Source organism: Pseudomonas sp. D1HM (assembly GCF_019266105.1).
GTDB classification, from domain to species: Bacteria; Pseudomonadota; Gammaproteobacteria; order Pseudomonadales; family Pseudomonadaceae; genus Aquipseudomonas; species Aquipseudomonas taetrolens.
The window spans coordinates 287,478-518,163 of sequence record NZ_LRMN01000006.1 but is presented as its reverse complement, the minus strand read 5'-3'; the positions used below and the strand labels follow the sequence as shown (position 1 = coordinate 518,163).

Annotated in this window: 189 protein-coding genes, 2 pseudogenes and 3 riboswitches (2 of these 194 only partly in view); of the genes and pseudogenes, 87 read left to right on the top strand and 104 right to left on the bottom strand. The window is 59.4% G+C overall.

The genetic code is table 11. The annotated features are described in order from the left end of the window. The 9 genes from AWM69_RS09780 to AWM69_RS09740 form a co-directional block, all read left to right on the top strand. Positions 1-705 carry the 3' portion of a bifunctional MaoC family dehydratase N-terminal/OB-fold nucleic acid binding domain-containing protein gene (locus AWM69_RS09780; RefSeq protein WP_218726464.1) on the top strand. Its footprint begins 273 nt before the window's first position, so the window shows 705 of its 978 coding nt (coding positions 274-978); the start codon falls outside the window, past its left edge; it ends in the stop codon at positions 703-705. Between the two features lie 9 nt (positions 706-714). Further along, complete coding sequence (locus AWM69_RS09775; RefSeq protein WP_218726463.1) at positions 715-1,848, top strand: acyl-CoA dehydrogenase family protein; 1,134 nt, start codon at positions 715-717, stop codon at positions 1,846-1,848. Beyond that, positions 1,820-2,239 (top strand): MaoC family dehydratase, encoded by a 420-nt coding sequence (locus tag AWM69_RS09770; protein WP_048380243.1) that lies wholly within the window; start codon positions 1,820-1,822, stop codon positions 2,237-2,239. Before AWM69_RS09775 ends, AWM69_RS09770 begins: the two co-directional genes overlap by 29 nt. An 18-nt stretch (positions 2,240-2,257) precedes the next feature. Further along, positions 2,258-3,436 carry a lipid-transfer protein gene (locus AWM69_RS09765; RefSeq protein WP_048380241.1) on the top strand — a complete coding sequence of 393 codons (1,179 nt, stop codon included), beginning with the start codon at positions 2,258-2,260 and terminating at the stop codon, positions 3,434-3,436. A gap of 10 nt (positions 3,437-3,446) precedes the next feature. Continuing rightward, positions 3,447-4,616 carry an acyl-CoA dehydrogenase family protein gene (locus tag AWM69_RS09760; protein ID WP_218726461.1) on the top strand — a complete coding sequence of 390 codons (1,170 nt, stop codon included), beginning with the start codon at positions 3,447-3,449 and terminating at the stop codon, positions 4,614-4,616. Positions 4,617-4,755: 139 nt separating this feature from the next. Next, the gene (locus tag AWM69_RS09755) at positions 4,756-5,946 is read left to right on the top strand and encodes an acyl-CoA dehydrogenase family protein (RefSeq protein WP_218726459.1); all 1,191 of its coding nucleotides are present in this window, start codon (positions 4,756-4,758) and stop codon (positions 5,944-5,946) included. Between the two features lie 11 nt (positions 5,947-5,957). Then, positions 5,958-7,112 carry an acyl-CoA dehydrogenase family protein gene (locus AWM69_RS09750; protein ID WP_218726457.1) on the top strand — a complete coding sequence of 385 codons (1,155 nt, stop codon included), beginning with the start codon at positions 5,958-5,960 and terminating at the stop codon, positions 7,110-7,112. 37 nt (positions 7,113-7,149) lie between these two features. Then, positions 7,150-8,838 carry a class I adenylate-forming enzyme family protein gene (locus AWM69_RS09745; protein ID WP_218726455.1) on the top strand — a complete coding sequence of 563 codons (1,689 nt, stop codon included), beginning with the start codon at positions 7,150-7,152 and terminating at the stop codon, positions 8,836-8,838. Positions 8,839-8,925: 87 nt separating this feature from the next. Then, positions 8,926-10,308 carry a DUF1329 domain-containing protein gene (locus tag AWM69_RS09740; protein WP_373274302.1) on the top strand — a complete coding sequence of 461 codons (1,383 nt, stop codon included), beginning with the start codon at positions 8,926-8,928 and terminating at the stop codon, positions 10,306-10,308. A 416-nt stretch (positions 10,309-10,724) separates the two neighbouring features. Here AWM69_RS09740 and AWM69_RS09735 read toward each other — a convergent pair whose 3' ends face one another. The 4 genes from AWM69_RS09735 to AWM69_RS09720 all read right to left on the bottom strand — a co-directional run bounded on the left by AWM69_RS09735 (position 10,725) and on the right by AWM69_RS09720 (position 15,589). Next, positions 10,725-11,090, bottom strand: a complete 366-nt coding sequence (locus AWM69_RS09735; protein ID WP_131654013.1) for a VOC family protein — start codon at positions 11,088-11,090, stop codon at positions 10,725-10,727. A gap of 108 nt (positions 11,091-11,198) precedes the next feature. Continuing rightward, positions 11,199-13,328 carry an FAD-dependent oxidoreductase gene (locus AWM69_RS09730; protein ID WP_218726453.1) on the bottom strand — a complete coding sequence of 710 codons (2,130 nt, stop codon included), beginning with the start codon at positions 13,326-13,328 and terminating at the stop codon, positions 11,199-11,201. Positions 13,329-13,412: 84 nt separating this feature from the next. Continuing rightward, entirely contained in the window at positions 13,413-14,240 is an 828-nt protein-coding gene (locus AWM69_RS09725; RefSeq protein WP_218726451.1) for an alpha/beta fold hydrolase, read from the bottom strand. A gap of 17 nt (positions 14,241-14,257) precedes the next feature. Further along, complete coding sequence (locus AWM69_RS09720) at positions 14,258-15,589, bottom strand: MFS transporter (protein ID WP_218726449.1); 1,332 nt, start codon at positions 15,587-15,589, stop codon at positions 14,258-14,260. Positions 15,590-15,914: 325 nt separating this feature from the next. Between AWM69_RS09720 and AWM69_RS09715 the strand changes: the two genes are divergently transcribed. The 14 genes from AWM69_RS09715 to AWM69_RS09650 all read left to right on the top strand — a co-directional run bounded on the left by AWM69_RS09715 (position 15,915) and on the right by AWM69_RS09650 (position 31,123). Continuing rightward, the gene (locus tag AWM69_RS09715) at positions 15,915-16,649 is read left to right on the top strand and encodes an SDR family NAD(P)-dependent oxidoreductase (protein WP_048380221.1); all 735 of its coding nucleotides are present in this window, start codon (positions 15,915-15,917) and stop codon (positions 16,647-16,649) included. A 29-nt stretch (positions 16,650-16,678) separates the two neighbouring features. After that, positions 16,679-17,452 carry an SDR family NAD(P)-dependent oxidoreductase gene (locus AWM69_RS09710; RefSeq protein ID WP_218726447.1) on the top strand — a complete coding sequence of 258 codons (774 nt, stop codon included), beginning with the start codon at positions 16,679-16,681 and terminating at the stop codon, positions 17,450-17,452. 77 nt (positions 17,453-17,529) lie between these two features. Next, entirely contained in the window at positions 17,530-18,159 is a 630-nt protein-coding gene (locus tag AWM69_RS09705; protein WP_218726445.1) for a nuclear transport factor 2 family protein, read from the top strand. 9 nt (positions 18,160-18,168) lie between these two features. Further along, complete coding sequence (locus tag AWM69_RS09700; protein ID WP_218726443.1) at positions 18,169-19,242, top strand: alkene reductase; 1,074 nt, start codon at positions 18,169-18,171, stop codon at positions 19,240-19,242. Next, positions 19,239-21,101 carry a long-chain-acyl-CoA synthetase gene (locus AWM69_RS09695; protein ID WP_218726442.1) on the top strand — a complete coding sequence of 621 codons (1,863 nt, stop codon included), beginning with the start codon at positions 19,239-19,241 and terminating at the stop codon, positions 21,099-21,101. The genes AWM69_RS09700 and AWM69_RS09695 overlap by 4 nt, the downstream gene beginning before the upstream one ends. Beyond that, positions 21,094-22,179, top strand: a complete 1,086-nt coding sequence (locus AWM69_RS09690; protein ID WP_218726440.1) for an MBL fold metallo-hydrolase — start codon at positions 21,094-21,096, stop codon at positions 22,177-22,179. Before AWM69_RS09695 ends, AWM69_RS09690 begins: the two co-directional genes overlap by 8 nt. An 85-nt stretch (positions 22,180-22,264) precedes the next feature. Further along, positions 22,265-23,932 carry a DUF1302 family protein gene (locus AWM69_RS09685; protein WP_218726438.1) on the top strand — a complete coding sequence of 556 codons (1,668 nt, stop codon included), beginning with the start codon at positions 22,265-22,267 and terminating at the stop codon, positions 23,930-23,932. Between the two features lie 101 nt (positions 23,933-24,033). After that, positions 24,034-25,245, top strand: a complete 1,212-nt coding sequence (locus AWM69_RS09680; RefSeq protein ID WP_218726436.1) for a thiolase family protein — start codon at positions 24,034-24,036, stop codon at positions 25,243-25,245. A gap of 5 nt (positions 25,246-25,250) precedes the next feature. Beyond that, positions 25,251-26,195: an OB-fold domain-containing protein gene (locus tag AWM69_RS09675; protein ID WP_218726434.1), complete on the top strand. Its 945-nt coding sequence runs from the start codon at positions 25,251-25,253 to the stop codon at positions 26,193-26,195. Positions 26,196-26,520: 325 nt separating this feature from the next. Next, positions 26,521-27,411, top strand: a complete 891-nt coding sequence (locus tag AWM69_RS09670; protein WP_218726432.1) for a VOC family protein — start codon at positions 26,521-26,523, stop codon at positions 27,409-27,411. Between the two features lie 37 nt (positions 27,412-27,448). Then, on the top strand, positions 27,449-28,324 hold the full coding sequence (locus AWM69_RS09665; RefSeq protein WP_048380202.1) for a CoA transferase subunit A: 876 nt from the start codon (positions 27,449-27,451) through the stop codon (positions 28,322-28,324). Between the two features lie 11 nt (positions 28,325-28,335). After that, positions 28,336-29,133: a CoA-transferase subunit beta gene (locus AWM69_RS09660; protein ID WP_218726430.1), complete on the top strand. Its 798-nt coding sequence runs from the start codon at positions 28,336-28,338 to the stop codon at positions 29,131-29,133. A 14-nt stretch (positions 29,134-29,147) separates the two neighbouring features. Next, positions 29,148-30,053 carry an enoyl-CoA hydratase gene (locus AWM69_RS09655; RefSeq protein ID WP_131654000.1) on the top strand — a complete coding sequence of 302 codons (906 nt, stop codon included), beginning with the start codon at positions 29,148-29,150 and terminating at the stop codon, positions 30,051-30,053. After that, on the top strand, positions 30,050-31,123 hold the full coding sequence (locus AWM69_RS09650) for a nitronate monooxygenase family protein (RefSeq protein ID WP_218726429.1): 1,074 nt from the start codon (positions 30,050-30,052) through the stop codon (positions 31,121-31,123). The genes AWM69_RS09655 and AWM69_RS09650 overlap by 4 nt, the downstream gene beginning before the upstream one ends. 51 nt (positions 31,124-31,174) lie before the next feature. Here the strand turns inward: AWM69_RS09650 and AWM69_RS09645 are convergent, their stop codons facing one another. The 5 genes from AWM69_RS09645 to AWM69_RS09625 form a co-directional block, all read right to left on the bottom strand. Next, positions 31,175-32,281: a Gfo/Idh/MocA family protein gene (locus AWM69_RS09645; RefSeq protein ID WP_218726427.1), complete on the bottom strand. Its 1,107-nt coding sequence runs from the start codon at positions 32,279-32,281 to the stop codon at positions 31,175-31,177. A 119-nt stretch (positions 32,282-32,400) separates the two neighbouring features. Next, on the bottom strand, positions 32,401-33,168 hold the full coding sequence (locus tag AWM69_RS09640) for an SDR family oxidoreductase (RefSeq protein ID WP_218726425.1): 768 nt from the start codon (positions 33,166-33,168) through the stop codon (positions 32,401-32,403). 22 nt (positions 33,169-33,190) lie between these two features. After that, positions 33,191-34,249 (bottom strand): phosphotransferase family protein, encoded by a 1,059-nt coding sequence (locus AWM69_RS09635; protein WP_218726424.1) that lies wholly within the window; start codon positions 34,247-34,249, stop codon positions 33,191-33,193. Between the two features lie 197 nt (positions 34,250-34,446). Then, complete coding sequence (locus AWM69_RS09630) at positions 34,447-34,761, bottom strand: SCP2 sterol-binding domain-containing protein (protein WP_048380190.1); 315 nt, start codon at positions 34,759-34,761, stop codon at positions 34,447-34,449. Between the two features lie 56 nt (positions 34,762-34,817). Further along, the gene (locus tag AWM69_RS09625) at positions 34,818-35,528 is read right to left on the bottom strand and encodes a histidine phosphatase family protein (protein WP_218726422.1); all 711 of its coding nucleotides are present in this window, start codon (positions 35,526-35,528) and stop codon (positions 34,818-34,820) included. Between the two features lie 206 nt (positions 35,529-35,734). On the opposite strand from AWM69_RS09625, the gene sohB reads away from it, so the two are divergent. Both sohB and AWM69_RS09615 read left to right on the top strand, forming a co-directional pair. Further along, positions 35,735-36,757: a protease SohB gene (gene sohB / locus AWM69_RS09620; RefSeq protein ID WP_048380186.1), complete on the top strand. Its 1,023-nt coding sequence runs from the start codon at positions 35,735-35,737 to the stop codon at positions 36,755-36,757. Positions 36,758-37,003: 246 nt separating this feature from the next. Next, complete coding sequence (locus tag AWM69_RS09615; RefSeq protein ID WP_218726420.1) at positions 37,004-42,118, top strand: NEL-type E3 ubiquitin ligase domain-containing protein; 5,115 nt, start codon at positions 37,004-37,006, stop codon at positions 42,116-42,118. 67 nt (positions 42,119-42,185) lie between these two features. Here the strand turns inward: AWM69_RS09615 and AWM69_RS09610 are convergent, their stop codons facing one another. The 3 genes from AWM69_RS09610 to AWM69_RS09600 all read right to left on the bottom strand — a co-directional run bounded on the left by AWM69_RS09610 (position 42,186) and on the right by AWM69_RS09600 (position 44,993). Next, entirely contained in the window at positions 42,186-42,680 is a 495-nt protein-coding gene (locus AWM69_RS09610) for a DUF934 domain-containing protein (protein ID WP_218726419.1), read from the bottom strand. After that, complete coding sequence (locus AWM69_RS09605; RefSeq protein WP_218726417.1) at positions 42,664-44,322, bottom strand: nitrite/sulfite reductase; 1,659 nt, start codon at positions 44,320-44,322, stop codon at positions 42,664-42,666. The genes AWM69_RS09610 and AWM69_RS09605 overlap by 17 nt, the downstream gene beginning before the upstream one ends. A 455-nt stretch (positions 44,323-44,777) precedes the next feature. Continuing rightward, complete coding sequence (locus AWM69_RS09600; protein WP_131653994.1) at positions 44,778-44,993, bottom strand: DUF2970 domain-containing protein; 216 nt, start codon at positions 44,991-44,993, stop codon at positions 44,778-44,780. A 161-nt stretch (positions 44,994-45,154) separates the two neighbouring features. On the opposite strand from AWM69_RS09600, the gene AWM69_RS09595 reads away from it, so the two are divergent. Beyond that, entirely contained in the window at positions 45,155-52,111 is a 6,957-nt protein-coding gene (locus tag AWM69_RS09595; protein ID WP_218726415.1) for an NEL-type E3 ubiquitin ligase domain-containing protein, read from the top strand. Positions 52,112-52,168: 57 nt separating this feature from the next. On the opposite strand, the gene metH is transcribed toward AWM69_RS09595, so the two are convergent. After that, complete coding sequence (metH, locus tag AWM69_RS09590; protein ID WP_218726414.1) at positions 52,169-55,879, bottom strand: methionine synthase; 3,711 nt, start codon at positions 55,877-55,879, stop codon at positions 52,169-52,171. A 152-nt stretch (positions 55,880-56,031) separates the two neighbouring features. Between metH and AWM69_RS09585 the strand changes: the two genes are divergently transcribed. Both AWM69_RS09585 and nfuA read left to right on the top strand, forming a co-directional pair. Then, complete coding sequence (locus AWM69_RS09585) at positions 56,032-58,329, top strand: fatty acid cis/trans isomerase (protein WP_218726412.1); 2,298 nt, start codon at positions 56,032-56,034, stop codon at positions 58,327-58,329. A 111-nt stretch (positions 58,330-58,440) separates the two neighbouring features. Then, the gene (nfuA, locus tag AWM69_RS09580) at positions 58,441-59,025 is read left to right on the top strand and encodes a Fe-S biogenesis protein NfuA (protein ID WP_048380172.1); all 585 of its coding nucleotides are present in this window, start codon (positions 58,441-58,443) and stop codon (positions 59,023-59,025) included. Positions 59,026-59,132: 107 nt separating this feature from the next. On the opposite strand, the gene cobM is transcribed toward nfuA, so the two are convergent. The 5 genes from cobM to AWM69_RS09555 all read right to left on the bottom strand — a co-directional run bounded on the left by cobM (position 59,133) and on the right by AWM69_RS09555 (position 61,993). Beyond that, entirely contained in the window at positions 59,133-59,879 is a 747-nt protein-coding gene (gene cobM / locus AWM69_RS09575) for a precorrin-4 C(11)-methyltransferase (RefSeq protein WP_131653990.1), read from the bottom strand. Between the two features lie 76 nt (positions 59,880-59,955). Beyond that, the gene (locus AWM69_RS09570; protein WP_218726410.1) at positions 59,956-60,369 is read right to left on the bottom strand and encodes a cobalamin biosynthesis protein; all 414 of its coding nucleotides are present in this window, start codon (positions 60,367-60,369) and stop codon (positions 59,956-59,958) included. Continuing rightward, a complete protein-coding gene (locus AWM69_RS09565) occupies positions 60,366-61,067 on the bottom strand; it encodes a CbtA family protein (RefSeq protein ID WP_218726408.1) in 702 nt (233 codons plus the stop codon). Before AWM69_RS09565 ends, AWM69_RS09570 begins: the two co-directional genes overlap by 4 nt. Before the next feature lie 11 nt (positions 61,068-61,078). After that, on the bottom strand, positions 61,079-61,270 hold the full coding sequence (locus AWM69_RS09560) for a CbtB domain-containing protein (RefSeq protein WP_074702919.1): 192 nt from the start codon (positions 61,268-61,270) through the stop codon (positions 61,079-61,081). A gap of 93 nt (positions 61,271-61,363) precedes the next feature. After that, positions 61,364-61,578: riboswitch (cobalamin riboswitch) on the bottom strand. Positions 61,579-61,630: 52 nt separating this feature from the next. Continuing rightward, positions 61,631-61,993: a response regulator gene (locus tag AWM69_RS09555; RefSeq protein WP_131653986.1), complete on the bottom strand. Its 363-nt coding sequence runs from the start codon at positions 61,991-61,993 to the stop codon at positions 61,631-61,633. A gap of 259 nt (positions 61,994-62,252) precedes the next feature. Between AWM69_RS09555 and AWM69_RS09550 the strand changes: the two genes are divergently transcribed. From AWM69_RS09550 to AWM69_RS09530, 5 genes are read left to right on the top strand one after another with little or no spacing between them, the layout of a single operon-like run. After that, entirely contained in the window at positions 62,253-65,747 is a 3,495-nt protein-coding gene (locus tag AWM69_RS09550) for a response regulator (protein ID WP_218726407.1), read from the top strand. Further along, on the top strand, positions 65,748-66,563 hold the full coding sequence (locus AWM69_RS09545; protein WP_218726405.1) for a protein-glutamate O-methyltransferase CheR: 816 nt from the start codon (positions 65,748-65,750) through the stop codon (positions 66,561-66,563). Continuing rightward, on the top strand, positions 66,560-67,159 hold the full coding sequence (locus tag AWM69_RS09540; protein WP_131653983.1) for a chemotaxis protein CheB: 600 nt from the start codon (positions 66,560-66,562) through the stop codon (positions 67,157-67,159). The genes AWM69_RS09545 and AWM69_RS09540 overlap by 4 nt, the downstream gene beginning before the upstream one ends. Beyond that, complete coding sequence (locus AWM69_RS09535; RefSeq protein WP_218726404.1) at positions 67,150-68,394, top strand: hybrid sensor histidine kinase/response regulator; 1,245 nt, start codon at positions 67,150-67,152, stop codon at positions 68,392-68,394. The genes AWM69_RS09540 and AWM69_RS09535 overlap by 10 nt, the downstream gene beginning before the upstream one ends. 9 nt (positions 68,395-68,403) lie before the next feature. Beyond that, a complete protein-coding gene (locus AWM69_RS09530) occupies positions 68,404-68,781 on the top strand; it encodes a response regulator (protein ID WP_131653981.1) in 378 nt (125 codons plus the stop codon). 2 nt (positions 68,782-68,783) lie between these two features. Here the strand turns inward: AWM69_RS09530 and AWM69_RS09525 are convergent, their stop codons facing one another. From AWM69_RS09525 to AWM69_RS09495, 7 genes are all read right to left on the bottom strand, one after another. Further along, a complete protein-coding gene (locus AWM69_RS09525; protein ID WP_218726403.1) occupies positions 68,784-70,445 on the bottom strand; it encodes an ATP-binding protein in 1,662 nt (553 codons plus the stop codon). A gap of 161 nt (positions 70,446-70,606) precedes the next feature. Next, positions 70,607-71,662, bottom strand: coding sequence for a HEAT repeat domain-containing protein (locus AWM69_RS09520; RefSeq protein WP_131653979.1), 1,056 nt, complete (start codon positions 71,660-71,662; stop codon positions 70,607-70,609). A gap of 606 nt (positions 71,663-72,268) precedes the next feature. Continuing rightward, on the bottom strand, positions 72,269-72,523 hold the full coding sequence (locus tag AWM69_RS09515; RefSeq protein WP_218726402.1) for a DUF2790 domain-containing protein: 255 nt from the start codon (positions 72,521-72,523) through the stop codon (positions 72,269-72,271). 317 nt (positions 72,524-72,840) lie between these two features. Next, complete coding sequence (locus tag AWM69_RS09510) at positions 72,841-74,250, bottom strand: efflux transporter outer membrane subunit (protein ID WP_218726401.1); 1,410 nt, start codon at positions 74,248-74,250, stop codon at positions 72,841-72,843. After that, positions 74,247-77,426, bottom strand: coding sequence for an efflux RND transporter permease subunit (locus tag AWM69_RS09505; RefSeq protein ID WP_218726400.1), 3,180 nt, complete (start codon positions 77,424-77,426; stop codon positions 74,247-74,249). Before AWM69_RS09505 ends, AWM69_RS09510 begins: the two co-directional genes overlap by 4 nt. A 15-nt stretch (positions 77,427-77,441) precedes the next feature. Then, a complete protein-coding gene (gene mexE / locus AWM69_RS09500) occupies positions 77,442-78,686 on the bottom strand; it encodes a multidrug efflux RND transporter periplasmic adaptor subunit MexE (protein WP_218726399.1) in 1,245 nt (414 codons plus the stop codon). 219 nt (positions 78,687-78,905) lie between these two features. Next, a complete protein-coding gene (locus AWM69_RS09495; RefSeq protein ID WP_218726398.1) occupies positions 78,906-81,095 on the bottom strand; it encodes a TonB-dependent siderophore receptor in 2,190 nt (729 codons plus the stop codon). A 179-nt stretch (positions 81,096-81,274) separates the two neighbouring features. Here AWM69_RS09495 and AWM69_RS09490 point away from each other — a divergent pair, with 179 nt between their 5' ends. After that, positions 81,275-82,267: an alpha/beta fold hydrolase gene (locus AWM69_RS09490; RefSeq protein WP_218726593.1), complete on the top strand. Its 993-nt coding sequence runs from the start codon at positions 81,275-81,277 to the stop codon at positions 82,265-82,267. 601 nt (positions 82,268-82,868) lie between these two features. After that, positions 82,869-85,043 (top strand): bifunctional mannitol-1-phosphate dehydrogenase/phosphatase, encoded by a 2,175-nt coding sequence (gene mtlD, locus AWM69_RS09485; RefSeq protein ID WP_218726397.1) that lies wholly within the window; start codon positions 82,869-82,871, stop codon positions 85,041-85,043. Here mtlD and AWM69_RS09480 read toward each other — a convergent pair. The 17 genes and pseudogenes from AWM69_RS09480 to AWM69_RS09405 form a co-directional block, all read right to left on the bottom strand. Next, entirely contained in the window at positions 85,022-85,792 is a 771-nt protein-coding gene (locus AWM69_RS09480) for a S9 family peptidase (RefSeq protein WP_131653974.1), read from the bottom strand. The two genes, mtlD and AWM69_RS09480, sit on opposite strands and share 22 nt — an antisense overlap. Beyond that, positions 85,776-86,873 (bottom strand): DUF3182 family protein, encoded by a 1,098-nt coding sequence (locus AWM69_RS09475; RefSeq protein ID WP_218726396.1) that lies wholly within the window; start codon positions 86,871-86,873, stop codon positions 85,776-85,778. The genes AWM69_RS09480 and AWM69_RS09475 overlap by 17 nt, the downstream gene beginning before the upstream one ends. 55 nt (positions 86,874-86,928) lie before the next feature. Further along, the gene (locus AWM69_RS09470; protein WP_131653972.1) at positions 86,929-87,309 is read right to left on the bottom strand and encodes a termination factor Rho; all 381 of its coding nucleotides are present in this window, start codon (positions 87,307-87,309) and stop codon (positions 86,929-86,931) included. A gap of 110 nt (positions 87,310-87,419) precedes the next feature. Next, positions 87,420-88,361: a lysylphosphatidylglycerol synthase domain-containing protein gene (locus AWM69_RS09465; RefSeq protein ID WP_218726395.1), complete on the bottom strand. Its 942-nt coding sequence runs from the start codon at positions 88,359-88,361 to the stop codon at positions 87,420-87,422. Continuing rightward, a complete protein-coding gene (clsB, locus tag AWM69_RS09460) occupies positions 88,358-89,563 on the bottom strand; it encodes a cardiolipin synthase ClsB (protein WP_218726394.1) in 1,206 nt (401 codons plus the stop codon). The genes AWM69_RS09465 and clsB overlap by 4 nt, the downstream gene beginning before the upstream one ends. After that, a complete protein-coding gene (locus AWM69_RS09455) occupies positions 89,560-90,345 on the bottom strand; it encodes an endonuclease/exonuclease/phosphatase family protein (protein WP_218726393.1) in 786 nt (261 codons plus the stop codon). Before AWM69_RS09455 ends, clsB begins: the two co-directional genes overlap by 4 nt. A gap of 213 nt (positions 90,346-90,558) precedes the next feature. Further along, positions 90,559-91,113 carry an NTP transferase domain-containing protein gene (locus AWM69_RS09450; RefSeq protein ID WP_218726392.1) on the bottom strand — a complete coding sequence of 185 codons (555 nt, stop codon included), beginning with the start codon at positions 91,111-91,113 and terminating at the stop codon, positions 90,559-90,561. A gap of 103 nt (positions 91,114-91,216) precedes the next feature. Further along, on the bottom strand, positions 91,217-92,026 hold the full coding sequence (locus AWM69_RS09445; RefSeq protein ID WP_048380121.1) for a response regulator transcription factor: 810 nt from the start codon (positions 92,024-92,026) through the stop codon (positions 91,217-91,219). A gap of 102 nt (positions 92,027-92,128) precedes the next feature. Continuing rightward, positions 92,129-93,475, bottom strand: coding sequence for an MFS transporter (locus tag AWM69_RS09440; protein ID WP_218726391.1), 1,347 nt, complete (start codon positions 93,473-93,475; stop codon positions 92,129-92,131). A gap of 83 nt (positions 93,476-93,558) precedes the next feature. Next, positions 93,559-93,753 (bottom strand): DUF2783 domain-containing protein, encoded by a 195-nt coding sequence (locus AWM69_RS09435; RefSeq protein WP_256930254.1) that lies wholly within the window; start codon positions 93,751-93,753, stop codon positions 93,559-93,561. A 4-nt stretch (positions 93,754-93,757) separates the two neighbouring features. Then, positions 93,758-95,458: an FAD-dependent monooxygenase gene (locus AWM69_RS09430; RefSeq protein WP_218726390.1), complete on the bottom strand. Its 1,701-nt coding sequence runs from the start codon at positions 95,456-95,458 to the stop codon at positions 93,758-93,760. 240 nt (positions 95,459-95,698) lie between these two features. After that, positions 95,699-96,067 (bottom strand): ethanolamine utilization protein EutQ, encoded by a 369-nt coding sequence (locus AWM69_RS09425; protein ID WP_218726389.1) that lies wholly within the window; start codon positions 96,065-96,067, stop codon positions 95,699-95,701. Then, a complete protein-coding gene (locus AWM69_RS09420) occupies positions 96,064-97,395 on the bottom strand; it encodes an FAD-binding oxidoreductase (RefSeq protein WP_218726388.1) in 1,332 nt (443 codons plus the stop codon). The genes AWM69_RS09425 and AWM69_RS09420 overlap by 4 nt, the downstream gene beginning before the upstream one ends. A 10-nt stretch (positions 97,396-97,405) precedes the next feature. Then, positions 97,406-98,671 carry an FAD-dependent oxidoreductase gene (locus tag AWM69_RS09415; RefSeq protein WP_256930267.1) on the bottom strand — a complete coding sequence of 422 codons (1,266 nt, stop codon included), beginning with the start codon at positions 98,669-98,671 and terminating at the stop codon, positions 97,406-97,408. Next, positions 98,660-98,821: pseudogene (locus tag AWM69_RS22835) on the bottom strand (rubredoxin); the annotation flags it as partial. The gene AWM69_RS09415 and the pseudogene AWM69_RS22835, both read right to left, overlap by 12 nt. Before the next feature lie 10 nt (positions 98,822-98,831). Further along, positions 98,832-100,271: an aldehyde dehydrogenase family protein gene (locus AWM69_RS09410; protein WP_131653962.1), complete on the bottom strand. Its 1,440-nt coding sequence runs from the start codon at positions 100,269-100,271 to the stop codon at positions 98,832-98,834. After that, positions 100,268-101,467 (bottom strand): aromatic ring-hydroxylating dioxygenase subunit alpha, encoded by a 1,200-nt coding sequence (locus tag AWM69_RS09405; RefSeq protein ID WP_218726386.1) that lies wholly within the window; start codon positions 101,465-101,467, stop codon positions 100,268-100,270. The genes AWM69_RS09410 and AWM69_RS09405 overlap by 4 nt, the downstream gene beginning before the upstream one ends. Before the next feature lie 317 nt (positions 101,468-101,784). Between AWM69_RS09405 and AWM69_RS09400 the strand changes: the two genes are divergently transcribed. Beyond that, positions 101,785-103,461 carry a BCCT family transporter gene (locus AWM69_RS09400; protein WP_218726385.1) on the top strand — a complete coding sequence of 559 codons (1,677 nt, stop codon included), beginning with the start codon at positions 101,785-101,787 and terminating at the stop codon, positions 103,459-103,461. Positions 103,462-103,502: 41 nt separating this feature from the next. On the opposite strand, the gene AWM69_RS09395 is transcribed toward AWM69_RS09400, so the two are convergent. The 5 genes from AWM69_RS09395 to AWM69_RS09375 all read right to left on the bottom strand — a co-directional run bounded on the left by AWM69_RS09395 (position 103,503) and on the right by AWM69_RS09375 (position 106,458). Continuing rightward, positions 103,503-104,420: a LysR substrate-binding domain-containing protein gene (locus AWM69_RS09395; RefSeq protein WP_048380107.1), complete on the bottom strand. Its 918-nt coding sequence runs from the start codon at positions 104,418-104,420 to the stop codon at positions 103,503-103,505. 177 nt (positions 104,421-104,597) lie between these two features. Continuing rightward, positions 104,598-105,155 (bottom strand): ATP-dependent Clp protease proteolytic subunit, encoded by a 558-nt coding sequence (locus AWM69_RS09390; protein WP_048380105.1) that lies wholly within the window; start codon positions 105,153-105,155, stop codon positions 104,598-104,600. A 55-nt stretch (positions 105,156-105,210) separates the two neighbouring features. Continuing rightward, positions 105,211-105,378: a KGG domain-containing protein gene (locus tag AWM69_RS09385; protein ID WP_074702923.1), complete on the bottom strand. Its 168-nt coding sequence runs from the start codon at positions 105,376-105,378 to the stop codon at positions 105,211-105,213. Positions 105,379-105,638: 260 nt separating this feature from the next. After that, complete coding sequence (locus AWM69_RS09380; protein ID WP_306299226.1) at positions 105,639-106,022, bottom strand: hypothetical protein; 384 nt, start codon at positions 106,020-106,022, stop codon at positions 105,639-105,641. 16 nt (positions 106,023-106,038) lie between these two features. Beyond that, on the bottom strand, positions 106,039-106,458 hold the full coding sequence (locus AWM69_RS09375) for a hypothetical protein (RefSeq protein ID WP_256930253.1): 420 nt from the start codon (positions 106,456-106,458) through the stop codon (positions 106,039-106,041). A gap of 296 nt (positions 106,459-106,754) precedes the next feature. On the opposite strand from AWM69_RS09375, the gene AWM69_RS09370 reads away from it, so the two are divergent. Both AWM69_RS09370 and ligD read left to right on the top strand, forming a co-directional pair. Then, positions 106,755-107,588 (top strand): Ku protein, encoded by an 834-nt coding sequence (locus AWM69_RS09370; RefSeq protein WP_218726383.1) that lies wholly within the window; start codon positions 106,755-106,757, stop codon positions 107,586-107,588. A 12-nt stretch (positions 107,589-107,600) separates the two neighbouring features. Then, positions 107,601-110,078 carry a DNA ligase D gene (gene ligD, locus AWM69_RS09365; protein WP_218726382.1) on the top strand — a complete coding sequence of 826 codons (2,478 nt, stop codon included), beginning with the start codon at positions 107,601-107,603 and terminating at the stop codon, positions 110,076-110,078. 140 nt (positions 110,079-110,218) lie between these two features. Here ligD and AWM69_RS09360 read toward each other — a convergent pair whose 3' ends face one another. The 3 genes from AWM69_RS09360 to AWM69_RS09350 all read right to left on the bottom strand — a co-directional run bounded on the left by AWM69_RS09360 (position 110,219) and on the right by AWM69_RS09350 (position 111,609). Then, complete coding sequence (locus AWM69_RS09360; RefSeq protein ID WP_218726381.1) at positions 110,219-110,734, bottom strand: DUF4142 domain-containing protein; 516 nt, start codon at positions 110,732-110,734, stop codon at positions 110,219-110,221. 133 nt (positions 110,735-110,867) lie between these two features. Next, the gene (locus AWM69_RS09355; RefSeq protein WP_218726380.1) at positions 110,868-111,125 is read right to left on the bottom strand and encodes a hypothetical protein; all 258 of its coding nucleotides are present in this window, start codon (positions 111,123-111,125) and stop codon (positions 110,868-110,870) included. A gap of 259 nt (positions 111,126-111,384) precedes the next feature. Next, positions 111,385-111,609 carry a metallothionein gene (locus tag AWM69_RS09350; RefSeq protein WP_218726379.1) on the bottom strand — a complete coding sequence of 75 codons (225 nt, stop codon included), beginning with the start codon at positions 111,607-111,609 and terminating at the stop codon, positions 111,385-111,387. 81 nt (positions 111,610-111,690) lie between these two features. Between AWM69_RS09350 and AWM69_RS09345 the strand changes: the two genes are divergently transcribed. From AWM69_RS09345 to AWM69_RS09330, 4 genes are all read left to right on the top strand, one after another. Continuing rightward, positions 111,691-112,020 (top strand): hypothetical protein, encoded by a 330-nt coding sequence (locus AWM69_RS09345; protein ID WP_218726378.1) that lies wholly within the window; start codon positions 111,691-111,693, stop codon positions 112,018-112,020. A 13-nt stretch (positions 112,021-112,033) separates the two neighbouring features. Beyond that, on the top strand, positions 112,034-112,552 hold the full coding sequence (locus tag AWM69_RS09340) for a hypothetical protein (protein ID WP_218726377.1): 519 nt from the start codon (positions 112,034-112,036) through the stop codon (positions 112,550-112,552). A 7-nt stretch (positions 112,553-112,559) separates the two neighbouring features. Further along, entirely contained in the window at positions 112,560-113,000 is a 441-nt protein-coding gene (locus AWM69_RS09335) for a DUF421 domain-containing protein (protein ID WP_218726376.1), read from the top strand. A gap of 157 nt (positions 113,001-113,157) precedes the next feature. Continuing rightward, positions 113,158-114,372, top strand: a complete 1,215-nt coding sequence (locus tag AWM69_RS09330) for an aldose 1-epimerase family protein (protein WP_218726375.1) — start codon at positions 113,158-113,160, stop codon at positions 114,370-114,372. Between the two features lie 395 nt (positions 114,373-114,767). Here the strand turns inward: AWM69_RS09330 and AWM69_RS09325 are convergent, their stop codons facing one another. Continuing rightward, on the bottom strand, positions 114,768-115,769 hold the full coding sequence (locus AWM69_RS09325; protein WP_218726374.1) for an aldo/keto reductase: 1,002 nt from the start codon (positions 115,767-115,769) through the stop codon (positions 114,768-114,770). 94 nt (positions 115,770-115,863) lie between these two features. Continuing rightward, the gene (locus AWM69_RS09320; RefSeq protein WP_218726373.1) at positions 115,864-116,694 is read right to left on the bottom strand and encodes an oxidoreductase; all 831 of its coding nucleotides are present in this window, start codon (positions 116,692-116,694) and stop codon (positions 115,864-115,866) included. Positions 116,695-116,824: 130 nt separating this feature from the next. Between AWM69_RS09320 and AWM69_RS09315 the strand changes: the two genes are divergently transcribed. Both AWM69_RS09315 and AWM69_RS09310 read left to right on the top strand, forming a co-directional pair. Beyond that, a complete protein-coding gene (locus AWM69_RS09315; RefSeq protein ID WP_218726588.1) occupies positions 116,825-117,730 on the top strand; it encodes a LysR family transcriptional regulator in 906 nt (301 codons plus the stop codon). Positions 117,731-118,326: 596 nt separating this feature from the next. Further along, positions 118,327-119,127 carry an aminoglycoside phosphotransferase family protein gene (locus AWM69_RS09310; protein WP_218726372.1) on the top strand — a complete coding sequence of 267 codons (801 nt, stop codon included), beginning with the start codon at positions 118,327-118,329 and terminating at the stop codon, positions 119,125-119,127. Between the two features lie 58 nt (positions 119,128-119,185). On the opposite strand, the pseudogene AWM69_RS09305 reads toward AWM69_RS09310, so the two are convergent. The 6 genes and pseudogenes from AWM69_RS09305 to AWM69_RS09280 form a co-directional block, all read right to left on the bottom strand. Next, a pseudogene (locus AWM69_RS09305) lies at positions 119,186-120,201 on the bottom strand (IS66 family transposase); the annotation flags it as partial. 118 nt (positions 120,202-120,319) lie between these two features. After that, positions 120,320-120,487 (bottom strand): transposase, encoded by a 168-nt coding sequence (locus tag AWM69_RS09300; RefSeq protein WP_218726371.1) that lies wholly within the window; start codon positions 120,485-120,487, stop codon positions 120,320-120,322. 390 nt (positions 120,488-120,877) lie between these two features. Further along, complete coding sequence (locus AWM69_RS09295; RefSeq protein WP_218726370.1) at positions 120,878-122,023, bottom strand: MFS transporter; 1,146 nt, start codon at positions 122,021-122,023, stop codon at positions 120,878-120,880. A gap of 140 nt (positions 122,024-122,163) precedes the next feature. After that, a complete protein-coding gene (locus tag AWM69_RS09290; protein WP_218726369.1) occupies positions 122,164-123,399 on the bottom strand; it encodes an aromatic ring-hydroxylating dioxygenase subunit alpha in 1,236 nt (411 codons plus the stop codon). A 198-nt stretch (positions 123,400-123,597) separates the two neighbouring features. Further along, positions 123,598-124,953 carry an MmgE/PrpD family protein gene (locus AWM69_RS09285; protein WP_218726368.1) on the bottom strand — a complete coding sequence of 452 codons (1,356 nt, stop codon included), beginning with the start codon at positions 124,951-124,953 and terminating at the stop codon, positions 123,598-123,600. A 130-nt stretch (positions 124,954-125,083) separates the two neighbouring features. Beyond that, complete coding sequence (locus AWM69_RS09280) at positions 125,084-126,040, bottom strand: LysR substrate-binding domain-containing protein (RefSeq protein WP_218726367.1); 957 nt, start codon at positions 126,038-126,040, stop codon at positions 125,084-125,086. Between the two features lie 363 nt (positions 126,041-126,403). Here AWM69_RS09280 and AWM69_RS09275 point away from each other — a divergent pair, with 363 nt between their 5' ends. The 8 genes from AWM69_RS09275 (at position 126,404) to AWM69_RS09240 (ending at position 135,909) form a co-directional block, all read left to right on the top strand. After that, positions 126,404-127,438, top strand: a complete 1,035-nt coding sequence (locus tag AWM69_RS09275; RefSeq protein WP_218726366.1) for a glycine betaine/L-proline ABC transporter ATP-binding protein — start codon at positions 126,404-126,406, stop codon at positions 127,436-127,438. 46 nt (positions 127,439-127,484) lie between these two features. Next, positions 127,485-128,438, top strand: coding sequence for a glycine betaine/L-proline ABC transporter permease ProW (proW, locus tag AWM69_RS09270; RefSeq protein WP_218726365.1), 954 nt, complete (start codon positions 127,485-127,487; stop codon positions 128,436-128,438). 33 nt (positions 128,439-128,471) lie between these two features. Then, a complete protein-coding gene (gene proX / locus AWM69_RS09265; RefSeq protein WP_218726364.1) occupies positions 128,472-129,497 on the top strand; it encodes a glycine betaine/L-proline ABC transporter substrate-binding protein ProX in 1,026 nt (341 codons plus the stop codon). A gap of 96 nt (positions 129,498-129,593) precedes the next feature. Then, entirely contained in the window at positions 129,594-130,667 is a 1,074-nt protein-coding gene (locus tag AWM69_RS09260) for a GlxA family transcriptional regulator (RefSeq protein ID WP_256930252.1), read from the top strand. Positions 130,668-130,778: 111 nt separating this feature from the next. Further along, entirely contained in the window at positions 130,779-132,098 is a 1,320-nt protein-coding gene (locus AWM69_RS09255; protein WP_218726584.1) for an FAD-binding oxidoreductase, read from the top strand. Positions 132,099-132,144: 46 nt separating this feature from the next. Further along, positions 132,145-133,473 carry an MFS transporter gene (locus AWM69_RS09250; protein ID WP_218726363.1) on the top strand — a complete coding sequence of 443 codons (1,329 nt, stop codon included), beginning with the start codon at positions 132,145-132,147 and terminating at the stop codon, positions 133,471-133,473. A 41-nt stretch (positions 133,474-133,514) separates the two neighbouring features. Further along, the gene (locus tag AWM69_RS09245) at positions 133,515-134,417 is read left to right on the top strand and encodes a dihydrodipicolinate synthase family protein (protein WP_218726362.1); all 903 of its coding nucleotides are present in this window, start codon (positions 133,515-133,517) and stop codon (positions 134,415-134,417) included. Between the two features lies 1 nt (position 134,418). After that, on the top strand, positions 134,419-135,909 hold the full coding sequence (locus tag AWM69_RS09240) for an aldehyde dehydrogenase (protein WP_218726361.1): 1,491 nt from the start codon (positions 134,419-134,421) through the stop codon (positions 135,907-135,909). Between the two features lie 98 nt (positions 135,910-136,007). Here the strand turns inward: AWM69_RS09240 and AWM69_RS09235 are convergent, their stop codons facing one another. Beyond that, positions 136,008-136,922, bottom strand: a complete 915-nt coding sequence (locus tag AWM69_RS09235) for a LysR family transcriptional regulator (RefSeq protein ID WP_048380061.1) — start codon at positions 136,920-136,922, stop codon at positions 136,008-136,010. Positions 136,923-137,158: 236 nt separating this feature from the next. Between AWM69_RS09235 and AWM69_RS09230 the strand changes: the two genes are divergently transcribed. The 7 genes from AWM69_RS09230 to AWM69_RS09200 all read left to right on the top strand — a co-directional run bounded on the left by AWM69_RS09230 (position 137,159) and on the right by AWM69_RS09200 (position 146,012). After that, complete coding sequence (locus tag AWM69_RS09230; RefSeq protein WP_131653937.1) at positions 137,159-138,181, top strand: zinc-dependent alcohol dehydrogenase family protein; 1,023 nt, start codon at positions 137,159-137,161, stop codon at positions 138,179-138,181. Positions 138,182-138,506: 325 nt separating this feature from the next. After that, positions 138,507-139,976: a hypothetical protein gene (locus AWM69_RS09225; protein ID WP_218726360.1), complete on the top strand. Its 1,470-nt coding sequence runs from the start codon at positions 138,507-138,509 to the stop codon at positions 139,974-139,976. Positions 139,977-140,113: 137 nt separating this feature from the next. Beyond that, positions 140,114-141,763 carry a VRR-NUC domain-containing protein gene (locus AWM69_RS09220; RefSeq protein WP_218726359.1) on the top strand — a complete coding sequence of 550 codons (1,650 nt, stop codon included), beginning with the start codon at positions 140,114-140,116 and terminating at the stop codon, positions 141,761-141,763. Further along, the gene (locus AWM69_RS09215) at positions 141,760-144,012 is read left to right on the top strand and encodes an ATP-dependent DNA helicase (RefSeq protein ID WP_218726358.1); all 2,253 of its coding nucleotides are present in this window, start codon (positions 141,760-141,762) and stop codon (positions 144,010-144,012) included. The genes AWM69_RS09220 and AWM69_RS09215 overlap by 4 nt, the downstream gene beginning before the upstream one ends. Before the next feature lie 58 nt (positions 144,013-144,070). Further along, positions 144,071-144,460, top strand: coding sequence for a RidA family protein (locus tag AWM69_RS09210; protein ID WP_048380052.1), 390 nt, complete (start codon positions 144,071-144,073; stop codon positions 144,458-144,460). 45 nt (positions 144,461-144,505) lie between these two features. Further along, positions 144,506-145,717, top strand: a complete 1,212-nt coding sequence (locus AWM69_RS09205; protein WP_218726357.1) for an amino acid deaminase — start codon at positions 144,506-144,508, stop codon at positions 145,715-145,717. A gap of 55 nt (positions 145,718-145,772) precedes the next feature. Then, positions 145,773-146,012, top strand: a complete 240-nt coding sequence (locus tag AWM69_RS09200) for a hypothetical protein (protein WP_218726356.1) — start codon at positions 145,773-145,775, stop codon at positions 146,010-146,012. Positions 146,013-146,240: 228 nt separating this feature from the next. Here the strand turns inward: AWM69_RS09200 and AWM69_RS09195 are convergent, their stop codons facing one another. Beyond that, positions 146,241-146,516 carry a peptidylprolyl isomerase gene (locus AWM69_RS09195; RefSeq protein ID WP_003445327.1) on the bottom strand — a complete coding sequence of 92 codons (276 nt, stop codon included), beginning with the start codon at positions 146,514-146,516 and terminating at the stop codon, positions 146,241-146,243. A 45-nt stretch (positions 146,517-146,561) separates the two neighbouring features. After that, a complete protein-coding gene (locus tag AWM69_RS09190) occupies positions 146,562-148,730 on the bottom strand; it encodes an ATP-binding protein (RefSeq protein ID WP_218726355.1) in 2,169 nt (722 codons plus the stop codon). A gap of 240 nt (positions 148,731-148,970) precedes the next feature. On the opposite strand from AWM69_RS09190, the gene AWM69_RS09185 reads away from it, so the two are divergent. Next, positions 148,971-150,272 carry an OprD family porin gene (locus tag AWM69_RS09185; RefSeq protein ID WP_131653931.1) on the top strand — a complete coding sequence of 434 codons (1,302 nt, stop codon included), beginning with the start codon at positions 148,971-148,973 and terminating at the stop codon, positions 150,270-150,272. 111 nt (positions 150,273-150,383) lie between these two features. On the opposite strand, the gene AWM69_RS09180 is transcribed toward AWM69_RS09185, so the two are convergent. From AWM69_RS09180 to AWM69_RS09145, 8 genes are all read right to left on the bottom strand, one after another. Further along, a complete protein-coding gene (locus AWM69_RS09180; RefSeq protein WP_218726354.1) occupies positions 150,384-151,322 on the bottom strand; it encodes a carbohydrate kinase in 939 nt (312 codons plus the stop codon). 5 nt (positions 151,323-151,327) lie between these two features. After that, positions 151,328-152,809, bottom strand: coding sequence for a xylulokinase (xylB, locus tag AWM69_RS09175; RefSeq protein WP_218726353.1), 1,482 nt, complete (start codon positions 152,807-152,809; stop codon positions 151,328-151,330). A 96-nt stretch (positions 152,810-152,905) separates the two neighbouring features. Beyond that, positions 152,906-154,381: a mannitol dehydrogenase family protein gene (locus AWM69_RS09170; protein WP_218726352.1), complete on the bottom strand. Its 1,476-nt coding sequence runs from the start codon at positions 154,379-154,381 to the stop codon at positions 152,906-152,908. A 30-nt stretch (positions 154,382-154,411) separates the two neighbouring features. Continuing rightward, positions 154,412-155,515 (bottom strand): ABC transporter ATP-binding protein, encoded by a 1,104-nt coding sequence (locus AWM69_RS09165; protein ID WP_048380037.1) that lies wholly within the window; start codon positions 155,513-155,515, stop codon positions 154,412-154,414. A gap of 40 nt (positions 155,516-155,555) precedes the next feature. Beyond that, entirely contained in the window at positions 155,556-156,386 is an 831-nt protein-coding gene (locus AWM69_RS09160) for a carbohydrate ABC transporter permease (protein WP_048380035.1), read from the bottom strand. Positions 156,387-156,396: 10 nt separating this feature from the next. Then, on the bottom strand, positions 156,397-157,323 hold the full coding sequence (locus AWM69_RS09155; protein WP_218726351.1) for a carbohydrate ABC transporter permease: 927 nt from the start codon (positions 157,321-157,323) through the stop codon (positions 156,397-156,399). Between the two features lie 87 nt (positions 157,324-157,410). After that, entirely contained in the window at positions 157,411-158,721 is a 1,311-nt protein-coding gene (locus AWM69_RS09150) for a sugar ABC transporter substrate-binding protein (protein ID WP_218726350.1), read from the bottom strand. A gap of 140 nt (positions 158,722-158,861) precedes the next feature. Continuing rightward, positions 158,862-159,797, bottom strand: a complete 936-nt coding sequence (locus tag AWM69_RS09145; RefSeq protein WP_131653925.1) for an AraC family transcriptional regulator — start codon at positions 159,795-159,797, stop codon at positions 158,862-158,864. Positions 159,798-159,899: 102 nt separating this feature from the next. Between AWM69_RS09145 and cobF the strand changes: the two genes are divergently transcribed. Next, positions 159,900-160,655, top strand: a complete 756-nt coding sequence (cobF, locus tag AWM69_RS09140) for a precorrin-6A synthase (deacetylating) (protein WP_218726349.1) — start codon at positions 159,900-159,902, stop codon at positions 160,653-160,655. Positions 160,656-160,659: 4 nt separating this feature from the next. Here cobF and AWM69_RS09135 read toward each other — a convergent pair whose 3' ends face one another. Beyond that, positions 160,660-161,829 (bottom strand): glycoside hydrolase family 5 protein, encoded by a 1,170-nt coding sequence (locus AWM69_RS09135; RefSeq protein ID WP_131653951.1) that lies wholly within the window; start codon positions 161,827-161,829, stop codon positions 160,660-160,662. Positions 161,830-161,973: 144 nt separating this feature from the next. Then, positions 161,974-163,266 carry a glycosyltransferase gene (locus AWM69_RS09130; protein WP_218726348.1) on the bottom strand — a complete coding sequence of 431 codons (1,293 nt, stop codon included), beginning with the start codon at positions 163,264-163,266 and terminating at the stop codon, positions 161,974-161,976. A 241-nt stretch (positions 163,267-163,507) separates the two neighbouring features. After that, positions 163,508-163,706, top strand: a riboswitch (cobalamin riboswitch). A gap of 92 nt (positions 163,707-163,798) precedes the next feature. Here AWM69_RS09130 and cobW point away from each other — a divergent pair. Genes cobW through AWM69_RS09110 form a run of 4 tightly spaced genes read left to right on the top strand, consistent with a single transcriptional unit; the run spans position 163,799 to position 170,348 of the window. Continuing rightward, on the top strand, positions 163,799-164,869 hold the full coding sequence (cobW, locus tag AWM69_RS09125; protein ID WP_218726347.1) for a cobalamin biosynthesis protein CobW: 1,071 nt from the start codon (positions 163,799-163,801) through the stop codon (positions 164,867-164,869). Between the two features lie 3 nt (positions 164,870-164,872). Further along, complete coding sequence (gene cobN / locus AWM69_RS09120; protein ID WP_218726346.1) at positions 164,873-168,643, top strand: cobaltochelatase subunit CobN; 3,771 nt, start codon at positions 164,873-164,875, stop codon at positions 168,641-168,643. A gap of 47 nt (positions 168,644-168,690) precedes the next feature. After that, the gene (locus AWM69_RS09115; RefSeq protein ID WP_218726345.1) at positions 168,691-169,692 is read left to right on the top strand and encodes an ATP-binding protein; all 1,002 of its coding nucleotides are present in this window, start codon (positions 168,691-168,693) and stop codon (positions 169,690-169,692) included. Positions 169,693-169,718: 26 nt separating this feature from the next. Beyond that, the gene (locus AWM69_RS09110; protein WP_373274299.1) at positions 169,719-170,348 is read left to right on the top strand and encodes a VWA domain-containing protein; all 630 of its coding nucleotides are present in this window, start codon (positions 169,719-169,721) and stop codon (positions 170,346-170,348) included. 98 nt (positions 170,349-170,446) lie between these two features. Here the strand turns inward: AWM69_RS09110 and AWM69_RS09105 are convergent, their stop codons facing one another. The 12 genes from AWM69_RS09105 to AWM69_RS09050 form a co-directional block, all read right to left on the bottom strand. After that, entirely contained in the window at positions 170,447-170,713 is a 267-nt protein-coding gene (locus AWM69_RS09105) for a hypothetical protein (RefSeq protein ID WP_048380015.1), read from the bottom strand. A 171-nt stretch (positions 170,714-170,884) separates the two neighbouring features. Further along, positions 170,885-171,409 (bottom strand): AAA family ATPase, encoded by a 525-nt coding sequence (locus tag AWM69_RS09100; RefSeq protein ID WP_218726344.1) that lies wholly within the window; start codon positions 171,407-171,409, stop codon positions 170,885-170,887. After that, on the bottom strand, positions 171,406-171,969 hold the full coding sequence (gene pnuC / locus AWM69_RS09095) for a nicotinamide riboside transporter PnuC (protein WP_218726343.1): 564 nt from the start codon (positions 171,967-171,969) through the stop codon (positions 171,406-171,408). The genes AWM69_RS09100 and pnuC overlap by 4 nt, the downstream gene beginning before the upstream one ends. Before the next feature lie 125 nt (positions 171,970-172,094). Beyond that, entirely contained in the window at positions 172,095-172,862 is a 768-nt protein-coding gene (locus tag AWM69_RS09090; RefSeq protein WP_218726342.1) for a TSUP family transporter, read from the bottom strand. 108 nt (positions 172,863-172,970) lie between these two features. Beyond that, positions 172,971-174,332, bottom strand: a complete 1,362-nt coding sequence (locus AWM69_RS09085; protein WP_218726341.1) for a UDP-glucose/GDP-mannose dehydrogenase family protein — start codon at positions 174,330-174,332, stop codon at positions 172,971-172,973. Further along, a complete protein-coding gene (arnF, locus tag AWM69_RS09080) occupies positions 174,329-174,736 on the bottom strand; it encodes a 4-amino-4-deoxy-L-arabinose-phosphoundecaprenol flippase subunit ArnF (protein ID WP_218726340.1) in 408 nt (135 codons plus the stop codon). Before arnF ends, AWM69_RS09085 begins: the two co-directional genes overlap by 4 nt. Beyond that, a complete protein-coding gene (arnE, locus tag AWM69_RS09075; RefSeq protein ID WP_131653914.1) occupies positions 174,733-175,077 on the bottom strand; it encodes a 4-amino-4-deoxy-L-arabinose-phosphoundecaprenol flippase subunit ArnE in 345 nt (114 codons plus the stop codon). Before arnE ends, arnF begins: the two co-directional genes overlap by 4 nt. Then, positions 175,074-176,723 (bottom strand): lipid IV(A) 4-amino-4-deoxy-L-arabinosyltransferase, encoded by a 1,650-nt coding sequence (arnT, locus tag AWM69_RS09070; RefSeq protein ID WP_218726339.1) that lies wholly within the window; start codon positions 176,721-176,723, stop codon positions 175,074-175,076. Before arnT ends, arnE begins: the two co-directional genes overlap by 4 nt. Further along, positions 176,720-177,604, bottom strand: coding sequence for a 4-deoxy-4-formamido-L-arabinose-phosphoundecaprenol deformylase (gene arnD / locus AWM69_RS09065; protein ID WP_218726338.1), 885 nt, complete (start codon positions 177,602-177,604; stop codon positions 176,720-176,722). Before arnD ends, arnT begins: the two co-directional genes overlap by 4 nt. Further along, positions 177,604-179,595: a bifunctional UDP-4-amino-4-deoxy-L-arabinose formyltransferase/UDP-glucuronic acid oxidase ArnA gene (gene arnA, locus AWM69_RS09060; RefSeq protein ID WP_218726337.1), complete on the bottom strand. Its 1,992-nt coding sequence runs from the start codon at positions 179,593-179,595 to the stop codon at positions 177,604-177,606. The genes arnD and arnA overlap by 1 nt, the downstream gene beginning before the upstream one ends. Continuing rightward, complete coding sequence (arnC, locus tag AWM69_RS09055) at positions 179,592-180,596, bottom strand: undecaprenyl-phosphate 4-deoxy-4-formamido-L-arabinose transferase (RefSeq protein ID WP_131653910.1); 1,005 nt, start codon at positions 180,594-180,596, stop codon at positions 179,592-179,594. Before arnC ends, arnA begins: the two co-directional genes overlap by 4 nt. Before the next feature lie 442 nt (positions 180,597-181,038). Then, positions 181,039-182,040: a DNA-binding protein gene (locus tag AWM69_RS09050; RefSeq protein ID WP_218726336.1), complete on the bottom strand. Its 1,002-nt coding sequence runs from the start codon at positions 182,038-182,040 to the stop codon at positions 181,039-181,041. A 180-nt stretch (positions 182,041-182,220) separates the two neighbouring features. Between AWM69_RS09050 and AWM69_RS09045 the strand changes: the two genes are divergently transcribed. The 3 genes from AWM69_RS09045 to ahpF all read left to right on the top strand — a co-directional run bounded on the left by AWM69_RS09045 (position 182,221) and on the right by ahpF (position 185,585). Further along, on the top strand, positions 182,221-183,159 hold the full coding sequence (locus AWM69_RS09045; protein ID WP_218726335.1) for a site-specific integrase: 939 nt from the start codon (positions 182,221-182,223) through the stop codon (positions 183,157-183,159). A 172-nt stretch (positions 183,160-183,331) separates the two neighbouring features. Continuing rightward, complete coding sequence (ahpC, locus tag AWM69_RS09040) at positions 183,332-183,895, top strand: alkyl hydroperoxide reductase subunit C (protein ID WP_016780891.1); 564 nt, start codon at positions 183,332-183,334, stop codon at positions 183,893-183,895. Between the two features lie 127 nt (positions 183,896-184,022). Next, positions 184,023-185,585 (top strand): alkyl hydroperoxide reductase subunit F, encoded by a 1,563-nt coding sequence (ahpF, locus tag AWM69_RS09035; protein WP_131653907.1) that lies wholly within the window; start codon positions 184,023-184,025, stop codon positions 185,583-185,585. A gap of 56 nt (positions 185,586-185,641) precedes the next feature. Here the strand turns inward: ahpF and gloA are convergent, their stop codons facing one another. The 3 genes from gloA to AWM69_RS09020 all read right to left on the bottom strand — a co-directional run bounded on the left by gloA (position 185,642) and on the right by AWM69_RS09020 (position 188,836). Then, positions 185,642-186,163, bottom strand: a complete 522-nt coding sequence (gene gloA, locus AWM69_RS09030) for a lactoylglutathione lyase (protein ID WP_218726334.1) — start codon at positions 186,161-186,163, stop codon at positions 185,642-185,644. A gap of 511 nt (positions 186,164-186,674) precedes the next feature. Then, positions 186,675-187,034 (bottom strand): histone-like nucleoid-structuring protein, MvaT/MvaU family, encoded by a 360-nt coding sequence (locus AWM69_RS09025; protein ID WP_218726580.1) that lies wholly within the window; start codon positions 187,032-187,034, stop codon positions 186,675-186,677. A 245-nt stretch (positions 187,035-187,279) separates the two neighbouring features. Continuing rightward, on the bottom strand, positions 187,280-188,836 hold the full coding sequence (locus AWM69_RS09020) for an EAL domain-containing protein (RefSeq protein ID WP_218726333.1): 1,557 nt from the start codon (positions 188,834-188,836) through the stop codon (positions 187,280-187,282). Between the two features lie 326 nt (positions 188,837-189,162). Here AWM69_RS09020 and hppD point away from each other — a divergent pair, with 326 nt between their 5' ends. Next, the gene (gene hppD / locus AWM69_RS09015) at positions 189,163-190,239 is read left to right on the top strand and encodes a 4-hydroxyphenylpyruvate dioxygenase (protein WP_131653904.1); all 1,077 of its coding nucleotides are present in this window, start codon (positions 189,163-189,165) and stop codon (positions 190,237-190,239) included. A gap of 49 nt (positions 190,240-190,288) precedes the next feature. Here the strand turns inward: hppD and AWM69_RS09010 are convergent, their stop codons facing one another. The 3 genes from AWM69_RS09010 to AWM69_RS09000 are packed head-to-tail and all read right to left on the bottom strand — an operon-like array spanning position 190,289 to position 195,231. After that, positions 190,289-190,924, bottom strand: a complete 636-nt coding sequence (locus AWM69_RS09010; RefSeq protein WP_218726332.1) for a DUF1345 domain-containing protein — start codon at positions 190,922-190,924, stop codon at positions 190,289-190,291. Positions 190,925-190,975: 51 nt separating this feature from the next. Continuing rightward, a complete protein-coding gene (locus AWM69_RS09005) occupies positions 190,976-194,074 on the bottom strand; it encodes an efflux RND transporter permease subunit (RefSeq protein WP_218726331.1) in 3,099 nt (1,032 codons plus the stop codon). 2 nt (positions 194,075-194,076) lie between these two features. Then, positions 194,077-195,231, bottom strand: coding sequence for an efflux RND transporter periplasmic adaptor subunit (locus tag AWM69_RS09000; protein WP_131653901.1), 1,155 nt, complete (start codon positions 195,229-195,231; stop codon positions 194,077-194,079). A gap of 177 nt (positions 195,232-195,408) precedes the next feature. Here AWM69_RS09000 and AWM69_RS08995 point away from each other — a divergent pair, with 177 nt between their 5' ends. Continuing rightward, complete coding sequence (locus AWM69_RS08995; protein WP_131653900.1) at positions 195,409-196,110, top strand: response regulator transcription factor; 702 nt, start codon at positions 195,409-195,411, stop codon at positions 196,108-196,110. Between the two features lie 4 nt (positions 196,111-196,114). Beyond that, a complete protein-coding gene (locus AWM69_RS08990) occupies positions 196,115-197,410 on the top strand; it encodes an ATP-binding protein (RefSeq protein WP_218726330.1) in 1,296 nt (431 codons plus the stop codon). 1 nt (position 197,411) lies between these two features. Here AWM69_RS08990 and rarD (AWM69_RS08985) read toward each other — a convergent pair whose 3' ends face one another. From rarD (AWM69_RS08985) to AWM69_RS08975, 3 genes are all read right to left on the bottom strand, one after another. After that, positions 197,412-198,293, bottom strand: coding sequence for an EamA family transporter RarD (gene rarD, locus AWM69_RS08985; protein ID WP_218726329.1), 882 nt, complete (start codon positions 198,291-198,293; stop codon positions 197,412-197,414). 286 nt (positions 198,294-198,579) lie between these two features. Then, positions 198,580-199,464 carry an EamA family transporter RarD gene (gene rarD, locus AWM69_RS08980; RefSeq protein WP_218726328.1) on the bottom strand — a complete coding sequence of 295 codons (885 nt, stop codon included), beginning with the start codon at positions 199,462-199,464 and terminating at the stop codon, positions 198,580-198,582. 234 nt (positions 199,465-199,698) lie between these two features. Next, entirely contained in the window at positions 199,699-201,012 is a 1,314-nt protein-coding gene (locus tag AWM69_RS08975) for an MFS transporter (RefSeq protein ID WP_131653896.1), read from the bottom strand. Positions 201,013-201,170: 158 nt separating this feature from the next. On the opposite strand from AWM69_RS08975, the gene AWM69_RS08970 reads away from it, so the two are divergent. The 6 genes from AWM69_RS08970 (at position 201,171) to AWM69_RS08945 (ending at position 206,977) form a co-directional block, all read left to right on the top strand. Beyond that, complete coding sequence (locus tag AWM69_RS08970; protein ID WP_131653895.1) at positions 201,171-202,271, top strand: sugar diacid recognition domain-containing protein; 1,101 nt, start codon at positions 201,171-201,173, stop codon at positions 202,269-202,271. Between the two features lie 177 nt (positions 202,272-202,448). After that, a complete protein-coding gene (locus tag AWM69_RS08965) occupies positions 202,449-203,603 on the top strand; it encodes a glycerate kinase (RefSeq protein ID WP_218726327.1) in 1,155 nt (384 codons plus the stop codon). Between the two features lie 113 nt (positions 203,604-203,716). Next, positions 203,717-205,060 carry a CDP-diacylglycerol--serine O-phosphatidyltransferase gene (pssA, locus tag AWM69_RS08960; RefSeq protein WP_218726326.1) on the top strand — a complete coding sequence of 448 codons (1,344 nt, stop codon included), beginning with the start codon at positions 203,717-203,719 and terminating at the stop codon, positions 205,058-205,060. A gap of 296 nt (positions 205,061-205,356) precedes the next feature. Then, a complete protein-coding gene (locus tag AWM69_RS08955; RefSeq protein ID WP_131653893.1) occupies positions 205,357-205,962 on the top strand; it encodes an SCO family protein in 606 nt (201 codons plus the stop codon). 29 nt (positions 205,963-205,991) lie between these two features. Then, a complete protein-coding gene (locus tag AWM69_RS08950; RefSeq protein WP_131653892.1) occupies positions 205,992-206,459 on the top strand; it encodes a copper chaperone PCu(A)C in 468 nt (155 codons plus the stop codon). A 14-nt stretch (positions 206,460-206,473) separates the two neighbouring features. Further along, complete coding sequence (locus tag AWM69_RS08945; protein WP_218726325.1) at positions 206,474-206,977, top strand: GNAT family N-acetyltransferase; 504 nt, start codon at positions 206,474-206,476, stop codon at positions 206,975-206,977. Positions 206,978-206,981: 4 nt separating this feature from the next. Here the strand turns inward: AWM69_RS08945 and AWM69_RS08940 are convergent, their stop codons facing one another. From AWM69_RS08940 to AWM69_RS08915, 6 genes are all read right to left on the bottom strand, one after another. Then, positions 206,982-208,325, bottom strand: coding sequence for an OprD family porin (locus AWM69_RS08940; protein WP_218726324.1), 1,344 nt, complete (start codon positions 208,323-208,325; stop codon positions 206,982-206,984). Continuing rightward, positions 208,322-208,762, bottom strand: coding sequence for a pseudoazurin (locus AWM69_RS08935; protein WP_218726323.1), 441 nt, complete (start codon positions 208,760-208,762; stop codon positions 208,322-208,324). The genes AWM69_RS08940 and AWM69_RS08935 overlap by 4 nt, the downstream gene beginning before the upstream one ends. Before the next feature lie 22 nt (positions 208,763-208,784). After that, entirely contained in the window at positions 208,785-209,576 is a 792-nt protein-coding gene (locus tag AWM69_RS08930) for an ABC transporter ATP-binding protein (RefSeq protein ID WP_131653888.1), read from the bottom strand. After that, positions 209,573-210,577, bottom strand: a complete 1,005-nt coding sequence (locus AWM69_RS08925) for a FecCD family ABC transporter permease (RefSeq protein ID WP_373274309.1) — start codon at positions 210,575-210,577, stop codon at positions 209,573-209,575. Before AWM69_RS08925 ends, AWM69_RS08930 begins: the two co-directional genes overlap by 4 nt. Positions 210,578-210,585: 8 nt before the next feature. Then, entirely contained in the window at positions 210,586-211,599 is a 1,014-nt protein-coding gene (locus AWM69_RS08920) for an ABC transporter substrate-binding protein (protein WP_218726322.1), read from the bottom strand. A gap of 141 nt (positions 211,600-211,740) precedes the next feature. Beyond that, a riboswitch (cobalamin riboswitch) is annotated at positions 211,741-211,936 on the bottom strand. A gap of 23 nt (positions 211,937-211,959) precedes the next feature. Further along, the gene (locus AWM69_RS08915; RefSeq protein WP_218726321.1) at positions 211,960-213,132 is read right to left on the bottom strand and encodes a DUF1624 domain-containing protein; all 1,173 of its coding nucleotides are present in this window, start codon (positions 213,130-213,132) and stop codon (positions 211,960-211,962) included. Between the two features lie 247 nt (positions 213,133-213,379). Between AWM69_RS08915 and AWM69_RS08910 the strand changes: the two genes are divergently transcribed. From AWM69_RS08910 to AWM69_RS08880, 7 genes are all read left to right on the top strand, one after another. Next, complete coding sequence (locus tag AWM69_RS08910) at positions 213,380-214,744, top strand: OprD family porin (RefSeq protein ID WP_218726320.1); 1,365 nt, start codon at positions 213,380-213,382, stop codon at positions 214,742-214,744. A gap of 92 nt (positions 214,745-214,836) precedes the next feature. Beyond that, positions 214,837-216,177: an MFS transporter gene (locus tag AWM69_RS08905; protein ID WP_218726319.1), complete on the top strand. Its 1,341-nt coding sequence runs from the start codon at positions 214,837-214,839 to the stop codon at positions 216,175-216,177. 75 nt (positions 216,178-216,252) lie between these two features. Then, positions 216,253-217,449 carry a benzoate/H(+) symporter BenE family transporter gene (locus AWM69_RS08900; protein ID WP_218726318.1) on the top strand — a complete coding sequence of 399 codons (1,197 nt, stop codon included), beginning with the start codon at positions 216,253-216,255 and terminating at the stop codon, positions 217,447-217,449. Between the two features lie 189 nt (positions 217,450-217,638). Further along, positions 217,639-218,304 (top strand): c-type cytochrome, encoded by a 666-nt coding sequence (locus tag AWM69_RS08895; RefSeq protein ID WP_218726317.1) that lies wholly within the window; start codon positions 217,639-217,641, stop codon positions 218,302-218,304. Next, positions 218,301-219,266 carry a c-type cytochrome gene (locus AWM69_RS08890; protein WP_256930249.1) on the top strand — a complete coding sequence of 322 codons (966 nt, stop codon included), beginning with the start codon at positions 218,301-218,303 and terminating at the stop codon, positions 219,264-219,266. The genes AWM69_RS08895 and AWM69_RS08890 overlap by 4 nt, the downstream gene beginning before the upstream one ends. 192 nt (positions 219,267-219,458) lie before the next feature. Further along, the gene (locus AWM69_RS08885; protein ID WP_218726316.1) at positions 219,459-220,148 is read left to right on the top strand and encodes an HAD-IA family hydrolase; all 690 of its coding nucleotides are present in this window, start codon (positions 219,459-219,461) and stop codon (positions 220,146-220,148) included. Positions 220,149-220,199: 51 nt separating this feature from the next. After that, on the top strand, positions 220,200-220,577 hold the full coding sequence (locus AWM69_RS08880; protein WP_218726315.1) for a VOC family protein: 378 nt from the start codon (positions 220,200-220,202) through the stop codon (positions 220,575-220,577). Positions 220,578-220,613: 36 nt separating this feature from the next. Here the strand turns inward: AWM69_RS08880 and AWM69_RS08875 are convergent, their stop codons facing one another. Together AWM69_RS08875 and AWM69_RS08870 are read right to left on the bottom strand one after the other, a co-directional pair. Continuing rightward, positions 220,614-221,765 carry an HlyD family secretion protein gene (locus tag AWM69_RS08875; RefSeq protein WP_218726314.1) on the bottom strand — a complete coding sequence of 384 codons (1,152 nt, stop codon included), beginning with the start codon at positions 221,763-221,765 and terminating at the stop codon, positions 220,614-220,616. Further along, a complete protein-coding gene (locus AWM69_RS08870) occupies positions 221,762-223,426 on the bottom strand; it encodes an MFS transporter (protein WP_218726313.1) in 1,665 nt (554 codons plus the stop codon). The genes AWM69_RS08875 and AWM69_RS08870 overlap by 4 nt, the downstream gene beginning before the upstream one ends. Positions 223,427-223,517: 91 nt before the next feature. On the opposite strand from AWM69_RS08870, the gene AWM69_RS08865 reads away from it, so the two are divergent. Beyond that, complete coding sequence (locus AWM69_RS08865) at positions 223,518-224,597, top strand: DNA topoisomerase IB (protein WP_218726312.1); 1,080 nt, start codon at positions 223,518-223,520, stop codon at positions 224,595-224,597. A 26-nt stretch (positions 224,598-224,623) separates the two neighbouring features. On the opposite strand, the gene AWM69_RS08860 is transcribed toward AWM69_RS08865, so the two are convergent. The 4 genes from AWM69_RS08860 to AWM69_RS08845 form a co-directional block, all read right to left on the bottom strand. Further along, positions 224,624-225,955 (bottom strand): MFS transporter, encoded by a 1,332-nt coding sequence (locus AWM69_RS08860; RefSeq protein WP_131653874.1) that lies wholly within the window; start codon positions 225,953-225,955, stop codon positions 224,624-224,626. 54 nt (positions 225,956-226,009) lie between these two features. Next, positions 226,010-226,948, bottom strand: a complete 939-nt coding sequence (locus tag AWM69_RS08855; protein ID WP_218726311.1) for a LysR family transcriptional regulator — start codon at positions 226,946-226,948, stop codon at positions 226,010-226,012. 52 nt (positions 226,949-227,000) lie between these two features. Continuing rightward, positions 227,001-228,419 (bottom strand): FAD-binding oxidoreductase, encoded by a 1,419-nt coding sequence (locus AWM69_RS08850; RefSeq protein WP_218726310.1) that lies wholly within the window; start codon positions 228,417-228,419, stop codon positions 227,001-227,003. A gap of 191 nt (positions 228,420-228,610) precedes the next feature. Further along, a complete protein-coding gene (locus tag AWM69_RS08845; RefSeq protein WP_218726309.1) occupies positions 228,611-229,528 on the bottom strand; it encodes a LysR family transcriptional regulator in 918 nt (305 codons plus the stop codon). Between the two features lie 125 nt (positions 229,529-229,653). Here AWM69_RS08845 and AWM69_RS08840 point away from each other — a divergent pair, with 125 nt between their 5' ends. Together AWM69_RS08840 and AWM69_RS08835 are read left to right on the top strand one after the other, a co-directional pair. Continuing rightward, a complete protein-coding gene (locus AWM69_RS08840) occupies positions 229,654-230,412 on the top strand; it encodes a 5-oxoprolinase subunit PxpA (RefSeq protein ID WP_218726308.1) in 759 nt (252 codons plus the stop codon). A 91-nt stretch (positions 230,413-230,503) separates the two neighbouring features. Then, on the top strand, positions 230,504-230,686 hold the 5' portion of the coding sequence (locus AWM69_RS08835) for an acetyl-CoA carboxylase (protein ID WP_131653871.1). 63 nt of this gene lie beyond the right edge of the window; 183 of the gene's 246 nt are visible here — the first part of the coding sequence; the start codon lies at positions 230,504-230,506; its stop codon lies off the right edge, out of view.

Here is a 230,686-nt window from a genome sequence, read left to right as displayed (position 1 = left end):
GTGCTCAAGCTGATTGAGTCGTACGGCTATGCCTCAGTGGTCGCGGTCAACTCCGAGCTGACTTTCAACCGCAACCTGCGTCCCGGTGAAAAGCTCTACTACACCACGCGCCTGGACTCGGTGGGCGACGAGAAAACCACGGGGCTCGGCACCGGGTTCTTTGTCACGCTGGTGATGAGCTACTTCGTCGAGCACAAAAGTGGCGACGAAGCGGTCGGGGAGCTGTTGTTTCGCGTGTTCAAGTTCCGTCCGGCTACCCGGCACGGGGTGGAAGCGGCACCGGCCAAGGTCGAGGCAGCACCTGCCGTCAAGCGGCCCAAGCCGGGCATCAGCGATGACACCCGTTTCTTCTGGGATGGCTGCGATGCCGGCAAGTTGCTGATCCAGCGCTGCACGCAATGCCAGACCCTGCGCCATCCTCCGGCGCCGGTCTGCATCGACTGCCATTCCTTCGATTGGGACACGGTCGAAGCCAGCGGGCGTGCCAGTTTGTATTCGTTCGTGATCATGCATTACCCCGAAGTGGCCCCGTTCGATCACCCCAACCCGATCGGCCTGATCGAGCTGGAGGAGGGCGTACGACTGGTGGCCGGGCTGGTGGGGATCGAGCGCGAGGCGTTGAGCATCGGTCAGCCCCTGCAGCTTGAGTTCCAGACTTTCGACGGTGAGTTGACCTTGCCAATGTTCCGGCCTGCAGCCGAGTAAGGGGGCAGCATGGACTTTGAATTGACCGAGGATCAGAGCGCCATCGCGCAAATGGCCGGCAGCGTGTTTGCCGACTATTGCACGGATGATCGCCTGCGCCAGTTCGATACCAGCGAGGCGGCATTTATGCAGCCGCTGTGGCAACTGTGCGTGGAGACCGGCCTGCTAGCCCTGGCCATCCCGCAAGCGCAGGGCGGCAGCGGGCTGGGCATGACTGAGCTGCTGCAGGTGTTGCAGGCACAGGGCAGCGCGCTGGGTCAGGTGCCGCTGTGGCGGCATCAACTGGCAGCGGCCACGCTGGCACACGGTGCCGATCCGGCATTGCTGACGTGGGCGAGCGAGGCGGCGGCAGGGAATGCGCTGTTGACCCTGGACCTCAATGGTTTGAGCAGCGCCCGGGGTATCGAGCTGCACGCCACGGCCCATGAGGGCGGTTGGCAGCTGGAAGGGCGGGTGGCGGCATTGCCGCTGGCCGAGGAATCGCAAGCGGCTTTGCTGCTGGTCAGCGTTGACGGTCAGCCGCGTTTGGCGCTGGTCGAACTGGGGGCAAAAGCGATCACTTGCGTGCCAGGAAGGATGACTCACGGCGAAGCGATCGCTGATGTGCACATTGATGGCCTGCACATTCCCTCCAGCCATTTGCTGGCGCCAACGGCCCTGAGCTGGCTGGAACCGCGCAGCATCGCGGCCCTGGCCGCCCTGCAACTGGGCGTGAGCAGCGAGCAGATTCGCCGCACCGTGGAATACGTCACCGACCGCCGCCAGTTCGATCGCAGCATTGGCAGTTTCCAGGCGGTGCAGATGAGCATGGCCAACGCCCAGATCGCGCTCGAAGCCTTGCGCAGTTGCCTGTGGCAGTTGTGCTATCGCCTGGATGCCGGCTTGCCTGCGCCCTCCGAAGCATTGGCCACGGCGTGGCAGGCCTGTGAAGCGGGCCACTTGATCGGGCACAACGCCCAGCACGTACACGGCGGTATCGGCGTCGACCTGACGTACCCGATGCATCGCTATCTCTACTGGAGCCGCGCCCTGGGCAGTGCCTTGGGCGGTTCGGCAGCAAGCCTGGAACGCCTCGGCGATTGGCTGAGCCACAACGACAAGCTGGGATGGAAATATGACCTCGAAGAACACCAAGCGCTTTGATGACGTGCGCCCCGGCGAAACCCTGCCGGCGCTTGCGATCCCGATTACCGTGGGCCTGGTGACAGGCGGCGCGATTGCCACCCGCGATTATTTTCCGGGCCACCATGATCTGAACGCTGCCCAGGCCCTCGGCTCGCCGCACATCTTCATGAACATCCTCACCACCAACGGGCTGGTGCAACGGTATGTCGAAGCATGGGCCGGCCCTGAAGCGCGATTCGCTTCGCTGAAGATCAAGCTCGGCGCACCGAACTACCCGGGTGACTGCATGACGTTCAATGGCGCCGTCACCCATCAGGATCCTGCCACCCGCACGGTGGAAATAACCCTCAGCGGCAAAAATTCGATGGGCAACCACGTGACCGGTACGGTCGCGCTGGTTCTGCCCTGATAGCGGGAGACAGCACACATGACGCAATCGTCACTTTCCGGCAGTGCCGCCATTGTTGGCCTGGGCGCGACCGAATTCTCGAAAAACTCCGGACGCACCGAACTGCGCCTGGCGCTGGAAGCTACGCTGGCGGCCCTCAAGGATGCCGGCATCGATCCGTCCGAAGTCGAAGGCTTCAGCTCGTACTCCGTGGACAAAGTCCCGGAGTATGAGATCGCTCGCTTGCTGGGCTGCAAGGACGTCAAGTTCTTCTCCCAGGTGCCTCACGGCGGCGGTGCTGCCTGTGCTCCGATCATGCATGCGGCAATGGCCGTCGCCACGGGTGTGGCCAAAGTCGTGGTGGTGTACCGCGCCATGAACGAACGCTCGTGGTATCGCTTCGGCAGCGGCAGCTATGGCTTTGCCTCGACGCCGATTTTCGAGAACGTCAACTACGGCTGGTACATGCCGCACGGCCTGCATACCCCGGCATCCTGGGTCGGCATGTTCGCCCAGCGCTACATGCACACCTATGGCGCTACGTCCGAAGACTTCGGTCGTGTTGCCGTGGCCGTGCGGGACTTTGCCGCCACCAACCCGGCGGCGTTCTTCTACGGCAAGCCGATCACTCTGGAAGAACATCAGGCTTCGCGCTGGATCTGTGAGCCTTTGCACCTACTCGATTGCTGCCAGGAATCCGACGGCGCAGTGGCCATGGTGATTACCTCGGCCGAACGCGCCAAGGACCTGCGCCAAAAGCCGGTGACGATCAAGGCCGGTTCCCAGGGCATCACCTCGGGTCAGCAAATCATGACCTCGTTCTACCGCGACGATATCACCGGCTTGCCGGAGATGGGCGTGGTGGCCAAAGAACTGTATCGCCAGTCGGGCCTGGGCCCGCAAGCCCTGCAGACGGCGATCATCTATGACCACTTCACACCGTTTGTGCTGCCGCAACTGGAAGAGTTCGGCTTGTGCGAGCGCGGAGAAGCCAAGGAATTCATTCGCGCCGGGCATCACGCGCGGGGCGGCAAGTTCCCGATCAATACCCACGGCGGGCAATTGGGCGAGGCCTATATCCACGGCATGAACGGTGTGGCTGAAGCGGTGCGCCAGGTACGTGGCACGGCGGTCAACCAGGTGGACAACGTGGAAAACGTTCTGGTAACCGCCGGCACTGGTGTACCTACCAGCGGCCTGATTCTTGGCACAGCCTGAGGGGATTCCCATGTTCGTCGACCTCACACCCGAACAACATGCCCTGCGCCATAAGGTGCGGGACTATTTCCAAAACCTGATGACCCCGCAGCTGCGTGAACAATTGCGCGGTAAAGAGGGCGGCGAACTCTATCGCGACACCATTCGCCAGATGGGACGCGATGGCTGGCTGGCCGTGGGTTGGCCCAAGGAACACGGGGGGCAGGGTTACGGCCCGACCGAGCAGTTCATCTTCTTTGAAGAAGCCAATATTGCCGGTGCTCCGCTGCCGTTTGTGACGATCAGCACCGTGGGGCCGGCCCTGATGGCCTACGGCACCGAACTGCAAAAGGCCAAGTTCCTGCCGGGCATTGCTGCCGGTGAAATCATCTTCGCCATTGGCTATTCCGAGCCCGATGCCGGCAGCGACCTGGCGGTTCTGAAAACCACAGCCCGGCCCGAAGGCGATCACTTTGTGGTCAATGGCAACAAACTCTGGACCTCCGGCGCGGAGTCCGCCGACTACATCTGGCTGGCCGCGCGTACCGATCCGGAGCGACCTCGGCACAAGGGCGTGTCGATCCTGATTCTGGATACCCGGGCCGAAGGTTTCTCGACCACGGTCATCCCGACCACCAGCAACCCGACAGCGGCCACCTACTACGACAACGTGCGCGTACCTGCAGAGATGCTGGTGGGTGAGTTGAACGCGGGCTGGAAGCTGATCACCGCACAACTCAACCATGAGCGGCTGGGCCTGGGGGCCTGGTCGGACAAAGTAGTGGGGTTGTTCCGGCGGGTTTTGCTGTGGGCCCGTGAAGCGGATGAACACGGGGTTCGTGCCACTGACAAAGCCTGGGTGCGTGCTGGTCTGGCGCAGTGTTACGCCCGGCTCGAAGCCATGCGCCTGATCAACTTGCGCATCGCCGCCGACCTGGAGCGCGAGCGCATGGACGTGGCGCTGGCCTCGACCACCAAGGTGTACGGCTCTGAGTCGGCGATCGAGATCCTGCGGGTACTGAGTTCTATCGTCGGTGCCAACGGGCTGGTACGCGGCGGTTCGGCAGCGTCATTGCTGCAAGGGGATCTGGAGTACGAAGTGCGCGCTTCGGTGACATTGACCTTTGGCGGCGGGACCAACGAAATCCAGCGCGAGCTGATTGCCCAGTTCGGCCTGGGCATGCCCCGTACCCAACGCTGATAACGCTGAATACGGTAGCCGCTGCCGAGGTACGAGGCTGCGATAAGGGCCGCAGGCCCTTCAACCCCGGGGGCCGCTTCGCAGCCCATCGCAGCCTCGTGCCTCGGCAGCGGCTACACGAACCGACAGGTGAAAGAACATGAGCACGACTGATTCGTTCAGAGAGCAAACCCGCAGCTGGCTCGAGGCCAACTGCCCGCCGTCGCAGCGCAAGGCCATACCGGAAGGCGAGTTGGTCTGGGGAGCGAGCGCTGTTGAGTTCCCGAGTGCGGACGCCCGGCTGTGGTTCGAGCGTATGCGTGACAAGGGCTGGTTTTGCCCGGACTGGCCGCAAGCCTATGGCGGTGCAGGGTTGAGTCCGGAGCACAACGCGGTGCTGGAGAGCGAGCTGCGTCGCCTCAAATGCCGTCCGCCACAAATCAACCTGGGGATCTGGATGCTGGGCCCGGTGCTGCTGGAATTCGGCACCGAAGAGCAGAAACAAAACCTGCTGACCCCCATGACCCGTGGCGAAGTGCGCTGGTGCCAGGGGTTCTCCGAGCCCAATGCCGGTTCTGACCTGGCCAGCCTGAAAACGTCAGCCCGCGATGCCGGCGATCATTTTGTCGTGGACGGCAGCAAGATATGGACCTCCTACGGCGACAAGTCCGACTGGATGTACGCGCTGGTACGCACCGATCCCAAGGCCAGCAAACACGCAGGTATCAGCCTGATTGTGCTCGACATGAACAGCCCGGGCGTGAGCGTGGCACCGATTGATTTGATCAGCGGCAAATCGGCCTTTTGCCAGGTGTTTTTTGATGGCGTCAAAGTGCCGAAAAGCCAGTTGATCGGCCCGCTGCATGGCGGTTGGAACCTGGCCAAGCGCCTGTTGCAGCACGAACGCAAAGCCATGTCCAAGTTCGGTGAGTTCAGTTTGCCGACGCATTTCCATCTGTTGCCGCTGGTTCAAGAGTTCTTGCCTGAACCGGCCGGTGCGGGTGAATCGGCGCTGGTGGCGCGTGCCGTGGCCAGCGCAATGAATGAGCAGGCCTACAACCTGACCGTGCAGCGCATGGGCGAAGAAGCCCGTGCCGGGCAGGACGTCAGCGGGCTGATGTCGATCATGAAACTGGTGCACACCGAACAGGAACGCGACAAGTTCGAAGTGCTGCTGGACGTCATGGGTTACCACGCGCTGGGCTGGGGCAAGGAAGCTTTCAGCTCCCGGGAGCAAGCCATTACCCGTGGCTGGCTGAACAGTTTTGCCCTGACGATTTCCGGCGGCGCGTCGGAAATCCAGCTCAATGTCATCGCCAAGCGGGTCCTCGGCCTGCCTGAAGCGAAGTAAGGAACCTCACCATGAACCTGCTTTATAGCGAAGAACAACGGCTGTTGGCCGACAGCGCCCGCGAGTTCCTGGCGGCGCGCAGCCCGGTGTCCCGTCAACGCGCTTTGCGTGATGAGCACGCGGCGAACGGTTTTGACCGCCAGCTGTGGCAAGACGCGGTGGCGTTGGGCTGGAGCGCGATTCCATTTCCAGAGAACCTTGGCGGGCTGGACTTCGGCTGCATGGGCCTGGGCCCTGTTTTTGAGTCCATCGGCAGCAACCTGAGCGCCTCGCCGTTGTTGTCGAGCGTGGTTCTCAGCGGTTCGCTGTTGCACTTGCAAGGCAACGCACAGCAACAGGACCGCTGGTTGTCGGCCACCATCAGTGGCGAACAGCGGCTGGCATTGGCCCTTGACGAGCAGCCCCGGCATGCGCCGTCGAATCTGGCCTTGCAGGCCGTACCCAATGCCTCGGGCTACAGCCTGAGCGGAGAGAAGTTTTTTGTCATCGACGGCATGGGGGCCGACGCTTATCTGGTGGCTGCGCGCACCTCGTCGCACCGGCACTCTGAAACGGGCATTAGCCTGTTCCTGATCCCTGCCGATGCCCAAGGCCTGACGGTCAGTGAATTGCCGCTGATTGACTCGCGCAATCATGCGCGCTTGCAACTGGACCAGGTGCAGGTCGGTCCCGACGCGCTGCTGGGAGAGGCCGGTTCTGCCTGGTCTGCCTTGAATACGGCGCTGGATCGCGCGCGCGTGTGCCTGGCGGCAGAAATGCTGGGCATGGCTGAAAAACTGTTCGACATGACCCTCGACTACCTCAAGACCCGTGTTCAGTTCGATGTGGCCATCGGCACCTTTCAATCACTGCAACACCGGGCGGCCCAGCTCTATGTGGAGCTGGCTCTGGCGCGCAGCGCAGTCATGGCCGGGTTGGCGGCGCTCGACGATGCCAGCCTGAGTGAGGCTGAGCGTCAGCGCCTGGCCAGTCTGGCGAAGTGGAAGGCGGGCGGCATGGCGCTCAAGGTGGCCAATGAAGCGGTGCAAATGCACGGCGGCATCGGCGTCACCGACGAGCTCGATGTCGGCCTGTATCTCAAGCGTATTCGTGTGGCGCAGGCGTGTCTCGGCGATACCGATTACCACTGCGAGCGCTATGGCGCCCTTGAGCTCGCGCACGCTTGAGCCTGTGACGAATGGTTTGGGTCAGGAGAATAACAAGATGAAACTTGAGCAATGGCAGAGTGCCTGGCAACAACTGATTGGTGCCGGCTCGCCTTTTGAAGTGCTGACGCCAGCCGATGGCGGGCCGAAGCGCTTCCGGCATTGTGCGCCGAGTGTGTGGGCGGCAATTGACAGTGGTCGCGTACATGGCGATCGGGAGTTTCTGGTCTGGGAGCAGCAGCGTCTTACCTTCAGCGAGTTTTTTGACCAGGTGGATCGACTGGCCGGGCAACTGGTACAGCGTTTCGGTGTGCGCAAAGGTGATCGCGTGGCCATTGCCATGCGCAACCAGCCGTCCTGGCTGGTGGCATTTGCGGCCATTCAGCGTTGCGCCGGGGTGTGTGTACCGCTGAACAGCTGGGGGCTGCGCGACGAGTTGTTCCACGGCCTGCAGGACAGCGGTGCGCACTTGTTGCTGTGTGATGAACCGCGCCTGCAATTGCTGAGCAATGACCTGCACGCCAAAGGCCTGGCAACCCTCGTCGTCGGCATGGCTGCGGATCAGCCGCTGGATGAGCATTGCCAGCGCCTGGAAGACCTGCTGGCCGCGCCTGCGCTGAGTGCCCCGCACTTGAACGTCAGTGCAGACGACCCGGCGATGATTCTCTACACCTCAGGCACCACCAGCCTGGCCAAAGGCGTGCTGTCGACCCATGGCGCGGTGTGTCAGGCCCTGGCGGCCCTGGAGTTTCAAGGCGCGTTCTGCGCGGTCAGTTCACCGGAGCGCATCAGCGTGGTGATCAACAGCGGCTATGCACCGACCACCTTGATGGCGGTGCCGCTGTTCCATGTCAGCGGTTTGCATGCGCAATTCTTGCTGGCCCTGCGCAGCGGCCGCCGTTTGTTGCTGATGTACAAGTGGGATGTTGAAAAAGCCTTCGACATGATCCGCGACGAGCAGTGCACGCAATTCAACGGCGCGCCCGTGATGATGCAGCAACTGCTGACTTCACCGCGCTTTGGTACGGCCGACACGGTAAGCCTGTTCGGTTTGGGACTTGGCGGAGCGGCGCCCTCCAGCAGCTTGCTGGCGCACCTGACGCAACGCAAACCGCAAGCCATCGGTGGCAGCGGTTATGGCCTGACCGAAAGCAACGGCATTTGCGCGGCCATCGGCGGTGACCAGTTCGTCTACAAGCCGGCATCGGCCGGTTGGCCCTTGCCCATCGTTGATGTGCGCATTGGCGATGATCCCCATCGGCCGGTGGCCAGTGGTGTCAGCGGGCTGATCTGGTTGCGTTCGCCGACCCTGATGAGTGGCTACTGGAACCTGCCTGAAGCCAGCAGCCAGACCTTGCGCGACGGTTGGCTCGACACCGGTGACATTGGTCATCTGGATGAAGAAGGCTTTCTCTACATCACTGACCGGGCCAAAGACCTGATCAACCGGGGTGGCGAAAAAATCTCCGCTGCCGAAGTTGAATCCTGTGCCTGTGAAATGCCGGGCGTGATCGAGGCCGCGGCCTTCGCCATGCCTGACGACGTACTGGGCGAGGTGGTGTATCTCGTGGTCCGCGGCAACCCGGGCGATACCCCGGACAGCGAGGCGGTGCGCACCTTTATTGGCCAGCGCCTGGCGAGCTTCAAGGTGCCGGCGCAGATCCATGTCCAGCACACGCCTTTCGTGCGCAATGCCTCCGGCAAGATGCTTAAAAATGTACTCAAGGACGTGTTGCTAACGGCCTGATTAGTCTTTGTGGACGATGTACTCGCCGGTAGATGGCGAAGAATGGACGCATCCCCCAGCTAGCCTTATTCGCGTAGGAGGCAATACATGAAAATAACAAGAACAGGCGTAATGCTCGTCACCGCCCTGGCCGTCAATGTGGTTGCAGTCAGTACGGTATCCGCTCAGGTATCTCCCGCAGAAGCGGCCAAACTGGGCAAAGAGCTGACCTGTGTGGGCGCTGAACAGGCGGGTAATGCCGCGGGTACCATCCCGCCGTACACCGGCAAATACCTCGGCGAAGTCCCGGGCTGGAATCACGTCAAGTTCTCGGGCGATCAGCCGGTGGATCCTTACGCCGCTGAAAAGCCGATTCTGGTCATCACCGCGCAAAACATGGCTGAGCACGCAGATAAACTCACAGAAGGGCAGAAAGCGCTGCTCAAGCGCTATCCAACCACCTACAAGATGAACATCTATCCGGGTCACCGTGATTACCGCTACCCCGATTACGTGTGCAAACGGGCGATGAGCAACGCCTTGAACGCCAAACTGGTTGACGATGGCATGGGCGTTGAAGGGTTGGGCCAGGTGCCGTTCCCGATTCCGAAAAACGGTATGGAACTGCTGTGGAACCACCAGTTGCCGGCACGCGCCTGGACCGAAGAGAAAACCAGCGATCTGGCGTCGGTACTGCCCAATGGCAGCATTGGCTGGGGCCGCGCTTATGGGCGAGGCCTGTCACAAGCCAACTCGCCGACGGTCGAGCCCAAAACCGAAGACAAAATCCAGGCCATGGGCAACAACACCACGCTCAAACCGGCCCGTGACAACGGTGTGATCAGCATTTCGCACGAACCCTACAACTTCCTGACCAACCCGCGTCAGGCCTGGAGCTACAGCCCTTCGACCCGTCGTGTGCGGCTGTTGCCGGGGTACGGCTATGACCAGCCGATGATCGGCACCAACGGCACCATGACCGTGGACGAAGACCGTTTGTTCAACGGTTCGCCGGAGCGGTTTTCCTGGAAACTGGTGGGCAAGCGTGAAATCTACATTCCGGCCAACACCTACAAGGCGAACGCTGGCACGGTCAAATATGCCGACATGCTGACCCCGAACCACCCGAACCCGGATTTGATGCGCTATGAACTGCGTCGGGTGTGGGTGCTGGAAGCTGATCTCAAGGAAGGCTACCGCCACGTCTACGGCAAACGCGTAATGTTCATCGACGAAGACACCTGGCACAGCGTGATGGCGGACAACTACGATGCCCGTGGGCAGTTGTGGAAGCACGCGATGGTCAACTACTACTACCACCCGGACATGAGTGCCTGGCAAGCGGGTTCCCAGTTCTTCATGGACTTGAACTCGGGGCAGTACACCGGTTACGGCATGACCAACGAAGCGAAAAAAGGCCCGATCCTGAACGAAGGCAAATTCACCCCGGATCAATACACCGCCGATGCTGCAAGGGCGAAGGGGCGCTAAGCGTTTCAACCCGAGTTTGACCTGAAGCCCCGTCGGCCAACGACGGGGCTTTTTTTTGTCGCCGCTGGCGAAGGCTGCGATGGATGCAGCAGCGGCGGACGCAGCCTCGCTCCGCTCGTCAGCTGCTACGAGGTTGGGGTGGTTGCCTTTTCGCAGCCTGCGGCAGCGGCTACAGGTTTGGATGTTTCTGTAGCAGCGGTCGAGTAGCACGAGGCCGCGTCCGGCGGCGGACGCAGCGAGGTTGGGGTGGTTGCCTTTTCGCAGCCTGCGTCAGCGGCTACAGGTTTGGGGTGTTTCTGTAGCAGCGGTCGAGTAGCACGAGGCCGCGTCTGGCGGCGGACGCAGCCTCGCTCCGCTCGTCAGCTGCTACAGGTTTGGGATGTTTCTGTAGCCGCTGCCGAAGGCTGCGATGGGGATTAGTCGGAGGTCTGCGCTTCGGTCCAGACGGCCCATTCGTATCCGTCGAGGTCGGTAAAGTGAAAGCGTGTTCCGCCGGGGAAGGGGAATTCCGGGCGGATGATCTGTCCGCCGGCGTTGGTAATCGCGTGTGCTACCGGTGTGAGGTTGTCGGCGTAGATGATGATCAGCGGCCCGCCGGAACGGACCGGTTCGCAGGTGGTGAAACCGCCGGTCAGTTGGCCGTCGCTGAATTCGCTGTAGGTCGGGCCGTAGTCAGTGAATGTCCAGCCAAATACAGCGCCGAAGAAGGCCTTGCTGCGGCTGATGTCGCTGACGTTGAATTCGATGTTGTCGATTTTGAAGTGGCGCTGGTCTGTTTTCACGAGGATCTCCTGATGTGCGTGAAATATAGTCAAGCCGCTCCGTGATCGCCAATGCACCAGCTTCACAGGGCGTGCCGTTGCTGGCCACGCCCTGTTTTCAAGCGGGTGTCAGGCTTCGCGCCCGGCTTTGTGTCCTGCACTGATGGCGCCTTCGATGTAACCGATGCTGTGGCAATCACCCAGGCTGAGGGCGTTGATGCCGGCACGGGTCAAGGCGTCGAGCAGGTCGGTGTTGGGCTGGGCGCCGATGGCCAGGACCACCGAGTCCGCCTGGCTTTCACCCACCTGGCCATCGGCCAGTTGGTAGTGCACGCGCTGGCCGTCAATGGCGGTCACGCTGGCACCGGTGATCAACTCGCCTCCGTGTACGCGAATCTCATGCAGCACGCGCCAGCGGCGTACGATGGCCAGTTCGCGGCCCAGGTGGGTGCCGCTTTCCAGGACGCACACCTGACGACCACGGGCGATGAGGAATTCAGCCAGCTCCAGGCCGACCAGTCCCCCTCCGATGATGGTGACGCGCTTGCCCAGGGGCATCCAGACCCGCGACAGTTTTTGCATGGCTTCGCTGCTGTCGGTGATGCCCGCCAGGCTGCCGGCTTTCATCAATGTGCGCTGGGTAAATGACAACTTGCGCTTGGCCACTTCGTCGGCGCGGTCGCCGGTCATCAGGCGGCGCAGTTCGTCGCCGCTCCAGACGTGATCCTGATCCGCACCGGGGATGGCTGGCGCTGCGCGCTCGGCGCCGACGGCCACCAGTACTTGATCGGCCCCCAGGTCACGCAGCAGGGCAGGGCTGGCCTCGGTGTTCAAGCGAATATCAATTGTCGATTGCTGCACCTGTACCCGCAGGTTGTCCAGCAGGCGGGCGTTTTCGGCATAGGCCAAACCGGCGAAGAACAACGTGCCGCCAAGGCGGTCGCTGCGTTCCAGCAGGGTGACGCGATGCCCGCGCAGGGCGGCCATCCGGGCCGCTTCCATGCCGGCTGGGCCTGCGCCGACCACCACGATGTGTTTCGCGGTGACGGCCGGGGTGATGACGTATTCGAACTCATGACCGGTCATGGGGTTGACCGCGCATTTGACGCGCTCGTTGACGAAAATCTGACTGACGCAGACGTAGCAGTAGATGCAGGGCCGAATACTCGACTCCTGCTCGTTGAGCAGTTTATTCGGCAGGTCCGGGTCGGCCAGAAGCTTGCGGCCCATGGCAATGAAATCGCAGTCGCCGCGTTTCAAGGCGCTTTCACCAACGTCGGGCTCGATGCGACCCACCGCGATCACGGGCAGATTCACGCTGCGTTTGAACGCGGCGGTCCACTCCATAAATCCACCGGGCTTGTGTACCAGGGGCGCCTCGGTAAATACCACGCCGCTGATGATGCGGGCACTGGCCGAAACACTGACGGCGTCGACCCCGGCCGCCTCGGCCATGCGCGCCACGGCGATGGCATCGTCAAGGCTGATGCCGCCCGGGGTGTGCAGTTCTTCGGCATCAAGGCGTAGCCATACAGGAAACTCGCGGCCGACCCTGGCCCGTACCGCGGCGATAATCTCCAGCAGCAGCCGGGCCCGGTTTTCCAGGTTGCCCCCATAGGCGTCTTCGCGGTGGTTGTAATAGGACGACAGGAAACCGGCGATGATGTAGCCGTGGGCCGCGTGCAGTTCCACCCCGTCGAAACCGGCGCGTTTGGCGCGGTCGGCGGCGCAGGCGAACCAGTCGGTCATCTGTGCGATGTCTGCGCTGTCCATCACCCGGATCGGCGCCCCTTCGGCACGGCGCTTCATGGAACTGACGAAGTTGGACAGCTCCTCGGGCGTCAGCGCGCTCATCATGTCGCTCTGCAGCACAGGTGGTACGGACGGCACCCAGAGTTGCCGGCCTTCGGCCATGTCCCGCACGGAGGTCTTGCCGGCATGCTGCAATTGCATGGCGATTTTGGCGCCGTGGCGGTGGACGCGTTCGGCGAGGCGGCTCAGGCCGGGAATAAAGTCATCGCTGGACACACCGACCTGGAACGGTTCGGCGGTACCGGCGGGAAAGGCAATCGAGCACACACCCATGATCAGCAGGCCGGCGCCACCCCGGGCGCGGGCTTCGTAATAGGCTTGAATCCGTTCGCCGCACTGGCCGTCCGCTTCTGCGAAGTTAGAGCCCATGGGCGCCATGACGATGCGGTTGCGCAGCTCAAGTGAGCCGATACGGCCGGGGGCCAGTAATTGAGGAAATTTTGTCATTGTTATTTCAGCCCGAGCGGGAATTCAGAAGGGGAAACGGCCGCCCGCAGGCAGCCGTCGGTCATGCGTTGACGCGTGGCGGACTCAGGCTTTCAAGAACTCCAGGCACGCCTTGTTGAACAGCTCGCGGTGTTCCACCTGAACCCAATGGCCGCAGCGGTTGAGCATGATGAAGCGTGCATTGGGTGCATGGGTCAGCACTTTCAGCGCGCCGCTGGCGGGGTTGAAGTTGTCGTCGGTGCCCCAAAAACCGAGGATCGGCGCGCGCAGTTCTTCAAGGCGCTCGGTCATGTTCGGCACCATCATGGTGGTAAACAGATTGCGCGGTTGAAGCACCGCCACGGCCACACGTTCGGCCAGCAGCTTGTCATCCAGTTGTGAACTGTCGAACAGTTGCAGGCTCATGATCCGGCGCATGTGTTCGATGCCCAGCGGGCCTGCGTTGTACAGCTCGACCATGCGCTGAATGCCGATCATCTTGAAATAGGTTTCGCGGTCTTCAACGCCGCCGGGGGCCATCAGAATCAGCTTTTCGACACACTCGGGCTCGGCCAGCGCCATGCCCAGCGCAATGGCGCCCCCCAGCGAGTTGCCCAGCAGGGTGGCGCGCTTGACGCCCACGGCCTTGAGGAAACCCGACATGGCGCTGACGAAGAAGTCCAGGTTGTACTGCGCGTCTTCGGGCTTGTCGGAGCGGCCGAACCCCGGCAAATCCACCACCAGGTTACGGAAGCCGGAGGCTGCAAACTGTGGGTAGTTGCCCTTGAAGTTGCTGAAGCCGCTGGCGCCCGGCCCACTGCCGTGCAGCCACAGCACCACCGGGCCGCTGCCCTCGTCGAGAAAGTGCAGGCGCAGTCCGCTGTCCAGGGTCACGAAATGGCCGATAGGCAGCGGAAGGTCTTGTTCTGTCATCACTCAGTCTCCGAAAATCAGGCAGTGACCGCTTTGGCCGAAGGCGTTGCGGCTAGGGTTGGTTGGGTGAGGTAGTTGCGGTAGCGCGGCAAGGCCATGGCCAGGAACACCGATGCCAGCACCAGCAGCGAGACGCAGGAGGCCAGGGCATAGCGCAGCCCCTCGTTGCCCAGGCTATGAGCAAAACCGTCACTGAGCATGCCGATGAGCAAGGGACCGACACCGACACCGAGCAAGGTCATGGACATCACGAATATCGCTGTGGCCTGGGCCAGGCGTGTGGCCGGGAACAGGTGCGAGATAGCGCCCAGGCACGGTGTTGCCCACCAGGTGCCGAAGAAACTGAACACCGAATAAAACAGGAATGCGGTGGGCACCGGCGTGCTGCCGACGTAAAACGCGGTGCCGGTGGGCATCAGGAAGTAGGCGAGTGCAAAAGGGATGCTGATAAGCGTCCCCAGCAGTGGCACGCCAATTTGCCAGCCTTTGTCACGACGCACCATGCGATCACACAATATGCCGCAGGTGAGGGTGCCCAGCGTCGCGCCGACACCTCCGGCCACGCCGGCCAGCAGCCCCGCGTCCTGCAGGCTCAGGCCATGGGAGCGGATCAGGAAGCTTGGGCTCCAGGTTCCGATGGCGTACCCGGCAATCGCCGCGGAACCGCCGGTCAGCACCAGCCACAGAAAGGACGGTGTTTGAAACAGCTGGCGCACAGTGACCGCCCAATGGTCCTGGATCAGGTCCGCGGCCTTGACCAGTTGTGCGGGCTTCGGGGCGCGCACGGTCAGCATCAGCAACAGACCGAGAAAAATCCCGGGGGCGCCGATGATCAAAAAGGCGAAACGCCAGCCGTAATGCTGGGCGATCCAGCCGCCCAGGCCCAGGCCGAAAATCGCCCCCAGGCTTGATCCGAGCATCAGTACCGAGAGGGCGGTCGAGCGGCGCTCCGGTGGATACAGGTCAGACACCATCGCCATGGATGGCGCGGTGCCGCCAGCCTCACCAATGGCCACCCCGATACGGGCGACCACCAGCATCGAGAAGCTGGCCGCCAGCCCGCAGAACATGGTCATCACGCTCCAGGCGATACAACTGAGCCCGATGACGGTCTTGCGTCCTATACGGTCGGACAGGCGACCCAGCGGAAAGCCGAACAGGGTGTAAAACACCGCGAAGGTTACGCCTGAAAGCAGGCCGATGCCGGTGTCGGAAATTCCGAATTCGGCCTTCACCGGTTCGATCAGAATCGCCATCAACAGACGGTCGATGTAGTTGAAGACATAAATGGCTGCCAGTACGCCCAATGCGTAATGGGTTCGCCAGGTGGGACGCGAGGGTATGGACACGACGGGTTCTCCCGGTTTTGTTCTAGTGAGAGTGTTATTCCATAGGCGCACAGGGTCTACATCGTCCGTTTAGACCAGCAGGTCAGCACTCCATCGATAACCTTCAGCCCGGGATAGAGCTATCTACAGTATTTCTTGTGGATGTCGAGTTTTGCGCAGGCCGAGTTGTTTTTCGGTGGCCCCTGACGATTGTCTTCATGCCGCGCGAAGGCTTAGTCCCATCGGACGATGTTCTGCTTTTTCGTGCAGTCAATGATGGTTCCCGTATCCCGCCGTCAGCCTTCAGTGCTGCAGTCGGGCGTCATTCTGGCAGGCGGGAGGCTCCATGAAATTGATGAATAAGGTTGCGTTTGTAACGGGTGCAGGCCAAGGCATGGGACGGGCGATCGTTCGTCATTTCGCCGAGCAAGGTGCATGGGTGGTGGCGGCTGATATCAACCTTGAGGCAGCTCGGGAAACGATTGAGGGCCTGGGTGACAAGGCGTTGGCCGTCAGTTGCAACGTGGCCGACAGCGACTCTGTCGCGACGGCAATGGCCGCTGTGCAAGCACGCTTCGGTCGTTTCGATGTGCTGGTCAATAACGCCGGCATCGGCTCGATCGATGCTTTCGCACAAACCCCGGACGAACACTGGCAACGGGTGATCGGCGTCAACCTGACCGGCACTTTCTTTTGTAGCCGCGAGGCCGTGAAGTTGATGCTCGCTGCCGGCACCCCGGGTGTAGTGATCAATATCTCCAGTACTTCAGCCCTGACCGGTGAAGGTCCAAGCCATTACTGCGCCGCCAAAGCCGGCGTGATGGGGCTGACCCGCAGCATGGCGCGCGAATTGGCGGCCAATGGCATTCGCGTCAACACCATCGTCCCTGGCCCGACCAACACGCCAATGATGGCTGACATCCCCGACGACTGGATGCAAAGCATGCTCAAGGCCATCCCGTTGGGCCGCATGGGCGAAACCGATGAAATTGCGCGGGTCGCGGCCTTTCTGGCCAGTGATGACGCGGCGTTTATCACCGGGCAAAACCTCGCGGTCAACGGCGGCATGGCGTTTATCTAATCGTTGGGCACTGGATGGGGGAACAGGGTATGAGCATTCGTTTACAGGGCAAGGTCGCATTCATCACCGGCGCCGGATCGGGCATCGGTGCCGCCACGGCGCTGCGGTTTGCCGAGGAGGGCGCGCTGGTGGTGTTGTGCGGTCGCCGTATCGAACCGCTGGAAGCGGTGGCGGCACAGATTCGTGATGTCGGGGGGCGTGCCGAATGTGCGGTGGCCGATGTCAGCAATGAAGCGGCTTATGTCGGCGCCATTGAAGCGGCTGCCAACCGCAATGGGCGACTGGACATTCTGGTGAACAACGCCATGGCCTACAGCTGGGGCGCGATTGACAGCACCTCGACGGCTGACTGGCACTCGAACTTCGCCACTACGGTGGACGGTACGTTCTGGGGCACGCGCACGGCCATGAGCCTGATGCGTGCACAGGGCAGCGGCTCGATCATCAATATTGCCTCGATCTGCGGCCTGTTCGGCACACCGTGGATGGCCGGCTACTCAGCGGCCAAGGCGGCTGTCATCAACTTCAGTCGTGCAGCGGCCAGCGAAGGCGCGAGCCATAACATCCGCTGCAACGTGGTGATCCCGGGCGTGGTAGCGACCCCGGCCACCGCGGGCATGCTGACTGACGACAAGACCCGTCTCAACACCGAAAAACTGATTCCCCTCAAACGCGTCGGCCTGCCGGTAGAAGTGGCCAACGCCATTCTGTTCCTGGCCAGCGACGAAGCGTCTTACATCACCGGTGCGAGCTTGCCGGTCGACGGTGGCCGCAGTAGCGAACTGTACACCGTACTGGAATAACCCCACGTATCGCAGGGGCCGGGGCGGCTGTGGCCGCTCGGGAACAGACCGTCAGAGATTGTTTAAGGACACCGCTTATGGAACAGAACGCCTTGCTTGCCCGCCTTGATCGGCTGGAGTCGATTGAAGAGATTCGTCAACTGGCCGGCAAATACTCATTGTCGCTGGACATGCGCGACCTGGATGCCCACGTCAATTTGTTTGCTGAAGATATTCGTGTCGGGCGTGAAAAAGTCGGGCGTGCTCACCTTAAGGCCTGGGTCGATGACACCCTGCGCGATCAGTTTCATGGCACCTCGCATCACCTGGGCCAGCACTTGATCGAGTTTACCGACCCGGATCATGCGGTCGGGGTGGTGTATTCCAAGAACGAGCATGAGACCGGCCCTGAGTGGGTGAACATGCAAATGCTCTATTGGGATGACTACGAGCGCATGCAGGGCCGCTGGTATTTCCGCCGTCGCCTGCCGTGCTACTGGTACGCCAGCGACCTCAACAAACCGCCGATCGGCACGCAGAAAATGCGCTGGCCGGGACGCGAGCCCTATGCGGGCACTTTCCATGATCTGTTTCCGTCCTGGACCGAATTCTGGGCCCAGCGTCCGGATAAAGAACATCTGCCACAGGTCGCGGCAGCTGCACCGGTCGAACGCTTTCTGGCCACCCTGCGCCGCGGGGCCGGCGCTCCGAAAATTCGCGTGCGCTGAGGAGCCACTATGAGCATTTTGTTTGAACCTGTGCGGTTGGGCGAGCTGGAGCTGGCCAACCGTATTGTCATGGCACCCATGACCCGTAGCCGGGCCGATCAGCAGGGCGTGCCGACCACCGAAATGGTTGAGTATTACCGGCAACGGGCGTCAGCGGGGTTGATCGTCGCGGAAGGCACGGCGCCCTCGGCCGATGGTCTCGGTTATTGCCGCACCCCGGCCATCTACAGCGCCGGACAGATCGCTGCCTGGAAAGCCGTAACCGATGCCGTGCATGCCGAAGGCGGGCTGATCGTGCTGCAACTGATGCACGTGGGGCGGGCATCGAGTGTTCTCAACAAGCCGGCAGGTGCGGCAACGGTCGCCCCGTCTGCCTTGCGCGCGCGCACCCAACTGTTTACCGATGCCGCCGGCATGGTCGACACCGATGAGCCGCAGGCCCTGTCGCTGGACGACATCGCGCAGGTGATCGAAGAGTATCGTCAGGCGGCGTTGAATGCCCGCGAGGCAGGATTCGACGGCGTGGAACTGCACTGCACCAGCGGCTATTTGCCCATGCAGTTCATGGCCTCGGGCAGCAACCTGCGCACTGACCGTTATGGTGGCAGTGTCGAGAACCGCGTGCGCTTCCCGGTGGAGGTTCTCAGCGCCATGGCGCAGGCCATTGGCGCCGGTCGGGTCGGGATGCGCCTGTGCCCGGGCAACCCGTTCAATGACATTCAGGACGACGATCCGCTGGCAACGGCCGAGGCCTTGTGCAAGGCGGCCGAGCCGCTGGATCTGGCCTATGTGCACATCATGCGTTCGCCGCTGGCCGAGCTCGATGCGTTTGCCCTGGCGCAACGTCATTGCAGCAGCGGCTTGATCCTCAATGACGGTTTTGACGGTGCCGGAGCTGAAGCCGCGCTGCAGGCCGGGCAGGGCGAGGCGGTGTCGTTTGCGCGGCACTTTATCGCCAACCCGGATCTGGTCGAGCGTCTGCGACGCGGCTTGCCACTGGCACGCTTTGACCGCAAAACCCTGTATTCCCCTGGTCCGGAAGGCTACAGCGATTACCCGCTGTGCGAGGCGGTGGCGCAATGAACGATATGTCCCGGATCAACGTCCCTGTGGCGTCTCGACAACTCCCGGTGCCCCGCGAGCAGACCCAGGCCTTGCTGGACCTGCGTTCTGCGGCCAGTGCCCAGATCAAACCGGCTGACCTGTACACCCTGGCGGATCGCCTTGAGGCTCAGGCACAAAGCGCCCCCGAACGTACGTTCTTGATCTATGGCACGCAGACGTTCAGCTATGGCGAAGTGGATGCCCAGGCTCACCGCATGGCTCACGTGTTTTACAGCAAGGGCCTGCGTCCCGGTGATGTTTGCGCGATCGCCATGGAGAACCGCCCGGGCTTTTTCTTCAGCTGGTTCGGCCTGGTGAAGCTGGGTGTCGTGGTGGCATTTATCAATACCCAGGTCAGCGGCAAGCCACTGGTGCATGCCCTGGCATCCACTGCCGCCAAAGCCGTGGTGGTCGGGGAAGAATGCCTGGCTAATCTGCTGGCCACCGAAGGCTTGCCGGACGTGCCGTGGTGGTTGATTCCTGACCCTGAAAACCCCTGCGACGATGAACTGCCGGCCTGCGTTGATGGCGGCTTTGCTGCGCAGCTTGCCCAGGCCCCGGCCACGCCATTCCCGCGGGACGTCCGGGCAGCGGTCACGGCAGAAAGCACGACCTTGCTGATTTTTACCTCGGGTACAACCGGCCTGCCCAAGGCTGCCCGTTACAGCCATATGCGCTGGATGTCGTCGGGTGACGTGATGGAAGTCACCCTGGGGGCCACCTGCGACGACGTGTTTTATTGCTGTCTGCCGCTGTATCACGGTGCCGCGGCCACCTCGGTGACGTCCACCGCCTTGCGCGTCGGGGCCAGTATTGTGGTGCGACGCAAGTTCAGCGTGCGTGAGTTCTGGCAGGACGTGCGGCGCAACCAGATCACGGTTTTTCAGTACATCGGTGAAATCTGCCGTTACTTGCTTAATCAGCCGCCGGTGGCCGGGGAGCGCGAGCACAGCTTGCGCTACATGCTCGGGGCCGGGTTGACGCCCGAGTCCTGGCAACGCTGGCTGGAACGTTTCGGGCCGATCCAGGTGTTCGAGGGATGGGGAGCGACCGAGGCCAATGCCAACCTGATCAACGTCGACAATTATGTCGGCTCGTGCGGGCGTGTGCCGGACTGGAGCCGCACCAACCTGCGGCTGGTGCGTTACGACGTCGAAAGCGACACCCATCCACGGGATGAACAGGGCTTTTACCAGCTCTGCCAACCGGGGGAAGTGGGGGAAGCCATGGGCTTTATCGTCAATCATCCGCAGATGGGCGGCGGGCGTTTTGAGGGCTATACCAGCGACGCTGCGACTGAAAGCAAGATCCGCCGCGATGTCTTCCAGCCCGGCGATGCCTACTGGAGTTCGGGCGACCTGCTGCGCTATGACGACGATGGCTATTTCTATTTCGTAGACCGTATCGGTGACACCTTCCGCTGGAAAAGCGAAAACGTCTCCACCCTGGAAGTGGCGGACACCCTGAGTGATTTGCCGGGGCTTGAACTGATCAACGTCTACGGCGTGCAGGTGCCGGAACATGAAGGCCGGGCCGGTATGGCGGCCATATTGATGCAGCCGGGGCAGGACTTTGATCCCAAGGCGTTCTATGACCTGACCGAAGCCCGCTTGCCGCGATATGCGGCGCCGATGTTTGTCCGGGTCTCGGCAGCGGCAGACCTGACCAGCACGTTCAAGCTGCGCAAGGTTGATTTACAGCGCCAGGGCTACGCGCCGGGGCTGTTTGCCGATCCGTTGTTTGTGCGGGACGACAGCACGCGCACCTATCAGCCGTATTCGTTGCAGGTGTTGGCCCGTGCCGGTTTGCCACCCTTTGTGAGCTCCGGCCATGAGTGAATTCGACGCCCGGGGTCACGAATGGCGTGACGGTCTGCGATATCCATGGCCGCTGGCTCCGGCCAATGGTCAGGTGCAGGAAGTGGCCGAGGGCGTGTTATGGCTACGGATGCCGCTGCCGTTCGGTCTGGATCACATCAATCTGTATCTGTTGCGTCATGGCGACGGTTGGGTGGCGGTCGATACCGGCCTCAACAGCGACCAATGCCGGGAGGTATGGGAGCAGGTTTTTGTCGAGGTCATGGCCGGCTTGCCGCTCAAAGCGGTGATTTGCACGCATTTTCACAGTGACCATACCGGCGTGGTGGGGTGGCTGGCCGAGCGTTTTCGGTGTCCGGTGCTGATGACGCTCGGCGAGTTCGACGCGCTGCATCATGGACCGCCGAGGGCTGCATCACCGGATTGGGCCTTTCTCGATTTTTATCAAAAGGCCGGCTTCAGCGCGGAGCGCGCCACGTCTTTGCTGCCGTTGATCCAGGGTGAACATTTTCGGCCGCAGACCGCGGCGGGCTTCACCCGTTTGGCAAACGGCAGCGAACTGATCATTGGCGGCCGCCGCTGGCAGGTCGTGACCGGCAACGGGCATTCGCCGGAGCATGCGTGCCTGTATGCCGCCGACGATGGCCTGCTGATTTCGGGCGATCAGGTGTTGCCGCGCATCACGTCGACCATTGCGGTTTACGTCATCGAGCCTGAAGCCAACCCGTTGCGCGACTGGCTGGACTCCATCGAACACCTGCGGGTGATCCCCGACAGTGTGCTGGTGCTGCCGGCGCACGAGCGACCGTTTTTCAATTTGCACCTGCGCCTCGATCAATTGCGCGACCACCACCGGGCCCACTTGCAGCAACTGCTGGAGGCTTGCGAGGAACCGCGTACGGCGCTGGAAATGATGGCGGTGCTGTTCAAAAAGCTGTCAGGTCGTTTTGACGAGCTGATGGCTGTTGGCGAAACGTTGGCTCACGCCAATTACCTCATGGCCGAGGGGGCGCTCGTCCGTGAGGAACAAGGAGGGCTGCATCGTTATCGACGGCCCCGGACAGGAGTCTCGAAGTTCAATCCGCTCGAGCAGTTTTGAGCGCAGGCCTGCGCGCAGTCGGTAGAACGCAATGACGCTTGAACCCATCGATGCGGCCAACGGGTCGCGAATCAGGAGAGGCAGAGTGATCAATAAAAACAACAATAAATGTCTGGGACCACGACCGCACAGCTTTCAGGTCACCGGCCTGGCCGCTGCCGTCGCGCTGATGTCCAGCCCGGTGTGGGCGGGGGAAACCATCGAGTTCGATAACGGAGCGACCATCGATTGGTCGGTCACCACCAGCTACGGCATCGGCATGCGCCTGGGTGATCCCAGCGACAAGTTAATGGGGGTTAACGCCGACGATGCCAACCGCAACTTTGACCGCCACAGCCTTACCACTAACCGGGTGGGTGCGCTGGGCGAGATGATCTTGCGCAAGGACAACTACGGCGCCGTGGTGCGCGCCAGTACCTTCTATGACGACATTTACCACCGCTCCAACGACAACGACTCCCCTTCAACCGTCAACAAGTACGGGAGCAATGACGAGTTCACCAGCGACACCCGCAAATTCAGCGGTGGCCGCACGCGCTTGCTGGACGCCTATGTGTTTGGCGGCTGGCGCTTTGACAACGACACCATGCTCGACGTCAAGGCCGGTCGTCACATCGAGTCATGGGGCGAGAGCTTGTATTACCCCGGTGTTAACGGCGTGCAGAACCCGTCCGATGCGGTGAAGGCTGCGCAGCCAGGGGTTGAGGTCAAGGAGGTGCTGTTGCCGGTAGGACAATTCTCGGCGTCCTATCGGATCAATCCGCAAATCACCCTGGGTGCTTACGTTCAGTACGAGTGGAAAGGCACCGAGTTGCCGCCAGTAGGCAGCTACCTGTCAACCACCGACGTGATCGGCCCGGGCCGCGACTTCATCATCAGCCCGACGGGCAACATTCCGTATCGCGGCACCGACGAGCCTCGCGACAGCGGGCAGTGGGGCGCCCAGATCCGCTTCCGCCCAATGCCTGAGCTGGAAATGTCGCTGTTCCATGTGGTTTACCACGACAAAAACCCGGCCACCGGCCTGGTGGGCTACGACCCGCTGCCCGTGGGCAATGGTCAGTATGCATTCAAGAGCAATGGTTACCGCATCAAGTATTTTGAAGACATCAAACTGACGGGGATCAGCGCCACCACCAAGCTGGGCGAGACCCAGGTCGGGGCGGAATGGTCGTACCGTGACGGTGCTCCGGTCATGGTCAATACCGGCCTGGGCGCGGTGCCGGCCAAAGGTCGCGGGCAGCAGTTGCAATTGTCGGCGATGCGCATTCTGGGTGACCGCCCGTGGGCCAGCCAGACCACATTGACCGGTGAAATTATTACCGTACGGGCCGACCACGCGGATGAAACCTCCGGGGCACCGAACCTGCAGGGCTTGCCGTTGTTGCCGTCGCTGGCGCCGTCCGTCGAGCCGTCCAACGATTACGCCTACAAAACGTCGTCTGCATGGCGTACGCGCTCTTCCAGCGCTTACACCCTCGGCGCGTCGTTCAGTTACCCGGGCGTGTTCCAGGGCTGGGACCTGGAGGTTCCGTTTACCTTTTCTAACGTGTTCAGCGGTGCCGCGCCCATGGCCGGGAGCATTGCCGGGGTTGCCGGTGACCGCCGCCTGAGTGCCGGGACCACCTTCAAATACCTGAGCAACTTTGAAGTGTCGCTCAAGTACATCGGTTACCTGGGCTCGGCTGATCCGATCAAGCGTCCGCTGGCAGACCGTGACTACGCCACGTTCTCCATGAAATACACCTTCTGAGTAAAGGCTGTCGCCGCCGGCCGCGGCTGCGACCTGATGCCAAGGTCGCCCGGGCCGGCGCAACACGCCTTTACGGTGCAACTGATTAAAGAGAGATACCTATGGGTCTTAAAGGTCATGCGGCCATTGTTGGCAGCGCACAGTACAAACCGGAAAAATATGCCACGGCCCCGCGCATGTTCCACCTGGAACAAGTCGCGGACCTGGCTGCCCAGGCGTTGCGTGATGCAGGCTTGCAGGCTTCGGATCTCGATGGGCTGGTGATCAATGGCCCGCAGTTTCATGAGGCTTCGGTATTCGTGCCCGCGATGGCGGCCGAATACCTGGGCTTGCGCCTGAACTTTGCCGAGGTGGTCGACCTCGGTGGCTGCACCTCGGTGGGGATGGTCTGGCGGGCTGCCGCGGCTATCGAATTGGGACTGTGCCAGGCCGTGCTGTGTGTACTGCCGGCGCGGATGGCGCCATTTGGACCGGACGAAGACCAGAGCTGGATGGCGCGCGCCATGCGTTTTGGCGGGCACAGCACCGCCTTCGGCGCCCCGGAAGCCGAGTTCGATTTGCCGTACGGCCACATGGGCCAGAACACCGGTTACGCGATGATTGCCCAGCGCTATGCCGCGCAATATGGCTACGACCCGCGAGCGATGGCCAAGATTGCCGTGGATCAGCGCACCAACGCGCAATACAACCCGCAGGCGATGTTTTACGGTCAACCGTTGACCATCGAGCAAGTGCTGGCGAGTAAAAAAGTCGCCGACCCGCTGCATGTGCTGGAAATTGTGATGCCTGTGGCCGGGGGCGCGGCGATGATCATCGCTTCCAAAGAGGTTGCGGCCCGGGCCCGCAAGCGTCCGTCGTGGATCACCGGTTTTGGCGAACACCTGGCCTTCAAGTCGCCGTCGTATGCCGCCGATATGCTGCACACCCCGATTGGCCCTGCCTCCAGCCGGGCGTTCGACATGGCCGGGCTCAAACCGACCGATGTCGATGCCGCCCAGATTTACGACTGCTACACCATCACGGCATTGCTGACCCTGGAAGACGCAGGCTTCTGCGCCAAGGGCGAGGGCATGAGCTTTGTCCGCGAGCACGACCTTACCTGGCGTGGCGACTTCCCGATGAACACCCACGGCGGCCAGCTCAGTTTTGGCCAGGCCGGCTCGGCGGGAGGGATGTCCCAGGTGATCGAGGCCGTGACGCAAATTGCCGGAGAGGCCGGTGAACGTCAGCTCAAGCGTTGCGACACCGTGTACGTTTCCGGCACGGGTGGCGTGATGAGTGAGCAGGGCGCGTTGATACTTCAGGGAGCATGAATCCAATGTCGAATAACAAACCAATGCCGGTTCCGACCGAGATTTCAGCTCCGTTCTGGGAAGGCCTGAAGGCTGAGCGGTTGCTGATCCAGCAGTGCAATCAATGCAACGACTGGGTGTTCTACCCGCGTCGCCACTGCCCGCAATGCTTTGCCCATGACCTGAGCTGGCGCGAAGTCAGCGGCGGGGCGACGCTGTACAGCTTTACTGTCACGCGCATCGCTACCTTGCCGGACTTTGCCGATGAAATGCCACAAATGCTGGCCGTGATCGAGCTCGATCAAGGGGTGCGCATCAACAGCAATCTGGTGGGGCTGGATGAGTCCGAAGTGAAGATCGGCATGCGTCTGCAACCGGTGTTTGCCGAGGTCGACGCCAAGGGGAACCGGCTATTGCGCTTTACCGGGCTGGATAAAGACCCGGCGCGGCTGAAAACCCTGCGTGCCGAGCAGCAACCTGCTGTGCCGGTGGCTGAGGCTGCCGCGGTACGTCAGGTCGCACTGGACGACGAAGCGGCGCTGCAGTCACTGGTGAGCGAAACCTTCGGCCCGTGGAGCAACCAGGTGGTGGTGGATCAGGCGCTGATCGACAGTTTTGCCCAGTTGTCGGGGGATGATTACTGGATTCACACCGACCCTGAGCGTGCACGTAAGCAAAGCCCGTTTGGCGGCACCATCGCCCACGGTGCGCTGGTGCAGATTCTGCAATCGCGCATGAAGCTCAACCTGGGGTATGAGATCACCGGTTTCAGCAACATGATCAACTACGGTTCGGACCGCCTGCGCTTTCCCTCGCCGGTGCCCGCCGGCGCCACGATCCATGCCCGTGCGCGGGTCAAGCGTGTGGAGCGGGTCAAAAGCGGCACCCAACTGACCCTGGAACTCAACACCCACGTGCTGGGCAGCGAACGGCCGTCCGTGATCAATGAACTGGTGATTTTGTATATGTAACCCCAGGGCGTAGCCGCATTGCCTGGTTTTGAAGGCCCTTCGGGCCTTATCGCAGCCTGCGGCAGCGGCTACAAATGCTGCAGGTCGTGAGGAATCTGTAGCCGCTGCCGAAGGCTGCGATGGGGTGCGCAGCGCCCCCCGGTTTTCCGCGACCCGTCGTAAAGCCGGTGAACCCATCTATCGCTGGATGTCGCCTCGTTGCACTCGACAACTGCTACGGATGCGCAGCGCCCCCCGGTCTTAGTCTCAACGGACGATGAGTCCCGCAACCAACCTTCCCATACTGCCCTCAGCCAATAAATACAGGCATTAGAGGAGCAGGCACATGATCGACATTCGTGGTTTGAGCTACTTCGTTGCAGAGTCCGCCGATCCGGTTCAATGGCAGCGTTATGCCGAAGACGTGCTCGGAATGATGGTCTGTGCGGCACCCGCTGGCGGTTTGTACGTGAAGATGGATGAGCGTCCGTTCCGGATGTTGATCGTGCCTGGCGGTGAGTCGCGTTATCTGGCTTCCGGCTGGGAGCTGGCCAGCGAAGGTGCGTTCAACGCGGCCATCGAAACCCTGGAGCAGGCTGATGTCAGTTGGCGTCCAGGTACGCCCGAACAGTGTGATCAGCGCGGCGTGCAAGCGCTGGTGCACGTGACCGACCCATCGGGCAATCGCCATGAGCTGAGCTGGGGCCATCGTTCCGATTGCCAGCCATTTGTGTCGCCACAAGGCGTGCCGGGGTTTGTCACCGGTGACATGGGGTTGGGGCACACCGTGCTGCCGGCACCGAACTTTGATGCCACCCTGGCCTTTGCCAAAGACGTACTCGGGTTTGAGCTGTCGGACATTTTCAACTTCCGCCCCGACCCCTCGGCACCGCCAATCCGCATCCACTTTTTGCATTGCAAAAACAGTCGCCATCACAGCCTGGCGCTGGCCGAGTATCCGGTGCCGTCAGGTTGCGTTCACGTAATGGTCGAGGTCGAGTCCATGACCGAAGTGGGCCGCGCCCACGATCGTCACATTGCCCATAACGTCCAGCTGTCCGCCACGCTCGGCCAGCACCTGAACGACCGCATGACTTCGTTCTACATGAAAACCCCTTCGGGCTTCGACCTGGAGTACGGCTATGGCGGCTTGCTGGTGGACTGGCAAGCGCACAGCGCATTTGAGTTCACCCGGGTGAGCCTGTGGGGACACGACTTTTCCGTTGGCCAGCCATAGGGCTCAGCCTCGATGGTTCAGCAGTAAGGAGCAACACATGAACAAGCAAATGACAGCGGCGGACGTGGTCGGCCAATTGCGTGACGGCATGACCATCGGCTTCGGCGGCTGGGGGCCTCGGCGCAAGCCGATGGCAATTGTGCGCGAGATCCTGCGTTCGGACGTCAAGGACCTGACGGTGGTCGCGTATGGCGGCCCGGAAGTCGGCATGCTGTGCGCGGCCGGCAAGGTCAAAAAGCTGATATTCGGCTTTGCCACTCTGGATGCGATCCCGCTGGAAGCCCACTTTCGCAAGGCACGTGAAGCCGGCGGGCTGGAGCTTATGGAACTGGACGAGGGCATGCTGCAGTGGGGCCTGCGTGCCGCGGGCATGCGGTTGCCGTTTTTGCCGACACGCTGCGGTCTGGCGACAGATGTCAGCCGCCTGAACCCCGAGATCAAGCAGGTGCAATCGCCTTATGCCGATGGCGAGGTGCTGCTGGCCATGCCCGCGCTGAACCTGGACATCGCCTTTTTGCACGTCAACGTCGCCGATCGTCTGGGCAATACGTTGGTGACCGGGCCGGATCCGTATTTTGATCATCTTTACGCCCGTGCGGCGAAGCAGTGCTTCGTGTCATGCGAGCGTATTGAAGAGCGTTTGAATCTCGATGCCACCCAAGCCCGCTTCAACACTTTCGAGCGCTACCTGGTCAGCGGTGTGGTGCATGCGCCGTTTGGTGCGCATCCGACATCGTGCCCGTCCGATTACGGCTGGGACATGAGCCACCTCAAGCGCTACAGCGCCAGTGCTGCAGAAGACGGCGGCTGGGATGCCTACGTCGCGGAATTTGTGACCCCGGGCGAAACCGCCTATCAGGCCAGCAATGGCGGGACCGAACGCCTGGGCGCTTTGCCGCTGCCCGTGTTTTAAGGAGTATGAACATGACTGCTACTTGTGAATTCACCCTGGCTGAACTGTTGATCGTGGCCGCCAGCGAAGCCTGGCGCGATAACGGTGAAGTCATCGCCTCCGGCCTGGGTGTGATCCCGCGCCTGGGTGCAAGCCTGGCCAAGATGACCCATAGCCCTGAACTGTTGATGACCGACAGCGAAGCGTTTCTGGTGGAAGAGCCGATTCCGTTGGGCCCGCGTGGCGATTATGTGCCGGGCTACTCGGGCTACCTGTCGTTCGAGCGGGTATTCGAGTGTGTCTGGGGCGGACGCCGCCACGCGATGATCGGGCCGACCCAGGTCGACCGCTGGGGCCAGACCAACCTGTCCTGCATTGGTGATTACCAAAAGCCCAAGGTCGCGATGCTCGGCGTGCGCGGTTTGCCGGGTAACAGCATCAACCACATCAACTCGCTGTTCGTGCCGTCCCATAACACCCGTGCGTTTGTCTCGGGGGAAGTGGACATGGTCTCGGGAGTCGGCTTCAACGATGAGCGCTGGGAAGAGGGCATGCGTCGCGACCTGATGGACATTCGACTGGTCGTCACCGACGTGTGCGTCATGGACTTCGGTGGCCCGGACCGTGCGCCGCAGGTGCGTTCGTTGCACCCGGGTGTGACGTTTGAGGAGGTACAGGAAAAGACCGGTTTTGCGCTGCTCAAGGCCGCTGACCTCAAGCAAACCGTGGCGCCTACACCGGAGCAACTGGCACTCATTCGCCGGCTGGATCCGCATGACTACCGCGCCGCCGCGCTCAAGGGCAACCCGCCCGGCATTCGTCAGGCCTAAGGCAAGGACTCCAGATGAACAGCGACAGCGAATTTGTGCAGCGGGCTGATACCGCTGTGTACGAAACCGAAGAACCGGTGCTGTATGCGGTGGCCGATGGCATTGCCACGCTGACCCTCAATCGGCCCACGGTCAACAATGCCCAGAACTCGCAAATGACCTATGCGCTGGACGATGCCTTTCGCCGGGCGGTAAATGACGATGAGGTGAAAGTCATCGTGTTGCGCGGCAATGGCAAACACTTTTCGGCAGGGCATGACATCGGCACCCCGGGACGCGACATCAACAAGTCGTTCGACCGGGCGCATTTGTGGTGGGACCACACCAATAAACCGGGGGGAGAATACCTCTACGCCCGGGAGCAGGAGGTGTACCTGGGCATGTGCCGGCGCTGGCGTGAAGTGCCCAAGCCAACCATCGCCATGGTTCAGGGGGCCTGCATTGCCGGGGGGCTGATGCTGGCCTGGGTGTGCGACCTGATCGTCGCCAGCGACGATGCGTTTTTCCAGGACCCGGTGGTGCGCATGGGGATTCCTGGGGTGGAGTACTTTGCTCACCCCTACGAACTCAACCCGCGCATTGCCAAGGAGTTCCTGTTCACCGGAGACCGGATGAGCGCCGGGCGCGCTTATCAAATGGGCATGGTCAACCGTCTGTTTGCCCGGGAGGAGCTGGAGGCGGGGACCTATGCGCTGGCGGCAGCGATTGCCAAACAGCCACGCATGGGCCTGGCCCTGACCAAGCAGGCGATCAACCACGTGGAGGATTTGCAGGGCAAGCGGACCGCGATGGACGCGGTTTTTGCCTGGCACCATTTCGCCCATAGCCATAATGAATTGCTCTCGGGTGACAAGCTTGGCGGCTATGACGCCAAGGGCATGGCCGAGGCCAACAAAGCGGCTGCGGGAGAGCGTCGATGAGTGTGTATTTGCAAACAGCGCTGACCGAGGCGCTGGGTTGCCGCTATCCCATCGTGCAAACCGCGATGGGTTGGGTGGCGGATGCCAATCTGGTGGTTGCCAGCACACACGCCGGAGCCTTTGGCTTTTTGGCCGGAGCCACGATTGCTGCCGATGCGCTGGAGGCAGAAATCCAGCGTGTGATTGAAGCCACCGGCAGCAGCAATTTCGGCCTGAATTTCCATATGTTCCAGGAGAACGCAGCGCAATGCGTCGACCTGGCCATTGAATACCGTTTGCGTGCCGTGAGTTATGGCCGCGGCCCGGATCGTCAGACCATCGACCGCTTTAAAAAGGCCGGGGTGCTGTGTATTCCGACCGTGGGCGCGGTCAAGCATGCGGTCAAGGCGGTTGAGCTGGGGGCCGACATGATCACCGTGCAGGGGGGCGAAGGGGGCGGCCATACCGGCGGCGTGCCGAGCACCATTTTGCTGCCGCAGGTGCTGGATGCCGTAGGCGTCCCGGTGATCGCGGCCGGTGGATATTCCACTGGTCGTGGTCTGGCCGGGGCGTTGGCCACCGGGGCTGCCGGGATTGCCATGGGGACGCGATTCCTGATGACCCGCGAATCGCCCACGCCCCTTGCCACCCTGGAGCGTTACGTCAAGGTCGCCGACCCGCAGCAGATCCGGGTGACTACAGCGGTGGATGGCATGCGCCATCGAATGATCGAGAACGCGTTTATCAATCGCCTGGAAAAAGCCAGCGCCTTTGGCCGCCTGCGCATTGCCCTGGGGAGTGCCTGGCAATGGAAGCAACAGACCGGCATGAGCCTGGGCCACATGCTCAGCGTGTTTGCGCAGTCGGTGAAGGAAGATCCGGGGGCGTTGTCGCAGACCGTAATGGCGGCCAACCAGCCGGTGTTATTACAGCGTTCGATGGTGGACGGTGTCCCTGACGAAGGGATTTTGCCTTGCGGCCAGGTGGCGGCGGCGATTGGCGAACTGAAAAGCTGCCAGGCACTGATCGAAGACATGGTGCAAGAGGCTGAACGGTGTTTGCGGGCGGTCGCTGCCCGCCACGCCGTGTAGCGCCCTCAGCATGCTCGCGATGACGCGCTGTCACCGCGAGCCAAGGCCAGGTTACAGCGTTACCCAGCGCTGCTCCTGCGCCGCTACGCGAATGGCGCTGGCCAGGCGTTCCACCTGCCAGGCTTCTTCAAAGTCCGGGCCTGGTGCCGGTTGGCCGGCACAGGCCTGGATCACCGCGTGGACTTCCAGGGTTTTCAGTTCGTTGTAGCCCAGTTGATGACCTGCGGCCGGACTGAACGCGGCATAGCCGGGCAATGCCGGCCCCGCCAGCAGTCGCTCGAAGCCGGCTTGCCCCTGTTTGCACAGTTGCAGTTCATTCAAGCGCTCCTGGTCGAATTTCAGGGTGCCCAGCGTGCCGCTGATTTCAAAGCTCAAATGATTTTTATAGCCGTGCTTGAGCCAGCTGCTGCTGAACGTGCCGCGTGCGCCATTGCCAAAGCGCAACAGGGCGTGGGTCTGGTCATCCACTGCAATGTCGCGCAGCTCGCTGCTGTTGAGGGTGGCGGGGCGCTGCGGGTGAACAGTCTGGCTGTCGGCGCACACGGCTTCAATGTCCCCCACCAGATAACGCGCCATGGCCAGCAAGTGGCTGCCCAGATCCGCCAATGCTCCCCCGGCGTGACCGGGCTCGCAGCGCCATGACCAGGGCAGGTTCGCACCGGCCATGAAGTCCTCGCTGAACTCCCCTTGAAAACTGATGATGCGACCCAGATCACCGCGCTCGATCATCTGCCTGGCCAGCACCAGCATCGGGTTGTGCTGGTAGTTGTAGCCGACCCGGGTGACCACGCCTGCGGCCCGGGCCGCCAGGCGCATCTGATCGGCCTGCTCAAGGCTTACGGCCAGGGGCTTTTCACAGTACACGGCCTTGCCTGCGGCGAGGGCCGCCATGGCCATGGGGAAGTGCAGGTGATTGGGGGTGGTGATGGCGACCAGATCAACCTGGGGGTCGGCAATCAGCTGTTGCCAGTCATTGTGGGCGCGCTCAAAACCCCAGGCGGTCGCGCAGTGCCGGGCACGTTCGGCATCGGCATCGGACACCGCGGCAAGATGCAGCTGCACCGGGAGTTCGAATGCCGCGCTGACGTTGCGAAACGCCAGCGCGTGGGCACGGCCCATAAAACCGGTGCCGATCAAGCCTATTCCAAGTTGACGCATCGCCAGGATCCTTTGGATTATTATTTTCAGGAAGGCTATTTATGGAATAAATATTCCGTATTTGCAATGCCTGGAAATTAATATTCATCGGAGCCGGGTCACTGCCGCAGATTGCCGGATCAGGAGAGGTATCCGCCGTCCACATTCAACGAAACGCCAGTGGTATAGCTCGACGCCTCGCTGGCCAGGTACAACACCGCACCGGCCATTTCTTCGGGAGCGGCGACGCGTTTCAGCGGGATGTGTTGCAGCGCGGCATTGAGGATGGCGTCATTCTTGACCAGCGCCGAAGCGAAGCGGGTGTCGGTCAGGCCCGGAAGCAAAGCGTTGCAGCGGATACCGAAGGGCGCGCATTCCTTGGCGAACACCTTGGTCATGTTGATGACCGCCGCCTTGGTCATCGAGTACACGCCCTGAAATTCCCCGGGTGAAACGCCGTTGATCGAGGCCACGTTGATGATGCTGCCGCCCTGATGTTCACGCATCAGCTTGCCGGCTTCGACGGACATAAAGAAATAGCCGCGAATATTCACATCCACGGTCTTCTGGAATGCGCCGGGATCAGTGTCCAGTACGTTACAGAACTGCGGGTTGGTGGCGGCGTTATTGACCAGAATATCGAGGCGGCCAAAGTCCTGGCGAATCCGTGAAAAGGCCTGGGTGATGTGTTCCATTTCGCCGATATGGCAAGCAATGGCCGTGGCTTTTCCACCTTCGGCGATGATGGCGTCGGCCACGGCCTGGCAGCCTTCGAGCTTGCGGCTGGAGACAATGACATGGGCACCTTGCTGGGCCAGCAGTTTGGCGATGGCTTCACCGATACCGCGACTGGCACCGGAAACCAAGACAACTTTGCCTTCCAGATCGAACAGTTGGGTCTTGGACATGCTGACTCCTGGGTGAGCGGGTTTAACGGCCAATGACCTTGAGGCTCATCTGCTCCAGCAGCGCGTTCATCTGCACGAACGATGCGAAGCGCGGATCCCGGGTCTGGCCGTGGTAGTAGCGGTAGTAAATTTGCTGAACGATGCCGGCCAGACGGAACAGGCCGTAGGTGTAATAAAAATCGTAGTTATCGATCCGGATGCCTGAACGTTCGGCGTAATAGTCGACGAATTCGCGGCGGGTCAACATGCCCGGGGCATTGCTCGGTTGACGCCGCAGTAGCTGGAACGGCGCCGGGTCGCCTGCCTCGACCCAGTAGGCGAGGGTGTTGCCCAGATCCATCAGCGGGTCGCCCAGGGTGGTCAGCTCCCAGTCCAGGACCCCGATGATGCGCATCGGATCCTGCGGGTCCAGGATCACGTTATCGAAGCGGAAATCGTTGTGCACCAGGGCGGGGTTCGGGTGATCGGCCGGCATATTCGACCTGAGCCAGTCCTTGACGGCTTGCCAATGGGGCGCATCCGGGGTCCGGGCCTGTTCATAGCGCTCGCACCAGCCATTGATCTGGCGCTGCACATAGCCTTGGGGCTTGCCCAGGTCGCCCAGGCCGCAGGCGTGGTAGTCAACCTGATGCAGCTCAACCAGGGTGTCGATAAATCCCCGGCACAGATCGCGGGTAGCTGCGGGCCCGAGGTCAAGTTCGGGCGGCAGGTCGGCGCGCAAGATAATGCCTTTGACCCGCTCCATGACATAGAACTCGCTGCCGATCAGGGTGTCATCGGTGCAATGGAGGTAGGTCTGCGGGCAGTAGGGGAACGCCTGCTTGAGTTGATTCAGAATGCGGAACTCGCGGCCCATGTCGTGGGCCGACCTGGCTTTATGGCCGAAGGGCGGGCGGCGCAGCACCAGTTCACGATCCGGGTATTCAAGCAGGTAGGTCAGGTTGGATGCACCGCCGGGGAACTGGCTGATCACGGGCTCGCCCGCCAGCATCGGGATGTGGGCCTTGAGGTACGGGTCTATCCGGGCGGCGTCGAGCTCTTCACCTGTGCGGATGTGGGTAGACGAATCGGTAAGCGCCATGTCTATCTCTTCTGCTTATTCTTGGGGCCTGACAACATTCGCTAATCTAATGGGCCTCCCGAACCTCGACAAGCCGGCGCCGGCCTTAATAGGCCGGGGTGTTAGTGGTCGATCAACCTCCTTGATAGCCCCTCAGTGAAGCACAGGCAAAAAAAAACCGAAGCGCGTGGGCCTCGGTTTTGGGTGCTGCGTGTGGCTTAGGCCGGGAACAGGTCGCTCAGCTTCATTGCCAGCATCATGTCGCCTTCAGCGCGCAGTTTGCCGCCCATGAAGGCCTGCATGCCGTCGGTCTCGCCGCTGACGATATCTTTCAGGGTGTCGCCGTCCATGACCAGAGTCACTTGTGCGTCCGGGTTTTCACCTTCTTGCAGTTCGCAGGTGTTGTCTTTGACGATCAGCGAGAAGTGCTTGGAATCATCGATGCGAAAACCGAATACCAGGTCCAGACCCGCAGCAGCGGCTGGGTTGAATTTGGCTTTCATTGCTTGAACGGCATCAGCTACAGAAGTCATGGTTCGATCCTTTATAGGGTGAGTTACAGCGACCCGAAGGGCGCATTTGCCATCGCTTATCGGTAGGTGATCAGTGATGGCGTCTTCAACAGTTGCAAATGCAAATGACTGTTGAAGGAAGCCAGGGTGACCTCGCTGCCGTTGTACTTGAGGTGGCTGAGCGAGGTGTTTGCGATTTGCCAGGTCAGCTTGAAGGCCTCGCTGGCGGGAATTCGGGTCAACAGGTGAAGCAGGGCCGTGATGGTGCCGCCAGAGGTGAACACGGCAATGGATTGCCCGGTGCCCGCCTGTGCGAGAAGGCGCGTGAGCCCGGACTGGACCCGTTCGACAAACCCCGCCCAGCTTTCCAGCCCGGGCGTGTCCCATTCGCCACTGATCCAGCGCGCGATGATCAGTTCAAAGATACGCTGGAACTCCATCGGGTCATGAACAGCGTTGCTCATGGCGGTCAGGGCTTCGGGCTCATCCGGCAACAATCCTGGCAGCAGACCTTCGAGCACGCCATAGGCGTCAAATTCGTTGAAAGCAGCATCGAGCTCCAGTTCGGGTGCGGGCAGCCCCGCAGCACTGAACCGGGCCAGGGCATGTCGCGCGGTATCCTGCTGGCGCGACAGATCACCGGACAGGCAGCGATCGAAGCTCAGGCCAAGGTCCAGCAGATGCTGGCCCACGACTTGCGCCTGGCGCACACCCAGCGGCGACAGCACATCATAGTCGTCTGCACCGAAGGAGGCCTGGCCATGTCTTATCAGATAGATGCTGCCCACGTCCGCTTCATCCCGGCACGTTGAAAGTCTGGCGAGGTTAGGAGCATGGCAAGACACTGTCAATAAAAAAACATACGCTTGTTTGAATTGTGCCGATGGCCTTGCGCACAGGCGTTTGCCGGCTGGCCGGCAGCAGGTCGCGCCGGTATGCTTGAGCCCATTGCGCAGCCCTGTCCCTGGGGCTGCTTTAGTTTGAAGGAGAGGGTGTGGAATTTCTTGCCGAGTACGCCAGTTTTTTGGCTAAAACCGTGACCCTGGTGGTCGCGATCCTGGTGGTGCTGGTGACCCTTGCGGCCTTGCGCGGCAAAGGGCGTCGCCGCTCTGCGGGGCAGTTGCAGATCAGCAACCTGAATGACTTCTACAAAGGCTTGCGCGAACGCCTGGAGCAATCGCTGCTGAGCAAGGACCAGCTCAAGACGCTGCGCAAGCAAACCGCCAAGGCTGACAAGAAGCTGAAAAAACAACCCGAAGAAAAGCCACGGGTATTCGTGCTGGACTTCGACGGTGACATCAAGGCTTCGGCGACCGAGAGCCTGCGTCACGAAATCACCAGCCTGCTGACCCTGGCCACCCCGGCGGATGAAGTGGTGCTGCGTCTCGAAAGCGGTGGCGGCATGGTCCACAGCTATGGCCTCGCCTCGTCGCAACTGGCACGTATTCGCCAGGCCGGTATCCCGTTGACGGTGTGCATCGATAAAGTGGCTGCCAGTGGCGGTTACATGATGGCCTGCATCGGTCAAAAGATTATCAGCGCACCTTTTGCCATTCTGGGTTCTATCGGAGTCGTGGCGCAGTTGCCCAACGTTAACCGCTTGCTGAAGAAACACGACATCGATTACGAAGTGCTCACGGCCGGTGAATACAAACGCACCTTGACGGTGTTTGGCGAAAACACCGAGAAAGGCCGCGAGAAGTTTCAACAGGATCTGGACATCACCCACCAGCTGTTCAAGAACTTCGTGGCCAAGTACCGTCCGCAGCTGGCCATTGATGAAGTGGCCACCGGTGAAGTCTGGCTGGGGGTTGCTGCGGTTGACATGAAACTGGTCGATGAGCTGAAAACCAGCGACGAGTATCTGGCTGAACGGGCCAGGGACGCTCAACTGTTCCACTTGCACTATGCCCAGCGTAAAAGCCTGCAGGAGCGGGTAGGGCTGGCTGCCAGCCAGTCTGCCGAGCGGGTGGCGGACTCGCTGTGGAGCCGTTTGACCCAACAGCGCTTCTGGTGATCCGTGATCGGCGCCCTTGCGACACTTGACGCAAGGGCTGCCGATTGACGTTGTTAGCGGGGGAACTTGCTAATGGGCAACGGATATTCAAAGTTCCCTGAATGGCATGTTTAACTCAGGTGTTACTTATATAGACGATGGCCTTCAATTACAGGTGAGTTGCCCGCTGACTTGATCGGGTATTCAATTAAATCTCTTTGAACACTGCGTATACGCTAAAGCCTCGACATTATTCAGGTTTTAGTCATGACACTTTTCACGGACTTACCGACTCCTGTTAATGGGCAGGTGTCGACCGAACACCCACCATTGTTGCCCACGACAGTGGCCGAGTACCTTCACGATGATTTGATTGCCGCTCAGTTGCCCGCCTGGTTCAAAGAGGCGTCTCTCGGTGTGCGCGACGCGCTGCGCGAAACCCTTCAACAGTGGCACCACACACAAACCGAAGTCGATGCAGTTTTTGCCGGGATGCAGCCGATCAGGCAATTTGCCGAACCGCGTTTGCAGGCTGCCCTGGCTGCACACGGCTGGGGCCATGTTGACCCCCACGTTTATGGTTTGAAACAGGTTCGTCTGTTACATAATGCATTGATATTCATCACCAATCAGCAACTCAAGATTGTCGATACCCTGGTGCGGCAGACGTTGCCCGACATATTGGTTCCGGAATCTTTCGAAATAGATCTGATTTCCAGTATCAGTCAGCACAGCCTGTTACATGCCGCACTGCAGAACTTTGAGGTTGACGAAACACAGCCAGGAGGCTTCGACCCTGGCACGGCCATTTTCAGTCTGCAGAACAACCGGCTGATCGAGCATCCGGAGTTGCCCCCCGATACGTTTGCCGCCATCAGCCGTAACCTGAATCTGGGTGAACAGTACCAGGCGCATCTCAGTAACCTGTTCAACCCTGTCGACGATGTTTATGAACCTGAAGATCCCCGTTCCAGGTCATACCGGATCAACGCCAGTTTCGTTGCCAACAAGCAGCATGAGTTCATTGCTGAACTACACATGGCGTACATGAAAGGACAACTCACCTACGCGAACTACCACGCCATTCTGCAAGGGGTATGGCCTGGCAAGACAGGACAGGACGTGACAGCAGGTCACAGCACGCTCGAAGTGATGGGCTTTGAAGTGCCGGGGATCATGGTGCTTTGGCCCGAGCGTACAACCTCCGGGACGCAGACGCCTTGCGTGGTGTATTTACCGCAGTCGCCTTACAAGGTATTCAACGAGTTTCGGAGTTTCGACCTGTTCAAGGAGCAGTTGCGCAACTGGTTGAAGGAGCCGGAATTTTCCCGGTATTTTGTCCAGCGTGTGCCCTTGCGCCATCGTGCTCAGTTCATGCAACGCAGCGATATAAAACATGTCGCCTGGGATTCGCTGCTGCTGTTGAGCCCGCAAGTCATTACCGAGTCGGTCATTATGGTCGAGACGCGCCCTGTCGATCAGTCCGGTAATCCCTTCGAAGTTGCCTGGCAATTGCAGCGCGCGCAGATCATGGACGATGCGCGGCTATTGGCCGTGCCGACCGCTGATGAAGACTCGAAGAGCCGGCTAAAGCGTCAGGTCGAATATTTGAATGCCGGTTTAAGTGTGCTGACACTGGTGCTGGGCTTTGTACCCGTGCTGGGTGAGATCCTGCTGGCCTTCAGCCTGATCCAGGTGGGACTGAATGTGTTCAAGGGCATTCAGGCCTGGCAACGCAATGATCGCGTGAAAGCCCTCGACTATTTGTTCGATGTGGCCCAGAACCTTGCTCTGGTGGCTGTTCCGGCAGCGGCCAAGGGCTTGCGCTCATCCCCCGAACCGGTGGTCGACAAGCTGGTCAGGGTGACCCTGGGCAACGGCGAAAAGCGTTTGTGGAAACCCGACCTCACTCCGTACGAGGAAGACCCGGCACGTTTGTGGGGGCTTGAGCCCGACGCGCAGGGTATTTATAGCCGTGATGACAAAGCCTATATACGTCTCGATTCAGCGGTGTACCGGATCAAGGCTGACCGGACCACCGGGCAAGGCGTCATTTTGCACCCTGACGATCCTTCGGCGTATACCCCCAAAGTGCGCGGCAATGCAGGCGGGCAATGGGCCCACGAACTTGAAGAGCCCCTGCGCTGGCCGCGCATGCAATTGTTTCGGCGGCTGGGGCCGGCTGCCGAGGCGCTGTCCGAGGTGAACGCAGAGCACGTGCTGCAGATCACCGGCACCTCCGGGGACATTTTGCGCAAAGTGCACATGGACCCGCTGCCGATGCCCGCGTTGCTGGCTGACTGTCTCAAGCGGGTGAGTCTGGTCGATCAGGTCGAATCCTTTGTCGCCCACATGAAAGCCGGGCTGGATGGGCGTGCGGAGTTTGCCCCCCTGCAACTGGAAGTACTGACACGATTGCCCGGCTGGCCTGCCGACCGGGTGTTGCGCGTGGTGGACAAGTGGGGCGGGATAGTCCGGGAGTATGGGTACCTGCAGATTGCATCCGGGCCTCGCCTGCAAATCGCCGAATCGCAAATCAGGAATGGCGATTTGCTCAAGGTCACGCTTGAGAGTTTGTCCCAGCGTCAAATCGAGCACTTGCTCGGCGAGCCGGTGACCGGGCTTGAGCAACAGCGCCAGGCATTGGCCCGACTGATAGGCCGGGAGTCCGAGGCAGAGCAGGCGCAGCTTGTCTCACGGCTCTACACCCTGAGTGAAAAGGCCCGGCCGGAGCTGATGGGCATCCAGCATGCTTTGCCAGGCTTGCCGGTGGGGGTGCTCGAAGAACTTTCCAGTCACCTGACACCCCGGGAAGCGCAGACATTCGCCGAAAACGGACGATTGCCGCTGCGCATCCTGGAGGAGGGACGGGTCTACAGGCAAATGCTGCGCTTGAATCGCGCACTGGAAGGGTTGTTCTATCCCGTATTGAGCAATGCGGACAGCCACAGCCTGGTGTGGCACACATTGCCTTTGCTGCGTGGATGGTCGGCGCAGTCCAACCTTGAGTTGTACAGCACCGTCACGGGCAAGAAGCTGGGCGGCATCATCGGTGACCCGTCGGGGTACAGCACCAAGCTGTACAAAACGGAAAACGCGTATGAGGCGGTAGATGGCCGCAGTGGTGAAGTGGTCACTGACCCCGATCTCTTGCCCGTGCTGTACAAGGCATTGAATTTGACTCAGCGCTACGCACTGGACCTGCCTTTGGACGAGGGCGTGTCGGTGTTGCGCAGTCGCCTGTGCCGCCTCGCGGCACAGCAACGCGCCGCGTCCGCCCAAGGGCTGGGGATGCAAAAGATAAAGCCCTGGTTCAAATCACCGATGCGCCTGGCCGAGGGGCGTCTGGGGTATCCCATGGGAGGGCGTGTCGGGCGTTTGCCCAGTGAAAATGACCCGCGTCTGCTCAAAGACCTGGTGCACGAACTGTATCCATTGCTGTCCGAGGCTGAAACAGAGCGTTTTTTGCTGGGTTTGCGACGCCCGTCGGCGCAGGCGACGCGTGAGCTTGTCAGGCGCAAGGCCGAGCTGGATAAGTTGCGTCGCGTTCTGGACGACTGGGAGGCGTCGCCGTCATGGACTCAGTCACTGTCCGGTGCACGGGTCAAGGTATCAACTGCCCATAAACAGCAGATGAAACAGGCCATCATCAGCGCCTGGCGCAGACAGACGCCGACGCTGGTCGTGGACAATCACCTTGGCCATGAGCTCAACCTCAATGGCTGGCCGGTGGACAGCCTGCCAGCCCTGAACGCTGATTTCAGCCATGTCAGTGCCTTGCATTTGGCCCATGCCACCGGTGGCATTTCATCGACGTTTCTGGAAAATTTTCCGGGCCTGCGGGTGTTGTCACTGATCGATAACGGCCTGACCGAAGTACCCGCTGCACTGTCAGCGATGCCCGATCTGATCGACCTGAACCTGCAAGGCAATCGGATCGTGCTGAGCGGTACAACGAGCGGGACTCTGTCGGGCTTGACCCGTCTCAGATCCTTGAACCTGACCGGCAACCCTCTGGGGCGTACGTTTTCAGTCCGCCAAATGGCGCATCTACAGGATCTGATGCTGCGGTACACGGGCTTGAGCGCGTGGCCCGAAGGGGTGGAGGCACTCACGCAGATACGCGTGATGGATCTTCGCAACAACGCGATCACCCAGGTACCGGCACAGGTCCTGACGCCGGAGCGGTACGCAATCAACCAGGTGACGTCACTGCATGACAACCCGCTGGATCCTGACTCGTTGCGCCGCCTTGAGCTGTATCGTCGCGAACACGGGATCAACTTCGGTATCTCTGCCCAGCGCCAGCATGTTGCCGAGGAGGGTGGCATTTACCACTGGGCGGTGTCCCCCAGCCGCGAGCAAACACGTCAATGGCAGGCCCTTAGCGAGCATGGAGAGTCCGGTGATTTCTTCCGGATCCTGGAAGACCTGAGCGCTTCGTCACAGTTCACCCATACCCGACAAGACCTGACACAACGCGTCTGGAAGTTGATAGGCGCTGCACATGACAACCAGGAGGTGCGCGAGCGACTGTTCGCCATGGCCGGACATCAGCGTACCTGCGCCGACGGCATTGCCATGGTATTTGCCGACATGGAGTTGAACTACAGCATTTTCCAGGCCGAATCTTCGCTTAACACCGAGCAGCAACTGCTGCATCTGGCCCGTGGGTTGTTCCGTATCGAAAAGCTCAATGCGTATGTGTCGAGGGTGCTCGATGACCGGATCATCCGCATCATGAACAAACAACAGGAATATGTGGAGCGGTTGCAGGTGCTGGCCGACGAGCACGCCGGTGTCGCATCCAGGCCTGTAAGTGAAATGGCGCCTGTGGAGCAACAGGGCGTGGCTTATCGCCTGGGTTCGCCGGAGGCCACGCGACTGGCGAGTTACCTGAGCCCGCTCTGGGTGCAGCAAGAGGTTGCTCGGCTTGATCCGCTGGAGGTGCAAATGTTTTATCAGGTCAACCTGGCGCGTGCGCTTGAGTTACCCGCGCGGCCCAAGAGCATGCAGTTCGGGAACGTGGCCGAAGTGACTCCGCAGGAGCTGTCAGCGGCCAGGCAGTTTGTGCTGCAGCAAGAAACACAGCCAGCGTTGCAGGCTTTCATTGAGACGCAAGTGTTTTGGGGAGAGTACTTGCGAAAGAAATACCCGGAGGCTTTTAACGGCATGTCGGCCAATCACCAGAGCCGCATGGACACGGTGTATTCGGAGCGAGGCGAGGGGACCGATGAGGAGTACATGGATAAAATCAGCGTGGTTGTCGAGAACCGCGAACACGCGATGGATCTGGTCATCAGTGAACTGACCCGGCAGGAACTCGAGCAGCATCCTTTTGCCCTGGCCGAATCCAGGCCGTCTACGTCAAGGGACGCCTGATACCCGCAGCACCGGGCTGAGCCCCGAGTCACGCACAACGGTGCGGCCCAGGGCTCAGAGCACCGGCTTATCGCCGACGGAACAGTGGCATGGGCTCGTCAGATGACGATTGATAGGTCACTGAAAAGTCTTTCAGACCCTGCAAGGCCTCGTACGGGTCCTTGTCGGGGCGAATGGCAAATGCATCGAAGCCACAGCGATGCAGGTAGAACAGTTGATCGCGCAGCACGTCGCCAATGGCCCGCAGTTCGCCTTTGTAACCGTAGCGGTCACGCAGCAGGCGGGCATTGGAGTAGCTGCGGCCGTCGGTGAAGGCCGGGAAGTTCAAGGCGATCACCTGGAAACTGGCCACGTCGTCGCCAATTTCTTCGGCTTCTTCATCGCTGTCCAGCCATACGCCAAGGCCGCCATCACGGGCCTTGAGTGCATGCCCGTGTTCACGCCACAGCGCCAGCGGCACGATCAGGTCGTCGCAGTTGGAGATTTCGTCAAAGCTCGCGTCTTTTGGCAGCAAGTGCCAGGTTTCGTCGATGACTTCGTTGTTCTTAATGATTCGCTGCATAGACGCGCTCCTTGAAGGGATCGATGCCAATACGTTGATAAGTGTCGATGAAACGCTCGTTTTCGATACGTTTTTCAACGTAGACATCAATCAGCTTTTCAATCACATCCGGCATCGCATCCTGTGCGAACGAAGGACCGAGAATCTTGCCCAGGCTGGCATCGCGACTGGCGCTGCCGCCCAGGGAAACCTGGTAGAACTCGGCGCCTTTTTTGTCGACGCCCAGAATACCGATATGACCGACGTGGTGGTGACCGCAGGCGTTCATGCAACCGGAAATGTTCAGGTCCAGTTCGCCGATGTCGAACAGGTAGTCGAGGTCGTCGAAGCGGCGCTGGATCGATTCGGCAATCGGGATCGACTTGGCGTTGGCCAGGGAGCAGAAGTCGCCGCCGGGGCAGCAGATAATGTCCGTCAGCAAACCGATGTTGGGCGTGGCAAATCCTTGCTCGCGCAGCTCGCCCCACATGGCGAACAGCTGGCTTTGCTCAACATCGGCCAGGATGATGTTTTGCTCGTGGGAGGTGCGCAACTGGCCAAAGCTGTAGCGATCGGCCATGTCGGCAATGCCGTCCCATTGCTTGTCGGTCACATCGCCTGGTGCTACGCCAGTCGGCTTGAGCGACAGGGTAACAGCGACATAGCCCGGCTTTTTGTGGGCCAGGGTATTGCGCGTGCGCCAGCGGGCAAAGCCCGGGTGCTGCTGGTCGAGCTCAGCCAGTTCAGCGCTGAAATCCGGCAGGGTCTTGTAGTCAGGGTCGACGAAGTGCCGGGCAATACGCTGGACTTCGGCTTCGGTCAGGGTGTTCGAGCCGCCGCGCAAGTGAACCATTTCGGATTCGACACGTTCGGCGAACACTTCAGGCGTGAGTGCCTTGACCAGAATCTTGATCCGCGCCTTGTACTTGTTGTCCCGGCGGCCATAGCGGTTGTAAACCCGCAGGATCGCTTCGAGGTAGCTCAGCAAGTCTTGCCACGGCAGGAATTCATTGATGAAAGCACCGATGACCGGGGTACGGCCCAGACCGCCACCGACCAGGACGCGGAAGCCCAGCTCGCCGGCTTCGTTGTGCACCGGCTCTAGGCCGATGTCATGCACTTCAATGGCGGCGCGGTCAGAGGAAGAACCGTTGATCGCGATTTTGAATTTGCGAGGCAGGTAGGCGAATTCGGGGTGGAAGGTCGTCCATTGACGGACGATTTCGCACCAAGGGCGCGAGTCGATCGCTTCATCGGCTGCAACGCCCGCGAACTGGTCGGTGGTGACGTTGCGCAGGCAGTTGCCGCTGGTTTGAATGGCGTGCATTTGCACGGTCGCCAATTCTTCCAGGATGTCCGGAATGTCTTCCAGTGCCGGCCAGTTGAATTGCACGTTCTGGCGGGTACTGATGTGGGCATAGCCCTTGTCATAATCGCGAGCGATCTTTGCCATCATTCGCGCCTGGCGCGAGGTCAGTTGACCATATGGCACAGCCACGCGCAGCATGGGCGCAAAGCGCTGGACATAAAGGCCATTTTGCAGGCGCAGGGGGCGGAACTCTTCTTCGCTCAGCTCACCGGCCAGATAGCGTCGGGTCTGATCCCGGAACTGCTTGACGCGGTCCTCGATGATCCGCTGATCGTACTCGTCATATACGTACATATAGGTCCTGTTCTCAGGCTGCTAACAGCTTATCTGCGCGCACGGCCGCGCACTCCCCACGGAGCGAGGCACGATACCAGTTTGTAGTTATGCGCAAAAGTGATGTTTAAGCATATGCAAAGAACAAAAACGACTAAAAAACCAGGTGACTCAAACACTTACTTGTCGAAAGGTCATTGCTGGACTTTACTGGTTTGAAGTCTTCAAGCAATCACCCATAAAACCGAAAAGAGGCGATGCGATGAGTACTCCCGTCAAGGCGCGTAAAAGCGACAGCAAGGTCGATGCATGGGCCATCCTTTTATTGATCATTCTGGTGGTGTCGACTGCGGTGTTTTGGGTCAGCCATCAATAACCCTTTCATGACCGCCTGATTCACAGAAAACCGGGTTCCCCGGGGAGTCAGGCACTGACCTGCATCCTGCGGGTTGTTTCGCGTGCCTGTGGCAAAGCGTTTATACGCCTGCCAGGTGCAGGATCAGCTTGACGATGGCGAACAGTGTCAACGCGAAGAGGGTTGTGAACACAAGGCCCAGGATCAGGAAGTGCCCGGGTTTGCCGTGTGTAAAATCGCGGGTGCGGTTTTTCGCGCTTTGCACACCAAACGCAGCAGCCACCACGCTGTGGAGCATTTGCCAGAACGTAGGCGGCTTGTTCTCTGGATCGTCCATGGAGCGCTTGAGCCTTGTGCCGTAACGAGGGTCTCCTCAGGATAGTCAACTTTTCGTGCGGCGCTGTCCGCATCGGCTGTCTGCGATAACCCAGTACCTCTTTTCGCACCTCCAATCATGATGAATTGGTGTTCCTTCTCATGTCATAAGGAACATGCATCATGTCGGAACCCTCCCGAGCCTCTCACCAGGGGCTCCATGCCACCTTTATCAAGCAGCGCTTGCCCGACTGGGTGGAACACCTCTCGGCTCCCCACATCAAGGCAATGACCCGTGTGCGCGACCCTGTACAGGGTTTCATGGCGGCCAACCCCGAGCTGTTTACCCGCGCCACCCTCGAGTTGCGCCAGGCCTTGCTCGACAGTCAGGCCCGCCGCGCGGCCTCCCATCACAGGCTGGCGGTGACGCTGAAGGGGCTCAAGGGCATTACCGAGTTTGCCAGGCCGTTGCTGACCGAGGCACTGCAAAAGCATTTCGGTCTGGACGTAGATGTCATTCAGACCCGCCTCTATCACCTGCATGCACCCAACCGCAAAGAGGAACAGACACTGCTGCAGGCCGCCTTGCGCAACTTTGAGGCCGGTGAGCGCTTCGATGAAGTCGCCTTGCAGGAAACCAGTGCGCTGGCGCCTGCCGGGGCCCTTGAAAAACAGTACCTCGGTGAACCTGACCGCTCCGGTACCGGGCCAGTGCGTTACCGCATTCGCGACAAGCTGGCGATCAAGCCCGAGGCCTTTGCGCAACTGTGCCGCGAGCTGGATCTGGGGCGCCAGTATCAGGATCATTTGCGCAGCGTGTTCGAGGCCCCCACCACTGCCGGGCGTGTGCGCGAGCAAATGGTGACGGCAAACAAGGACAACCTTCGGCTCCAGACGCACATGGCCCGCCTGCGATCGAATATCAGCGACTCGGCCCGGGCCACCTTGCTGGAGATTCTCGACGGCGCCCCGGCGCCCCTGTTCGATGGTCACCCGGTGGTCTTCAGCCAGCTACAACTGCTGGGGGCGGATTTGAGCGAGATTCTGATCATTGGATCGTCGGTGCGTAACCTGGACACGGTGTGGTACGGCCTGGGCAGCCTGGCCGTGCCGCTGCCGCCGCCTTTTATCGGGCAGAGCGAGGATGACACGCGGATCATCGTTTACATTCCGGGCGATCCCTTGAACCCGGTCAAGGAGCACGCCTCACTCAGCGCTTTTGTTGCGGATCTGGCGCGCAATCTGCGCAGGGCGGACTATCAGCGATTCTTCTCCGGGTTTGTGGCCCAGGACCAATCGGCTGATTTTTTTCGTCGGCTCAAGGCGCAACTCAAGATCCGGCAATGGAACCCCAACCCGGTGTATCCAGGGCCCCCTTATAACCCGGACGCATTTGCGGGCGGGATCTATGAAGAAGTCTGGAATCCGCAGGTCGATCTGCGGGCCGTTGAGAACTTTCTGAGTACCGAGGCCTTTCATGAGGTGTACGACCGCCACCTTTCCCGGATGAAAGCCAACGCGCGCTTGCTGGCCGTGCCCGTGGCCGAAGTCGACCACAAGGCGTGGATCGCGCGGCTCGAACATTTTGCCCAGTGGGGGCTGAACGTACTGAATGTGGCGGCCTTCTTCGTCCCGGGGCTGGGGGAGGTAATGTTGGCGGTGACGGCGGTTCAGCTGTCGCTTGAGGTCTATCACGGCATTCAGGCCTGGCAGGTCGGGGATGCCGCACAGGCCTGGGACTACCTGGAGTCGTTCATGCTCAACGCGGCCTTCATGGCTGCGCTGGCCGGGGCGGGGGCCGCGACAAGAGCACCGGAAATCAAGCCCGACAGCCTGGTCAACCGTTTTGTCCGGGTGGAGCTGCCCAACGGTCAGTCGCGGCTATGGAAGCCAGACCTGACCCCTTATCGCAGCGACGTGGTGCTGGATGAACGTCGCGTCCCCAATGCCCTGGGGCAGTACGAAATCGAGGGCAGGGTGTTTATCCGCCAGGAGGGCCATGTTTACGAAAAGACCTGGGACCCGGCCATTGACGCGTGGCGGATCAAGCACCCGACCGATCCGGCTGCGTACCAACCGGTGCTGGAGCACAATCACGCCGGTGCCTGGCGTCATGCATTCGAGCGCCCGCTGGAATGGGATCGTCCGACCTTGCTGCGGCGTCTGGGGCCTGTGGCAGAGCCTTATACCGACCTTGAGCTGGCGCAAATCGCCGATATCAGCGGGATCGATGATGACGCTCTGCGCAAGATGCACGTTGAGCATGAGGCGCCGCCGCCATTGCTGGCGGAAGCTTTTCGCCTGTTCAACACCGACCGGCAGGTCAACCAGTTGGTCGAGCTGGCACGCAGCGCAGAGCCGGTGTCGGACAACCGCTACAACTATGTCCTGCCGATGGTGATCGACATGCCGGGCTGGCCCTTCGGTCGGGTGATCGAGGTCTTCGAGGATGCGGCCCTGACGGTCAAGCTCGATCAGTACGGGCTGGCGCCAGGCCTGGCCAGGCCTGCGATCAGGGTAACAAGGGCCCAGGTTGCCAGCAGCCAGTTACCCCGTCTGATTCTGGCCGCGCTGGATGAGCAGGAGATTATCGGCTTGCTCGGGGAAGAGGGGGCTCGGGTCGAGGGTGAGCGCACTGACGTATTCAGGGCGAATATCGCGGATTTTCTGCAGGCGCAAAAAACCTCGATTTTCGACAGCATTCATTTGGGGACGGAGCCTTCGATACCGGAAATGAGCGTACTGCGGCGCAACATGCCCGGGCTGTGCGTCGACGCGGCCCAGGCGTTGCTGAATGACGCATCGGAGGTTGAGCGTACGAGCCTGCGTGACCATCGGCGCATTCCGTTGCGCCTGGCCGAGCAGGCTCGCGTGCTGGTGCAGCAGGGCCGCTTGAACCGGGCCTTTGCCGGTCTGTACCTGGACAATCTGCATTCAGCCGACACGGACCGTCTGGTGCTGCATGCCCTGGAAAAGCTGCCGGGTTGGTCAAACAACCTGCGTCTGGAGGTGCGTGAGGCCCATGTGGACGGACGTTTGCTCGACAGCATCGGCAGCGAAACCGCGCCCGCCCGCAAATACCTGGTCCGGCGCGGCAATCAGTTCCAGGCTTATGACGATGACAGCAACACACTGAACAGCGTGCCACGCACCGGTCGAAATCTGTTCGCCTCGGTGATGCACGCATTGCCCGATGATGTCCGCCAGGGGTTGGCGCTGCCCCATGTCGGCCAGACGGCGCAGTTGCGTATCGCCGTGCGCGACTATGCCGTCGGGCACCGCACTGAAATGTCCCGGGTGTTGGGCCAGCAACCGATCAAGCCCCGCTTCAAGGCGCCACAGCCTGGCTATAAGGGCTACTTGCTCAGCGGCCGGGGCAGCGGGGTGCCGCGACTGGATGCCTCGCTGGTTGCCAGGGTACGGGACACCTACCCGAACCTGAGTGACGAGGTGGCCAGCGAATTTGTACATGATCAGTTTCTTTCAGGCAAAACCGATCAACAGGTGTACACCCTTTTAAACAACCGGGCTCGTGAACTGCAGGCGCTGAGCGACACACTCGAGACATGGGTGGGCGGCTCGGGACGGTCGCAGGCATCACGCCGCGTGCTGGCCAACAGGCTGATCGACTGCTGGCGTTCGACCCCCTGGCGCGGACGGCCTGCCGACGCTTACCTGGACCTGTCCGGGGCCGACGGCCTGGCGCCGCTGGCGGCAGATTTTTCCCATGTCAGGGCCCTTAACCTGAACCTCGCCGAACTGAGCGGTCCTTCAGTGGCAGGGCTGCTACGGCAGTTCCCCGAGGCCAGCCGCCTCGATCTGTGGCTGGGCCCTGACATGGCGCTGCCCGAGTCGATCACCGGCCAGCGGCACATCACCGAGCTGCGCCTCGAAGGCATGTTCTCCCCGGCGTTGCAGGCTTCATTGAGTGCCATGCCGCACCTGGAGAAACTCAGCATCCATGCCCGGATGCAGGCTCTCGATGTGAGCGGTCTGCCTCAACTGCGCAGCCTGACGCTCAAGCATCTGATGCAGTGGCCGGACGGGGTTCTGCAATTGGAACACCTGCAAAGCCTGGATCTGCGCGCCAGCCCGATCAGTACGCTGCCGGAACCCTTGCTCGGCGGCCATGAACAGGTGTGGCGAGGGCTGAGGATGGACTGGGCGACGCTGGATCATCCATCGTTCATGTCGGCTTATCGCTTCCTGCGCGGTAACCCTGCGCATCTCGCTGACATTGAGCAGGTGGCGCAGGCCTATTGGCAGAATGCCTTGAAGCATCTGGTGCTTGAACCTGACCAGCTCGACCAGGTTTTTTTCAGGCGCCCCCGGACCCGTATCGTCGAAGGGTTTGCCCCGCGCGCCCTGGACGAGGGCATGTCCACCGAGTCGATGCTCGAGCGCGTCAGGCAACTGCGGGAGGAAAAACAGGCACTGGTCCGGCAATTGACCGAGTGGTGGCCGAGGGAGGTTCGGGTTGATCGCCAACGGGTTGACATTGAACACCGCCTCGAAGTTGCCAGTCGGCTCCTCAGCGGTTGGCGCGATGGTGTCCGCCTGCGCTTTGGTCCGGAGCAGGAGCTGTCGACGCAATCGGCATCACGGAGCAGGCTGTACCTGTCAGGAGGACGACTGGGAGATCTGCCCGAGCTGTCCGCGGCGACGTATTCGCATATCCGGCACCTGGAACTGTCCGGTGCGCGAGTACCGGAGCCTGTGCTCAGCGCCTTCTTGCGCAACTTCCCACAGCTTCGGCAGCTGAATCTGGACTTTAACGGGCTGGTTGAACTGCCATCGGTCATCGATGAACTGCCTCAGCTGACCGAGCTGTTCGTGAATGTCAACGAGCTGCGCTACACCCCGGCCCTGCAGGCTCGCCTGAACCGGCTGAACTCGCTTGAGGTGCTGTGCTTGCGCGGCAATCCGCTGGAACAGCTCGACGTCAGTGCGATGACCCGCCTGCGGGTACTGGATCTCGGGGCCACGGCCTTGCACGAATGGCCTGCGGGTGTTGAAGCACTGTCATCGCTGCGCCGGCTCGATCTGGAGCGCAGTTCGATTACCTCGATTCCGCCGGCGCTGCGCAACGGGCATGACGCCTTGCTGGCCATGACCAGCTTGCGCGGCTGCCCGCTGACAGAGGAGGCGTTCATGCTCCGCCAGCAAATCCTTGAGCGTTACTATGGCCGGTCGTTAACGTCCGATCGAAGCAACTGGGGAACGCCACAGTATTACCCCCCCGTCGACAGCGAGTCGATGATCGAGTCGCATCTGCTGCCGGCATTGCCCAAGCCGGAGCTGGGGCAAGCCCTGACCGCCATTGAGCGCTTGAGCGAACTTGACCCCGTCATGGGCCGGGAGGAGGCGACCCGTATCATCGACAGGTTGCGGGGGCAGGGCCTGGACGCGGCAGGTATCGAGGCTCAGCTCAGCGCCTGGCGTGAAGCGCATGAGGCCCTGACCGGTACGCTCAATCAATGGATCCTGATCAATGCCCACGACGTCGCGGGCGTCAGGGTTTCGGCGCTGAGTCGCCGACGTGCCGCAGACGCCATTCTGGGTTGTTGGCGGCAGGAGATTCGCGCCGGGCTGCCCGAGGCCGCGGATGTGCTCGATCTGGCCGATATGCCGCTGGGGGACTTGCCAGCCTTGCCCTGGGTGTTCAATCAGGTTGGCACCTTGAATCTGCGCGCCGTGAAACTGAGCGAGCAGGGCTCCGATGGGTTTATCAGTGCGTTTCCCGCGGTGCGGCGGCTGGTGCTCGACAAGAACGATCTCGACAGCTTGCCTGCCGCGATAAACGGTCTGCAGCGCCTTGAGCAACTGGACGCCGGCGGCAATGACCTGTTGATGAGCGAGGCCTTGCAGCAGCAGCTCGACAGCCTGTCCGGTCTTATCTCCCTCAATTTGTCGGACAACGCCTTGAACGCACTGGATGTGCGCGCCCTGTCCCGGCTCGAGAGCCTTGACCTGAAGAACAACAACCTGACTGACTGGCCCGTCGGTGCCTTGCAGTCGACGACCCTCAAGACCCTGAACCTGTCGGGTAACCGCTTCACCACGATCCACGAAGAAACCCTGTGGGCCAATGAAACCCGGATCCGGGCGCAGGCCATTGATCTGTCCGATAACCCTTTGACCCAAGCGTCGTTTGTGGCAATGCGCAACGTATTGATCGACGCCGACATCAACCTGGGTTATCGGCAGGATGAACTGGACCTGAATGTCTGGACGTCGTCCGAAGGGGAGATTTCCTCTGATGAAGACCTCGATACTTCGGGCGACGAAGAAGGGCTCAGTGAAGAACACCCCGGCCTGTGGTTGTCCGGCAAGGAAGCGGACCTGGCTGAAAAAACGGCCCAGTGGAATGCGCTCAAGGCACAGGACGACAGCCGGGCATTTTTCCACTTGCTCTCGCAACTGCAAGTCACCAAGGACTTTGCCGTGGCGCGGGATGACCTGACACGACGTGTCTGGAAAGTGATCGAAGCTGCTGGTAGCGATGAACAACTGCGCAATGAGCTGTTTATCCGCGCCCGCTCGGGCTACACCTGCGGCGACGGGCGCATCCTGTTGTTCAGTGATCTGGAGGTCAAGGTGCTTGAGTTCAACGCCTTGAAGGCAGCCCCGAAGGAGGAGCAAGGTCGAGAGCTGTTGAAACTGGCGCGCGGCATGTTTCGTCTGGGCAAGGTCGAAGAGATTGCCTTGGCTGCGAGCCGTCGCAACCCGAGGGTTGACCCGGCGGAGATTCGTCTGGCGTATCGCATCGGCTTGACCGAGCGCCTTGAATTGCCCGGTCAGCCCGCCGACATGCTGTACCAGAACCTGTCGCGGGTAATGCCGGAAGACATCAACGCGGCTTACGCTGAAGTGATCGAAGCCGAGCACACGCCCGATTTCATGACTCAGCTGCTGGGCCGGGAGTATTGGGTGAGGTACCTGAAGCGAAAATACCCCACGGAGTTTGAAGCGGTGCAGCGGCGTCGGGATGTGAAGTTCGAAGCTCTGGAAGCGCGGCATCCTGAGTTCGATGAAGGGCATTTCAATGCGCTGACAGCGCTCAAGCAAGAAACCACTGCCGAGGAAGGGCAACTGGTGCTGACGCTTTCACAGAGGGAGCGCGCCGAGATTGGTATCTAAACACTGAAACGAAGCGCGGGTTTGTGTGCGCGTGCACACAAACCCGCAGTCCGCGGTTTAGTTGTCGTAGCCCAGGTTCGGGGCCAGCCAGCGTTCGGTGATGCTCAGGTCCTGGCCTTTGCGTGCCGTGTAGCTGTCGATCTGGTCCTTGTCGACCTTGCCCACTGCAAAGTATTGCGCTTGCGGGTGAGCAAAGTACCAGCCGCTGACGGCGGCGGCCGGGAACATGGCGTAGTGCTCGGTGAGGAATACGCCGCTTTTGCCGGCACGCATTTCTTCGGCTTGCGGGTCGAGCAGCTTGAACAGCGTGCCTTTTTCGGTGTGATCCGGGCAGGCCGGGTAGCCCGGGGCAGGGCGGATACCGCTGTATTGCTCCTTGATCAGTTCTTCATTGCCCAACTGCTCGTCTTTGGCGTAGCCCCAGTACTGCGTACGGACTTGTTGGTGCAGCCACTCGGCACAGGCTTCAGCCAGGCGGTCGGCCAGGGCCTTGACCATGATCGAGTTGTAATCGTCGCCGGCATCCTGATAGGCCTTGGCCACTTCTTCGGCACCGATCCCGGCGGTGGTGATAAAACCACCCACGTAATCGGTCACGCCGCTGTCTTTGGGCGCCACAAAGTCGGCCAGCGAGAAGTTCGGCTTGCCATCGGTCTTGATGATTTGCTGGCGCAGGTGATGCAGTTTGGCCAATGGCTGGCCATCATCTGCGTACAGCTCCAGATCGTCATGGTTGACCTGATTGGCTGGCCAGAAACCGAAGACGGCCCGGGCACTGATCAGCTTCTCGTCGATCAGCTTGGCGAGCATTTCCTGTGCATCGGCATACAGCGCTGTGGCGGCTTCACCCACCACTTCGTCGGTGAGAATGCGCGGGAATTTGCCCGCCAGGTCCCACGAGATGAAGAACGGAGTCCAGTCGATGTATTCGGCCAATACCTTGAGGTCGATATTGTCCAGCACCTTGGCTCCGGTGAAGGTCGGCTTGACCGGCTGGTAGGTGCTCCAGTCAAACTGCGGCTTTTTCGCCACCGCAGCCGCGTAGCTCAAGCGCTCGGTGCGGGCGCTGCGGTTGGCGGTACGCTCGCGGACTTCAATGTACTCAAGGCGGGTTTTCTCGACGAAGCCGGCCTTCAGCTCTTTGGACAGCAACTGCGTGGCAACCCCCACGGCGCGCGAGGCGTCGGTGACGTAGATCACGGCATCGTTCTGGTACTTGGGTTCGATCTTGACCGCGGTGTGGGCCTTGGATGTGGTTGCGCCGCCGATCATCAGGGGCAGGTGGAAGTCCTGGCGCTGCATTTCGCGGGCGACGTGGACCATTTCATCCAGCGACGGTGTGATCAGGCCCGACAGGCCGATGATGTCGCACTTTTGCTCCTTGGCGACCTGGAGGATTTTTTCCGCCGGGACCATTACGCCGAGGTCAACGATGTCGTAGCCATTACAGCCCAGCACCACGCCGACGATGTTCTTGCCGATGTCGTGCACGTCGCCTTTGACCGTGGCCATCAGGATCTTGCCTTTGGCTTCCGGCTTGTCGCCTTTTTCCAGTTCGATGAACGGAATCAGGTGGGCCACGGCCTGTTTCATCACGCGGGCGGACTTGACCACCTGCGGCAGGAACATTTTGCCGGCACCAAACAGGTCGCCGACGATGTTCATGCCCGCCATCAGCGGCCCTTCGATCACTTCGATCGGGCGGGCGAAAGACAGGCGCGATTCTTCGGTGTCTTCAACGATATGGGTGGTGATGCCCTTGACCAGAGCATGCTCCAGGCGCTTGTTGACTTCCCAGCCACGCCACTCTTCGGTCTCGGCTTCCTTGACGCTGCCGTCGCCCTTGTACTTGTCGGCAATGGCCAGCAGGTTGTCGGTGGCGTCCGGGGTGCGGTTGAGTACCACGTCTTCCACGGCGTCGCGCAGTTCGGCGGGGATCTGGTCGTAAATTTCCAGCTGGCCGGCGTTAACGATACCCATGGTCAGGCCATTGCGGATCGCATACAGCAAAAACACCGAGTGGATCGCTTCGCGTACCGGGTTGTTGCCACGGAACGAGAACGAGACGTTGGACACGCCGCCCGACGTCAGGGCATACGGCAGCTCTTCGCGGATGTAGGCACAGGCGTTGATGAAGTCCACAGCGTAGTTGTTGTGCTCTTCAATGCCGGTGGCCACAGCGAAGATGTTCGGGTCGAAAATGATGTCTTCCGGGGGGAAGCCCACTTCGTTGACCAGAATGTCGTACGAGCGTTTGCAGATTTCTTTTTTACGCGCTTCGGTGTCGGCCTGGCCGGCTTCGTCGAAGGCCATCACCACCACCGCAGCGCCATAGCGCTTGCACAGTTTGGCGTGATAGATGAACTGCTCGACGCCTTCTTTCATGCTGATCGAGTTGACGATGCCCTTGCCCTGGATGCACTTGAGGCCGGCTTCGATCACTTCCCACTTGGAGGAGTCGATCATGATCGGCACCCGGGAGATGTCCGGTTCGCCGGCAATCAGGTTGAGGAAGGTGACCATGGCCTTCTTCGAGTCGAGCATGCCCTCGTCCATGTTGATGTCGATGATTTGCGCACCGGCTTCAACCTGTTGCAACGCGACTTCAAGGGCTTCGGTGTAGTTGTCCTCACGGATCAGGCGGGCAAAACGCGCCGAGCCGGTGATGTTGGTACGTTCACCGACGTTAACGAACAGAGACGATCGATCGATGGTGAATGGTTCCAGGCCTGAAAGACGGCAGGCCTTGGGGATATCCGGGATCTGGCGCGGCGCATAACCGGCCACGGCCTTGGCAATGGCCTCGATGTGGCCTGGCGTGGTGCCGCAGCAGCCACCAACGATATTGAGGAAGCCGCTTTGGGCGAACTCTTCAATGACCTTGGCGGTTTCGGCAGGCAGTTCGTCGTATTCGCCAAACTCGTTCGGCAGGCCCGCGTTGGGGTGAGCCGACACGTAGGTGCTGGCCTTGTTCGACAGTTCTTCGAGGTAGGGACGCAACTCCCGGGCACCGAGGGCGCAGTTCAGGCCGACCGAGATCGGCTTGGCGTGGGCGATGGAGTTCCAGAAGGCTTCGGTGGTCTGGCCCGACAGTGTGCGGCCGGAAGCATCGGTAATGGTGCCGGAGATCATGATCGGCAACTCGACACCCAGCGCTTCAAATACGCCCTGCACCGCGAAAATGGCGGCCTTGGCGTTAAGCGTATCGAAAATGGTTTCGATCAGGATCAGGTCGGCGCCGCCTTCGATGAGGCCTTTGGTGGCTTCGGTGTAGTTGTCCACCAGTTCATCGAACGTGACGTTGCGATAGCCCGGGTTGTTCACATCCGGCGACAACGAGCAGGTTCGGCTGGTCGGGCCGAGCACACCGGCGACAAAACGCGGCTTGTCCGGGGTTTCCAGGGTTTTGGCGTCGGCCACCTTGCGGGCCAGGCGTGCGCCTTCTACGTTGAGTTCGTAGGCAAGCGACTGCATGCCGTAGTCGGCCTGGGAAACCTGGGTGGCGTTGAAGGTGTTGGTTTCGAGAATGTCGGCACCGGCATCCAGGTACGCCTTCTCAATGGCGCCGATGACATCGGGGCGGCTGAGGATCAAAAGGTCGTTGTTGCCTTTGACATCGCTCGGCCAGTCGGCAAAGCGTGTGCCACGATAGTCGTGTTCCTCTAGACGGTAGCTTTGGATCATAGTGCCCATGCCGCCATCGAGAATCAGAATGCGCTCTTTGAGGGCGTGCTGAAGTGCTTGGAGACGAGCGCTGCGGTCAGACATAGGACTACCTGTTAGAGCCATGCAAAAGATGCCAAATCATAACAAACCTGCGTGGGATTTGATCGTTTGTCGTTTTACATGAATTCCATTCACGTTGCGGCAGTCGTTCCATGGGTAGAATTGCGACATATTTAATATCAGGACAATGGCACATGTTTTTTCGCCTCCTCGCCAGCGCCGTGACGCTGGTGGTGTGCAGTACAGCGCAGGGCCAAACCCCGCTGGTCAGTTCCGCGATCTCTTACACGCGGGACATCCAGCCAATCCTCACTGAAAAGTGTGTGGCCTGCCATGCGTGCAACGATGCGGCTTGCCAGCTCAATCTCGGTAGCGCCGAGGGTGCAACCCGCGGTGCCAGTAAGGTGCCTGTCTACAAGGGTGACCGCACTACGGCGGTGCAACCGACGCGGATCTTCTACGATGCCAGCGGCCCACAGGCATGGCAGCGCAAAGGGTTTTATTCGGTGCTCGATGCCCAGGGCGGTCAGGCGGCCTTGATGGCGCGGATGCTGGAGCTGGGGCACAGCGCACCGCTGACCCCCAACGCCAAACTGCCGGAGGAGATTGTGCTGGGGCTGAACCGTGAGAATTCCTGCCCGGCCCCTGGCGAGTTCAACGCCTACGCCCAGCGCCACCCCAAGGAAGGCATGCCGCTGGCGGTCACCGGGCTGACCGACGAGCAATACCTGACGGTGCAAACCTGGTTGGCACAAGGCGCGCCGGTGGATCAAAACGCAATCAAGCCCAGCCCTGTCGAAGCGGCGCAGATTGCACAATGGGAAGAGCTGCTCAACCGCCCGGGCTCCACGGAGGCGCTTGTCGGCCGCTGGTTGTATGAGCACCTGTTCCTGGCTCACGCCTATTTCGACAATGGCGTGCCGGGGCATTTCTTTCAGTGGGTGCGTTCGCGCACGCCCAGCGGGCAGCCCATCGACCTGATCGCAACCCGGCGTCCGAACGATGACCCGGGCACCAGCTTTTACTACCGGATGATGCCGGTGCAAGGCGTGATCGTGCATAAAACCCACATCACCTATCCGATGGGCGCGCGCAAGCTGGCACGGGTCAAACAATTGTTTTACAGCGGTGACTGGCATGCCACGCGGTTGCCGGGTTATGGCCCGCGTAGCCGGGCCAATCCGTTCGAGACGTTCGAAGCCATTCCGGCAGTGGCGCGTTATCAGTTCATGCTCGACAACGCCGAATACTTCGTGCGCACCTTTATTCGCGGCCCCGTCTGCCGCGGGCAGATTGCTACTGACGTGATTCGCGATAACTTCTGGGCCGTATTCCAGGAACCGGCGCACGACCGTTACGTGACCGATGCGGCTTACCGCGGCGAAGCCACGCCATTGTTGGCAATGCCCGGGCAGATCGACGATGTGGGCAGCATCATTTCCCTGTGGCACAACTACCGCGACAAGCGCAATGACTACGAACAGTTGCGGCAGGACGCCTATGCCGACATGCCGCCACCCGGCTGGTCAACGCTGTGGGCGGGCAACGACAACGCCTTGTTGACGATCTTCCGTCACTTCGACAGTGCCAGCGTCAGCAAGGGCCTGATCGGTGATGTACCGAAGACCCTGTGGCTGTTCGATTACCCGTTGCTGGAGCGGACCTATTACCAGTTGGCGGTCAATTTCGATGTGTACGGCAACGTTGCCCATCAGGCCCAGACCCGCTTGTACTTTGACTTGATCCGCAACGGTGCCGAGGTCAACTTTTTGCGCCTGATGCCTGCCGGGCAGAGAGCCGGGATTCTGGGTGACTGGTACCAGAACAGCGGCAAGCTGAAAATGTGGATGGACTACCAGAAAATCGATGCCGATACCCCGACCGGAATCAAGCTCGATCCAGCCGATCCCAAGCGTGACTTTGCGCTCAAGCTGATCGAGCGTACCGGCACCTTGAATGCGCGTCCCGATCCGATCAACCGTTGCACGGGCGCGTATTGTTCTCGCTCGGGCATTGATCAGGCGTTCCAGTACGCCGAGCAGGCCCTGAGCCGTCTGGCATCACGGCCTGCGGCCGGGCTGGCAGTGATCAACCGCATGCCTGAAGCCAGCATGTTGAGGATCGAAGGGGCCAATGGCAAACGGGTGTTCTACAGCGCGCTGCGCAATCGGGCGCACACCAACGTGGCCTTCATGATGGGCGAGGAGTACCGACTGCAACCCGGGCTGGACACCTTGACCCTGTATCCGGGCGTGCTCAGCAGTTACCCGAACTTCATGTTCAACATTCCGGCGTCAGAGGTTGAAGCGTTCGTTGAGGCGATGGAGGCATCCCGTGATCAGGCAAGCTTCGACGCCATCGTTGAACGCTGGGGCATTCGCCGCAGCCATCCGCAGTTCTGGCAGTACTTCCATGATATTGGCGAGTACATTAATGAAACGGATCCGGTCGAGGCGGGCGTGCTGGACATGAACCGCTACGAGAACCTGTAAAGGTCCGGTTATTTTGAATACCTGGGGTGCTGCTTTCCTGACAAAAATACTAGGACTTTGTCAGGCGCGCCGATTGGCGTAAACTGCGCCCCATGTCTGCGAGGAGATTCCATGAGCGCCATAACGATTACCGACGCCGCCCACGATTACCTGGCTGATCTGCTGTCCAAGCAGAACACCCCGGGCATCGGCATCCGCGTCTTTATCACCCAGCCCGGCACCCAGTACGCTGAAACCTGTATTGCTTACTGCAAGCCGGCTGAAGTCAAACCTGAAGATACGGCCATTGGCCTGAAAACCTTTACCGCCTGGATCGATTCGTTCAGCGAACCGTTCCTGGACGATGCCGTGGTGGATTACGCCACTGATCGCATGGGTGGCCAGCTGACCATCAAGGCGCCAAACGCCAAAGTGCCGATGGTCAATGCCGACAGCCCGATTAACGAACGCATCAACTACTACCTGCAAACCGAGATCAACCCGGGCCTGGCCAGTCATGGCGGTCAGGTCAGCCTGATCGAAGTGGTTGAAGACGGTATCGCGGTGCTCAAGTTCGGTGGCGGTTGCCAGGGCTGCGGCCAGGCGGACGTGACCCTGCGTGAAGGCATCGAGCGAACCCTGCTTGAGCGAGTCCCGGAGCTCAAGGGTGTACGTGATGTGACCGACCACTCGCAGAAAGAAAACGCCTACTACTGAGTCATCGGTAACAGGGTGTTCGCTGCAAGGCAGATGAAAAAACGGTGCCCCGTGAGCACCGTTTTTTTATGCCCGCGAAACAGGGCGGCTGTGTCGTGCGGGGTGATTCAGGGCCGGTACAAATGCGCATGGCCTGCGCGGTACAGTGAAGAAGCCGAGAAGCTGTCGTTGGCCAGAACCCGGCCCACCAGAATCAGCGCTGTACGCTTGAAACCCTTGGCTTGGACCTTCCCCAAAATGTCTTCCAGGGTGCCTTGTACCCAGTCCTGATCGGGCCAGCTGGCACGGTGGATGACGGCAATCGGGCAGTCGCTGCCGTAATGCGGCGTCAGTTCGGCGACGATCGCCTCAAGGTTCTTCACCCCCAGATGAATCGCCATGGTTGCCTTGTGCTGTGCCAGGCTGGCCAGTTCTTCGCCAGCCGGCATCACGGTTTTTTCCGCGTAGCGGGTCAGGATTACGGTCTGCGAGATATCCGGAAGGGTCAATTCTGCGCCGAGTATCGCGGCGCAGGCGGCGGTGGCGGTGACCCCGGGAATGATCTCGAAGGCGATGCCCAGCTCACGCAGGCAGCGAATCTGTTCGCCAATCGCGCCATACAGCGAAGGATCGCCGGAGTGTACCCGGGCTACATCCTGGCCCTTGGCGTCTGCGGCCTGGATCAGGGCGATGATTTGCTCAAGGTGCAACTCGGCGCTATTGATCACCTGTTCAGCCTGATGGCCTTCAAGTACTGCGGCCGGCACCAGCGAGCCCGCGTAAATGATCACTGGGCAGCTGCGGATAAGGCGCTGGCCCTTGACGGTAATCAGCTCTGGATCGCCGGGCCCGGCACCGATGAAATAAACAGTCATGGCAGTCTCTGGAAAAGGTCGAGATAGAGCTGTTCTTGAACAACGCTCATAGTGAGGCAGGGGATTATCGCGGTTTTTACCCGGCGCAGGCCAATGCAAAGGTTGCCACTGGCGAATGCTTGCGGGTGATCAACAGGCGTGCCGGGGTGCCAGCCAGTTGCCCGGCCAGGGCCAGTGCTGAACTTTCCGCAACGCCAAAGCAACCGGTTTGTTCGAATGCAACGGCCGAGCGCTGGCTGAGCTGTGGTGCATAAGGCGCTAGCCGCTCGGCACTGAACACGGTCAATGGCAAGGCCAGCCGTGCCCCCAACTCGATCAGCCCCGGTTCTGCGCGTTTGTGTTCGATACTGGCCAGGCCGCAGATCGCGCTCAGGGCGATCCCGGCCTCCCTGAGTGACGCTTCGATCAATGCCCATAAATCATCAGCACTGCAGCCCTGGCGGCAGCCCAGGCCCATCACCAGGACGGGCGCCGAGGCGGGCCGCATCATGCCGGGTACTGATCCTGCGGATTACGCCGGAACAACCAGGTGCTGATAACACCCAGGGCCAGCCAGAACGCCAGGTTGGTCAATTGCGAGGCGATCTTGAACTGCGACTCCAGTTCCTGCGGGGCCAGACTGGAATGCACCAGCGGTTGAGGCGCGCCAAAGACGTGGGGTACCAGCACGATGGCCACCGCCAGTAGCTTCAACGCCCAATGTTTGCCAAAGGCCAGCAGTGCAATGCCGACAGCGGTCGAGGCGGCCGTAGTGATCCACCAGATCTGCCGTTGCAGCAAGTCAGCCGCCGCCGTGCCTGGCAACTCGGGTGGCAGGCCCAGGGTTGGCGCCAGGCAGAACGTGGCATAACCGGCCAGACCCCAGAGCAAACCCTGGGCGGTACGGGTGGGGCTGCGCAAGGTGTACAGACCGGCGAGCATCAGGGCAAAACCCACCGCAACCACCAGATTGCCACCTGTGGTCGACAGCACGCGCTGCCAGCCATCTTCCGGTTCCCAGGCTTCAGCGTCGTGGGCATGGCCGGCTACGCTGCTGTTTGCATGTTCATGTACTGCGCTGGCAGCCGGTGTTTCGTAGGTTTCTGCCTGGAGAATCAGCGGGGAGACCCACAGGCTTTGCAGCACCGTCAGCAACAACGCGGCCAGCAAGCCGGTGAACCCGGCGGTTTGAGCAATACGCTTGATCATGGCAGGCAGTCTCAATGGCACGGAAAGGCCGCGCTGTGACGGGTGTCATGCGCTGCATTGTGAACGGCCTCGATATGCGAGAAGCCTGCAAAATAGACGAGGAAAGCTCCCAGCACCGTGGCACCGATGGCGACGGCAAGGCGCTGGCTGCGGGTGGACGTGGCGGCTGTGGCTGAGTGCGTGTGGCGGGTGCTGATGGACATGGCGCTGGCCTCGGGTCAGGCAGCGGGCATCAGAGCGCAACAAACCCGCGAACGAAGCTCGCAGGGTTCAACAGCGCCCGCCCACCGCGGGTTTGTTATTCAACGTGACCAGGCCGGTCTCCGGGCTTGCGAGGGGCTCATGCCATCTGAGCCTGCAACATCACCTTCCCATGCCTGAGCACAGTGGATTAGATGTTTCTCTCGCTTACCGTTGCGGGGGCAGCGCCGGACTTGCCAGGGCGATTAACGCCTGACGCACCGGTTTCCCGTTTCACCCAGTGAAGGGCACCTGATACAAGATGTGTAGAAAAGCACAGCAGCGAGCAACCGTCAATTCGCGGCGTTCGGCGAACGCTTGAGTCAACGCTCAAGCATGCTTTTGACCTTGTCCCTCAGTTGATCAATCGAGAACGGTTTGCCAATCATTGCCATGCCGTCGGTGACTTCAACGCTGTCTGCGTAGCCACTGGCAAACAGGATGGGCAAGCTGTGGCGCAGCTCACGGGCTTTTTGCGCCAGTGCCTGGCCGTCCATGCCGGGCAGCCCTACATCGGTCATCAGCAAGTCGATGTGCTGATGCGTGTCTTCCAGCAATTCAATCGCCCGCGCGCTGCCGTCAGCTTCAAGCACGCTGAACTCCAGCTCTTCCAATACGTCGACAATCAGCATGCGCACGATGTCGTCGTCTTCGACCACCAGGATGGTGGAGGGTGTTGCAGGCATAGTGGTTACCCCAAGAAAATATTGAGCGCGGGTGAAGGGGGCCAGTGAGTGCTGGCAGGCAGCGCCAGGAAGCCGCCCGGACACGTATCCGCGCCTGTACAAAAGTTGCCGCTGTACAAGTTCTGCCAGAATAGCGCTTAGCGATAGGTGTAGGCAGATTTATGTAAGAAATTTAGCGATTTCGCGTAAGAAAATAGCTTATGCCGGGGGTTATCCGGCAAACTTGCGGTTTTTTATGACTGTCCACGGGCCAGAAAAAATGAAATCACCTGCAGCAGTTGATGAGAAAAGCTTTCGCAAACTCCTGAGTCGCAACGTCGGTTTGCCCTTGGGTGTGGGCGTGCTTAGCGCCGTGCTGTTTGTGGCGATGATCAGCTACTTGTTGACCGTGATTCAGTGGCTCGAGCACACCGACCGGGTGATCAGCAATGCCAATGAGGCCGTCAGACTGACAGTCGATCTGGAAACCGGCATGCGCGGTTATCTGATTACCGGTGATGAGCATTTCCTTGACCCGTATGAAGTGGCAAAACCGCAAATCAAGGCTCAACTGCTGACTCTGCAAGACATGGTCAGTGACAACCCGCAGCAGGTCGATCGCCTCAAGCGCCTGGAAGCCTTGCAGGCCGACTGGAGTGAATACGCCCAGTCGATGATTGATATGCGCCGTAATCACGGCAACTACAGCGCTGCCGTGCAGGCCGGGCGGGGCAAGCAACTGAGTGATCAGGTGCGTAAGGAGTTCGACAGCTTCATTGAGATGGAACAACAGTTGCGCGTAGCGCGCAGCACGGACGTGAGCCGCACGACGTTTATCAGCATCGGCCTGTATTTGCTCTTTGTCCTGGGTGTCAGTGGTCTTCTCGCCTACATTGGCCGCCGTGATTTGCTTGACCTGTCAAACAGTTACAGTGCGACGTTGGCGTCGCAACTGCAAACGGCCGAACGCCTGGAGCATCAGGGCTGGCTGCGTAACGGGCAAACCGAGCTGGCCGAACAGGTGCTGGGGCGCCTGACCCTCAACATGTTGGGGCGCAACATTTTGCAGTTCTGCGCCCAATACCTGGGCTCGGTGGTCGGCGCCGTGTATGTGCGTGAAGACCATGGCGGTCTGAAGCGTGTGGCCAGCTATGGTTTTTCCCGGGAGCAGGAAGCCCGGGACCAATTGATCCACAACGATGAAGGCCTGGTCGGTCAGGCCGCGCAGCAGGATCAACTGATCCGTCTGGACAATGTCCCCGCGGATTATTTCAAGGTCAGTTCAGGGCTGGGCGAAGGCACGCCGGGTAGCGTGATTGTTGTGCCGACCAGTGACGATGACCGGGTCAACGGGGTCGTTGAGCTGGGCTTCCTGCGGCCACTGGCTCAGCGCGATATCGAGCTGTTCGAGTTGATTGCCGACAACATCGGCATGTCCATCGAAGCCGCGCGCTATCGCCAGCGTCTGCAGGAAGTGCTGGCCGAGACCCAGCAGTTGAATGAAGAACTGCAAGTGCAGCAGGAAGAGCTCAAGACCGCCAATGAAGAGCTGGAAGAGCAGTCGCGTATCCTCAAGGAGTCGCAGACCCACCTCGAAACCCAGCAGGCAGAGCTGGAACAGACCAACGAGCAACTGGCAGACCAGGCCCTGGCGCTGGCCGGTCAGCGTGATGCGATGGACCAGAAGAACAATGAACTGAATCGGGCCCAGATCCAGCTCGAGGAGCGGGCCGACGAGTTGCTGCGCTCCAGCAAGTACAAGTCCGAATTCCTGGCCAACATGTCTCATGAGCTGAGGACACCGCTCAATAGCTCATTGATTCTGGCCAAACTCCTGTCGGAAAACCCTCAGGGCAACCTTTCGCCCGAGCAGGTCAAGTTTTCCGAATCGATCTACTCCGCCGGTAATGACTTGCTCAACCTGATCAACGACATCCTGGATATTTCCAAAGTGGAAGCCGGCAAGCTCGAAGTCCGCCCCGAAAATACCGGTGTGGCGCGGGTGGTGGAAGGTCTGCGCGGTATGTTCGAGCCGCTGGCCGCGGACAAATCCCTGAACTTCCAGGTTGAGCTGCAGCCCGGCACGCCGGCGATGATTTATACCGACAGCCAGCGACTGGAGCAGATCCTGAAAAACCTGCTGTCGAATGCGATCAAGTTCACCGAGAAAGGTCAGGTCAGCCTGACCGTAGCGGGCCAGCCGGGCCACGGCATTGTCTTTGCCGTGCGCGACTCGGGTATCGGCATTGCCCCGGAGCAGCAGGAAAGTATCTTCGAGGCCTTCCGTCAGGCGGATGGCACTACCAACCGGCGCTATGGCGGCACTGGCCTGGGGTTGTCGATTTCCCGCGATCTGGCGAGCTTGCTCGGTGGGTCCATCAGCGTTGTCAGCGAACCGGGGCAGGGCAGTACCTTTACTCTGGTGTTGCCTGAACAGTTCGTTGAGCACGATGACCAACAGCCACTGATTGTGCTGAGTGCGCCGGTGCGGGTGGCTCCGGTGATGCCAAGGCCCGTGCCGGCGCCGATAGCCGTGCCGGTGGTCGAGATCCCGCGATTCATGGATGACCGGGAAAAGGCCCCGTTCGCCACGCGTTGCATTCTGGTGATCGAAGATGAGCCCAACTTTGCGCACATCCTCTTCGATCTGGCGCATGAGCTGGGTTATCACTGCCTGGTGGCCCATGGGGCGGACGAAGGTTTCAACCTCGCGGCGCAATTCCTGCCCGATGCCATTCTGCTCGACATGCGCCTGCCGGATCACTCCGGCCTGACCGTGTTGCAGCGGCTCAAGGCTCTGGCGCCCACCCGGCACATCCCGGTGCACGTGATCTCGGTGGAAGACCGCATCGAAGCCGCAATGCACATGGGAGCCATCGGTTACGCAATCAAACCGACATCCCGTGAAGAATTGAAAACCGTGTTCGCCCGCCTCGAGGCCAAGCTTGCGCAGAAGGTCAAGCGCGTGTTGCTGGTCGAGGATGATGACCTGCAGCGCGACAGCATTGCGCGCCTGATCGGCGATGAAGACATCGAGATTACCGCCGTGGGCTTTGCCCATGAGGCACTCGAACTGCTGCGCACGAATATTTACGACTGCATGATCATCGACCTCAAGTTGCCCGACATGCTGGGCAATGACCTGCTCAAGCGCATGTCCACCGAGGACATCTGTTCGTTCCCGCCGGTGATCGTCTACACCGGGCGCAACCTGACCCGCGATGAAGAGGCCGAGCTGCGCAAGTACTCGCGCTCGATCATTATCAAGGGCGCCCGCTCGCCTGAGCGTTTGCTGGATGAAGTGACATTATTTCTGCACAAAGTCGAATCTCAGCTGTCCCATGAACGGCAAACGATGCTCAAGACCGCCCGCAGCCGCGACAAGGTGTTTGAAGGGCGCAAGATCCTGTTGGTGGACGACGACGTGCGCAATATCTTCGCCCTCACCAGCGCCCTTGAGCAAAAAGGCGCGATTGTCGTGATCGGACGCAACGGCCGTGAGGCCATTGAACGGCTGAACGAGGTCGAGGACATCGATCTGGTGCTGATGGACGTGATGATGCCGGAAATGGATGGCTATGAAGCCACCATTGAAATCCGCAAGAATCCGCGCTGGCGCAAGCTGCCGATCATTGCGGTTACGGCCAAGGCCATGAAGGACGATCAGGAGCGGTGCCTGCAGGCAGGCACTAACGATTACCTGGCAAAACCCATTGATCTGGATCGGTTGTTTTCGTTGATCCGGGTGTGGCTACCGAAAATGGAACGTATATAAGTGCAACGAAGCACAGACATCGAGTTGCGGTTGTTGATCGAGGCGATTTACCTCAAATACAGCTACGACTTTCGTGACTACTCCGGCGCGTCGGTGAAGCGCCGGGTACACCATGCCATGCGCCAGTTCGAGTGCAGCACCATCTCCGCCCTCCAGGCGCGGGTGCTGCATGACCCGACAGCCTTCATGCAGCTGCTGCAGTACCTGACGATTCCGGTCAGTGAGATGTTTCGTGATCCTGAGCACTTTCTGGCGATCCGCCAGGAGGTGGTGCCGTTTCTCAAGACCTATCCGTCGCTCAAGATCTGGATCGCGGGCTGCAGCACCGGCGAGGAGGTCTATTCGATGGCTATCTTGCTGCGCGAAGAGGGCTTGCTGGATCGCACCATCATCTACGCCACGGATATCAACCCGCGCTCACTGGAAAAAGCCAAGCAAGGCATTTTCTCGATGGAGAATATCCGGGCCTATACCCTCAATTACCAGAAATCAGGCGGGCAACGCGCTTTCTCGGATTACTACACAGCGGCCTACGATTACGCGATTTTTGACAAGTCCCTGTGCGAGAACGTGACCTTTGCCGATCACAGCCTGGCGACGGACAGCGTATTCTCAGAAACTCATTTAATTTCATGTCGTAACGTATTGATTTACTTCAATAAAAACTTACAAAACAGAGCCTTTGGCTTGTTTCACGAGTCGCTGTGCCACCGCGGTTTCCTGATGCTGGGCAGTAAGGAAACCCTGGATTTCTCGGACTACAGCAAGCAGTTCACGCCCTTACTCAAACATGAACGGATCTACCGCAAATTATGAAGGCAGATACCGCGAGCCTGCGTCCAGTGCAGGCCATTGTTGTTGGCGCTTCTGCGGGGGGCGTTGAGGCGCTGCTGAGCATATTTTCCGGATTGAAGACGGGCTTCAGGCTGCCGATCATCGTGGTCTTGCACGTTCCGGATGAGCGCCGCAGTCAATTGGCCGAGGTCTTTTCCCGGCGGGTCTGCCTTCCGGTCAAAGAGGTAGACGACAAGGAGTCGATCGTGCCGGGCACCTTGTATTTCGCAGCACCCGGCTATCATGTATCGGTGGAGCGGGACCGCAGTTTTTCGTTAAGCCGTGAGGAGCGCGTGCATTACTCGCGCCCCTCGATTGATTACCTGTTCGAGTCTGCCGCTGATGTATACCAACATGCCCTGGTCGCAATTTTACTGACGGGGGCCAATCAGGATGGGGCTCAAGGGTTGGAAATGGTCAGCCAGCAAGGCGGCCTGACGATCGTCCAGGACCCTGACGAAGCACTGGCTTCCACCATGCCGAATGCGGCACTGGCGCGTATCAAGCCGGATTACATCCTTCCATTGCACGGCATCGGCCGTCTGCTAGTCGAGCTGGAACGAATCGAATGCTACTAAGTGATATTCAAGCCAAGCTATTGATCGTTGATGATCTGCCGGAGAACCTGCTGGCGCTCGAAGCGTTGATCAAGCGCGAGGATCGGGCGGTCTACAAGGCGTTGTCCGCGGACGAGGCTTTGTCATTGCTGCTGCAACACGAGTTCGCGATCGCCATTCTTGACGTACAAATGCCAGGGATGAATGGCTTTGAGCTGGCCGAACTGATGCGCGGCACGGAAAAAACCAAAAACATCCCGATTGTTTTTGTCAGCGCTGCCGGGCGTGAGATGAACTATGCCTTCAAGGGCTATGAAACCGGCGCCGTCGACTTTTTGCACAAGCCGCTGGATATCCATGCGGTCAAGAGCAAGGTCAATGTGTTCGTCGACCTTTATCGGCAGAGCAAGGCTTTGAAGCAACAACTCGAAGCTCTGGAACAAAGCCGCCGTGAGCAGGAAACCCTGCTCGCGCAATTGCAGGTAACCCAGGGCGAACTCGAGCATGCCATCCGCATGCGCGATGACTTCATGTCGATTGTCTCCCATGAGGTCCGCACCCCGCTCAATGGGTTGATCCTGGAAACGCAACTGCGCAAGATGCATCTGGCGCGGGACAATGCGGCTGCGTTTACCCTGGACAAGATGCAGGCGATGGTCGATCGCGACGAACGCCAGATCCAGAGCCTGATCCGCTTGATCGAAGACATGCTCGACGTGTCGCGCATTCGTACCGGTAAACTGTCGATCCGCCCGGTCGAGTTTGACTTGTCGCGTGCAGTCGGTCATTTGCTGGAAAGCTTTGCCCCGCAGATCAGTGCGGCGCACTCCAGCGTCAACTTCACGGCCGAACAGCCGGTGATCGGGCGCTGGGACGAATTTCGCATTGAGCAGGTGGTGTCGAACCTGCTGACCAACGCCTTGCGTTATGGTGCGAACAAGCCAATCGAGGTGTCGGTGTATACCGAGGGTGATTGCGCGGTGATCGATGTGCGCGACCAGGGTATCGGCATCAGCGAAGAGAACCAGCAGCGGGTCTTTCAGCAGTTCGAGCGGGTTTCGGCCAGTCATGTGACTGCCGGGCTAGGGCTGGGGCTGTTTATCTCCGAGCAGATCATTGCCGCTCACAGCGGCACGATCTCTGTGCAGAGCGCCCTGGGCGAGGGGGCCTTGTTCAAGGTTCGCCTGCCCCGGGTGCAAGCGAGCGCAACCAATGACCACGGCCACGGTCGTATGGGCAGCAATGATACCGATTAAGGTTTTCCCATGAGTGAAGATGCACAAGATGTTGTTCTGATTGTCGAAGACGATGCCTCGATCCTGATGGTATTGAGCGCGTATCTGGCAGGTGAGGGCTACCGTGTTCTCCAGGCCGAAAACGGTGAGCAGGCGTTCGAGATTCTGGCGAGCAAGCCGCATCTGGACTTGATGATCACCGATTTTCGTTTGCCCGGTGGCATTTCCGGGGTACAGATCGCCGAACCCGCACTGAAGTTGCGGCCGGACCTGAAGGTGATCTTTATCAGTGGCTACCCGGCAGAGATTCGCGACACGGGTAGTCCGATTACCCTCACCGCGCCTATTTTGGCCAAGCCTTTCGACCTCGATACCCTGCAGGCGAAGATCCGCAAGCTACTGGCCTGAGGTCACTGCCGGGGGAGCATTTCGTTCACCTTGGCCGTTAGCCGTTCGAGGGTGAACGGCTTGCTCAGCAATTGCATGCCGGGCGCCAGGAACCCACCGTGCACAGTCGCTTGCCGGGCGTAGCCAGTGATGAACAGGATGGTCAGCTCCGGCCGAACCTGGCGGCTGATCTCTGCCAGCTGTCGGCCATTGATTCCGGGCAGGCCGACATCGCTGATCATCAGGTCAATCGGCTGAGCGGACTCGATCACGGGCAGTGCGCTGTCGGCATCCATGGCGCTGAGCACCTTGAATCCCTGATCGCACAGCTCTTGCGTCACCACTTCCCGCACGGCGGTATCGTCTTCTACCAGCAGCACTGTTTTTTCGGCGCCGCGGGCAGGCGGTGCTGGCAGCGGACTGTCCGCCGCGGTGTGTTGCGCGGCGCTCTTGAGCCGGGGCAGGTACAGCATGACCGTAGTCCCCAGCGACTCCTGGCTTTCGATGCTGACATGGCCACGCGATTGCTTGCAGAATCCGTAAATCATGGACAGCCCCAGCCCGGTGCCCTGACCGATGGCTTTTGTGGTGAAAAAGGGGTCAAAAGCGCGCTTGAGGACATTCGGTGGCATCCCGTGACCATTGTCAGACACGTTCAGCACAATGTAATCGCCGGGGATGAGGTGCGCGCTGCTCTCGCAAAAGGCAGGGGCCAGGTGTTGATTGCACGCCTTGATGCTCAGCTGCCCTCCGTGAGGCATCGCATCGCATGCGTTCGATACCAGGTGCAACAGCGAATTTTCAAGTTGCACCGGATCAATGTCAGCCGTCCACAGCTGCTCGGAGTTTCCCAGGCACAGCTCGATATTGGCTGCCAGGTGATCCTGCAGGGGGGCACGCATCGCCTGGAGCCAGTCATGCATGGCGACGGGCTTTGAGTCCAGCGGCTGGCGCCGTGAAAATGCCAGGAGGCGATGGGTCAAGCCTGCGGCCCGGTTGGCCGAGGAAATACCCAGATCGATCAATTTGTCGAGGTCATCGGTTTTTCCCCGCGCCAAGCGCCTGCGTAACAACTCAAGGCTGCCGATGATGCCTGCCAGCATATTGTTGAAATCGTGGGCAATGCCTCCTGTCAGTTGACCGACCGCTTCGAGATTCGAGTGCAGCAGGTTTTCATTGATGCTCAGTAGTGTTTTTTCTTTTTCATCAATGTCTTGCAGTATGTTCTTAAGCCTTTTTCTCTGATCGGTGAATGCCATGCAACTGTCTCTGGCGGCATATTGCCTGCGACGAGCGCGCACTGCGCTCTGCACCAGACTGCTGAAGGTAGTTCGGGACCACGGCGCCTCAATGATGGTCAGATTCCCCAATTGCTCACTTAAGGCCACGGCTTGAGCGGGACTCAGGCCTTGTTGCGGGGCGAGTACGATGACAGGCAAATCTGACCAGGCAGGCTGCTGTTTGAGGAAGGTGAGCAGCGGTTCAAGCACCGAGGCCTGAGCCGGCATCACGGCGATGACCAGCACACCCGCGCCAATGTCGAGTTCGTGGAGCAAAGGCTCCATGGCCGTCAGGCAATGGCTGCTCTCGCCGTCCGCTTCGAGCCATTGCAGATGAACGGCACTGTCCGGGCCGGGAGGCGCAAACACCAGCGCGCGCTCTTCGATAGGGCCACATGCAATCACAGAATCTACCGCCTTTTGTCACGGGTTTATAACCTGAAGCCACGCACACGTGGTTATAGGTCTTGACCGTGGGGCCCGACAGCGGTTCAACCGGGGTTAAAAAATATTCAAATGGCTGTGCAAATCTTTTTTTATGTATTTATTTGAGTGTTAAAGGTTGGCTAAAGCCCTTGTTGCAAGGCAGGGTCATCCGGATTCTGTTGTTCCAGTTGCGCCAGCAACACCTGAACATTTTGCAACTGCCCGGCTTGTTTCCAGTAGTTGATCAACAACACCCGCGCCTTGCGATTGGCAGGCTGACGCAGCAGCAGCTCTTCCAGTTGGCGCTGAGCAGCTTCCAGTTGTTCGAGGTCATGCAGCGCGACCGCCAGTTTGTAGCGATAGTCACTGTTATCGGGTTCCAGCTCGACGGCTTTGGCCAACCCCAGCAATGCATATTCTGTCTGGTCATGGTTAAGCAGCCAGAGACCGAGTGCATGCTGTAGATAAGCCGAGTCCGGATGCTTCTCCAATTGCCTGGCCAGCAACTGGCGCGCCTGCTCGGGCTGGCCGCGTTTTTCCAGCAGTTCGACCTGAGCCACCACCGCCTTGAGGTTATCCGGTTCCAGGGCTGTGACCTTCTCCAGGGCGTCCTGGGCTTTGTCCAGCTGACCTTCATGCAGATACAAGCGAGCGAGCTGACCTTGTGCCTGAGGGTTGTCCGGCTGGGTGATCAGCGCGCGCTCGTACTCATCGATCACTTGCTGCAAGGGGGCGAAATAAAGCCCTTGTTCATCAGGGGAAAGCCCTAGCAAGGCGTTGGCGGCGGCAAAGCGTACGCGTTGTTCGGCATCATCGAGCAATGGCCCAAGCAGCAGCGTGCGCTGAGCGTTGGGCACCAGGCCGACAATGCTCTGAATGGCGGCTTCGCGCACCAGCGGCGAGGGGTGCAGTAAATCGGCATCCGCCAGTTTCAGCGCCTGCGGGCTCGGATAATTGGGCAGCTCTGCATGCAGGCCGGCCCGGCGAATGTCGGAAAGATCAGTGCGTGCCAGTTGCTGATACAGCACGCGGGCAGCCCCTGGCTGGCCGTTGTGCGCGAGCTCCAGGGCCTGGGCATAGTTGTGGCTGACGGTCGGGGAGGTGGCTGAAGGGTCCGGCCGCATCCCATACCACAGGCCAGCCGCGACCAGCGCAGACAGAAGACTTAGAACCAGATAGCGGCGAGGCTGGGTCATGCAATATCCAGAAACAGGCGAGCCTAAAGACAGCAAGCTTCGACCAGCGGGAAGGTTGAAGCAAGCCTTATGTACTCGGTGGGTGTCACCGCGGACGCGGTACAGACAGCCCGCCCCATAACAGCACTTCGTGGATTACCGGAAAACACGCTGGCAATCTCGACTTCGAAGATTTGATGAAAGGGGGGGGGTGAACAGGTCTCTGGCGGTTGTCCTTGCTCGGCTTTTCCACGAAAGGCACAAGGCTTTCTCGTTGTCGGAAGCGCCTTAAAGATACATGAGTGGGCGGGATTTCAAGGGGCGTTACAGCGTCGAAGTGCTTGTCTCGATAACGGGAAACTCAGTATCCATGATGTTGATAAACGCCCGGCGTCACTCAAGTTTAAGACGGTCATAACACAGGCGTGTTCAAGGGTGTTATTGGGGGGGGGTTAAGAAGTCAGGGGAGCGATAATAGCGCGTGTGTGGTTTTCTAATCGTCAATATCAAGATTGACCTCGATCACCTCAGCCCCCTCTTGATTGTTTGAACCATCGTCATGGGTATATATAAAAAAAGCCCCCGTTAAACGAGGGCCTGGCGCGGGTGTTGCTGTCGGGCCGGGTTTTAGCCATTGGAGCAGCCGTTGCCCATGATGCGGTATTCGAGTATGTGGCGCTGGCCCTGGTGGTCTTCGTAGGTCATTTGTGCGGGTACCACGTCGCATACATCGGCGGCCGGCGACACGCTGATCACTTTGGCAATGTCGAGGTCAGTGGCATAAGTGTAGTGTTCAACTTCAAGTTGCTCGGCAACTTTAAGTTCATCGGCGGCGGCCAGAGTTGAAAAACCAATCAATGCAAGTGCAATCAAACATTTCATCTTGGATGACCTTAAAACAATCACGAATCACTGACTTCAATTGCCGGGCGGGCGGGAGAAGTTGTTGCACTGTTTGGCGCTGTGGTGCAACACGAAGTACCGTGCCCTGTTTCAATGCAGTAGCGAGGGATGAACATAGAATACCCTTCAAAAACATTGATTAAAGTCAAAAGATCGCCAAGCAGTCTTTCCGGATTGGTAACAATGCGCGTTGTTGGCAAGACAAGAGCGGGTAAGCGCCATAAAAAAAGCCCCGCGACCGAATGAGCGCGGGGCTAAAAATGGTTGGTTGCGGCCAACCAAAGGAGCTCTTTACATCAATGGGCGGTGGCTACCGCCTCAGGCTGCCAGCCGCCGCCCAAGGCTTTGTAGATGGCGACGACGCCGCGATACAACTCGACCTCGGCCTGGGCCTGACTGTCTTCGGCCGCCAGGCGCTCGCGCTGGGCATCCAGCAGAACCAGAAAGTCCACCGTGCCCTCACGGTAGCGAATAGCCGCCAAATCGGCCGCCGTGCGGCTGGATTCACTTTGGCGGATCAACGAAACCAGCCGTTGCTGGCGTTTGCCATAGTCACTGAAGGCGTTCTCTGACTCTTCAAGGGCCAGCAATACCTGCTGCTCGTAACTGGCCAGCGCGCCTTCAGCCTCGGCATCAGCCCCACGCAGACGGGCACGCACGCTGCCCAGGTCGAACGCCGGCCAGGTGATGCGCGGGCCGAGAGCCCAGGCATTGGCCGCAGCCGAACCGATTTGCGAGCCGCGGCCGGCAGTGAAACCAAGGAAGCCGCTCAGGCTGACCCGCGGGAACAAGTCGGCTTTGGCCACCCCGATGCGCGCAGTGGCTGCAGCCAGTTTGCGTTCGGCGCTGAGGATGTCCGGACGCCGTTGCAGCAAGTCACCCGGGTTACCGATATTCAATGCCTTGGCGATGGCCGGCAGTTGAGCCGGGCTCAAGTCCACGCTCAGTTTTTCGGGACGCTCACCGAGCAAGGTGGCGATACGGTTGCGCTGGCGTACCTGTACCGCTTGCAGTTGCGGCACGCTGGCTTCAACGGCAGCCAGACGAGCATCCGCCCGCATCACATCCAATTGATCGCCGACGCCCGCATCACGCAGGCTTTCGGTGATGGTTTTGGAGTCTTGCTGGTTTTTCAGGTTGGCCAGGGCAATTTGCTCGCGCAATTGCGCACCCCGCAGTTCACCGTAGGCATCCACCAGTTCGGCAATCATCGTGACTTGCAGCTGGTACAAATCCGCTGCGGCCACTTGCTCATCGGCGTCGCTGGCTTCCAGTTGGCGCTGGATACGGCCGAACAGGTCGATTTCCCATGCCATGTCCAGGCCCAGATCGTAGCGCTCACTGTTGACACGCTGTTCGGTCTGGCCCGGAATCTGGCCTTTGCCCACATCGCTGCTTACACGGCTGGTAATGGTCGGCATGATGTCATTGCTGACGTCGTCGCGAATTGCCCGGGCAGCCCGCAGACGGGCAAAGGCCACACGCAACTCGCGGTTACCGGTCAGCGAACGGGTCACCAACTGGTTGAGGGTCGGGTCGTCGAACTGCTGCCACCAGATCCCTTCAAAATGCGCCCGGTCAAAGCCCTTGAGGTTGTCGGCGCTGATCTGCGCCGGTTCCGTCTTGGGCGTTGTGTAGTCCGGGCCGACGACGCAGGCACTCAAGGCCAGCACCAACAGGCTCGGGAGGAAGACTTTAGGGATCATTGCTGCGACTCCAACTTCAAGTGCCTGGCCGCTTTGCGGGCTTCGTTGCGCTCCACGTAGCGGCGGATCAATACATAGAACACCGGGGTCAGCATCAGGCCGAAGAAGGTTACCCCGAGCATCCCGGAGAACACCGCAACACCCATCGCATGGCGCATCTCAGCACCGGCACCGCTGGAGAACACCAGAGGAACCACGCCCATGATGAAGGCGAAGGAGGTCATCAGGATCGGCCGCAGACGCAGGCGGCAGGCTTCCAGCACCGCTGCCAGCGGGTCGAGGCCTTCCTCTTGTTTATCCTTGGCGAACTCGACAATCAAAATCGCGTTCTTGCACGCCAACCCCACCAGTACGATCAAGCCGATCTGGGTGAAGATGTTGTTGTCTCCCCCCGACAGGATGACCCCGGTAATCGCCGACAACAGGGTCATCGGTACGATCAGGATGACCGCCAGCGGCAGGCTCCAGCTCTCGTATTGAGCCGCCAGTACCAGGAATGCCAGCAGCACGCACAGCGGGAACACGAACAGCGCAGTGTTGCCCGAGAGGATTTGCTGGTATGTCAGCTCCGTCCACTCGTAGGTCATGCCGTTGGGCAGCTCTTCCTTCAGCAGTTTTTCAATGGCGGCTTCTGCCTGGCCCGAGCTGTAGCCCGGTGCTGCGGCACCGTTGATTTCAGCGGTCACGAAGCCGTTGTAGTGCATCACCCGATCCGGACCGGCGGTGTCGCTGATCTTGATAAAGGTGGCCAGCGGGATCATCTCGCCCTTGTTGTTGCGCACTTTCAGTTGGCCAATCTGCTCAGGCTCCAGGCGGAACTGCTGCTCGGCTTGAACATTGACCTGATAAGTACGCCCGAAACGGTTGAAATCGTTGGCATACAGCGAACCCAGGTAGATCTGCAGGGTGTCGAAGATGTCACTGATTGCGACGCCGTGGGTCTTGGCCTTTTCACGGTCGATAGCGGCATCGACCTGAGGCACGTTGACCTGATAACTGGTGAACAACCCGGCCAGTTCCGGCACGTTGTGGCTCTTGGCGATGACGTTCTGCACTTCTTTGTACAGGGCGTCATAACCCAGGCCAGCCCGGTCTTCGACCTGCAGGCGGAAACCGCCAATGGTGCCCAGGCCTTGTACCGGCGGTGGCGGGAAGATCGCGATGTAGGCTTCCTGAATGTCCGCGTACTGGGCATTCAGCGTGGCCGCAATCGCCGCGGCAGACTGGCTCGGGTCTTTACGCTGATCGAAGTCCTTGAGGGCCACGAACACGATGCCGCTGTTCGGGCTGTTGGTGAAACCGTTGATCGACAGCCCCGGGAAGGCGATGGAGTTGGCCACCCCCGGTTGCTTGAGGGCGAGCTCGGACATGCGCTTGATCACGTCTTCGCTGCGGTCCAGGCTCGCGGCGTCCGGCAGTTGGGCAAAGGCCACCAGGTATTGCTTGTCTTGGGGCGGCACGAAACCGGTCGGGGTGTTGGCAAAGCCGAGCCAGGTCAGGGCCATCAAGCCCGCGTACAGCAGCATGGCGATGCCGCTGCCGCGAATGATCCGGCGAACGGCACCGACGTAGCCGTGGCTGGCTTTTTCGAAGAAACGGTTGAACGGGCGGAACAACCAGCCGCCGAACAGGCGATCGAGCAGGCGGGTGAAACGGTCCTTGGGCGCGTGATGGCCTTTGAGCAGGACGGCCGCCAGTGCCGGGGACAAGGTCAGCGAGTTGAATGCTGAAATCACGGTGGAAATGGCAATGGTCAGCGCGAACTGCTTATAGAACTGCCCGGTGAGGCCCGAGATGAACGCCGCCGGAATAAATACGGCGCACAGCACCAGCGCCGTGGCGATGATCGGCCCGGTCACTTCCCGCATTGCCCGCTTGGTGGCATCCACCGGGTTGAGTCCCAGCTCGATGTTTCGCTCGACGTTTTCCACCACCACGATCGCATCGTCGACCACGATCCCGATGGCCAGCACCAGGCCGAACAACGACAGGGCATTGAGCGAGAAGCCGAACATGTGCATCACGGCGAACGTACCGATCAACGAAACCGGAACCGCAACCAACGGAATAATCGAGGCACGCCAGGTCTGCAGGAACAGGATGACAACCAGTACCACCAGGATCAGCGCTTCAAACAGCGTATGAATCACAGCTTCGATCGAGCCCCGGACAAAGATGGTCGGGTCATAGACGATCTCGAAATCCATGCCTTCCGGGAAGTTCTGCTTGAGCTCGGTCATTTTTGCCCGGACATCGTTAGAGATGTCGATGGCATTGGAACCCGGACGCTGGAAGATCGGAATCGCCACGGCTGGCTGGTTGTTGAGCAAGGAACGCAGTGCGTACTGGCTGGAACCCAGCTCAACCCGGGCAATGTCCTTCAGGCGAGTGATCTGGCCATCATCCCCGGAGCGGATGATGATGTTTTCAAATTCCTCCTCAGACACCAGTCGGCCCTGGGTGTTTACTGACAACTGGAAGCTGGTGGCGCTGGGGGCAGGGGGCGCGCCCAGGGCACCGGCAGCCACCTGGCGGTTCTGCTCGCGAATGGCGGTGACCACATCGGTTGCGGTCAGGTTGCGTGAAGCGGTTTTGTTCGGATCGAGCCATACCCGCAACGAGTAGTCGCCCATGCCGAACAGCTGCACGTCGCCCACGCCACCGAGTCGCGCCAGTTCATCCTTGATGTTGAGAATGGCGTAGTTCGACAGGTACAGCATGTCGTAGCGCTGATCCGGCGAGGTCAAGTGCACCACCATGGTCAGGTCGGGGGAGGCCTTGTCCACGGTAATGCCGATGCGCGTCACTTCTTCCGGCAGCTTGGGCTGGGTCCGGGTGACACGGTTTTGCACCTGTACCTGGGCGTTGTCCAGGTCGGTACCCAGAGCAAAGGTGATGGTCAGGGTGATTTTGCCGTCAGCGGTGGACTGCGAAGACATGTACAGCATGTTTTCGACACCGGTGATGGCCTGTTCCAGCGGTGCGGCGACGGTTTCGCCGATCACTTTGGGGTTGGCACCCGGGAAGTTGGCACGCACCACCACAGTGGGCGGCACGACTTCGGGGTATTCGCTGATCGGCAATTGGAACAGCGAAATGCTGCCCGCAATCAGGATCAATAACGAAAGCACGGCGGCGAAAATCGGCCGCTGAATGAAGAACTGGGAAAAATTCATCGGTTTTATCGTCCCTTAACCGCGCGGAGCCGCGACGCTGGCCAGTTTTGGCGCGCCGGCAGCGGGCTTGTCCTGAGGCTGGTTGTTGGCTTCCAGGGCTTGTCGTTGCTGTGCCAGTGCAGCAAGCGTTTGTTCGCTGGCCATCGGGATCACTTCAGGGGTGACCGGCGAGCCCGGACGAACCCGCTGCAAGCCCTTGACGATAATGGTGTCGTCCTTGTTCAGGCCGCTGCGGACAATGCGCAGGCCTTCGATTTTCGGCCCCAGATCCACCGCGCGGTACACCGACGTGTTGTCCGGGCCCATCACCAGCACGAACTTCTTGCCCAGATCGGTGCCGACCGCTTCGTCATTGATCAGCACCGCGGAGTAGGTGCCGCTGCCCACCAGCTTCAAACGGGCGTAAAGCCCCGGGGTGAAGCTGCCATCGGCGTTGTCAAAGACCGCACGCCCACGGATGGTGCCGGTTTTCGGGTTGACCTGGTTGTCGACGAAGTTCATGTGCCCCAGGTGCGGGTTGCCGTCTTCGTTGGACAGACCGAGGTAAACCGGTGTGGTTTGACCGCGCTGGCCCTGGCGAGCCAGTTGGGTGTACTTGAGGTAGACCCGTTCATCGGCATCGAAGTAGGCATAAACCTTGTCGGTCGAGACCACGCTGGTCAGCGGCGTGATATCGGCGGTGACGATGTTGCCGGCGGTGATTTCCGCACGGCTGACGCGACCACTGATGGGCGAGGTCACGCGGGTAAAGCTCAGGTTGAGCTTGGCCAGGTCCAGTTCGGCCTGCATCGCCGCCACAGCCGCGCGGGCTTGCTGCGAGGCCGTGCTGCGCGAATCGGCCAGTTCAGCGGAAATGGCGTTGCTCTCGCGCAGGCGCTCACCACGGCGTGCTTCGTTCTCGCTGCGGGTCGCATTGGCGCGGGCTTGCTGGACCTGGGCTTCCAGGCGTCGGACTTCGGCCTGGAATGGACGCGGGTCGATCTGGAACAGGATGTCGCCCTTTTTCACCAGGGCGCCCTCGGTAAAGGCGACCTGATCAATCTGGCCCGACACGCGAGGACGGATCTCTACGGTTTCCGGTGCTTCAAGACGCCCCGTGAATTCGTCCCATTCATTGACCGGTTGTTCAAGCACTTTGGCCACGCTGACTTTAGCGGCGGGCGCCTGAGCGGTGGCTTCTGGCGTTTTCCCGCATGCACTCATCACCACGATGGCCAAGGCAGCCAGTGGGAAGCGCAAATGTTTAAGTGACTGTTCCATGGGGGGCGTCCGCCAATCTATTGAGATGGGCGGATAATGCTGGCGTGCGTGCTGGCGCACGAATCGAACCCAGCGAAGGTCATTATCATCAAGAATGATAGAAAGCCGGGGCAAGCCCTCTAGCCTGCACCTTTGTTAGGACGCTATCAATTAAATTCTGCTCTGGCCGGATAGCAGGCGTTTACCTGCAAGCGCACGGGCGCCTGCAAGCCGGGAGGGTCAGAAGTTGATGGAAGCGCTCAGTCGTGCGGTCAGCGGCGCGCCCTGGAACAGGTAGTTGTCGCCCATGTATTCCCCCGCGTCGCGCCAGTAACGCTTGTCGAACAGATTGTCGACGCTCAGGCGGAACACCGTGTCGAAGCCATCGATACGGGTGGTATAGCGGCTGCCGATGTTGAAGATGGCGTATGAGCCGACCTCAACTTCGCCCTGCTGGTTGGCATACTTTTTACCGCTGTATTGCACCCCGCCCAGCACGGCCAGACCGTCGAACCAGGGCAGGGCGTAGTCGCCATAGAGACTGGCGCGCACAGTGGGCACGTTGAGGGTCTGGTGGTCCTCATAGGCCGGCGTGCCGCTGCCGCTGACCCGCGCCCGGATCGCCGCGACACTGGCCGATACCTGCAGGCGCTGGGTGGCCCAGCCGTTAGCCGCGAGTTCGAGCCCGGTGTTTTTCTGCTCGCCCTGTTGCGCGAAGGTGAATGAGCCATCGTCATTCGGGCGGCTGTACTGGTACGCCTGGCGAATCTGGAACAGCGTGGCGCTGTAGGTCATGCGCTGCCAGTCGTACTTGATCCCGGCCTCGATCTGGCGCGACACGGTGGGCGCGAGGATCTCAAAGGCATTATCGGCAAACCACGGCGCCTCGCCGCCCAAGGACAGGCCCTTGCTGTACGAGGTGTAGAGCGTCAGGTCGGACACCGGCTTGTAGATCAGCGCGGCCTGGGGCAGGAACTCGTAACGTTGGGTGTGGCGGGTGGTGGCGTGCTGATCGTCGAAGGTCTTTTCATCCAGCCGCACTTCACGGCCGCCGAGCACGGTTTGCCATTGCTCGTTGAAGGTGATGCGGTCGCTGAAAAACAGCCCGTATTGACGACTGTCGAGTCGGCGATAGCTGTCGTTGACCGGGCCGTCGTAGCGCGTAAAGTCTGGCGGCTCACGATCGATAGTGCCGCTGCCGATCCACGCGTTGATCAACTCGCGCTGGTCCACCACACGGCGAAAGGCGCTGGTGCCCACCGTCAGTTCATGGCCAAGACCGCCGGTATCGAACTGGCCGTTGAGCGCAGCCTGCACTTCGTCGTTGCGCCGGGTGTCGTCAGGGCTGCGAAAGTCATAGATGTCGTACTCGCCCTCAGGGCTGAAATAGTTGGGCACCGCGGTGCCAGCACAACCGGAGGCACCGTAACAGCCCCAGGCAAACGAGCTGTAATCATCGATCACGACCCGGCTGCGGGAAGCGCTGAGGTTGCCTTTCCAGGTGTCGCTGAACCGGTACTCGAAGTTGCCGTTGATATTCAGTGCATCAATGGTCACCGGTTTGGAGCCGCTCTGGTGCGCCAACAGTTTTTTCGGTGAAGCGTGGTGTGGCAGCTGCGTACCGCCGAGCAACTGATAGCCCGGCACCGAGCGCTGTTCCTTGTTCTGGTATTCAATGTCCAGTTGCAGGAGTGCATCGGGGCTGATGTTCCAGTCGAAGGCCACCGCGGCGAAATCGCGCTGGCCATTGGCATGCTCGACATAGGAGTGAATGTCTTCATGGGCGAAGTTGGCGCGCAAGCCGAACTGTTGTTCGCTGCCGAACCAGCCTCCGACATCGGTAGCCAGGTAGCCGCTGCCCCGGTCATCGGTGGAGACCGTGACGGAGCGGACATCGGCGGCGCGCTTGGTGACGTAATTGACCACGCCGCCCGGCTCCGAAACACCGCTTTGCAGGCCCGACAGGCCTTTGAGCAGTTCTACCTGCTGTTTGTTTTCGAGGCCGACGTTTTGCTCGCCGGTCACGGTGCGGCCATTGATTTTGTAGCTGCTGGCCGAGTTCAGCGAAAAACCGCGCACCACAAAGTTTTCGTAGTAGCCAATCGGCGCATAACTTTCGCCCACCGACGCGTCGTTTCTGAGCACTTCGCTGAGCAGGCGGGCCTGTTGGTCCTTGAGCAGCGCTTCGGTAAACACCGACACCGAGGCCGGCGTGTCGAGCAAGGGGGCCGCGCCGAAGCCGCCGACCCAGGCGCTGTCAGCCCGGTAGCCGGTGCTGTCGTCGGCGGTCACGGCGGTGGCGGGCAGCTCGGTGGAGGCGGCCAGGGCATCGGGCACTGCGCTGGCCAGCAACAAGCCGAGGGTCAGTGAATTGAGCGCGAACCTCGGGGCGGACGCTCCCATGCTGAGAGTCCGGTAAAGCATGTTCATGCAAAGCTCCTAAACGATGGCCGACCCGGGCTGGCTTTAAGCCGTGGCCTGTTTTTCAAGTGCGCCATCATACAGTTGACCGGGCATGCTGGCCGCTAACCTTGAGTGAATAGTGCACTATGACCCTTCGGACTTTTGAGGAGTGATTCATGGCTTTTTCTAAATGCCTGCGTTCATGCATGGCCCTGGCCTGCACCTTGCCCTTGCTGGCAGTCGCCGCGCCTTCAGCCCCAGGCCCGGTTTATGGCGAGGAACTTCAAGGCTTTGAGTATCCGTATCCGCTGCATCGGTTTGAGTTCAACTCCCAGGGGCAGCCCGTGCAGATGGGCTATATGGACATCGCGCCCAGCGGACAGGCCAATGGCAGCACGGCGGTGTTGATGCACGGCAAAAATTTCTGCGCCGCCACGTGGGGCGACAGTATCAAGGCCTTGAGTGCGGCGGGCTATCGCGTGGTGGCGGCCGATCAGATCGGTTTTTGCACCTCAAGCAAACCCGAGCATTATCAGTACAGTTTCCAGCAATTAGCCGACAATACCCACGCGTTGCTGACTAGTTTAGGTATTGACAAGGCCAGTGTCATTGGTCACTCCACGGGCGGCATGCTGGCCACCCGTTACGCCTTGATGTACGCGCCAGAGACCGAAAAACTGGTGCTGGTCAACCCGATTGGCCTGGAGGACTGGAAAGCCCTGGGCGTACCTTGGCGCACGGTCGATCAATGGTATGAGCGCGAGCTCAAGTTGAGCGCTGAAGGCATTCGCAAGTACGAACAGAGCACCTATTACGGCGGGCGCTGGAAGCCTGAGTACGATCGCTGGGTCGATATGCTGGCCGGGCTGAACAAGGGCCCCGGGCACAAGCGTGTGGCCTGGAACTCGGCCTTGATCTACGACATGATTTTTACTCAGCCGGTGTTCTACGAGCTGCCGGCGCTCAAGGTGCCGACGGTGTTGCTGATTGGTGATGCCGACACCACGGCCATCGGCAGCGATATTGCCTCGCCCGAAGTCAAAGCCCGGATCGGCGATTACACGGTACTGGGCAAACAGGCTGCCAAGTTGATTCCCGGGGCTACCCTGGTGGAGTTTCCGGGCATGGGTCACGCGCCGCAAATGGAAGACCCACCCGGTTTCAACAAGGTCTTGATCGAGCAATTGAAACGGGGCTGATGCTCCCCCCTGAAACGCGTACAGGGCAGGGCTTTCGACTGCCGGCGGTAAGGTCTTTGGACGGGTCCGGCGGTCGATTATGTCGGCCTTGTGCCCGTCCAACCCTTGATTCAGACGCTTTGTGTGGGGTATAGCTAAAAAGGAAACCCGCCACTGCACAGGAAATACCAACGCACTATGGATGGAATCACACGTATCAATCGCCCGGTCGGCTCACGCTTCGCATCCCTGATTGCGCCGTGTGGGCCTCACGTCAAACACTGCGATCACGCAGTTACAGGGTTTGTTGCCAGCTTCTTTGTTCACTTCGCTTTATCCCGCCTGCGACTCAGTTTGCCGGGCCGCTGCGCCGACAGGCGCCATTGCTACGTCCCCCCGCCTGATTTTTTCTGACCGCTAGCCGAACCGGCCGGTCCGCTCCCGTGTTTAACGGTGGCGGGTGTTGCCCGGTATTTTTATTTGATCTCTTCACATTCTGACTCGACACACTCCGAACGGCCTCGCACCACGCGAACGGCCGATCAGCGTCAAGTTACGATAGCGTCAGTTCGCCTGAACACGATGGTGCGACCTGATGCTCGCGGTACAAGGAGCTGCACCCATGATCTATTTCCAGGGTAAAAGAATACTCAGTGCCATCTTCGACATGGATGGCACCATGTTTGACACCGAACGCCTGCGCTTTAAAACCCTCAAGCAGGCCGCACTCGAAATTTTCGGCACGCCGCTGAGCGAAGAAACGCTGATGGGGTCATTGGGCCTGAGTGCCAAGAAAGCCGAGGCGCTGGCGAAGGCCAATCATGGTGAAGACTTCCCTTATGCCCAGGTCAGGCAGCGGGCTGACGAACTGGAACTGCTGCATGTACGCAATCATGGGGTGCCGATCAAGGATGGCTTGCTGGAAGTGCTGGAGCGTTTGCGCAAGTACGGTCTGACCATGGCCGTAGCGACCTCGAGCCGCCGGGCCATTGCCGAGGAATATTTGATCAACGCCAATGTGCTCAAATATTTCGACATCACGGTGTGTGGTGACGAGGTCACTCAGGGCAAACCGCATCCCGAAATCTTCCTCGCAGCGGCAAGTGCCTTGAACTGCCTGCCACAGCATTGCCTGATGCTCGAAGACTCGGAAAACGGTTTGCTGTCGGCGATCCGCGCCGAGGGGCAGCCGATTCTGATTGAAGATATCAAGGCCCCGGCGCCCGAGGTCAAGGCCGGGGCGCTGAAGGCCTACCCGAACATGCATGAGTTTCTGGGTGATCTGAACGCGTGCATGCCTGACCTCGGTACCCCCGAACTGACCGAGAGCTTTCCTCAGGCCCTCAATCAGTTCAGCGTGGGCATCCATGGCTTTGGTGCGATGGGCGGCGGGTACCTGACGCAGATTTTTTCTCACTGGGATGGCTACACCCGGCCCTGCGAGATTATTGCCGCGACCCGTTCGCGCATGCTGCGCGACACGGTGGAAGCCTTCGGCAGGTTCAGCGTGCGCTATGGGGCCACCTCGTTCGATCAGACCATCGAAAACCTCAGAATGATCGACATGGACGACGCTGAAGCGGTCATCAAGATGTATGACGTGGCCGAAATCGTCGGGCTGAGCCTCCCGGAGCCAGCAATTCGCAAACAGGCGGATGTCATTGCCGAGGGCCTCATCCGCCGTTATCAGCGGCGCGGTCGCGAGCTGACGATTCTCATTGTGTTGAACAAAGTCGGCGGTGCGGACTTTGTTCGGCGGCATGTGCAGGCGCAGCTTGAACAGCGGGTTGCACCCGCGCTGTGCCAGAAAATCCTGGACAATACTCACTTCGTCGAAACGGTGGTCAGCCGTATTGTCTCGAAGATTTCCAATGAGGCGCTGGTGCGCCAGTTGCGGATCAAGTCGAAGATTTTCCAGAACAGTCTGGACGATGAAATCGTCGCGCCGGCCCGATCCCCCAGGATTCCGACGCCCGAATATGAGCGGCTTATTTCCCGTTTTCGGCCCTTTGCCCAGTCCAGCAACGCCCTGAGCCAATTGCACTTGATCCTGTTCAACAGCGAATCGGACATGCCGTTGTATGCCGAACGCAGCAGCCATCTTCTGGAGCGTCTGCGCCAGGTCAAAACGGTGGATGACATCACTCAGACCCAAGTGATGAAGAACCTGCTGTGGAACGGCCCGCACGCGATCATTGCCTGGTACGCCAGCCTGTTGGGTTATTCCTGGTTGGGGCAGGGCATGGGCGATCCGCGGGTCAGTGCCCTGGCCGAACGCCTGATCCGTCAGACGGTCGGACCGGCGCTGGTAGCCGAACACCCGCATATGGCAGAAGCCGTCGTCGATTTTTCGAAGACATTCCTGGAGCGTTGCAACACCTCGTTCAAGGACCCTTGCGCCCGTGTCGGGCGTGATCCGTTGCGCAAGTTGCAACGCAATGAGCGCATTCTGCGCAGCATTGATCTGGCACAAAAACACGGGATAGACGCCGACGCCCTGGCGTTCGGCATTGCCCTGGCACTGCACTATGCGCTGCGCTCCAAAGACAGCAAGGACCAGGAATCACGCCTGATCCGTACGCTGTACCAGGAGGGTGGCCGCATCGAAGAGGTGCTGACGTATGCGGGGAGCTACAACGCCCAACCGTATCCGGGGCTGGACCCGATCAAGGATGCGCAATTGATCGAGAGCATTGGCGGGCACTTTGAGCGTTTACAGGACCCGGATTCAAACCATTGGGACTGGCCTTTGCAAGTGCAGGGCGTTCAACCTGCTCAGGCGCGTCGAGTGGGGTGATGGGGATAGTCGCCAATCCGCGCGCCAATCACCATTTCGCCCACCCACGCATTGATCAGGGCGGTATAGGCCTCTTGCTGGCTGTCCGTCGACAGCGCGTGATCCGCGCCGTCGATAATGCGATGGCTCAGGGAGTGCGAGCGCATGAAGGCATGCCGGTAACTCATGATGGTGGTATGCGGGACATAGTCGTCATGCTCTGACTCGACCAGCAGCACATCGCCTGTAAACGTGCTGCAGGCCGCCAGCGCCCGGTTGCTGTCCGGGCTCTGCAGCGCGTGGCGATACTGGCTCAGGCGGTTGCGGTCGAGTTGCGTCTTGGGCAGTTCCCAGTCCTGGTCCCAGTACAGCGCTGGCACGCGTAATGCCAGCCAGCGCACGGCACGCTGCTGGGTCAGGATGGTCGCAAGGTAACCCCCGTAACTGCTGCCGATCACCGCGATGGCATCGGTGTCGGTGGAGGGATGGCTCACCAGCCGGTCGTAGGCGGCGATGATATCGTCCAGGTTGTGCTTGCGGGTGATGTGATCACGCTGGGACAGGGTTTTCTCATGTCCGCGCAGGTCAAAGGTCAGACAAACACAGCCCAGCCCGGCAAGGCCCTTGGCCCGTGCAAGGTCCCGGTGCTGGCTGCCCCCCCAGCCATGGACAAACAGAATGCCCGGCATTTTCGCGCCCGGTGTCAGCACGGTCCCGGCCAAACGCGCGTCGTTGACTTCAATTTCGATCAGTTCACTGCGAGCAGTCATACGCCAGGATTCTCGCGCTTTTATTGATGAAACCGACATCTTCATCGTGTCCTTGGAACAGCAGGATGGCATCGTGGGGCAATTGGGGTTTGCCATAGGTTTCGAGGGTACAGGCGTCCACGCGCTGCAGCGTGGTATCGCCAGCAAAGGCACGCAGCGCCAGCACCTCGGCACCGCTGGCGCCGCCAATGCGCCAGGACTGCTCCAGTACCCCAGAGCGGAAGTGCCCGCGGCTATCGGTGCCTTGGGCAACATCGTAGTTGCGCCGCGACGCGAACAGCGACGGGTAGGCATAGCAGGCCGCCGACTCGTAACTCTTCGCCTGCTTCACGGCCAGGCGCGCCCGATCATCCAGTGGCAGACGGTCGAGGCTGTCATAGTCGCCGCGCACCAGCTTCAGGTCAGAACCGCCGTACACCTCTTCGCCGTTGTTGTCATGTGTCAGGCGCTGGGTGCCGTAGTAACTCACAATCAGGTCCGCCACCCTGACCTGGCCCACACTGCAGGTGACGACCGAGGTCAGGTTTTCTTCCAGCACCAGGCCCCACACAGCCAGTTCAGCGCGATCAACGTCGGCGAGGTAGCGTTCCAGCGCCTTGCGGTTGCGGATCATGACCTGGCCGCGCCCGGCTTTGCCCCGCACCGGTTTCAGGCGGATATCTCCGAGCTCGAGCAACAGGCACCCGGCATTCAGCGCATCCTCGACGTCGAACACGGTAAAGCCCGTCAATACCGCCCCGTGTACCTGTTCGGCGAACAGCGAACACCATCCCGCAGGGGCAGTGGTACCGGCTGTGAGCAAGCCGTGGGTGATCGCTTTGGTGGCCATGAACGGATGACCCACTGCACCGCCGAACAAGTCATTGATGCCCGTGATGCCGAGCGCCTTTGACTCATCACCGATGAGGGTATCGGTGGGGACGAAATACAGCGGGCTGCGGTCCTGAGGCGGGTAATCACCCAGAAAACCGATACCCAGCACCTCGGCAAGCATCGTTGCGATCACCCTGTGACTGGCCTGCTCGTGCGAGGGCGGTGGGGGAGTGGCCGGAAGCAAGACAACGCCGGTTTTAGGGGGCATGTGCAACTCCTTGAATGCGGGCAGAGGGCTTCCTGCCAGGCGCAACCCGTCTGGGTCAGGACACCTTGCTCAGGGCTTCGACCAACTCATGCTTATGCATGGTCGAGCGCCCCGGGATATTGTTCGCCCGGGCCATTTTCATCAGTTCGGCCTTGGTTTCTGTGGCCAGGGATTCGCGAGATGAGCGCGCAAGGCCGTGCTTGCTGGCCACCGCACGCCGGGCTGAACTCCTGCGCGAGCTGGCCTTGTCGGCGGGGGATTTGTCCTGCCCCGAGCCGCCGGCACGCTCACCGCCACCCGATTGCTTGTTCACCGTCGCCCAGGCACGGGCTTCAGCATCTTCGGGGGACAGGCCTTTTTCTTCATACGCCTCTTCTATATGTTCGGCCTGGCGTTTCTGCTTGAGGGTGTATTTGTCTTTGCTGCCTCGCGTCATGACAAGCACTCCTGTTTGGTGGATCTTGAACGTGTGAGTCGCGCTCGCTTTGCCGGGTTCAGGCTGGCTGATGAATGGTCGCGTGCCACCGCGCATGAGGGCTGTAGCGCTCAGGTCTTTGGCCTGGCCACGCTCTTTTCTGTGCCTTGGCGTAATGTCCTTGCCTGCTTTTCCAGCACGGCATAGACCGCGCAGGCCAGCAGCAGAGGAATCAGAAAGTAGATCACCCGGTAGCTGATCAGCGCCGCCACCAGGGTGCCGTGGCTGAATTGGTGCTGCAGCAGGGCGATGAAGACCGCTTCGAGCACACCGAGTCCGGCCGGTATGTGGGTGATGACGCCAGCAATGCTGCTGATCAGCAATACGCCCAGGATTGTCGGGTAAAAGGCTTTTTCCGGGAGCAGGAGGAAGATCAGCAACGCCATCAGTGACCAGTTCAAGACCCCCAGAACGGCTTGCGCCAGGGCTATCTTCGCCCCGGGCAGGATGATTTCCTGCTCGCGCCAGCGCCACTCGCGGCGTTTGCAGAAACGACAGGCAAGCAGATAGGTGCAGGCGGCTGCCAGCAGCCCGAAACCGATCCACTGCAAGGTGGTGGTGCCGATTTCCCAGGTTGGGGGCAAACGGATCAGGCGCAACGAGAACACCCCTCCGGCGAGCAGCATGTAGCCCAGCCAATTGGTGATCAGGCTCAGGGTGAGGATGCGGGTAATGGTGGGCAGGTCCAGGCCAAGTCGCGAGTACAGGCGAAAACGCAAGGCGATGCCACCCACCCAGGCGCTGAGGTTAAGGGTGAAGGCGTAGCAGACGAAGGTCACCGGCACCACCTGGCGCACGGGTAATTGATGCCCGGTATAGCGCCGGCCGAGCAGGTCGAAGCCGACATACACGGCATAACTGGCCAACGCCACGGCGCCACCAAGGGCAAGCGTCGTGCCTTTGTAGGCGAGCAATGCGTGGCTGACGTCCTGCCAGTCCAGATTCTTGACCAGTAAGAACAGCAGCACCGACACCAGGATGAAGAAAAACAGGGTCACCAGGCGATTGATCATGGGATGTTCTCCTGGTCATAGCTCAACTCACCGTCATCCAGTGTGCGCAACGATCTCAACCGGGGGGTATGGGCGGGCAACAAACCGGCAATCGCCGGAAAACGGCGGGTAAGGTGAAAACCGATGAAGATCAATGGCGCCCGCCACCAGTAACCGCGGGTCACCCGGGCCAGGGTGATGCGCGTGCAGTGCTCGGTGGCCAGACCCAGCAAGTGATCATGCAACTGCCGGTTGAGGGCGCGGTCGCGGATGAACAGGTTGGCTTCCAGATTCAATGCCAGGCTCAGCGGGTCAAGGTTGCTCGAACCCACGGTCGACCACTCATGGTCCATCAATGCCACTTTGCCGTGGAACGGTCGCTGGCAATACTCGAAAATCCTGACCCCGTCGCGCAGCAGGTAGTTGTACAACAGCCGGGACGCGGAGCGAACCCAGGGCATATCCGGCTGACCCTGAAGGATCAGGGTCACTTCGACCCCGCGCCGGGACGCATTGCGCAACTCGCGCAGCAGGCGATAGCCGGGAAAGAAATAAGCATTGGCAATCACCAGCCGATGGACCGCGGCCCGGATGGCGAGCAGGTATTGCTCTTCGATATCGGTACTGTGGTCCGCGTTGTCGCGTATCGACAGCAACAGGCGAGCGTCGCCGACCCGGCACCGGCCCGGGCACACATCGCTTGGCGCTTTGATCACAGGCTTGAGCATGCGCAGTACGTCGCGATGGATATCGGCAACCACCGGACCCTGTACTTCAAGGGCGTAATCCTGTTTGGCCATGGGGCCGTAGTCGCCCAGGTGGTCGGCTGAGTAGTTGATGCCGCCGATGAACGCGCACTCGCCATCGATCAGCAGAATCTTGCGATGCATGCGGCGAAACAGGTTGGAGCGCAGGCCGAACACACGCCGCGCCGGGTCGAAGACGTGGATGTTGATCCCGGCTTCGGTCAGCTCACCGATGTACCGGGGGCTGAGTTCTGCCGTACCGTAACCGTCCACGGTCAGCTCGATATGCACGCCACGGCGGGCAGCGGCAACCAGAACATTCTTGAAGGCGCGGCCCACCTTGTCCTCGAAAATGATGAAGGTTTCGATCAGGATTTCCCTGCGTGCTGCACGCACCGCCTTGAACACGCGGGGGTAATAGTCCTCGCCGTTGATCAGCAAGTTCACGCGGTTCCCGTCTCGCCAGGGGTAATTCATAACAGCACCTCCACGGCTAACGGCACATGGTCGGAGAGGTGCGACCACGGACGCATGGACAGCACCCGTGGCGCCTTGGCCATTGCGTTGCGCAGGTAGATACGGTCCAGGCGCAACAATGGCCAGAATGCCGGAAAGCTGCGCGCCGGTTTTCCGTACGCAGCGGTGAATACTTCACCCATGGCTTGAGTCTGAAGCTTGGCATCGGCCCGCAAGCGCCAGTCGTTGAAGTCCCCGGCGACGATCACCGGGGCTGCATCGTCAATCCCCCCGAGCAGCTCGCAGAGCAGATGCAATTGGCGTCGACGATGGTCTTCGGCCAACCCCAGATGAACGCAGATCACGTGTACTGCATGCGGGCCGGGCACATCGAGGATGGCGTACAACAGGCCGCGCTTTTCAGTGCCGCTCAGGGACACATCGTAATTGGCGTGCTCGCGGATCGGGTACTTGGACAGCAGTGCATTGCCGTGCTCGCCCTCGGGATACAGCGCATTGCGGCCATAGGCGAACTGCGGCCACATGCTCTCGGCGAGAAACTCATACTGCGGAACCTGCGGCCAATTACTGAAGCGACGGGCATGTCCTTTATGCGCGCCGAGCACCTCCTGCAGAAACACCACGTCGGCGCTGGCCTCACGCACGGCTTCGCGCAGCTCAGGGAGAATGAAACGCCGGTTGAGCGCGGTAAACCCCTTGTGGGTGTTCACCGTCAGCACATGCAGCGAATGGACTGCAGGCGCCCCGGTGGAGGGAGCATCGGTATTGCGGACAGTCGCCATCAATGAGCACCTTGCCGTCGAACCCCGGGCTGGCAGTCATCATGATTGCCGGCATCGGTGGAGACAAAGAGGGCCAGATTCCAGTGGGCCTACTAGATCCGACTGAGAGGGGGGCGCAGGGTTCAGGTTATTTGCGGTGTGATCCGTTCAAGCCTGAGCCCATCAGCAGCCCCCGGTGGCGGGAGCAAGGCCCACGCGGGTGAAGCCAACCCTTCACCTTTGCGCCATCAGTGTCTCGACGTATTTCAGATCGTCGAGGGTGTCGACATCCTGGACAATGCCCTGGTCATCGAGCGCCAGCCTGAGCACATTGCCGCACGCATCCTGCGCCGCGACAATACTCGCCGCGCCATGCTCTCCGGTCAGTTGCAGCAGGTCATTGAAACACTGGGCAGAGAAGCCTACCGGATGGCCTTTTTGCCGGTGCCAGGTGGGCACCACGATTGCTGCCGAGGCCAGTGCCTGCGCCACCTTGCGCAGGCTGTCGGCCGTGATGAGGGGCAGGTCGCCGGGTAGCACCAGCCAGCCCGAAGCGTTCGCAGTGGCCCGTACGCCTGCGGCAATGGAGTCGCCCATGCCATCGCCCTGCGCGGAGCGCACCACGTGCCACGGCAACCCGCAGGCCTGGACTGCACGGATCACATGTTCGAGCACCGGCAGCCCGCAAAGGGGCATTTCAAGCTTGTGGCACGGCCCTCCGGAGGCCAGAAAACGGCTTGAGCGGCCGGCAGCCAGGAGGAGGACGACCGGATCATGGGTTTCGCTCATGGGCGCACCTTGCTGTAGAAGGGCTTAATGTACGCTGTTGTAGCTGCCATAACGCCGCGCACCCTGCCATTCAGGGTGCGAGCGATTGGCAAGGTGAAGCGGATCATGCCCATTCCGCCCGGGTGGCCAGCCCGAACAGCTCGCGCAGCCCGTTGATACCTAGCTTTCGGTACAGGCGTTTGACATAGGTGGCCGCACTCAGCGGACGCACCCCCAGCCGTTCGGCAATCTCTTCCACCCCGTGACCGGTCATGATCAGGCGCAGCAGTTCCTGCTCACGCAGGGTCAGTTCAATGTGTTGTTGCCTGATAACCCGCTCGGTCAGCAGCAAGGGCATTTCGTTGGCTTGCAAGTAGGCGTGGTAGTGCAGGCGCACCGCCTGGATCAGCAGCGGGGCAACGGTTTCCAGGAAATTCATCTCTGTTTCCGAAAAATGCCCGTGTTCTCGGCCACGGTAAAAATTCACCGATAGCCAGCAATTGCTTTCGCAGTGGGTCAGTAACGCCACACGTTCGGAAATTTGCGGCTGCTCATAGCAAATGCGCCGGTAATCGTTATGGGTAATGTCGTCGATGGACTGGCGATGGACGATCGTGCTTTCGCCAACGGCGGCCTTGTTCATGGCCTGCCGGTTACCGTCCTGATCATGGAAACGCTGGATATAGGTGTTGGAAATTGCCGGCAGTGAGACGTCCCGGGCCCGGTCCGCGAAGGAAAAGACCTGCGGGTTGCGCCGTTGCGGGTAGGCGAAGATGGTGCATTGGGCCAGAGGCACGCCGGGCCCGATAACCTGCAACAGGTCGGCCGCCAGGTACTTGCTGCGATTATGACCAATCCTGGCCAGCAGGTTGGCGGTGTGGGCAATATTGAGGCTGTGTTCACTACGGCAGGAACGCAAGGGCCAGTACTGCATGGCGAATTCCTTCTGGGTGCCGGGCTGTTGTTGTTGTTTTGTCGAGAATGCCACGGCAGGAGCCCGCCACTCCAGCATTCAATCGGCGGGCTCTGAGCGGGACTATGGGGCAGCGCCGACAGAACGCTCCGGAGTAGGCAGGCGCAGTGCCAGAAGCGCGCCGACGATCATCAGGACCGCGGCATAGGCAAAGCCGGAGCCGAAGCTGTGTGTCAGGTCTTTCAGCCAGCCGATGACCAGCGGATTGAGCGCCGAACCGATATTGCCCACCGCGTTGATGACGGCAATGCCCACAGCACGGGCGCCAAAGCTCAAGGACAGGTCGGGAAGGGTCCAGAATATCGACATGGCGCTGTAGGAGCCGCTTGCGGCCATGCACACGCCCATCAGTTGCAGCACGGCATGGTTCGAGAGCGCCGTGAGTATCCAGCCGCAGGCGGCCAGCATCATGGGCAGCACCAAATGCCAGCGCCGCTCGCGGGTGCGATCCGAATGCAGGCCCCAGACGATCATCAGGACAATGGTGCAGACTTGCGGGATGGCGGCCAGCAAGCCGATGGACTGGTTACTGTCGGTGCTGTTGAAGCTTTTCACGATCAGCGGGGTCCAGACCGCGATCATCGCCAGGGTATTGACCAGGCAAAAGTAGACCAGGCAGAACAACAGAATGCGCGGAGAGACCAGCTCGGCCAGCAGGCCGCGACGTTGCTCGCTGGCGGGCGCCTGGCCGCTCGCGGCTTCGGCATCGAGGGCCTGCTGGAGCAGGGCCTGTTCATCGTGGTTCAGCCACCTGGCCTGTTGCGGGCGATCATCCAGGTAATAGAACACCACGAACCCCATGAGCACCGAGGGCAGTCCTTCGAGCAGAAACAGCCATTGCCAGCCCTTGAGTCCCCACAGGCCATCCAGCCCCAGAATAAGCCCGGACAGTGCCGAACTGAAGCCGGCGGTAAAGGGCATGGCGATCATGAACAGGGCGTTGGCCCGCGCACGGTAGGCCGTGGGAAACCAGAAGGTCATGTACAACAACACACCGGGCAAGAAGCCCGCCTCGGTAATCCCCACCAGAATCCGCAGCAGGTACAGGGAATTGGCATCCGTAGCGAACAGGGTGCAAGTCGAGGCCAGCCCCCATGCAATCATCAGGCTGCCGATCCAGCGCCGGGCACCGACACGCGCCAGGGCGATATTGCTGGGAATGCCGCAGGCGATATAGGCAATGTAAAAGAAGGTAGACGCCAGGCCGAACTGGGTTCCGCTCAGGCCCAGGTCGGCCATCATGGTCAGTCCGGCGAAACCGATGTTGATGCGATCAAGGAACGACAGCACAAAGCAGACGAACAAGAAGCCGATCAGTCGCCTGGAGACTTTGTTGCACACGCGCTGATAGCTGTCCTGAGACCAAGCAGCCACCGTGATGGTTGCACTGGCAGGGGTGTTTGGAGTCATCGGGGACTTCCTGATTATTGTTATAGGAAGGCTCGCCGGCCTGTTACCGCAGGCCGGCGGCAAACTGCATGCAGGGTACGGCGTTACAGGTCTTTTAAGGCGATGTCGCTCAACATGCGGAATTGCCCGGCATCCCCTAGCTCCTGGGCGCAGAGCAGGGCCAGTTTTACCAGGAACAATTCGCGCTTGTCCGCCATGGCCTGATCCAGGGCATCAGCCAGCCGGTCGTAGACCTGCTCAAGTTCGCAGGTGGTCAGTTGCTTGTGTGTCATGGTCATGCCCTCACTCATTGCCCAAGGCTGTTTCGATGGCGCAGCCCAGGGCCGGACCGCTGAGTTGCTGCCAGCGTGCACAGACATGCTGATCCGGTCGCACAAGGTAGGCACTGCCGCTGACGGCGCCGTATTTGCTGTGCAAATGGCCGTTGCTGTCGTCGATCAGTTCGTCTGCGCCGCTGATGCGGGCTCGCGGCTGAGCGCTGATGGCCAGGACGCGCAGCGGCACACCTCGTTCATGCAACGCCTGTACCCGGGCCTGGATCGCGTCGGGCACCTCAGCGGCATCGGTGAAATACAGCAGGTAGAACGATGCGCCCAGCCTGTCGAACAGAAATTGGTCCTCGCCCAGCTTGATGTTCAACAACGGCGCTCCCTGGCGCGGCCCACAGGTGAAGAGGGCGTTGTCGTCGCCCGGGCAGTTCAAGGAGGAGTTGACGTAGTCATGAGCCCGGGACGTACGCCAGTGATAGAGCGGGCGGACGAACGCCTGAGTCAGTGACAGCGACAGCACCGCATCGCGCACCAGGCAATGCCCGGGGGTGGGCGGCGTCATGAACCGCGTGCTTTTACCGGCTTCGGCGATGATCTCGCGGGCTGCCGCCACCCGCTCCGCAGTATACGAACCGAGCAGGCCCGGGCCGGCCACGCCCTTGAGGGTCAGGGCCAGCTTCCAGCCCAGATCGTGGCAGTCCTGGAAGCCGGTATTGGCCCCGCGCACCCCAAAGATCGGCAGCAGGTGAGCCGCGTCGCCGGTGAAAATCACTCGACCGTGGATGTAGTCAGGCAGGGTCAAGGCCCGTGCCGAGTACACCGAGCACCAGTCCAGCTGCCATTGGGGGTTGTCGACCCCGACAATCGCCAGTTGCGCATTGATCCGCTCGCGCAAGGATTCGGCCGACAGGGCCTGCTCGGGGGTTTCATCCCGTGGCAACTGGTAGTCGATCCGCCAGATATTGCCCGGTTCCCGGTGCATCAGCACGGTATTGCCGGGGTTCCAGTGCGGGTCGAAGTAAGCCAGGCGCTCGGTGGGCAAATCAAGATCGATCTTGATATCGGCAATCACGAAGCGACCTTCATAGGAGGCGCCTTCAAGTTTCAGCTCCAGCAGGCTGCGAATCGCCGAGCGTGCACCGTCTGCGGCCACCACCCAGTTGGCTTGCAATTGATAGTCACCCTGAGGGGTGTCCACGGTCAGGGTGGCGTGATCCTCGGCCTGGGCCAGTTGTTCCACCTTATTGCCCCAACGCAGCTCGATCAGCGGATTGGCCTGGCAGGCATCCACCAGGAATTGCTCCAGGCACGGCTGCTGCAAATTGGTCATCGGCGCAAAACGGTCATCCGGGTCATGGGGGGCCTCCATGCGAAAGACCCGTTGGTTACGGTAGAAGGAGTTGCCAAAGCGCCAACTCAGACCCGCCGCAGTGACGCGATCGGCCACCCCGACCTGCTGCAGGATTTCCAGCGAGCGCCGGGTGAAGACAATGGCGCGGCTGCCCTCGCTGACCTGGCGTTCGGACTCAAGCACGATCGAGGCGATGCCGTATCGGGCCAGGTCCAGAGCGGTGGTCAGGCCAATGGGGCCGGCGCCGACAATCACCACCGGGTGGCGTTTGACCGCACTGGCCCCCACGCTGGCGGTATGGGCAGGGTAGACCTGATAGTCGAAATAAATTGATCGACGGGGTTCAGCGAGCGGTGTGTGCATCGCAAGGCGTCTCCGGAAACGTTTTTATGGTTATTGGCCTGGGCCGGTTCGCAGAGGTCGACTTTAAGGCGCCCGCGACAAAGGGATGTCCCCTTATGGGGACAACTTGCAGCGGGTTTGGCGAGAGGCAGTGCAGGTGCGGGGATGAACGATGTGCTGGCCCGGGCTCAGGCCGTTAACGCCCGGGCCCGGACTTTATGTGAGGGGGCGGAGGGGGAGTGGGGCTTGAGCGCTCGTGTGTCAGCCAAGGCCGTGGCGTTGTTTCCAGTCACCGGGGTAGACCACATAGCCGAACAATGCATGGCCGGCGTAAACCAGTTCGGTTCCTTCGGGAATCCACAGCATCTGGCCAGGTTCAACCTTGTACAGGTTGCCGTTAGCCTTAAGCTCGAAACACCCCTCTATGACGAAGATGACTTCGTCATAGAGCAGGGTCCAGCTCACTTCGGCGCCTTCCCAACGAGCGAAGCCGACGCCTAGATGGGGTGATATTTCATTGCTCAACGCGCGGGCAACAGAGGCTCCGCCGGGAGGACCACCCCGATGGACAAACTCAAGATCCCGGTGGTCGACCAGACGCACCGGTCCTTTGCCGTAGATCCGTTTCATAGTTCACCTCTGCTGTTCCAGGATGCCAGTCGAATCCGCGTGCGCACCCCGAGTCCCAGCAACGGCTCGGGCGGGTTGCGTGAGGGCATACCGGTGACGGCGCGAATATCCTGCAAGTGCTGTGAATCGGCACCTGTGGCCATGTCGGCCAGCAATGTCCCGGACACAGTGCCCCAGGCTGCGCCGACCCCATTATCGCAAGCGGTGGCATAGACACCGCTCTCCAGTTCACCAAAGAAATTGGTGAAGTTGCGCGAGATCGCATAAACGCCACCCCAAGTGTGGGTAAACTCAACGTTCTCCAGTTGCGGATAGCGTGCCAGGAGGGCCTTGCGATGACCCGCGCGAATGTCCCGGCGTGTGTTGTCATTGACGCTCTTGCCATAGCGCGGCACGTGCTTGTAGGTGTTGCGAATCATCAGGCGGTTATCCTGGGTCATGCGCACGGTGGTGCCGGCATGGTCGGCCGGGGTCAGCCCCCAGTCGGGCTGGATGCCGAGGCTCTGCATTTCTGCCTGCGCCAATGGCCGGGTCCAGCTGGCGAAGGTCATTACCGGTAGCAGACGGCTGCGCAGGTAACCGAATTCCTGGGTAAAAATGCTGGTGCCCAGCAGCAGCTGTGGCGTGCGTACCTGACCTTCGGTGCCTTGCAGTAACCATTGACCCTGACTGTCGCGCTGCAGGCCTTGAATCGGCGACTGTTCGAGCAGTTCGACGTTTTCCGGCAGCGAGTCGGCCAGACCGCGCACCAGCGCCGCCGGCTGCATTAACCACGAGCCCTGAGTGAACACGGCGCGGCTGTAATAGCGGGTTCCGAGTACGTTGGCCAGTTCGTCGCCTTCGACACTGCGAAAAGGTTCGCCCAAGTCCCGCAGCAACCCTTCAAAATGTTCCAGATACGCCAGTCCCCGCGGCCCCACTGCGCCCTGATACTTCCCGGCAGGGGACCACTGGCAGTCGATCCGGTGTTGACCGATCAGCCGTTGCAGTTGGTCGATGGCTGAGCGATTCAAGCCGAGCAGGCGTTGCTTGTGTGCTGCATCAGGATGCTCAAGAGCCATTTTGTGTGGCAGGTCTATGACAAAACCCGAGTTGCGGCCAGAGGCGCCTTCCCCAACCCTTTGCGCATCGATCAGCGCGATGCGTGCATGGGGATGATGTTCGGCCAAGCGGCGGGCGGCTGCCAGACCGGCAAAGCCGGCACCAATCACCGCATAGTCAACCTGGTGTCGGCCCACCAGGCGTCGAGGGGCTACGGCGGGGGGCAGGGCGGCATACCAGCCGCAGTCCTGATCATCGTGCGGCAAATGAATAGCGCGATTGTTCATAAGGTTCTTCTTAAGCCACGTGGGTTTGAAGGGGCTGACAGTTCTGCAGCCAGACGCCGCGTTTTTGCTGGGCCTGACGGCCGATCAGGGCGAAGCCGCGCAAGACACCGGAGGTATCGTTGAACGCCGCGCAGAGTCCGTCGGCTGTAGGTTCGATCTGCCACTGGCCACTGCACCCGAATGGCGCGGGCAACAGGCATAACGGGGCCGCCGGGGTCTTGACGGTGATCGGCATCAGCGGGTATTGCACGGCCGTCGGGTAGCCCGAAAGCGTGCGCGCCAATGCTTCAATTCCCTGGTTGATCGGTGCCAGATAAGGCATCAGTTGACCATTGATTTCGATGCAGTCACCCAGTGCAAAAATGCCGGGGATTGACGTCTGCAGGCACTCATTGACCTGGATGCCACGGCCGCACTCCAATCCGCAGGACAGGGCCAGCACCTGATCCGGCCGCAGGCCGATGGCCGAGAGCACCAGATCGGCCTGATGCTGTTCACCGTTGGCGAGCGTCAAGTCGAATCCCTCGGCGCTGCGCTCGATCCGCTGCAGAGTGGTTTGCAAGCTCCAGCTCACTCCCAGCTCTGTGAGAGCCGCTTGAAGGTGCTGCCCGGCAGGTTCGGGTAACAGTCGCTCCATAGGCCAGGCGCCCAGGCCGATAACCTGAACCTGGTAACCGCTGCTGGCCAGGTCGTTGGCAAATTCGCAGCCAATCAAGCCGTCGCCCAGGATTGCGATGCGACGCTTGCCTTCCAGTTGGGTGCGAAAGGCCTGGTAGTCCGACAGGTTGTTAACGCTCACCAGTGCCTCGGCACACCCCTCGACGGGTACGCGCACCGGGGTTGCACCGCTGGCCAGCACCAGTTGACCGTAGGGCATTTCACCGAGGCTGGTGTGGAGGCGCCGGTTCTGGGCATCAATGCGCTCTACCTGACAATGCGGATAGACCCGAATACCCAAGCGTTGCTCGATGGCCAGCGGGGTTTCATTGACCAGCACCGCAGCGCTGCGCCCCTGGGCCAGGGCTATGGACAGGGCAGGTTTGGAGTAGACATGCCCGCTTTCTCGCGTCAGCACGTAAATCTCGCGCAGTGGATCCTGTTTGCGCAGTGCCTGGGCCAGGCCATAGCCGGCGTGACCGCTGCCAATAATCACCACCGGGCCGACGGCTGCACTGGTCGGCTGAGGTGCAACCACCGGAACACCCGCTCCAGTCGGAGCGACGCTGACGATGCACACCACCGGTGCGGCGGTCTGCGGCTCGCTGATTTCGATCATTTCGAAATCCCCTTTGCCGACCTTGCATTCCGGGCACAACCAATCCTGTGGTACATCTTCCCAGCGGGTGCCGGCGGCTATCCCATCGTCGGGCCAGCCCAAGGCTTCGTCGTAGATCAAACCACAAATAATGCATAGCCACTTTTTCATGGAGTCAGCCTCACTCGCCTTGAATTCGCACAGCCAGGTTTTTGGTGCGCACATAGCTGTACAGCGCTTCCTGACCCTTTTCACGGCCATAACCAGACAGGCCGACTCCCCCAAACGGTGTCTCGATCCCACCGGCGAACCACTCGTTGACGAAGACCTGGCCGGCCCGCAGTCGACGGGCACAGCGCAGGGCGCGGTTCAAATCCTGAGTGAAGACACCCGCTACCAGGCCGAAGTCGGTCCCATTGGCCAGGCCAATGGCCTGTTCTTCCGTGTCGAAAGGCAAAATGGCCAGCACCGGGCCAAATACTTCCTGGCTGGCAATTTCCATCTCCGGGGTCACATCACAGAAAACTGTCGGCTGCATGTAATTGCCGCTCAGGCCGCTGACGGCATCGCCACCTGCGACTACGCGCGCACCTTGTTCCTGGGCTCGTCGACACATCGCCTGGATACCGTGCAATTGGCCGGCAGATATCACCGGGGTCAACTCGGCGTTCTCTGCCCCGGGGCCGATGTGCAGGCTGTTCGCCAAGCTGGCCACCTGTTCGACTACTTCGTCGTAGATCGAGCGCTCCACCAGCAGCCTCGACAGCGCCGAACACACTTGCCCGGCATTGAAAAAGATGCCGCTGCGCACGCTGGACAGCAGTTGCTCCCGGTCGGCATCAGCGAAGACCAGTGCCGCGGATTTGCCACCAAGCTCCATCACGCTGGGCACCGCATTTTCGGCGGCAGCGCGCAAGATGCTTTGCCCGGTTGGCACAGAGCCGGTGAAAACGATCTGATCAACGTGTTTATGGCCCGCCAGATAGGCGCCGACCTCACGCCCGCGGCCGCACAGCAAATTGACCGCGCCGGTTGGCAGTCCAGCGCGCTCGATGGCCTGCATCAGTATGCATAGACCCAGCGGCGACAACTCCGGGGACTTGATTACGACGGCGTTGCCGGCAGCGAGTGCCGGGGCCAGGGAGCGGGCGCAGATGGAGACCGGGAAGTTCCAGGGCACTATCTGCAGGGACACGCCCATGGGTTCATACAGCGTGAAGTCCATGTAACCGTTGCCCAACGGCACGGAAATGCCTTCAATTTTGTCCGCCATGCCGGCGTAGTACTCGAAATACCTCGCCGCTTCGATGAACTCGTCTCGGGCATCGTTGAAGGTCTTACCGTTCTCCGCGCAGAGCAGGTGGGCGCCGTCATCGACAACCAGGCGGATCTGTCGTGCTATTTCCAGCAGCCAGGTCACGCGCCGGGCCGGGCGTACAGCGATCAATTCGCCGCTGTCCGCACAGCGTCGTGCGGCTTGCAGGGCGCACTCGGCATCGGCAATGCTGGCCTGTGCGATGGTCGCCACCGGTTGATTGCTGGCCGGGTTGAGGATGGTCAGGTGTTGATCACTGTCGACCCATTGACCATTTATATGGTTTCGCCAATGAACAAGGCTCATACGGCTTCTCCGCCGTGGGCCTGATCGACACTGTCGAGCAACTCCCGGGCTGCCCACTTGTGGAAGTAGTGCGTCGGCAAGTCCATTTCCGGAGAAAAAGCGCCGCCTCTGTAGCCTGGTGAGCTGCGGCCTTTTTGCATGCCTTCCACCGAGGCAATGTCCTCGGCAAATACCACGCGCCAGGACTCCATGACAGCCTTGCGAGCGGCATCGTAGAGCGGGTCGAGGGCTTCGTCACCGACATAGAACAAACGCAGGTGCTCAATGGTTTTCCCGGGTGCGACCGGCTCCAGCATCATGGCGAAGGCATGATCGGCCTGTATCCCCAGCAACACGTTGGGGAAGAACGACACATATTCAGCGGTGCGCATGCGGTCAGCCGGCCAGGACGGGAATGTCGGCAGGTGGGTGCCGGCAACGTCAGACAGGTTGTAGGCGTAACTGCCTTGCCCGGCGAATTGGTCAAAAAGAATGTTGTAGTGGTCTTCCAGCTTGGAATAACTGTTCAGGCTTGGGTGAATCCAGGGCAGGTGATAAGCCTCGCAGTAGTTCTCGACCGCCAGCTTCCAGTTGCAGTTGACCTCAATGGCCATTGCACCGCTGTTGGATTCACGACGCAGTAATGACATGCCGTCATGTCCCAGGAATTGCGTCCAGCGCTGGGTTAACGGAGCCAGAGCCTCTTCCAGTGCAGGGGCATCACCCGACAAGTTGATGAACACCATGTCCATCCAGATGGCACTGCGCAGTGGTTTCAAACCGTGCTTTTCGCAGGCGAAGCGCTCGTCCTTGTGCTGGTTGATACCCCCGACATGGGGCGTGCCGCGCAGCGCACCGTTCAGGTCGTAAGTCCAGGAATGGTAAGGGCAACGGATCATGCCCTGAACGGTGCCGGCTTCCTGCACCAACTTGACCCCGCGATGGCTGCACACGTTATGGAACACCTGCACCTGGCCTTCACGGTTGCGCATGATCAACAGCGGCAGCCCCATGAAGTCCACCGGTTTGACGTAGGCATTGGTGGGCAGGTCGGAGGCAAAACCAATGCACGCCCAGTTGCGGCCCATGATCTGGTCGCGGTCCAGCTCGAAGTAGGGCTGCTCGGTGTAAAAATCATTGGTCAGGCCATGGGCTTGCTCGATAGGAGCCAGCACGGTTTCCAGAATGTGTACGGGGATAAGGTTGGCGATGCCCATTATTGTTGTCTCCAGATCGCACGGTTGGTCGGCCTTGTTGGCTTTTGGCTGGAGTGATTCTTCAGGGTGGGGATGAGGCGGGACAAACCATATTTCGACGTCGATTGATGAGAAAAAGTCATTCATGAGGTGCATCGCCATCGGCAGGCAATTCCCCGGCATTTACGGGGAGGGCTCATTCCTTTAACTCATTAATTCATGAGATTAAATGGTTTGTTGCGAACAGGGCGCTCACTCATTGTGAGCCGCGCAATCACTGCATTGCATAACAAAAAATCCCGTATAGCGCTGTACTACAACAACAAGGGAGATAGCCGATGCGTGCTAAAAGTGGCCTTTTCAAAGGCCTCAATCCAACCGTGACAGTGGTGTCGGTCGCCCTGGTCCTCGCTTTCGTCTTGCTCTGCGCCTTTAAGGGCGACCAGGCCACGTTGGTGTTCAAGACCGCTTCCGACGCCATCCTGCATAACTTCAAATGGTTTTATCTGGCCCTGGTGAGCGGCCTGTTGTGTGTGCTGCTGATGCTGGCATGGAGCCCTTACGGTGCGCTCAAGCTGGGCCGGGCACAGGACACACCTGAATTCAGTTTCGGTGCCTGGATCGCTATGTTGTTCAGTGCCGGCATGGGCATTGGCCTGATCTTCTGGTCGGTCGCCGAGCCGGTCCTGCACTATGCCAATAACCCGTTCGCACCGGGCCTGACTGACGAGGCAGCCACGGTCGCGATGCGGCTCACGCTGTTTCATTGGGGCCTGCATCCCTGGGCCATTTTCACCATGATCGGCGTCAGCCTGGCCTACTTCGCGTATTGCAAAGGCCTGCCGCTGGCCTTGCGTTCCATTCTCTATCCCCTGATCGGTAATCGTATCTACGGGCCTATCGGCCATGTGGTAGACATTCTTGGGGTGGCGATTACCGCCTTTGGCGTATCACAATCGCTGGGGCTGGGGGTGGTGCAGATCAATACCGGTCTAAATCAGGTGTTCCAGGTACCGGTCAGTATCGGTCTGCAGCTATCGATCATCGCCTTCGTCAGCCTTATTGCGGCGGTTTCGCTGGTGGCCGGGTTGTCCAAGGGCATGAAGCGGCTTTCGACACTGAACATGTGGCTGTCTTTTGGGCTGATGCTGGTGGTGCTGTGGTTGGGACCGACCCGTTACATACTCAATTTTTTCTTCGAAGCCACCGGTGATTATGTGCAGCACGTCGTTGGTCTGAGTTTCTGGACAGACACTCAGGGCGACAGTGAATGGCAAAATAGCTGGACGGCCTTTTACTGGCCCTGGTGGATGACTTGGGGCCCCTTCGTGGGCTTGTTCATTGCGCGCATTTCCCGCGGTCGAACCATTCGTGAACTGATCGTCGGAGCCCTTGCCGTGCCGACGCTGGTAACCATCTTGTGGATGTCGGTGTTTGGCGGGGCGGCACTCAAGGACGAGCAGCAGGCCCGTCACGCCCATGCACAACTGCCTGTCGCCGAACAGGTTGTGGCTGCACCGTTTGTGGGAGGGGCTGTGCTTCAGGCCACCCAGAAAGAAACCACGGCTGCCATGTTTACCTTGCTTCAGCGCCTGGATGGTCCCGCCATCGGTGGGGTATTGTGCCTCATTGTCTGTTTGCTGCTGGCCGTGCATTTTGTGACGGCCGCCGATGCCGGGACGCAGGTGCTGTGCATGCTCAACTCCGTGGGCAGCATCAATCCGCCCAACTGGATCCGGGTGCTTTGGTGCTTTCTGGAAGGCGCGATTGCCGCCGGTTTATTACTGGCGGGCGGACTGGTGGCGATCCAGATGGCAAGCATCATCATCGGCCTGCCTATTGCCTTCTTTCTGCTGGTGACCTGCTTCAGCCTGTTACGCAGTTTGCGTGCCGATACCCAGGCTACCGCCGAGGGTTGGATGATGCGCGCGACCGCCAATGACTCACTGAACCATCCCGAGGAAGCCGCCTCTGAAAGGATGGCAATGCTGAGGCCTCCCGGCGAACTCGCCTGATGACACAACCTCCGGCATTGGCCTTCCTTGGCTGATAGCCTTCACTCAGCGTCAATCGTCTCCGCCAGATGGGTTAACAACCATTGGCGAAAGCGGTTGACGCTTTGTCGATTGGCAGCCCGGCCTTGGGGTTCCAGCAGGCAGAACTGGGCATCCGTGCGCAAGTAAGTCCCGGTCGGACGCACCAGTTTGCCGGTCTGTAAGTGGTCGCTCAGCAGGTTTGACCAGGCCAGGGCGATCCCCTGACCTGCAAGGGCTGACTGGATCAGCATCGAATAGCTATTGATATTGATGCGTCGCCGGGGCTCCGGAGGGCGCTGGCCCAGCCGCTCGAACCACTCCCGCCAGCCAATCCAGTCCCGTTGCGGGTCCTCAAGCCATAGCCACGTGCATTCACCAAGGCGTTCCAACGCAGTGATGCCCGGGTTCTGCGCCAGGTATTGTGGACTGCATACCGGGAACATTTCTTCGCTGAATAGCGGCGTGACCTGCATGTTTTTGGGGGGCGAACTGCAGTAATAAAGCGCCAGATCACAATCCAGGCGGGAAAAGTCATTGACCTGGTCCGTGGCGATGATGCGCAGGTCAATCTCTTCATTCTGGCGCTGGAATTCTGAGACCAATGGCAGCAGCCACAGAGATGCCATGGCGGTACTGGTGACCACCGTGACCTGCTGGGCTCCACGCCAGTGGCGAACTCCGGCGGTGGCATGGGCCAGTTGCTGCAGCGTTTCACGCACGGTTTCACAATACTGATTGCCAGTGGCGGTCAGGTTGATTTCCCGAGTGGTTCGTACAAACAGAGCAGTGCCCAGATAGTCTTCAAGCACACGAATCTGGCGGCTGATTGCACCTTGAGTGACATTCAGTTCGCGCGCGGCCAGAGTGAAGCTCATATGACGGGCAGCGGCCTCGAATACCACCAGACTGTTAAGAGGCGGCAAGGGTTGCAGTTTCATCAGTTCATCACTTTTTATAATTTTTGTGTCGCGTGCGCAGAGTGTGCAGAAGGCCGTGAACAGTGGCTAGCCTTTTAAAGGAATCCTCATGCGAATTTTCTCTAGAGATATAAATATCTTTAATCCATTCACTGTTTGATATAGCCGCCCGAGTGTTTCGGGTATGGAATCAGCCCCTCAACCACCGCTGACTTTCCAGTGTTTGATGTCATCGCCGAAGACCACTTGCTTCACTTCGTGGGCAATGCCGTAGACCAGTGAGTCCTGGGCGGCTATGACTTTTTCTTCGGCTGACAGGCATTTGAATATATCCAGTCGGGTCGCGGCATTAGCGGTCTCGATCTCGTAGATTTTGACATAGCGCGCCAGGTCGTTGTCCAGGCTCGACAGGTACTCGCGCAGACGCTGATGGTCTACAGAGCTTTGATTGAAATACCAGTTCATGGGATGGATAAGAAAGCGCGAGTGAGGCGTTGTGATCCTCTGTTGAGCCGCGAGAAACATGATGATGCCCATGGACTCGATATTCCCCGCGTTAATCGCGCAAATCGGCACCGGTAACGATTTGATAAAGGTGTACAGGGTAAAGCCGAAGTTGGTGCTGCCGCCTGTGGTAGAGAGGTTCAGCAGCAGCGAGCTGGCGCCTTGCTCCAGAGCTTCAAGGCAGCTGTCACGGAAGCGTTCAGTGGTGCCCTGATCGATCTGGCAATGAAAGTGCACGATGTGCTCGGACATTGAACCACCTCCTGTCGAGGACAAGGGCCGAAGCCCTTGCCCTGTGGCTCAACAATCAGCTGCGGCCTGCGCCGCCGGGTTGTCCGCCTTTTTTGCCCTGAGAGGGCGTTTTGTTCCGGTCATTATTTGCGCCTGAGGCATGACCGCCCTTTTTCCCGGCTTCAGATGCTTTCTCTCGATCGTTCGCAAAATTCCCGGGGTTAGAACGTCCGGTGTTAGCCATGATTCGATACCTCTTGGTTAATTGAATTTTGCTCGCCATAGAAGCAAGCATTAATTAGGAGTTGAGTGGGTTTTTGGAAGTTTTATAAAGTTCGATCCCGTGCGATAAGCGGTCAAATGCTGTGGGCTGATAAGGTTTTTTCAAACTTTTCCATCTAAGCAAACGGTGGAAAATCAGCGGAAATAGCTAATGCGGGTTATCGATTCAGCTCCCGGCGGAGATTGTTCACCGGGTGAAACATTCAAGGCCTCGACACAACACTATTCATCAACGGTGAATGTTAGCCAGCCAGGGCCGTCTGTCGGTCTTTGGTGCTCGACAATCACGCCGCCAGTTGAAGAGCCGTCGGGCAGGAGCACCGTTACATAATTGGGGTTTGCGGGCCAGTCGAGGGGTTGGCTGAAGCGCATGTGGGCGGTTGTCGGCCCCAGGGTCAGCTGGATATCGACCGCCTCGTTAAGGCATTCATCAGAATGAACCCCTAAACGACGTGAAGCGATAATGATGTTTGCAGGTCCGTGATGGTCATAAGACATGGCTTTTACCTTTAGCAAGGGATGCCGCACTGCTTCCGGTCGATGGATTTCAACCGGTGATGTCTGATCAGCCTGCGCTGTGCAGACCGGTGCAAGCGTCAGGGTCACAATGTCTATCCCGTGATCATGGGCTCCAGTTCCATTGTCCACCCCCTTTGAGGCAGTCGAGCCTGGCTTGCTTGAAGTCTTGTGCCGCATAGAAAAAGGTCACTATCCGGGCCTTCTCGGGTAACAGGAGGGCTTCCCGATCAGGGTCCAGAGAGGTCGCATGAGGGTTGGCCAGGGCCTCTTGAGTCAATGTGGCCTGGCAAGTGGCGACATAACCGTTGGCGCACCGCAACACTCTGTTTTTTATCGTGGTCAGCATTTCCTTGTTTTCATTACTGCATGACCAACTGATGGCATCCGCGGGCATGCCTTTATAGTGATAACAGGTGTGTTGTTCGACCAGAGGAACCTCTTCGCTCTGCGAGCGGGTGATGACATTGCAGGCATCGGCCAGAAGAACTGGAGAGCTGAAACTGAGCAGCATGAATATAAACATTCGCGAAATCATGAGCGGTAGCCCCGAATCGGATGACTTATAACGTCTGGACTCCCGAGAGGTGCCTGACATTGCATCAACCCGACCACCGGCAATACAGCCATTGCCAGTCCAGAACCGAACGTACGTGTGAGCGCGTCTTGCTGCACACCTGTTTACTCATTATGGCGGCGCGAAATGCGTTGAACTCCCGGTCATACACAGTGTTCCCACCTATATATGTGCAGCTGCAGCGCACAGGCGAGTGCGTCACTGACGCATGACGCCAGAAGGCTAACCACCCACGGGAGATCAACATGCCTCGGGCGATTTGGAAAGGTGCCATCAGTTTTGGACTGGTACATATCCCGGTGTCATTGAACGCTGCTGTCACCCAGGAACGGCTGGATTTCGACTGGCTGGACAAACGCAGCATGGAACCGGTGGGCTACAAGCGCATCAACAAAGTCAGCGGCAAAGACATCAGCACGGAGTTTGTCGTCAAAGGCATCGAATACGAAAAGGGCCGGTACGTGATCATCAGCGAAGATGAGATCCATAAGGCCCGGCCAGAGACCACCCAGACCATCGACATTTTTTCCTTTGTCGCTGCCGAGGAAATTCCCCAGCAGCATTTTGATACGCCTTACTACCTCAGCCCCGATCGGCGGGGTGGCAAGGTCTATGCGCTGCTGCGCGAGGCGTTGAAGAGCACCGGCAAGGTGGCTTTGGCGCGGGTCGTGTTGCATACCCGCCAGCACTTGGCGCTGTTACGGCCCATCGAAGATGCACTGATGATCATCACGCTGCGCTGGCCTCAGGGGGTACGTAGCCCGGATGTGCTGGAGCTGGACAGCAGCGTGACCAAGCCCCGGTTCGAGAAGCAGGAACTGCAAATGGCCAAACGGCTTGTAGACGACATGAGCGGGCATTGGGAGCCGGAGCAATACCACGACGAATTCAAGGACACGATCTTGTCGCTTGTGGAGGAAAAGGCCAGCAAAGGCAAGATTGCCCAAGTGAAATCGACAGAGACCTCTGCTGAACAGAGAGACACCAACATTCTCGATCTGACTGAACTCCTGAAACGTAGCCTGGGCGGCAGCAAGGCGACCTCGCCGGGCAAAGGCTCGCACAGAAAGACATCATGATGGAGCACGGCAATGGCCAAACCTCTATTGGAGTACCGGAACAAACGTGACTTCGACGCCTCTCCCGAACCTTCGGGCAGGGCTGCGCGCGGCGGCCAGGACAATGCGTTGCAATTCTGTATCCAGAAACATGATGCCAGCCATTTGCATTACGACTTTCGCCTTGAGCTCGACGGCACCCTGAAAAGCTGGGCCATCCCCAAGGGGCCTTCTCTGGACCCCAAGGTTCGTCGTCTGGCGGTGCACGTTGAAGATCACCCCCTGGATTACGCCACGTTTGAAGGGCATATCCCTGAAGGCCATTACGGAGCCGGGGATGTGATTGTCTGGGATCGGGGTATCTGGTGGGCCGACGGTGATCCGCATGAAGGCTATGCCAAGGGCAAGCTGCGATTCCGTCTCCAGGGAGAGAAGCTGTCAGGCGGGTGGCATCTGTTTCGCACTCGCCTTGCCGGGAAAAAGGAGCAGTGGTTGCTGGTCAAGTCAGACGACGATGAGGCCCGTGCAGCGGCGGATTACGATGTCCTGGAAGCACAACCTGACAGTGTGCTCAGTGATCGCACCCTGACGGTGAAAAAACCGAATGCGAAGGCCAGTGGACAGCCAGTTAAAAAAAAGGCGCGTACGGCCCGGTCAAAAGCAGCGTTGCCCGACTCACTCAGGCCCCAACTGGCAACCCTGGTCGACTCGCCTCCAGAAGGTGATTGGTGCTACGAAATCAAGTTTGACGGTTATCGGATACTGGCCCGCATCGACCGCGATGAGGTGCGGCTGTATACCCGCAACGGGCTGGACTGGACCGCAAAAATGCCTCGGCAGGCCCGCGCCATCAAGGGGCTTGGATTAGAGTCGGGGTGGCTGGACGGGGAAATGGTGCTGATCGACAAAGACGGGGTCGCGGACTTCCAGGCGTTGCAGAACGCCTTCGAGACGGACCGTGACGAACACCTCATTTATTACCTGTTCGATGCTCCCTTTCTGAACGGTACAGACTTGCGTGATTCGCCCCTGCAGATGCGTCGAGCAGCCTTGCAAGCTTTGCTCCGCGACAACCCGGCCCCCGAGCTCCGGTTTTCCGAAGCCTTCGACGAACCTGTTGAGTCGCTGTTCGACAGTGCCTGTCGCATGAAACTCGAAGGCCTGATCGGCAAGCGTGCGGACAGTGTCTATGTCAGTCGCCGAAGCAACAGCTGGATCAAGCTCAAGTGCCAGCAGCGCCAGGAGTTTGCCATCGTCGGTTATACCGATCCCAAGGGCAGCCGCAGTGCCCTGGGAGCACTGTTGCTGGCGCTGCACGACAAGGACAGTGGCGCATTGCGTTATGCGGGCAAGGTGGGCAGCGGTTTCAGCAGCACAACGTTGCGTACGATTCACACCAGGTTAGAACCGTTGACGGTGGCCAGCCCGCAGATGACCCATGCGCCGACAGGAACAGCGGCATCTGGCGCCCACTGGGTCAAACCGCAGTTGCTCGCAGAGGTGTCCTACGCCCGGATGACCCGGGATGGAAAGGTGCGCCATGCGGTATTTCACGGCGTGCGCGATGACAAGCCCGCCAACACTGTCGAACTCGAGCAGGCAGCGCAAGCCTATGCCCCCGGGCCTGAGGCCGGTAAGCGCTGGCACCTCACTCACCCGGACCGGGTCATCGACCCCGGGAGCGGTGCCACAAAGCGCCAGGTGGCCGAATACTATGCACACGTGGCGACATGGCTAGTGCCCTGTCTCAGGCAGCGCCCGGTGGCTTTGGTGCGTGCGCCACAGGGGCTGGGCGGTGAGCTGTTTTTCCAGAAGCATGCCGCACACCTCGATATCCCGGGCCTGCAACAGTACACAAAAGCCGAGGCAGGGCAGGCGGCTATGGTCATCAATCACCTACACACCCTGCTCGGAGCCGTGCAGATGAATGCACTGGAACTGCATACCTGGAACGCGACCGCCAAGGACTTCGACAAGCCGGACCGAATGGTGCTCGATCTTGACCCCGACCCGGCTTTACCGTGGAAATCCATGGTCGAAGCCACCCGGTTGACCTTGGTCCTGCTGGATGAACTGGGCTTGAAGTCCTTTATCAAGACCAGCGGCAGCAAAGGCATGCACATCGTGGTGCCACTGACCCGTCGCGCTGGCTGGGAAGAGGTCAAGGCATTCAGTCACGCCATCTCCCAGCATTTGGCGCGATTGTTTCCCCAGCGACTGTCTGCCGTATCTGGCCCAAAGAACCGTGTGGGCAAAATCTTCATCGATTATTTGCGCAACAGCAAAGGCGCCACAACCGTCAGTCCGTATTCGCTGCGTGCTCGCGAGGGGTTACCCGTATCAGTACCGATCTACCGCGAAGAACTGGGAGACATCAAAGGTTCTGGCCAATGGACCTTGTTCACTCTGGATCAGCGTCTGGCTGAAAACAATGATCCCTGGGCCGATTACGCAAGCACCCGGCAGTCCATTACTGCCGCGATGCGCAAGCAGTTGGGCTTGACCAGATGACAGCGCGAGGAGGGTGATCGGCCAACGATGGCCTTGCGGTGGCGCAAGACCACCTGCTCGGATCAGCGTGTGCTGCGACGGCCAGGCCGGGGGCAAACGGATTTCGCATTGACCCCGGCTTTTTGGAAAGAGCCGGAGGATTAGCGTGCGTGCTGGCTCTGAAGTTTTTTGGCCATGTCCAGGTGCATTTCCAGCGTAGGTAGCGTCTTCTCGGCGAAGACCTTGAGCGGTGTATCAACGGTTGCAGCGGCCTTTTCCTTGAACAAGAGCAGGGCTTTTTCGTGAGCTTTGACCTGCTTGTCCGCATAGGTTTTATCGAAGAGCTCCGGGCGTACGTCCAGAGCCATTTTTTTGGCCTCGGCATTGGCCTGGGCCGTCAATGTGGCGACATCGGGTAGATCGATCTCGAGTTTCTTGGCCAGCCCCATCAGGTCCTGATTGGCCCGGGTGTGGTCGTCGATCATGTGCTGGGCAAAGGCTTTGACGTCCGCAGCGCTGCTTTTTTCCAGTGCCACTTTGCTGCTTTCGATTTCTGCGATACCGCCTTGCGCCGCTTTTTCGACAAAGTCATTGGGGGAGCCAGCCATCACTGCAGACACGGAACCTGCCGTCAGCAACACCATCAACCCTATCTGAGCCATGCGTGTGGTGATCATTTCGTTCTCCTCGATTCCAGACGACGAAGGCGTCGTTTAACGGTTGAGCCGAGGCGAAGCGAATGGTTTGTTTTTTTTCATTGAATTTTCAACATTGAACCCTTCGGCAATGCCTTGCAGACATCTCGAGGTTTTATCCTTGCGCACTTAGAAGGTGAGAGGACTGTCTGGAGATGACCATTTCCTCCAGTATTTCCCGGATCAGCTTATTCATCCCGCACGTACCGGGATATCGGGCCCGGTCAATGTTTGCAATGGTGAACTGATTGAATCCCGGTGCCAGAATCTGGATCGACAAGCTGGCATCAGGATTGATACTGCACGTGACGATGCAATGGGGTAACCGCTGCGAGAGAGCGGTCTCGATTTCACGCTTGCTTAGGGTATCCATGGAGTCGCCTAAGAGTGGGTGGCAAAAAAGATGGATTTATAAGATGTAATGACTACAACAGGGCCGGGTAATAACCGTTTCGCGGGTCAGTGAGCCGCTGTTGTGTGGCCGTCATTACACTTGTCCTATACGAGAATAGCGCCTTTCTCGGATCCATCAGCCTGTGTGCCCTGCCATCCGTCCAGTTGCCCGGCTCAGGCTGCGTCCGTGCTGCCGGGAGATTAACCCGAGCGCCAGAGGACTCTGGCGCTCGGCGGTTTTAACGGCTGCGGCCAGTACTTGAATCAGTGAACCGATCAGCTTGCAGCCTCATGCCCTGTTCACAATGACAGCCTGGGTCGGGGCAAGGCTGGCCCTGGAAGTGCAAGTCTGCACACGCTTCGCTGCAATAGGACTTGCCGTTTCGCTGATGAGCCTGATCGGCAGGGCAAGTACACGAGCAATCAGGGCACGCACAGGGTAGGTCAGCATTGGGGTTCGACATGGTGCCTCCGGAAATCAAGTCTGCGGGTGGATAAAAACATCTATCGCATAACGTGTTTGAAAGGCGTGTACCGAGGAAGTTGTGTTTAAAACCGTTGTGCTGACCAATGGCGTGCACCTGCGCCGCTGTCCTGGTTTGAATGCTCGCAATGATCGGCAAGGATTCACCGTTGGATGGCGATTAACCATCTATCGGCTCGGGGCCGAAAAAAGGAACCCGGGCGACTTTGAAACTGCCTCTGATTTAGAGGGCGTCTGGTTAACCGGAATAAACGCCAGGTGGCACAAGGATGTCACCGGCAAACCCCAGGGTTTATCAACGTCGATGATGTGTTTTGTGCTTTCGGAACATGCTCAAGCGGCTCTTGTGCATGGCAACAGCCATTCCATCACTGCGGGATGTACGGCGTAAGAGATCAGGTCTGATGAAGAACGAGAGTGAAGACCCGGAGTTTTGTAATCGTGAATTTCCTGTCCGTGAAGACATGGCCTATCAATTAAGGATGTGGCGCTTTGAGCGGTATGGTTGGTACCTCCTGGTTATGCTCGTGGTGTTGTCACTGGCGGGTTTGTTCTCCCGGGGGCCACTCAGCTCAAGTGATGTGCGCAGTAACAATGGCAACGTCCGGGTGGAACACGAGATGTTCAACCGAAACGGCTCGTCCAATGCAATGAGGATCAGTCTTGCAGGCTCCCCTGAATCCACGATCGAACTGGAAGTGGCAGGTGAACTGTGGGACGGCTTTATTATTGAGACGCTGCACCCTCAGCCCTTGCGTTCCAGGAGTTCAGCGCAGGGCATGCGGCTGTTGGTACAGCTCGACCGGCAGGGTCAGGCGGTTCTTCTTCTCACGTTGCGGGCCGAGGGATGGGGTCTGTTTCGCAGCCGTATCGCATCAGCTGGATCAGGCAGCGTCGATATCAACCAGTTTATTTTTCCTTAGGTGATCTATGGACTCCGTACTGCGTGCCTTAGCGATGTACCTGGCTCTCATGGTGCTGTTCAAGATTGCCGGCCGACGATCCCTGGCGGAGGTCACGACATTCGATTTTGTTTTCTTGATGATGATCAGTGAGGCGACTCAACAGGCGTTGCTGGGTGACGATTTTTCGGTGACCAACTCGATGGTGGTCATCGCCACTTTGATCACCCTGGATGTCGGTTTGTCATTGCTCAAACAGCGCTCAGGAGTGGTATCCCGCCTCATTGACGGTGAGCCCACGATCATTGTCGAAGACGGAAAAATCCTCCGCCGCAGAGCTCAACGGGCTCGATTGGCCGAGGCGGATATCATGGAAGCAGCACGCTCAAGTCAGGGCATTGAAACGCTGGATGAGATCAAGTTCGCGATTCTTGAGCGCAACGGAAAGATTTCCGTAATACCACGCTGAGCAATGTAATTCGCTGTGACCCTAAGTCCTGCTGGATTGATTGAACGAATCCTTGGCTTTCGGTGGCTACTCCACCGCAGAAAATGGCGCTAGACTGGCTTTCTGGCTGAAACGATTCATCTGGTCGGCCAATCATAATTCCAAGAAAGGATCCGCCATGAAACTGCTTCCCGTCACCTGCGCCCTCGCAGCGTTGTCCCTTGGCTCTCACGCTTACGCTTGGGACTTTGTGTTGCTCGACAGCGACAAGCCCGCCAGTAACCTGCGTATCACCAGCGAGCAGTTGGGGCTCAAAGTCGACAAACCCTTTTCAGTCAGCATGCGCACCCTGCACGGCGGTCGTCAGGAAGGCGTGAGTCTGATCGATATCGATAACGGCACGATGAAACTGACGGTGGTGCCGACCCGTGGCATGAACGTACTCAGTGCCCAGGTCGGCAGTGCGCGGATGGGCTGGGATTCTCCGGTGAAGGAAGTGGTCAACCCGGCGTTCATCGAGCTGAACGGTCGCGGCGGCCTGGGCTGGCTCGAAGGCTTCAACGAACTGGTCACCCGGTGTGGTTATGAGTGGGTCGGCCATCCGGGCATGGACAATGGCGAGTTGCTGACCTTGCATGGTCGCGCGGCGAACATCCCGGCCAGCCGGGTGACCGTGCATATCGACGAAACTCCGCCGTATGCCATCCACGTGCGTGGCGAGCTGAAAGAGCAGGCATTCAAAAAAGTCGACTTCAGCGTGCAAACCGAGCTGGTCACCGAACCGGGTGCGGTGCACTTTGTGCTTAATGACACGCTGACCAACAACGGCGATTACCCGAAAGAATACCAGGCGCTGTACCACAGCAACTTCAGCACGCCGTTTCTGGAGGAGGGCGCCCGCTTTGCGGCACCGGTCAAACAAGTGTCGCCCTTCAACGACAAAGCCAGGGCTGACCTGGGCGACTGGCAGACTTACCGGGCACCGACACCGGACTACGACGAAACCGTGTACAACGTGGTGCCTTACGGCGACGCCAAAGGCAACACCTTGACCGTGCTGCACAACAAAGCCGCCAGCCTCGGCGTCGCGGTTGGCTTCAACGTGCAGCAATTGCCGGTGTTCTCACTGTGGAAAAACACCGATACACGAGGCCAGGGCTACGTCACCGGGCTTGAGCCAGGCACCAGCTTTTCCTACAACCGCCGCTACCAGAGACCGCTGAACCTGGTCCCGACCATTGGCCCTAAACAACAGCGCCAGTTCAGCATCAGCTACACCTTGCTGGCCGATGAACCGGCGGTGGGCAAAGCGTTGCAACAGGTCAAAGCGATCCAGGACGGACGTGCCACAGAAGTGCGGCAGACGCCGTTGGTGGACTTGACTAAAGAGTGATCAGTACCGGGAAGAGGGCGCGCCTAACCGTCAGGCGTGCGCAGTGATTGACTGGCCTGGCCCGACCTTTTCAGCGTGGGCCAGGCCAGGTATCAAGCATGGCGCGCATCAAAGCCTGTCGGGATTCCCCAAGAGCATTTGCCGATGCCGCTGGGACATGCGTTCTAGCGGTATTTATTCGCGCATGTCCCATCATGAACTTCCACGTGATCTTGCCTTGTCACGTATTCGCGAATTGTCGAGACACGCCTTACTGGACAAACAACCGACTCATTTCATGGGCGACCTCATGATCATGAAAGTCATTGGTGGGTAAGAAGCAATGATCCCTGAGACTGACAGCGGCGATAAGCTGATACCGGCATAAGTTTGCCGGTATCTCTTTTACTGCCGCATCAGGAGAATCCAGTCACCGCATGGGGTACATATGGGGCCTCAAGGTGTTTGACTTCCTCTTCGCTCAATACCAACTCCAGCGCAGCGATTGCGTCGTCGAGTTGGGTTGCCTTAGAAGCGCCAACGATAGGTGCTGAGACGCCACGCTTGGCTAACACCCATGCCAACGCAATTTGCGCCATAGGCACGCCTCGTCCCCCAGCAATCTGCTCAACAACGTCAATCACCCGGCCGTCTTCGACTTCAGTAGCTTGGTAAAACGACTGCCCTGAGACATCGGTCTTGGTGCGCTCGGTCTGCTGGCCGTATGGCCTGGTCAGCCTGCCGCGTGCCATTGGGCTCCATGGCATCAAACCCACACCCTGATCGAGGCAGAGAGGGATCATTTCCCGCTCCTCTTCTCGATACACCAGGTTCAGATAGTTCTGCATGGACACAAACTTGCTCCATCCGTTTGCCACGGCGACCTGCTGTGCTTTGGCGAACTGCCAGGCATACATGGATGAGGCGCCGATGTATCTCGCTTTGCCTGCTTTGACGATGTCATGCAGGGCTTCCATCGTTTCTTCGATAGGCGTGTCGTTGTCCCAACGATGAACCTGGTACAGATCGATGTAGTCGGTGTCCAAACGAGTCAGGCTCGCATCAACGGCGGCCATGATTGCTTTACGAGAGAGACCTTTCTCATTTGGCTTTGCTGAGCCTTCCCATTCCCTCATGTTTGCCGGGAAAAATATCTTCGTGGCGATCACGGTCTCTTCTCGACGCGTGAACTCCTTTAGGAGCTTGCCAACGATGATTTCCGACGTTCCAGCGGAGTAGCTGTTTGCTGTGTCAAAAAAGTTGATCCCTTGCTCCACTGCGTGCTTGATGATCGGTCGGCTTGCTTCCTCACCCAATGTCCAGGGATGCATGCCAGCATCAGGATCACCGAAGGTCATGCACCCAAGGCACAGTCTGGAAACATCAAGGCCCGTGCTACCAAGTTTCACGTACTTCATAAATCCTCCATCAAAACTTCGATTGGGTGGGTAGTTGCATTCGCAGTCCTCAACGCAAAAACCGAGCAAGCTCGGTTTCTATGTCATTGCGTGTTTAGTCTTTGAAATCGGTCGAGATAGATAACTCTTTCCATTCGAGCAACGCAGCTTCAACCAAACGATTCTTCTCGCCAACAATGGCTACCGTGTCACTACCCATCGCCAAACGCTGTGGAGGGTTAGGTGCATTGACCAGCGTCAACATGGCTTCTGCAAACTTCAATGGATCACCGGGCTGCGCGTGGTTAGCGCCCTCAGCAAACTGCCGCATTTTACCGACCGTCTCATCGTAGTCAGACAGCTCCAGCGCGGTCTTGATCAACGACTGCTCATCAAGAAAGTCGGTACGGAAGAAACCGGGCTCAACGACCGTCACTCGAATTCCCAGAGGTGCCAATTCCTGATGCAGTGCTTCGCTAATGCCTTCCACAGCAAACTTGGTGGAGCAGTACACACCCCAACCAATAAACGACTGATATCCGCCAACCGAGGAAATATTGATGATGTGCCCGCTACGTTGCCGACGCAGGTGCGGCAGAACAGCGCGCGTCACGTTGAGCACACCGAAGACGTTTGTGGCGAACAGGCGTTCCGTCTCTTTAGCACTGGTTTCTTCAACGGCGCCCAACACGCCAAAGCCGGCGTTGTTGACGATCACGTCGATCTGGCCAAATCGCTTGATACCTTCGGCAACAGCCTGATGTGCTTCTTCTTCGCTGGTTACATCCAGGCGTACAGCCAACAGATTCGGGTGATCTCCCATGCGACTGGTAATGTCTTGAGGCTTGCGAGCGGTAGCGATGACTGCATCACCAGCACGCAGAGCTTGTTCTGCGATGAGTGCGCCAAAGCCACGAGAAGCGCCTGTAATGAACCAAGTACGCATATCAACTCCTCCTGCCAGTAGCCCGTGCGGCATTGCCGGGTCTTACTGATAAGTTGACGCAACTGTAAATGTGCATTACTGATGTGTTAATACCATGAAATTTACTTGGCTCTGTGAAAATGGCTCACAAATGAAATCTCCATCTCCTGCCGATTTATCGATCTTTTTGAGCATCGCTCAGCATCTAAACCTGAGTAGAGCGGCGATAGATCTTGGCCTTACCCCCTCAGCCTTGAGCCATTCGCTGCGAGTACTGGAAAGTCGCCTCGGCGTGCGCTTATTCAATCGGACGACTCGTAGCGTCGCCCTTACGGAGGCGGGGGAGCGGCTGTACATTCGTTTGCGGCCTGCATTTCGAGATATCGATGATGCCCTTGAAGATCTCAATAGCTTTCGTGACAAGCCTTCTGGCAGTTTGCGCATCACCGCAGGACGCCAAGCTTGCGAATTGGTGCTGCTCCCAATTGTTAGCCCGTTTCTCCAGCAGTACCCGGATATCAGAGTAGAGATTGTCGAAAGTGATGCGTTTGTAGACGTAGTAGCTGGAGGGTTTGACGCTGGGGTGCGCTTCGGTAATCGCCTAGAAGCAGACATGATTTCTCTGGCTATTGGGCCCAACATGCAGTCAATTGTTGTGGGGGCACCTTCGCTTTTCGAACGCCATGCTGCGCCGCAAAAACCCGAAGATTTGCATCGTCTCCCCTGTATTCGCCATCGATTTCCCAGCGGCTCGATTTATCGCTGGGAATTCGAGCGGGGGGGAATCGCCCAAGAAATCGAAGTGAACGGTCCACTCACTCTGGGTGACGTCAGCCTTATGCTCGGACCAGCCATAGATGGGCTGGGGTTGGCTTATGTCTTCGAAGGCATGGTGACTGAATATCTAGCAGATGGGAGACTGAAACAGGTCTTAGCCGATTGGTGCCCATACTATCCAGGTTTGCACTTGTACTACCCTGGCCGGCGACATACTCCTGCTCAGCTAAAGGCATTTATTGAATTCACTCGCTCTAACCGCCAGATCAAAAATTTATAGCGTTATTATTTTTTCCAACGACCTCTGTAGTTGGCGTTCCTGGACGGAATTGTCAGGATTTCAGAGGCGCCAGAAGATCGCTTCAAATCTACAAATTGAGGTGATCGGATAGTGCTCGACGGCGGTTTGGGAGCAGCAGCGTATGACTTTTTCGAGAAGTGGCTGTTGGACTTCAGCCTGGGGGCATCCTTTTCAAACCATCCATAGCATGCCCTTAAATATGCCCCCAATGTAGCAATCCACTGGAAGTGAACGGAGCTCCATGGTTTGTGGAAAGGCAGAAATGATCAGCCGAACAGCCTGCCAGACAACGCCTAAAGACTGTAAGGATCGCCAAAAAACATTTTGACTGGGCTCTAAAACGGTAACAGTACGGTAAACACACCTTGGATCTTGAGCCAAAGGCATATAGCCAAGCAGCTTAAATGGACGAATGTAGTAATCTAATGGCCTGGTCTCTCCAGCAAGGATGCTCGCCAATTGGCGATTTCCTCGCGATTCGAGAACCCTGGAAGGATGTCTTCTACGATTTCTTCGCACTTGTTGACGGCGGATGAGCACCAGTTTCGTTTGAAAACTCTGGATTTAGTGAAAGTATGTTTGATCAATATCTGAAACGATGGGATCTGACCAACGACGGTGATGCTTTCGTCTCACTGAACGGCAATCTGCTGCCCGTTCGCCAGCGCGGCATACCAGCCATCCTCAAAATCTCACACGTAGCCGAGGAACAAGCAGGCAGCTTGCTCATGGCTTGGTGGGACGGCGAAGGTGCGGCACCCGTGTTAGCCCATGATGGCGAGGCCTTACTTATGGAGCGCGCACTGGGCTCGGCCTCGCTCATGCAGATGGTCAGTTGCGGCAGGGACGACGAGGCCACTCGTATCCTCTGTGGGGTAGCGGCCCACCTTCATACACCACGTGCCAAGCCGATCCCCGCCTTAGTTCCTCTGGCGCAATGGTTCGAGGCGTTATGGAGTGGAGCGGCGAGGCACGGCGGCATTCTTGAACACTGCGCAAAAACCGCACGCGAACTCCTGGCTGCTCCGCGCGATGTCACGGTACTGCATGGCGACATCCACCATGGCAATGTGCTTGATTTCGGCCCGTCCGGCTGGCTCGCTATCGACCCCAAGGGACTGTACGGTGAGCGTGGCTTTGATTATGCGAACATCTTCTGCAATCCCGACGGTGAAAGCGCTCTAGCTCCGGGGTGCTTCGCACGTCGAATCGAAGTCGTCGCAAATGCCTCCGGTATTGATCGCCGGAGACTGCTGCAATGGGTACTCGCGTGGACAGGATTGTCGGTAACCTGGATGCTCGAAGACGATGATGAACCCGGCAGTACCCTTGGGGTGGCGAAACTTGCGGCATCGGCTCTCGGCATCGGTAACTAGGCCTTTGTGCGGTATAGGTGATCAATAGTTGTAAGCGCTACCCATCAATTCCGCATAACTATGCGGGTGTCCATTTATGCGGCAGTAGCTGATCAATCTCACTCGCTCGCTGCGTCGGCAGGCGCGTGAGAACGTCCTTCAGGTAAGCATACGGCTCATGACCATTCAGCCGCGCAGACTGGATCAGGCTCATGATCGCGGCCGCCCGTTTGCCGCTGCGTAGCGAACCTGCGAAGAGCCAGTTCTTACGCCCCAGTGCCCACGGACGGATTTGGTTCTCGCACCAATTATTATCAATGGGAACAGCCCCGTCATCGAGGTAGAGCGACAGCGCTGCCCAGCGTTTCAGGCTGTAATCCAGGGCTCTGCTGATTGCCGAACCTTCGGGCACGAGATCGCGCTGCGCGTTCATCCAGGTATGCAGCGCATCCATCACCGGTACGGCTTTTTCTTGCCGTATTCGGCGCCGTAAATCCGGCCCAGGTCGCGGACTTCATTTTCGATTTCGTACAGCAACTGGATGTAACGCAGGGCCTGCTCGGCGAGCTGGCTCTTGTTAGTCGCGTGCAATTCGAAGAACTTGCGCCGGGCATGGGCCATGCAGCCGATCTCGGTCACGCCGAGTTCGAAGCTGGCCTTGTAACCGCCAAAATCGTCACAGACCAGCTTACCTTTCCAGTCTTGCAGGAACTTGCGAGCATGCTCACCGGCGCGGCTGGAGCTGAAGTCGTAAACCACCGCTGCCAAGTCCGAGAACTGGCTAGTGGCGTAGGCCCAAACATAGGAACGGTGAGTTTTCTTTGTTCCCGGCATGAGCATCTGCACCGGTGTTTCATCGGCGTGGAGGACTTGTTGCCCAAGCACTACGTCGCGCAGGGCATCGACCAGGGGCTGCAACTGCACGCCAGTCACGCCGACCCATTGAGCCAAAGTGGAGCGAGGAATCGCCAAGCCGACACGACCAAAAATCGATTCCTGACGGTATAGCGGCAGGTGGTCAGAAAACTTGGCGATCATGACGTGGGCCAGCAACCCGGCAGTCGGGATGCCTTTGTCGATGACCTGCGCAGGCAGCAGCACTATCGATTGGCCAGTTCACTTTGACGGTGCCGCGTGGGTGCAGAATCTCAACGCTGATATTCGATGAAGATACATGCGCTGTTGTTTGCATAGGCAATGTGATGAATGCAGGTTAAAGCGCCGTGCTTTTCTGCGCTTGCACCCGAATCCATTTGTGTACGAGGTTTGCGTTGAGGCTATGGCTGAGGGCGATGCTGGCAATCGAAGCGCCGGGCTGGGCACACTCTTGAATGACCTGAGCCTTGAAGGGTTTGGAATAAGAACGACGTTTTGGCTGCATGACATACCCGCTTTAAAGGCTAGAACTGGTGCCCACTTAAATTTAAGTGCACACCATGTCTTGGCGTTGCGGGGTTGGGTAGATGACTTGGCCGGATGCATACCTAAAACGGTAGTTACAGCCAGAAAAAATAGAATTTTGCCCCCATTTTTGCCCCCAATTGCACTGGGTGTGCGAGTGATCGCGAGTGGCGATTTATGACATGGATCTGGGTGGCCGTGGTTGGTATTCAATGCGCCTCCCGATACTGGATGAGAACCCGAATGTGGCAAATCCGTGGTCGTTCGGAAAAGGATATGGAATATGAGTGGATATCCCTAAGCGAACTTGTCGGGCCTGTTTCTCAGCCCCTATTCAGCGATAATCTTCAGTTATCCAAATATTGATGGATCACACGCGCAGACAGTGCGCGGCAGCGCTCACAAATAGTAGGAGAAACACCAGGCCCCCTAACGCAAATGAAAGACTGCTCATATGGGCAACGAAACCGATCACCGCCGGGCCTATCAAAATTCCTGCATAGCCCATGGAGATAACCGCCGGTATGGCGACTCTTTGGGGCATGCGGTCCTGTTTTCCGGTGGCGGTAAACAGCACGGGAACAATATTCGAGCATCCTGCGCCGAGCAATGCATATCCCAGTAACGAGGCGGGCCAGCCCTCGAATCCAAGCGATACGAGCATGCCGGTGGCAGCAATCATTCCGCCATAAGCCACCACGCGCACGCCGCCGAATCTGCGTACGAGGGCATCCCCTGTCAGCCGTCCCAGGGTCATCGCCGCCGCAAAACTGGCATAACCCAAGCCGGCCAAGGTGGGCTCCATGTTCCGACTGGACACGAGAAAGACAGCACCCCAGTCCAGTACTGCGCCTTCGGTTAAAAAAACGATGAAGCACAGCACGCCCAGTAAAAAGACAATGCCTTTTGGGGTTGCAAAGATCGGGCCGTCTTTTTCGGTTCCATAGGTCAATAAACTTGGAATCGCTTTATACAGGCACCCCATTACCACGATGACGACGCACAGCACTGAAAACACCGGTTCTAATCCCATGCTCAACAGTGCAGTCAACGCGCCGGCACCCAGAATGCCTCCGACGCTGTACAGGCCATGGAACCCCGACTGAAGTGCCTCGCCACTGTTTTTTTCCACAATGATGGACTGAATGTTCATCGCACAATCCAGCATGCCCATAGCGGCGCCAAACAGCACTACGGCCAATGCCAGGCCCGGCAGCCAACTGAGGCTGCTCAACAGTACAAGCAATACACATAAAGTCGCAGTGGAGCAGACAATGACTGGGCGGCAGCCGTAACGTGCGGTGAGGTGCCCGGCAAACGGCATGGCAACAATCGACCCCACGCCCAGGCCCAGCAGCAAAAGCCCCAACCCGCTTTCGTCCAACCCCGTGCGCGCCTTGGCAAGCGGCACTAAGGGCGCCCATGCCGACATGACAAGCCCTGCGATCAGGAAAGCAATACGGGTTGACGTGCGTTCGCCGTAATTGGCGTTGATCGCTAACGATGACGTAGTCATTTGAATCACCCAAACAGGCACACGAAGAAAGGCCTGGCAGCGACTGCGCTGAGGCCTGGAAGGAGGAAGGGGCAAGTTGCTAAGGCGTAAGCCTTTCAATGCACGACTGTATTGAAAGGCTTACCCATCAGGCATCGTTCTTATCCGACAGACTTCAAGGGGATAGGCCCCTTGATCCTTTCCATCATGGTGGCGCAATACCAATCATCGAATTGGCAGACACCGGTCTCGGCGGTTTCGGAATACGGGCCTGGCTCATAAGAAGGCGAGGTCACACCGCGCTGCGTGCCTTCTACCAGGGTGCGGTCCTGATTGTTGGTGGCAATCCATACTTTGGTCAGTCGATCAATCTCGTAGTCCACGCCTTCTACGGCAGTTTTGAGCACCAGCCATTTGGTGGTCACCAGGGTTTCCGTCGCGCTGATGGGGAGCACCCGGAAGCTCAGGGCGTGATCACCCAGGAAGTGGTTCCAGGTCGACGGATAATTGAAGTACAGCAGAGCGCCGATATCCGCTTCGCCGGTAGTATCGAGGCGGCTGGTGACTGCGGGCTTGCCGTCCATGGTGTAGCTCACCGCGCCCTTGGACAAGGGAATGCGGGTCATGCGGAACTGGCCTTTGATGTCCATCACCAAGCGGCTTGGCAAGCCGGCTTTTTCGCATTTGTTCCAGTAAGCGGCAAGCTCCGGATCGTCATCGCCGCTGGTGCCACCCACCGAAAGGTTGTCCACGAACGATTGCAGCAGCTCGGGGTGGGAACCGTCGCAGTGGTAGCATTCACGGTTGTTTTCAAAGACCAGTTTCCAATTGCCTTTCTCGACGATATTGGACTCAAAGGCCACTTTGCAGTCATCGAGATTATGCGGGGCGACGAAGGGCGTCACGGCGGCACGGAAACTCTCGAAATCCGGTGCTTTGCTCGCAACACATACATAAATAAAGGTGTTCACGATTTCGCAGTGGACGCTTTTGAGGTTGTATTCGGATTTGTCGAAATCCTGCCCCATGTTCCCGGCGAACAGCAGGTTGCCGTCCAGCTCGTAGGTCCACTTGTGATAAGGGCAAACCATCTTGGCGACTTTGCCATGGTCGGCTTCACAGATTTTTGCGCCGCGGTGGCGGCAAGCATTGTGAAACGCACGCACCTGGCCGTCCTTGCCACGCACTACGGCTACCGGATAGTCACCCACTTGCAACGTAAAGTATTGACCGGGCTTTTCCAGTTCAAACGTGTGCCCGGCGAAAATCCAGTCTTTGTGCCAAATCTGCTCCAGGTCTTGGCGATATACACCTTCGCTACTGTAAAGCGCCCCTGGGAGTGAGTGCCATGGTTTACGTTGGGCAATCAGTTCAAACACGGTTTCTTTATTATCCATCTTATCCTCCCAGGATAAATAACGTGAACACTCACCTTTAACGGTGACTTTTATAGTGTTCTAAAAGATCGGCAACGGTTTGCAGCGAATCGGTGTAACCACGTCATGTTTTTTTTAGATAGAGGACAGCCTATAGGGGCTGCGGTGGCGCTCGCAAACGACATTTCGTAGGGGCAATCAATAATTTCAGGTTATCGATCAGCTGCCTTCCACGGAAGGCGAGGTGCTTGAAAACAAGGGTTCCAACGTTGCAATGGCAGACTGCGACTCCCCCAGTGAATGAATCGCGTGCTTTATCGCAAGACTTCTTTCATGCCCTAGATGCATGCTGAACAGGTCAAATTTTTGCTCCAGCTCAGCGGTCGTCATTGCGGTTTGCGGATCACCTTTTGCTGCTGTCACAGGGCTGACGATGACAGTGCCATTTTTTAAGGTAAGGGTGAGCCTGGAGAGAATTTCATCCGGGAATCGCAGTGAAATATCCTCTGCTTCGAGAATCTCTATGCGTGAACTCAGCGACAGGATGTCGGGTGCGGTGATTGAGTCCCCGGTAACCTCATCAGGCCCCAACTGACCTCTGACAATCAGCGCTGCCAGCGGAAACGCCAACGCGTATTGGGCTTCATCTGCGTTACGCGGGGTATGGCCCTGCAGGCACATCGACTCGAAGAATGTCTCCACACGGATTGCTTCAATAGAGCCCGCGCTCACTTCGGGATGCTGGCGCTGTATTTCAAGCATGGCTGTCAAGGCGGGTTGCGCCCATCGGCATACTGGCCATGGTTTGAAGTACTGGCTGTCTATTTCCCAGCGTTTACCCATATCCGTCCAATGCGACGCGACGCTTGCATCTTCCACTGTCTGCGCGGGTGCACCGGTCATGCCGGCCTGCGCCATCAACAATGCATTCAAACCGACGTAAGCGCCTGCGCCATGAGCATCGCGCAACATGGTCGGCGCCAGCACCACACGCATCATTGGGCATCGCGCGCTGAAATACTCGGCAATGCCCAGCGCATGGCGAAAGGTCTGCTCATCAAACCCAAGCAATCGTGCTCCGGCACACACCACGCCTATGGCGGAAAAACCGCCGGAGGCGTGGTAGGTAGGAGAGGTCGCCATCAATGCAGTGCCGGCGCGCAGCGCGGTTTCATAGCCGATGCACAGCGCCGACAGAAATTCGTGCCCGCTGATGTCCTGGCCGTTGTAGTGCAGCGCATCGGTCAGGGCCAGTAACGCCGGGACCACGGTCGCGCCGGCGTGCCCCTTGGATTTGAAGTGGCCTTCGTGGGCGTCCAGGCTGTCTGCAGAAAATCCGCCAGCCCAGGCGGCGCCGAGAGTGCTGACGCGCTGGCCATCAAACATCAGCCGGCTGGTGTACATGCCACCCGGATAGTGGAGGCGTGCATAGCTGCGCATCATCTTGCTGGTGTCATTGGATGCCGCACCTGCCATGACCCCGACGATATCCAGCAGACTGTTTTTGAGAATGGTTCGGGTGTGGGCGGGTGCTCGCCGAAAATCGAAATCGCGGCAAAATTCGAACAGTGACATCCTGAGCATTCCTTACGAAAATTATTATTGTGTCGCTGTACGATGACCCAGCGAGGGCTCACCGTTCCAGCAACATTTTCGTAGGGCAATCGATAACCAAAATGACGATTTTCTGCCGTGAGAGGCGGCTTCAGCGGGGGAATTTGCTCAAGATCCACTCACGAAACAGGCGCAGCTCATCTTCGTTCTCGGCGTTTTCTCGGCAGCTCAGGTAGTGCGAACTGTTGCGCAACTGAACTTGCTGCTGGATCGGTCGCACCAACAGGCCGCGCTCTATCAATCGGATAACCAGATGGTTCCACCCCAGGGCGATGCCTTGGTGAGTCAGCACCATGCTGATCAGCAAATTGTAGTCATTGGCATTGAAAATTTGAGGGCTGCCTTGCGGGCGTTCATCAATGTCAATCGACTGAAAGGCAAACCAGACACCCCAGTCAACGTGCTCGGCTACCTGGGACCGGCCGTAGGGGCTCAGGTTCAGCAGGGCCGAGTTTCTCAGGCCTTCGATCGTCGAGATTTCCGGATGTTGTTCCAGAAACTGCGGGCTGCATACCGGGTAAATGACGTCATGGCACAACGGGTAGCTTTTATAGTCGTCCCTGATACGCGCCATTTTGGTAATGAACACGTCCGGTTGCACCCCAGGCTCCATGGTCAGGAAATTTTGCGTTGTGATCAGGTTCAGCTCGATACCGGGGTTTTGCTCAATGAATTCAGGTAGCTGGACCGAAAGCCACAGGGCCGAAAAGGCGGGAGAGCAGCAGACGGTCAGCATTTTTTTGGAGGACTGGCTGCTGCGGATTCGCTCGGCTGCCTGAGCAATGTTCACAAATGACAGCTGGGCGGCATCAAAGAACAGTGCGCCTGCAGAAGTTAACTCGACGGTTCGTCCTACACGGGTGAAAAGCTGTGCCCCCAGGTAATTCTCCAGCTCGCGAATCTGCCGGCTGATAGCCGCCTGCGACACACAAAGCGCCTCGGCGCCGAGGGTGAAACTTTCGTATTTAGCAGCCGCCACAAATGCCTTCACAGCCCTCAACGACGGCATTTTCAGCAGAATGCTGTCAGGGTCGACATGCTTTGACATCCTTACGCTCTCCTTACCCAGCCGCTCCCCAGCGAAGCGACGCGAGGTTAACTGAAGCCAGACGGTAGCAGGGGGGTACAGGTCGTTTTTGAGACATAACGAGTCGTGCGTGTATGACCTCGCTACTGAATCGTACGCTATGAGCGATTCATAACCCGACGTTATCCAATTGTCCCTGTAAATGTAGTTGGTATTGCAGGGGGGTTACTACTAAATTTGAAACATCCCTCCTTCCTGGGGCCAACAATAATAAAAGGAAACCTTCGTGAAACTCTCTATTCATTATCGCTGCCGTTTAAAACTATTTTCGATCGTTTGCGCGTCGCTTAAAGCGAATAGTGCGGAACACGAAGGGGGCAAGGTATGACTCACTCCGACGAGATTATTTCCGTCAAGAATGTCTATAAGGTATTCGGTACTCAGCCGGACCTCGCAATGAAGATGCTGACTGAAGGGGCCTCTAAGGAAGAAGTCTTCAAAAAAACCGGGCAAGCCATTGGTGTCTTTGATGCGAACTTCTCTGTCCGTCGCGGCGAGATATTTGTGATCATGGGCCTGTCAGGGTCCGGTAAATCAACCATGGTTCGTTTGTTCAATCGTTTGATTGAGCCCACCAGCGGGTCGATCTTTTTGAACGGCAAGGAAATTACAGGCCTGGCAGATAAAGACCTCCTGCAAGTGCGCAGAAAAGACATGGGAATGGTCTTTCAGTCTTTTGCACTGATGCCGCACATGAGCGTCATCGACAACGTCAGCTTTGGTTTGGAGATCAGCGGCGTCGCCGAGAAAGAGCGCTACTGCCGGGCCATGGGCGCGTTGGCACAGGTTGGACTGGCGGGCCAGGAATTCAGCTTTCCCCATCAACTCTCCGGCGGCATGCAGCAACGTGTCGGCCTCGCGAGAGCCCTGGCCAACGACCCTGCAATCTTGCTGATGGACGAAGCCTTTTCAGCCCTCGACCCCATGATTCGCAGTGAGATGCAGGGCGAATTGATCAAGTTGCAAGCCGAGCAGAACCGGACAATTATCTTTATATCCCACGATATTGAAGAAGCCGTACGGATCGGCCACCGCATCGCAATCATGGAAGGCGGTCAGGTGGTGCAAATTGGTACCCCGCGTGAGTTGCTGTGTAACCCCATCAATAAATACGTGCGCGATTTCTTTAATGGATTCGACACCAGCCGAATCCTCAAAGCGGGCGATATCGCTCAACAGGACGCCGGCATCATCTATGAACCTGGCCGTCACACCCCTCTCAAAGCCGAATCGTCGCTCAGAGAAATTCTGCATATCGTTGCCGCATCGGCGACGCCTATGCCGGTGGTTGATGAAGTTGGCCTGTACAAGGGCTCGATTTCCCAAGGCCATCTTCTGAGCTGCCTGAATAATAATTAACTTGAATAATCAGAGCCGCCTCAAGTTCTGAGGACGAGGAAGTATCATGTCGGACTTTAATTACTTGGACCCGTTCCAAAGTTTCACTGTGCCTTTGGGCTCATGGGTGGAAGCGGCGCTGACTTACCTGGTGCATAACTTCCGGGACGTTTTTCGTTCGATTCGATGGCCGGTTGACCAAGTACTCGATGGTATTCAGTGGGGCCTCCTTTCCATGCCCCCAACCGTATTCATTATTATCGCCGGGTTGATCAGTTGGCAGATCGGCGGTAAACGAATCGCCCTCTTCAGTATCGCTACGTTGACGGGTTTAGGCTTGATCGGGGTATGGGCCGATGCCATGGTCACCCTCGCTTTGGTCCTGACTTCATTACTCTTCTGCGCCGTTATCGGCATTCCCCTGGGCATCCTCTGTGCCCGTAGCGACCGAATGGAAGTGATCGTGCGTCCAATACTGGACGCGATGCAGACACTGCCCGCTTTCGTTTACCTGGTGCCGGTGGTGATGCTGTTCGGCATCGGTAACGTTCCTGGCGTCATCGTGACGATTATTTTCTCAGTAGCGCCCTTGGTACGCCTGACCAACTTGGGCATCCGCCAGGTACCCGCCGATAAAGTCGAAGCCGCACGTGCTTTTGGCTGCACCGCGACCCAAATGCTGTTGAAGGTCCAATTGCCTCTTGCCGCGCCAACGATGATGGCCGGGTTGAACCAGACGCTCATGCTATCGCTGTCGATGGTGGTTGTGGCCTCGATGATTTCTGTTGGTGGCCTCGGGCTGATGGTGTTGAGCGGCATCGGCCGCTTGGACATGGGGCTGGCCAGCGTCGGCGGTGCGGGCCTGGTGCTCCTGGCAGTCTTCCTCGATCGTTTGACCCAAGCGATGGGTGAACGCAGCAGTGATCTGGCAACCGGCCAGCGCTGGTACGAAACCGGGCCGGTTGGCCTGGTGATGAAACTCAAGAAGAACAAGAACGTAGTACGCCCAGTGACTCATTAAGCTCACCTACTATAAATTTAAGCGTGGTGAAATATGAAACTTGCAAACCTCAAGCACACTGTTATTGCAACGCTGATGGCTTCTTTATTGGGTGCGACTGCGTGTTCGGCAGCGTTCGCCGCGGACACTGATAAACCCGGTGAAGGTGTTTCTATTACGCCTATTTTCCCAACGATTGCCGAAGAGCGTTTTCGTGGTGAAGTGGCGATTGCCGGGCTCAAAGACCTTGGTTATGACGTAAAAGCACCGAAGGAAGTTGATTATCCCGCGATGTTCCTGGCGCTGTCTTATGGCGATGCAGACTTCACAGTGCATGAGTGGGAAAACCTGCACGCGGCCTTCTATCAGAAAGCCGGTGGCGACGACACGCTGGAGAAAGTCGGGCAGGTCATGAAGGGGGTGCTGCAGGGCTACATGATCGACAAGAAAACAGCCGAAGCCTACAACATCAAGGATCTCTCGGATTTGAAGAAGCCGGAAATCGCCAGGTTGTTCGACGCCAATGGCGACGGCAAAGCGGACATGACCGGCTGCAACCCTGGCTGGGGCTGCGAGGTGATGGTTGAGCACCACATGAAAGCGTATGACTTGGGCGCAACAGTGGTGGACAACCGGGGTTCCTACTTTGCGTTGATGGCAGACACCATCGCCAGGTTCCAGCAAGGTAAACCCGTGTTGTATTTCACCTGGGTGCCGCAATGGATCTCCAGCGTGCTGGTGGAAGGGCGCGATGTGGTATGGCTCCCGGTCCCGTTCACCTCATTGCCTGACGGTAAAGACAACAAAGACACTTTTTATCAAGGCAAAAACCTCGGCTTACCCGTGGACACCGTTAACGCTGTCATGAACAAAGAGTTTGCCGAGAAAAATCCGGTAGCCCGCACGTTCCTGTCAAAAGTCAGTATCACCACCGACGACGAAAGTGCGCAGAACTTGCGCATGCAAAAGGGTGAGAAGTCACTGGCGGATATCAAGCGACATGCCGCTGAATGGATCAAGGCTCACCAGGCGCAATACGATAGCTGGTTGAGTGACGCGCGCGCCGCCGCGAACAAATAATCCAACTTAAGGAAACTACGGTCAGCTCTGTCAGGGCCGGCCGTATGCGAGACCGGCTGCGTTTGTTTTACGTCATACAGTGATCAGGTGGCAAAGATGATGGATACCTTTCAAAGCGCGTTGAAGTTCCAGAACATCGGATTTCGGCAACTCAGCGACTCGGTCGGTCACGAAAAGGTAGTGCGCATAGCTTTTATATTGTTGGACCACTTTTCGTTAACCGCACTGTCAACAGCGATGGACGCGCTGGCCACCGGCAACCTGATCAGCAGTAATACCATTTACAAAGTGTCGACGTATTCGCTTCTCGGCGGCTTGGTGGAAAGTGATATCGGTATACCGTTGCCCACCGAGCGGTTGCACGTTGAAAAAATCAAGCACGATGCTGTCGTTGTGATCGGTGGGCAACGTGTGCGGCTGTCCGCCAGCCCTGCCATTCGACGTGCGTTAAAGAAGGCGGCAAGTGGAAAAGGCATCGTCGCCGGTGTGTGGAATGGGGCCTTTTATCTGGCGGATGCGGGCCTTCTCGACGATCAGGATTGTGCCTGTCATGCCGATAGCTGCGCGCTGATAAATGAGTACTTCCCCCAGGTGAAGACGGTAGAGGCCGAATATACCTTTGCCCTGCGCCGGGCTACGTGTGCCGGTGCGTCATCTGCACTGGATATGATCCTGGCTCTCATGCAGGACCTCAGCTCCCGGCACGATGCGCAATGGGTGGATGAAATCAAACGTGTGCATCACCCCAAAAAACTGCAGTTCAACGATGTGACACAGAGCGCTGCCCGCCTGGCAAGGCCGGCGCCTCATTCGCTTAACGTTGCAGTCGCGCTAATGGAAAACCACATTGAAGAACCCATGGAAATTGATGAAATCGCCAGCCAGGCCGGGGTTTCACGTCGACAACTTGAAAGAAGATTTGCACGCTACTTGAGCGCCGCACCCAATCGATACTATCTGGAACTTCGACTCACCCGCGCCAGGCAATTGATTATCCAAAGTAATCGATCCTTGACCGACGTGGCACTGGCCACCGGATTTGTCAGCTATCCGCATTTCTATAAACGGTTCAAGGATTTGTTCGGGCTGCCGCCGATGACATTCAGGGATAACTATTATTCCAGCGACGTCGGCCGTTCGGAACGCTATGCGATTGCGGCCGTTTTTTAAAACGCGTGTGGTCGCTGTTTTTTTGGTGAGTTATTTAGTTATTTAGTTTATTTCGGCCTGCGCACGCTGTTGCGTTGGACCCGGTAATGCATCCAACTTTACGGTCCTACTATTATGAAAGTTACCTCGTTACCTGCCGACGATAATAGCTGTGGCTGGTTTCATTTAAGTCGTCCGCGTAAACCGAAGCCCGCACACCAAGGGCACCGAACAGCCCGCTGGGTAATTATCGGCGCGGGCTTTACCGGGCTTGCGGCAGCACGGCAACTGGCGTTGAACTTTCCGAGTGACGAAGTCGTGCTGGTCGAGGCTCAGGAGGTAGGCTTGGGGCCATCCGGCAGGAATGCTGGATTCGCTATCGATCTGCCCCATGATATTGGCGCTGAGGATTACATCGGCGACATCGCCCTCGCCAGGTCCAGTCTGAAGCTTAATTTGGCGGGACAGTCCATTCTGCGCGGCTTGGTCGATCAACACGGCATCGACTGTCAGATGAAAGCCTGCGGCAAGTACCAGGCGGCAGTGGAGGACCGTGGCATTGCGGTTCTCGAAGCCTATCGGCGGGGGCTGGATAAGTTGGGTCAGCCTTATCAAATGATTGAGCAATCTGAATTGCCGCATCACCTGGGCACGCACTTCTACCGTAAGGCCTTATATACACCGGGTGCTGTTTTGCTTCAGCCATCGGCACTGGTCAAGGGACTTGCCGACCATTTGCCATCAAACGTGACTTTATATGAGCGCACGCCGATTCTCGAAGTTGAGTACGGAGCGAAAACCGTATTGAAACATGCCAATGGAAGTATCACCGCCGACAAGTTGATCCTGGCGAACAACTCATTTGGCATGCGCTTTGGTTTCCTCAAAGGCCGGATACTGCCCATTTATACCTACGGCAGTATCACGCGGCAACTGACTTCCGAAGAGCAAGCGCAACTCGGAGGTAAACCGTATTGGGGCGCGATCCCGGCTGATCCTTTTGGTACCACCGTCAGGCGCACTCCGGATAACCGCTTACTGATCAGAAACAGCTTTAGCTTTAATCCGGACGGTCGCAGCGACAGTCGATATAACGAGCGATTTATACGCCGGCATAAAGCGTCGTTTGATAAGCGCTTTCCCATGTTGCCCAACGTCAATTTTGAGTACACCTGGGGCGGTGCATTGGCCATGACCCGAAACCATAACGGTTTCTTTGGAGCGTTGGCGCCCAATGTATATGGGGCGCTGGGTTGCAATGGCCTGGGCGTGACTCGCGGCACGGTGACAGGGCAACTTCTTGCAGACTGGCTCGCCGGTCAACGCGATGAGCGTATTGATTTTCTATTGAATGCGCCAGGGCCGAACAGTAACCCGCCGGAGCCGTTTCTCTCGCTGGGTGTCAACGCAAATCTTAGATGGGGACAGTACCGCGCCGGTCGAGAAAGCTGAGGCCGGCTTAGCGGGCAACTGCATGCACTAAGGATAAGGACGAGAAATGAAGAGCTCTGTTGTTTCAATTGAAGACGTCCCGCTCAATGGGTTTCATCGGCTACTCACTGTTCGTTCAGGTGGCGGTTCCTTTGTTGACGGATACGTTCTGAGCATTATCGGCGTCGCGCTGATACATATGTCAAAGTCCCTGGCGCTCGATGATTTCTGGGAGGGCATGATTGCCGCCTCCGCACTGATCGGCATTTTTTTCGGTGGCTTCCTGGGCGGTGCGTTGACCGATGTCATGGGGCGCAAACGGTTATTGTTTGCCGGACCTGCCTTATTCATCGTTGCCTCCTTGGCCCAATATTGGGCCGAGTCGGAGGTCGTTATATTTTTCCTCCGATTGTTGTTGGGTATTGCCGTCGGTATCGAATACCCCGTGGCAACTTCGTTACTCGTCGAATTCCTTCCCAAGAAATACCGTGGCCCACGGTTGGCGATGCTAACCATCCTTTGGTTCGCCGGTGCTGCATCCGCTTATATCGTCGGCGAAGTCATGTTCAATGCATTGGGTTCGGATGCCTGGCGACTGGTACTGGCCAGCGCCGCCGTTATCGGTGCCCTGTTGTTCATCGTACGTCTGGGCACGCCGGAATCACCGCGCTGGCTGATCAAACAGGGGCGGTCAGCAGAGGCCGAGGCGATTATCAAACAGGTGTATGGCGAGCATTTCTCGTTGGCTAACCTGCCCGAGGAACCTGCCGGTGAAAAGATCACTGTCTTCAACCTTATACATTCCGGTTACGGTAAGCGCATGTTGTTTGTGGTGGTGTTCTGGACTTGTTCTGTCGTTCCCCTGTTCGCCGTTTATGCCTTTGCCCCCAAGGTGCTGGCCGCGTTGAAAATAACAGGCGATTCGGCTTCACTGGGGTCGGTTGCAATTACGGTGTTCTTCGTCATCGGCTGCATTATCGCCACCCGGATAATCAACTTGATCGGCCGGCGCAATCTGCTTATTTACAGTTTCCTTTGTTCGGGTTTGGCGCTGTTGGGTCTGGCCATCGGCCATGCAGGTCCGAGCTTTTTGGTGCTGTTCTTTTTTGTTGTGTACGCCCTGTTTATCGGCGGCGCACAAGTCCTCACGCTGGTTTACCCCAACGAACTGTTTCCCACGGAAATCCGCGCATTCGCTGTCGGCGTAGGTACGTCGCTTTCGCGTATCGGCGCCGCCGCGGGCACTTACTTGGTGCCTATTTCATTGAGCAAGTTAGGCATCGCCGAGACCATGTATGTCGCCGCCGCAATTACGTTGGTGGGGCTCGGGTTGTCTTGGCTCCTGGCGCCGGAAACGCGATCGCTCACCCTGCAACAAGCCGCGTCGTTGAATTAGCAACCCCTGGATAACCCCTGGAACTATTGGAGAAAAAAAGCATGAACTTTGACGGCATTTTTACCCCTGCGATTACTCCGCTCTCTTCGAATGGCCAAGTTGACTATTCGGCTTTTGATGAGGTGCTTGAGTACCTGGTCGAGTCCAAGGTGCACGGCATCATAATCGGTGGCTCCACGGGTGAGTATTACGCCCACACGCCTGCCGAACGTCTGGCGGTGGCTGAGCGTGCGAAGAGTGTCCTTCAAGGTCGTTTGCCTCTGGTGGTCGGTACGGGCGGTATCCGAACCGAAGACTCGGTGTACTTCGCCGAGCAGGCCAAGGCGCTCAAGGCAGACGCGATCCTGGTTGGTTCGCCGCCATATGCCTTGCCCACCCAAAAAGAAATCGCAGCGCATGTGCTGGCCGTCGATAAGGCCGCGGGCCTTCCCATCATGCTCTACAACTACCCGGCACGTATGGGCGTTGCCATGGGCGATGAATTTTTTGAGGCAATTGCGCAGTGCAAAAACATTGAAGCGATCAAGGAAAGCTCAGGGGAGATGAGTCGGTTGCATCGTCTGGCCTGCGCCCATCCTTCAATCCAGATTTCGTGCGGCTGGGATGACCAGGCGCTGGAGTTCTTCGCTTGGGGCGCGCGCAGTTGGGTATGTGCCGGTTCCAACTTCATTCCCCGCGAACACGTTGCGCTGTATGAAGCCTGCGTGATTGAAAAAGACTTCGACAAAGGGCGTCGCATCATGGCGGCCCTGTTGCCGTTGATGGACTTCCTCGAAAGCGGCAAGTTTGTGCAATCGATCAAGCATGGCAGTGAGTTGAGTGGCTTGCGTGCCGGGGGTGTACGTGCACCTTTGCAGGCGTTGGAAGAATCTGAAAAGCATGCGCTCAAGGCCGTGATTCAGACGCTCAAGCAAAACGTTGCGCATATTGTGGGAGGTGCTTGAAATGGCCGATTTGCTGAGTAAAGAAGCCTACCGTGAACTGGCCGGCCAGCTAGAATTTCGCACCCAGGCATTTATCAATGGCCAGTTTCGGACCGCGAAATCCGGTCGTACATTCACCACGACTAACCCGGCCACTGGCGACGTGCTGGCTGAGATTGCCGCGTGCGATGCCCAGGATGTAGACGAGGCTGTGGCTGCGGCCAAAACAGCGTTTGAGGATGCACGCTGGCAAGGCCTTTCACCCGCAGCACGTAAAAGTATCCTGCTGCGTTTTGCCCAGCTACTAGAAGACAACGCCCACGAACTGGCGGTGCTCGAGAGCCTGGACAGCGGTAAACCCATTCGAGAGTGCCAGAACGTGGATGTGCCGGAGACGATCCACACATTGCGTTGGCACGCCGAACTGATTGACAAGATCTACGATGCCACAGCACCGGTCGGTTCCGGTGCCGTGACGATGGTCGTGCGCGAGCCAATCGGCGTGGTCGGCCTGGTGCTGCCATGGAATTTCCCGCTGCTGATGCTCGCTTGGAAAATTGGCCCGTCGTTGGCCGCGGGTTGCTCAATCGTGGTCAAACCGGCGAAGGAAACCACCCTGAGCGCGCTGCGTGTCGCAGAGCTGGCGTATCAGGCCGGTATTCCAGCAGGCGTGTTCAACGTGGTGCCCGGGGGTGGCAAGGAGGCAGGTGAGCCACTGGGCCGGCATGGCGACGTAGCCATGGTCAGCTTTACCGGCTCGACCGACACCGGGCGGATTTTCCTCAAGTACTCCAGTGAATCTAACCTCAAGCGCATCGTGCTGGAGTGTGGCGGTAAAAACCCTGCGGTGGTGATGAACGATGCCGAGGATATTGACCAGGTGGCGCAGCACGTGGTTAACGGGGCCTTTTGGAACATGGGCGAAAACTGCTCGGCCTCATCTCGTCTGATCGTACACGCCGACATCAAGTGCGAACTGCTTGAGCGCATTCAGGTGCATCTCAAGGACTGGAAGATGGGTGACCCTCTCGACCCTGACAATCGCCTGGGTTCGATGATCAGCAAGGCGCATTTTGAAAAGGTCCGCTCTTATATCCAGCATGCAAAAGACCAGGATCTGGCTGTGTTGGCGGGTGGCAATACCACTGGCGATATTTTCGTGGAGCCGACCATCGTGGATGGAGTAGGGCGCGACAGTCGTTTATTCCAGGAAGAAATCTTTGGCCCGGTGCTGAGTGTCACGACGTTCAGCACCCTCGATGAAGCCATCGAGTTGGCCAACGATACGGCATACGGCTTGGCTGCCTCGGCGTATACCGGCAACTTGCGCAATGCCTTGAAGCTCTCCCGAGGTATCCGTGCTGGCATCGTTACCGTGAACTGCTTCGGCGAGGGGGATGCGTCCACGCCATTCGGCGGCTACAAGGAGTCGGGGTTTGGCGGGCGGGACAAGTCAATCTGGGCGCATGATCAGTACACTGAGCTGAAAACCATCTGGATCGACGCCAGCTGAGTCGTCGCCGATCGCAAGAGCGCCCGCGTCGCCCCAGCCCCAAGGGCTGGGGCGACATCTCGTACTGAGTGCAGCCTTAACCGCTCATTCGACAACGCCTAAAGACTGTCCGGATCGCCAAAAAACATCTGAATCCGCGAGCGCAGCCAGCGTTCGCCGGGGTCGTTGTCCTGGGCGCCGCGCCAGGCCATGTGCAGTTCGAAGCTGTTGACGTCCAGCGGCGGGTCTTCGGCCCGTACCCCGCCGGCGGCGGTGAGGGCTTCGGCGGTGTAGTCGGGGACGGTGGCGATGATGTCGGTGCCGGCCAGCAGGGTGCTCAAGCCATTGAACTGAGGCACGGCGAGTACCACATGGCGCTTGCGCCCGAGGGTTTCCAGCTGGGTGTCGATAAAGCCGCTCAGGTCCCCGGCAAACGACACCAGGGCATGGGGGCGGGCGCAGAAGTCATCCAGGCTCAGCGGGCCGGGCATGGTGTCGGCACGTAGCAGTTTGGGTTTGCTGCGGCGCAATACTTTGCGCTTGGCGTTGGCCGGCAGGTCGCTGGTGTAGCTGACGCCCACCGAAATCTCGCCAGAGGCCAGCAACGGTGGCATCAGGATGTAGTTGACCCGGCGTACCACCAGCACGATGCCCGGTGCTTCTGCGCGCAAGCGCTTGAGCAACATGGGCAGCAAGGCAAATTCAACGTCGTCCGACAAACCGATGCGAAACACCGAGGTGCTGGTGGCCGGGTTGAACTCGGCAGCACGGCTGACTGCGGTGGAAATCGAATCCAGCGCGGGCGACAACAGCGCAAAAATTTCAATCGCCCGGGCCGTGGGCTCCATGCTGCGGCCTGTACGTACGAACAAAGGATCGTCGAACAAATTGCGCAGGCGTGACAGTGCAGCACTGATGGCCGGCTGCCCGAGAAACAGTTTTTCGGCGGCACGGGTCACACTGCGTTCATGCATCAGGGTTTCAAAGACGATCAGCAAATTCAGATCGACGCGGCGCAAGTCGTTACGATTCATCTGGCAGGCATCACAGGCGGGTCAGCTGTAGTGAGGTAATGGATCTTACTGGCAAACCAGATTAATCGTCACTCGGTAGATTAGCTTTCTTACGTCAGCGGGCGAGGCGATTTCGGCAATCAATCTGCCGGAGGATCAATGTCAGGCATGTCGACTATTAATGCTGTCTGTTAGTCTTGTGCACAAAGCCCGGATAAAGTCCCGTGGTATTAGCGATTAATTTGGCGAGGTTTGCGATGTCGCGCACGATCCGTTTTCACAAGTTTGGCCCGGCCGAGGTGCTCCAGTGCGAAGAGCACGAGGTCGCTGCGCCTGCGCCCGGCGAGGTGCAGGTGCGTGTCGAATCCATTGGTATCAGCTGGTATGACGTGCTGTGGCGGCAGAACCTTGCCCCTAGCCAGGCGCGGCTGCCAGCGGGTATCGGCCATGAAATGGCCGGCATTGTGACTGCGCTCGGGGAAGGCGTGCATGACCTTGCCGTCGGTGACAAGGTTGCCAGCTTCCCCGGTCAAAGTGCCAACGATTACCCCACCTACGGTGAGATGATCGTGATGCCGCGCTCTGTCCTCACCCGTTACCCGGATGTGCTGACACCGGTTGAAGCCAGCGTGCACTACACACCGTTGTTGATGGCCTACTTTGCGTATGTCGACCTGGCGCGGCTCAAACCGGGGCAAACGGTGCTGATCACCGATGCCAGTCACTGCGCCGGGCCTTCATTTGTACAGCTGGGCAAGGCCCTGGGCGCCACGGTCATTGCCGCGACCAAGGACCCTGAAGAGCGCGACTGCCTGCTGGCCCTGGGGGCTGACAAGGTGATCGTGACCGAGGAGCAGGACTTGCTGATGCAGGTCAACAAGATCACTCAGAACAAAGGCGTGGACATCGTGCTTGACGGCCTGGGTGGCCCGCAGATGTCCGTGCTCGGTGACGTCCTGGCCCCCCGTGGCAGCCTGGTGCTGTACGGCTTGCAGGGCGGTAATCAAACGCCGTTTCCTGCATGCGCCGCCTTTCAGAAGAACATCCAGTTCTTTGTGCACTGCATAGGCAACTTCACCGGCAAGCCGGAACTTGGGATTGCCCAGGACGAAGAAGCGATGCAACGCGCCCTGCGCGAGATCAACCAGCTGACGGCTGATCGAGTGCTGTTGCCCCTGGAAGTGCGGGTGTTCCCGTTTGAGGCGTTTGTCGAAGCACACCGCTACATGGACAGCTGCCCTTGTCGTGGACGCGTGGCGCTGCAATTGTCCCCGGCCTGATGCCGCTGCAGTAAACATGACTGACCGATGTTAAACACGCCCCTGAACGTTCTGTTCAGGGGCGTGTTTGCATGGGCCTGATTTGACCGCGCCGACAGGGGCCCATACGTTGTCCTGCAGCGTGAACGGATCAAGAAAGCTCAAGCTATGAGCGGCATCCATACGAATGGCGTTAATTACGTTTGGTATTTTATTGAGTGTGTTTTTGTAGGATCTCTCTTGTGAGCGTGTAAGCCCCGTCTGTTATGGGCCAAAGAGTAACGGTAACTGTGGCGTGTAAAAAAGTGCTGCTGATAATACCTCGCTCGAACCGGAGGGATTCCCCATGAGCAACTTCCATGAACAAGCCATGAGTTTCGTTTATCAGCAAGTGCTGCACCGGCTACTGGGTTTTTTCAGTCGCCCCGAACGCATCGCGTTGCAACTGTTGATTCAGCGTTTATTAGTGGCCGCCGGGGGCATTGAGCGCATCGCGCATTTTCGGGTACTGCTCGTGCATGAAGGCGGTAAGGAGTGCGCCTACACCCTGGCATTTTTACGCGCTGCTCAACTCAGTATTGCCGGGCGTTCTCCCGATACTTTTGTCTTGCGTGTCGCGGTTTTATGCCAGCCACGGGTGACGACCAATGTCATGGCGCGCATTCAGACTCAGTGTGCCGAACTGTTTCTGTACGATGACCCGCGTGTGGAATTACTGCTGGTGGATGACGAGGGGATTAGCCGCCAGCATAAGCCGCTACCGGTTGCGCAACGGTCATCGTTCCTGGACCGCATTCAGGTCCTGATGTCGGGCCATCTGACCCGGGGTGATGCCCGGGCCACATTCTTTTATACCGATCTGTTGTCGCGCGCCACGTTGTATCGCAGCGCCTGCGCGTGGGGTGGCGCAGTGAATGCGTTGATTGACCGTCGACCACCGGCATGCCTGGATCAATACTCGGCCTGGATACGCAGGGTGGCCTACCGGCAGGGCTATGCGCTGAATGGGACGCACCGCGAAAGCTTCGAAACCGCCGTCAAATTGTGTTCGCGGCTGCATGAGGATTACCGGCAACTGCTGCGCCTGTCAGCGTCTTCCGGGCCGTTGGCCTCGGTGATCTGCAGCAGCAATGACATCAGCATCATCAACGTATTTGATTGCCTGTCCCGGGACATGGACATCGTTCAGTCTCAGGTGTTGTTGTTCATGGAAGGGACAAGGAATACCCCCTCGCTGGATATTGAAGAGCCTCTGACCGCCGCGGTGTTAGTCAATGCGCACTTGAACGGCTTGCAGGGTGCTTATCGGCAGGGGCTGGCCTACAGCACAGGGGTGGACGCGTTCTGGCAAGGTATCGCGTCAAAATACAAAGCCCGCAGCGGCTACAAAGGTCAGTTGATACAGCAATTGGTGGCGGCCTTTAATACACCGAAAAGGATCGACAAATTGCGGGGGCTGGCAACCCGTTACCTGGGACAGTTGCACGGTGTCAACGATGAGCAGTTGGGCTGTTTTATCTATTCCCCCTTTGTGAATAAGGGCCGTGGCCTTGAAACCTTCTTACAGCATCGCTACCCGGACAAGCTGCATTCGATCATCGAGCTGCGGCAGGTATTGATGGATCAGGCGGCGGCCTCTCAGGCGGATCTGGCGTCATGGCTCGAAGCGGTCAGCGGGCTACCGTTGGCGTCGCTTCAGGCGCTGTACCAGATGTCGGACATTGACTTCGATCGTGACAGTTCCCTGATAGGCACCTTGTGGGCCTACGATCCCTGCAAACCTGCGCCGCAGGCCAGGCTTGCAGGTCAGGCGTAGCGGGTTGCAATGTGCTTGTGGTGTATTGCGTAGACTGGCGCGGGCGAACCGCTCATCCAATAAGATTTGCCAGGGCCGTGGGCTAACTGCTATCTGTACGCATATCCAGTACCCGATGCCGATGGTTTGTTCTGCTTGTGATTTCCAATCCCCTTGAAGACCCGTTTTATTACCTGAAAAACTTCCAGCACGTCCTCGACTGGATCGCTGCTCGCTATGACGATGTCTTGAGTGTCGAGGAGCAGCAGTTCATCAGCGGTTTTGCCCGGTTACCCGGGCCCTCGCAAGCGCTGTGGGTCCGTATGCTGATGCGCAAGGGCCGGCATTTCAGGGCCAGCAAGCTCAGTTACCCGGAAATCGGCGACCCGCTGCAGGCCGCTGCGCCTCTGGTGGCGCAAGGCTGGGTTGATGACCGGGCGCCGTTAACCCTGGCCGAGCTGTTCGAGGTGTTGCAAAAGCCTGAAATTCTGAGCTGCTTTGGCGCGGATATCGTGCAGCCCAAGGCCCGGAAGTCGGCGTGGCTGGACGGCCTGGCCGGCGATTTCCCCCAATCGCAAAGTTTCGCCGATTGGCACCCTGCATTGAGTGATGTGCTTTACACCCTGAACAACAGGGCGCTGGGCGATCGACTGCGGCTGATGTTTTTTGGCAACCTCAGTCAGAGCTGGTCAGATCTGGTGTTGGCAGATCTGGGGCTGTTCACCTACGAAAAAGTGGATTTCAACCCGCAATCACGTGCCTTGCGCTGCCGGGAAGACATTGAAGGCTATTTGCATCTGTATGCCTGCCGCGAGCAGTTCGAGGCCGGTGCCGAGGTGGGCGAAGTGCTGCCGCAGGTGCTTGACTACGCGGCAGATAACCGCTGGCTGCAACGACGTCGGGCGCGCCTGCTGTTTCAGCTGGGCCAGCACCTTGAGCGGGCAGGGGAGTTGAGCCAGGCCCTGCACGTGTACCGGCAGAGCGAGTATCCCGAAGCCCGGTTGCGGGTGATCCGGGTACTGGAGTTGCTGGGCGATTGCACCCAGGCCCTGGCACTGGCCGAGGCTGCCGAACAGGCCCCGCTTGCCGACGCCGAGCATCAGCAGTTGTTGCGCAGCATTCCGCGGCTGCGGCGCAAGGTCGGTCTGGCTGCGCTCGCGAGGCCCCGGCCCAGCCCACCCGAACGCCTGGAGCTGACACTTGCCCGCGAAGAGTCGACCCCGGTCGAGCTCAAGGTGGTTGCGCACCTGCATCGTGCTGAGGCGCCCGTGCATTACGTGGAAAACACCCTGATCAACGGGCTGTTCGGTTTGTTGTGCTGGCCTGCGATTTTTGCCGCGTTGCCCGGGGCGTTTTTCCATCCGTACCAGAGCGGTCCGGCCGATTTGCTGGAAGACGATTTCTATCAGCGCCGGGCTGCTATCTTCGAAGACTGCCTGGCGCAGCTGGAAGACGGGCGCTACCAGGCCACCATCCGCGCGGTGTATGCCAGTCGCTACGGGGTGCAGTCGCCTTTTGTCGCCTGGAGTTATCTCAGCGAGTCGCTGCTCGAAGAGGCGCTGCTGTGCCTGCCGCCTGCGCATTTGAACCTGTGGTTCCGGCGTTTGCTGCAAGACATTAAAGCCAACCGCACCGGCATGCCGGACCTGATCCAGTTTTGGCCTGCGCAAAACACCTATCGCATGATCGAGGTCAAAGGCCCGGGTGATCGCCTGCAAGACAACCAGCTGCGCTGGCTGGCGTTCTGCGAGCAGCATCAAATGCCCGTGACCGTGTGTTACGTGCAATGGCAGGAGCCGGAGGCGTGACCTATCGCATTGCAGTGCGGGCCCTGTGTGAGTTCACGGCCAAGGCCGGTGATCTGGACCTGCGCTTCACCCCGTCGCCCACTGCACAGCAAGGTATTGCCGGACATCGCACGGTGGCTTCGCGGCGCAGTGCAGGGTATCTGCCGGAGTTGAGCCTGGAAGGGCAGTATGCCGATCTGACGGTGCGTGGTCGGGCAGACGGCTACGACCCGGCCGGCAATGTGCTCGAAGAGGTGAAAACCTACCGGGGTGACTTCTCCGCCATCCCGGCCAATCATCGGCAGTTGCATTGGGCGCAGGCCAGGCTCTACGGCTGGTTGTTGTGCCAACGCTTGCAGTTGCCAGAAGTGAATCTGGCGCTGGTGTACTTCGATATCGCCACGGAGCAGGAAACCCGGGTGCAGGAGCTCTGGGCGGCCACCGATTTGCAGCATTTTTTTAATCAGCAATGCGCGTTGTTTCTGGCATGGGCCGAGCAGGAGATGGCTCACCGCGAAGGCCGGGATCAGGCCGCACGTGCGCTGGTGTTCCCCCATGCGCAATTTCGCACCGGGCAACGGGCGCTGGCCGAAGCGGTGTACAAGACCGCCAGCACCGGCCGTTGCCTGATGGCCCAGGCGCCCACCGGGATTGGTAAAACCGTGGGCACCCTGTTTCCGATGCTCAAGGCCATGCCAGTTCAGGCACTGGATAAAGTCCTGTTTCTGACGGCCAAGACCCCGGGCCGAAAATTGGCGCTGGATGCGGTGCAGGTGCTCTATCCGCGCAGCCCGGCGGTGTCGCTGCGGGTGCTGGAACTGGTGGCACGGGACAAGGCCTGTGAGTACCCGAAAAACGCCTGTCATGGTGACAGCTGCCCACTGGCCAAAGGCTTTTACGACCGCTTGCCCGCGGCGCGTCAGGCCGCAATTGTGCAGTCGCCCCTCGACCAGCACACCCTGCGGGCGGTTGCGTTGGCGCATCAGGTCTGTCCCTATTACCTGAGCCAGGAAATGGCCCGCTGGGCTGACGTGGTGATTGCCGACTACAACTACTACTTCGACTTCAGTGCCTTGCTTTTTGGGCTCGCCCAGGCCAACCAGTGGCGGCTCGCGACGCTGGTGGACGAAGCCCACAACCTGGTCGAGCGTGCACGCCAGATGTACAGCGCGAGCCTTGACCAGCACAGCCTGAGCAGCCTGCGTCATTCAGCGCCTGCTGCCCTCGACAAACCCCTCAAACGCCTGAACCGCGAGTGGAACGCCCTGCACAAGGCGCAAGTCGGACCTTATGACGTTCACCCGCAGCTGCCGGGTAAATGGCTGAATGCGCTGACCGCCTGCATCACCGCCATCGGTGACTACCTCAACGATCATCCACAGGGCCTGAGCGGTGATCTGCAAGCGTTCTACTTCGAGGCCCTGCAGTTCAGCCGGGTGGCCGAGTTGTTCGATCAGCACTATTTATTCGACGTCAGCCTGCGCGAATCCGGCAAGCGGCGCATGTCCTGCCTCAACCTGCGCAATATTGTCCCCGCCGGGTTTATCGGGCCGCGCCTGGCGTGTGCACAGAGCAACGTGCTGTTTTCGGCCACGCTCAGCCCCCGCACTTATTACACCAACCTGCTGGGGCTGCCGACGGACGCGGTCTGGATCGATGTCGAGTCGCCGTTTCAGGCCCGGCAACTGAGCGTGCATGTGGCCAGCCGGATCTCGACCCGCTTTGCCCACCGCGAGGCCTCGTTGGGGCCGATCGCGGAACTGATGGCCCGCCAGTTCGAGCAACGACCGGGCAATTACCTGGCGTTTTTCAGCAGTTTTGACTACCTGCAGCAAGTCGCCGGGCGGCTTGCCGAGGACCATCCGCAGATCACCCAGTGGCTGCAATCGCGGCGTATGGACGAAGCCGCACGCCAGGACTTTCTCGACCGCTTCACGACGTCGAGCCAGGGCATCGGCTTTGCCGTGCTGGGTGGTGCCTTTGGCGAGGGTATCGACTTGCCCGGCGCACGCTTGATCGGGGCCTTTGTCGCCACACTTGGACTGGCGCAGTTCAACCCGGTCAACGAGCAGATCAAGCTGCGGATGGCTGAGCTGTTTGGTGCCGGATATGACTACACCTACCTGTACCCGGGCGTGCAAAAAGTGGTGCAGGCGGCGGGCAGGGTGATCCGCACCCAGACCGATCAAGGCACGCTGTTCTTGATCGATGACCGCTTTGCCGAAAGCAAGGTGCAACAGCTATTGCCCCGCTGGTGGCACCTGGGTTGAGGCCGCCGGGTTGTGGCACACTGCTTGACCTGTATCTGTTCAGCATGGAGATTTTCCTATGAGTATCAAACGTTTCGGTACCGGTGCCGTCGGCGCTGGAGGCCAACCCTTGCCATTCGCCCGTGCGGTCGAAGCCGATGGCTGGCTGCATGTTTCGGGTCAGGTGGCGATGGAAAATGGCGAAATCATCAACGGCGGTATCGTCGAGCAAACCCACAAAACCATGCAAAACCTGATCGCGATCCTCGAAGAAGCCGGTTATGGCCTTGAAGACGTGGTCCGCGCCGGCGTGTGGCTGCAAGACCCGCGGGATTTCTGGAGCTTCAACAAGGTTTTTGCGTCGTATTTCAAAAGTGAACACGCCCCGGCCCGTGCCTGTGTTCAGGCCATGATGATGGTCGACTGCAAGGTCGAAATCGACTGCATCGCCTACAAGGCCAAGGGCTAAACGGCTGTCACGACCCCCGAGGGTCACAAGGAGAGGAGTGTGGCGATGACATTGAACAACGGCCTGGTACAGAAAGGTGCCGCGAACACCGCCGATAACCTGCTGCGGGATGTCAGCCTGCCCGCGCTGGTGATTCATCGGGAGCCGCTTGAACACAATATCGCCTGGATGCAGGCCTTCGCCACCCGCAGCGGTGCGCAATTGGCGCCCCATGGCAAAACCAGCATGGCCCCGGCGCTGTTTCGCCGCCAGTTGGCCCAGGGCGCCTGGGGCATGACGCTGGCCACCGCTGTGCAAACCCGTGCCGCCTACGCGGGCGGTGTGCGTCGGGTATTGATGGCCAATCAGTTGGTAGGGCAAGCCAACATGGCACTGATTGCCGAGTTGCAGACCGACCCCGGCTTCGAGTTCTACTGCATGGTCGATCACCCGGACAACGTCGCCGCATTGGGGGCGTTTTTTGCCGGGCGCGGCCAGCGCCTGAACGTGATGATCGAATACGGTGTGCCCGGTGGACGTTGTGGCTGCCGAACCGAACAACAGGTGCGAGACCTGGCGCTGGCGATCAAGGCGCACCCGGCCCTGGCCCTGACCGGTATTGAAGGCTACGAAGGTGTGATCCACGGTGAACGGGCGGTTGACGGGATTCGCGAGTTTGCAGCTTCGCTGGTTCGCCTGGCGCTTGAATTGCAACGCGACGGTGCGTTTGAGCGGGACAGGCCGATTGTGACGGCCTCGGGGTCGGCCTGGTACGACCTGATCGCCGAGGCGTTCGAAGCCGAAGCGGCCAGCGGGCGGTTTTTGAGCGTATTGCGCCCGGGCAGTTACGTGGTTCACGACCATGGCATTTACAAAGCAGCGCAGTGTTGCGTGCTGGATCGACGCGCGGACTTGCACGAAGGCCTGCGCCCGGCCCTGGAAGTCTGGGCCCAGGTGCAATCGTTGCCTGAGCCGGGGTTTGCCGTCATCGCCCTGGGCAAGCGCGACGTGGCCTACGATGCCGGTCTGCCCATCCCGCTAAAACGCTACCGTGAAGGCGTGCTGCCTGCGGTGGGGGATGACGTCAGCGGCTGCGCGGTCACGGCGGTGATGGATCAGCATGCCTTCATGACCCTTGCACCGGGCTGTGAACTGCAGATTGGCGACGTCATCAGCTTTGGCACATCGCACCCTTGCCTGACCTTCGACAAATGGCGCACGGGCTGCCTGGTCGATGAACAGTTCAACGTCGTGGAACGCCTGGACATCGAGTTCTGACCCAGGAACTGCCCCAAATCCGTAGCTGCAGTCGAGCGAAGCGAGGCCGCGTCCAATGGATATGCACAGCAGGTTTTACGACGGCTACGCCGCCGGACGCGGCCTCGTGCTACTCGACCGCGGCTACAAGAAGCCCCCACAATCTGTAGCCGCTGCCGCAGGCTGCGAAAAGGCCCGAAGGGGCTTCAAGATTTCAGCTCCAACGGGCATGCACGGCAGGTTTTACGACGGCTACGCCGCCGGACGCGGCCTCGTGCTACTCGACCGCGGCTACAAGAAGCCCCGCAATCTGTAGCCGCTGCCGCAGGCTGCGAAAAGGCCCGAAGGGGCTTCAAGATTTCAGCTCCAACGGATATGCACACCAGGTTTTACGACGGCTACGCCGCCGGACGCGGCCTCGTGCTACTCGACCGCGGCTACAAGGGGCCCCCGCAATCTGTAGCAGCGGTCGAGCGAAGCGAGGCCGCGTCCAATGGATATGTACACAAGGCTTTACGGCGGCCACCGGTTTCCCGGCAGCCGGTCAGTCGCGGTAGAACACTTGAACCAGGTGATAACCAAACTTGCTTTTGATCGGGCCGTGTACCACCCGCAGCGGCTTTTTGAAGATGATCTGATCGATCACGCCAACCATCTGACCCGGGCGTACTTCGCCCAGATCGCCTCCGCGCTTGCCCGAAGGGCAGGTGGAGAATTTTTTGGCCAGTACATCGAAGGCTTCGCCCTTGGCGATGCGTTGCTTGAGTGATTCGGCTTCTTCGGCGGTTTTCACCAGAATATGGCGCGCTTGAGCTTTCATGGGACCTTTACCTTGGAACTGTGGGGCGTAGTGCGAGGGCGCGGATTATGCCTGAGTTTTGACTGTGATCATGTTGCGAATCATGGTGGCCAGCCTTTCGATGGAAAACGGCTTGCCGATCATGTCCATGCCGTCATCCAGAAACCCCTGACGCTCAGCGGCATTTTCGGCGTAGCCAGTCATGAACAATACACTCAGTCCCGGACGATGCTGACGAGCGATTTCGGCCAGTTGACGACCGTTCATGCCCGGCAGGCCTACGTCTGTCACCAGCAAGTCGATACGCAGCGAAGACTCCAGCAAGGGCAAGGCGGTTTTCGCATCACCCGCCTGATGCGCGGTATAACCCAGCTCATCGAGCACATTGAGCACCAGGGCGCGAACCGTCGGGTCATCCTCGACCAGCAACACACACTCACCGGCAATGGCGCAGGGCGCATCCGCACTGGGGGACGGCTTGCGCGGCACTTGCTCCAGGCTGTGATGACGCGGCAGGTACAGCCGCACGCAGGTACCACTGCCGCTTTCACTGCTGATGCTGACATGCCCGCCGGACTGCTGGGCAAACCCGTAAATCATCGACAGCCCGAGGCCGGTGCCCTGGCCGATGGGTTTGGTGGTGAAGAAGGGGTCAAAGGCCTTGGCCAGGATTTGCGGGGTCATGCCCGCGCCGTTATCCCGCACCTCCAGCATCACGTAGTCACCGGCCCTGACCGGTTCCAGGGTGCTGATATCACTGCCGTCGAGGTAGCTGTTTTCGGTGCGGACCACCAGTTTTCCGCCTTCGGGCATGGCATCCCTGGCGTTGATGATCAGGTTGAGCAGGGCGCTTTCCAACTGGCTGGCATCGGTGTTGACGGTCCAGATGTCCTTGCCCAGTTCAACGCACAGTTCGATGTGCGCGCCCTTGGTACGCCTGAACAGCTCTTCCAGGGAACTCACCAGGTGATTGGGGTCCAGCGGTTTGCGATCCAGTGACTGACGCCGGGAGAACGCCAGTAAACGGTGGGTCAGGGCGGCCGCCCGTTGTGCGGAAGAGACCGCCGCATCGGTAAAGCGCCCCACCTCGGCGCTGCGCCCGGCAGCGATATAGCGTTTCATCAGGTCGAGGCTGCCGATGATGCCCGTCAACATGTTGTTGAAATCATGGGCGATGCCCCCGGTCAACTGGCCCACGGCTTCCATCTTCTGGGCATGGCGCAGAGCGTCTTCGGCGCGTTCGCGCTCGAGCATTTCACGTTGCAACTGCTGGTTGGCTTCGGCCAGTGCCTGGGTGCGCTCAGCGACACGCTCTTCCAGGGTTTCGTTGAGGTGTAACAAGGCCTGTTCGGTTTTTTTACGTTCGGTAATGTCCAGCGCCGCCCCCATGAAGCGCTGTGCCCGACCGTCCTGGGCCGAGAAGCAGCGGCCATGGGCGAAAATCCAGCGCTCTTTCCTGTCGGCCCCCAGAAGCCGGTATTCGTGAGAGAACTCGGCATTGCGGCTGATACAGCCCTTGATGGCATGAATCAATAGCGCCCGGTCTTCGGGGTGGACGCCCTGCATGTAGGCGCTGATGGGCAGTTGCCCGGAAAGCTGAGGGGCGATGCCATGCATTTGAGCAAAGCGATTGTCGGTGACAAACAGGTCCTGATCGATGTTCCAGTCCCAGGTGCCGAGGCCGTTGGTGGCGGTGAGCGCCAGTTGCAGGCGTTCCTCGGAGTCATGCTGGGCCCTGCGGCTGGCAAGCGAACGCTGACGCAACTTGATGGCCGTGCGCCTGCGCCGTGAAGTCTTGACCGCCATCATCAACAGGCCGGCTACCCGGCCTTGTTCGTCACACACCGGGGAGAAGGTCAGGTCGAGCCATAGCTCGGTCGCATGCTGCTGATCCGGGAGCAGGAAATACTGATCGATATAGGTATGGCTTTGGCCCAGGAACACGTCTTTGAGGATGGGCTCGATGAACTCGCGGTATTCGGGCCAGCACTCGTGCACGCTCTGACCGAACGCGGCCGGGTGTTTGTCACCTGCCAGGCGGGCAAAGCCCTCGTTATACAACTGGGTCAGTTGTTCGCCCCACAGCAGCAACATGGGCATGGGTGAATGCATGACCATTTGCGCGCAGGTGCGCAAGCTCTGTGGCCAGTGCGCCACTTCGCCCAAGGGATTGCGTTTCCAGTCCAGGCGCTGGGCCAGCGTGGCGAACGGTTCGGTGGAAAATGCAGCGCTCATGGAGGTGTCCTGAGTGTGAATCAACACGTGAGGCTATTTAAGGCCGGATGCAGTTGCAAGGTTATCAATGAAGTTTCGCCGAGCGTCGCTTGCCTGCGACTAAGGTCGAATGAGGCGCATGCTTAGCCTTTCGTACAATTGCGGCCCTTTTTGATCTGAAGGTACGCCCTTGCGTGTTTAGCCTGGGACGAATCTTCAGTCGGTTCAGATTCGCCAATGATTCGCTGCTGGAGCTTGTTCATGGTTGTTCCTTTTTCGCTGCTGTCCCGGCGCCGGATCGCGCACCTCAGTGCGCTGGTAATGTGTGGCGGGTTTGCCGCACAGTCACAGGCTGGTGGCTTTATTGAAGACAGCAGTGCCAAGCTGGAAGCGCGTACGGTGTACTTCAATCGTGATTTCCGGGATGGCAGCAGTTCGAGTCCGCAGGGCGCCTCCAAGCGCGATGAGACGGCCCAGGGGTTTATCCTCAACCTGCAATCGGGTTACACCGAAGGCACCGTCGGGTTCGGGCTCGATGCGCTGGGCATGCTCGGCCTGAAACTGGACTCCAGTCCTGCCGACAGCAACAGCGGCCTGCTGCCTTCGACGGGCAGTGATCCGCGTCGTTCCAAGGATCAATACGCCAAGTTTGGCCTGACCGCAAAAATGCGCGTGTCCGACACGGTGCTCAAGTACGGCGCGTTGCTGCCCGACCTGCCGTTGCTCAAATACAACGATGGTCGTTTGCTGCCGAACATGTTCAATGGCGCGCTGTTGGTGTCCAAGGAAATCAAGGACCTGACATTCACCGCCTCGCGCCTTGACCGCTACACCGCCCGGGACTCCACCGACTCCCAGGACCTGCGCCTGAACTGCAAAAACAAGCGTTATGCCTGCAATATCACCTCGGATCAGTTCACCCTGTATGGCCTGGACTACAAGGTGAATGAACACCTGACCGCGCAATATCACTACGCCGAACTGGAAGACATCTACCGCCAGCAATTCGTCGGTCTGCTGGCCAGTCACCCGGTCGGCCCGGGCAAGCTCTCGGCCGATGTACGCGTGCTGAAAAGTGATGACGCTGGCTCGGCCAAGGCCAATGCCATCGATAACCGCGCGCTGGGCGCCATGCTTGCCTACTCCCTGGGCGGCCACAAGGTCAGCGCCGGTTGGCAGCGCATGAACGGTGACACGTCCATGCCTTACCTGGATGGCAGCAACCCGTATCTGGTGAACTACCTGCAGGTCAACGACTTCGCCAACGCCCAGGAGCGTTCATGGCAGTTGCGGTACGACTATGACTTCAAGGCCATGGGCATTGACGGCTTGTCCTTCATGACCCGCTACGTGAACGGTGATCACATCAAAGTGGCAGGCAGCGCCGAAGAAGGCAAAGAGTGGGAACGTGACAGCGAGGTCAAATACATCGTGCAAAGCGGCACGTTCAAGGATGTCAGCCTGCGTTTCCGTAACGCGACCTACCGCACCAACTACGAGAAATTCGCCCGGGATGTCGATGAAACCCGCCTGATCGTCAGCTACAACCTGTCGATTTGGTAAGGCTGCTCGGTTAACCCTGTAGCCGCTGCCGCAGGCTGCGATATCAGGAACAGGGTCGCTACGTAACCCCTCGCTGCCTGCGGCCGAGGCTACAGGGCAGCGATGGTGCCTTCAGCGCAATTGCTGGCGATAGGGCAGATCCGGGCCGGTTTTGCTGCAGGTAAGCGCTGCGGCGCGGGTGGCGAAATCGAGCAGGGCGTCTATTCCGGATTTGCTCAGCTGTTGCAAACCGTCGATGGAGTCCAGGCCCTGTTCCGTCAGCCAGGCGATCAGCGCCGCCTGAAAGGTATCGCCCGCGCCCACCGTGTCAGCGACCTTCACCGGCTGTGCGGCCACCGACCACTGGCCGTGCATCCGGCTGAACACCTGTACGCCCTGCGCACCTTGCGTCAAGAACACCAGTTGGCAACGCTGGCTCAACCAGGATCGGGCAATCTGCTGCGGATCCTGCTCCGGGTACAGCAGCTCAAGGTCTTCATCGCTGACCTTGATCAGATCGGCATAAGGGATCAACTGATTGATCCGCTGGCGCCACACCTCGATATCCGGCTCAGGGTTGAGGCGTACATTGGGGTCGAGGCTGATCAGTCGACGTCCGCTTTCCCGCTTGACCAATGCCAGCAACGTATCGGCAATCGGCTGCACCACCAACGAAAAAGACCCGACATGGATTCCGCGTACCTCGGGGCCCAGATCCGGGATGTGATGGGGCTGCAGTTGCCGGTCGGCACAGCCTTCGCCCCGAAAGCTGTAGGCCGGTGAACCGCTGGCGTCCAGCGCGACCATGGCCAGGGTCGTGGGCGCATCGACGTCCAGTTGGTAGCGGTCACTGACACCTTCATCGGCCAGTACCTGCTTCAGGCGCCTGCCCAGGTAGTCAGTGGACAGTCCGGCAAACAGCGCCGTCTCGACCCCCAGCCGACGCAAACCCACTGCCACATTGAACGGCGAGCCTCCGGCTATCGCCTTAAAGTCCACTTGGTTGCCTTGGCCGTTGCAGTTGGCCTGGGCAAAAAAATCAAACAATGCTTCTCCACATACCAGATACATAGCACTCACTCGGTTAAGGCCGCGACCTGTTGACGGTAGCGGTGATAGGCCGCTTCATAGGCCGTGACATTGTTGGCATCGGGCCGGGTTTCACTGCTCGGATCGAGCCGCACACAGCGCTGACTGAGTTCCGCCAGGGGCTGGCCGCTGACACACCATGCGGCCTGGATCGCCGCGCCTAATGCGGCGGCTTCGCTTTGTTCGGTGCAGATGACCGGGGTGTTCATGATATCCGCCACCATCTGGCGCCATAACGGGCTTTTCGAGCCGCCGCCCACCAGGCGGATGGTGTGGCTTTGCAGGCCATTACGACGCAGCAGGTCCAGACCGTAGCGCAAGCCGAACGTGGTGCCTTCCAGCGTCGCCCGGCACAGGTTGGCCTGAGTCAGATTGCCCAGTGTCAGGCCCTGAAAGCTGCCAGTGGCCGCGGGCAAGGGGGGCACCCGTTCACCGTTGAGAAACGGCAGCAGGCTGACCCCTTCAGCCCCGATCGGGGCCTGGCTGGCCAACTGGTTGAAGCTCTCCAGTGACAGCCCGAACAATTCCCGCACGGCACCCGTGACATTGGTCAGGTTGAGGGTACAGATCAAGGGCAGCCAGCCGCCACTGGACGAGCAGAAGCTGGCCACTGCAGGGTCAGGACTGACGTGTGGCTGCGGCTCGAAGGCATACAGCGTTCCCGAGGAGCCCAGGCTCATGGTGATGATCCCCGGCTCGATATTGCCGGTGCCGATGGCCCCCAGCATATTGTCACCCCCTCCGCTGGACACCACGGCCCCGGGATTCAGATCCAGCAGGCGGGCAACCTCCGGGCGCAGCGTACCGACCGCAGCGTGGGCTTCGATCAGGTCCGGCAGCGCTCGCTCAAGGCGTCCGGCAGGGTCGATATGGCGCAGGATGTCGAGGTCCCACTGGCGGGTCCGGACATTGAAATAGCCGGTGCCGGACGCATCACCGTATTCGCTGCAGTAACGGCCGGTCAGCCAGTAATTGAGATAGTCATGGGGCAGCAGGATATGCGCGACCTGCTCGAATACCTGAGGGTGCTGCTGTCGGGTCCAGAGCAGCTTGGACACGGTGTAGCCCGGAGCGATCACCAGCCCCAGGCGTTGCAGTGAGCCGGCTTCACCGCCCAGCCAGTCCAGCAGTTGCCGGTTTTGCGGGGTGGACTCGGTATCGCACCACAGCTTGGCCGGACGCAGCACTTCACCGTGCTCATCCAGCAGCACCAGACCGTGCTGCTGGGCGCAAACCCCTACGCCCCGTATCTGCTGGCCGCTGACCCCGGCCTGTGCCAGCGCCTGTGCCGTGGCCAGCTTCAGGGCTTGCAGCCATTGCCCGGGCTCTTGTTCGCGGCGACCTTGATCGCCCTGGATCAACGTGTGCGGGGCCGAGCCCAGTCCCAGAACGTGTCCGGACTGGCTGTCGAGCACCAGGGCCTTGGTGCCCTGAGTGCCGCAATCGATACCGAGGAACAGGTTACTCATCGGGAGTCAGCCTTATTCAGATCAACATCAAAAACCCCCTCAGCCGAACCCGCTTCTGGCGCGAGAAGGGACTGGTCCGGGGGCGTGCAGGGCGGGTTACAGGCTCGCCAGTTTTTCCAGAGTGCCACTGACACCGGTTTCGCGCAGGCTGTTCAGGCACCACTCGAATGCGGCGACGAACTCGGCCGATTGCGGAATGAGAGTACCGAAGATGGCTTCGACTGCCAGCAGGCGCTGAACGATCAGGCTGTCGTCAGCCACCAGCGCCTGACAGAACGCGGCCCTGGGGTCGGGGATGGCGTAGGTCTGGCCATTTTCATCCACCCCCTTGAGGTACAGCGCCCAGGCTGCCACGACCAGGGCAGCCCGTTTCAATTCGCGGCCTTCGGTAATCAGGCGATTGAGGGTCGGCACCGTGAATTTGGGGAACTTCGATGAGCCGTCGGAGCACACCCGCTCCAACTGGTCGGCAATCGCCTGATTGGAGAAGCGCTGCACCAGGGTGTTTTTATACGCCGCGAGGTCAATGCCGGGTACCGCTGCCAGTTGCGGTGTGACATCGATGTCCATGTAGGCCCGCATGTACGCCACAAACAGCGGGTCGTTCATGGTTTCGTGGACGAAGCGGTAACCCTTGAGGAAGCCCAGGTACGTCAGCGCCAGATGACTGCCATTGAGCAGTTTGATTTTCATCTCTTCATAGGGCGTAACGTCATCGGTCAGCTGTACGCCCACCTGCTCCCAGGCGGGGCGGCCATTGACGAAGTTGTCTTCCAGCACCCATTGGACAAACGGCTCGCACACCACCGGCCAGGCATCGTCGATCCCGAATTGGTCGTGCAGCTGCAGGCGATGGGCGTTGCTGGTCATGGGGGTAATGCGATCGACCATGGCGTTGGGGAAGCTGACATGGTCTGCAATCCAGTCATGCAGGTGCGCATCGCTCAACGCGGCGTAGGCGAGCAAGGCTTTGCGCGCCACGCGACCGTTATGCGGCAGGTTATCGCAGGACATTACGGTGAAGGCGGGGGTGCCCGAAGCCCGGCGCTGGGCGAGGGCAGCACAGAGCAGGCCAAATACCGTCTTTGGTGTCCTCGGGTGCGCCAGGTCGTACTGAATGGCGGGCAGGTGGGCCATGAATTCGCCGCTGCTGTCTTCGATGCAGTAGCCACCTTCGGTGATGGTCAGCGAGACAATACGAATCCCGGGGCTGGCGAGTGTGTCGATCACCCTCTGAATCCCTTCCTCCGCCAACAGCATGTCCGTGAGCGAGCCAATGATGCGGCTTTGGCTGTCGTCTCCGTCGTCCAGTTCAAACAAGGTGTAGAGATAATCCTGCTCCGCCAGGTCATCGCGGACCTTGCGGTCTTCTGGCCGCAGACCGATTCCGCAGATACTCCAGTCCAGATCACGGCCCTGATTCAGCAGCGCGTCGGTGTAGTACGCCTGGTGAGCGCGATGGAACCCGCCTACACCGATGTGGGCAATCCCGTGGCGGGTATCGCGCGCAAGGTAGGTGGGTTTGGCCACTTTGTCCGTCAGGTTGTCGAGGTTATGGCGATTTAACTTCATGGTTTCGCTCTCAGGAAACGATCGTATGCGTCAGGCTGCAGCGCGCAGTGGACGGGTGATGGCCAGTCCTTGTGCATCAAATAAATGGCAGTGTTCAGGGTCCAGGTGCAATTGCAGCTGTTCGCCATACTGGCTGGCCATGTCGCCACGGATCCGCAGGGTCAGGGGTTCGCCGCTGGCGGTGATCACATGGCAAAAGGTGTCGCTGCCCAGGCGCTCGCCAACATCGGCGGTGACGGCCAGGGTGCAGTCCCCCGGCCTGGCCAGGTTCAGGTGCTCGGGACGAATGCCCAGGGTCACGGCGCTGCCGAGACTCAGCGAGGCGCCGCTCAGGGGCAGTTGAATACGGGTGCCAGCGTCCAGTTCGACTTCGCAGCCCAGGGTATCGAGGCGGCTGACCTTGCCTTTGAGGAAACCCATTTTCGGCGTGCCGAGAAAGCCCGCGACAAACAGGTTGGCCGGCTGGTGATACAGCTCCAGCGGGGAGCCGACCTGTTCGACTTTGCCGGCATTGAGCACCACCACCTTGTCGGCCAGGGTCATGGCTTCTACCTGGTCATGGGTCACGTAGATCATCGTCGCTTGCAGCTCTTTGTGCAGGCGCGCCAGTTCCAGGCGCATTTGTACCCGCAGGGCGGCATCGAGGTTGGACAGCGGTTCGTCGAACAGGAAAATTTTCGGGTTGCGGACAATAGCCCGACCAATGGCGACGCGCTGACGCTGGCCGCCGGACAAGTGTTTGGGCTTGCGCTCCAGCAGCGGCGCCAGCTCAAGAATCCGCGCCGCTTCGTTGACCTTTTTCTCGATCTCGACTTTAGGGACACCCGCCAGGTCGAGGGCAAACGACATGTTTTTGCGCACGCTCATGTGCGGGTACAAGGCGTAAGTCTGAAACACCATTGCCAGGTCGCGTTTGGCCGGGCTGACCTCGGTGATGTCGCGACCGTCCAGTTCAATGGTGCCGTCGCTGACTTCTTCGAGCCCGGCGATCAGCCGCAGCAGCGTGGACTTGCCGCAGCCCGACGGCCCGACAAATACCACGAACTCGCGGTCATTCACTTCAAGGTCGATCCCTTTGATGATCGAAAAGCCTTCAAAACCCTTTTGCAAATTCTTGATCTTCAGGTTGGCCATGATGGGCCTCCAATCGTTGTGTTCATGAAGTGAGCGCGGGTTACTTGACCGCTCCGAAAGACAAACCGCGTACCAGTTGTTTCTGGCTGATCCAGCCGAAAATCAGGATCGGGGCGCAGGCGAGGGTGGAGACGGCAGACAATTTGGCCCAGAACAAGCCTTCAGGGCTGGAGTACGAGGCAATCAGCGCAGTCAATGGCGCGGCGCTGGAAGACGTCAGGTTCAGCGACCAGAAGGCCTCGTTCCAGCACAGGATCAACGACAACAGCAGGGTCGATGCCAGCCCGCCCTTGCTGATGGGCAGCAACACCCGGACCATCTCCTGCCACAGGCTGGCACCGTCCAGCCGCGCGGCTTCCAGGATGTCCCGGGGAATGTCCTTGAAGTAGGTGTAAATCATCCAGACCACGATCGGCAGGTTGATCAGGGTGTAGATGATGATCAGTGCCGTACGCGTATCGAGCAGGCCAAAGCTCTTGGCCAGCAGGTAAATCGGCATCAGGACCCCCACCGGAGGCAGCATCTTGGTGGAGAGCATCCACAGCAACGTGCCTTTGGTGCGTTTGGTTTCGTAGAACGCCATTGAGTACGCTGCCGGGATCGCAATCAGCATGCACAGTGCGGTGGCGGTGAAAGAAATCACCACCGAGTTCCAGGCGAAGTGGAAGTAACCGCTGCGGTCTTCAATGTGCAGGTAGTTTTCCAGGGTCGGGGTGAAGATGAACTGCGGAGGCGTGGCAAACGCGTCGATTTCGGTCTTGAAGCTGGTCAGCACCATCCAGAAGATCGGGAAGAAAATCAGGATCGCGATGGCCCAGGCCAGGGTGCCGAGCAGCAGGCTTTGCAGACGACGGGATTGATTGAGTGTCATGGTGCGGCCCTCACGGCTTGTCTGTCAGGTTTTTGCCCAGCATGCGCACCAGAATGATGGCGGCAATGTTGGCGATGACCACGGCAATCAACCCCCCCGCGGAGGCCATGCCCACGTCGAATTGCACCAGTGCCTGGTTGTAGATCAGGTAGGCCAGGTTGGTGGAGGCGTAACCGGGGCCACCGTTGGTGGTGGTGAAAATCTCGGCGAACACCGACAGCAAAAAGATGGTTTCGATCATGACCACCACGGCTATCGGCCGTGCCAGATGCGGCAGGGTCAGGTGCCAGAAAATCGCAATGGGCCCGGCACCGTCGAGCCTGGCGGCTTCTTTCTGCTCCTGGTCCAGTGACTGCATGGCGGTCATCAGGATCAAAATGGCGAAGGGCAGCCATTGCCACGACACAATGATGATGATCGACAGCAGCGGGTAATGGGCCAGCCAGTCGACGGGTTGGGCGCCGAACAGTTTCCAGACCGCAGCCAGTACGCCGGACACCGGGTGAAAGATCAGGTTTTTCCAGATCAGTGCGCCCACGGTCGGCATGATGAAAAACGGCGAGATCAGCAGCACCCGCACAATGCCCCGGCCCATGAATTCACTGGCTTCCAGCAAGGCACTGATCAACACCCCGAGCACGACGCTGATCAACAGCACGCTGCCTACCAGCAACAGGGTATTGGTAGCACCGGGCAGGAACCCGGAGTCGGTGAGGAAGTAAGTGAAGTTTTCCAGCCCCACGAACTGGTTTTCACCGGGGTACAGCAGGTTGTAGCGAATCAGCGAGAAGTACAGGGTCATGCCCAGCGGTACGATCATCCACAGCAGCAGTAACGCCACAGAGGGCGATACCAGAAACCAGCCGGGGTTGGACAGCCGAGATTTACGCACCGGCAGCGGGGCGTCACTCGCTGCAATAACAGTCGAAGTCGTCATGGTAAGTACCTGGAAATGGGCTCAGATCTGACAGCAGGAGCGAGCGTGCCCAACGGCTGGGGCGCGTTGCTCCTGCAGGGGCTGATGTTATTTGGGGTAACCGGCCCGTTTCATTTCACGCTCGGTGGTTTGTTGGGCGGCGCTGAGCGCCTGATCGACGCTGGTCTGGCCGATCAGGGCCGCGCTGAACAACTTGCCGACCTGTGTACCCACGGCCTGGAACTCAGGGATGGTCACCAACTGAATGCCGACATAAGGCACGGGCTTGAGGCTTGGGTCTTTCGGGTTGGCCACCTTCAGCGATTCGAGGGTGATTTTGGCGAAGGGTGCGGCTTTGAGGTACGCGTCGCTGTAGGTTGACGCGCGGGTGCCTGGCGGCACGTTGGCGACCCCGTCTTTTTCCGCGACCAGTGCACCATATTCGGTGGATGTGGCCCAGGTGCTGAAGGTTCTGGCTGCGTCTTTGGCTTTGGAACTGGTTGGAATGGCCAGCGCCCACGAATACAGCCAGGCACTGCCCTTGTCGGTGACCTGATGAGGCGCAAAGGTAAAGCCCACGTGCTCAGCGACCTTGCTTTGACGGCTGTCAGTGACAAACGAGCCGGCGACACTGGCATCGACCCAGATCGCACATTTGCCACTGTTGAACAGCGCCAGGTTTTCGTTGAAGCCATTACTGGTGTCGCCCGGCGGGCCAGCGTCCTTGAGGGTTTGCACGTAGAAGTCCAGGGCGTTCTTCCACTCGGGGCCGGTGAACTCGGGTTGCCACTGCTCGTTGAACCAGCGGGCGCCATAGGCATTGGCAATGGTGGTAATCAACGCCATATTTTCACCCCAGCCGGCTTTGCCGCGCAGGCAAATGCCGTACTGCTCCTTTTCGGGATGATGCAGTTGCTTGGCAAACCCGGCGACCTGTTCCCAGGTCGGGCGCTCGGGCATGCTCAGCCCGGCGTCCTTGAACAGGTCGGTGCGGTAATAGGTCATCGAGCTTTCGGCGTAAAACGGCAGCGCATACAGCGTGCCCTTGGCCGACAAACCTTCACGCACGGCGGGGAATACATCGTCAATTGCGTAGCTGGCGGGCAAATCGGTCATCGGTTCCAGCCAGCCCTTTGCCCCCCAGAGTGCAGCTTCGTACATGCCAATGGTCAGCACATCGAACTGGCCGCCCTGAGTGGCGATATCAGTGGTCAGGCGCTGGCGCAGCACATTCTCTTCCAGTACCACCCAGTTGAGCTTGATGTCGGGATGTTCACTCTCAAAGGTCTTCGAGAGTTTTTGCATGCGGATCATGTCGCTGTTGTTGACCGTAGCGATAGTCAGGGTTTGCGCGCCGTAACTGATGCCGCTGAGGGTCATGCACGCGGCAATACCCAACGCTTTGACAGGCCTGTTCATTGAGCACTCCTCTTCATCGGCCTCGCGGCGTCAGAAGGACGGTTATTGTTTTTATGGCTGCTTGCCTGGAGCAAGCGCGTGGGCCGATTACAGCCCTCAATCACCGCCGTGACAAATCACTGGCAACACTCAAATCGATACTATTTTGCACTGCTCGTGCCGGGGCTTTTCAGCGCCATGTTTTGCTCGGTCAAACGCTGTACGGCCAGGCGCCGATAGTGCGACGGGGTCATGCCTTTAAGTTGTTGAAAACGCCGGTTGAAGTTGGAAATATTGTTGAACCCGGACTCAAAACACACGTCAGTGACATGCTTGCGGCCATCGACCAGCAATTCGCAGGATTTGCTGATGCGCAAACGATTGACGAACTCGACGAAACTGCGTCCGGTGGCTTGTTTGAACACCCTGGAAAAGTACGTAGGCTTCATGCCCATGTGTTCGGCCACTTCTTCCAGCGACAACTCCCGTGCGTAATGGCTGAAAATGTAATCCACGGCCCGGTTGGTACGGTCAATTGTCTGCTCGTCCGCCAGTCGCACGGCCGTCACCCCGGACAACAGTTGATAGTCATCGCAGTCGGCCAGCAACTCCAGCAAGATCAGGAAATGCCCAAGCCGGGTAACGCCTGTGGAGCCGGCAATGGCCTGCATCAGGTCCATGGCCCGGTGAATCGTGGATTTACAACGAAATTCAATGCCGTAATTCGCCCGTTCCAGCATCGGGGCCAGGCTTTTGAGTTCGGTAAACACTGAGCTCGCACTGCCCAGCAATTCATCGGTGAAATTCACCAGCATGTCGCGGGTGGGCACCACTTCATCGTCAGCCACCTGGCTGATCCAGTTGTGGGGCAGGTTGGGGCCGGTGAGGAACAGCGTTTCGGGGTGGAAGTTACCGATATAGTCACCCACAAAGACTTTGCCGCTGCTGGCCACAATCAGGTGCAGTTCGTACTCCTTGTGAAAGTGCCAGCGCACCAGCGGGCAGGGGAAACCATGCTCACGATAGATGATCGACAAGCCATTGTGGTCGTCCATCAGTTCATAAGACGGGTCTGTAGCTCTGGCGAGTCGCGTCATGATCCGGGCACTTGTGCTGTTCTTGTACGGCTGATCATGCCGCCTTCTCAATATTCCTGCCAGCGACGACTAAACTTCCAGCTTGTTCGAGGATAAGACCCGATGAAAACACTGTTATTGATCGGCATGGGCGCGGGCGACCCGGAGCAGATCACCGTGCAGGCCATCAATGCGCTGAATCGTGCTTCGGTATTGTTTGTGATGGACAAAGGCCCGCTCACCGAAGACCTGGTCCGGCTGCGGCGGGATATCTGCGAACGTTACATCCGTACGCCGGGTTATCGGCTGGTCCAGGTTGATGACCCGCAGCGCAACAGCGCATCAGCGTCGTATACCGCAGGGGTTGAGGACTGGCACGCACAACGGGCGGAGGTGTTTGCGCAGCTGATTGCAGAGCAACTGGCCGACGGCGAGTGCGGGGCCTTTCTGTTGTGGGGCGAGCCGACGTTGTATGACAGCACCTTGCGTATCCTCGACCGGGTGCGGGCCAAGGGCTGCAACGACTTCGACTATCAAGTGATCCCCGGCATCAGCAGCGTCCAGGCGCTTGCCGCCCAGCATCGCATCCCCCTGAACCTGATCGGCCAGCCGATTCGCATCACCACCGGCCGGCGCCTGGTGGCCGAAGACCTGGACAACGTAGTGGTCATGCTCGATGCCCACTGCGCGTTCGAGGCGTTTATCGATGAGAACGTCGATATCTATTGGGGCGCCTACCTGGGCACCCCGGACGAGTTGCTGATGGCGGGCAAGCTGGCCGATGTGTGCGAACCGATCAAGCAGCTGCGCAAGGCGGCCAGACTGCGCAAAGGCTGGGTGATGGACACCTATCTGTTACGCAGGCGGCCTTCGGCGTAACGCCTTACTCCGCAGAGGACGCCTGACCCGCGGCCAGTCGCGCACGGATGGGTTCAAACGCAGCGGTGGCGCGACGCGGCACGGGGTCGGGCTGCCGGCGTTCGATGGCCTGCCAATAGGCCCAGGGCACCTTGGCCGTGCCCAGTTCGTAATCCATGCCATCCCAGGTGTCTTCGCGAAAGCTGTAAAACGCCCAGTGCAATCGGTTCTGGTCCAGCGCGCTGAGAACGTCTTCCAGGTATTGCCGGCAGTCCGGGAGCCTGCGCATGCAGCCGAACTCGCCTACGACCAGCCGGTTAACGGGCAATCGGTGCTTTTCGGCCCATTGCACCGGTATCTGCAGATACGAGGCGACGCCCGCCTTGTTCCACTGGCGCTGTTTGCCTGCAAATTCAACTCTTCCGGGGTAGCGATAAGGAACCGGACGGTTGATGTTGGGGGCACTGGTGGCAGCATAGGGCTCGTACATGTGCACGCTGTACAGCACCCGGGGATCGTCGAGGAGGCCGGGCCAATATTCAAAGGCGTCGGCGGCGGCGTACCAGCCGGCATCGACCATGATCGGCGTGCGTGAATCCACCCGGCGAATGGCGCGGATGACCTGGTTATAGAAGGCCGGCAGGTTACGTGCCGTCTGTTTGTGGCGGGCATACCAGGTGCGCATGGCCGCGGGCGACGCATGTTCCGGTAGCCGGGCCTGGCGTTCGGGGGCCGGCTCGTTGACCAGATTGTAGGCGGCTACGGCGGGGTGATCCTTGAGGGCGCGGGCCAGGTCTGCCCAGAATTGCGCCGATTGATCCCAATAGGTTTTGTCCTGCCACAGCCGGTCGTCGAAACGGTCGCCGTTGTTTTGTCGCCAGCGCATGCCCGGCAGTGACAACGGCGTGACCACAACCTTGAGCCCCGCCGCCTGGGCCCGGTCCAGCGTAGCCTTGAGCGTTGCCAGGTCTGCAGGCATCAGCCCGTTATAACCGTCTGCCGTACCCAGCAGGAAATCGCGCTGCTGCGGTTGCCATTTGTCATAGGACAGCCGGACCCAGGTGGCGCCATACCCTTTAAGGGCCTTGAAATAGTCCAGTGAAGGCGGGAGACGATTGAAACTGTTGCCACCGTGCTGCGGTGTGTTCCAGAAATCGATGGTTTCACCGGCCAGGGCGTTACTGTTCAGCAACATCAGGGCGAGTGCTGACACCTGCAAGGTTCTAAGCATGACGTGACTCCTGAGAAGACGGTACAGGGGTCGAACTTAGTCAGTTGCAGGTAAAGTGTCTGTCAGTCGCTTCCGAAATTTCAACGCTGGCTACGTGTTTGTACAGGCTCAAACCGTACGGTTTTTGGCTTCGATCCATTGCGACATGTACTGCGTACTTTTGTGCTGGTGATGACGCAGCATGGCCCCGGTGAAGTTGTTGCGACGGTGCTGCTCAAGGTGGGCGCGACAGGCTTCGATGCGTTGTACCAGTGCCGGGCCATGAGTCGCTTGCAGGTAGCGCTCGGCTAACAGGGTCCGGCCGTGCTGCTGGGCCTGATGCCAGGCCTGGGGGTTTTGGTACAGCTCGACGGCGCGGGCGGCAATGGCGCCCGCGCTTTGCTCGATGGCACCGGCCCACGGCAGGTCGCCGTGCATGCCTTCAGCACCCACGGGGGTGGTGACATTGGGGGTGCCGCAGAGCATGGCGTCGGCGATCTTGCCTTTAATGCCCGCGCCAAAGCGCAGGGGCGCCAGGCAGATTCGGGCGTTACTCATCACCGCCAGGGCGTCTTCGGCCCAGTTGAGGACATGAAAGCCTTGAGCCGGGTTATGCAGCGCGGTGGCTTTGGGCGGGGTATAGGCGCCATACACATGCAACTGCGCACCGGGCAGTTGCTGGCGGATCAGTGGCCAGATGCTGGTCTTCATCCACAGCACGGCGTCCCAGTTGGGGGCATGGCGGAAATTGCCGATGCTCAAAAAGTGCTGGCGACGGTCATAGGGCACGTATGTGTCGGGGACGCTGTCGACCATCAGTGGACACCAGTGCAGCAGGGCCTTGGGCACCTGGAATTGCTCGGTCAGCAGCTCGATTTCGTATTCGGAAATCATCAGGTTCAGGTCACTGCGGTAGATCGCGGCAATTTCCCGTTGCGCCAGGTCAGTGCCGGCCATCTGTTCAAAGGTTTCGCCCTGGGCCGGGGCGAACAGGCTACTGAAGTCGTCCTGATCGGGGGTGTGCTTGAGCCGTGCCTTGAGCTGCTGCTGGCGGGCGTCGCGCAGGCTCTGCAAATCCGAGGTTTCCAGCACGCGCAAGGCGTTCGGGCAGTGCTTTTCGACGCGCCAGCCGAACTGCTCTTCCATCATGAAACGGTCGAACAGGACGATGTCCGGCGCCAGTTCGCGAATGAACCCGTCAAAACTGCTGTTATTCAGCTCGATCGTGACTTCATCGATGCCCAGCGCCGCCAGATCGGCCTTGTGTTCGCCAACCCCGGCCGGGCTACTAAAGGTGATCTGCCAGCCGCACTGCAAAAAGCTCTCGATGATTTGCATCATGTGCCCGCCAGCGGCCGAAGAGCGCGGCTCGGGCCACACGTAACCGATAATCAGGACGCGGGTAGGGCAGGTGGACGACATGAACAGATCCTTGAAGCGCGGAGGCTGAAAAAAAAGCGGCAATTAAAGCACATATGCACTGCGGGTTTGTATGTCCTGTAGCCGCTGCCGCAGGCTGCGAGAGGGGGCGCAGCCACCCGCTTCTTGACGGCTCTTCGGCCCTTTTCGCAGCCTGCGGCAGCGGCTGCAAAGATCATGGGTCGCCGCGGTCGAGTGGCGCAAGGCCGCGTCCGTCACCCATTGACCTGTTACAAAGCACTGCGTAGCCTTGCGCGTTCGAGGTTCTTCGCGATGCGAAGCTAAGAAGGGAACGCGGTAAGCCGCGGCTGCCCCCGCAACTGTAAACGGTCAATTGCCCTGCCAGGCCACTGCTGAACCAGCGGGAAGGCGCAGGGCCGGTGTCAGCCCAGGTTGATGCCCAGCCGTAAGCCAGGAGACCTGCCTCGTGACAGATTCTTACTTCAACCGGGCGGGGTGATCCGGTGGCGAAGACTGACCGCGCGCACGTGCGTTCGTCGTCCCGTATGCCCGCCGCTTTGCCAAAGGGCATCCGATGAAAACACTGGCCAAAACCCCCGTCACCATCGTTACCGGTTTTCTCGGTTCGGGCAAAACCACCTTGCTGCGCCATATCCTCGATAACGCACAGGGCCGTCGCATTGCGATCATCGTCAATGAGTTCGGCGAGCTGGGTATCGATGGCGAAATCCTCAAGCAATGCTCCATCGGTTGCACGGAAGAAGAAGCCAACGGTCGTGTCTACGAGCTGGCCAATGGCTGCTTGTGCTGCACCGTGCAGGAAGAGTTCTTTCCGGTAATGCGCGAGTTGGTGGCGCGCCGTGGCGATATCGATCATATCCTCATCGAAACCTCGGGCCTGGCCTTGCCCAAGCCGCTGGTTCAAGCCTTCCAGTGGCCGGAAATCCGCAGCGCCTGCACGGTGGATGCGGTGATCACCGTGGTCGACAGCCCGGCTGTTGCTGCCGGTACGTTCGCTGCGTTCCCGGATCAGGTCGATGCCCAGCGCAAGCTCGATCCCAACCTGGACCACGAATCGCCGCTGCACGAGCTGTTCGCTGACCAACTGGCCAGCGCCGACCTGGTGATTCTGAATAAAACCGACCTGATCAGCCCGGCCGACCTGGAAAAGGTTCGCGCTGAAGTCGCTGAAGAGCTGCCGCCAGCCGTGAAAGTCATCGAAGCCAGCAGCGGTCGCCTGCCGCTGGACGTGCTGCTGGGCCTGGATGCCGGTTCGGAAGACCATATCGACGCCCGCCACAGCCACCATGACCATCACCACGATGGCGATGATGACCACGACGATCACGATCATGATGCGTTCGACTCGATTTCCATCGAGCTGCCGCAGGCTGAAGAGCGCGCACTGATGCAGGCCCTGAGCCAATTGGTAGTCGCTCACGGCATTCTGCGGGTCAAAGGCTTTGCCGCCATTCCGGGCAAGTCGATGCGCTTGCTGATCCAGGGGGTAGGCACGCGTTTTGACAAGCACTTTGACCGCGCCTGGGCGCCAGACGAGCCGCGTACCACCAAACTGGTGTTGATCGGTCAAGACCTGGACGCGGCGTTGCTTGAGTCCACCTTGCGCACAGCGTTGAGTGCTTAAACCATGCATTTGCTCAGGACCCAGCCCGGCGGCTTTGTAGCGGACGACAATATTGCCGACCTCGGCCAGACCCCCGCCGAGCTGGTGATCCTGTGCAGCGGTGATTCAAGCCTGGCACTGCTCGCAGACGCTGCGCAGCAGTTGCCTGAAGATTATCCAAGCCTGCGTCTGGCCAACCCGATGCAGGTGCAAAACCATGGCTCGGTCGACTTGTATGTCGATGAGGTGCTGCAGCACGCCAAAGTGATTGTGCTGTCGTTGCATGGCGGTATTGGCTACTGGCGTTACGGCATCGAACGGTTGGTGCAGTTGGCTGAGCGCGGAGTGACGCTGATCCTGGTGCCGGGCGACGATCGTCCCGACCCGGAACTCAGCGCCCTGAGTACGGTGCCGGCCGAGCACGCCGAGCGGCTTTGGCACTTTTTACGCCAGGGCGGACGACACAACGCGCTGCAACTCTATCGGTGCCTGGCCAGCCAATGGCTGGGCCGGGATTATCCGTGGGAGGAGCCGCGCACGTTGCCGCGCACGGCGATTTATCATCCGGCACACACCAGTCCCGGGCTCCAGGACTGGCAGGCCGACTGGCACGCCGGGCAACCCGTGGCAGCGCTGCTGTTTTATCGCTCGCACTTGCAAGCGGCCAACACCGCTTTTGTCGATGTGTTTTGCCAGCGTTTGCTGGCCGCCGGGCTCAATCCCTTGCCGATTGCCGTGGCCAGCCTGAAAGAGCCGGGTTGCCTGAACGTGGTTCAGGAGGTGCTCGACGAAGTCGAGGCCGGGGTGATTCTCAACACCACCGGGTTTGCCCAGTCGAGCCCCGAAGCGCCGCATCTTCGGCCGTTTCGACGCAATATCCCGGTGATCCAGGCGATCTGCGCCCAGGACAATCAGCCCGGCTGGGAAGCCAGCGAGCAGGGCCTGGGGCCCCGTGACCTGGCCATGCACATTGCCTTGCCCGAGCTGGATGGCCGGATCATCAGCCGCCCGATCAGCTTCAAGGACCTGGCATGGCGCAGCGAACGCAGCCAGTCGGATGTGGTGTGCTACCGCGCCCACCCCGAACGCATGGACTTTGTCGCTGAGCTGGCACGCCGCTGGATCGAGCTGGCCCGCCTCCCGAACCCGCAAAAACGCATCGCCCTGATTCTGGCCAACTACCCGACCCGCGATGGTCGAATTGGCAATGGCGTGGGACTCGACACCCCGGCAGCCGCGCTGAATATCCTGCGGGCCTTGCAGGCTGAGGGTTATCCGCTGGACGCGGAGTTGCCCGAAACCGGTACGGCGCTGATTCAAGCATTGTTGGGCGGCGTCAGTAATGACCTGGATACCCTCGACCTGCGGCCTTGCCAGCAAAGCCTGGCCCTGGATGACTACTGGGCGATGTTTCAGCGCCTGCCCGACGCCAATCGCCAAGCGGTGCTCGAACGCTGGGGCGGACCGGAAAACGATCCGATGTTCCGCAACGGTCGCCTGATGATCGCCGGTTTGCGCTTTGGCCTGACCTTTGTCGGCATTCAGCCGGCCCGCGGCTATCAGGTCGATGCCAGCGCGGTGTACCACGACCCGGACCTCGTACCGCCACACGCCTATCTGGCGTTCTACTTCTGGCTGCGCAACACCTATGGCGCCCACGCCATGGTGCATGTCGGCAAGCACGGCAATCTGGAATGGCTGCCCGGCAAGGGCGTCGGGCTGTCGGAACATTGCTGGCCTGACGCCATTCTCGGCCCGATGCCCAACGTGTATCCGTTTATCGTCAACGATCCGGGCGAGGGCGCCCAGGCCAAACGCCGCACACAGGCGGTGATCATCGACCATTTGATGCCACCGCTGACCCGTGCCGAAACCTATGGTCCGCTGCGCGATCTGGAGTTGCTGGCCGACGAATATTACGAAGCGCAATTGCTTGATCCGCGTCGAGCGCAGGAGCTGCAACGGGACATTCTCAAGCTGGTGCGCGAAACCCGCATCGACCGTGAGTTGCAGTTGGATGAGTCGCTGGGCAGTGACGCAGATGCAGCCATTTGGCTGCCTCGCCTGGACACTTACTTGTGCGACCTCAAAGAGTCGCAAATCCGCGACGGGCTGCATATTTTCGGCGAATCGCCAGCCGGGCGCTTGCGCATTGATACGTTGCTGGCCTTGTTGCGAATTCCCCGTGGCGACGGGCGCGGCGCCCAATCGAGTGTCTTGCGGGCGCTGGCCAACGCGTTCGAGCTGGGTTTCGACCCGCTGGACTGCGCGCTGGCCGAGCCCTGGACGGCGCACCAGCCCCGTGAACTGCTGCGGCTCAACGACGAGGTGTGGCGCACCGCCGGCGATACCCGTGAACGCCTGGAGTTGTATGCCGCACAGCTGATTGAACAGGCCCTGAACGGAACGCTGCGTTTGCCCGAGAGCGAACAATGGGCCGATGTGCGGGCCATTTTTGCTGAGCTGCTGGCCGGCGTGGCACCGCGACTGGATGCCTGCGGCCCGGCTGAAATGCAGGGCTTGCTGGATGCCCTGAGCGGACGTTTTGTGCCTGCCGGGCCCAGCGGTGCGCCGAGTCGCGGACGGCTGGACGTACTGCCGACCGGGCGCAATTTCTTCTCGGTGGATGTGCGCAACCTGCCCACCACCACCGCCTGGCGCATCGGTTTTCAATCAGCCACCCTGATCCTTGAGCGGCATTTGCAGGATCACGGCGAGCATTTGCTTCAGTTGGGCTTGTCGGTGTGGGGAACCGCAACCATGCGCACCGGCGGCGATGATATCGCCCAGGCCATGGCGCTGATGGGCGTGCGCCCGGTGTGGGCCACGGGCAGTCAGCGGGTGGATGACTTCGAAATCCTTCCGGTCAGCCTCCTGGATCGCCCTCGGGTTGACGTCACGCTACGGGTCTCGGGGTTCTTCCGCGATGCCTTTGCCAACCTGATCCGCCTGTTTGATGCGGCGGTACAGGCCGTGGCAGCGCTGGATGAACCAGACGAACTGAATCCCCTGGCCGCCAAGGTACGCAGTGAGCGCGAGCAACTGGAACGTGAAGGGCTGACACCCGAGGCCGCAGCGCGCCAAGCGGGTTGGCGTGTGTTCGGGGCCAAACCCGGCGCCTATGGTGCAGGCGTGCAAGGCGCGATTGACGGGCGTTTGTGGGAAAGCCGTGATGATCTGGCCGAGGTTTACCTCAACTGGGGCGGTTATGCCTATGGCGCTGCCGATGAAGGTACCGCGGCCCGTGGCCAGTTCGCCCGGCGCTTGAGCCAGGTGCAGGCGGTGGTGCAGAACCAGGACAACCGCGAACACGATGTGCTCGACTCCAATGATTACTATCAATTCCAGGGTGGCATGCTGGCAGCTGTCGAAAGCCTCAGTGGCCAGCAAGCCGCAAGCTATCATGGTGACCATAGCCAGCCGGACCTGCCGAAAATCCGTACGCTCAAGGAAGAACTGAACCGGGTCATACGCTCCCGGGCAGCCAATCCGAAGTGGATCGAAGGGGTCAAGCGCCATGGTTATAAAGGCGCGTTCGAAATGGCCGCGACCCTCGACAACCTGTTCGCGTTCGATGCGACCACCCAGTTGATCGACGACCATCAATACGCCTTGCTGGCTGATGCCTATGTGCTGGATCCGGACACCCGCGAGTTTGTCCGCGAGCATAACCCGCATGCCCTGCGCGACATGACCGAACGCCTGCTGGAAGCTCAGCAGCGCGGGTTGTGGAGCGAGCCGGGCGAGTACCGCGAAGCACTGGAAAACCTGCTGCTGGACATAGAAGAAGAATGACGGGCTTTTTGAAGTGATCAATATTCTGCCATTTGGAACCCTAAAACATGACTGACACCCCGCATTTCCCGTTATCGGCGGTGGTCGGCGCGCACGCGTTGAAGCTGGCGCTGTACCTGACGGCGATCGACCCGAAAATTGGCGGTGTGCTCATCGAAGGCCCGCGCGGTATGGCCAAGTCGACCCTGGCCCGTGGCCTGGCCGATCTGCTTTCCAGTGGCCAGTTCGTCACTTTGCCATTGGGCGCCACCGAAGAGCGGCTGCTGGGCACACTGGATCTCGACGCGGCGCTGGGGCAGGGCAAGGCTCAGTTCTCGCCGGGGGTACTGGCCAAGGCCGACGGCGGCGTGCTGTATGTCGATGAAGTGAACCTGCTGGCGGACCATTTGGTAGACGTGCTGCTGGATGTGGCTGCCAGCGGCACCAACGTGGTCGAACGCGATGGTATCTCCCATCGGCATGCCGCACGCTTTGTACTGATTGGCACGATGAACCCTGAAGAAGGGGAGTTGCGCCCACAACTGCTCGACCGTTTTGGCCTGAATGTGGCCATGAGCGGGCAGCCGCTACCGGCCGAGCGCAGCGACATCATTCGTCGGCGACTGGATTTTGATGCCGATCCCCAGGGGTTTTGTGCCCGCTGGGCAGATGAGCAGGGCCGCTTGCGACAACGTTGCCAACGGGCCCGCGAGTTATTGCCCCAGATTGCGCTGGATGACACCTCATTGGCCGCCATCACCGAACGCTGTTTTGCGGCCGCCGTCGACGGCATGCGCGCTGATCTGGTGTGGCTGCGGGCGGCGCGGGCCCATGCGGCATGGCGCGGGGCGCAGGCAATCAGTGCGGAAGATATCGAGGCCGTGGCCGAATTTGCCCTGCGTCACCGACGCCGTGAACCGTCGGCGCAAGCTCCGGCACCGGATCAGCCGCAAGCGCCATCCGGCTCGGCTTCGTCCGGTGCCGGGCAAGGTCAATGGGGTGAAATGCCCGCACAGCCTCAGGCCACGGGCGAGCGACGGGAAGTGCCGAGCTGGCCAAAAAAGCCTTAGGCATTCGCCCCCCATCGGCTGAGGGGGTGGATGCCAAACCCGAGGCAGGCCCGCTCAGCCATGGCAAACAGGGCGCCAGTCGCCCGGCCGGCCGGGGTGCAGTGGACTGGGTGGCGACCCTGCTGCGCGGGCGGCCCCGTGAGCACAAAGACCTGGCGTTCAAAACCCGCCAACGGGCGGCTCAGGAACTGTGGATGGTGGTGGTGGACGCTTCGGCTTCAACTCGCCGCCATCAGGCACTGGGTGATGCCAAGGGATTGCTGGCACAGCTGTTCGAGGATGCTTACCGCCAGCGTGCGCGTGTGGCGGTCATGACCGCCAGTGGCAGCGCGCCAGAATGGCATGTCAGCGGGAGCAAGGTGTCCGCGGCGTTGAATGACTGGCTGGCGACACTGGGCGCCGGTGGCGGCACGCCGTTGCTGCAGGCGCTGGAAGAGATGGCGGGGTGGTTGAGCACGCGTCGCCAGCGCTTTCCCGATGAGCAACAACGCTTGCTGGTACTGACCGATGGCCGCCTGAAAGCATGGGGGATGTTGCCGCAGGTTGAATGCCCCAGTGTACTGATCGATATCGAGCGCGGCCCGATACGCCTCGGCCGGGCGCGGCAACTGGCGACAGAACTGAATGCTGATTATCGGCACATCGATGGGGCGTGATACGGCTGGAGCAGGGGTTGGCTGCGATCTTTTGCGGCAATTGCCGGGCGCATCAAAAGATCGCAGTCATCGCGTCGAGGTGTTTACCCCGACAGACTTCAGGCTGGCATGACCCAAGGCTGCAGGGCGTAGCCTTCGCGGCTCAACTCGGCGCGGGCCTGGGCCAGCAGGTTTTCCAGTTGGGCGGCATCAGCGCAGACGCTGCGCGGGATCTGTTTGTGGCCAATAGGCGTGCTGGTGCGGTCAATGACCGTCAGGCTCAATTCGCCGTGACCGTCCTGGGCTGCCCAGGCAACGCACTGGAAGGGTTCAAAAGCGTGGCCGGCAATCAAAAGTGCTTCGTTGAAACGGAGCGGGGCGTTCATAAGGTCGTCTCTCAAATATGCCCATCAAGTGATTAACCGTCGGCTGGGCTTACCGTTCGGTTGGTTACTTGTACTGATGACTTCAGACCCGCTCCAGGTCACACATACTGAGAAAATTTTTAAAGAATTTTTTATGGACCTGATCCAGATCAACTTTTAAAGGTGCTGCAATCAACGCCCGAGCAGTTGCTCGACCGCGGCAAAGGCCTGTTGCTGACGTGCTTGCCAGTCGCCCGTGATCACTTGCGTGGGCTGGTGATGCTGTTCAAGCCATTGCCGGCTGGCGCTGAAAAAAGCCTGACGCTCGCTCAGCGAGGGCTGGCAGCGCTGACCGTCCGGCGTCCAGTCGACATTGTCGGGCGACAACAGCAGGTGCAAGTCGTAATGGCGGCGCAACAGCTCAGCCTCAAGCCAGTCAGGGCAATCACCGAACAGGGTTTGACTCCAGAGCATGTTGCTCAATAAATGGGTGTCCAGAATCAGCAGCTCCGGCTGCAGGGCGCGGGCTGCATCTTCCTGGGCCAATTGCCCGCGAGCGATCTGCGGAATGTCGGCCAGACAGGTGTCGCGAGGGTTCTGCTCGATGAAATAACGCACATATTCACCCACCAGAATCCCGCCAAACTGCTGCTGCAATTGAGCCGACAACCAGCTCTTGCCACTCGACTCCGGCCCGGCCAGTACGACTACTTTCATGTGCGCAGCGCCGGATCGGCCCGCCAGTCACGCCAGCCCTGAATCGCAATAACGGTGAACAGGGCGTACAAACCGGCGGTCAGGTACAGGCCCTTGTAGATGAACAAACCGACGAAAACCACATCGACGACAAACCACAAGGCCCAGCACTGCAACCGTTTTTGTGCCATCCACCACTGAGCAACAAGGCTGAAGCCGGTCAGGGCGGCATCGAGCCACGGCTGTGCCGCGTCGGTCCAGTGCGCCATGAGCGCGCCGAGCACTACGCTGCCGACTGCGCCGTAAGCCAGGCCGGTGCTGATTTCGTGAGGGGTGAGCGATGTTACCTGACGTCCTTCATGCAAGGCCCCGGCACGGGTCCATTGCCACCAGCCATAGATTTGCAGTACGGCGTATACCCCTTGCAGCAGCATGTCGGAGTACAGTTTCACCTCGAAAAATATCCAGCTATACAGCAACACCATCACCAACCCGATAGGCCAGCACCAGGGGTTTTGTTTGACTGTCAACCAGACGGCGATCACGCCGAGTGCGGCGGCGAACAGCTCAAGCCCTGACATTGGGATTCCTTGGAAAGGTGAAAGGGCCGGGATTGTAACCGCAGCCGTGAGCAGCAGCTACCCAAGCATGCCCTGCGCAGGTTTGGCGGGTGCCGGGGTGTTCACAACGGACAGGATCAAGCCTCTCAAAAGAAGATGGAAAACCCCATTCGGCCAATAAGAAACAACAACAGAATCAAGAAAAACACGCGAATAAAACCGCTGCCAAAACGCAATGCCAGGAACACACCGGTGAGTGAACCTGCAATATTGCAGGCGGCCACCACCCCGCCAATTGTCCAGAGCACATGGCCCGAAGGGATGAAAAACAGCAGGGCCGCGCTGAACGTGCCCAGGTTCACCAGCTTTGCTGACGCCGATGCATTCAAAAAGTCAAAGCCGAAGTATTTAACAAAAATAAAAAGCAGGAGGCTTCCACTTCCAGGTCCAAACACCCCGTCGTAGAACCCGATCAGACCGCCGAAAAATATACCCAGCAGCATCTCTTTTGTGCCGCATTGAATGTGTGAATGCACCAGCCCCAGATCTTTTTTGGCGAATGTATAACCGGCCATCGCGATCAGGACGAAGAAAACCACATATTCCATCACCTCCCTGGGAACGAGCGAAACAGAAAACGCCCCGAGGAAGGCAAATAAAAAGGCGGAAACCATCGTTGGCAGCATGAGCTTCCAGACGATTTTTATTCTTTTCAGGTAGCGAAAAATAGAAGACATATTGCCAGCCAGAACGGCCAGCTTGTTTGTGCCAAACACCGTTGCCAGGCTGTGCTGTGGTAAGGCGTGCAAGAGTGCTGGCACTTGTACAAGCCCACCTCCGCCTACGGCCGCATCAATCAGACCGCCACAAAACGCAAAAAAACCCAAGGTCACCAGAGCGGTATCAAAATCCATAAAGAGCATCCATGCGGGTTGTATCAGTGGTCATCATAGAGCGCACAAAAAAATGCCGCCATTGTGGGCAAAGGCGGCGTGTTCAGGGCGTCACAGGACAGGCATCGCTCAGTGCGTAGAGCCTTGTGAGACCGGCAGGTTGCAGGACTCTCCGCGTCCCATCGGGAAGTATTGCAGGCCTTTGCGGGCCAGGCGTTCGCTGTCGTACAGGTTGCGTCCGTCAAAAATGACCGGGGTTTTCAGGCGCTGTTTGATCAGGTCAAAGTCCGGCGCCTTGAACTGCTGCCATTCGGTACATACCACCAGGGCGTCGGCACCGTTGAGGGTCGATTCGGGCGTGCCCATCAGGCTCAGGAGCATTTCGTCTGCATACAAGCGCTGGGTTTCCTGCATGGCTTCCGGGTCGAAGGCGCGGACATGGGCGCCGGCTGCCCACAGGGCTTCCATCAGCACGCGACTGGGGGCGTCGCGCATGTCATCGGTGTTGGGTTTGAAGGCCAACCCCCAGAGGGCAAAGGTTTTACCTTTGAGGTCGCCGTTGTAAAACGCGTTGATGCGATCGAACAGCTTGTGTTTTTGGCGTTCATTGATGGCCTCGACCGCCTGCAGCAAATCGCTGGAGCAGTTGACCTGCTGGGCACTGTGGATCAATGCGCGCATGTCTTTGGGGAAGCACGAGCCGCCATAGCCGCAGCCCGGGTAGATAAAGTGATAGCCAATGCGCGCATCGGCGCCGATTCCCAGACGGACCGCTTCGATGTCTGCGCCCAGGTGTTCTGCCAGTTCGGCGATCTGGTTGATGAAGCTGATCTTGGTGGCAAGCATGCCGTTGGCAGCGTATTTGGTCAGTTCGGCACTGCGCCGGTCCATGAAAATGATGCGGTCATGGTTGCGGTTAAAGGGCGCGTACAGGTCGCGCATGGTTTCGCGCACTTCATCGCGCTCACAGCCGATGATGATGCGGTCCGGACGTCGGCAATCGGTGACCGCCGACCCCTCCTTGAGAAATTCGGGGTTGGAGACCACATCAAACTGCAGCGAGCGCCCGCTCGCGTTCAGGGCGTTGTTGATATGCAGCGTCAGGGCATCGCCGGTGCTCACCGGGACCGTGGATTTCTCCGCCAGGATCAAGGGTTCTACCCGGTGCCGGGCGACGGCATCACCTACGGCAAACACGGCGCTGAGGTCCGCCGAACCGTCGTCGCTCGGCGGGGTGCCTACGGCAATAAACAGCACCTGGCCGTGCTCCACGGCCAGCTTTTCATCGCTGGTGAAACGCAGGCGCCCGGTTTCAAGGTTGTCGCGTACCAGGTTAGCCAGCCCCGGTTCAAAAATGCTGATATGCCCCTGCTGCAGTGACTCGACCTTGTTTTGGTCGATGTCCATGCAGATCACGTCGTGACCGACCTCGGCCAGCACCGTCGCCTGCACCAGGCCTACATAACCACTACCAAATACACTGATTTTCATGCGCAGTTCCTGGAACCTGGGGTACGTCGTAAATTGATCGTCAACACGCCGAAAATGACCAGTGTCACTCCGAGGGTTTTCGAAAGGGTGAAGCTCTCGTTGAATATCGGCAGGCTGGCCGCCAGCAGGTACACCGCTGCATAGCTGATGCTGAGCAATGAATACGCTCGTCCCAGTGGCACGTCGCGCAAGGCGAGCAGCCAGGCCCCCATCGACAGTGCATAAAGCACAATGGCGCTTGCCACCACCGCCAGTGCTGACAGGGATATGTCGCCCTGGTGGAATGCGTCCAGCCATTGGGCTGGTTCGGGCAAGCGCGTCATGCTCCAGCGCATGCCCAGTTGGGCTGTGCTGACCAGCAATACGCTGACCGCGGCAAAGCTCATTCCACGTTTGAGGCTCATGCGTTCGACCCCAGCAACACCACGCCGGCAATCACCAGGCCCACACCACACCAATGGCGCAGGTCGATGGTTTCTTTAAACAGATAACGCGCAACCAGGGTGATCAGGACAAAGTTCAGGCTGAGCATCGGATAGGCGATCCCGACCTCCAGTCTTTGCAGCACGAACAGCCACACCAGCAAACCCAGGCCAAGGCAGGCCAATGCCAGCCACAGCCAGGGAGTGCGCAATACCCGTATCAAGCCGGGGTCAGCTCCACGCCAGCTTTCGACGGCGTATTTCTGGGCGATTTGACCGGCACAGGTCAGCACGCAGGCCATCAGCAAGAGCGCCAGGGTCATGGCGCGCTCTGCGGGATGATCAGGATCACCATGTTGCCTTCCTCATAGCGCCGGGCATCCTGGGGCAGCAGATCCATTTCGTGACTCTCATCACTGTCCTTGACCCGCATCAGCACCCCCACGGAGCCTTTGCGACGCGCCTCGGTCATCCATTGCCCGATCTGCGCAAGGGTGATGCTTTTGCCCTCAGCGTCAGCGTGGGCCAGGCCGTAGGCAACCTCTCCCGAGGTGTTGTACAGCGTGACGTCGGGACGGCGCAGGCGCCAGGACAGGGCAGACGCCGCCCCCAGGTCATTGCTCAGCAATGTGTTGACCTGCGACAGTTCCTGAAGGTACTCAAGGACAAACTGATCGGGCATCTTGTTGTAGACCACGCTGTTGGGCAGGCTGGCCGGCACCAGCATCACCGCTATGCCCATGCCCAGTGCCGGCAGGCTCCACAGCTTGAGTGGCCGCCATACAAGCAGCGCATTGCAGGCAATCCAGGTCAGCAGCACCACGATCAGTAGCGTCATGTGCCAGGGTTCGTCGTGATACAGCGGTTTTTTGTTCTGCAAGTAAACCAGGGCCAGCAAACCGACGCTGCCCAGCAGCAGATTGACCAGTCCGTTGCTGCGCAATGCCGGGGTGCTGGCACGTTCGACCCGCTGCATCAGGGCATGCCCCAGCAACAAGGCCAACGGCAGCAGGCAAGGCAGGATGTAGGTCGGCAACTTGCCTTTGCTGAGGCTGAACAAGGCCAGCGGCAGCAGCAGCCACATCAGCAGGAACACCACGCCGACTTCGCGCCGGTTGCGCCAGGCATCCTTGAAGGTCGCAGGCAGCAGTGCAGCCCAGGGCAAGCTGGCGACCACCATCAGCGGCAGGTAGAACCACCACGGTTCGCCGTGTTGGGCGTCTTCTCCGGCAAAGCGACGGATATGCTCGTGCCAGAAGAAAAAACGCCAATAGTCGGGTTCCTGGGCATGCACCGCCAGGACCCAGGGCAACGACACCACGCTGGCGACCAGGATTGCCACCAGCCCGTATTTGACCAGCTCGCGGAAACGCTTTTGCCAGATCATGTAGGGCAGGGCGATCAGGACCGGCAGCAGCAGCGCCAGAAACCCCTTGGTCATGAAACCCATGCCGCAGGCAAAGCCCAGCACGCCCCAACTCATCAGGCGTTGACGCTGCGACGGGCTGTCGATGGCAAACCATAAGGCTGCCAGGCTGAGGTTGACCCAGAAGGTGAACTGCGGATCGAGGTTGGAATAGCCCGCCAGGCTCGCAATCAGGAAAAAGGTCATGTAAACCAACGCGCAGGCGAAGCTCTTGCGCGGGTCATTCCACAAGCGATGGGCCACGGCATAGGCCAGGAATACGCTCAGGCCACTGGCGATAGCCGACGCGATGCGGACGCCAAACAGGTTTTCACCAAAAATGGCCTGGCCGAGGGCAATCATCCAGTAGCCGGCAATCGGTTTTTCGAAGTAACGCAAATCCATGAAGTGCGGGGTGACCCAATTGCCATCGATCAGAATTTGCTGACTGATTTGCGCATAGCGCGCTTCATCGGGAATCCACAGTCCATGAGTGCCCAGCGGCACCAGGTAAAAAGCGATAAAGGCCAGGATCAGCAGCGGCAGTGCCCAGCGTTGAGTCATGGTTGCTGCACTCCCAGCCAGCCTTCGCGGCCGTCCAGCACGCCACGGCTCAATTGCCCGACGGGCAGGCTGTCGAGGTCAGGGGGCAACAAGTCGCGTAACGGGCCGAAATGAATGCCTCGGCTGTGCGCCTCTGCCAGTAATTGCCGGAAATCGTTGGCCATCAGAATCCCTTCTACCTCTGCGTGAATGGTGTACGCATTCAGCTTTTGCGGGCTGAAGCGATCAAGAATGTAGGCATTGAAATCAGCGGCACTCAGCGCTGGCCCGACCACTTCATCGAACGTGGGCAGGTCCACGGGGATTTGCGCGGCCCCCGGGCTGCCGTCAGCCAGGCGTGGCCTGAACAGGCTGTGCCCGCGGCAGTCGCTGTTGTAGCGAAAGCCAAAGGTTTGCTTGGCTTGAACCACACGTTCATCGGCCCGCCAGCCCGCGGCGGCTGAGCACTCGACCGCTTGCCCGGTGATGTCGCTGAGGGTGTCGACGCCTTTGCGGATCTGTTCGATCAACTGTGCTTCGCTCCAGCGCCCGGCATTGGCCTGCCAGCCGTGATGATCCCAGGCGTGCAAGCCCACCTCATGGCCGGCAGCCAGGGTCTGGCGCATCAAGTGCCCCAGGTCCTGACCGATGGGTTTGCCGGGCCAGGCGGTGCCGGCCAGCAAAATATCCCAGCCGTACAGACTGGCGGCTTTGGAGCGCATCATCTTCCAGAAGAACCGGGGCTTGGCCAGCCGCCACAGATGGCGGCCCATGTTGTCCGGACCGACACTGAAGAAAAAGGTGGCTTTGATCTGAGCTTCGTCGAGCAGTTCGAGTAGCCGGGGCACCCCCTCACGGGTGCCCCGGTACGTGTCGACGTCAATGCGCAGGCCTGCTCGCATTAGCGTTTTTCCGCAATTTCGATCATGGCTTCGCGCAGGAAGAAGTCCAGGGTCTTGCCAATGGTTTCACTCAGCTCGATGGTCGGCGTCCAGTCGATCAGGCGGCGGGCATTGTCAATGCTCGGCTTGCGGTGGCTGACGTCCTGGTAACCGGTACCGTAGAACGACTGGCTTTCAACATCACGGAAGCCGGCGAACGGCGGAAAGTTGTCACGCAACGGATGCGCTTCAAACTGGCGCAGCAGTTCCTGGCCCAGCTGACGGATGCTCGCCTCGTTGTCCGGGTTGCCGATGTTGATGATCTGCCCGTCGCACTTGCCGTCACGGTTCTCAATGATGCGCGCCAGGGCCTCGATGCCATCGTCGACATCGGTAAAGCAGCGTTTTTGTTCGCCGCCATCGACCAGACGGATCGGTGTGCCTTCCACCAGGTGCAGGATCAGCTGTGTGATGGCCCGCGAGCTGCCAACCCGTGCCGAATCAAGACGGTCAAGACGTGGCCCCATCCAGTTGAACGGGCGGAACAGGGTGAACTTCAGGCCTTTCTGGCCATAGGCCCAGATCACACGGTCAAGCAATTGCTTGGACACCGAGTAAATCCAGCGCTGTTTGTTGATCGGCCCGACCACCAGGTTAGAGGTGTCTTCATCGAAGTTTTTGTCCTGGCACATGCCATACACTTCGGAGGTCGAGGGGAAAATCACGCGCTTGTTGAACTTGACGCAGTACCGCACCAGCTTGAGGTTTTCTTCAAAGTCCAGCTCGAACACGCGCAACGGGTTACGGGTGTATTCGATCGGCGTTGCAATGGCCACCAGCGGCAGGATGACGTCGCATTTTTTAATGTGGTACTCGATCCACTCGGTGTGGATGCTGATATCGCCTTCCACGAAGTGGAAGTTCGGGTGGCTGCGCAGGCGATCGATGGCATCGGAGCCAATGTCCAGGCCGTAAACCTCGTAGCGGTCGTCTTGCAGCAGGCGCTCGGACAAGTGGTTACCGATAAAACCGTTCACGCCCAGTATCAACACCCGGGTACGGCGTGCCGGACGTCCGGACTCGCTGCCACGCAGACGCGAACCCTCCACCAGTCCCAGCTCATTGGCCAGTTGCGGGCCGCTCAGGTACAACCCGTTGTCGTTACGTTGGCCGGCGGTAATGACCAGCGAATCCTGTCCGCAAGCAATGCGCAGCGGATCACAGCTGATCACTTGGCCGGGAGCCTGGCCTTGATTGCCGGCGATCACCTCAGCGCCCCAGACAATCAATTTGTGCTCGCCCACCGCACAGAAGGCGCCAGGGTATGGCTGGGTCACGGCTCGAACCAGATTGAACAGCTCTTCGGCCGGACGCGACCAGTGCAGCAGGCCGTCGGCCGGGGTGCGGCGACCGAAGGTGGAGGCCAGTGATTCGTCTTGCGGGGTTTCTTTCAGCCGGCCTTCGCAGAGCAAAGGCAGGCTGTCGGCCAGCAGTTGCGCGGCGTTTTCCCGCAGTTTGGCGTGCAGGCTCAGCGCGGTGTCGCTACGTTCAATGTCGATCCGCTTCTGGGCCAGAATATTGCCCGCATCGGCACGCTTGACCATGCGGTGCAGCGTCACCCCGGTTTCGGTCTCGCCATTGACCAGGACCCAGTTCGCCGGAGCGCGACCGCGATAGCGCGGCAGCAATGAACCGTGAAGGTTGAACGCCCCCTTGCTCACGCTGGCCAGCAGTTCTTCGCTCAGCAGATGGCGGTAGTAGAACGAAAAAATGTAATCAGCGTTCAGTTTGCGAATGCGCTCGACCCACAGCGGATGGTTGGCGTCTTCCGGTGCATGCACCGGAATGCCTTTGCGAGCACACAACTGGGCCACAGAACCGTAAAAGTTATTTTCCTTCGGGTCGTCGGCATGGGTGAACACGGCGGCAATTTCATTGCCTGCATTGAGCAAGGCTTCGATGCCTGTGCAGCCAATATCGTGATAGGCGAAAACAATGGCTTTCAAACTCATGATTGAACCTGTGTCGACGTAGAAGATGAAGGTGAGGACGTTGCAGTGGCGGGTTCGGCACGCACGATCTTTTCAATAAAGAAGCGCGGGCGGGCTCGCACGTCGCTGTACATGCGGCCCAGGTATTCACCCAGGAGCCCCATGCCGATAAATTGACCGCCGGTAAACACGAACAGCACGGCGAACAGCACGAAGGTGCCGTGACCGGCCCAGGTGGCGCCGAAAATCAGGCGCAGCACGATCAGTACAATGGCAAAACTCACGCCCAGAACCGCCATGCTGAAGCCGATGATGCTTAACAGGCGCAATGGCGTGGTGGTCATGCAGGTCACCAGGTCAAACATGAGATTGATCAACCGCATCGCGCTGTATTTGGAATCACCATGCTCCCGCTCGGCATGTTCGACCTGCACTTCCGTGGTATGCCGGGCAAAGCTGTTGGCCAGAATGGGGATGAAGGTGCTGCGCTCGCGGCAGTTGAGCATGGCGTCGACGATCGTGCGGCGATAAGCCCGCAACATGCAGCCGTAGTCGCTCATGGCGACGCCGGTGGAGCGCTGCACCGCCAGGTTGATCACCCGTGATGGCCAGCGCCTCCAGGCCGAATCCTGACGATTGTTGCGTACGCTGCCGACCACGTCGTAGCCCAGGGCGGCCTGTGCAACCAGTCGCGGAATTTCTTCAGGCGGATTCTGCAGGTCGGCATCAAGGGTAATGACGACATCCCCCTTGGAGTGCTCAAAACCGGCCATGATGGCGGCATGCTGCCCGTAGTTGCGATTGAGGATCACCGCGACTACCGGGCTGCCTTCACGCGCGGCCGCTTCTTCCAGGATCTGTGCAGAAGCATCGCGACTGCCGTCATCGACCAGGACGATTTCATAAGATTGGGTCAGCTGTGCGCAGGCCGCTTCGGTGCGGCGCAGCAGTTCGGGCAAGCTTTCTTCTTCGTTGAAGACCGGAATGACGATCGACACGCACTGAATAGGGTAGGGTTTCAAAGTAGTTGTTCCAGTCAGTTTCAATGGCACAAGACATTGCGCCTTAACGTCAATCTGCTCGGCCGCGGTGACGGCATGTTCTCGGTGGGATTAAAGCCCATTGCGGATAAAGGTAAAGCTGCCAGACGCCGTTATCTGCATGATTTTTCAGCAAAGTCCTTGGGCTCTCCCTCAAGGCTGTGCGTACGGTAAACGCTGTTTGATGAAAAGCCTATGAAAGACAGGTGAAGGCGCCGTGTTTTCCGAGCGCTAGACAGGCGGGATTCAGGAAAGTTGTACGCGGCTTGAAACTTCATCCGCGTGCGCGACTTTTTTGAGGTCGGGCAGCTTTTGGCTGATGGTAAATCGGCCTGACTGTCAGCACGCCATGCAACCAGGTGAATAAAAGCCTTGGTCCGACTCAAATCCTGACGGCAATCACCACGGCCTGATGCGTGCAGGGTCAGGTCTTGTCGGACGCCGTCTCGTCGTCGCTCTGCACCGCCTTGAGGCTCTCCAGTGCCGTCTCGGCTCTGATGGCCCGCAAGGCCAGCGCCGTGTTGCTTTCACGGGCTTCGCTGTTGGCCTGTTTCAAACCTTCACTTTCTTGCGTCGCGACCCTCAGGCGCTCCTGGAGTAGGGTGCGTTCACTTTCGAGCTGGCTCAATTGGCGGTTCAACTGGGCATTCAGGTTATTGAGTGTGTGCTGCTGGTCTTTGGCCTGGTTCAGCTCTTTGCCCAGGCCTCGACTCTCGCTGAGTACCCGTTCGTTGTCGCGGTGCAGCTGGGTGATTTCATCCTGGCGTACCAGCGCACTCTGTTGTGCCTGACGCAGCTCCATCTGCACCTGCTGCAACTGACCCTCGTGACGGCGTTGATCCTGCTCGCGCTGTTCTTTCACTGCGCTACGGTAGTGCTCAAGCGCTTCTCGGGCATGCAGGTGTTTTTCTTCCAGTGAGCGAATCTGCTCGTCACGATCCTGGAGCCGCAGTTCGAAATCGCTGCACGCCTGATTCAGGGCAGCATTGCGGGTTTGTTCGGTTTGTAGCATCGAACGGGTGGATTCAAGGCTGGCACTTTCCTGGCTCAGGGCAGTGGTCTGGATCTCAAGTTGTTGCTGCAGCTGCAGCTGGGTCTGCCCGGCCAGCTCCAATTGCCCCTGAAGTTCATTCTGCAGCTGGCGGTAATGGGCTTCTGCGCGGTCAATCGGCTCTTGCGCCTGTTCTTGCAGGCGTTGAGCAAGGCGGGCGACCAGATCGGTCAGCTCGTCGCCTATCTGCTCTTGAGGGGCGCCACGGCGGGTGTCCGCTTCATCCAGCTCCTTCAGATACCGATGGATCGTGGTTTTCGACCCGGTATTGCCCATCTCGATACGTACGGCATCAATGCTCGGGTGTTCTCCACGAGCCAGGATTGCCGTGCGTGCAATTTGAACCACCGCCTTGTTTACGCCGCCCCGAGCCATGGCTCTCTCCTACGATTATGTACTGTGGTATGTATCATGTATTTACATACTACATCGATTGGATTTATTTGTCTTTATGGGTTTATAAACATGCGGGATATACTGGTATTATCCCGTGCCAGAGCCTCAAAACTGGTTTTAAGGCCTGTTTTCAGTACGCCAATCAAGAGAACTGCCGCAATGAGCGAGCTGGATCGCTACTTAAGCGCCGCGACCCGCGACAACACACGCCGCAGTTACCGGGCAGCCATCGAGCACTTTGAAGTGACCTGGGGTGGATTCCTTCCGGCCACGAGCGATAGCGTGGCGCGTTATCTGGTCGCGCATGCCGGGCAGCTGTCGATCAACACTCTAAAGCTGCGGCTGTCGGCGATTGCCCAGTGGCACAACAGCCAGGGGTTCGCCGACCCGACCAAGGCACCGGTGGTGCGCAAAGTGTTCAAGGGCATTCGCGCGCTGCACCCGGCGCAAGAGAAGCAGGCCGAGCCACTGCAATTGCAGCACCTGGAACAAGTGATCGACTGGCTTGAGGGCGAAGCCCTGGCCGCACAAGCGAATGCCGACCAGCCCGGGCTGTTGCGCGCCAGACGCGATGCGTCGCTGATCCTGCTGGGCTTCTGGCGAGGGTTTCGCAGTGACGAACTGTGCCGCTTGCAGATTGAGCACGTGCAAGCGGTCGAGGGTTCAGGGATTACCTTGTATTTACCGCGCAGCAAAAGTGACCGCGACAACCTTGGCAAGACGTACCAGACTCCGGCCTTGCAGCGTTTGTGCCCGGTACGCGCCTACAGCGAATGGCTCAAGGTTTCAGCGCTGGTGCGCGGGCCGGTGTTCCGTGGAATCGACCGCTGGGGCAATCTGGGGGAGGAGGGGTTGCATGCCAACAGCATCATCCCGCTATTGCGCCAGGCGCTGGAACGCGCCGGAATCGCTGCAGAACATTACACCAGCCACTCACTGCGTCGCGGTTTTGCAACATGGGCCCATCAAAGTGGTTGGGACTTGAAGTCGCTGATGAATTACGTCGGCTGGAAAGACATCAAATCTGCCATGCGCTATGTTGAAGCTTCCCCGTTTACGGGGATGAGCCTCACCCGCGAAAAGCCCATCGGCCATTGACCTGCATCAGGTTGAAAGTCTGGCAGGTGACCCATATTTAGATTTCTGCTATTTATAGTGTCGTCTGATAGCTAAAACTAATCAGCGGCATCAGCTTTGCCAATGAGCCAGATACGAAATGTGTTGTTAAGATTCACCCCATCAACTTTTCACCCCTGACGGAGAGACAACGATGCCTATCATCAACAGCCAAGTAAAACCTTTCAAAGCAACCGCTTACAAAAACGGCAGCTTCGTAGAAGTGTCGGACGCCGACCTGAAAGGCAAATGGTCTGTCGTGTTCTTCTACCCGGCTGACTTCACTTTCGTTTGCCCTACCGAACTGGAAGACCTTGCTGACAACTACGAAGAGTTCAAAAAGCTCGGCGTTGAAATCTACAGCGTGTCGACCGACACCCACTTTGCTCACGCTGCCTGGCACAACACTTCGCCAGCCATCGGCAAAATCCAGTACACCATGATCGGCGACCCTACGCTGACCATCTCCCGCAACTTCGACGTTCTGATCGAAGAAGCAGGTCTGGCTGACCGCGGTACTTTCGTGATCAACCCGGAAGGTCAGATCAAAATCGTTGAACTGAACGATGGCGGCGTTGGCCGTGACGCTTCCGAGCTGCTGCGCAAAATCAAGGCTGCTCAATACGTTGCTGCCCACCCAGGCGAAGTTTGCCCGGCCAAATGGAAAGAAGGTGAATCCACCTTGGCTCCATCGCTGGACCTGGTTGGCAAGATCTAAGCCTGTGAACCAGCCAAGGGCGGTGATCCGCACCTGAATTGCTGCATCATCGCCCTCAAAACGCCCGGGCGACCTTCGCTCGGGCGTTTTTTTTACACGGCATTAATCTTTAAAGGAGATCGCCCGTATGTTGGACGCCAATCTAAAAGCACAGTTGAAGTCATACCTGGAGCGGGTCACACAGCCGATCGAGATCGTTGCGTCTCTCGACGACGGTGCGAAATCCCGTGAAATGCTTGATTTGTTGAAAGAGATCGCCAGCCTTTCCAGCCAGATCACCTTGCTGGACAACGGCACCGATGCGCGCAAGCCATCGTTCTCGTTGAACCGCCCGGGCGGCGATATCAGCCTGCGCTTTGCAGGCATCCCAATGGGCCACGAATTTACTTCGCTGGTGCTGGCATTGCTGCAAGTCGGCGGCCACCCATCGAAAGCCAGTGCCGAAGTGATTGAGCAGATCCGTTCATTGAAAGGTGAGTTCAACTTCGAAACCTATTTCTCGCTGTCCTGCCAGAACTGCCCTGATGTGGTTCAGGCGCTGAACCTGATGGCGGTACTGAACCCGAACATTCGCCACGTGGCCATCGACGGAGCCCTGTTCCAGGATGAAGTCACTGAGCGCCAGGTGATGGCAGTCCCAAGCGTTTACCTGAACGGCGTTAATTTCGGTCAGGGCCGCATGGGCCTGGAAGAAATCCTTGGCAAGCTGGACACCAGCGCCATTGAGCGCCAGGCCGAAAAAATCAGCGCCAAAGAAGCCTTTGACGTACTGGTGATCGGTGGCGGCCCGGCCGGTGCAGCGGCAGCCATTTATGCTGCACGTAAAGGTATCCGCACCGGTGTTGCAGCCGAACGTTTCGGTGGCCAGGTGCTCGACACCATGGCGATCGAGAACTTTATCTCGGTTCAGGAAACTGAAGGGCCGAAGTTGGCGACGGCACTTGAAGAGCACGTCAAGCAATACGACGTGGATATCATGAATCTGCAGCGTGCCGACCAGTTGATTGCAGGCAAGGCAGGCGAGTTGCACGAGGTGAAGTTTGCCAGCGGTGCTTCACTCAAGGCCAAGACCGTAATTCTGGCCACCGGCGCCCGCTGGCGCGAGATGAACGTGCCCGGTGAGCAGGAATACCGCAACCGTGGCGTCGCATACTGCCCGCATTGCGACGGCCCACTGTTCAAAGGCAAGCGCGTTGCGGTCATCGGCGGCGGTAACTCCGGCGTTGAAGCGGCCATCGACCTGGCCGGGATCGTGTCTCACGTGACCCTGCTCGAGTTCGATACGCATCTGCGTGCCGATGCAGTGCTGCAGCGCAAACTTCACAGCCTGGCGAACGTGACCATCATCACCAACGCTCAGACCACCGAAGTGACCGGTGACGGGCAGAAGGTCAACGGCCTGCGTTACAAGGATCGTCAGTCGGGTGAAGTGCGTGACGTTGAACTGGAAGGCATCTTTGTGCAAATCGGCTTGCTGCCAAATACCGATTGGCTCAAGGGCACAATCGAGCTTTCGCCACGGGGCGAGATCGTTGTCGATTCACGTGGCGAAACGTCGATCCCGGGCATCTTCGCTGCCGGCGACGTTACTACCGTGCCTTACAAGCAGATCGTGATTGCGGTGGGCGAGGGCGCTAAAGCTTCGCTGAGCGCGTTCGATCACCTGATCCGCACTTCAGCACCGGAATAACCGGCCTGAAACAAAAAAACCCATGAGCGATCATGGGTTTTTTTTACGTTCGTTTTTTACATCGGTTGCGGCTGAATGATTTCAACCCAGTAACCATCCGGATCTTTGACAAAGGCCAGCGACTTCATGCGGCCATCGTTCAGGCGCTTCTGGAAATCAACGCCCAGCGCTTCAAAGCGTTCGCAGGCAGCGCGAATGTCCGGTACCGAAATGCAGATATGGCCAAAACCGCGCGGGTCGGTGTTGCCGTTGTGGTAGACCACGCTGTCGTCAGTTTCCGAACCGTGGTTATGGGTCAGCTCAAGGATGCCTGGAATCGACTTCATCCACAGGGTGCGTGCCGCGTCGTCTTCCGGGATCTGCGCCTTGTCGACCAGGGCCAGGAAGTACAGGCTGAACTCGGCCTCTGGGAAGTCGCGTTTTTCTACCAGGGAAAAACCCAGCACCCGCGTATAAAAGTCCAGGGACTTGGTGATGTCCTTGACGCGCAACATGGTGTGGTTGAAGACGAAATTTTGGGTAGCGCTATCTGGTTCAGCGGTAACACCGGGAAATGTATTCAGATCCTGCAGGCTCATGGCCCCTCCGAAATGACAAGTGTGTGGTCAGTCGCTGCAACGAGCGTGATGGAGGAATGATACGGAACCTGGCGCCCTGCGCCAAACCTGTTTTTGCAGTCAGCGGGGAGGGATTGTGGCTGACCAATATTTGACACTGCGGGGTTTGTGTCAAATTACAGGCAAAAAGAAGCCCGCCGAAGCGGGCATGGGGCGCTAGTCCTTTAGCAGCCTTCATCCTGTTACCCTGCGTGTGAAAAATATGTGAACCCGTGCCGTGTCAGTGTTGTTTCCGCCGAGAGGTTAATAATGGCGGGCAGGGCGCGCCTGGTTTCAATCGAAAATACCAGGCAGGTGTGTAGACAGGTTGTCTGCAGGGACCGCGGATTTCTGGCGGGAGCGAGGGAGAGCGTAACAACAGTGAATACTGTTCTATCAAGTTGAGCCGTTATGCCTGTGCGCAGAGGCTGCACTGAGTGCAACTTCACCGCTAAAAAAGCCCTGCAGAACCAGGGCTTTTAGCGGGGCTGTTTCAGTGGCGTAGCCACGTGTCTACTGTTTCGGCGCCGTACTCTTCTTTCCAGGCTTTCAAACCGCGGTGATTGCCACCTTTAGTTTCGATTAGTTCACCGGTATGCGGATTCTGGTAAACCTTCAATACCCGCGCTTTGCGCTGTTTTGGGGCGGCAGTCATCTTCGAGGCAGAGGTCTTTGGATCCAGAATGGCAATAATATCCCGCAGGTTCTTGCCATAGGATTTCATCAAGCCTTGCAGTTTCTGTTCGAACTCGATTTCTTTTTTCAAGCCCGCGTCATTTTTTAACGCTTCCAGCTGCGCCATCTGTTCTTGAAGCGCTTTCTCAGCAGCACGAAATTCAGCAAGTCTGGACAAAGTCATTACTCCATTCATAGGCTTGGTCGTGGGAACCGAAGCGAATTAGTGACGATTGAATTACCTGCAATAGACCGTGCGACAGTTAATGCGTTCAGCCCATACGAAGGTTTCTTGTACTCAATATTCAAGCCGGGTCAAACAGTCAAAAAAATTGTAGTGGCTAAATACAGTATTGCCAATATCGGGGGCCCCACCGATGTTAAAAAACATCCGTTCTCCGTCACTACAAACCTGCATCACGTTTATCGGTGATCGGCGGTTGCCGGTCGCGCCTGTAATGAAGTGATGAAGTCGGTCGCGGTTAAAGGCCGGGCAAATAGATAACCTTGTAAATATTTGACCCCTTGCAGCGTCAGGTAGCGGCTTTGCTCCTCGGTCTCTACGCCTTCAGCCACGATGCCCAGGTCCAGCTTGGCACTGAGCTCGATGATGCTGTCCAGAATATGCCGGGACAGCGCATCGACACCGATCATGGCGACAAAGCTTTGATCGATTTTCAAGTAGTCCACGTTAAATTCGCGCAAGTAACTCAAACTTGAATGGCCCGTACCGAAGTCATCTATGGCAATCATGACCCCCAGGCTGTGCAGCGCTGCAAACAGGGCATGGGTGGCCTCAGTTGGCACGATTAATTCACGTTCGGTGAGTTCCAGTACAAGGCGGATATGTCCTGGCGGGAATGCCTGTAAAAAGTCCCGGCAATCTTCCACCAGCTCAAGACTTTGACAATGGCGGGCGGTGATATTGAAGGCCATGTGGAAACCGGGTTCCATGCTGTTGGCGTGAGGCGCCAGCAACAGGGCTGTTTGCGCCATGAGCGAGCGCGTCATGGGCACGATCAAACCCGAATGTTCTGCGAAAGGGATAAACAAGTCCGGGCGCACCAACCCTTCTTTAGGGTGTTGCCAGCGCATTAATACTTCGGCGCCTGCCCATTGTTTGGTCTCGCTCAGCACGACCGGCTGGAAATAGGGAATAAACTCGCCTGCGTCCAGACCGCGCTGTAATTCATGGGTCGGTGAAGACGAGCGTTTTTTAAGCCAATGGACAGTTGTCGCGGACAATAAACCCAGGAATACCAGTAACCCCAGTAATCCGGGGTATTCAAACCAGACATAGCGCCAGACTTCATCCTTGCCAAAACCCGCTACAACACGGTAAGGAAATTGAGGCGAGTCCACGGAACTTTGGCCAACCGGATAGTGTGGCAGCGGCCCTTTATACACTTTGCCGTACCGATCAACCCAGGCATCTCCCACTTGAATCAATAATCGGGTTTTCTGGTTGATCAGGCCCAGAACGTTAACCAGGTGAAAGCCATACAGGCTGATCAGCGCACTGCTCTGGTCTTTTTGCTTGCGGTACACCAGCAAGGCTTCATCAGGCGTGACCGTGTTGCCTTTCATCAGCCACAGGGTACCGTTGGTGTAGTTTTCAGGATTGACCGCTTCTTTGAACTCTCCGAACAGGGAGGTGCAATAAATCTGGTTGTCCCACGCCAGGTTGACTGACCGGACGAAAGGTCGGCGTACCACCTGTTCACGCAAGGCCAGCTCAACCTGATGGCAATCCTGGCCTGCCAGCGGCAAGACAATGTCGGCAGACAACACGGCATTGTTCAACATCAGGTCAAATTGCCGAACGGCCTCTTCGGCGGTTTGGGTGGCCACGGATTCCAGGGAACGGTTGGCTTGCCAGCAAAGAATGAAGATGCCCAGCACGATTGGCAGTAACCCGCTAAGCACGATCAAGGCGTAACGATCGGTCAATTTACGGCTCATTTTTAGCGTGAGAGGCATTCTGTATCCTGGCAATGCAAGAGAGGGCTTTAGCGAAAGTGTCATGCAAGGCTAGCATCGGTGCAGGCTATTTCGCACGGTGCTGAGACAAACATGATTACGCCATGTAGAATCGGCTTACGCATACAAGAATAATGACTTCTGCAAGCAGAAGCCCCACCGCGTACGAGATGGGTCGAAATGAAGATATTCGGGTTCCAATTGATCTACGGCGATTTCCTTGCGCGCAGTGTACGCGGGATTTCCTGCGCGCCGCCCGCCAGCCTCGGCATTCTTAGCAAGTAACCGTCTGTTAACTCTAAAAATGACCATGATGAGGCGCCAAAATGGCCGATCTATACGAAAACCCTATGGGCCTGATGGGCTTTGAATTCATCGAATTCGCGTCCCCTGTACCCAATACCCTTGAACCTATCTTTGAAATCATGGGGTTCACCAAGGTTGCCACCCATCGCTCCAAAGACGTGCACCTTTACCGTCAGGGCGAGATCAATCTGATCCTCAATAACGAGCCGCACAGCGTGGCTTCTTATTTTGCTGCGGAACACGGCCCGTCTGTGTGCGGCATGGCCTTTCGCGTGCGCAACGCCCAGCAAGCCTATTCCCGCGCCCTGGAGCTGGGTGCTCAACCGATTGAAATTCCGACCGGCCCGATGGAACTCAATCTGCCAGCCATCAAGGGCATTGGCGGCGCGCCGCTGTACTTGATTGACCGTTACGGCGAAGGCAGCTCGATCTACGACATCGACTTCGTGTTCATCGAGGGTGTCGATCGCCATCCGGTGGGCGCAGGCTTGAAGATCATCGACCACCTGACGCATAACGTGTATCGCGGACGTATGGCTTATTGGGCCAACTTCTATGAAAAACTGTTCAACTTCCGCGAGATTCGTTATTTCGATATCAAGGGCGAGTACACCGGTCTGACGTCCAAGGCGATGACCGCCCCGGATGGCATGATCCGAATCCCTTTGAACGAAGAATCGTCGAAGGGTGCAGGGCAGATCGAAGAGTTCCTGATGCAGTTCAACGGCGAAGGCATCCAGCACGTTGCGTTCCTCAGTGATGACTTGCTCAAGACCTGGGACGCGCTGAAGAAAATTGGCATGCGTTTCATGACCGCGCCACCCGACACCTACTATGAAATGCTCGAAGGCCGCCTGCCCAATCACGGTGAGCCGGTGGGCGAGCTTCAGTCTCGCGGTATTCTGCTGGACGGTTCTTCCGAGTCCGGTGACAAGCGCTTGCTGTTGCAGATATTCTCGGAAACCCTCATGGGCCCGGTGTTCTTCGAGTTTATCCAGCGCAAGGGTGATGACGGCTTTGGCGAAGGCAACTTCAAGGCGCTGTTCGAATCCATTGAGCGCGACCAGGTTCGTCGTGGCGTGCTGAGCACCGACTAACCCCGGCAGTACAAAAAAACGGCAACCCTCGGGTTGCCGTTTTTTTTGTTTAAAACAAGCCTGCTGCGATATTGATCGAGAACCCCAGCACCGCGGTATTGAACAAAAAGCCCAATAACGAGTGTGCCAGTACCACTTTGCGCAACTCACGGGTAGCTATACAGATATCCGAGGTTTGCACCGCAACGGTCAAGGTGAATGAGAAATACATGAAATCCCAATAGTCAGGATCGAGCTCCCCCTCCGGAAAGCGCAACGCCGGCTCAGTACCTGGATTGTTATAGAACAGGCGCGCGTAGTGCAGCGCGAAAATAGTCCCGATCATCAGCCACGACCCCACCACGGTCAGGCCGGTAAAGCTGTAATGCATCAAGCGGTCACCAGAATCGAGCTTTCCTGCAGACAGCTCGAGCATGATGGCTGCCAGGCTGGCAATCGCCGCAAGGCAGACGGTCAGCAGTACCAGGCCGGCATTTTCGTCCTCTATTTCGGCGATGCGCTTGACGTCGCTGGCCTTGGAGCGCATGACCAGGCACAGGGTGAGTATCAGGTACAGCCAGACGCCTGCGTTCCATCCCAGCAAAAAGTGGGTGGTGATCGTCGACACGGGGGCAAAGACCCCGACCGCCACCCCCAGCAGGGTGGCGACCGTCAAACGCGGATGGGTGCGGGCAAGGTGCGGCATACGTAACTCCTGTAAAAAACAATGCCGAACCTTAGCATGTACGCCATGTACTCATGGCTTTGACGATGGCCTGTTCACCAGTTTCATCACCACGACAAAGAACACGGGCACAAACACGACGGCCAGGGTGGCGACGATCATGCCTCCGATCACGCCGGTGCCGATGGCTTGCTGGCTGGCCGAGCTGGCGCCGGTGGCCATGGCCAGCGGCAATACGCCGAGAATGAAGGCCAGGGATGTCATCACAATGGGCCGTAGACGCAAACGCGCTGCCTGTACCGTGGCGTCCACCAGATCATGACCTTCGTCGTAAAGGGTCTTGGCGAACTCGATAATCAGAATGGCGTTCTTCGCTGACAACCCGATGATGGTAATCAGGCCGACCTTGAAGAAGACATCGTTGGGCATCCCGCGAAGCGTCACGGCCAGCACGGCCCCCAGCACCCCCAGCGGCACGACAAGCAATACCGCCGTGGGAATTGACCAGCTCTCATAGAGTGCTGCGAGGCACAGGAAGACAATCAGTAGCGACAGGCCCAGCAGAATCGGCGCCTGGGCACCCGAGAGTTTCTCCTGCAGCGAGAGGCCGGTCCATTCAAGGCCCAGGCCGGCCGGCAATTGATCGACCAGGCGCTGCACTTCAATCATGGCCTCGCCGGTGCTATGGCCGGGCGCCGATTCACCGGAAATGCTGATCGCGGGATAGCCGTTATAGCGTGAAAGCTGTGACGGACCTTGAATCCAGCGCGCTTCGACAAAGGCCGATAGCGGTACCATTTTGCCAAGGTTGTTGCGCACATTGATCTTCAGCAAGTCTTCGACCTGACTGCGCTGATCGCCCTCAGCCTGGACCACGACCCGCTGCATGCGCCCCAGGTTCGGGAAATCATTCACATAGGCCGAGCCCACGGCGGTGGACAGCACATCACCGATGTCGGTAAACGAAACCCCCAGTGCATTGGCGCGTTTGCGATCCACTTCGAGCTGTACTTGCGGGCTTTCAGCCAGCGCACTCTCACGTACATTGGCCAGGACCGGGCTTTTCTCGGCCAGGGCCAGCAATTCGCTGCGGGCCTGCATCAGGGCGTCATAGCCAACGCTGCCACGGTCCTGCAAGCGGAACTCAAATCCGCTGGAGGTGCCCAGGCCGCTGACCGGGGGCGGCAGGATGGCAAAGGCAATCGCATCCTTGAGCTCGCCAAAGGCCGTATTGGCCCGTTCAGCAATGGCTGAAGCCGAATCTTTGGCGCCACGGTCCGACCAGTCCTTAAGGGTGGTAAAGGCCAGTGCAGCGTTTTGCCCGTTCCCCGAAAAGCTGAAGCCGAGAATCATCGTGGTGTTGCCGACACCGGGTTCAGCGGCATTGTGTGCCTCGATCTGCTCGGCCACCTTGATGGTGCGGGCCTGGCTGGCTCCGGGCGGTAACTGGATGTCAGTGATGGTGTAACCCTGGTCTTCCACCGGCAAGAAGGAGGAGGGCAGACGGGCAAAGCACAGCACCAGTATCAGCAGCAACACCCCGTACACCAGCAGGTAACGCCCGCTGCGCTTGATCAGGTGCACCACCCAGTCCTCATAGCCTTGCGAGAGTCGCTCGAAACGCTGGTTGAACCAGCCAAAAAAGCCGCCCTTGGCATGATGTTCGCCTTTGGCGATGGGCTTGAGCAGGGTGGCGCACAGCGCCGGGGTCAGTGACAGCGCGAGGAACGCCGAGAACAGAATAGAAGTGGCCATCGACAGCGAGAACTGCTGATAAATCACCCCGACCGAGCCGGGCATAAAGGCCATCGGAATAAATACGGCCACCAGCACCAGGGTAATGCCGATGATTGCACCACTGATCTGGGTCATTGCCTTGCGCGTGGCTTCACGGGGTGAAAGCCCCTCGGCAACCATGATCCGCTCGACGTTCTCCACTACCACAATGGCATCGTCCACCAGAATCCCGATGGCCAGTACCATGCCGAACATGGTCAGCACGTTGATTGAGAACCCCAGTGCCAACATGACCGCAAAAGTTCCCATCAGGGCCACCGGCACCACCAGGGTCGGGATCAGGGTGTAGCGCACGTTCTGCAAGAACAGGAACATGACGGCAAATACCAGCACCATGGCTTCGACCAGGGTGTAGATCACCTTGGTGATGGAGACTTTGACGAAGGGCGTTGTGTCGTAAGGGATGCTGTATTCAACCCCCGACGGGAAGTAGCGGCTCAACTCATCCATTTTGGCGCGGATCAGGTTGCCCGTGCTCAAGGCATTGGCCTCGGGGGCCAGCTTGACACTGAAAGCACTGGCCGCCTTGCCGTTCAGGCGTGTGCCGTACTGGTATTCCTGACTGCCGATTTCGACCCGCGCCACGTCGCCAATGCGCACCGTGGAGCCATCCGGGTTGGCACGCAGGACAATATCGGCAAACTCTTGCGGCGTCGACAGCTGGCCTTTGACCAGAACGGTAGCGGTAATTTCCTGGGTCGGGCGCCCCGGCAAATCGCCGATGCTGCCTGCGGAGACCTGGGCGTTTTGACTGGCAATGGCCTGGCTGACGTCGGCGGGTGTCAGGTTGAAACCAATCAGCTTCTGTGGATTGATCCAGATCCGCATCGCACGTTCGGCGCCGTACAGTTGCGCCTTGCCGACGCCTTCGATGCGCTTGATCTCATTCATGACATTGCGCGCAAGGTAATCGCTGAGCGCGGTTTCATCGAGCGGGCTGTCATTGGCCGTCAGGGTCACCAGCATCAAGAAACCCGACGACACTTTCTCGACTTGCAAGCCTTGCTGCATGACCGCTTGAGGCAGGCGCGACTCCACGGTTTTAAGGCGGTTCTGCACATCGACCTGGGCCATCTCGGGATCGATGCCCGGTTTGAAGGTGGCGGTGATGGTGGCGCTGCCAAGGCTGCTCTGGGATTCAAAATACAGCAGGCCATCGGTGCCGTTGAGCTCTTGCTCGATCAGGCTGACCACGCTTTCATCCAGGGTTTGTGCGGATGCGCCGGGGTAGACGGCGTAGATTTCAACCTGTGGCGGTGCCACCACCGGATATTTGGCCACTGGCAACTGCGGGATAGCCAACGCGCCCGCCAGCAGAATGAAGAGTGCTACGACCCAGGCGAAGATCGGGCGGTCAATAAAGAACTGCGGCATGCTCACTGATCCGTGGAGTGTGCGAGGGGAAGGGTCGGGTCATCGATCTGCACGTGTTCGCCGGGGCGAGCGTGCTGCAGGCCCTCGACAACGATGCGGTCGCCGGCCTTCAGCCCTGCATTGACGATCCAGCGGTCATTCAACACGTTACCCAGTTGCACCGGCTGCTGCTTGACCCGGTTCTCGGCATCGAGCAACAGCACCTGGGCGATGCCCGCGCTGTCGCGCAAGATCGCCCGTTGCGGCACGGTGATCCCCTGTTTGTTGACGGCCTGTTCCACACGCACACGCACAAAGCTGCCAGGCAGCAAGTCGTAGTCGGGGTTGGGGAATTCACTGCGCACGATGATCTGGCCGGTGCTCGGGTCCACACTGATATCCGTGAACAACAGCTTGCCGGGCAGCGGATAGAGGTTGCCGTTGTCACGGATCAACGTGGCCTTGGCCTGATTTTTACCCACTTGCTGCAACTCACCGGCACGGAATGATTCGCGCAGGTTATCCAGGTCACGGGTGGACTGCGTCAGGTCGACATGAATGGGATCCAGTTGCTGGATCCGCGCCAATGCAGTGACTTCACCCTGGCCGACCAGCGCACCTTCTGTGACCAGCGCCCGGCCGATCCGTCCGGAGATGGGAGCGGTAACGGTGGCATAACCGAGGTTCAGGCGTGCCCGTTGAACTTCAGCCTCGTTGGCGGCGACATCGGCGCTGGTTTGCTGAGCGACGGCGCGTGCGTTGTCGTACTCCTGACGGCTGATCGCGTTGATTTGAATCAGCTCGCCATAGCGCTGGTCTTGCAGTCTGGCTTGTTTAGCCAGTGCCTGAGCCTTGCGCAGTGCCGCCAGCGAACTGTCCAGCTCTGCCTTGAGGGGCGCGGGATCGATCAAAAACAGCACATCGCCTTGTTTGACTTCGCTGCCTTCGGCAAACACGCGCTTGAGGACGACACCCGCGACCCGTGCACTGACTTGCGCGACCCGAGGTGCGACAACCCGTCCGCTCAGCTCATTACTGATGGACACGGGGGCGGAGGCAACCACTTCGGTTCGGACCTTGACCAATGGAGGCTTGGTTTCAGCCACGGGGCTTTTGTCGCAGGCACTGATGGTCAGTGCCAACGCTGTAAGACATAGCGGGGCGAAGAGCTTTTTCAACGATCATGCCTTCTGAATATGCAGGTTGTTTCTTAAAAGTTCTTGGCATGCTAAGCGCAGCACGCAAGAGGCGTTGTGAAGCTATGTAGGAGGTATGTTAAAAAGTGTGAAGGATGCGCTCCTATTCGCATCAGGTTGTATATCCTTCGGGTTTTCCCCCGGTTGTAACCATTTATTATGCCCACTATTTTGCTGGTCGAAGATGACGTCGCACTTTCGGAACTGATTGCCAGCTACCTGGAGCGCAATGGCTATCAAGTGAGCGTGATAGCCCGGGGCGACCAGGTACGGGACAGGGCGCGAAGCAACCCCCCGGACCTGGTGATTCTTGACCTGATGTTGCCAGGACTGGATGGCCTGCAAGTCTGCAGGCTTTTGCGGGCCGACTCTGCAAGCCTGCCGATCCTGATGTTGACTGCACGCGACGATAGTCATGATCAGGTGCTGGGGCTAGAGATGGGTGCCGATGATTATGTGACAAAACCTTGCGATCCACGGGTGCTGTTAGCCCGCGTTCGCACCTTATTGCGTCGCAGCAGCCTCAGTGAACCGCAAGTGGCCAGCGACAGGATCCTCATCGGCAACCTGTGCATCGACCTGTCGGAACGTACCGTGACCTGGCGCGCAAAGGCCATCGAATTGTCCAGCGGTGAGTACAACCTGCTGGTGGTACTGGCCCGGCATGCCGGTGAAGTGTTGAGCCGCGATCAGATCCTGCAGCGATTGCGCGGCATTGAGTTCAATGGTACCGACCGCTCGGTAGACGTGGCGATCTCCAAGCTGCGGCGCAAATTCGATGACTGCGCCGGCGAAGCGCGCAAGATCAAGACCGTGTGGGGCAAGGGTTACCTGTTCAGTCGCTCGGAATGGGAATGCTAGCCCCATGTTCAAGCTACTGATTCGTCTGTATCTGGTCACGATAGTCACCTTTGGTGCCGCCATTTATTTGGTTCCCGAGTTGATTGTGAGCCTGTTCCACGACCGCTTCATGAGCTACAACGTCGACATGTCCCGCGGGATGCAGACCTTGCTGGTGAAGCAGTTTCAGCCGTTGCCGGCCGAGCAGTGGCCAGGACTTGCGCGGGATCTAGACGCTCAATTTTCGCCGTTGCGGGTTAATTTACTGCCCATTACCGATCCCAGGTTCACGGCCGAAGAGCAGCGCCAATTACAGCAAGGGCAGGGTGTATTGCGCATCGGCGAGTGGGGCTGGCGGACGCGGGTGGTTTCGCCGCTCGACGGCAAGCAGGCCATTGAACTGGTCATGCCGCCAGACCCGTTTGATATGAACGTGCTGTACTGGAGTATCAACGTACTGATCGGTGCAGCCTTGCTGGGTGGCCTGTTGCTGTGGTTGCGCCCGCACTGGCGAGATCTGGAGCGTCTCAAGCGCACGGCCGAACGGATCGGGCATGGAGAGTTGAGCGTGCGCACCCAGATACCGCGCAGTTCCAACATCCACGGGCTGGCTACGGTGTTTGACACCATGGCCCAAGACGTTGAAAACCTGCTCAATCAGCAGCGTGACTTGCTCAATGCGGTATCCCACGAACTGCGTACCCCGCTGACCCGACTGGATTTTGGCCTGGCACTGGTCATGTGCGACGACTTGCCCGAGGCCAGTCGTGAGCGTTTGCAGGTGCTGGTCGGGCATATTCGGGAACTGGATGAGCTGGTGCTTGAACTGCTTTCGTTCAGTCGCCTGCAAAACCCGGCATTGGTTCCTGACCGGGTAGAGGTGGCACTGGATGAATTTGTCGATAGCATCCTCGGCAGTTTTGATGAAGAGCTGGAAGCCCCGGACATCGTGCTCGATGTGCGCCTGGAGGGCGCCCAGCAACGCTTTGCCCTGGATCCACGGCTGACCGCCCGCGCCCTGCAAAACTTGCTGCGCAATGCCATGCGTTACTGCGAAAGACGCATCCAGGTGGAAATCAAGGTCACCGCGCAGGGGTGTGAGCTGTGTGTGGATGACGATGGTATCGGCATCCCCGAGCAGGAGCGTGAACGCGTCTTTGAGCCGTTCTATCGCCTGGACCGTAGTCGTGACCGGGCGACAGGAGGCTTCGGGCTGGGACTGGCAATCAGTCGACGCGCCCTGGAGGCCCAGGGCGGCACCTTGAATAGTGAGCAGTCGCCCTTGGGTGGGGCGCGTTTCAGGCTGTGGTTACCGGCTTGAATCAGATCGAGCGGCGTTGACGGCTTACATGCTTCAAGCCTTCGATGACCAGCACGCCAACGGCGAGCCAGATCGGGCCGTAGGTCAGCCACTGGCCTTCTTCGAGGCTGTCGCCCAGTAACAGGGCGACGGCTACCAACAGCACGGGCTCCACGTAGCTGAGCAGACCGAACAGGCTGAACGGCAGCAGGCGACTGGCCAGGATATAGGCAAAGCCCGCAGCCGCACTGATGATGCCCATCAATGGCACCAGCGCGTACAAAGCTTCGCGCTGTTCACCCAGGTCGTTGTGCCCGCCAGCCAGTACGAACAGCAAGGCCACCGGCACCATCAACAGCATGTCCAGCCACAGGCCGCCCAGATTGTCGATGCCGATCTTTTTGCGCAGTACGAAGTACATTGGATAACCAATGGCGACCACCAACGTGGTCCAGGAGAAACCGCCCGTGCGATACAACTCGTTTGCAACGCCGATGACGGCGAGCGCGGTGGCTATTTTCTGCAGGTGCGACAGGTGTTCGCCGTAAACGATACGACCAGTAAGAATCATCGTCAGTGGCAGCAGGAAGTAACCCAGCGACACATCAAGACCATGCCCGTTCAGCGGCCCCCACATAAACATCCACAGCTGCAGGCCGACCAGAAAGCTGGTGAGCATGACGCACGGGATCAAGAGCGGGGTTTGGCGCAAACGCTGAAATATGAGGGGGACCCATTTCCAGTCGCCTGAAAGAAAGATAAAGAGTGTCATGAAGGGCAGCGAAATGAGTATTCGCCAGCCGAAGATTTCCTGGCCATCAAGGGGCCAAAGAAGGGAAGTGAAGTAATACAGAACGCCGAACAAGCAGGAAGCTAAAATCGATAGAACAATGCCTTTGGACACAACAACCTCAATGGATCTACTACGTTACTCGTTTAGAGTGGGTACATAGCTTGAGGCTGTTGGGAGGCGTTGGCAAATGTCTTTTAAACCAATTAGTTGGCCTAAACTCTTGGCAAAAACCATCAACCTGAAATTATCCAAGCAAATACTGGGCCAAAGCCGTTTTAAACAGGCGTTCGTGCTGGATGAAAAAAAGATCAACGGTAGGTGCACATAAGGCTGCGGGTGCAGGGCAGAGGGGTTCAAGCCGCTCGGCGCCTGCAGCACGCTCTGTTTCAGCACAGACCTAAACAGGTCTGCGTTGACGTACCAGATGTTTGAATCCCTCGAACGCCAGCACCATCACCGCCAGCCATATCGGCAGATAGGTCAACCATTGGCCCGCGCTGATGCTTTCGCCCAACAGCAATGCGACAAAGACCAGCAATACCGGCTCAACATAGCTCAGCAAGCCGAACAGGCTGAATGCCAGCATCCGGCTGGCCAGGATGTAGCTGATCAATGCCAGCGCGCTGATGGCGCCCAACAACGGAATCAACGCGTATAACGCAGGTCGGTGGCTGGCCACATCAAACCCTTGCTCGCCACTCTGCACAAACCACCAGGCAATCGGCAGCAATAACAGCATGTCGATCCATAGTCCGCCCAGGTTGTCAGTGCTTGCCCGTTTGCGCAGTACGAAATACAGGGGGTAGCCGATGGCGACAACCAGCGTGGTCCAGGAGAAGCCCCCGACCCGATAGACCTCGTTGGCGACGCCGAGGATGGCCAGCGCCGCGGCGATTTTTTGCAGATGGGACAAATGCTCGCCATACACCAGACGCCCGGTCACGAGCATGGTCAGCGGCAACAGAAAATACCCCAGCGACACATCAAGACTGTGCCCGTTGAGCGGTGCCCACAGGAACAGCCACAGTTGCACCCCGACCAGCGCACTGGACACGATCAGCACGCCGCACAGCGCGGGTTGCTGACGCACGCGGGAGAAAATCACGGGCACCCGTCGCCAATCGCCTGAGAAACACATGAACAGGGTCATGCAGGGCAAGGTCAGAAGCATCCGCCAGCCGAAGATATCTTCACCGCTCAAGGGCCAGAGCAGGGACGTGAAGTAATACATGACACCGAACAGGCTCGATGCCAGAACCGATAAGACAATACCTTTAGACACAACAGCCTCGTTGAAACACGCATTTTGATTATTAGAAGTGCGTAGCTTGAGGCTCAGAGGGTTGTAGGGCAAATCCGAATGTGTAGCGCGTAGATATTGCGGAATGCGACGTCCGTCAGCGCAGCCTTCGCACAGTCCCGGGGCAAAGCGTTTCAGATGAAACGAAAGCCCGGGACTTGCGCGTGCCTGGCAATTGGACGTCGCCTTCGGTAACGGCGACCAGAGTGCGTCACCTCATGCGTGGCGAATGCCCTTGGTCATGCGCAGCGCCAACAGGCTACCGCCGACAATGACTCCGGCCAGCATGTACAGGGCCACGTCGGTCGAGCCGGTGGCGTCTTTCACAAAACCCACCAGATACGGGCTCAGGAAGCCGGCCATTTGCCCCATTGAGTTGATGATTGCCAGGCCGCCTGCGGCCGCACCGGCGCTGAGCATGGCGGTTGGCACTGGCCAGAACATCGGCAAGCCTGTCAGCGCGCCCATGGTGGCCAGGGTCAGCCCCATGATCGCGATGGCCGGCTGGGTGGCGAAGTTCACGGCAATCACCAGGCCTGCGGCGCCCATCAGCATCGGTACCACCAAATGCCAACGGCGTTCTTTACGCAAGTCTGCCGAGCGACCCACCAGCAACATGAACACCGCTGCCAGTAAATAGGGGATCGCGCTGATCCAGCCAATCACCAGGTTATCGCTGAAACCCAGGTTCTTGATGATCGATGGCAGCCAGAAATTGATCGCGTACACGCCGCTCTGGATACAGAAATAGATCAGGCCAAACGCCCAGATCGCCGGATTTGCAAACACGGCCCCCAGCGAGTCGCTGGTGGTGGCCGGCTTGCGCTCGGTATCCAGCCGGTGATCGGCTTCCAGCACGGCACGCTCATGCGCGCCGAGCCATTTGGCGTTGGCAAAGTTATCGCTGAGCAAGAAAATCGCCAGGCCACCCAGCAGGACAGTGGGCAGACCCTGCAGCAAAAACATCCACTGCCAGCCCGCCAGGCCACCCTGACCTGCGGCGAAGTGATTGAGGATCCAGCCGGAGAATGGACCGCCGATCAGGCCAGACACAGGAATGGCCGACATGAACAGCGCCATGATGCGACCGCGACGGAACGTCGGGAACCACTGCGAGAGATACAGCACCACACCCGGAAAGAAACCGGCTTCGGCCGCGCCGGTCAGCAGGCGCAAGGTATAGAACTGAGTGGGTGTCGTGACGAACATCAGACAGGTCGACAGCAGGCCCCAGGTGATCATCATGACCGCGATCCAGCGTCGCGGGCCGAAGCGGGTCAGTGCCAGATTGCTCGGCACGCCGCACAGCACGTAACCGATGAAGAAAATACCTGCACCCAGGCCATAGACGGTTTCGCTGAATTTCAACGCGTCGAGCATCTGCAGCTTGGCGAAGCCAACGTTTACCCGGTCAAGGTAATTGAACAGATAGCAGATGAAGATGAAGGGGATCAGGCGAAGGGTGATGCGCTTGTAGATGGCGTTTTTATCGTCATCGCTTATCGGTGGTGTGTTCGCGCTATGTGACATTCTATGTCTCTCTTTATTATGTTTTCTGGCGATCCGGAGTTAACGTTGGTCGCTGCGTGAGTCTCGGCCACACCGGCGCCGCTGTCTTTGTGCTGTCGCACAGCTTTTGCCCCGGTTGCCTGTGCTCGTGAACAAATGCCTCCAAGGATAGACACCCTATGTTTGAACTGGATCATGATTTGGCGCAGGACATCGTTGATCGTGCGATGGCTATCTTGCCGTACAACGTGAATGTCATGGACAGCCAGGGCTTGATTCTGGGCAGCGGTGAGCCCGATCGCATCAACACCCGGCATGAGGGGGCGCAGCTGGTGCTGAGCAACGGGCGGGTGGTGGAGATCGACGCTCAGACCGCCAAATGCCTGAAAGGCGTGCAACCGGGCATCAACTTGCCGCTGCTCCTCGATCAGCGGTTGATTGGCGTGCTGGGGCTCACCGGCGATCCCGAAGCGCTGCGCACTTACGCCGAGCTGGTGCGCATGACCGCAGAGATGCTGGTCGGACAGCGTTATCAGCAGGCCGAACAACAGTGGCGACGACAACGTTGCGACGATCTGGTGGCGTTGTTGCTGAGCGAAGGCGGGGATTCCCCGCGGCTGATCGACGAAGCCCAGCAGTTGGGGCTCAAGCCGCAGCTGTCGCGGATTCCCTACTTGTTTGAGTTGGGCAAGGGGCACAGTGCCGAAGCTTTGAGTACCTGGCTGCAATCGCGCTATCCGGACAGTTGGTGCGTGACCCCGGCGACCGCTTCGTTGCTCTGGTGTCGCCCTGCAACTGCCGCCGTTGACGATCTGCGCTTGCTCGAAAAGCTCGATGCCCAGGGCTGGCACGTGTTGCGTATTGCCGCGGGCGGGCAGGCCGATGCCCTTAAAGGTTTGCGCCGTTGCTATCGGCGGGTTGGAGACTTGCTGGCCTATGGTCGAGATGTGTTGCCCCAGTCACGCCTGCTGCCCCTGGATCGCTACCGGTTGCCCGTCATGCTGTGGCGCCATCGCAATGATGATGCACTTGAAGAGTTGCTCGGGCCCTTGCACAAAGTCGTGGCCAAGGACAGCAACGGCCAGTTGATCGCAACCCTGCGCAGCTGGTGTGAACACGATGGTCAAAGTCAGGCCTGCGCCGATGCCCTGGGTATTCATCGCAACAGCCTGCGTTACCGCATGGAACGTATCGCTGAGTTAAGTGGCGTCGACCCGCTGAGCCTCAATGGCATGCTCGCGTTGTACCTGGGGGTGCAGTTGTTGCCCATGCAGCCGTAGAGCCCTTCGCGTCAGCAGTTTCGGCCGCCGGGCGAACAGGGTGGAGGCGCCGGAACCCTTCAGCCCGGCGGTCTTGTAACAATGAACAACAAACCCTGTGAATGCTTGTGCACCAGACTGGCGTGTTTGGCGGTGGTTACTGGCAGCATGGACAGCATAAGAACTGGAGACTCGCCCATGAAAATCGTGATTGCCCCCGACTCGTTCAAAGACAGCCTGAGCGCCATAAAGGTGGCCGATGCCATTGCTGAAGGATTGGCCGAAGCATTGCCCGGTGCGCACCTGGTCAAATGTCCGATGGCCGATGGCGGCGAAGGCACGGTCGAGGCAATTGTCACCGCGGGAAATGGTCAACTGCGTCGCCATCAGGTGCAGGGGCCACTGGGCGCTGCGGTTGACGCGCATTGGGGCTGGTTGCCTGACAGCCGCACAGCCATCATCGAAATGGCTGAAGCCAGTGGTTTGCAACTGGTGGCCCCGGGGCAGCGTGATGCGTGCACCAGCAGCACATTCGGCACCGGCCAGTTGATCAAGGCGGCGCTCGACGAAGGCGCGCAACGCATTATCCTGGCCATCGGCGGCAGTGCCACCAACGATGCTGGCGCGGGTGCGCTGCAGGCGCTGGGCCTGGGGCTGTTCGACGATCAAGGCAACGCCCTGGCGCGTGGCGGTCTGGCCCTGGCCAAGGTGGCGCGTATTGAACTGGCAGGCCTGGATACTCGCCTGGCCGACGTACGCTTTGAAATCGCCGCCGACGTCAACAACCCGCTGTGTGGCGATCACGGTGCTTCGGCGATTTTCGGCCCGCAAAAAGGCGCGTCTCCCGAGCAGGTGCTTGAACTCGACCGAGCGCTGGGCCACTTTGCCGATCACTGTGCGCGGGTCTTACCCAGGGATGTCCGTCAAGAGCCGGGATCGGGTGCCGCCGGAGGCCTCGGTTTTGCTGCCAAGGCGTTTTTTGGTGCGCAATTCCGGGCGGGTGTGGAGGTGGTCGCCGAGCTGGTAGGGCTGGCAGACGCGGTCAAAGGGGCCGATCTGGTGTTTACCGGCGAAGGGCGATTTGACGCGCAAACCCTGCGCGGTAAAACGCCTTTCGGGGTGGCCCGCATTGCACAGCAGCAGGGCGTACCGGTTATCGTCCTGGCCGGCACGCTCGGTGAGGGCTATCAAAGCATGTACCAACACGGAGTGAATGCGGCGTTTGCCTTGACCAGCGGCCCGATGACGCTCGAAGAAGCCTGCACCCGAACCGCACAATTGCTGACAGACCGGGCACGGGATATCGCCCGGGTGTGGGCCTTGAAGCCGGCGGCAGGTTCAACGGCACTGTAAACACCGAGTCTGCTCGTGACAGCATGGTTGCCGCGCAGCCTGCATCACGAGCAAGCCCGCGCAAAAATCGTGTAAGCTTTCGGGCTCTTCGCATTCGACCCTTAGCGAGCCCTATGCCGTCGTTCTTCAAGCGTTCCTTGTTGCCCAAATTACGCAGCTTTCCGTTGTCCGCCGATGCCTTTGGCATCTTGTCCGGTGCGGCCGAGTTCCGTCGTTGCCTGCTGGAAAAAATTGCCGGGGCCCGTCATCGCATCACGCTGGTGGCCTTGTATCTGCAACAGGACGAAGCCGGACAGGAAATCCTCGATGCCCTGCACGCGGCCAAGGCAGCACGCCCCGAACTGGAAATCGTTGTACTGGTTGACTGGCTGCGCGCCCAGCGCGGGTTGATCGGGGCTGGCAAACAGCCGGGCAATGCGGCCTGGTACCAGGCGCAAACCGCAGCCCACGATACCGAAGTGCCGATCTATGGCGTGCCGGTGCAAACCCGGGAACTGTTCGGGGTGCTGCACCTTAAAGGCTTTATCGTTGACGATTGCGTCATCTACAGCGGTGCCAGCCTGAACAACGTGTACCTGCACAAGTTCGACAAATACCGTTTTGACCGCTACCACGTGCTGCAAAACAAGGCGCTGGCGGATTCGATGCAGGGTTTCATCCAGGAAAACCTGCTCGCCACCAAGGCCGTGCACCGCCTTGATCTGCCTTCGTTGCCCAGCACCCGCAGCTTGCGCAGTGCCATCGGCGATTTGCGCAGCCGCCTGAAAAAAGCCAGCTATGACACCCACGGCGGTACGGTTGGCCACTTTGGCCTGTCAGTCAGCCCGCTGTTGGGCGTGGGCAAGAACAACCCGCTGAGCCGGGTAATTTGTGAACTGATTGCCAGCGCCCAGCAACAACTGAACATTTGCACGCCTTACTTCAACCTGCCGTTACCGGTGACCCGTGAAATCAATCGGGCCCTGGAGCGCGGGGTGAAAATCGATATCGTGGTCGGTGACAAGACAGCCAATGACTTCTACATGCCGCCGAGCGAACCCTTCAAAGTGATCGCGGCGTTGCCGTATCTGTATGAGTTGAGCTTGCGCCGTTTTGCCAAACGTCATCAGCGCATGATCGACAGCGGTTTGCTGAACCTGCACCTGTGGCGTGACGGCGACAACACCTATCACCTTAAAGGCATGTGGGTGGATGATCGCTACACGTTACTGACCGGTAACAACCTGAACCCGCGGGCCTTCCGGCTTGATCTGGAAAACGGCCTGTTGATCGATGACCCGCGGCGTGAACTGCTGGAACCCCGGAGCAAGGAGCTGGAGGCCATTTTTGTCCATACCCAGCGCATCAGCAGTTTCAAGGATCTGGAAACACTGGTCGACTACCCGCCAGCAGTGGCCAGGTTCTTGCGACGGGTCAGCCGGGTTCGCATCGAGCGCCTGCTGTACCGGATCCTCTGAACGGCCTGTTTCAGGGCGGCACCGATGACACCGCCGGACTGAGGCAATTTGACGCAGCGGCGCTGTGTCGCCCGGTTTTACTGGCTGACCGCCTATAGGCGCACCGGTTTGGGGCGCACTCGCCGTGCGCACACGGGGGGAGAGTGGTAAATTCAGCGCCCATGAAACGCGTGACCCCACAGCAATCGTGCGTTCTTGAAATGGCCAGCCATTGATCAGGACACGTACACACCTGCCACACAGTGCGCAGGGCAAAGGCTTTCTCTTCGGAGCAGGGCCGCTTAAAGGAACCTTCCATGAATGAATTACTGACTCGCCGCCACGTCGTGGCAGGTCTTGGCTTGCTCAGTCTCGGTCTGCTCGCGGGTTGCGATCCAGGCAGTGGTTTGTCGTACAAGTACGGTAAAGATTTGAGCAATGAAATCCTGGGCCGCAAGTTCAAGCTCAGAGATGCCGATGGCAACGAAATGATGCTGGGCAGCTTCCGCGGCATGATGCCGATGATTTTCTTCGGTTTCACCCAGTGCCCGGCCGTGTGTCCGACGGCGCTGGCCCGCGCCGCGCAGATCAAGAAGATGATGGGCCCGGACGGTGACCGGCTGCAGGTGGTGTTTATCACCGTCGATCCGGAGCGCGACAAGCCGGCCATGCTCGATGCCTACGTCAAAGCCTTCGACCCGAGCTTTATCGCCCTGTCCGGTACATTGGAAGAAACCGCGGCAACGGCTAAAGAGTTCAAGGTGTTCTACGAAAAGATCCCGACCGGTTCCTCGTACACGATGTCCCACACCGCGACCAGTTTCGTCTTTGACTCCCGCGGTGTGTTGCGCCTGGGCCTCTCGCCCTCGCTCTCGGCCAAACAGTGCACCGAAGACCTGCTGACCGTGATGTCGGTCTGCTAATCAACGCCTACCTTGCGAGAGACAAAGCCATGAAGCCTGTTAAATACCTGTTGCTGTCGTTGCTGGGCATGAGCCTGCAGGTTTCTGCACAAACAGTGGTGGAGGATGCCTGGGTCCGCGCAACGGTCGCGGGGCAGCCCTCGAGCGGTGCGTTCATGCACATCACCTCGACCACTGACAGCAAGCTGATCGAAGTCAAATCACCGGTTGCCGGAACGGTGCAAATCCATCAGTCAACGATGGAAAACGACGTCATGAGCATGAAGGCAGTGGCCTCCGTGGCGTTGCCGGCCGGCAAGACCGTCAACATTGACCCTGAGGGTTATCACGTGATGTTGATGGACCTGGTCGGGCAGATCAAAGATGGTCAGGATGTACCGCTGACCCTGGTGGTTGAAAATGCCAAGGGCGAGAAAGAGTCGATCGAAGTCACGGCCAAGGCCCGTGCCCTCAACAGCATGCCCATGCACCACCATGACCACGGTGCCATGCACTGACCGGTAAACCGGACATGGGCCTGCACACGATCCGCGCAGTGACGCCTGCCGAGGTTCCTGATGTTCTGGACTTTGTCATGCAGGCCCGGGCCGCACTGTTCCCGGCGCTAAGTGCCGGGGACTTGCCGGCTGACCTGGCTGATTTTCGACAGGTGTACCTGCAGGGCGAGGGGCGTTTTCTGATCGCCGTGGAAAACGGCAGGATAATCGGCTCAATCGGCTATCTGCCCTACGACCGGCGCTTTGCGCAGCTCGATTATCGTGGCGCCAGGGTGGTGGAGGTGGTGCGCCTGTTTGTGCTGCCCGACTACCGTCGCGCGGGGTTGGCACGAGCGCTGTACCGCGCAGTGCAAGCGCTGGCCGTCGACGCCGGGGTTGAGGTGATGTACCTGCACACTCATCCGTTTCTGCCCGGCGCCATTGAGTTTTGGGGACGGCAGGGCTTTACAGTGGTTGATGTGGAAGCCGATCCGGTATGGCAAACCACCCACATGGAATGCCGCCTGCCAGTCGCCTGACAGGTCAGAACCGTCCACTCAACGGGTATTCAACGGCCAGGCGGATCTGATCCGTGTCCAGCTCTGCCTGAGCCGTGTTTCCCCGATGTACGTTGTGTCGCAACGACACGACCGCGCCCTTGGCGGCACCGCTCTGTACCACATAGCGTGCTTCCAGATCCCGCTCCCAGTGCTTGCCTCCTTTTCCGTAACCCAGATAGGCATAACCGCCACGAGGGTCCACATGGCTGCCGTCGATCTGGCTGCCGCGCACATAAGCCGCGCTCAAGATCAGGCCCGGCATGCCCCAGGGCGTCATTGCAAGATCGTAGCGTGCTTGCCACGATTGCTCGTTGGGTGCGTTGAAGTCAGACAATTGCAGCGCGTTACTGATGTAAATGGCGCCGCGGGTCACGTAGTCGAACGGGGTGTCACCGTGGACTTTCTGATAACCCAGGCTGAAGCTGTGCGGGCCTTGGGCATAAGTGCTCAGCAAGCTCCAGGTGGTGTTGTCGATGCGTCCTGACAGTGCCTTGCCTTCATCCGTGGTGCGATAAAGGTTGAGGTTGAAGGTCAGTGAACGGTTATCGTCAATGACGTGGCTGAAGGTACCGCCCAGGTAATGCTGGTTCCAGGTGTCTTCATAGCGCGAGCTATAAAGGCTGGCGCTGAGGTGTTTGTCTGGGGTGTACACCAGCCCGGCAAGGTCGAATGCATCGCCCTTGAGTGCATTCGAGTAATTCACCGCAAAGCCCTGGTTATGGCTGCTGGCGTTGCGGTCGGTGTTCTCGGTGAAGTGCCCGGCAACCATCTTCAGGTGGTTGAACTCGTTGCTGGTGAGGAACACACCGGTCGCTGTTTCTGGCAGCAATCGGCTGTCAGATGAGCTGAACACCGGTGTTTTCACCCGCTGCTCGCCGTAAGAGACAACCGTGGAAGACATGCGCAGCTTCAATGCGGCGCCCCCTCGGCTGTAATCGTCCTTGGGGTGGCCGTCATTATCCAGACTGAGCAGGCGCGCCTTGCCAGCCCGGCCACCGCCGCTGTCCAGCTTGAGCCCGAGGTAGGCGTGGGCATCGACGCCTGCCCCGATCAAGCCCTGGGTAAAACCCGACTGCCAGGTGCCCATCAGCCCGTAGGCCCATTCTTCGGCGGCGTCATTGCGCGCTGAGCGAGGCTTGTAAGCATTGCGTGCAGCACCGTTACGGTCGCCGTGGCGGTATTTACGACTGTCGTAGACCGTGCGATTGAGCACGCTCCAGGTACTGTCTTCGATAAAACCGTTGGCGCTGGACTGATCGGAGTCGGCCATGGCCATCGGGCTGACGAGCGTAATCAACAGCGCGCAACGGCTGGCAACGGCGGTCATTTCGCGACCTGGCGGGACTGAAGGGCAAGGTTCAGGCGATCCAGCGCACGCTTGGGCAGCGTGGCAGGCAACACAGGGGCTGTCGCTGACGGTTCACCGACCTGGATCAACATCACCATGCCCATTGCCAGGTGTGGAATGCACTGGATGCCGTAGAGGCCCGGGACGGTAAAGGTCTGCTCTGTCTCCTGGTTGATCTGACCCTTGAACGCCTGTGCGCCTTCGGGCAGCACGCCCGGCAGGCTGGCGGCGTTGTGACCGCTCTGGGTCGGGATGAATTTGACCGTATCACCGGGGGCAATCTGCAGGTAGTCCGGCTCATACACCATGCCCGCGTGAGCGCTGCGGGTGAGCATCTTCACCTCATGGACTTGTCCGAGGGCAGGCGTGCAAAGAATGGCCGAGGCCAGTAATAGTGTCAGAGAAGAAATTCGCATGTGTCGCTATCCATAAAAACGATCAAGAGGAACGAAATCGCAGAATCTGCGCGCCGTCAAAAGGGTCGGTCAGGTAATGCGCCTGCACACCGAACGTGGTCAGCAGTCGCTGTGGCGTCAGCACGGCCAGTGGTTCGCCCAGGGCCACCAGCCGCCCCCGGTCGAGGATTGCCAGGCGATCACAGCCCAATGCCTGATTGAGGTCATGCAGCGCAATCAATGTGGTCACCGGCAGGGCCTGGACGCCTTTGAGAATGGCCAGCTGATGCTGGATATCCAGGTGGTTGGCGGGCTCATCCAGCAACAGGATTTGGGGACGCTGGGCCAGTGCCCGGGCGATATGTACACGCTGGCGCTCGCCCCCCGAGAGGCTGCCCCAGGTGCGGCTGCGCAAATGTGTGGCATCCACATCCCGCAGTGCTTGCTGCACGATGGCATCGTCATTGCTCGACCACGGACTCAGCGCCGAGAGCCAGGGCGTGCGGCCCAGGGCAACCGCGTCGAAGACACTGATCGAATCATGGGTGTCGGCCTGCTGCTCAACCACCGCGAGCATTTGCGCAATGCTGCGTCGGGACAGATGCTTGAGCGATTGCCCCTGCACCTGGACGCTGCCGTGGCTGGCCGCACGCAAACCGGCGAGCAACTTGAGCAGCGTGGACTTGCCCGCACCGTTCGGCCCGACAATCCCCAGGGTCTCACCGCGCCGGACATTCAGGTCGATGCCGTGCAGCAGTTCAACATCGCGAACCCGGTACCCCAGGTTTCGACAACTCAGCACAGCTTCATCTACCTGGGACGCGATGGCATTCATCGGGCATTCCTCCGGCCAATGAGAATCAAGGCAAATACCGGGGCGCCCACCAGTGCCGTCACCACGCCAACCGGGATCACCTGGCCCTTGATCAGGGTGCGCGACAGGATGTCGGCGGCGATCAGGAACAAAGCCCCGCCCAGGGCGCTGGCCGGCAGCAAGCGCGCGTGGCCGGTACCCAGCAACAGTCTGGCGGCATGGGGGATGACCAGCCCGACAAAACCAATCGAGCCAACGATGGACACCATCACGGCGGCGACCAGTGCCGCGCAGCTGATCAACGTAAACTGCACCCGCCGCACCGGGATGCCCAGCGAAGCCGCAGAGTCCGCGCCGAAGGTGAAGGCATCCAGTGCGCGTCGATGCCACAGGCAAACCGCCAGACCGAACAGCGCGACAGGCACCGCCAGCCCTACGGAGGGCCAACGTACGCCACTGAGATTGCCCAGCAACCAGAACATGATGCCGCGGGCCTGTTCGGCGCTGGCCGATTTGGTAATCAAGAAGGCGGTGATGGCATTGAACAGCTGCGAGGCTGCAATACCCGCGAGAATGATCTGCCCGGTGCCGCTGGCCGGCCCGCTGACACGGGCCAGCAATATCACCAGGCCGAAGGCGGCGAGGGCACCGGCAAAGGCCCCCACAGACAGCGAGATCGCCCCGGCTCCCAAACCCAGCAGCGCCACCAGCACCGCGCCGGTCGAAGCCCCGGCGGAGATACCCAGCAGATAAGGATCGGCCAGCGGATTACGCAGCAACGACTGCAGGATCACGCCGCACGTGGCCAGACCCGCACCGCAGGCCGCAGCCACCAGGGCCCGGGTCAGCCGGTAGTTCCAGACGATGCCTTCGTCAATCGGGTCCAGCACATGCCCGGCGCTCCACAGCTTGTTGGCCAGCACCTGCAGCACCACACGCGGCTCAATGGCGGTTTCGCCGATGGCGACACCGGCGAGCAACATGCACAGCAGCGTAGCGCCGGCCACCAGGGTGTGGATCAGCCGTGCCGTCATTTCGGCAGATCGAAGCGGTTGATCGCTGTCGCGAGCGTTTCAAGCCCGTCGAACATCCGCAGGCTGGCCTGCATGGCGTGGGCGTCGAGGATGATGATGCGGTTGTGTCGGACCGCATCCATGTTGCGGGTCACAGGGTCGGTACGCAGGAATTCGAGCTTCTTCTGGTAATCATCCGCCGGGAAGCGACGGCGATCCATGCGCGCAATGATCAGGAACGTAGGGTTGGCCTTGGCGATGGTTTCCCAGCCCACGGTGGGCCATTCTTCGTCGGACGCCACGACATTGCGTACCCCCAGGGTGTTGAGCATGAAATCGGGGATGCCTTTGCGGCCGGCAACATAGGGGTCGATGTCCAGGTCGGCACTGGAAAACCAGAACAGCGCGCTGGTGTGCTTGAGGGCGTCACGGTTCAGCGCTGCGGTCGACGTTGCCAGGCGGGCCTTGAGTTCAGCATTGAGCTGTTCGCCCCGGGCCTGGACATCAAAGATTTCGGCCAGCTGGCTGATGCTTTTGTAGACCGTATCAAGCGTGAAGGGCTGCAAGCGGGTGCCGTCGGCGCCCACCAGGTTGTCTTTGCCTTCACAGTCGGAAGGCATCAGGTAGGTGGGGATATTCAGTTCCTGAAATTGCTCACGGGTACCCACCACACCCTGCGGGCCCACCATCCATTCCAGTTGCGCCGTCACCAGTTCCGGGCGCTTGCCGATCACCGCCTCGAAGCTCGGGTCGTTATCAGCCAGGCGTTCAACCTTGTCGTTCTGGGCCTTGTACTTGGGCAGTACATCGTTGAACCACAGTGAAGTGCCGACCAGTTTGTCACCCAGGCCCAGGGCATAGAACATTTCGCTGTCGGCCTGGCCGATGGTCACGATCCGGTTCGGTGCGTGCTGAAAGGTGAGGGGAGTACCGCAGTTTTCGACTGTCAGGGGGTAATGCGTCGGGGCTGCCTGGGCGAGAGCCGATAAACCCAGACCGCTGATGAGGGTGACAAGGCGAGGCAACAGCATGATGCAATCTCCATTTGATCGTACACAGAACAGGGGGTGTACAGCCTGGAAACACATCATCGAGCACCGCAACAAAGGCAGAGCAAGGCCGGTCACCGAAGTGCCACGCAGCAAGGATGTCCTCCCCGGACACCCCGCCGGTTAGTTTTTGTGTTCGCCGGCAGGTCTCCTGACTGATGCGTCATCGTCTGGCTCCAGCCTTCCCGGGGGGTATCCCAGTGGCAATCAAGGAGCAGGCTCAGCACCTACAGTTGCGGGGGCAGTTCCGGTTGATGCTCTGCGAGCACCTCGGATTCCCTTTTAATCCCATGCGGGGACCGGCGGCGGCATGTTAAACGAACACACAGCCGGGTGTCCGCATCAGAAGTATTTCAGCCATTGGATATCCCGGCGGCGGGCCTTCAGTCCGGCAAACCAGCGCACCGGCACATACAGCGCCGCCGCCAGTAACAGCGAGGTCAGCCAGACCGGCCCGATGCTGTCAAAGCCGAAATAGTCGCCATGGTTGAGCCCGAACAGCGCAACACTTGCCAGGTACAGCACCTTGAGCACATACAGGTGCAACAAATAGAAGAACATCGGCGCGGCGCCAAATACCGCCAGGATGCTGATCCACTTGCGTTGCCCGGCGCGTTCAAAACCCAGCAACAGCAGCAGGCCGATGCCCAGCGTCAGGGCAAGGAACAGCAAGGACGGCGGGTATTTGGTGATGTTGAAAAAACTCATCAGGGTCTGGATGGCATGGTCATGGGCGAACCACTGCGCCTCGCCGTAACCATTGAGCAGACGCAAGGCGACAAAGCCCGACAGCGCACCTGCGGCGGCGAGCAATAAACAGCGCTGGCGGGTGGCGGCACTGGCTGCCCGGGCAAACCAGGGCCCCATGCAATACCCCAGGGCAATCACACCGATCCAGGGCAATACCGGGTAGGACGTGCGCAGCCGCAAGCTGTCCGAAAATTCGATCCAGCCACGGTCATGCAGTATCGCCCACGGCACATGCATCGCTGATCCAGGCGCAAAGTGCAGGCTGTCCAGCAGGTTATGCCCGGCAATGATTGCAACCCCCAGTACCAGCAGTAACGGTCGCGGCAGCCACACCAGCGCGGCCAGGGCGATCATGCTGATGCCAATCGCCCAGATCACTTGCAGGTAGATCACCGTCGGCGGGAACTGGAAGGTCCAGGCAAAATTGACCAGGGTGAACTCCAGCACGACCAGGAACAGGCCCCGCTTGAACAGGAATGCCGAAACATCGCGTTTGCCCTGGTATTTTTCGCCGTACAAAAATGCTGAAAGCCCGGTGAGCAGCACGAATACCGGTGCGCAAAGGTGCGCAAGCGTGCGACTGAAAAACAGAGAAGGATCGGTGGCGTCGATGTTCATCGGATCCACCACCTGACGGTGCAGAAAGAAGGTTTCGCGAACATGGTCCAGCAACATGAAGATGATCACCAACCCCCGCAGGGCATCGATGGATAACAGGCGCTGGCTGGCAGGAGGAGCGGCAGAGGCGTGGGTAACGGAAGTCATTGAAGGATCGCTGGCAGAGGGCATTTAACAGTATTTCGTTATCTTATAACGTTTCCAATCTTCAGCGCCAGAGGCTGAGCGCGGTAAATGAGCCGGCGCTGTACGAGGCGAAGATCTCGATAACAGAGCGCTTCGCAGGAAATGGATATCGATCTGCAGGATTCGGCTATTCCCCATAAATCCGTCTCCCTAGTCTGACTAAGGCTGAAAAAGCAGTTTCGACAATAAAAATAAGAGTAACGATGCCATGCGAGAAGTAGACGTTCATGCGGTCCGCTGTACCCCTCGTTTTCCCGATTTCTGGCCAGCACTCAGGAATGACTGCACACACCGCCAGACGACGGCTCTCGCACCACAATCAAGGCGCGGACGTGCCGAAAAAATCAACATTGCAGGCGCTTCACTGGTACTGGCCATCAGCTTTCCGGCCCAGGCCGAGTTCGTGGAGGACAGTCATTTGAACCTCGGCCTGCGCAATTTCTATCTGGACCGCGACTTCAAGCAGAGTGACGCCCCCAAATCCCGGGTAGGTAGCTGGAGCCAGGGCTTCGATCTGGTGTTCAGGTCCGGCTTCACCGAAGGGCCGGTGCAGTGGGGGCTGGATGCTTCCGGTCAGTATGCCTACCGCCTGGATGGCGGCGGCGGACGAGGCCCGGATGCTGTCCTGCCTTACGACGACAGCAAGGGCCGACCGGCAACCGATTACGGTCGAGCCGGCGTGACGGGCAAGCTCAGGTTCGCCAACACCGAGGTCCGTATCGGTGAGCATCGACCCACGCTGCCGGTGGCGTATACCGACGACTCCCGGCAGTTGGTCACCACCTATGAAGGCGCGACCCTGGAATCAAAGGACTGGGCCGGGTGGACACTCAATGCCGGGCGCTTCTGGAAAATAGCGACCCGCGAGTCCAGCAATCGCGAGGATATCTATCTGTTCGGCGATACACCGCAACAAAGCAGCGACGGACTCAACTTTGCCGGCGCCCGCTATGACTTCAGCCCGACACTCAACGCTACTTACTATATCGCCCAACTCGAAGACATCTATCGCCAGCACTATCTGGCTGTGGCCCACACCACACCGTTTGGCGAGGGCTACAGCCTTAAAACCGATGTTCGCTATTACAACACCCGCGAGGACGGCGCCCGGCTCTCCGGCGATTTCGACAACCAGGCGCTGGGCCTCATGACCGCTCTGCGCAAAGGCGCACATACCTTCACCGTCGGCTACCAGCACATGAGCGGTGACGACGCCTTCCCCTTGCTCAACGGCTATGCGCCACAGCCGTATCTGGTCAACTGGTCCGCCGTCGCCTTTTACAAGGCGGGGGAACGTTCATGGCAGTTGCGTTATGACTATGACTTCGTCGCCATGGGTGTGCCCGGATTGAAATTCATGACCCGTTATCTGCGCGGTACCGATATTGATCGCGGGGCAGGGCAGCAGAACAACATTGAGAGCGAGCGCAATATTTACCTCAACTACGTGGTGCAAAGCGGGCCCTTGCAAGGGCTTGGCTTCGACGCACGCAACATCCAGGTCAAGACCCGCTACGGAGCCGATTTCACTGAAAACCGCCTGATCACCACTTACACCTGGAAATTCTGGTGACCGTGGTGCCCGCCCGCCATGAAAAGAGGTCTGCAGCCCGGGCAAGCGCCTGAGTACGCAGATTCGACGATAAAAACAAGAGTACCGATGCCATGCGAGCAATAGACGTTCACCCAATCATTGATAACGCGCGCTTCAGCCGCTTCCACTGGACGGTCGTAGCGCTCTGCGCGCTGCTGCTGATCTTCGATGGCTATGACCTGTTCATCTTCGGCGTAGTGCTGCCGGCGATCATGCAGGAGTGGGGGCTGACCCCCTTGCAGGCGGGCGCCCTGGGCAGTTATGCACTGTTTGGCATGATGTTCGGCGCGCTGACATTCGGCACGCTGGCGGACAAGATTGGCCGCAAGAAAGGTATCGCCATTTGCTTCACGCTGTTTTCGGCGGCGACCCTGGTCAATGGCTTCGCCAGTAACCCTACCGAGTTCGGCATTTGCCGATTCATTGCCGGTCTGGGGTGCGGAGGATTAATGCCCAACGCGGTGGCATTGATGAGTGAATATGCACCCAAACGCCTGCGCAGCACCCTGGTGGCCGTGATGTTCAGTGGCTACTCGCTGGGCGGCATGCTCGCGGCGGGTGTAGGGATTTACATGCTGCCAACGTTCGGCTGGCAGTCCATGTTTTTTGCCGCCGCCGTCCCCTTGCTGCTCCTGCCGCTGATTCTCTGGTGGCTGCCTGAGTCGGTCGGCTTTCTGGTGCGTGAAGGGCAGACTGCCAAGGCCAGGCTGATCCTCGACAGGATCGATCCAACACTGGCGCTGGATCCCACCGACACCCTGCACATGGCCGATACCAAAGGTCGTGGGGTGGCGGTACTGGAGCTGTTCCGCGACGGTCGCACAACCCGCACGCTGTGCCTGTGGGTGGCTTTCTTTTGCTGCCTGCTGATGGTCTACGCCCTCAGCTCCTGGCTGCCCAAGCTCATGGCCAGCGCGGGATACAGCCTGGGTTCGAGTCTGTCGTTTTTGCTGGTACTGAATTTCGGCGGCATGGCCGGCGCGATTCTGGGGGGCTGGCTGGGTGACCGCTTGAATCTGGGCAAGGTCATGGCGGTGTTTTTCATTGCCGCGGCGCTGTCCATCAGCCTGCTGGGCTTCAAAAGTGCACCGGTGGTGCTGTACCTGCTGATCTTCGTCGCGGGCGCGACCACCATCGGTACCCAGATCCTGCTCTACGCCGGCACCGCTCAGTTCTACGGCTTGTCGATTCGTTCGACAGGGTTGGGCTGGGCTTCCGGTATCGGTCGCAACGGCGCGATCCTCGGGCCGTTGCTGGGCGGTGCGCTGATGGGCATGAACCTGCCCCTGCAATTGAACTTCATCGCCTTCGCTGTCCCGGGCGCCGTGGCCGCATTGGCCATGGCGCTGTTTATTGTCAGCAGTCACCGTCAACAGGCCGCGCCGAGCGTCCTGATCACCGCCAAGCCGTAACCGCCGGCGTCTTGCTCCCAAAGGGGAGCAGGGCGCTCATGAGCGGTCATTGTTCACTGCCTTGTGCGAGGCCCCATGAAAAACCTGCTCAATGATTGTTCGTTATCGGCTGTTGTGGCCGGGATGATCGCCACGTTTATCTCCTATGCCGGCCCGCTGGTGATCATCTTTCATGCCGCGCAAAATGCGTCTTTGTCTCCTGAAATACTTTCGTCCTGGGTCTGGGCAATTTCCATCGGCAGTGGCGTACTCGGGGCCGTGCTGAGTTTACGCTGGCGCGTACCGGTGGTGATTGCCTGGTCAATCCCGGGCTCGGCGCTTCTGGTCACGGCTCTGCCACACACAGGACTGAACCAGGCGATAGGCGCTTATCTGGTGGCCAACCTGATCTTGCTGCTTATCGGTCTCAGTGGTGCCTTCGACCGGATCATTGCACGCTTGCCCGGTTCGATTGCCGCCGGTATGCAAGCCGGCATCCTGTTCTCATTCGGCATCGAGGTGTTCCGTGCCTTGCCGGTGCAACCCATGTTGGTGCTGTCCATGTTCATCACCTACATCGTGATGCGCCGGGCATGGCCACGCTATGCGGTGGCGGCAGTGCTGCTGGTGGGCGGCGCGATCACACTGCTGGGCGGGCATTTGCGCAGCGAAGCGCTGGTGTTCGCCTTGGCGACACCGCAGTGGATCACCCCCGAATTCAACCTCGCAGCCATCCTGAACCTGTCACTGCCCTTAGTGCTCGTGGCGCTGACCGGGCAATTCATGCCGGGCATGGCCGTGCTGCGCAATGCAGGCTTCAACACGCCGGCCAGCCCGATCATCAGTGCCAGCGCCCTGGGCGGAATGTTGCTGGCGCCTTTTGGTTGTCATGGCCTGAATCTGGCCGCGGTAACTGCCAGCCTGTGTGCGGGCAAGGAAGCCCACGAGAACCCAAAGCGGCGCTATATCGCCGCGCTGTCGGGGAGTGCGACTTACCTGGTGTTCGGTATTGCGGGGGCCACGCTGGTATCGCTGTTCGCCGCATTCCCGGCCGCCTTGATCGCAGCCCTGGCGGGGTTGGCGCTCTACGGTGCCATCAGTGATGCGCTGGTGCGTAGCCTGGCCGAGCCCAAGGAGCGCGACGCCGGGTTGTTCACCTTTCTGGTCACCGCGTCAGGTGTGTCTTTTCTTGGGATGTCGGCCGCATTCTGGGGACTGATGTTTGGCGTGCTCGCACACTTTTTGATCGTTGCCCGGCGACCGGCCCCCGCTGCCTGCTCCTCGCAAAATTGATACCGACTACGACGTACAACCCTGCGCCTGCCCGCGAAGACCCTCTGTCTCCAAGCCGGACAAATTATTTGACAATATAACTTTTCGGTATAAGTTTATTCCATAAAAGCAGTGCATGGCCAAGTGCCTCCCTGTCCTCACGGACAGGATGGCCATTGACGCTGTCATTAGCCGAAGGAGATAAGAAATATGAATCTTGCAAAGAGATTCAGCCTCACCGCGAGTGTGAGCACCGTTGTTCTCATGCTGTCGATACCCGCCCACGCCGAGACTTCAGGACAGAAAATCTACACCCAGGGTGGTGCGTCGCCAGCCGCCATGGCCTGCGCTGCCTGCCATGGTGCCAACGGTATGGGTACCGCCAGCGCCGGATTTCCCCGCCTGGCAGGCTTGCCCGCCGGGTACATGGCCAAGCAGATTGAGGATTTTCGTTCAGGCCAGCGGGCCAATGGCGTGATGCAACCCATCGCCATTGCCCTTGGCGATGCCGAAGTCGATGCCGTTGCCACCTATATGGCGGGAATGAGCCCCGGTGCTGCGAGCACGGCACTCGACCCGACAGGCCCTGTCACCAATGCAGCAGAAAAACTGGTGAAGCAAGGCGACTGGAGTCGGAATATTCCGGCCTGCGTTGCCTGCCACGGAGAGGGCAAAACCGGTGTTGGCAGCAGCTTCCCGCCGTTGATGGGGCAATCCGGGGTTTACCTCGCAGCACAGTTGGATGCCTGGCGCAGCGGCACCCGCAAAAATGACCCCAATGACCTGATGGGACATGTCGCCCGCTCGCTGACCGACACTGAGGTGAAAGCCATCTCCACGTATTTCGACAGCCTGAACGGGGAGGCGAGCCAATGAATTTCCCAGTGAAAGTGTTGCTGACCGTCGGCATAGCAGTGCCACTGCTCGCGGCCAAAACGTACTACGAAGAGCGGGATATGACACCGGTCCCGGCGCCTTCAGCGGTGCAGCCGAGCGTGGCTGCAGACACGCCAGCGCCCTCGGCAAAACCCTCCAACGGGGTCTTTACACCCCCGGATGAGTCTCAGCTGCCGGATAATGCCTTTGGCGAACTGGTGCTGCAGGGGCGCAATATTTTCGTCAATACCCCGCAAAATGCTGCCGAATTCGTCGGTAACGGGCTTAGCTGCAGTAACTGCCACCTCGACCAGGGCCGTAAAGCGGATTCCGCTCCTCTGTGGGGGGCTTATGGCATGTACCCGGCCTATCGAAAAAAGAACGACAAGGTCAATACGTTTACCGAACGGATGCAAGGCTGCTTTGAGTTCAGTATGAATGGCAAGGCTCCGTCCAGTGACAGCCACGTCATGAAAGCGTTGAGCACTTATGCGTATTGGCTGGCGACCCAGGCCCCCATCGGCGAGAGCCTTCCAGGCCGTCTTTACCCTGTGATTCCGGCGCCTGAAAAAGGCTACGATCTGGCCAAAGGCAAGCAGATATACGCCGCCCAATGCGCCCTCTGCCATGGCGATGAAGGGCAGGGGCAAAAGTCCGCAGGCAAATTTGTCTTCCCGCCGCTGTGGGGCAAAGACTCGTACAACTGGGGCGCCGGGATGCACCGTATCAATACGGCAGCCGGCTTCATCAAGCAAAACATGCCCCTCGGTAAGGGCAACACCCTGAGCGATGAAGAGGCCTGGCACGTGGCCGCCTATGTCAATAGCCATGAAAGGCCTCAAGACCCGCGCCTTGTCGACGGCTCCGTTGAAAAGACCCGTAAAAAGTTCCATGAAGGCGATGGCGTGAACCTGTATGGCGAGTCGGTCAACGGCGTGCTGCTGGGGCAGGGCACTGATTGACCACCTGACGGTCAGCGACAAATACCGCTGCAGGCGCGAGCAACCTTGCGCCTGCAGCGGCTGCTTATTGTGGGATTTTTCCTCATACCATTGCCGTAACTTATCCGTTGCTTATAGTCTAGGGTGACTCTCTGGCTGAATCCTTTTAGTCCTCCACGTCACCGGTGCCTTGTTGCGCCTACGGATCTGTTGATGAATGCACCGCTAACTGCTACTGGCCCGATCAAGGCTGTGATTTTCGATATGGACGGCTTGCTACTGGACACGGAAGGCATCTACACCGAAGTCACACGAATCATTGCCGAACGTTATGGCCGCACCTACGACTGGGAAATCAAGCAGCACATCATTGGCCGTGGGGCCATGGATCTGGCCGAGTACATCGTCACGGCGCTGGAGTTACCGATCACGGCCAGCGAGTTCCTGGAAATCCGCGAACCGCTGATCAGCGAACGTTTCCCCAAGGCGCTGGGCATGCCGGGCGCTGAAGCCCTGGTGCGGCATCTCAAGGCACACAACATTCCGATTGCCGTGGGTACCAGTTCATCCAGCCACTCATTCGGTCACAAGACCACCTTGCACCGTGAATGGTTTGACCTGTTCGACACCATTGTCACCGCCGATGATCCCGAGGTCGGGGCGGCCAAGCCGGCACCCGATATCTTCCTCACCGCTGCTCGCCGATTGGGCGTTGCGCCCGAAGACTGCCTGGTTTTTGAAGACTCACCCTTCGGCGTCACCGCCGCCAAAGCAGCGCACATGACCGCTATCGCCGTGCCGGACGAAGCCATGGCCGACAGCAAGTACCCCCATGCCGACCAGATCATTCGCAAGCTGGCCGACTTCAACCTGGCCTCCTACGGACTGCCGTCGCAGGCATAAGGGGTATCCGGCACGCCCTGAACAGCCGTGCCATTCACTGGAGCCTGTACTTTGATCGATCATCTTGACCACCTGGTATTGACGACCTGCAACGTCGATGCCTGCAAGGATTTCTATACCCGGGTTCTGGGCATGCGTGCCGAGACCTTTGGCAGCGGTCGTTTGGCGTTCCATTTTGGGGAGCAGAAAATCAATGTCCACGAGCGTGGGCATGAGATCGACCCCAAGGCCCATTTACCCGTCCCTGGATCGCTGGATCTCTGCTTCATTGCCCGTGAAGGGCTGGATCGCGTCATCGCGCATTTGCATGAACAGCGCTGGCCTATTCTGGAAGGGCCTGTACCACGAACAGGGGCCACGGGGCCCCTACGTTCGGTGTACCTGAGAGATCCTGACCTGAATCTGATCGAGATTGCCGAACAGGCCTGACGTCCAGCCGCGTATGGCTCGACATCAACCCAGCTGTCACTGAGGCTTGTCAGCGGCATCTTCTTGGGCGGCCGTATCGATACTCACCACCACCGACATGCCCGGACGCAGCCGCTCGCTCTGTTCCTGGTCTGCATCCACGGTGATACGCACCGGCACCCGCTGTGAAATCTTGACGAAGTTGCCGGTGGCGTTGTCCGCCTGCAACAGGCTGAACTCAGACCCGGTTGCCGGTGAGATACGCTGCACCCGGCCCTGGAACTTGCGGTGGCCCAGAGCATCCACAGTGAAGCTCGCCGGCTGGCCGACCTTCACGTTGTCCATCTGGGTTTCCTTCATGTTGGCAATCACCCAGAACTGGTTGGGCACCAACGCCATCAATTGCGCACCGGAGTTTACATAGGCCCCCAGACGCACACCGATCTGTCCAAGCTGGCCGTCCTTTGGCGCGATGATGCGGGTGTTGGACAAATCGATCCGGGCCAGTTGCACGGCCGCTTGCGCACTGGCCACGGCGGCCTCCTGTGAACCGCGATTGACGATGACGGATTGCAGGTCCTGTCGCGCAATTTCCAGATTTGCCTGGGCTTGGGCCACTGCCGCAATGGCCTGGGCGTTCGCGGCCAGCGTAACGTCGAGCTCGCGCCGGGACACGGAGCCGTCATCCACCAGCGCCTGGTTACGGCGCAGGTCGGCCGCGCTTTTACGCGCCTGTGCCTGCGCATCGGCAACACCGGCCTGGCGCAGTTTGATTGTGGCCTCGGCGCTGTTGCGTTGCTGCACCACGTTGGCCAGCGCGGCTTTTTGCACCGCCAGCTGCGCCAGCGACTGATCAAGGCGCTGCCTGTAGATCCGGTCGTCGAGGCGTACCAGCAGGTCACCGGCTTTCACGAATTGAAAATCCTGCACCGGCACTTCGTACACATAGCCGCTCAGTTGTGGGCCGATGATGGTCACCTGGCCGCGTACCAGGGCGTTTTCCGTGGTTTCGATCGAGCTGCTGAACGGCGGCAATTGCCAGGCATACAACACCACCAGCACCCCGGCCAGGGCAACGCCCGCAAAACCCAGGCTGGACAGGATGCGCACAGGCCGCGAACGTGGCTGTGTGGCCGCAGTGGAGGGCGGCGGGGTGCCCTCAGGCGTGGCGGCAATGGCGTTGGTGGTTGTGGTCGTCGGTTCGGTCATGAAGAGGTGGCACCGCTGGGTTGTACGGAAGGAATGGCGGGAGTCGGGGCGACAGCCTTGGTGGTGCACCTCAACCATAACGCACGAATGGAGATCCAGATCATGGTCAGTATGGCTATGACGGCAATCAGCATGAACACATCGTTATAGGCCAGCACATTGGCCTCACGGGTGGCGGCCGCGGCCAGACTGCGGATGCCCTGCAGGTTGCGCAGACTCGGGTCGGCGATCAATGAACCGACGGCCGAGCCGCCGCTCTGCACCCGCGCCTCGACACGAGGGTCGAGCAAGGTCAGGTGCTCGACGATGTGGCTGGAATGAAACTTCTCGCGCACGATCTGGAACGTCCCCAGCAGCGCCGCGCCGATCAGCCCGCCCAGGTTCTGGCAGATCCCGAACAGCACCGAGAAACTGATCAGGTTGCGCGGATTGCTCAATACATTGCCCATGCCGTAGATCATGGTCGGGCCGAGGAAAAACGTCCCGCCGAAAGCCAGCAGAAACTGGCTGATATAGAGGTTTCCCGGGCGCGTCAGGTTGTTGGAGTAGCTGTCCATCACTGAACCGGTGGCCATCAGCGCCAACGAAATGATCACGGGCAGGTACAGGTGTTTCGGGTTGATCGTCAGCGCGCTGATGACGAGACCGGCCACGCTGCCCAGCAGCATGACCACATACAGGCTGTGCAATTGCTGGCTGCTCATGTTCAGCGTCTGCATGAAGCCAACCGCTCCGGTGGACTGCTCGGACAGCACCATGCGGATCAGAATCACTGACAGACCCAGGCGGATCATTGTTCCGCTGCCCAGCCAGCGGGTCATCAACATGGGGTTGTCGCGGTTATGCTCAATGGCCAGTCCCGCCATGATCAGCACGATCGCCCCCACCGACGCGTAACCGATCCAGGGTGCCTCGAGCCACCAGTCGATGCGCCCCAGGGACAGCACGGCACACAGCAGGGCCACGCCGCTGGCCAACAATGTGAAGGTGAGGAAATCAAGGGCCTCGAATGTCTTGAAGCGGTCGCCGGGTGGCAGCTTGAGCAGAAACACACAGCCCAGCGACAGCAGCGCCATGCCCAGCTCAAACAGGTAGAGCCCGCGCCACTCGGCAATCTGCAGCAGGTCTTCAGAGAACAACCGGGCCAGCGGCAAGGCCAGCTGCGAAGCCCCCAGGCCCAGCACCAGCGCCTTCAGCCGCCACTTGCTCGGGAACGCCTGGATCATGTAGTACAGGCCCAGCGAGGTCAGTGCCGCACCCACCATGCCATGGGCCGCCCGTACGGCAATCGCCGAGTTGAGATCGTTGACGAACAAGTGAGCGAAGGTGACCAGCGCATAGAGCACCAGAAACACCTCAGTGAATGCCCTCAGGCCAAACTGCTGGCGAAACTTGACCAGCAACAGGTTCATCGAGACGTTGGTCATGACATACGCGGCCGGCAGCCAGGCCATTTCTGCCGTGGTTGCACCGAGCGAGCCTTGCAGATAAGGCAGGTTGGCAATCACCAGCGAGTTACCCAGGCCACCGGTCAACGCCACCAGTAAACCTACCAGCGCAAAGGCCAGACGCTTCAGGGCGGGGTGTTCGGGGGTAGAAGGCGAGCCGGGAAGGGACGGCTTTTCATGGGGCAGCCAGGCACGTGGGGTGTAGTCTTTCATTCAAAGGCCTTTAAAACACGGCTGGATTCATGAGCGCGACAGCCGGGCTCAGTGGCGCTATCTTCTCATGATTATCGCCAAGGATTGCAACATGCCCGATATTGCACCTACGGCGGTGCTGCCGCCAGATCTGCACTATGTCGATGACACGCAGCCAGGCATCACCCGGAAAAAACAGCGCGGACAGTTTTGTTACTTTGATCCAGCCGGTCGACGGATCAATGATCAAGACGAAGTCAAACGGATCGACGCCTTGGCGATACCGCCTGCCTACCGTGATGTGTGGATCTGCGCCGACCCGCGCGGCCACGTGCAAGCCACCGGCCGTGACGCCAGAGGCCGCAAGCAATACCGATACCATGCGCGCTGGCGCGAGGTGCGCGATGCCAGCAAATTTTCGCGGTTGCACAGTTTCGGCCAGGCATTGCCGAAGCTGCGTAAACAGCTCGAGGCCATGATCAGCACGCCCGGCTACAGTCGCGACAAGGTAATGGCCACTGTGATGACCCTGCTTGACGAGACCCTCATCCGAGTCGGCAACCACCAGTACGCCCGGGATAACCGCTCTTTTGGGCTGACGACATTGCGCAACCGGCATGTGGAGGTGAGCGGGGCCACTATTACCTTCCAGTTCCGGGGCAAAAGCGGCGTGGAACATCAAGTCTCAGTCAAAGATCGCCGTCTGGCGCGCATCATCAAGCGCTGCCTGGAAATCCCGGGGCAGGACCTGTTTCAGTACCTTGATGAGGACGGCGCTCGCCACACGGTCAGTTCTTCGGATGTGAATGCGTGCCTGAAATGCCTCACCGGCGCCGATTTCACCGCCAAGGATTACCGCACCTGGGCCGGCAGCGCGCTGGCGTTGTCGATGTTGCGCCAATTGCAATGGGAGCCGGAGGCTGAAGCCCGGCGCCATGTCACGGACGTCGTTAAAGCAGTCGCCAGGCACTTGGGTAACACACCGGCGGTTTGCCGCGAGTGTTATATCCATCCGGCTGTACTTGAGGGATTCCTGGAAGGTGGTTTGGCACAACTGCCCAGACCGCGAGCCCGTAAAGGCCTGAAGGTCGAGGAAGTTGGCCTGGCGATGTTTTTGGAACGGCACCTGCGTACTGCCGAAACCGCATCGCCCGGCCAGGGGCCAGCCAAAGCGGTGCGGCATCGCACATAAGCGGGCAGGCTCCGGGTTGTGACGTCTCAGGACACCGTTTTCAAGCCCGCGCCCAGGGGATCTTTTCGCGGGCGCGACACGCTCAGCCCCAGAAGTCCGCCGATCACCAGTGCGCCCGCCATGAAGTACATGGCCGCCTGGGTGTTGCCGGTGAGCTGCGTCAACCAGCCGACCACAATCGTGCTGAAGAACCCTGCGACATTCCCCAGGGAGTTGATCAACGCAATCCCGGCCGCCGCCGCAGCGCCGCCGACCACCGCGGTGGGCATGCCCCAGAACACGGGCAAGCTGCTGATCATGGCTGCGGTACCGATGGTCAGACCGATCATCGACAGCAACAGGCTGTCGCCGAACAAGGTGCCGAACACGACACCGCCAGCGCCGATAAAGGCGCAGATACCGAGGTGCCAGCGATATTCGCGATGGCGGTCGGAGCTGCGTCCCACCAGTACCATGCTCAGGGTCGCCACGGAGTAGGGGATTGCAGTCAGTACACCGATGGCCCACGGTTCGGCCACGCCGCTGTTGCGGATGATGGTCGGCATCCAGAAGCTGATCACGTACTGCCCCAAGACCAGGCAGAAATAAACCGCGCCCAGCAGCCAGATTTTCGGATTCAATAAACCGTCGCGCACCGAATTCCGGGGCTTATCCATGGCTTCGCGGTCCAGGGCCGCCTGCATCCCGCGCTTTTCTTCGGGGCTGAGCCAGGGGGCATCGGCGATGCGGTCACGCAGCAGGAAGAACACTGCAGCCCCCAGCGCCACTGCCGGCAGGCCTTCAATCACGAACAGCCATTGCCAGCCGGCATAACCTGCGACGCCATCGAGCGATTGCATGATCAGCCCGGAAATCAGCGAGCCGAGCATGCTCGAGATCGGCAAGGCAGCGATGAACAGCGAAATCATCACCCCGCGCCGATGACTCGGGAACCAGGTGGTGAGGTAGAAAATGATCCCGGGGAAGAAGCCGGCTTCGGCGACGCCAATCAGAAAGCGCAGCACGTAAAAACTCATCGGCGTTTCGATAAACATCATGGCGGCCGAGAGCAGGCCCCAGGTCATCATGATCCGGGCGATCCAGCGCCGGGCGCCAAACCGGTGCAGTGCAATATTGCTGGGGATCTCGAACATCAGGTAGCCGACAAAAAACACACCGGCGCCTAACCCGTAAACGGCATCGCTGAACTTCAAGTCATCGAGCATCTGCAATTTGGCAAAGCCGACATTCACCCGGTCGAGGTAAGCCACCAGATAGCAGACGATCAGTAGCGGTATGACCCGCCACGCGGTTTTTCGGTAGGCCGATTGCAGGGCATGGTCCGGCATGTCACCGGGTTGCGGCGATAACGTGTTCATCTCGAGCCTCTTTCTTGTTGTTGTAGGGGCGTTCTGGAAATGCCAGGGTTCACCTCAGAGGGCACGGCCTCCCGGCCAGTCACCGCATTCGCACATGTTGCGCACGACTTCGCGGATCAACTCACTGATCAGTGTTTTTAGCGGGCTGGCTGGCATCGAGGCACAGCTGCAGATACCCAGGGTTCTGGAAAATCCGTCTGCGGCAATCCGGTGCGCAACCAGACGCCCGTCTTCGATTTCACGCATGGCCAGATTCAACGGCATGATGGTGTGGCCAATGCCGGCTTCGACCGCACTTTTGAGAATGTGTACCGAGTTGACCTCCATGGCGATATCGCCCGCTGCCAATCCGCGCTCTTTCACCGCACGCTCGACGAGGGTACGCGTGCAGTGGCCATGGGCCTGGCTGGGGAACACCAGCGGCCGGGCCAGCGCTTGCGCCAGCGAAACCTCGCCCGCAGCAGGTGCGTCGGGCGCATTGGCCCGGTGGATGAGGTAAAAGTCCTCTTCGATCAACGCGCTGAACAGCACCTGCGGCGGCAAATCGAGAGAAGAAAACAGCGCCAGGTCTACGCGACCACGAGTCAGTTGATCCATGACATTGCCGGTCAACTCTTCGTTGAGATGGAATGACACCTGCGGGTAACGCGCAGCCACCGCACGCAGCAGTGGCATGGCGAGAAGGGTGGCGACACTTTGCGGCAGCGCAACGATGATCGACCCGCTGACCAGCTCCGGGCTGCTGCTGACGGCAGCGCGGGCATCGACCAGGTGTTTGAGCATGCCCAGGGCATATTCATAAAAGACCTTGCCGGCCTCACTGGGAATCACCCCGTTGTGGCTGCGATGAAACAACTGCACACCCAGTTCGTCTTCCAGCGCAGACATCTGCTTGCTCAATGCCGATTGCGCCACATGCACCTGGCGAGCGGCCCGGGACAGACTGCCGCAGTCGATCACGGCAACAAAATATTTGATCTGACGGATTTCCATGGGGCGCTTCCTGCAGGGCTCGTACGTACGGGGCCGGTGATGGTACAGCGCGTCAGCCTGTCGAGTGCCCGCGAGGAAAGATCTTCCCGGGGTTCATCAGTTGTTTCGGGTCGAGGGTCGCCTTGATCGCCTTCATGACGTCCACGGCATTCTCGCCGTGCTCAACGGCCATGTAGTGCTGTTTGGTCAACCCGATCCCGTGTTCGCCCGTGCAACTGCCGTGCATGGCAATCGCACGCTCGGCCAGCCGATGAGCCACGGCTTCGGCGCGCTGGACTTCATCCTGATCCTCGGGATCGACCAGTATCAACGCATGGAAATTGCCATCACCCACGTGACCGAAAATTGGAGCGAGCAGGCCATTTTCGGCAAGGTCAGCGGCAGTGGCCTCGATACAATCGGCAAGCCGCGAAATCGGCACCACGGCATCGGTGGTCAGGGCGCGGCAACCGGGCCGCAGGGCCAGGGCCGCGAAATAAGCGTCGTGCCGTGCTTGCCACAAACGGCTGCGGTCTTCCGGGTGCACGGCCCACTCAAAGTCCAGGCCCTGATGCTCGTCCGCCACCATCCGCACGGTTTCGATCTGCTCCTTAACCCCCGCTTCGGAGCCGTGCAGCTCGAAAAACAACGAGGGCGCCTCGCGCAGTTGGGTGTTGCTGTAGGCATTGAGGGCGCCCATGGTCAATGCGTCGAGCAGTTCGATACGGGCAATGGGCACGCCGAGTTGAATCGTCTGAATGACCGCGCGGACCGCAAGCTCAACACTTGGGAACCGGCAGACGGCCGCCGAGATCGCTTCGGGAATCGGGTGCAACTTGACGGTCAGCTCGGCGATGGTCGCCAGCGTACCGCCTGAACCCACCAGCAAATGCGTCAAGTCGTAGCCGGCCGAGGACTTGCGTGCCCGTCCGCCGGCATTGATCACCCGGCCATCAGCCAGCACGGCGGTCATGCCCAGCACGTTTTCGCGCATGGTGCCGTAGCGCACGGCGTTGGTTCCGGAGGCCCGAGTCGCCGCCATCCCGCCCAGGGAGGCATCTGCGCCCGGGTCGATCGGGAAGAACAGTCCTGTGCCATGCAATGCGGCGTTCAACTGCTTGCGGGTCACGCCGGGTTGCACGGTGGCGTCCATATCGTCGACACGGATATCGAGAATCCGGTTCATGCCCGAAACATCAATGCTCACACCGCCGTGCGATGCCTGCAACCAGCCCTCCAGGGACGTGCCGCTGCCATAGACGATCATGGGGACATCGTTGCGATAGCAGGCCCTGCTGATGTCGACGATATCGTCAAGGCTGTTGGCGTACGCCACGGCGTCCGGCGGCATGGGGTCGAGTGCGGAAATATCGCTGCCATGGTGCTCACGCACGCTGGCCGCGGTAGAAAATCGTGTGCCGAGCAATTGGCACAGCTCATCGCGCAATGATTGCGGGAGGGCCGGGCGGTCACAAGCAGCAGGGAAGGTCATCGAGCAATCTCCGGTTATTGTTCGCGGCGTGAAGCCTGCGGCATTTGTAGGGAGTTATCGCTCATCTTAGGCAGCCTTGGGCCAACGCTTGTAGTGCTGATTTCAGATGGAGCCATCTGGAAAAGAGATGGCCATTAACGGCAAAAATGACCGGGCAGGCCCCGCGGTGCGTATTCCACTGGGCTGGGTGTTCAGCGCCGGGCAGAGAGTTGTTGCGGCGCCAGGAAAGCATCGTGGAAGTAGTTACGAAACGCCTGCATGGCCGGGCTGAACTCACGCTCGCGGTGCCAGGCCAGCCCCACGCTCATCGGCGTTACCTCGTCGGTGATGGTCAGGGTTTCGATGCGTTTGCCTTCCAGTGACCACGGCCGGTGCACCAGGTCCGACAGGATCGCCACGCCGCTGCCATTGGCAACCATGCTGCGAACCGCTTCCACCGAGCTGGTGCGCACGCGCACGTTGGGTTGACGCTGGGCATGCTCCCAATAACGCATGGCGCTTTGTTCGGCTTCGTCGACCGTCAGCAGAATGTAGGGCTCTTTCGCCACGTCATCGAGGCTGACCGCGGTACGCTCACACAGCGGGTGATGGCTGGGCAGCCATAGCCGGCGTTCGGAGTTGAAAAGGGTCTCCGAGATGATATCCGGGTGCGTCAGGTTGGCGGTGAGCACAACCGCCATGTCGAATCGGCCCTCCAGCAGGCCTTGCTCGATGGCGCTGCGTTCTTGCTCATGGACTTCGATCGCCACATCCGGGTGCCAATGCTCCAGCCGTTGCAGATGATGCGGCAAGAAATATCCGATGACGGTGTAACTGGCCGCCAATCGCAACAGGCCACTGGCGCGTACATCGGGCAGCGGGCTGTTCAGCGCGTCATCGACGCTGCGCAAAATTACGTAGGCCCGATTCAGAAAGTGCCGACCGGCATCGGTCAGGTTCATGCCCTGGGCCGAACGCTGAAATAACAGCGTGCCAAGCAAGGCTTCCAGTTCCTTGATCGCCGTGGTGACCGCCGATTGGGAAATGTTCAGGTGCAGGGCGGCTTGAGAAATTTGCCCGACCTCGGCAGTGGCAACGAAATAGCGGACCTGGCGCAAGGTGAGTGACATGAGGGCTCCGGCCGACGAGGTATCTGTTTTTCAGAAGATACTCTATCTGTTAATAGATCTACCCAAGGGGCAAGCAGGAATCTAACGTGGCCTGCATGAAGTCACAAGCGCCAGGAGCAAGCAGCATGCAAGCAGTAGATTTCAATTCGGACATGGGCGAAGGCTTCGGCCCGTGGACCATCGGTGACGGTGTTGACGATCAACTGATGGCCTTTATCAGTTCAGCCAATATCGCCACTGGCTTTCACGCCGGCGACCCTGGCACCATGCGCCGCACCGTCGAGCAGGCCAGGCGCCTGGGCGTGGCTGTCGGCGCCCATCCGGGGTTCAGAGACCTGGTCGGCTTTGGCCGACGGCACATCAATGCGCCTGCGCAGGAACTGGTCGACGACATTCTTTATCAGTTGGGTGCCCTGCGTGAAATCGCCCGGGCACAAGGTGTCTCCCTGCAACATATCAAGCCCCACGGTGCGCTTTACATGCACCTGGCCCGGGACGAAGAAGCGGCCCGTTTACTGGTGGAAAATCTCCAGCGCCTGGAACCCGGGTTGCTGCTGTATTGCATGCCGGGCTCAGTGATCTGCCGGGTCGCCCAAGCGCTCGGCCAACCCGTAATTCGCGAGTTCTACGCCGACCGTGAGTACGACCTCAGCGGCTCCATCGTGTTCACCCGTCATGTACGCGCCCTCGATCCGGCCACCGTGGCCGCACGGGTGCTGCGTGCCTGTCAGGAGGGCGTGGTGCGCACGGTCGAAGGCGAAGACCTGAGCATTGAATTCGACTCGATCTGTTTGCACAGCGACACGCCGGGGGCTCTGGCGCTCGTCGAAGCCACGCGTAATGCGCTGGATAACGCCGGGATCAAGGTGCACGCACCACGCTGATACCCGACAAAGACGGGTGCATCGATACCCGCCGTTGAACACCTCTTCATTTTTGCCTGCCTTTCTACAACTATTCCAAAAAGGAACTGACATGGCCGAACATAACGTCATTACCCCGTTGCCCGGGACCTTCTACCGTAAAGCCACTCCGGAATCGGCGAACTTCGTCGAAGCAGGGGACCAGGTCGGCGCCGACACGGTCATCGGCCTGATCGAAGTCATGAAGCAGTTTTCCGAATTGACCGCCGGGGCCTCCGGTCGCCTCAACGCCTTC

Coding starts and splice junctions, on each gene's coding strand:
- AWM69_RS09630 (WP_048380190.1), bottom strand. CDS start 34,761: ATGACTTCTGTAGCTGATGCCGTTCAAGCAATGAAAGCCAAATTCAAC.
- arnT (WP_218726339.1), bottom strand. CDS start 176,723: ATGACTCAACGCTGGGCACTGCCGCTGCTGATCCTGGCCTTTATCGCT.
- AWM69_RS08870 (WP_218726313.1), bottom strand. CDS start 223,426: ATGAAAGACTACACCCCACGTGCCTGGCTGCCCCATGAAAAGCCGTCC.
- AWM69_RS09390 (WP_048380105.1), bottom strand. CDS start 105,155: ATGTCCGAGCACATCGTGCACTTTCATTGCCAGATCGATCAGGGCACC.
- AWM69_RS09540 (WP_131653983.1), top strand. CDS start 66,560: ATGAAGGCAGATACCGCGAGCCTGCGTCCAGTGCAGGCCATTGTTGTT.
- AWM69_RS09490 (WP_218726593.1), top strand. CDS start 81,275: ATGGCCCTGGCCTGCACCTTGCCCTTGCTGGCAGTCGCCGCGCCTTCA.
- AWM69_RS09605 (WP_218726417.1), bottom strand. CDS start 44,322: ATGTACGTATATGACGAGTACGATCAGCGGATCATCGAGGACCGCGTC.
- AWM69_RS09240 (WP_218726361.1), top strand. CDS start 134,419: ATGGCCGATTTGCTGAGTAAAGAAGCCTACCGTGAACTGGCCGGCCAG.
- AWM69_RS09670 (WP_218726432.1), top strand. CDS start 26,521: ATGATCGACATTCGTGGTTTGAGCTACTTCGTTGCAGAGTCCGCCGAT.
- AWM69_RS09600 (WP_131653994.1), bottom strand. CDS start 44,993: ATGGACGATCCAGAGAACAAGCCGCCTACGTTCTGGCAAATGCTCCAC.
- AWM69_RS09340 (WP_218726377.1), top strand. CDS start 112,034: ATGAAGAACGAGAGTGAAGACCCGGAGTTTTGTAATCGTGAATTTCCT.
- xylB (WP_218726353.1), bottom strand. CDS start 152,809: ATGAGTAACCTGTTCCTCGGTATCGATTGCGGCACTCAGGGCACCAAG.
- AWM69_RS08890 (WP_256930249.1), top strand. CDS start 218,301: ATGAATTTCCCAGTGAAAGTGTTGCTGACCGTCGGCATAGCAGTGCCA.
- clsB (WP_218726394.1), bottom strand. CDS start 89,563: ATGAATTACCCCTGGCGAGACGGGAACCGCGTGAACTTGCTGATCAAC.
- AWM69_RS09185 (WP_131653931.1), top strand. CDS start 148,971: ATGGTTGTTCCTTTTTCGCTGCTGTCCCGGCGCCGGATCGCGCACCTC.
- AWM69_RS09310 (WP_218726372.1), top strand. CDS start 118,327: ATGTTTGATCAATATCTGAAACGATGGGATCTGACCAACGACGGTGAT.
- AWM69_RS08935 (WP_218726323.1), bottom strand. CDS start 208,762: ATGCGAATTTCTTCTCTGACACTATTACTGGCCTCGGCCATTCTTTGC.
- AWM69_RS09050 (WP_218726336.1), bottom strand. CDS start 182,040: ATGGCTCGGGGCGGCGTAAACAAGGCGGTGGTTCAAATTGCACGCACG.
- AWM69_RS09360 (WP_218726381.1), bottom strand. CDS start 110,734: ATGATCACCACACGCATGGCTCAGATAGGGTTGATGGTGTTGCTGACG.
- AWM69_RS09250 (WP_218726363.1), top strand. CDS start 132,145: ATGAAGAGCTCTGTTGTTTCAATTGAAGACGTCCCGCTCAATGGGTTT.
- AWM69_RS09520 (WP_131653979.1), bottom strand. CDS start 71,662: ATGACCCAGCCTCGCCGCTATCTGGTTCTAAGTCTTCTGTCTGCGCTG.
- AWM69_RS09150 (WP_218726350.1), bottom strand. CDS start 158,721: ATGAACAGGCCTGTCAAAGCGTTGGGTATTGCCGCGTGCATGACCCTC.
- proX (WP_218726364.1), top strand. CDS start 128,472: ATGAAACTTGCAAACCTCAAGCACACTGTTATTGCAACGCTGATGGCT.
- AWM69_RS09410 (WP_131653962.1), bottom strand. CDS start 100,271: ATGAGCCTTGTTCATTGGCGAAACCATATAAATGGTCAATGGGTCGAC.
- AWM69_RS09100 (WP_218726344.1), bottom strand. CDS start 171,409: ATGAAAGTAGTCGTACTGGCCGGGCCGGAGTCGAGTGGCAAGAGCTGG.
- AWM69_RS09325 (WP_218726374.1), bottom strand. CDS start 115,769: ATGAAGTACGTGAAACTTGGTAGCACGGGCCTTGATGTTTCCAGACTG.
- AWM69_RS09690 (WP_218726440.1), top strand. CDS start 21,094: ATGAGTGAATTCGACGCCCGGGGTCACGAATGGCGTGACGGTCTGCGA.
- AWM69_RS09645 (WP_218726427.1), bottom strand. CDS start 32,281: ATGCGTCAACTTGGAATAGGCTTGATCGGCACCGGTTTTATGGGCCGT.
- AWM69_RS08860 (WP_131653874.1), bottom strand. CDS start 225,955: ATGAACACGTTATCGCCGCAACCCGGTGACATGCCGGACCATGCCCTG.
- AWM69_RS08845 (WP_218726309.1), bottom strand. CDS start 229,528: ATGTCACTCACCTTGCGCCAGGTCCGCTATTTCGTTGCCACTGCCGAG.
- AWM69_RS08875 (WP_218726314.1), bottom strand. CDS start 221,765: ATGACCGAACCGACGACCACAACCACCAACGCCATTGCCGCCACGCCT.
- AWM69_RS09775 (WP_218726463.1), top strand. CDS start 715: ATGGACTTTGAATTGACCGAGGATCAGAGCGCCATCGCGCAAATGGCC.
- AWM69_RS09135 (WP_131653951.1), bottom strand. CDS start 161,829: ATGTTGCTGAACAGTAACGCCCTGGCCGGTGAAACCATCGATTTCTGG.
- mtlD (WP_218726397.1), top strand. CDS start 82,869: ATGATCTATTTCCAGGGTAAAAGAATACTCAGTGCCATCTTCGACATG.
- AWM69_RS09330 (WP_218726375.1), top strand. CDS start 113,158: ATGAAACTGCTTCCCGTCACCTGCGCCCTCGCAGCGTTGTCCCTTGGC.
- AWM69_RS08965 (WP_218726327.1), top strand. CDS start 202,449: ATGAAAATCGTGATTGCCCCCGACTCGTTCAAAGACAGCCTGAGCGCC.
- AWM69_RS09475 (WP_218726396.1), bottom strand. CDS start 86,873: ATGCCCCCTAAAACCGGCGTTGTCTTGCTTCCGGCCACTCCCCCACCG.
- AWM69_RS09680 (WP_218726436.1), top strand. CDS start 24,034: ATGGGTCTTAAAGGTCATGCGGCCATTGTTGGCAGCGCACAGTACAAA.
- AWM69_RS09440 (WP_218726391.1), bottom strand. CDS start 93,475: ATGACTCCAAACACCCCTGCCAGTGCAACCATCACGGTGGCTGCTTGG.
- AWM69_RS09765 (WP_048380241.1), top strand. CDS start 2,258: ATGACGCAATCGTCACTTTCCGGCAGTGCCGCCATTGTTGGCCTGGGC.
- AWM69_RS09375 (WP_256930253.1), bottom strand. CDS start 106,458: ATGTTTATATTCATGCTGCTCAGTTTCAGCTCTCCAGTTCTTCTGGCC.
- AWM69_RS09695 (WP_218726442.1), top strand. CDS start 19,239: ATGAACGATATGTCCCGGATCAACGTCCCTGTGGCGTCTCGACAACTC.
- cobM (WP_131653990.1), bottom strand. CDS start 59,879: ATGACTGTTTATTTCATCGGTGCCGGGCCCGGCGATCCAGAGCTGATT.
- AWM69_RS08855 (WP_218726311.1), bottom strand. CDS start 226,948: ATGGAAATCCGTCAGATCAAATATTTTGTTGCCGTGATCGACTGCGGC.
- AWM69_RS09225 (WP_218726360.1), top strand. CDS start 138,507: ATGAGCAACTTCCATGAACAAGCCATGAGTTTCGTTTATCAGCAAGTG.
- AWM69_RS09655 (WP_131654000.1), top strand. CDS start 29,148: ATGAACAGCGACAGCGAATTTGTGCAGCGGGCTGATACCGCTGTGTAC.
- gloA (WP_218726334.1), bottom strand. CDS start 186,163: ATGAGCCTGCAGGATCTGAATACATTTCCCGGTGTTACCGCTGAACCA.
- AWM69_RS09425 (WP_218726389.1), bottom strand. CDS start 96,067: ATGAAACGGATCTACGGCAAAGGACCGGTGCGTCTGGTCGACCACCGG.
- AWM69_RS09170 (WP_218726352.1), bottom strand. CDS start 154,381: ATGAAGTTAAATCGCCATAACCTCGACAACCTGACGGACAAAGTGGCC.
- AWM69_RS09430 (WP_218726390.1), bottom strand. CDS start 95,458: ATGCACACACCGCTCGCTGAACCCCGTCGATCAATTTATTTCGACTAT.
- arnA (WP_218726337.1), bottom strand. CDS start 179,595: ATGAGTTTGAAAGCCATTGTTTTCGCCTATCACGATATTGGCTGCACA.
- AWM69_RS08865 (WP_218726312.1), top strand. CDS start 223,518: ATGCCCGATATTGCACCTACGGCGGTGCTGCCGCCAGATCTGCACTAT.
- AWM69_RS09550 (WP_218726407.1), top strand. CDS start 62,253: ATGAAATCACCTGCAGCAGTTGATGAGAAAAGCTTTCGCAAACTCCTG.
- AWM69_RS09610 (WP_218726419.1), bottom strand. CDS start 42,680: ATGCAGCGAATCATTAAGAACAACGAAGTCATCGACGAAACCTGGCAC.
- AWM69_RS09710 (WP_218726447.1), top strand. CDS start 16,679: ATGAGCATTCGTTTACAGGGCAAGGTCGCATTCATCACCGGCGCCGGA.
- AWM69_RS09510 (WP_218726401.1), bottom strand. CDS start 74,250: ATGATCCCTAAAGTCTTCCTCCCGAGCCTGTTGGTGCTGGCCTTGAGT.
- arnD (WP_218726338.1), bottom strand. CDS start 177,604: ATGCGAGCAGGCCTGCGCATTGACGTCGACACGTACCGGGGCACCCGT.
- AWM69_RS09405 (WP_218726386.1), bottom strand. CDS start 101,467: ATGGGCATCGCCAACCTTATCCCCGTACACATTCTGGAAACCGTGCTG.
- AWM69_RS09465 (WP_218726395.1), bottom strand. CDS start 88,361: ATGATCAATCGCCTGGTGACCCTGTTTTTCTTCATCCTGGTGTCGGTG.
- AWM69_RS09495 (WP_218726398.1), bottom strand. CDS start 81,095: ATGAACATGCTTTACCGGACTCTCAGCATGGGAGCGTCCGCCCCGAGG.
- AWM69_RS09085 (WP_218726341.1), bottom strand. CDS start 174,332: ATGAAAATCAGTGTATTTGGTAGTGGTTATGTAGGCCTGGTGCAGGCG.
- AWM69_RS09385 (WP_074702923.1), bottom strand. CDS start 105,378: ATGGCTAACACCGGACGTTCTAACCCCGGGAATTTTGCGAACGATCGA.
- AWM69_RS09235 (WP_048380061.1), bottom strand. CDS start 136,922: ATGAATCGTAACGACTTGCGCCGCGTCGATCTGAATTTGCTGATCGTC.
- pssA (WP_218726326.1), top strand. CDS start 203,717: ATGCCGTCGTTCTTCAAGCGTTCCTTGTTGCCCAAATTACGCAGCTTT.
- hppD (WP_131653904.1), top strand. CDS start 189,163: ATGGCCGATCTATACGAAAACCCTATGGGCCTGATGGGCTTTGAATTC.
- AWM69_RS09700 (WP_218726443.1), top strand. CDS start 18,169: ATGAGCATTTTGTTTGAACCTGTGCGGTTGGGCGAGCTGGAGCTGGCC.
- AWM69_RS09205 (WP_218726357.1), top strand. CDS start 144,506: ATGACATTGAACAACGGCCTGGTACAGAAAGGTGCCGCGAACACCGCC.
- AWM69_RS09530 (WP_131653981.1), top strand. CDS start 68,404: ATGAGTGAAGATGCACAAGATGTTGTTCTGATTGTCGAAGACGATGCC.
- nfuA (WP_048380172.1), top strand. CDS start 58,441: ATGAGCGCCATAACGATTACCGACGCCGCCCACGATTACCTGGCTGAT.
- AWM69_RS09760 (WP_218726461.1), top strand. CDS start 3,447: ATGTTCGTCGACCTCACACCCGAACAACATGCCCTGCGCCATAAGGTG.
- AWM69_RS09595 (WP_218726415.1), top strand. CDS start 45,155: ATGTCGGAACCCTCCCGAGCCTCTCACCAGGGGCTCCATGCCACCTTT.
- proW (WP_218726365.1), top strand. CDS start 127,485: ATGTCGGACTTTAATTACTTGGACCCGTTCCAAAGTTTCACTGTGCCT.
- AWM69_RS09470 (WP_131653972.1), bottom strand. CDS start 87,309: ATGACGCGAGGCAGCAAAGACAAATACACCCTCAAGCAGAAACGCCAG.
- AWM69_RS09160 (WP_048380035.1), bottom strand. CDS start 156,386: ATGACACTCAATCAATCCCGTCGTCTGCAAAGCCTGCTGCTCGGCACC.
- AWM69_RS09640 (WP_218726425.1), bottom strand. CDS start 33,168: ATGTCCAAGACCCAACTGTTCGATCTGGAAGGCAAAGTTGTCTTGGTT.
- AWM69_RS09155 (WP_218726351.1), bottom strand. CDS start 157,323: ATGACGACTTCGACTGTTATTGCAGCGAGTGACGCCCCGCTGCCGGTG.
- AWM69_RS09725 (WP_218726451.1), bottom strand. CDS start 14,240: ATGACAGAACAAGACCTTCCGCTGCCTATCGGCCATTTCGTGACCCTG.
- AWM69_RS08850 (WP_218726310.1), bottom strand. CDS start 228,419: ATGACCTTCCCTGCTGCTTGTGACCGCCCGGCCCTCCCGCAATCATTG.
- AWM69_RS09315 (WP_218726588.1), top strand. CDS start 116,825: ATGAAATCTCCATCTCCTGCCGATTTATCGATCTTTTTGAGCATCGCT.
- AWM69_RS09295 (WP_218726370.1), bottom strand. CDS start 122,023: ATGACTACGTCATCGTTAGCGATCAACGCCAATTACGGCGAACGCACG.
- AWM69_RS09285 (WP_218726368.1), bottom strand. CDS start 124,953: ATGTCACTGTTCGAATTTTGCCGCGATTTCGATTTTCGGCGAGCACCC.
- AWM69_RS09020 (WP_218726333.1), bottom strand. CDS start 188,836: ATGCCTCTCACGCTAAAAATGAGCCGTAAATTGACCGATCGTTACGCC.
- AWM69_RS09570 (WP_218726410.1), bottom strand. CDS start 60,369: ATGATGCGGCCCGCCTCGGCGCCCGTCCTGGTGATGGGCCTGGGCTGC.
- AWM69_RS08910 (WP_218726320.1), top strand. CDS start 213,380: ATGCGAGAAGTAGACGTTCATGCGGTCCGCTGTACCCCTCGTTTTCCC.
- pnuC (WP_218726343.1), bottom strand. CDS start 171,969: ATGTCAGGGCTTGAGCTGTTCGCCGCCGCACTCGGCGTGATCGCCGTC.
- AWM69_RS09130 (WP_218726348.1), bottom strand. CDS start 163,266: ATGTCGTCCACCTGCCCTACCCGCGTCCTGATTATCGGTTACGTGTGG.
- AWM69_RS09535 (WP_218726404.1), top strand. CDS start 67,150: ATGCTACTAAGTGATATTCAAGCCAAGCTATTGATCGTTGATGATCTG.
- AWM69_RS08915 (WP_218726321.1), bottom strand. CDS start 213,132: ATGACTTCCGTTACCCACGCCTCTGCCGCTCCTCCTGCCAGCCAGCGC.
- ahpF (WP_131653907.1), top strand. CDS start 184,023: ATGTTGGACGCCAATCTAAAAGCACAGTTGAAGTCATACCTGGAGCGG.
- AWM69_RS09615 (WP_218726420.1), top strand. CDS start 37,004: ATGACACTTTTCACGGACTTACCGACTCCTGTTAATGGGCAGGTGTCG.
- AWM69_RS09320 (WP_218726373.1), bottom strand. CDS start 116,694: ATGCGTACTTGGTTCATTACAGGCGCTTCTCGTGGCTTTGGCGCACTC.
- AWM69_RS09505 (WP_218726400.1), bottom strand. CDS start 77,426: ATGAATTTTTCCCAGTTCTTCATTCAGCGGCCGATTTTCGCCGCCGTG.
- AWM69_RS09335 (WP_218726376.1), top strand. CDS start 112,560: ATGGACTCCGTACTGCGTGCCTTAGCGATGTACCTGGCTCTCATGGTG.
- AWM69_RS09750 (WP_218726457.1), top strand. CDS start 5,958: ATGAACCTGCTTTATAGCGAAGAACAACGGCTGTTGGCCGACAGCGCC.
- metH (WP_218726414.1), bottom strand. CDS start 55,879: ATGTCTGACCGCAGCGCTCGTCTCCAAGCACTTCAGCACGCCCTCAAA.
- AWM69_RS09415 (WP_256930267.1), bottom strand. CDS start 98,671: ATGATCGAAATCAGCGAGCCGCAGACCGCCGCACCGGTGGTGTGCATC.
- AWM69_RS09565 (WP_218726408.1), bottom strand. CDS start 61,067: ATGATCAAGCGTATTGCTCAAACCGCCGGGTTCACCGGCTTGCTGGCC.
- AWM69_RS08995 (WP_131653900.1), top strand. CDS start 195,409: ATGCCCACTATTTTGCTGGTCGAAGATGACGTCGCACTTTCGGAACTG.
- AWM69_RS09145 (WP_131653925.1), bottom strand. CDS start 159,797: ATGACGCGACTCGCCAGAGCTACAGACCCGTCTTATGAACTGATGGAC.
- AWM69_RS09730 (WP_218726453.1), bottom strand. CDS start 13,328: ATGACAAAATTTCCTCAATTACTGGCCCCCGGCCGTATCGGCTCACTT.
- AWM69_RS09280 (WP_218726367.1), bottom strand. CDS start 126,040: ATGTCAAAGCATGTCGACCCTGACAGCATTCTGCTGAAAATGCCGTCG.
- AWM69_RS08895 (WP_218726317.1), top strand. CDS start 217,639: ATGAATCTTGCAAAGAGATTCAGCCTCACCGCGAGTGTGAGCACCGTT.
- AWM69_RS09230 (WP_131653937.1), top strand. CDS start 137,159: ATGTCGCGCACGATCCGTTTTCACAAGTTTGGCCCGGCCGAGGTGCTC.
- AWM69_RS08950 (WP_131653892.1), top strand. CDS start 205,992: ATGAAGCCTGTTAAATACCTGTTGCTGTCGTTGCTGGGCATGAGCCTG.
- AWM69_RS09450 (WP_218726392.1), bottom strand. CDS start 91,113: ATGAGCGAAACCCATGATCCGGTCGTCCTCCTCCTGGCTGCCGGCCGC.
- AWM69_RS08905 (WP_218726319.1), top strand. CDS start 214,837: ATGCGAGCAATAGACGTTCACCCAATCATTGATAACGCGCGCTTCAGC.
- AWM69_RS09245 (WP_218726362.1), top strand. CDS start 133,515: ATGAACTTTGACGGCATTTTTACCCCTGCGATTACTCCGCTCTCTTCG.
- AWM69_RS09420 (WP_218726388.1), bottom strand. CDS start 97,395: ATGAACAATCGCGCTATTCATTTGCCGCACGATGATCAGGACTGCGGC.
- AWM69_RS09745 (WP_218726455.1), top strand. CDS start 7,150: ATGAAACTTGAGCAATGGCAGAGTGCCTGGCAACAACTGATTGGTGCC.
- AWM69_RS09650 (WP_218726429.1), top strand. CDS start 30,050: ATGAGTGTGTATTTGCAAACAGCGCTGACCGAGGCGCTGGGTTGCCGC.
- AWM69_RS09115 (WP_218726345.1), top strand. CDS start 168,691: ATGACTGACACCCCGCATTTCCCGTTATCGGCGGTGGTCGGCGCGCAC.
- AWM69_RS09665 (WP_048380202.1), top strand. CDS start 27,449: ATGAACAAGCAAATGACAGCGGCGGACGTGGTCGGCCAATTGCGTGAC.
- AWM69_RS08840 (WP_218726308.1), top strand. CDS start 229,654: ATGCAAGCAGTAGATTTCAATTCGGACATGGGCGAAGGCTTCGGCCCG.
- AWM69_RS09555 (WP_131653986.1), bottom strand. CDS start 61,993: ATGCCTGCAACACCCTCCACCATCCTGGTGGTCGAAGACGACGACATC.
- AWM69_RS09010 (WP_218726332.1), bottom strand. CDS start 190,924: ATGCCGCACCTTGCCCGCACCCATCCGCGTTTGACGGTCGCCACCCTG.
- AWM69_RS09740 (WP_373274302.1), top strand. CDS start 8,926: ATGAAAATAACAAGAACAGGCGTAATGCTCGTCACCGCCCTGGCCGTC.
- AWM69_RS09635 (WP_218726424.1), bottom strand. CDS start 34,249: ATGGCGCTTACCGATTCGTCTACCCACATCCGCACAGGTGAAGAGCTC.
- AWM69_RS09260 (WP_256930252.1), top strand. CDS start 129,594: ATGATGGATACCTTTCAAAGCGCGTTGAAGTTCCAGAACATCGGATTT.
- AWM69_RS08955 (WP_131653893.1), top strand. CDS start 205,357: ATGAATGAATTACTGACTCGCCGCCACGTCGTGGCAGGTCTTGGCTTG.
- AWM69_RS09275 (WP_218726366.1), top strand. CDS start 126,404: ATGACTCACTCCGACGAGATTATTTCCGTCAAGAATGTCTATAAGGTA.
- AWM69_RS09515 (WP_218726402.1), bottom strand. CDS start 72,523: ATGAAATGTTTGATTGCACTTGCATTGATTGGTTTTTCAACTCTGGCC.
- AWM69_RS09770 (WP_048380243.1), top strand. CDS start 1,820: ATGACCTCGAAGAACACCAAGCGCTTTGATGACGTGCGCCCCGGCGAA.
- AWM69_RS09005 (WP_218726331.1), bottom strand. CDS start 194,074: ATGCCGCAGTTCTTTATTGACCGCCCGATCTTCGCCTGGGTCGTAGCA.
- AWM69_RS08975 (WP_131653896.1), bottom strand. CDS start 201,012: ATGTCACATAGCGCGAACACACCACCGATAAGCGATGACGATAAAAAC.
- AWM69_RS09585 (WP_218726412.1), top strand. CDS start 56,032: ATGTTTTTTCGCCTCCTCGCCAGCGCCGTGACGCTGGTGGTGTGCAGT.
- AWM69_RS09090 (WP_218726342.1), bottom strand. CDS start 172,862: ATGGATTTTGATACCGCTCTGGTGACCTTGGGTTTTTTTGCGTTTTGT.
- AWM69_RS08970 (WP_131653895.1), top strand. CDS start 201,171: ATGTTTGAACTGGATCATGATTTGGCGCAGGACATCGTTGATCGTGCG.
- AWM69_RS09180 (WP_218726354.1), bottom strand. CDS start 151,322: ATGTATCTGGTATGTGGAGAAGCATTGTTTGATTTTTTTGCCCAGGCC.
- arnF (WP_218726340.1), bottom strand. CDS start 174,736: ATGAGCCTCAAACGTGGAATGAGCTTTGCCGCGGTCAGCGTATTGCTG.
- AWM69_RS09190 (WP_218726355.1), bottom strand. CDS start 148,730: ATGAGCGCTGCATTTTCCACCGAACCGTTCGCCACGCTGGCCCAGCGC.
- AWM69_RS09165 (WP_048380037.1), bottom strand. CDS start 155,515: ATGGCCAACCTGAAGATCAAGAATTTGCAAAAGGGTTTTGAAGGCTTT.
- cobF (WP_218726349.1), top strand. CDS start 159,900: ATGAAAACACTGTTATTGATCGGCATGGGCGCGGGCGACCCGGAGCAG.
- ligD (WP_218726382.1), top strand. CDS start 107,601: ATGGCCAAACCTCTATTGGAGTACCGGAACAAACGTGACTTCGACGCC.
- AWM69_RS09290 (WP_218726369.1), bottom strand. CDS start 123,399: ATGGATAATAAAGAAACCGTGTTTGAACTGATTGCCCAACGTAAACCA.
- AWM69_RS09480 (WP_131653974.1), bottom strand. CDS start 85,792: ATGACTGCTCGCAGTGAACTGATCGAAATTGAAGTCAACGACGCGCGT.
- AWM69_RS09200 (WP_218726356.1), top strand. CDS start 145,773: ATGGATATGCACAGCAGGTTTTACGACGGCTACGCCGCCGGACGCGGC.
- cobW (WP_218726347.1), top strand. CDS start 163,799: ATGAAAACACTGGCCAAAACCCCCGTCACCATCGTTACCGGTTTTCTC.
- AWM69_RS08940 (WP_218726324.1), bottom strand. CDS start 208,325: ATGACCGCCGTTGCCAGCCGTTGCGCGCTGTTGATTACGCTCGTCAGC.
- mexE (WP_218726399.1), bottom strand. CDS start 78,686: ATGGAACAGTCACTTAAACATTTGCGCTTCCCACTGGCTGCCTTGGCC.
- AWM69_RS08900 (WP_218726318.1), top strand. CDS start 216,253: ATGAAAAACCTGCTCAATGATTGTTCGTTATCGGCTGTTGTGGCCGGG.
- AWM69_RS09045 (WP_218726335.1), top strand. CDS start 182,221: ATGAGCGAGCTGGATCGCTACTTAAGCGCCGCGACCCGCGACAACACA.
- AWM69_RS09355 (WP_218726380.1), bottom strand. CDS start 111,125: ATGGATACCCTAAGCAAGCGTGAAATCGAGACCGCTCTCTCGCAGCGG.
- AWM69_RS09755 (WP_218726459.1), top strand. CDS start 4,756: ATGAGCACGACTGATTCGTTCAGAGAGCAAACCCGCAGCTGGCTCGAG.
- AWM69_RS09660 (WP_218726430.1), top strand. CDS start 28,336: ATGACTGCTACTTGTGAATTCACCCTGGCTGAACTGTTGATCGTGGCC.
- ahpC (WP_016780891.1), top strand. CDS start 183,332: ATGCCTATCATCAACAGCCAAGTAAAACCTTTCAAAGCAACCGCTTAC.
- AWM69_RS09350 (WP_218726379.1), bottom strand. CDS start 111,609: ATGTCGAACCCCAATGCTGACCTACCCTGTGCGTGCCCTGATTGCTCG.
- AWM69_RS08990 (WP_218726330.1), top strand. CDS start 196,115: ATGTTCAAGCTACTGATTCGTCTGTATCTGGTCACGATAGTCACCTTT.
- AWM69_RS09210 (WP_048380052.1), top strand. CDS start 144,071: ATGAGTATCAAACGTTTCGGTACCGGTGCCGTCGGCGCTGGAGGCCAA.
- AWM69_RS09705 (WP_218726445.1), top strand. CDS start 17,530: ATGGAACAGAACGCCTTGCTTGCCCGCCTTGATCGGCTGGAGTCGATT.
- AWM69_RS08945 (WP_218726325.1), top strand. CDS start 206,474: ATGGGCCTGCACACGATCCGCGCAGTGACGCCTGCCGAGGTTCCTGAT.
- AWM69_RS09715 (WP_048380221.1), top strand. CDS start 15,915: ATGAAATTGATGAATAAGGTTGCGTTTGTAACGGGTGCAGGCCAAGGC.
- AWM69_RS09300 (WP_218726371.1), bottom strand. CDS start 120,487: ATGCAGCCAAAACGTCGTTCTTATTCCAAACCCTTCAAGGCTCAGGTC.
- AWM69_RS09370 (WP_218726383.1), top strand. CDS start 106,755: ATGCCTCGGGCGATTTGGAAAGGTGCCATCAGTTTTGGACTGGTACAT.
- AWM69_RS09445 (WP_048380121.1), bottom strand. CDS start 92,026: ATGCAGTACTGGCCCTTGCGTTCCTGCCGTAGTGAACACAGCCTCAAT.
- AWM69_RS09105 (WP_048380015.1), bottom strand. CDS start 170,713: ATGAACGCCCCGCTCCGTTTCAACGAAGCACTTTTGATTGCCGGCCAC.
- AWM69_RS09195 (WP_003445327.1), bottom strand. CDS start 146,516: ATGAAAGCTCAAGCGCGCCATATTCTGGTGAAAACCGCCGAAGAAGCC.
- AWM69_RS08920 (WP_218726322.1), bottom strand. CDS start 211,599: ATGCTGTTGCCTCGCCTTGTCACCCTCATCAGCGGTCTGGGTTTATCG.
- AWM69_RS09395 (WP_048380107.1), bottom strand. CDS start 104,420: ATGAAACTGCAACCCTTGCCGCCTCTTAACAGTCTGGTGGTATTCGAG.
- AWM69_RS08930 (WP_131653888.1), bottom strand. CDS start 209,576: ATGAATGCCATCGCGTCCCAGGTAGATGAAGCTGTGCTGAGTTGTCGA.
- cobN (WP_218726346.1), top strand. CDS start 164,873: ATGCATTTGCTCAGGACCCAGCCCGGCGGCTTTGTAGCGGACGACAAT.
- arnE (WP_131653914.1), bottom strand. CDS start 175,077: ATGACCCTGGCGCTCTTGCTGATGGCCTGCGTGCTGACCTGTGCCGGT.
- AWM69_RS09560 (WP_074702919.1), bottom strand. CDS start 61,270: ATGTCCATCAGCACCCGCCACACGCACTCAGCCACAGCCGCCACGTCC.
- AWM69_RS09400 (WP_218726385.1), top strand. CDS start 101,785: ATGCGTGCTAAAAGTGGCCTTTTCAAAGGCCTCAATCCAACCGTGACA.
- AWM69_RS08885 (WP_218726316.1), top strand. CDS start 219,459: ATGAATGCACCGCTAACTGCTACTGGCCCGATCAAGGCTGTGATTTTC.
- AWM69_RS09455 (WP_218726393.1), bottom strand. CDS start 90,345: ATGGCGACTGTCCGCAATACCGATGCTCCCTCCACCGGGGCGCCTGCA.
- AWM69_RS09435 (WP_256930254.1), bottom strand. CDS start 93,753: ATGACCATGACACACAAGCAACTGACCACCTGCGAACTTGAGCAGGTC.
- AWM69_RS09675 (WP_218726434.1), top strand. CDS start 25,251: ATGTCGAATAACAAACCAATGCCGGTTCCGACCGAGATTTCAGCTCCG.